Below are 189,120 nucleotides of genomic sequence, written 5' to 3'. Positions count from 1 at the left end.
CGCGGCCGGCACGCCGCCCGCTGCGCCGGCGGCCGCCGCTCCCGCGCCGACCGTTGCGGTCGGCCAGAAGGCGATCTTCTACGAGGAACGCACCTCGACCGCGCAAGGTTCGGCCGAACCCGGCAGCATCGTCTGGTCGCTGGTGCAGGAATCGCCCGGCGGCGACCTGCCGCCCGAGCCGGCGATCCGCGCCGAGGCGACCATTCCCGGCAAGGACATCCAGCTGCGCATGACCATCCGCCGCAATACCGACCAGACGCTGCCGGCCAGCCACATCATCGAGATGATCTTCCTGACGCCCGAGGGCTTTGACGGCGGTGGCGTCGACAACATCCTGCGCGTCGCCATGAAGAGTTCGGAACAGGATGCCGGCAGCCCGCTGATCGGCATTCCGGCCAAGATCGCCGACGGCTTCTTCCTGGTGGCGCTCAACGACACCAAGGCCGACGAGGACGCCAATATGACCTTGCTTCGAGGCCAGGACTGGATCGACGTGCCGGTGGTCTACAAGACCGGACGCCGGGCGCTGCTGACCATGGAAAAGGGCATTCCGGGCGAGAAGGTGTTCGACGAGGCGCTGAAGGCCTGGCAGGCCAAGACGGCAGGTTGACGGGCGGCAGTAGCGGCTGCCTTCGCTCAGAAGCCCTGGAACAGCATGTCGAGGGCGGCGACGATGTCGTCGTGATGTCTAGAAAGGTTTCCCTCTGGCATCCGCAATTCGGACGCGCTGAAGGCCGACACAAACTGTGTGACCATCACAAGATCTTTGCCGTTTATAGCGAAGGTCGGGTTCAGGCGGCGGCCAGGAAGCGGGGCAATCTCGGGCGGCATCAAAGGAACGACCACCCTCGTGCTCAGCCCTTCAAGCATATCTGACTGCACGTCGAGAAGATAACCGTCGCTCTCGGTACTCCGATAGAAATCGTAACGCGCCATCAGAACGGCCGGTGTTTAGCCAATGGCAGTCCGTTCTTTCGGACATATTCGTTGGAGCTTTCGATGGCTTCCCTGTTTTCTTCTTGCCATCGACGCGTTTTCTCCGCCGCAATCGCTTTCGCGATCCCTGCTTCGGCAGCGCGGGAGATGTTGATGCCCAACGCTTTGGCGTCCTTGATCAACTGAGAGTCAATGGACGTGTTGACAGAGGTCCGCTGAGTTTTTGGCGTCGATTGAAGCACGGAGATGCCTCCTTTCATGCGCACAATATACGCGCATAAAAGACCGCAGGCAATGCTACCCCTCCATCTCCTCACGCAGCATTTCCAGTTCCAGCCACTCTTCCTCGAGTGCGGCCAGCGTGGCGCGTTCCTTGTCGAGGGCGGCGATGGTCTTTTGGAACGAGGCCGGGTCGCGCTCGTAATAGGCGGGATCGGCGATGTTGTTTTCCAAACGCGAGATCGAGGCCATTACCGCCTCGATCTTCTTGGGCAGCGATTCCAGGGCGAATTTCTGCTTGAACGACAGTTTCTTCGACGGCCCTTTTGGCGCTGCCGGCTCGCTCTTGCCCGGCGCCGGCGCATCGCTGGCTTCGGCCTTGGCGCGCGCCTTGCGGTCGTCGAGCCGGGTGCCGCCGCGCTGCGCCAGCATGTCGGAATAGCCACCGGCATATTCGATCCAGCGGCCGCCTCCGTCCGGGGCGATGATGCTGGTGACGGTGCGGTCGAGGAAGTCGCGGTCGTGGCTGACCAGGATGACCGTGCCGGCAAAGCCGGCGACAAGTTCCTGCAACAGTTCCAGCGTCTCCATGTCGAGATCGTTGGTCGGCTCGTCGAGCACCAGAAGGTTGGCCGGCCGCGCCAGAACACGCGCCAGGAGCAGCCGCGCCCGTTCGCCGCCGGACAGCTCGCGCACCGGGGTGCGCGCCTGTTCCGGCTTGAACAGGAAATCCTTCATGTAGGACACGACATGGCGCTGCTCGCCATTGATGACGAGGTTTTCGCCGCGCCCGTCCGTGAGATACTGCGCCAGGGTCTCGGCCGGATCGACCGCCTCGCGCTTCTGGTCGAGCGTGGCGATTTCCAGATTGGTGCCGAGCCGCACCGAGCCGGCATCGGGCTTCATCTCGCCGGTGAGCATCTTCAACAGCGTCGTCTTGCCGGCGCCGTTCGGCCCGACAAGGCCGACGCGATCGCCGCGCTGGATGCGGGTCGAGAAGCCCTTGACCACGGTCAGGTCGCCAAAACTCTTCTCGATGTTCTTGGCCTCGATCACCAGCTTGCCGGATTCGGCGGCGTCGCTGGCCACCATGGTCGCCGAGCCCTCGGCGCCGCGATGGCCGCGAAAACGCTGGCGCATGGTCTGCAGTTCGCCCAGGCGGCGCATGTTGCGTTTGCGGCGAGCCGTCACGCCATAGCGCAGCCAATGCTCCTCGCGCACGATCTGGCGGCCGAGCTTGTGCTGTTCGCGCTCTTCCTCTTCCAGCACAAGGTCGCGCCATTCCTCGAAATGGCCAAAGCCCTTGTCGAGGCGGCGGGTCTGGCCACGGTCGAGCCAGACAGTGGCGCGCGAGACGCGTTCGAGGAAGCGACGGTCGTGCGAGATGACGATCAGCGCCGAAGACGTCCGGACAAGCTCTTCTTCCAGCCATTCGATGACCGACAAATCGAGATGGTTCGTCGGCTCATCAAGCAGCAGAATATCGGGTTCGGGCGCCATGACGCGGGCAAGTGCTGCGCGGCGCGCCTCGCCGCCGGAGAGATCGTTGGGGTTCTCCGTGCCGGCGAGGCCGAGATGCTCCATCAGATATGTGGCGCGGTAGGGATCGTCGGCAGGCCCAAGCCCGGCCTCGACATAGGCGCGCACATTGGCAAAGCCGTCCATGTCGGGCATTTGCGGGAGATAGCGCACCGTTGCCGAAGGCTGGCGGAAGACCTCGCCGTCTTGCGGCTCGATCAGACCAGCAGCAATCTTCAGGAGCGTCGACTTGCCGGAGCCGTTGCGGCCGACGAGCGCGATCTTGTCACCGGCGGACGCCGTCAGTTCGGCGCCATCGAGCAGCGGCGTGCCGCCAAAGGTCAGTCTTATGCCGTCGAGGTTGAGAAGGGGCGGGGCCATGTCAGCTTTCAGGCAAGGGGTAGGGGTGGGCGAGCAGCAGCGCGCGGCCATGGCCGAGCGCGATTTCGAGGCCGCCCCCGGTCGTGTTGGACTTGACCTCGTTCGAGATGGTCAGCGACGAGCCGAACACGACCTCGACATGGTCGAGCGGCCACTTCGCGCCGGACACGGTGAGGCCCGAAAGATCGGAAAAGCCGAGCACCGAAAACAGCGTTCCGTCGGCATAGTCGAAGCCGGCCTTGCCAGGCAGCAGAGGGGCGCCTTCCTGCGCTCCGCTGGTCAACAGCAATTTTGTGCCGGCCTCGGCCAGCCGCAGGCTGAGCGCCAGATGGAGGAAGGCGTGGTCGGCGCGCTTGCCGCCGAAAGCGCCGGCCAGCACCAGGCTGGTGGCGCCGCGTTCCAATGCCGCCGCGATCGCCAGTTCGCCATCGGTCTTGTCCTTTTCGGGAGGAAACACCTCCCGCGGCACGGCGGCGAGATCGGCAGGCAGGTCCGCCGGCACGGAATCGAAATCGCCGACCCACAGCTCCGGCATCACGCCGAGCAGGCGGGCATGATCGATGCCGGCGTCGGCGGCGATGACGCGCGTGCCCGCGACCTGGCGGTCGAGCCGCGGCGTGCGGACGAGATCGCCGCCAAGCAGGATGGTGAATGTGCTCATATCCGCTGGCCCTTACCAGCCCCGCCGACGAAACGGAAGGCCGAGCGGCACCGTCACTCTTTGTTGGAGCATGATCTTTTTCCGGAAACGGATTCCACTTTCCGGGATCACGCTCGGGCAAACTTCCACTTGCGTGGCACCTTGGCCGGGCCTATGTGTCGAAACGCTCTAACGGGGTGCCGGACGCGATCTTCGCGGACCGGCTGAGAGGCAGTCTCGCCAACCCGCTGAACCTGATCCGGTTTGTACCGGCGGAGGGATTAGACGCTTCGGACAGCCCGACGCCTCAATTCCTTTCAACACGAATGAAGGAGGCGCCGATGCGCATTTTTTTGTCCCGTCTTGTCCCAGCGCTTGGGCTTGCTGTTTCGCTACTGGCAAGCCCTGCGTGCGCGCAGGAAAAACTCACGATCTATACCTATGAGAGTTTCACTGCCGACTGGGGTCCAGGCCCCCAGGTGAAGAAGGAATTCGAGGCCGAGTGTGGCTGCAGCGTCGACTTCGTCTCGGTGGCCGACGGCGTCGCGCTGCTCAATCGCGTCAAGCTCGAAGGTGCGTCGACCAAAGCCGATATCGTGCTTGGCCTCGACACCAACCTCACCGCGGAAGCCAAGGCTTCCGGCCTGTTTGTCCCACATGGCGCGGTGGCTGAAAACAACGTGCCGGGCGGCTGGAGCGACGACACTTTCGTGCCCTACGATTATGGCTATTTCGCCGTCGTCTACGACACCGAGAAGCTGAAGAACCCACCGAAGAGCCTGAAGGAATTGGTCGAGGGCGATGCCGCCGACAAGATCGTCATCCAGGATCCGAGGACGTCGACGCCGGGCCTTGGCCTGCTGCTGTGGGTTAAGTCGGTCTATGGCGACAAGGCGCCGGAAGCCTGGGCGAAACTCAAGGGCAAAGTGCTGACGGTGACGCCGGGCTGGAGCGAGGCCTACGGCCTGTTCACCAAGGGCGAGGCGCCGATGGTGCTTTCCTATACGACGTCGCCGGCCTACCACATGGTGGCGGAGAACACCGGGCGCTACCAGGCGGCCTCGTTCGAGGAAGGCGAGTATCTGCAGATCGAGGTCGCCGGCATCACCACCACGGGCGCGAAGAATCCGCTGGCGGCGAAGTTCCTGGCCTTCATGACCGGGCCGAAATTCCAGGATGTCATTCCGGAGACCAACTGGATGTTCCCGGCCGGGAAAACCGACAAGCCGCTCAATCCGGCTTTTGATAGGCTGGTCAAGCCGGCGAAGACCTTGCTGTTCAGCCCGGAAGAGGTCGCGGCAAATCGCAAGGCCTGGGTGGATGAATGGCTGGCGGTGATGAGCAAGTAGGAATTCAGGATGGCGCTTGAACACCCCCCTCTGGCCTGCCGGCCATCTCCCCCGCAAGGGGGGAGATCAAGCGCTCGGAAGCTTTCGCCAACCTCCAACGCTGCGAGGATGGGGCGGGGAGCGAAGCTGCTAATCTCCCCCCTTGCGGGGGAGATGGCCGGCAGGCCAGAGAGGGGTGGGCGGGAACTCGACTTCCGTGAAATATTTGCGTCAGCAGCGAACGTGCGCCGTAGGGTTGGATAGCGCGAAATGCGTGCGCACTATCCCTCTGACCCCCGCATCACGGCCGGCATTGTCGCGCTTGCGGCAATCGCGCTGCTGATCGGTGGCGCCTTCGCCGGCCTTATCCGCGAAGGCGCGCACGACCTTTCCGGCGCCGCGTCCGCCTTTGACCTCTATCTCCTGCGCGTTGTCCGCTTCACGCTCTGGCAGGCTGCGCTCTCGACTCTGCTTTCCGCCGTACCGGCGCTCTTCGTCGCCCGGTCGCTGTCGCGGCATCCGCGCTTCTTCGGACGCGGCTTCATCCTGCAGCTGTTCACTGTGCCCCTTGCCTTGCCGGCGATTGTCGGAGCGCTGGGCATACTGGCGCTCTATGGCCGCGCCGGTTATTTCGCCGCGATCGGTGGCCAGAGCTGGCCCGACATCTATGGGCTGTCGGGCATCCTCGTCGCCCACGTCTTCTTCAACCTGCCGCTGGCGACCCGGCTGTTCCTCGAAGCGCTGGGAACGGTGCCGGCCGATCAATGGCGGCTGGCGAGCCAGCTCGGCATGGGGGCGAGGCCAGCCTTCCGGCTGATCGAGTGGCCGGTGCTGCGCGCCGCGCTGCCGGGCGTCGCCGGGCTTGTCTTCATGCTTTGCATCACCTCCTTCACCATCGTGCTGATCCTCGGCGGCGGGCCGGCGGCGACGACGCTGGAAGTCGCCATCTATCAGGCGCTGCGTTTCGACTTCGATCCGGCGCGAGCGGTGACGCTGACCGTGCTGCAGATCGCGCTGACTTTTGCCGTCATGCTGGCGCTGACGCGGCTTGGCGCCAATATGACCGGCGACGCCAATTTGCCTGTCGCGCCGCGCCGCTATCACTTGGCCGGCAAAGCAGAAACAGCGTTCAACGCCGTCCTGATCGTGCTCGCCTTGCTGTTCGTCGCCGGACCGATGGCGGCCACCGTTGCCTCCGGCCTCGGCGCCGATCTCGGCCGGCTGGCGGGCGAGAGTGCCGTGCGTCAGGCGACGCTGACCAGCGCCGGTCTCGCCTTCTCGGCGGCGCTACTTTCGGTGGCGCTGTCGCTGTCGCTGATCATGGCGCGGCGGGCACTGTCGCTGCGCCGCCGGTCCAGTGCCCGTTCATTGCTCGAACATGCCACCGACACCGGCGCCGGCTTCGTCCTCGTCGTGCCGCCCATCGTCATCGGCGCCGGCTGGTTTCTCCTGCTGCGCACGGTCAGCGATGTCTTTGCCATCGCGCCGGTCATGGTCGTCACCGTCAATGCGGTGATGGCGATGCCCTTTGCCATCCGCGCGATGCGCCCGGCCTATGATGCGGCGAGCGAGCGCCACGAAAAGCTGTGCGCGCAGCTCGGCATTGCGGGCTGGAACCGGCTGCTTCTGGTCGACTGGCCATCGCTCCGGCGGCCGCTGGCCACCGGCTTTGCCTTCGCCATGGCGCTGTCGCTCGGCGATCTCGGCGTCATCGCGCTGTTCGGCAGCGATTCGGTGCAGACCTTGCCCTATCTCCTGCTGGCGCGCATGGGCAGCTATCGCACGGCCGATGCTGCCGGGCTGGCCTTGCTGCTTGGACTGGTCTGCCTTGCGCTGGTGGTGGCCGCGGATTGGCTGGGACGAGGAGAAAGATCGTGACTTCCGCCATGGAAAAAGGCGCGGCCGTGCGACTGGACAAGGTCTCGTTCAGCTATGGCGAAGTGCCGTTCCTGTTCGATGTCGAATTCACTACCTCGAAGATCACCGCCATCATGGGGGCGAGCGGTTCGGGCAAATCGACCTTGCTCAATCTGGTGGCCGGTTTCGAGACGCCGCAGTCCGGTCGTGTGCTGATCGGCGGCGCCGATGTCGGCGCTTCTGCCCCTTCGGCACGGCCGGTCTCGATGGTGTTCCAGGAGAACAATCTGTTTGCTCATCTTTCGGTGGAGAAGAATGTCGGGCTCGGCCGCTCGCCATCGCTCAACCTGACCGGGACCGATCACGCGGCAATCGCCGAGGCGCTTGACCGCGTTGGCCTCGCCGGCAAGGAAAAGCGCCCGCCGCGCGAACTCTCCGGCGGCGAAAGGCAGCGCGTGGCGCTCGCCCGCGTTCTGGTGCGCGACCGGCCGGTGCTGCTGCTCGACGAGCCGTTCGCTTCGCTCGGGCCAGCACTGCGCGACGACATGCTCGACCTGGTGGCCGGCGTTCATGCCGAGCGGGCGATGACGGTGCTGTTCGTCACGCATCAGCCGGAAGACGCTCGCCGTATCGGCGAGCAGATGGTTTTTCTGGACAATGGCAGGGTTGCCGCGACGGGACCTGCCGCCGATTTTTTCGACGGCACTGGCCCTGAAGCGTTTCGGCGCTATATCGGCGCAAGTTCGGGCGGATCACGCGATATTGCCCGGAAGCGGACATAATTTACGACCAAACCGGCTACAGGTGATGTGGCGCTTGCTTGCCATGGTCCAGTCGATGTGGCTAGGTCCGCTTAGTACTGGTCCGGCACGAGCCGTGATTTGCCCCTACAGCGCCGCACCCGGCCGGATGCGTAAACGCTGTAGGTTTTTTGATGTGTGCAGGATTGCCAACGAAGACCGATTTTTCGCTGGCGCGGACCCCGGTCCAAATCATGCGCCGAGAGCTGAAGGAACGCCGTGCTGCCGACCGGCACTGACACTTTGAAACGCAGACCGCTGGTGCGCTTCCTCGCGCTGGCCGGCCTTGCCGTGGCGCTGGCCAGCTGCCAGATGTTCACGCCTCCCGAAGTGCAGGAATCCGGCTTCCAGCCTTCCGACAAGCCGATCACGGTCGACAATGTCGCCGCCAACAGCAAGCTTGCCGAACTGGCGAAGGCGCAACATCCGCGCATCCTTGCCACCTATGGCGGCGAATATTCCGATCCTAAGCTCGAGCGCATGGTGGCCAAGGTTGTCGGCAGCCTGACCGTGGTGTCGGCCAATCCGACCCAGACCTATCGCATCACCATCCTCAATTCGCCCAACGTCAACGCTTTCGCGCTGCCGGGTGGCTATCTCTACGTCACCCGCGGCCTGCTGGCGCTGGCCAATGATTCGGCCGAACTCGCCGCCGTCATCGCGCATGAGATGGGCCACGTCACCGCCAATCATGGTCTGCAGCGACAGCAGCTCGAGGCCGAGGAAGGCCTGGCGACCAAGGTGGTCTCCGATGTGCTGGGCGACAGCCCGACCGCCAAGCAGGCATTGATCCGCGGCAAGCTGAGGCTGGCGCAGTTCTCGCGCAACCAGGAGCTGGAGGCAGACGCCATCGGCATCAAGTCGATCGGCGAGGCGGGTTACGATCCCTATGCCGCCGGGCGTTTCCTGCAGTCGATGTCGGCCTATACAGATTTCCGCTCGATCAGCGGCGCCACCGACGCCAGCCTCGACTTCCTGGCTACGCACCCCAACACGCCGCAGCGAATTGATCTGGCGCAGCGTCACGCCCGCCAGTTCGGCGCGCCGGGCATCGGCACGCGCGACCGCGATTCCTTCCTGGCCGGGATAGACGGCCTGCTCTATGGCGACACGCCGGAAGAGGGCTATGTGCGCGGCCAGACCTTCCTGCATCCGGGCCTCGGCGTATCGTTCACGGTGCCCGACGGCTTCATCATCGACAATTCGGCAGCGGCGGTGACGGCGACCGGTCCCGGCGACATGGCGATCCGCTTCGACGGTGTGTCGATCGACAAGGATCGTGCGCTGACCGACTACATCAGAAGCGGCTGGGTGGCCGGTCTCGACGAGACCAGTGTGCGCCAGGAGACGATCGACGGCAACGAGGCGGCGACAGCTCACGCCGGCGCCGATGGCTGGCAGTTCGACATTGCGGTGATCCGCGCCGGCGGCCAAGTCTACCGGCTTTTGACAGCGGCCCCCTCGGCCAGCACGACACTCGATCCGGTGGCACGCTCGGTCAGCAGTTCGTTCCGCGTGCTCAGCCCCGCCGAGAAAGCGGCACTGAAGCCGCTGCATATCCGCGTCGTCACGGTACAGGCCGGGCAGACGATGGGCACACTTTCGGCGCAGATGGTCGGCGTCGACCGCAAGCTCGATCTGTTCCGCGTGCTCAACGCGATGTCGCCGGGCGCCTCGGTTTCGGCCGGCGACAAGGTCAAGATCGTCACGGACAGATAGCGCCGGTCTTCGTCAGAAACCCCAGCCTTCGTAGTGCTTTTTTCTGAGATAACTTTTCTGAGATAACTCGGGGCGGTACCCCTGTTCCTGGCAATCTCACGCTGCCATGAATTCGGGGTTCTGCTTGACCAGCGCGAGCTTGAGCTTTTCCATGGCGCGGGCCTCGATCTGGCGGACACGCTCCTTGGAAATGCCGAGCGTCTCGCCGAGCGCCTCAAGCGTCGCACCTTCGTCGGTCAGCCGACGCTCCTCGATGATCCTGAGTTCGCGGGCATTGAGCGCGCGGAGCGCCGTCTTCAGCCACATCAGGCGCCGTTCGACGTCGATGGTGTCGCCGGCGACCTCGTCAGGCAATGGATCGTCCGAAATCAGGAAGTCCATCCGCTCGGTGGTACCGGCCTCATCGGCGAGGGGTGCGTTGAGCGAAGAGTCAGGTGCTGAAAGCCTGGAATCCATCTTCTCGACATCGGCCTCGGAGACGCCGAGGGCTACCGAGACTTCGCGGTAGAGCGTGGCGTTAGAGATCGGCTCGGCGCCGTTGGCAAGACGGGCGCGCAGGCGCCGCAGGTTGAAGAACAGCGCCTTTTGCGCCGAAGAGGTGCCGCCGCGAACGATCGACCAGTTGCGCAGGATGTAGTCCTGCATCGAAGCGCGGATCCACCATGTCGCATAGGTCGAGAAGCGCACCTCGCGCTCCGGCTCGAAACGCGCGGCTGCTTCCAGCAGCCCGACATGGCCCTCCTGGACCAGATCGCCGAGCGGCAGGCCGTAATGTCGGAATTTCGAAGCCATGGAGATGACCAGCCGCATATGGGCGACGGTAATCTGATGCAGCGCCTGCTGATCCTGGTCTTCCTTCCAGCGCAAGGCGAGAACATGTTCCTCATCGCGCTCGAGGTAAGGGGCTTTCATTGCCGTGCGGACCATGGTCCGTCCTGCCGTGTCTTCGATCATGCCGCGCTCCTGCTCCCGGACATTTTCGGACGGCCTGGCGGCCGTTATCTCTGTTTGACGCAATTCCGAGGGAAACCGCTTTCCCACTTTCCTGGAATTGCTTCGGGCCTAGCGCAGCCAAGGGTTCTTGAAATGGAAACGCGGCGCCCTACAACAAGCCATGAACGTGCCACACCGGGGATTGGTTCCGCCGCCGATGGCGGTTGTTTTGTGCGGTCCGACAGGGCGCATCGACACCGCAGATCGGGACTATTGGCACCGATCCGAGCTGCTTTGAGAATCTGATTTCTGGATCGTCGTTTTTTTGAAATCTGGTTCCTTATTTTGCTGCGCTGTATCTGTCAGTTTCCGGCTCTCACAAGCGCCGGACACCGGCCAAGGACGGGATCACACAGAAATGAAATGGCTCAAGTCGCTCATCGTCGCCGGAACGCTTCAGGTTCTGGCTGTTACATCAGGCCATGCCGGCGCCAATCTTGACCAGATCAAGCAGGCCGGCACCCTCAAAGTCGGCACCGAAGGCACCTATGCGCCCTTCACCTATCATGATGCTTCCGGCGCGCTGGTCGGCTTCGACGTCGAGATCGCCAAGGCGATCGGCGACAAGCTCGGCGTCAAGGTCGAGTTCCTCGAAGGCAAATGGGACGGGCTGATCGCCGGCCTCGACGCCAACCGCTACGACGCCGTGATCAACGAGGTCGGCATCACCGACGCGCGCAAGGCCAAGTACGATTTCTCCGATCCTTACATCGCCTCCAAGGCCGTGCTGATCGTGCGCGGCGACAACACCGACATCAAGACCTTCGCCGACCTCAAGGGCAAGAAGTCGGCACAGTCGTTGACATCGAATTTCGGCAAGCTCGCCGAGACCAACGGCGCCGAACTCGTCGGCACCGAAGGCTTCGACCAGTCGATCCAACTGCTGCTCACCGGCCGCGCCGACGCCACCATCAATGACAGCCTGTCTTTCCTCGACTTCAAGAAGCAGAAGCCGGACGCCAATGTGAAGATCGCCGCGCAGGAAGAGAACGCCGACTATTCCGGCGTCATCGTGCGCAAGGGTGATCCGGAGCTGGTCGCGGCGATCAACAAGGCGCTGGCCGACATCAAGGCCGACGGCACCTACAAGAAGATCGCCGACACTTATTTCGGCCAGGATGTCTCGCAGTAAAGACCATCTCCCGGCGGTTTGCCGGCAATGACAAATAGCGGCGGGCCGTCTTTGACGGCTCGCCGTTTTTCGCATGATATGAGAAGCACACAATCGCACTGCCGTCACCGCGGCGGTCTGTGAAGGAGGAGCCGTTCGTGCCGCACTGGCTACACCTGATGCTGGATTCGTTGCCGACACTGCTGTGGGCGGCGTTGATCTTCACCGTACCGCTGACATTGCTATCGTTCGCACTCGGCCTGTTCGTCGGCCTCGTTGTCGCCCTGGTGCGGCTGTTCGGTCCCAAGCCTCTGGTTGCCGTGGTCCGCTTCTATGTCTGGATCTTTCGCGGCACGCCGCTTCTGGTGCAGCTGTTCCTGATCTTTTACGGCCTGCCTTCGGTCGGCATATTGCTGGACGCTTTTCCGGCGGCGCTGATTGGCTTCACCCTCAACATAGGCGCCTACAGTTCGGAAATTATCCGCGCCGTGATCGGCTCGGTGCCGAAGGGCCAGTGGGAGGCGGCCTATTCGATCGGCATGACCTGGAGCCAGGCGATGCGGCGTACCATCCTGCCGCAAGCCGGCCGCGTCGCCGTGCCGCCGCTGTCCAACACCTTCATCTCGCTGGTCAAGGATACCTCGCTGGCCGCCGCCATCACTGTGCCGGAGATGTTCCAGGCGGCGCAGCGCATCGTCGCCACCACCTATGAGCCGCTGATCCTCTATGTCGAGGCGGCGATCCTTTATCTGGCGATGAGCTCGGTGCTTTCGGCCTTGCAGACGCGGCTGGAGGAGCGGCTCAACCGTTATGGCGGCTTCCTGGAGGCGCGCTCATGATCGGCCTCACCGACATCGAAAAGCGCTTCGGCGACAATCTGGTGCTGAAGGGCGTGACGGTCACCATTGCCGAAGGCAACGTCACCGCGCTCGTCGGCCCCTCCGGCGGCGGCAAGAGCACACTGCTGCGCTGCATCAACCTGTTGGAGATCCCGACCTCGGGCATGGTGCGCATCGGCGACGAGACGCTGGAATTCCGTCCCGGCGTCAAGATCCCCAGCCGCGACATCCAGCGCCTGCGGCTGCAGACCGGCATGGTGTTCCAGAATTTCCAGCTGTTCCCGCATCGCACCGCGATCGAGAACGTCATGGAAGGCCTGGTGACGGTGCTGAAATGGCCGACGGCAAAGGCGCGCGAGCGGGCACTGGCGCTGCTCGAGAAGGTCGGCATGGCGCACAAGGCGGACGATTGGCCGGCAACGCTGTCGGGCGGCCAGCAGCAGCGTGTGGCGATCGCCCGCGCCTTGGCGCCGTCGCCGAAAGTGCTGCTTTGCGACGAGCCGACCTCGGCGCTCGATCCGGAACTGGCGCAGGAAGTGGTCGACGTGCTCGGAAAACTCGCCAGCGAAGGCACCACCATGGTGATGGCCACGCACGACCTTCGCCTTGCCTCCAAGATCGCGCAGGAGGTGGTGTTCCTCGATGCTGGCGTCGTCGTCGAGAAGGGGCCGTCCACCGTGGTGTTCAGCAATCCGGAGCGTGAACGGACGAAGCGTTTTATTGCGACGCTGAAGCAGGAGGCGGAGAAGGAAGCCGGCGGCTGAGCCTTCTACCTCCCCCTTGTGGGGAGGTCGGACGGAAGGTCCGGGTGCGGTCTGGGGTCGTCCCCATCCTCGCTGCTTCGCAGCGACCCTGCCTGGGCGAGCCACGGGTCCCGCCCGTCCTTGGAACCCCACAAGGGGGTAAAAAAACCCGGCACAAGGCCGGGTTTTTCATGATTTCGACGGTGAAAGCGATCAGGCAGCTTCTTCCTGCTCGGCTTCCTCATTGTCGGCCTTGGCGCCGCGCTTCGGGCCCTTGTTGAGGTTGACCTCGATCAGGCGCACGGCTTCGGTTTCCGACATGCGGTTGACTGCCGCGATCTCGCGCGCCATGCGGTCGAGTGCCGCCTCATAGAGCTGACGCTCGGAATAGGACTGTTCCGGCTGGTTGTCGGCACGGTAGAGGTCGCGCACGACTTCCGAGATCGAGATCAGGTCGCCCGAATTGATCTTGGCATCATATTCCTGCGCACGGCGCGACCACATGGTGCGCTTGACGCGGGCGCGGCCCTGCACGACCTTCAGCGCGCGCTCGACATAATCCTCTTCCGACAGCTTGCGCATGCCGATGGAGGTCGCCTTGGCGACCGGAACCTTCAGGCGCATCTTGTCCTTCTGGAAGTCGATGACGAACAGTTCCAGCTTGTGGCCCGCAACTTCCTGCTCGTCGATCGAGACGATCTGGCCGACGCCGTGTGCCGGATAGACGATGTACTCGCCGGTCTTGAAACCGTGGCGTGCCGAGGTGGACTTCTTCTGCGGGGTGATCGTTGCCATTACGCCCTGAACTCCTTGTTGTGGCACCGGCGGCCTGCCGGTCCGAACGCATGCGACCGGGGACACCGATCGTTAGCCGCACAACAGATGAACCCATCGGAAAAAGCCGGGACCGGCAAACCGCATACATAGCGACTGCCTGGCCCAGATCGCTCTGGTCCGATTGGGGATTTCACCTTTCAGTGATTTGGGGCGCTTGCGCCATAAATCGACGTTGTGTCACCGGCATGTTTCAACTGGTGTAGCACAAAAAGTCGGAAGAATCAAGGTTTTGCTGCAAACGCGAAGGTCGAGCGCCATCGCCGCCTGTCAAGGCAGTTAATGTATGATGCGCGTTACGCAGCGTTATGACGATCCAATAGGCCGCACTTTTTTGCTTTGCGCATCACCCTTTCCGAAATCGATTCCGATTCCAGCGTCATGTGCTCAGTCGCCTTCGCCGGGCTCGGCGGAGAAATATTTCTCGAACTTGCCGGCCTCGCCGTCGAAGCTCTTGGCATCTGCCGGAGGCTCCTTCTTGGCGGTGATGTTGGGCCATTTCTCGGCGTATTCGGTGTTGACCTGCAGCCATTTGTCGAGGCCCGGCTCGGTGTCGGGCTTGATTGCATCGGCCGGGCATTCCGGTTCGCAGACGCCGCAGTCGATGCACTCGTCGGGATGTATGACAAGCATGTTCTCGCCCTCGTAAAAGCAGTCGACCGGACAGACCTCGATGCAGTCCATGTACTTGCATTTGATGCAGTTGTCGGTCACGACATAGGTCATTGGTCGGCTCCGGGACGTCCCGTTCTTGCTAGAGCGACGTGCGTCCACTTGGACGCATAAAGTACGCTCTAACACTTTGAATCTGCGCATCGTGCCTTCCGAAAAATCGATTTCCGATTTTCGCGCCGATGCGGCGGCTTTTTTGGTGAGGTAACGCCTTTGCCTGCCGCTTGCAAGGGCAGCCATTGCAGGCGGGGCCCGCGTGTCCGGAATGAAATTCCAGACCGCCGGCATGGCGCAGACGGCCAAGGCTTCAGTCTTCGCCGAACAGCCGGTCGGTTTGCCTGCGCTCTTTCTTGGTCGGCCGGCCGCTGCCGGCGTCGCGCAGCGCCGGAATGGCATCGGCAACAGCCTCGCCTTTTGGGACCGGCGGCGGGGACATGTCCTCGTAGAGCGTGCGCGCTTCCTCGGCCGGACCGCGACGCACGCCGGTGCCAAGCACCTTCCAAACGAAGATGCGGCGCTCGTGCGTAATGGTCAAAACGTCGCCAGGCTTGACCAGATCGGAGGCCTGCGCTGCTTTGTCGCTGTTGATGCGGACGCGTCCGGCGACGACCAGCTTGGCCGCCAGCGAGCGCGATTTTATCGCGCGCGAAAAGAACAGCCACTTGTCGATGCGCTGACGACCTTCAGCAACCATCGCAGCGAGTTATCTCTTGTTGGAGCATGATCTTGTCCGAAAACCGATTCCACTTTTCGGGATCATGCTCAGAGCCTACTTCTTCAGCTGGTCGCGCAAGGCGGCGAGCTTGGCGAAGGGCGAGTCCGGATCGAAGCGCGCCGGGCGTTCCTCGCGTGGCTTGGCCTGGAAAGCCGGCTTGGCGCCTTGCGGTCCGCCTTTGCCTTCCGGCCTGCCGCCTTTCCAGTCAGGCCGGCCCTCGCGCGGACGCTCGCCTTGCGGCTTGCCGTCGCGGCGCTGTTCGCCCTCGGCCTGCGGCTTGGGCTTGAACTTCGAACGGTCGAAGCGTGGCTTGGCGGCACCGTCGCGCTGGTCGCGCCGGCCTTGGTAGGCCGGCCGCTCGCCCGTTGCGGGCTGTCCGCCGGCAGCGTCGGCCGGCGCGTCGGCGCGGGCAGCCTGGCCGTTACGCGGGCGATTGTCCCGGCCTTGACGATGGCGCGGGCGCTGCTCGAAACGACCCTGCCGCCACAGCAAGATGGGCTTTGGCGCTTCGGCTTCGGGGACAGACTCAGCGCTTCCACCCTCCCCCTCGTGGGGAGGGTCGGCGCGCAGCGCCGGGGTGGGGGCAGCGCCGGTTTCGGCGGTTGCACTTGCATCGTTTGCACTATCTGCTTCGTCAGCGCTGTCACCCGCGTCGCTTCGCGCCGCGGCCTCCGCCATCGAGGGGGAGGTAAGGGCGTCGGCGTTTTCGGCGACGGTGGCGTCGGCAGTGTCGTCAGCTTCCGCAACAGCCGGAGCTTCTTCCGCGATTTCTGCGCGAGCTTCGACTTGCTCGTCCGCGACAGGCTCTGCCGTTGCTTCCGCGATGGCTGGAGCTTCGGCGGTGGCTTCAGCGGCCGGAGTTGGCTCCGAACCCTCGGGAGGCGCGCCCGGCTGAGCGTCCGCAGCAACAGCCTCCGCTGCGGCTTCGGCGACGGGCTGCTCAGCCGCAGGCTCAGCGGCGGCAACCGCATCCGGCTCCGATCCAACGGCCGGCGCTTCAGCGGCGGCTTCTCTTGCAGCGGCTTCCGCCGCCTTGGCCTGTTCGGCTTTTGCAGCCGCGTCCGCAGCCAGCTTGGCGGCAGCCGCTTCCCGCGCCGCATTGTCCTGTGCTTCGAGCCGCGCCTTGACCTCTGCCGGCGGCTTCGGCTCGGCGCGGTAGCCAAGGCCTTTCAGGATCTCTTCCATGTCGTCGGCGGTTGCGCCGAGGATGGACATCATCGGCGGCGTCACCATGAAGGACTGGCCGTCATAGGCGCCGTCCGGGCGCTGTCCCAGACCGGGCTTCCAGTTGGTCGCAGGCCGGATCAGGTCGGCCAGCCGTTCCAGAATGTCGATGCGCACGGCGCGGCGGCCGAGATTGCGGTAGCCGGCGAGCTTGTAGAAGCTCTTGTCGAAAGCCGGATCGATGACCACCGAGGTGCGGCCGGAGGCCAGCGCGTGCACCACGTCGCCAAAGCCGGGCTTGTCCTTGCCGTCGTTCTTCAGCGCCCACAAAAGCGTGATCAGTCCGGCGGGCGCCGGCTTGATCAGCGCCGGCACGAAGACGTGGTAGGCGCCGAAGCGCACACCGAGCCGGCGCAAGGCGGCGCGACCCTCCTGGTCGAGCGACTTCATTTCCTCGGCGATGTCGCGGCGGTTGATGAGGCCGAAATGCTCGACGAGCTGGAAGGCGATGCCACGGCCGATGCCGGCGATCTGCTCGGCATTCTTCAAGTCGACCAGCGGCTTCAGCAAGGATTCGATCTGGAAATTGACGAAGCGCTCGGCGCGCGCGGCGACCTTGTCGCGGGCGGGACCGGTCAACTGCTCGTCGGCCAAAAGCACCAGGCGCGGCTTCAGCGCGTCCTCGCCGGCAACCAGCGTGCCGATCGGCGCGCCGATCCAGCGCAGCGTGCCGTCGGAGCCGAGCGCAAGGTCGCCATTGGCGCAGGCGCCGAAGCGTTCGGCACGTGCCTCGAACTCGGCGGCCAGCGCTTTTTGCGCTGCCGTACGCACGGCCTTGGCGTCTTCGCCGCCGGCGCTCTGATCGGCGGTGAAGCGGAACCCTTGCAACTCGCCGACATGATGGCCTTCGACAAGGACGGTTCCGGTAGGACTGATTTCGGCTTCAGGCATTGTATTTTCTCTAAGGCGCCGCATGAGGACGGAAGTCCTGCGGTCTACAAACCGTTTCGTCAACCGCTCATGCAGCGCATCCGACAATCTGTCTTCGATTTCGCGCGTCTTTTCCCGCCAGTGTGCCTGATCGGCCAGCCAGCCCGGCCGGTTGGACACGAATGTCCAGGTGCGGATCTGCGCAATGCGGTGCGACAGCGTGTCGATGTCCCCCTCGGTCGTATCGGCGCGGCGCACCTGCTCGGCCATGTAGTTCTCGTCGACATGGCCGTGTTTGGCGAGGTCGGTGTAGATAGAAGCGATCAGGTCGGAGTGCTGGGCCGGCGCGATCTTGCGGTAGTCCGGCAACGCGCAGGCTTCCCACAGCAGCGCGACGCGCTTGGCATTGGTAGCCAGCGCGCGGATGTCCTCGTCGCGGGAGAGATGTTCGAGCGCCAGCGCATCGACCGCCGGCAGCGCGCGCGTCAGGCCTTCGACCGGCGCGTTGGCCTCGATCGAGCGCTTCAGCGCGTCGAGGCTGGCGAAGTCGAAATGCGCGGTGCGCCATTGCAGCACCTTCACCGGATCGAACTCGTGCCCCTCGATGCGCTTGACCAGTTCCTCGTCCAGCGGATCGACCTGGCCGGTGACGCCGAAGGTGCCGTCGCGCAGATGCCGGCCGGCGCGGCCGGCGATCTGGCCGAGCTCGGCCGCCGTCAGGTTGCGGTACTGGTAGCCGTCGAATTTGCGGTTCTGGGCGAAGGCGACATGATCGAGATCAAGGTTGAGGCCCATGCCGATGGCGTCGGTGGCGACGAGATAGTCGACGTCGCCTGCCTGGAACATTGCCACCTGGGCGTTGCGGGTGCGGGGCGACAGCGCGCCGAGCACGACCGCCGCTCCTCCTTGCTGGCGGCGGATCAGCTCAGCGATGGCATAGACCTCGTCGGCGGAGAAAGCGACGATCGCCGTACGCCGCGGCAGGCGGGTCAATTTCTTCGAACCGGCATAGGCCAGGTGCGATAGGCGAGGGCGCGTCACCACCGAGACGCCTCTTAGCAGCTTTTGCAGGATGCCATGCATGGTGGCCGCGCCGAGCAGCAGCGTTTCCTGGCGGCCGCGCAGGTGCAGGATACGGTCGGTGAAGATGTGGCCGCGCTCGAGGTCGCCGGCGAGCTGCACCTCGTCGATGGCGACGAAGGCAACGTCGGTCTCGCGCGGCATGGCTTCGACGGTGCAGACCGAATATTTCGCGCCGGGCGGCTGGATTTTTTCCTCGCCGGTGACGAGCGCCACCTTGTGGGCGCCGACCTTTTCGCAGACGCGGGCATAGACCTCGCGCGCCAGAAGGCGGAGCGGCAGGCCGATAATGCCGCTCTCATGCGCCACCATGCGCTCGATGGCGAGATGGGTCTTGCCGGTGTTGGTCGGACCCAGCACGGCAGTCACGTCGCGGCCCGACAGGATCAGCGGCTCGGTGTGTTTCGGCTGGATGTTCATCGGCCTGGAGATGAGGCTTTCTGCATCGTGTTGTCGGGAGCGCGCCTCGCATGGCGCGTATGACAGGCGACACATAGGGATTTCAGGCGCGAAGCGAAAGCGGAATGTTCCGGCCGGCAGTCCCACGGTTCGTCTTTGAGGTCTCAATTAACAGTTGGAACGAGTCTGGAACGAATCGGCGACGAATCAGTGACTCCGGCAGATTCAGCTTTTGTTCACGGCTACATGTTGATTTTGCGAGCCTGAGTCTCACCATATGCTGAATCGCGGAAACTGGCCCGATTCCTGCAAGGCGACCATTGGCGTTAACCTTTGCCGGCGGGGCATCGTCGTGATCCGATACGCCTCGGCCAACATTATGAAATTGTTGAATTTTCTTAATCGGCCTTAACCATTTGCCGGTGATTTTCGGCCTTGGTCGTTAACGTTGCGCTCAAAGCCGGAACGAATCGGCGATGAATCAGCGATGGCGGGATTTTCCTTGTTTGTTCACCCCAACATGTTGTGTTATCCACAGCTTGTCCACCGAGAATTCACAGCTTGCGAACCGGGTTTTGCACAGGGCGCCTGGAAATCGTTAATCTTTGCGTGCCGGAACGGGTCAATGTCTAGCGCAGCCCGGGAACACCGCCGGCCGGCGATGAAAAAACGGGCCATAAGCCGGCCCGTCCTACCGGGCGAAATGCTGTCGTTCAGGCGAAATACTGGCCGCCATTGGCTGTAATGGTCGAACCGGTGATGAAGCCGGCGTCTTCGGAAGCGAGGAAGACGACGCAACGCGCGATCTCTTCCGGTTCGCCGAGGCGGCCGACCGGAATCTGCGGGATGATGCGTTCATGCAGCACCTTCTCGTCGATCGCCTTGACCATCTCGGTGGCGATGTAGCCGGGGCAGATGACATTGACGGTGATGCCCGCGCGCGCGCCCTCCTGCGCCAGCGCCTTCGAGAAGCCGATGTCGCCGGCCTTTGCGGCGGAATAGTTGACCTGGCCGGCCTGGCCTTTCTGGCCGTTGATGGAGGAGATGGTGATGACGCGGCCGAATTTGCGGTCGCGCATGCCGCCCCACAGCGGATGCGTCATGTTGAAGACGCCAGACAGATTGGTGTCGATGACTTCCTTCCACTGCTCGCGCGTCAGCTTGTGGAACATGGCGTCACGGGTAATGCCGGCATTGTTGACCAGCACTGAGACCGGGCCGAGATCGGCCTCGACCTGTTTGATTCCGGCGGCACAGGCGTCATAGTCGGCGACCGACCATTTGTAGGCCTTGATGCCGGTTTGTGCGCTGAACTTCCCCGCTGCCTCGTCATTGCCGGCATAGTTGGCTGCAACGGTGTAACCGGCATTCTTCAGGCCGATCGATATGGCGGCGCCGATGCCGCGCGATCCACCGGTGACGAGCGCTACTTTGGTCATTGAAAGTTCTTCCTCCCTTTGGTCGGAAGAAGGGAATAGGGAGTAGGGAGTAGCGAGTAGGGATCGATATCCCGCCGCGCTGCTCCTTCTTCCCCATTCACTACTCCCTATTCACTACTCACTTCTCTTTCACAGCGCTTCCACGCACAGAGCGACGCCCATGCCGCCGCCGATGCACAGCGTGGCAAGGCCCTTCTTGGCGCCGCGGCGGCGCATCTCGAAAACCAGCGTGTTGAAGACGCGGGCGCCCGACGCGCCGATCGGATGGCCGATGGCGATGGCGCCGCCATTGACGTTGACGATCGACGTATCCCAGCCCATGCCCTTGTTGACGGCGCAGGCCTGCGCGGCGAAGGCTTCATTGGCCTCGACAAGGTCGAGGTCCTTGACCGACCAGCCGGCCTTCTCGAGCGCCCGCTTCGAGGCGGGAATAGGTCCGGTTCCCATGATCGCCGGATCGACGCCGGCCGTCGCCCAGGATGCGATGCGCACCAGCGGGGTGATGCCGCGCCTTGTGGCTTCAGCCTCGCTCATCAGCAGCGCGCCGGCGGCGCCGTCATTGATGCCCGACGCGTTCGCGGCGGTCACGGTGCCGTCCTTGTCGAAAGCCGGCTTCAGCTTGGACATGGCGTCGATGGTGGCGCCGTGGCGGATGTACTCGTCCTGGTCGACGACAGTGTCGCCTTTCCTGCCCTTGATCGTGAAGGCGACGATCTCGTCCTTGAACTTGCCGGCCTTCTGCGCGGCCTCGGCCTTGTTTTGCGAGGCGAGCGCAAACTGGTCCTGGTCGTCGCGGGTGATCTGGAACTGGCGGGCGACGTTCTCGGCGGTGTTGCCCATGTGGTAGCCGTTGAAGGCGTCCCACAACCCGTCCTTGATCATGGTGTCGATCATCTTGTAGTCGCCCATCTTGACGCCGGCGCGCAGGTGCTCGGCATGCGGCGACAGCGACATCGATTCCTGGCCGCCGGCGATGATCACCGTGGCGTCGCCGGCGGCGATCTGCTGCATGCCGAGCGCTATGGCGCGCAGGCCCGAGCCGCAAACCTGGTTGAGGCCCCAGGCGGTCGTCTCCTTGGGCAGGCCGGCATTGATCGACGCCTGGCGGGCGGGGTTCTGGCCCTGCGCGGCGGTCAGCACCTGGCCGAGAATGACCTCGTCGACTTCGCCCGGCTCGACGCCGGCGCGCGCCAAAAGCTCCCTGATGACGACGGCCCCAAGTTCATGCGCCGGGGTGGCGGCGAAGGCGCCGTTGAAAGAGCCGACAGCCGTGCGTGCGGCGCTGGCAACGACGATTGAATTGGAAGCGGACATTTTTCTCTCCAGACTTCGAGGTGTCGTGTTCTTGGGGGCTTGTTGGGACTTTTCTTGCCCGTTCCACACCCCAAGTCAAACCGGAAATGGGCATGCCGGCCAAGCGCTGCAGGCAGGGCGCGAGCGGCCGGCGCGATCGCCCGACCTTTGCTGCGCAGCATAATTAGCCCGCCATGCAGCAATAAATGATGCCGCACTGCACAAAGCGCTTGGAATTATAGAGCTTTTGCGCATATCCTTAAAAATGGCGCAATCGTTACCGGCGGCTTACTCAGGCGCGCCGGTGTCCCGGGAGGATGCTGATGGCCGCGAAAGACGACCCTATCATTATCAAGAAATATGCCAATCGCCGGCTCTACAACACCGGCACCAGCACCTATGTGACGCTCGAGGATCTGGCCGAGATGGTCAAGAAGGGCGAGGAGTTCACCGTCCAGGACGCCAAGACCGGTGACGACATTACCCATCCGGTGCTGACGCAGATCATCTTCGAACTGGAGAACAAGGATGGGCAGAACATGCTGCCGATCCCGTTCCTGCGCCAACTGATCGCTTTCTATGGCGACCAGATGCAGCAGATCGTGCCGAGCTTCCTCGAACAGTCGATGATGGCCTTCTCCAAGGAACAGGAGCGGTTCCGCGAGCAGATGAAGGGCGCGATCGGCAAGTCGCCGCTGGATGTGATGAAGATCGCCACTCCGATCAAGGCGCTGGAAGAGCAGACACGCCGCAACATGGAAATGTTCCAGAACGCGATGCGCCTGTTCACGCCGTTCCCGACCGCCGCCACAAATGCTGCGGCCGCGGCTGCACCCGAGCCGGCCCGCAAGGACGTCCCGGAAAAGAGCGGCGACGACCTTCAGGAACTGAAGCAACAGATCGCCGCCATGCAGCGCAAGCTCGACACCATGTCGTAAGCGACCGCCGCATGATCGACCGCCTCAGTTGGTCGAGGCGGCTGTCACGGGTCGATTTTCAGCTGCCACGGTTCCCAGATATCGTCGGGCTGGCCGTCGAGCGAGCGGTAGAAGGCTTTGGCCGGCGAGTTGGATTTCAGCACCGTCCATTTGATGGCGGAGGCGCCAATGCTCAAAGCGTGTTGGCGAAGCTGTTCAACAAGCGCATGGCCGACCCCCATGCCGCGCGTCGCTTCAGTGACGTAGAGTTCCTTCAGCCAGACAACCGGCTTCAGGTCGTAGGTCCAGGGGGATGAGGTAGTGGACGGCGATGCCGACGATCACGCCCTCTCGCTCCGCCACCAACACGCCGAACCGGGGCGATGGCCCCAGCCCGTGCTCGATGAGGTTCGCTTCGGTGACGCGAAGCTTGTCGTCATAACCCTCGAAGACAGCTAGCGCCCGCATGAGGGCGAGCACCGCACCGACATCCTGGCGCTCGAATGGACGAATTCTAACCATCGCCTTCTGCATGCTTGCTCAGTCTTCAAGGCCGACCATATCGCGTGGCCTCACGCGTGCAAGACACCGGGCTCCTTGCCTGAAGCGAAAGGAAGGTCCTCGTCCTGCCAACCGGTTATGCCGCCGATCATGATCTTCACGGGACGACCGAGGCTGGCCAGCTTGAAGGCCGCCTGATCCGCGCCATTGCAATGCGGTCCCGCGCAATAGACGACGAACAGCGTCTTTTCGGGCCATTGCGCCATCCGCTCGGCCGATATTTCGCGGTGCGGCAGATGCAGCGCGCCCGGCACATGGCGGCGTCCATAGGCTTCCGGCGAACCGACCACATGCAGGAGAACAAAGTCCGGCTCCCCGGCAGGCAGTGCGGCGGCGACGTCGGAACAGTCGGTCTCGACGGAAAGCCGGCGCAGAAAATGGTCGCGGGCGATATCCGGCGATGCCGCCGGAATGTCTGTCACGTGGCTCATCCTCGTATCTCCATTGCTGATGCGACGGAGAGATATGACAGGAAGCAGGGCGATTGCAGCTGGCAGCTTTGCCATATATCGTCAAGATCATGCCATCCTCTGCCAATCCGCGCCCTGCCAACCCTCTTGTCGTTGCCGTTGCCTATGACGGGCTGTGCACGTTCGAGTTTGGCGTGGCGGTTGAGATCTTCGCCTTGCCCCGGCCGGAAATGGGTGAGGATTGGTACCGTTTTGCGGTTGCCGGTATTGATACCGGTGAAATGCGCGCGCTGGGCGGCGTGCGTATTGTTGCCGACGGCGGGATCGATCTGATCGGCCAGGCCGGCACGGTGATCGTACCGGGATGGCGCGGAACGGAGGCTCCGGTGCCGCCGGCGCTGATCGAGGCGCTGCGGAAGGCGAGCGAGCGCGGCGCTCGCATTCTTTCGATCTGTTCGGGCGTGTTCGTGCTTGCGGCGGCCGGCCTGCTTGCGGGCAAAAGAGCGACGACGCACTGGCGCTATAGCGAGAAGCTGACGGAACTCTACCCTGACATCACCGTGGTTCCGGATGTCCTGTACATCGATGAGGGAAATGTCCTGACTTCCGCCGGCAGTGCCGCGGGCATCGATCTTTGCCTGCATCTGGTTCGGCGCGACTTCGGCACCAAGGCGGCAAACATGGTGGCGCGTCGCCTGGTGGTGCCGCCGCATCGCGACGGCGGCCAGGCGCAGTATGTCGAGAGCTCCGTTCCCGAGCCGCATGAGCGCAGCCGGCTTGGCCCTTTGATCGACAGGATGCGCGCCAATATTTCCGCCGACTATCCCGTCGCCATCTTGGCCGAGCTTGCCGGGATGAGCGAGCGGACGTTTCTGCGCCGCTTTGCGGCCGCAACCGGCGTCACGCCGGCGCGCTGGCTGCTGTCGGAACGGCTTTCGCGGGCGCGCACGCTGCTGGAAGACACCGCCATGCCGATCGAACGGATTGCCGAGACTGCCGGCTTTGGCGCGGCAGGCACGCTGCGGCATCATTTTCGTCAGCAGTTCGCCACGACGCCCGTCGCGTACCGTGCGCGGTTCGGGAACACGGCCAGGTCGGCTTAAGTCACGCGTCCCTCATAGCGGCCACGCGGCCTGATGATGCTGCCGCTAATGATCTGTTCGACCATATGCGCGGCCCAGCCGACACTGCGTCCGAGCGCAAACAGCTGGAACGGTGCATCGCGCGGCAAGCCAAGACCGCGCGTCAGCGCGGCCAAGGCAAAGTCGATGTTGGGGTGCGCGCCGGTCGCCGCCATGGCGGCTTTTTGCAGCTGTTGCAGTGTCTCGTCGACAGGGATGACTGCCAGAAGTGCGGTGGCACGGGGATCGCCGTCGGGATAGAGCGGATGGCCGAACGCCGGCAAGGGCCGGTCATGGCCGAGCCAGCGCCGGATCGCCGCATCCGAGCCGTGGGCTGCTGCATCTTCAGCCAGTTGCATCACCGCTTCGCCGGCACCACCGTGGCGCGGGCCGGACAGCGTTGCCAGGCCGGCCAGCAGGCATGCGGCAGGCGAGGCGCCTGTGGACGCTGCGACGCGGGCGGCGAAGGTCGATGCGTTGAGTTCATGATCGGCGAGCAGGACGAGGGCGCAGCGGATCGCTTCCGCGCCGGCATCATCCACCGACCAGCCCTGCGCCAGGCGCTTATGGACGGGCGCTGTGCCGGCTTCAGCGCCCAGCGACTGCGCCAGCGCTCCGACTGTGCGCGCGGCCTCGGTGCACAGCGAGGCGGCGCTGCGTCCTAGCGAAGGTCGCCCGTGGCCGGCAAGCATGGCAAGCTGCGCAAAGGCCGAGGCGCGGCCGACTGGATGAGGCGCTTCAGATGACGGAGCTTTGAACGTCACCGGTTCGGCCGAGGCCCACAGCAGAGCGGCGGTTTCCTCCAGCGTCGCCGATTTGGATAGCGCAACAGCGTCTTGTCCTCGATAGATGAGGCGACCGTGCAGAACGGTCGAAATTGCAGTTGCGATCGACGGCTCTCCCCAGGCGATCGCGCTCTCGGCGATGGCCGAGGGACTGCGGCCCCGCGCCCGGCGGGTCGCCAATGCCGCGATGTCGTCGGCGCGGTACTGGCTGCGGCGCGGGTCGCTCTCATCCGGCCGCATGCCGATGCGGCCACGGCTGACATAGGCGTAGAGCGTCTGCGGCCGGACCTTGAGCCTTTCCAGCGCCTCTTCCCGCGACAGCCATTCGGACATTTTAGCTCACATATTGATTATATTGATCAAGATTGATCAAGGCGCAGCCCAACCCTTATCTCCCATGCAGAAAAGCTGCAAGGAGATGAGATATGGCGAACGGGCTCGATGATGTGGTGGCGGCGGAGACCGTGCTCTCCGATGTCGATGGCCTTGGCGGCCGCCTGACGATCCGCGGTCATTCGCTGCCGGAATTGGCGGGACGCTGGCGCTATGCGCAAGTGGTTCGCCTGTTGCTCGACGGCTTCTTCGACGGCCTTCCCGGCGATGCCGAACTGGCAGCGAGGCTGGGCAAGGCTCGCGTCGAGGTGTTCGAGCGGCTTGCGCCCTCGCTGCCGCTGCTCGCACCGCTTGAGATCTATAGCGCCATGCGCGCCGGCATGGCGCTGCTGCCGGATGGCGAGACACCGACGGACGCCTTGCGGCTGATCGCGGCGCCCGCTGTGCTGACGCCGGCTCTGCTGCGGCTGGCGCGCGGCGAGCAGCCGACCGCACCTGACGCTAAGGCCGATCATGCCGCCGACATGCTGAGGATGCTCGAGGGATCCGTCCCGTCGCCGGCGCTGGCAAGGGCACTCGACACCTATCTGGTGACCGTCTGCGATCACGGCCTCAACGCCTCGACCTTTGCCACCCGCGTCGTCGCATCGACGCTGGCAGGGCTGACATCGTCGGTGCTGGCCGGGCTCGGCGCGCTCAAGGGGCCGCTGCACGGCGGCGCGCCCGGCCCGGTGATCGAGATGCTCGATGCAATCCAGGCGCATGGCGACGCGGCCGGCTGGCTGCGCGAGAAGGTCGCGCATGGCGAGCGCATCATGGGTTTCGGCCATCGTATTTACCGCGTGCGCGATCCGCGCGCCGATGTACTGAAAGCCGTCGTGCGGCAGCTCGGCAGCGAGGGCGAAGCCGGCCGCCGCCTGGCCTTCGCCGAACAGGTCGAGCACACGGCGCTCGAAGTGCTGCGGATCGCCAAGCCGCAGCGCTCGCTGCAGACCAATGTCGAGTTTTACACAGCGCTTGTGCTTGAGGCGGCTGGCTTTCCGCCACAGGCGTTCAGCAATGTCTTTGCCGCCGGACGTGTCGCCGGCTGGATCGCGCATGCGCGCGAACAGCAGACGACGGGGCGGCTGATCCGTCCACAGTCGCGCTATGTCGGGCCGGTGCCGAAGCTTGTTGCTTGAGGTTTTTGCAAGAGGACCCCCACCCTAGCTTGCCGGGGCGAGCCACGGGTCTCGCCCGTCCTTCGGACCCCACAAGGGGGAGGTAAGCTGCCCCGCGCCGTCGAAACGTCGAGGGTTTGCTGAGATCAGCGTCTACCAAGTCTCCCTCCCCCTTGTGGGGAGGGATCAAGGGTGGGGGTATTCGTAGGGCGAAGACCTCGGCGTGGAGGGCCATTCCCCATGACCAAAATTTCATGTGATCACGCGACCGTGTTCGTGTTCTTGCCTTGGTCATCCTTTATATGCTGCACTGCAATATAAGTCCGCTGCAGTCGAACCCGCCCGATTTCCGGGCGGAATGAGGCAGCAGCGACCAAACCGAACAGGAACGCCATGACCAAAAACGGCAAGGCGGAGGAAACGAAAAAGATCAACATTGCGCTGCAGGGCGGCGGCTCGCACGGGGCTTTCTCCTGGGGCGTACTCGACCGGCTGCTGGAGGATGGCAGGCTCGATATTTCAGCCGTGTCCGGCACCAGCGCCGGCGCCATGAATGCGGTGGCGCTGGCCGATGGGTTTGTGCGCGCCGGCGTCGAGGGTGCACGGCAAAAGCTCGACGATTTCTGGCGCGCGGTGGCGGCCAAGGGCCGCTTCAGCCCGGTGCAGCGCATGCCGTGGGACGTCGCCTGGGGCAACTGGTCGATCGAGAACACGCCCGGCTATTTCTTCTTCGACACCATGTCGCGAGTGTTTTCGCCCTATGTCGCCAATCCGCTGGGCTTGAACCCGCTGCGCGACGTGGTCGAGCAGGAGATCGATTTCAAAAATGTCCACGCCTGCAAGTCGATGGAGCTGTTCATTTCGGCGACCAATGTCGAGACCGGCCAGCTGCGCGTCTTTTCCGACGGCGAGATCGACCTCGACACGGTGATGGCCTCGGCCTGCCTGCCGCAATTGTTCCGCGCCGTCGAGATCAAGGGCGTGCCCTATTGGGATGGCGGCTATGGCGGCAATCCGGCGCTGTTTCCGTTCTTCAAGACGGCGGCGACGGAGGATGTGCTGCTGGTGCAGATCAATCCGGTGGTGCGCGAGGGCACGCCGAAAAGCGCCAACGAAATCCAGAACCGCATCGACGAGATCACCTTCAATGCCGGGCTGCTGAACGAATTCCGCTCGATCGCCTTCGTCAAGGAGCTGATCGCCGCCGGCCGGCTGCCGCCTGGCGAATACCGCGACATCCGCATGCACCGCATCGATGCCGACGAAGCGTTCAAGGATCTGTCGGCGTCATCCAAGGTCAACGCCGAATGGGCTTTTTTGACCTATTTGCGCGACCTTGGCCGCATAGCGGCGAGCGACTGGCTGGAGGAGAATTACGACGCCGTCGGCAAGCGGCCGACGCTCGATCTTTCCGGCGAACTAGATGACGGCTTCAAACCGGTGCGCGGGCCGGCACCGGGACGGCGGGTGAAGGAATTTCTCGCCGCCCGCAAGAAGCCGGACGCGGAACGCCGGCGGGCCTGAGTCCGCCCGGATCGATCAAGACGATCAGCGAAGTGTTCGGAAATCGGAGTAGCGCCGATGACTTTCCGTCCCGGAACAACCGTTGCGTGTGACGGTATACAAAATCATACTGACGCCTGCTGCCATTCTGAGTGGCTACGCAGGTCGCGCCCACATTTGAGCGTCAAAAACTAGTGCGGGCACAGGGGGTATCAGTGCTCAAAACGCCTTGAAAACAAAGCGCCTCCAACATCCGTATGGTTCCGAGACTGTCGTTCCGCCGCCTGACGGGGCGCCGATAAAACCGTTTTCGTTGGCCACACTACATCGCCTGGCACAATGTTCCTGCAACTTTTCGACTGTATTGCGATGCTACTTTGATGTAGAAGCCCGGCTTCGCCGTTCACGGCAAATTGAACACGGCCTGGCGCGCACCCATATCGGCGACGCGCCCGAGTTGGAAGACACGGTAGCTGTTAGACGACGGACTCCTGTTGGATAACGACTTGGCCGAACCCCGCAGTGGAAAAACAATGATGCCGAAGATCAGGTTTCACAAGCTTGCCGCTATTGTCGTGCTCATCGGCTTCGCCGCCTGGATGGGAACAGGCGCGTTCTCGTCCGTCGGCAGCGCCGCTGTCGAAGGTGCTGGCAAGGCAGGCGATCAGGCCAAGCCGGGCGATCAGGCCAAGGCACCGGATGCAACCAAGACCGCCGAGGCCGAACCGAAGGCGCCGCTGCGCACCGTCGCTGTGGTGACGCCGCCGCGCAAGACCTATGCCCGCGCCATCCGCATTTCCGGGCTGACCGAGGCCGACAAGCGCGCCGTGCTGGCGACGCGCGTCGCCGGCGTCATCGAAAAGCTGCCGGTCAAGCAGGGCGATCACGTCAAGACCGGCGACCTGGTGCTGATGCTGGCGGCCGAAGAAAAGATCTCGATGGTCGACAGTGCCAGGCAGCTCGTCGCGCAGCGCCAGGCTGAACTCGACGCATCGCTGCGGCTCATGAAGACCGGCAATCTGCCCAAGCTGCAGCTCGACACGGCGCGTTCGAACCTGACCGCTGCGCAGTCGCAGCTGGAAACGGCGCAGGCCGAACTCGAGCGCAATCTGGTCAAGGCGCCCTTCGACGGCGTCATCGACCGGGTGCCGGTGGAGCTCGGCAGTTCCATCATGCAGGGCGGCGAGGTGGCAACCATCCTCAAGCTCGATCCGGTGATTGCGCGCGGCGAAGTCAGCGAACGCGACCTCGGCTATCTCAAGCTCGGCGACAAGGCTGCTGTGCGGCTGGTCAGCGGCCAGACCGTCGAAGGCACGGTGCGCTACATCAGCCGCGACGCCTCGTCGGCGACCCGCACCTTCCGCGTCGAGATTGCCGTGCCCAATGCCGATGGCTCCGTGCCGGCGGGCATGACGGCCGAGATTTCGCTCAGCGCGCAGCCGACCGATGCCGTCATGTTGCCGCGCTCCGTGGTGACGCTGGGCGACAAGGGCGACCTTGGCATCCGTGCCGTCGACAAGGACAACAAGGTGGTGTTCTTCCCGATCGACATCGTTGACGACTCGCCGAAGGGCCTGGTGCTTGGCGGCATTCCAGCCGATGCCCGCGTCATCGTCGCCGGCCAGGAACTCGTCAAGGAAGGCGACGTCGTCAAGCCGGTCGAGGCCGACCAGGCGACCATCCAGAAGCTGTTGGGCGAAGCGACAACGCAGTAGCGCCGGAGCGGCCCCGGCCGGGGACAGCCGGGGCGGGGACAACCGGCGGCAATGCGGCTCCTGAAATCTTGAGAACAGGCCATGGATATCGTCAAACTCGCGATCAACAATGCCCGGCTGACCATTGCGGTGCTGGTGTTCCTGCTGCTGGCGGGCTGGGTCGCCTATCAGTCGACGCCGAAGGAAGCGGAACCCGACGTTCCGATTCCGATGATGTATGTCAGCCTGATCTATCAGGGCATTTCGCCTGAGGATTCCGAGCGCCTTCTGCTGCGGCCGATGGAAAGCAAGCTGAAGAGCCTCAAGGGCCTCAAGGAAATGCGCTCGGCCGCCTTCCAGGGCGGCGGCTATGTGCTGGTCGAGTTCCAGCCGCAGACCAATCTGGCGACAGCACTTCAGGACACGCGCTCCAAGGTGCAGGACGGCAAGGCCGACCTGCCGCAGGCGGCCGAAGAACCCGTCGTCACCGAGGTCAACATCTCCGAATTCCCCGTGCTGGTGGTGACGTTGTCGGGCGAATTGCCCGAGCGCGTGCTGACGGCTGCCGCGCGCGAATTGCGCGACCGCATCGAGGAAGTGCCCGGCGTTCTCGAAGGCTCGCTGCAGGGCGCGCGCGACGATCTTGTCGAGGTCGTCATCGACCCGATGAAGCTGTCCTCCTACGGGCTGCAGCTCGACCAGCTGATCGGCGCCGTCGGCGCTTCCAACAGCCTGGTCGCCGCCGGCAACATCGAGGGTTCGGAAGGCAAATACGCGGTCAAGGTGCCGTCGCTGATCGAGACACCCGAGGATGTGGCTTCGCTTCCGGTGGTCGCCGGGCCTAATGCCGTGGTGCAGGCGAAGGACATCGCCACGGTGCGTTCGACCTTCGCCGACGCCGAGACCATCACCCGCCTCAACGGTAAGCCGGCCATCGCCATCGAAGTCAAGAAGCGCATCGGCGCCAATCTGATCGACACGCTGGCCAAGGTGCGGGAAGTGTCCGACGCCTATGTCAAGACCATGCCGGAAGGCATGAACATCACCTACACGCAGGACAAGTCTGTCTTCGTCAACCAGTTGCTGGGCGACCTGCAGAACCACGTGATGATAGCCGTCATCCTGGTGTTCATCGTCATCCTCTATGCGCTGTCCGGCCGCGCCTCGCTGCTGATCGGGCTTGCCATTCCGTCATCCTTCCTGATCGGCATCCTGCTCTTGGCGATGATGGGCTACACCATCAACATGATCGTGCTGTTCAGCCTTATCCTGGCGGTCGGCATGCTGGTCGACGACGCCATCATCGTCACCGAATTCGCCGAACGGCGCATGGGCGAAGGCATGCCGAAGGCGGAAGCCTTCACGCTTGCCGCCAAGCGCATGGCCGGTCCGGTCATCGCCGCGACCATGACGCGCATCGCAGCGTTCTCGCCGCTGCTGTTCTGGCCCGGCATTATCGGCGACTTCATGAAATACATGCCGATCACGCTGATCGTCACGCTGTCGGCCTCGATGCTTTATGCGCTGGTGTTCGCGCCGACGCTGGGCGCGCTCTTCGCCAAGGCGCCGAAGCATCACGAGGAACAAAATCGCGACGGCTGGTACATGGCGCTGGTCAAGCAGGCGGTGCGCTTCCCGATCACCGTGCTGGTGCTCACCGCCGTCTTGCTGACCGGCGTCGGCTTCGCCTATTCGAAATATGGCGCCGGCGTCGAGTTCTTCCCCAGCGTCGAGCCCGATTACGGCCTGCTCTATGTGCATGCCCGCGGCAATCTCTCGCTGGCCGAAATGGATACGGCAACCAAGATCGCCGAAAACCGGCTGCTCGGCTGGCCCGGCGTGAAATCGGTCTACACCCGCGTCGGCAAGACGCAAGGCGGCGGCCAGGATGTGCCGGAGGACGTCGTCGGCGTCATCCAGTATGAGTTCATCGACTGGCGCGAGCGCAAATCGGCGAACCACATCCTGGATGAGTTGCGCACTGTCATGGCCGGCATTCCCGGCGTCGATGTCGAGGTGCGCGTGCCGGAGGCCGGTCCTCCGACAGGCAAGGCGGTGCAGCTCCGGCTTTCGGCCATCGATCCCAAAGGGCTCGACGACCAGGCCCGTGCGGTTGCGGCGCGCATCGCCAAGGTGCCCGGCGTCATCGACGTTTCCGACGGTCTGCCGCCGCCCGGCGTGGACTGGGCGCTCGAGGTCGACCGCGCCAAGGCGGCGCAGTATGGCATCAGCCCGACGGCCGTCGGCACGGTGGTGCAATTGGTGACCAATGGGTTGAAGCTGTCGGAATACCGGCCGGCCGGCGCCGACGATGCCGTCGACATCAGGCTGCGCCTGCCCGAAGATCGGCGCACGCTGTCGACGCTCGACGAGCTCAGGGTGCAGACCGCGCAAGGCTCGGTGCCGATCTCGAACTTCGTCGTGCGCAAGCCGGAGCCGACCGTCGGCATCCTCAACCGCATCGACGGCGCCCGCACCGTGGTCGTTCAGGCCAACGTCGCCGCCGGTAGCCAGGTTGCGGCGGTGCAGGCCGAGGTGACCAAGGCGGTCACCGACATGAAGCTCGACAGCGGCATACGCTGGAAGCTCGCGGGCTCCAACGAGGACAGCGCCGAAGCCAGCGCCTTCCTCGGCAAGGCCTTCGGTGCGGCGATCTTCCTGATCTTCCTGGTGCTCTTGATGCAGTTCAACAAGTTCACCAGCGTGCTTCTGGTGCTGTCCTGCGTGGTCATGGCGACGATCGGCGTGTTCCTCGGGCTGCTGCTGACAGGCGAAGCCTTCGGCATCGTCATGTCGGGCATCGGCGTCATCGCGCTGGCCGGCGTGGTGGTGAACAACAACATCGTCTTGATCGACACCTATGACCGGCTGCGCGAAGAAGGCTGGGACAAGATGGAAGCGGTGCTGCAGACCTGCCGCGAGCGCGCCCGCCCGGTGGTGCTGACGGCGGTCTCGGCCATTCTCGGCGTGCTGCCGATCGCCTTTGGTCTTGGGTTGGAAATCTTCCATCACGAGACGACGATCAACGCGCCGTCGACGCAATGGTGGATTTCGCTGTCCTCGGCAATCGTCTTCGGCCTGTCCTTCGCCACCCTGCTGACGCTGGTGGTGACGCCGTCCATGCTGATGATCTTCACGCGCAGCAAGAACAGCCGCTTCTACGCCTTCTTCCGCAGAATTTTCGGCCGCGACAAGAAGCCCGATGCGCCTGTGGGGCCGAGACCGGGTCCACTCGACGAACCGGCAATCGCCTTCCCGAAAGCCGCGGAATAGGCCAGCTTTCCCCAGGCAGACAAAAGGCCGTCCGGAACAACCGGGCGGCCTTTTGCATTGTCCCCTCGCATCTGAAGAGCAAAGCGAGGGACTCTTATGACCGTCAGCACCATTCTCATCATAGTTCTGATCCTGATCCTGATCGGCGCCGTACCGGCCTGGCCGCATTCGCGCTCCTGGGGCTATGGGCCGTCCGGAATAGCCGGCGCTGTGCTGGTGGTGCTGCTGATCCTGGTGCTGATGGGCAGGGTTTGATCGGGGCAAGAGACCTCTGCGATCAGCGTTTCCTCGCCCGATGAAGTGCTGGCAATAGGCATACGGCGGCGCCCGCCCCCACTCCGGCCGCTGCGCGGCCACCTCTCCCCCATGTCCAAGGGGGAGAGGAAATACCAAGCTTTTCAAGGCCGCAACCTCGGCGATTAGCATTTCCTCTCCCCCCGAATGTGGGGGTAGAGGTGGCTCGGCGAAGCCGAGACGGAGTGGGGGAGCGCCTTATGCGATTACTCTACCCTAAAGGGCCAGGGTTAGGGTGGCGTGTCTCTTCGCAGAGCCGCGATAGCCGTACACCATAGCCCTCTTGGCCGAACCGCTCCCTTGCGTATACGCTTGCCCGCACCACAATCATCGAGGGAGCCACCAGGTGAACGCAGCCCCCGTCAACTCGCCAAGACCGCTCGCCGAGATCGCCAGCTACCACGCCCACATCTACTACGACGGACAAACCGAACGGCAGCACGCCGAATGGCTGCGCCTGCGCATCGGCGAACGTTTCCGCGTGCGCCTGGGCAACTGGCGCGACGAGCCGGTCGGCCCGCACGAGCAGGCCATGTACCAGGTCTCCTTCGCCACCGAGATCTTCGCCACGCTGGTCCCATGGCTGATGCTGAACCACGGCGGCCTGAGCATTCTCATCCACCCCAACACCACCAACCCCAAACGCGACCATCTCGTCGATCCGATCTGGATCGGCCGGCCGCTGGGGGTGCATGGGGAGGTGCTCGGCGAGGAAGATGAGGCGGAAGAGGCGCTGGAGGTGAATACGGAGCCGACGTTGGGGGCGTAGGGAGGCGTTCTGCAAAGTAGAGACTTGGCCTTGGAGACGCGTTCACCAGTAGCCTAGCTCAGGCATGCATGACAGGCCGCTTTGCGCCTCAAGCCGTATCCTATGCCTTCATCATTACTTCGTCGAAGGTGCCGAACCAGCGCGGGGCCGTTGGAGCGATGGACCGTCAATTGATGGCAAGGGAGAGTTCTCCTTGGTCGCCGGTACGCCGAGGCGGGGTCGCCGAATAGGCAAAGATTGCAATAGAGGAGGCAGCCGGCACTCGTTCCCGCAGGGTCGGGCGCACCCGTTCGTACGGAGCAACTGGCGCTCCGCACGAGGGACAGGGCAACTCACTGGTGACTGGGTGCGTGCCTGACGAAGCTCTTCGTTTCGGCTGAGATAAATGCTCTCACTTACGGAACATCGCAGGTTCGTCGAAGTTGGAAAGCTACGGAGGACGTGCACATGAACAGTGTCATCTATCTTATCGGCCTTATCGTTGTCGTGCTCGCGGTCCTCTCCTTCCTCGGTTTTCACTAGGTGGCCTCATGCAGCATGAGAACGATCAGGGCGGACAGCCCACCGATTTCGACAAGGCGAAAAGCGACGTCTCCGAAAGACTTCGCCAGGAAAATGAGCGTGCCAGCGAGTTGCTTCACGACGCGCGGGACGAGGTGACCCGTAAGGCTGGCGACTATGCATCTGAAGCCACGCAGGTCATCTCCGACAAGGCGAAGGAGGCGCAGCGCGACATCGGATCGAGCTTGGCGGCGTTGGGTGGTGCACTGCGAGCGGCCAGCGATCACCTTGCCAGCAACGATGAAAGGAACGCATCGAAGTTCGCTTTGGATGCTGCCAGTGGCCTTGAGCGGCTTTCATCGTCCTTGAAACAGAAGCCCTTTAGCCAAGTCCTTGATGACGTGCAGTCCTTCGGCCGGCAAAATCCCGGTGTCCTGCTTGCGGGATCGGTGTTGGCCGGATTGGCTCTCGGGCGGTTCATCAAGGCTTCTCCGCCGGCAACGCCCGATTCTGAGGCCGCTCCGGGAGGCCTCAGATCACACACCGATCAGCCACAGGGTTGGTCCGCTGATCGTCCACAAGATTTTGGCGTGGTCGGCGATGATGGGGCCACGCAGATCGCGGAGCAGGACAGATGAACAACCAGGACAATCCCAGCCTTGCCGGGCTAGTCACCGATTTGGCCCAGAATGTCACCACTCTGGTGCAAACCGAGGCGAGGCTGTTTCGGGCCGAGCTCTCTGAAAAGCTTACCAAAGCCGGAGCAGGTGCCGCGGAAGTGCTGGGCGGCGCGATTTGCCTGCTCGCCGCGCTCTTGGTGTTGCTGCAGGCGCTCATTATCGCGCTGACGCGGGCAGGGCTTGGCGCGGGGTGGTCTTCCCTGCTGGTCGGTGTGGTCGTGGCGGTCCTCGGCGTCATCCTGCTGCGGACCGGGACGGCCAGCATGGCGCCTTCGGAACTTACCCCCGACCGGACCCAGGGACAGCTCAAGCGCGACGCGAGCGCGATTAAGGAACAGGTGAGATGAACGAGAAATCCGCAGCCGAACTTGAACGCGAGGCCGAGGCTGCTCGCGCTCGGGTGATGGAGACCGCCGAATCCATTCGAGGCAAGATGACGCCGGGACAATTGCTGGATGAGTTCACCGGGCTGTTCTCGGGAGGGGAGAGCGCGGCCATGCTCAGCAATCTCAGAACGCAGGTCCGAGACAATCCTTTGCCGGTCACCATGGTGGGCGCAGGTCTGGCCTGGCTGATGTTCGGCAGCGGTACCTCAAACACCGCCCACCGTTCGGCTGGCTATCCATTGCCTTCAGCGCCGGGACGACATGATGTAGCAGGGGAGCGCGGCGGCTTGGGCGGCACGCTCTCCGACGCCGCGGAATCGCTCTCCTCGAGCGCTGCCAGCGTCGGCGACACCATATCGAGCACCGCAAGAGCCGCTGCGGCGGGTCTGACGGGAAGCGCTGCCAATGCAAGCTCGACGACTGGGGACATGGCGGCGAAAGCCAGCCGCTCCGCGCAAGATCTGTTGGAGGATCAACCCTTGGCCGTAGCGGCCGTCGGTCTCGCCATCGGCGCCGCTATAGGTGCAATGCTGCCCCATACCGCAACGGAGGACGAGCAACTAGGCGCCTATGGCGACAAGCTTCGCGATTCCGCCGAAACTTTGCTCGACAGGGGCCTCGATGAGGCCAAGCAGGTCGCCGCCGACGCCTATGAGACCATCAAGCAGGAAGCTGGCCGGCAAGATATGGAAGCAGACACGATAGCCGATCAGCTCGGCGAGATCGTGAAGTCCACAGCAGACAAGACCGAGCATGCCGTGCGTGAACGAATTTCCGATACGTCTCAGCGCCAAACCTAGCTTAATGATCCTGGATCAACGATAGCCGGCCTCTCCAGAAAGGGGCCGGTGTTGTCCGTCAAACGGTGACCCGCTCGAGTCACTTCAGAGCCGTGTGCGGACTGATGTCCCTTGCCGATAGTAATCCAGCGGATCAGGTTCTCTGGATTGTTGGCCAACCCGCCGCCGATAAGACGCGGTCAGCAAAACTGGCATCTAGGCGAGGACCGACATTGCACTTGAAGTTCGCAGACCGAGGATGCCGGTCCGCTCTGGGACGTAGGGCGACACCCCACTTCACCCCCCAGCCAGCCGCGGCAGCAGAAAAATCTCCGCCCCCGGCGGCAGTTCCTTCGACCACGTATCGCGATAGATCGTCCCGTCGATGGCCACCGCGATGCCCTTCTCGATCCAGGGCTCGATGCCGGGATACTGTTCAGCCAGTTTCCTGAACAGCTCCCTTATGTCCTTGGCCTCGACCTCGACCTTGCTCTGGCCGCCGGCGAGCTGGCCCAGCGCGCCCCAGAGCGTCACTTCGACCATTAGGGCAAGAACCTCATTTTTGCCCTAGCCTCCCCGTTCCGCCTCGATCGCGGCGAGAACCCGTGGCGGCGACATCGGGATGTGGGTCATGCGCACGCCGGCTGCGTTCGAGACGGCATTGGCGATGGCCGCCAGCGGCGGGACGATCGAGGTTTCGCCGACGCCGCGCACGCCATAGGGGTGGTTGGGGTTGGGTATCTCGAGGATCTGCGTGTCGATCATCGGCAGGTCCGAGCAGACCGGGATGCGGTAGTCGAGGAAGCCGGCGTTCTGGAGACGCCCGTCCTTGCCGTAGATATACTCCTCGTTGAGCGCCCAGCCGATGCCTTGCGCGGCGCCGCCCTGGTACTGGCCCTCGACATAGGTCGGGTGCACCGCCTTGCCGGCATCCTGGATCACCGTGTAGCGGATCACCCTGGTCGAGCCGGTATCGGGGTCGACCTCGATGTCGCATATATGGGTGGCGAAGGAGACGCCGGCGCCGTCGGCGACGAGTTCGCTGTGGCCGGCGATCGGCCCGCCGGTCTTGCCGGAAGCGGCGGCGATCTCCTTCAGCGACAGGGCTGCAAGATTGCCGTACTTCTCGCCCTTGGCGATGGCGTGGCCGTTTTCCCAGACCACGTCGTCGACGGGGATGTCCCACGTCTGGGCGGCGCGCTCACGCAGGATCTTGATGGCGTTGCGGGCGGCCGAGATGGTCGCCATCGAGGACGAGAAGGTGCCGCGGCTGCCGTCGGTCATGTCGTTGTAGCCGAGCGAGGATGTGTCGGCGACCACCGCCTTGAGCTGGGCATAGTCGATGCCGAGCTCCTCCGCCGCCACCAGCGACAGCGAGGCGCGCGAACCGCCGACGTCCACCGTGCCGACGGCCAGCGACACCGAGCCGTCCATGCCGATGTTCAGGTCCACGCAGGTCTGACCGCCGAAGTTGAACCAGAAGCCGCAGGCCATGCCGCGGCCCTGGTTCTTGCCCAGCGGGGCCTTCATGTGCGGATGGTGCTTGGCCGCCTCCAGCGTCGGGCCGATGCCGATCGGGCCGTAGACGGGGCCATAGGAAGAGCGGGTGCCTTCCTGCGCGGCGTTCTTGATGCGGAACTCGACCGGGTCCATGCCGAGTTCCTTGGCCAGCTCATCCACAGCGCTTTCCACCGCGAACGCCGCCATCGGTGCGGAGGGTGCGCGATAGGCCGCGGTCTTCGGCCGGTTGACCAGCACTTCGAAGCCGACCGTCTTGACGTTATCGAGCTTGTAGCAGGCGAAGGCCGTCATGGCGCCGATCTCGGCCCATGTGCCGGCATAGGGGCCGCTGGTGTAGCGCAGCGTCGCTTCGGCGGCGGTGATGGTGCCGTCCTTGCGGGCGCCGATCTTGACGTCGATCGAGGTGGCGCTGGTCGGGCCCGAGGCGCGGAACACCTCGTCGCGAGTCATCACCAGCTTCACCGGCCGTCCTGCCTTGCGCGACAGAGCGAGTGCCACCGGCTCGGCCCAGACATGGGTCTTGCCGCCGAAGCCGCCGCCGATCTCCGAGGAGGTGACGCGCAGCTTCGAGGCTTCCAGCCCGAGCAGTTGCGCACAATGCTGGCGGTAGACGAAATGGCCCTGCGTGCAGACCCAGAGGTCGGCGGTGCCGTCGGACGAGACGCTCGCAACGCAGGCGTGCGGCTCGATATAGCCCTGATGCGTCTGTTCGGTCTTGAAGGAGCGCTCGACGATGACATCGGCGTGCCCAAAGCCCTGATGGACATCGCCATGGCCGAACTGGCTGCGCTTGGTGACGTTGGACGGCTTTACCGGCTTTTCCTCGAGACCCTCGGTGAAGATCGTGTCGTTGATCAACGGCGCGGTGTGCTTCATCGCCTCGTCGACATCGGTCACATGCGGCAACAGCTCGTACTCGACCTCGATGAGCTTCAGCGCCTGCCTGGCCGTGCGGGCATCGACGGCGGCGACCGCGGCCACGGCGTGGCCGTCATAGAGCGCCTTGCCGCGCGCCATGCAATTGTCGAGGACGTCGTACATGGCGGCATCGCCATCGGTGAGATCGGGCAGGTCGGCGGCGGTGATCACCGCTTTCACGCCGGCCAGCTTTTCCGCTTTCGAAGTGTCGATCTTGAGGATTCTGGCATGCGCATGCGGGCTGCGCAGGACACGCCCGACCAGCTGTCCCGCCATGTTGAAGTCGGCGCCGTAACGGGCGCGTCCGGTCACCTTGTCGACGCCGTCGGGACGGATAGGCCGCGTGCCGACGGAGGAGAATTTGCGGCCCGAAAAGCGTGGATCGAAGTTCATGCGTGCGCTCCCTTCATCACATTGGCCGCATCCTGGACCGCGCGCACGATCTTGTCGTAGCCGGTGCAGCGGCAGAGGTTGCCGGCGAGGCCGAAGCGGATTTCTTCCTCGGTAGGATCGGGGTTCTTGGCCAAAAGGTCCTTCGCCGCGATGAGGAAGCCCGGCGTGCAGATGCCGCATTGCAGCGCTGCATGCTCGAGGAACTTCTGCTGCAGCGGATGCAACTGATCGCCATGCGCCATGCCCTCGACGGTTTCGATATGCCGGCCTTCGGCTTCAGCGCCGAGCACCAGGCACGAGCAGACCAGCCGGTTGTCGAGGATGATCGAGCAGGCGCCGCAGTCGCCGGTGCCGCAGCCTTCCTTGGCGCCGGTCAGGCCGAGCCGATCGCGCAGGACGTCGAGCAACGTCTCGTCGGGCTGGCAAAGGTATTCGACGTGATCGCCGTTGATTGTCGTTGAAACTGCTACACCGGCCATCATTTGCCTCCTGCGCGTGCGTAGGCGGTCGTCGCGGCCCGTCCGGCCAGCACGCCCGCAACTTTTCGTCTGAACTCGATGGTGCCGCGCTTGTCGTCGATGGGGCGGCAGGCCCCAGCGCAGATCTTGGCGAGCCGCTCAAGTGCCGCCTCATCCAGCTTCCTGCCGATGAGAGCCTCGGCTGCTTCTTCCACCAGAAGCACGGTCGGGGCCGCGGCGCCCAGCGCCACGCGGGCGGCTGTTATGACGCCATGCTCGTCGAGCGACAGCTTCACGCCGGCGCTCACCACCGCGATGTCCATCTCGGTGCGCGGAATGAATCTGAGATAGGCGTCGCCCGAACGCGGCGCGCGCTTGTCGAGCAGGATCGCCTCGACGATCTCACCCTTGGTGAGCGAGGTCTTGCCAGGCCCGATCGGCACAGCCTCGACCGGAATGGTGCGCTTGCCCGACGGACCGGCAACCACGGCCTTTGCGGCGGCGGCCACCAAGGCCGGGACGCTGTCGGCGGCCGGCGATGCGTTGCACAGATTGCCAACGATGGTGCAGCGGCCCTGGACCTGTTTCGAGCCGATCAGCTTCGACGCTTCGACGACACCGGGCCAGGCCTTCTTCAGAACCGAGCTCTCGCCCAGGACGGCGCAGGGGACGGTGGCGCCGATGCTGAAGCCGTCGGCCGTCTCCCTGATCTCGCTCAAGCCCTCGATCGCCTTGATGTCGACGATCAGGTCGGGATCGACAAACCCGCCCTTCATCCGAACGAGGAGGTCACTGCCTCCAGCGAGAATGGTTGATGTGCCGGAAGCGTCGGCCAGCAGGCCAACGGCGTCTTCGATTGAAAGCGGACGTATGTAACGCATCGTCTCCCCTTGGTGATGGTGATCTCGCCGACCGTTATAAACAGTCTCCTCATAATGACCATCCGGTTGCTGATTTCCAGCGATTGGGCCAGCACCGCGAGAGAGATTTTTGTCTAAAGTCTTTGTTTTGATGCATGTCGTTGTCCCAGAACCGCGCACACTTCTGGGCGACATGCATTTAAGCGGCGTCTTTTGCATTGTCGAGGCTGATGCCGATGTCCTTCAATGCCTCGGCCACGGCCTCGTCCAGCGGCGTGTGCGGGACTTCGCCGATGATGCTTGCCAGCCGGTCGGACACGAGCCGGTGCGGTTCGAAGCGCAGATAGGACATCGAGACGATCTCGCGCCACATCGCCACGAACGGGCTGCCGGCGCGCAGCACCCACCAAGGCATGAAGGTCAGTTTCAGCGGACGGCCCAGCGCCTTCTCGGCGGCGGCCTTTATGTCCATGTCGGTGACGGCGTGGCCGGGGAAGTTGAGCGCCTCAAAGAAGCCGAGCTTGCCCTGATTGCGCGCCAGGCCGACGAAGCCGATGGCGAAGTCCGGCAAATAGGCCCATTCGTGCACGAGGTTGGCAGGGCCAGGCGCTGTGTAGACGCCCTTGTTCATCTTGGCGGCGACGACGAGGTCGAACCATGATCCGCTGCCGGTGCCGCCGAAGAAATCGCCGGCGCGCAGGATGATGGTGCGGACGCGACCGGCATCGGCCTCGCGGCGAAACAGCGCTTCCATGGCGGAGCGGATGCGGCCCTTCTCGGTGGTCGGACGAAATGGCGTGTCTTCGGTGACCACCTCAGGCATCGGCGAGCCGTAATTGTAGACAGTGCCGGGGAAAAGATGCAGCGCGCCATTGGCATGGCAGGCGGCCATGACGTTCTCCGCCATCGGCAGGCATTTGCCCCAGTCGGTGTAGATCGGGTTGAGACCGTTGAAGACGATGTCGACACCCTGCGTGGCGCGGATCAGCGCCTCGCGGTCGAGCGCATCGCCGGCGACGGCGGTGGCGCCCTTGAGTTCGGCTGGGACCTTGCCGCTGCGGGTGACGGCGCGGACGTCGAAACCGGCGTCGATGAAGGCTTTCCCAACCACGCGGCCGAGCCGGCCATTGGCGCCTAGAATTGCGATCTTGGTCATTTTTCTTCTCCGTGTCTGTGTTTGCACGGCGAATATGATGCGTTCATACGCGAATGAAAATTGACTATGGATGCAGATTTGTTATTCATAAATGAATGGAAGACATCGACTGGAACCTGATCAAGAGTTTCGTCACCGTGGCGGAGACCGGCAGCCTGTCGGCCGCAGCGCGCAAACTGTCGGCCAGCCAACCGACGCTCGGGCGTCACATCGGTGAGCTCGAACAGGCGTTGGGCGTCACCTTGTTCCGGCGCGGGCGGCGCGGCTATGCGCTGACGGAAGCAGGCGCCACGCTGTTCGAACGCGGCAAGGCCGTGAGCGAGCAGGCGAGCGCGTTCTCACTATTGGCATTGGGCTCGGTCGAGGCGATCGAAGGCACGGTGCGCATTGCCGCCAGCGAGGTGGTGGCGGCCTATGTGCTGCCGAGGATGACGGCGCGGCTCGGCATCGAGGAATCCGGCATCGAGGTCGAGATCGTCGCCTCGAACCAGGTCGAGAACCTGCTGCGAAGGGATGCCGATATCGCCATCCGCATGGTCAAGCCGGCGCAGAACGAGCTGACGGCGCGCAAGGTCTGCGATATCAAGCTCTGCTGCTGCGCGGCGAAATCCTATCTCGACCAGCACGGCCGCCCGCTCAAGCCCGCCGATCTTCTCGACCATCCGCTGATCGGCTTCGACCGCAGCGACGAGATGATCCGGGGCTTTACCCAGGCCGGCATCCCCGTCACCCGAAGCAGCTTCCGCTTCAGGGCCGACAACCAGATCGTGCTGTGGGAAGCGCTGCGGGCGGGAAACGGCGTCGGTCTTGGCCAGGAGCCGCTGACGGACAGCGACCCGTCGCTGGAGAAACTGCTGCCCGGCCTGCCACTGCCCAGCCTGCCGGTGTGGCTGGCCATGCATCGCGACGTGCGCACCAGCGTGCGCATCCGCCGCGTCGCGGATTTCCTCTATGAGGAGCTGAAGCGCTATTCGGCGGGGGCGGCCGCGAATTCGGCGCGGTGAGCGAGCCCGGCCATCAAAAGCACGACGATCAACAGCCCCGACATGGCGACGAAGATCGGCCCGAAGCTGGAATGCTCGGCGACGAAGCCGATCGCCGACGGCGCCACCAATATGCCGGAATAGCCCATGGTGGTGACGACGCTCATGCCGGTGCCCGACGACATGCCTTCCTGGTTGCCGCCGGCCGAGAAGATGATCGGCACCATATTGGCGATGCCGAAGCCGCACAGGGCAAAAGCCGCGATGGCGATCCAGGGCGAAGGCGACAGGCCGGCGACCAGCATGCCGGCGGCGGCGACCACCGCCGAGCCGCGCAGCGTCGCCACCGCGCCGAAGCGGTTGCGCACGCCGTCGCCGAAAAAGCGCATGACAGCCATGACGCCGGAGAAGGCGGCGTAGGCAAGGCCGGCGATGGCGAGGTCGGCGCCGAGCTCCTGCCGGAGATAAAGCGCTGCCCAGTCGAGCACGGCGCCCTCGGAAATCATCGTCAGCAGCGCCATCAGCCCGACAAGATAGACCAGCGGGTTGGCCGGCAGCGTTAATCTGTGATGCTCGGCGGCCTGCGGCTTGTCCTCGGCGATGAGGTAGCCGACCGCCACGGCAATGACGGCAAAAGCTATGACCGTGACCACAGCCGCATGGGCGAGGTGGCCGTAAGTCTGGATGGCGTAACCGCCCAGACCGCCACCGGCGAAACCGCCGAGGCTCCAGAAGCCGTGCGAGGACGACATGATGGCGCGGGACAGCCGGCGCTCGACCACCACCGCATTGGCGTTCATCGCGACATCCATGCCGCCGATCGAGCCGCCGAAGATGATCATGGCGATCGCCGCCAGCGGCACGTTGGGCGCCAGCGCCACGATCAGCAGGCCGAGGCTGCCGCAAAGGCCGAACCAGCGCAACACGGTGCGCGAGCCATGCCTGGAGATCAGATGGCCGCACCAGCTCATGGCCGCGACCGCGCCGACGCCGAACAGAAGGATCAGCAGACCGAGGGTGAATTTCGAGATGTCGAGCCGGGTCAGGAACACCGGAATCTGCGGCGCCCAGCTGCCGGTGAGGAATCCGTTGGCGAGGAAGATCGCGGCTACGGCCCATCGCCCGCGAATGGCGCTCTGCATGGTGTCTTGCGCGTCCATGGTTCGAATCCGGTCAAGGAATGGCTTTGCGCGGCAAATTAGATCGATTCAATTTCTCGTCAAGCGCTTGGCTGCGAAAAGCTTGTGGGCCACATCTAAGGGGAAACCGTTAGGCGCTGTCCCGCCGACGTCAATCTGAACCGCGCGCTACTTCAGCGATCCCTCGGCCGTCTTGCCTCGAACTCCGCTTTCTTGGCGTCCGAAGCCTCGGTCTGGTTCAGCGCCTGCCATTGCGCATAGGGCATGCCGTAGACGATTTCGCGCGACTGATCCTTGCCGAGATCGACGCCCTCAGCCTCGGCCGCTTCGCGATACCAGTTCGACAGGCAGTTGCGGCAGAAGCCGGCGAGGTTCATCAGGTCGATGTTTTGCACATCGCTGCGCTCGCGCAGATGATCGACCAGCCGGCGGAAGGCCGCGGCCTCGAAATCGCGTTTCTGGTCATCGCTGAGTTCGGTCATTGCCTTGGATCCTCACAGCGGCCCGGTGCGCGAGCCGAACATCTTCACCTGATGTATATCGGGACGGCGGTCGATGGCGTCAACGATCGGCGCCAGCCGTTGCGCCCAGGCCAGCGCCCCGTTGCTGTCTGATATCAGGTCCTGGCGGATCTCGATCAGCGCATGGGCAAAGCCGTTGACGATGGCGTGCTTGAACATGGTGTCGCCGCGCAACGCGCCGTCATAGGGTTCATTGTCGCCAACGACGAGGTTTTTATCCTGCGCCAGCATGTCGATCAGCGGCCGCGCCACGCGGTCGTCGAGGTCCCACAATATGCCGACATGCCAAGGGCGGATGAAGCCCTGCATGACAGGGGTGAAGGAGTGTACGGAGAAGATGAACGGCGCTTTGCCTGAGGCGTGCGCCACCGACGCGATCATGGCGCCGACCGCGTCCTGATAGGGCCGGTAGAAGCCGTCGAGCCGCCTTTCGCGTTCGGCCGGCGCCATAGGGTAGTTTCCCGGCACGACAGTGCCGTCATAGAGCTGGCGGATCAGCGTCGGGTCGTCCTCGCCGCGATTGGGATCGATCAGCAGCCGCGAAAAATTGGCAATCACCGCCGGCACGTCGAGCGCTGCCGCCAGTTCGCGCGTCACCGTCTCGACACCGATGTCGTAGGCGATATGGCGATCGAGTTCCGCCGCCGGCAGGCCTAGACTGCCATACTCCTCCGGCAGGTCGCGGCGGGCATGGTCAGCGACAAGCACGATGCCTCGCTTGCGGTCGCCTTCGACCATATCGAAAGGCGCAAAAACTGTGGATCGGGTCATTGGCTGGAAAGGTCTGTTCGCTGGCTTCCGGGGAGGGTGGTATCGTCATTCCCACGAAGAGGACTGTTGCGCAATGCCGTTGTTTGGCCACGGTTTCTGCGAAAATCCTGTGACGCGCGGCAGATCGCGTGTCGGGGGCCTTTCTAAATCGATTGGAATTGGACAGAACGGCGCGTTGACATGCGCCCGGACTTTTCCGAAAAGGGGCGTTGAGAGATGCAGATGACGTTATTGAGGGGTTTCGGGATGGGTTCCGCCGGCAGGCCGCGTGCGTGCACCGCCTTTGCCGTGCCGCTCCTGACCCTGACGCTAGGGCTCACCGCGCTGGTCGCGGCCTCGCCTGCCCGCGCCGATTTCCGCGTCTGCAACGCCACGCAGAACCTGGTCGGCGTCGGCATCGGCTACCGCGCCAAGGCAGGCTGGATCACCGAGGGGTGGTGGCACATCGAAGGATCGAGCTGCAAGACGCTGATCGAAGGTCCGCTGTCATCGAGGTTTTACTATCTTTATGCAGAAGACGCCGAGCGCGGCGGGCGCTGGGATGGCCCGATCAACATGTGCGTGGCCGAAAAAGAATTCAAGATTGCCGGCGTTACCGATTGCGTCGCCCGGGGCTTCCAGCGCGCCGGATTCCAGGAATATGACACGGGCGAGCAGGCAAGCTGGATGGTCCAGCTGACCGATGAGTCCACAACGGGAGGCGCTCCAGCCGCCCCGGGAACAAACAGTCAATGAGACGTAGCCGCAAGGTCAAGATCCTCGCCACCATCGGTCCTGCCTCCTCGTCCGAGGAGATGCTGCAGAAGCTGTTCGAAGCCGGCGCCGATGTCTTCCGCATCAATATGAGCCACACCGATCACGAGTTGATGCGCACGCTGGTCGGCCGCATCCGCGCGGTCGAGGAGAAAGTTGGCCGTCCGATCGGCATCCTGGCCGATTTGCAGGGACCGAAGCTGCGCGTCGGCAAGTTCGCCAACGGCAAGGAGGTTCTGACGCCGGGCCAGACCTTCACCCTCGACAACAATCCCGAGCCCGGCACGTCGACCCGGGTCTACCTGCCGCATCCCGAAATCCTGAGCTCGGTCGAGGCCGGCCACCGTCTGTTGATCGATGACGGCAAGCTGGAGCTCAGGGCGGTGAAGAGCGACGGCAAGTCTATCACCTGCACCGTCGTCGCCGGCACCACCATTTCCGACAAGAAGGGCGTCAGCCTGCCCGACACCGACCTGCCGGTCGGTGCGCTGACCGAAAAGGACCGCAAGGACCTCGATGCGGTGCTGGCGGAAAGCGTCGACTGGGTGGCGCTGTCCTTCGTGCAGCGGCCGGAGGATTTGGCGGAAGCCCGCAAGATCGCGCGCGGCCGGGCACTGATCATGGCCAAGATTGAAAAGCCGCAGGCCGTCGCCCGGCTGGCCGAAATCATCGAACTCTCCGACGCGCTGATGGTCGCCCGCGGCGATCTCGGTGTGGAAATGCCGCTGGAAGCGGTGCCCGGCATCCAGAAGCAGATCACGCGCGCCGCGCGCCGCGCCGGCAAGCCGGTGGTGGTCGCCACGCAGATGCTGGAATCGATGATCACCGCGCCGGTGCCGACCCGCGCCGAGGTGTCCGACGTGTCGATCGCCGTGTTCGAGGGCGCCGACGCCATCATGCTTTCAGCCGAATCCGCTGCCGGCGCCTATCCGGTCGAGGCGGTGGCGATGATGAACCGCATCGCCACCAAGGTCGAAACCGACCCGACCTATGCCGGCATCATCAACGCGCAGCGCTCGGAACCGGAAGCAACCGGCGCCGACGCCATTTCGCTCGCCGCCCGCGAGATTGCCGAGACTCTGAAACTGTCGGCGATCATAACCTATACGGCGTCGGGCACCACGGGCCTGCGCGCCGCGCGCGAGCGGCCGCAAGTGCCGATCATCGCGCTGTCGCCGATCCTCAACACGGCGCGGCGGCTGTCGCTCTTGTGGGGCACGCATTGCGTCGTCTCGCCCGACGCCAGCGACCTCGACGACATGGTCGACCGCGCCTGCCGCATCGCTTTCGAAGAGGGGTTCGGTCAGCCGGGCGACCGCGTCATCATCACGGCGGGCGTGCCGCTGAGGACGCCGGGTTCGACCAACATGCTGCGCATCGCCTATGTCGGGTCGGACGTGCAGGCCACCCGCAACATAGGTTGACAGAGGCTTCAACTCATCACAGTTCGCAGCGCTCTTGCCGCACCTTCGGCGTGATCGATACGCTGAAGGAAGCGGTGTGCGCGAGGGATTGGGTCATAGAGATACTGATCCGGGCCGCGCATCTTTCGCCGGTTGAGGTCGGCGGTGTCGNGTGCGCGAGGGATTGGGTCATAGAGATACTGATCCGGGCCGCGCATCTTTCGCCGGTTGAGGTCGGCGGTGTCGAGCAGGTCGAAATCGACCCTTTCCAGCGTGCAGTGCCAGCCTGCGCTATGCGAAGCCCATCCCCTTCCGTGGTGCTGCAGAAGCCGCTCTCGGCTGGAATAGCCGTGATAGTCGAAGGCGATCACGCCGTTCGTCATGTAGATATGGTTGCCGTAGAAATCCTCGCCCGGAATGATCCGTTCGCCGTAGAATCCGTCCAGGGGAGGATGGCTGAGGAAGGTGCCCGCAAGGATGTGGCAGGCGCCGTAGCCGAAGAAGATGCTATCCGGTAGCGCCCAGAACGCTTCGGGGTTTTTCTTGATTCCGTACTTCAGGACATACATGCGGCCGTCACGTCGGGGCGAGTTGCGCGTCGGGCACCGTAATGTCGGGGCACTGTGCATCGTTGTACGCATCGCCGGCGATGCGTGCTTCCACGGTTTTTGCCATTGCCTGCAGGTCGACGACCTTGCCGGCGACTTTCTCGATCGCGCCGACGACGAGGTCGGAGGCGATCCAATCCGGCTTGTGGCCGAGATTGTGGACCCAGATCAGTTCGGCGCCGGGGATGTCCCTGACCAGGCCGACCGAATGGATCGAGGCATAGACCACCTTGTCGCGGTCGCCCGAGATGACGATGGTCGGCGCTGTGATGTCGCGGTAATGCGGCGCGGCCTTCAGCGTATAGTCGTAGAGGCCGGCGACATCGATGGCGTTGGCGCGGAAAGCGCCGGGACGCAGCACCAGCGGAATCGAGGCATTGCCGACATAGCCTTCCGGCACCTTGTTGGGAGAAAACACGCAGGCCGTGGCGCCGTCCATCTGCAGCGTGCCTGCCGGATAGGTCAATGTCTCCGAGAACAGCCAGCCGATGATGGGGGTGGCGGTCAGCTTGTAGTACCAGGCGGTCGCGCCGCCCGGCCAGGGGTGGCTGACCGGCGACAGAAAGACCAGCCCGAGCGTCTTCTCCGGGTGTTCGCGGCCAAAGGCGGCGGTGATCACGCCGCCAAACGAATGGCCGACGATGATCGCCTTGTGGATGCCGAGACGGTCCATCAGCCTGGCGATGGTGTCGGCCTGCCCCGACGGGCTCTCATTGCCGGGGCCGCGCGCCGACCAGCCGAAGCCCGGCCGGTCGAGGAAGACCATCTCGGCGCGGCCTTCGAGCAAAGGCCTGATCGGCAGCATCTGATCCCTGAGGTTGGCGCTGGCGCCATGGATGAAGACGATCGCCGGCAGCTCGGCATTTTGAGGCGCCGGTACGTGGACATAGTGGATGCGGGTGGCGTCGATGTCGGCAAATTCGCCGGCCGGCGGGTTCCGCCACTCGATCAGCCACGTGCCGGCGCGGGTGACACCGGCCAGGGCAAAGACGAGCGCGAGGAGCAAAGCACAGGCGGCGTAAATGAGGTTCATGCGCGGAGATACGGGGGTGGAGGGGGATAAGTTCTAGGGAGTAGGGAGTAGGGAGTAGGGAGTAGGGAGTAGGGAGTAGGGAGTAGGGAGTAGGGAGTAGGGAGTAGGGAGTAGGGAGTAGGGAGTAGGGAGGTGGCGTCTCGACCAATCTTCTCTACTGACTACTCACTAATCCCTAATTCCTACTGCCTAATCAAATTCCTTCGCCGGCAAGCTCTTCCGAAATTGCCGCGACCTGGTCCTGGGCGCTGCGCATCATCGGATAGATGGTAAGCACCTTCTGCCAGGCTTCGAGCGCCGATTGCTTGTGGCCGGTGGCGGCCATGATCTGGGCCAGGCCGGAAAGCGCGCCGAAATGGCGTGGTTCAAGCTGCAGCGTCTGGTCGATGTCGGACATCGATTTCCCGAAATTCTTCATCATGTAATGGACGGTGGCGCGCCGGTTCCAGCCTTCGGCATATTTTGGCTGAAGGATGACGACCTGGTCGAGGAAGTCGAGGGCGACGTCGAACTTCTGGTCGTCAATCGCCTTTTGCGACCATTGCATCATCAGGTCGATCGAGGCGCTGCCGGACTGGAACCATTCGCCCCAGATGCGCCCGGCGATGCGCTCGGCCGCCTTTTCGTTGCGCTCGCGCTTCAGCTCGGCAAACAGTTGGTCGAGCCTGGCTTCCCTGGTCAGGGCAACCGGCGGCTTTGCCGGCGGATCGTCCGCCGACGCCGGAGTGACGCCGAAAAGAAAGAGGGTGGCCAAAAATGCAAAAAGAATCCGCATCGCCGGAATCTAACCCCGGACGGCGGATCGTCAAACTGAAATTAGCGTGAAAGTGCCTGGAACCAGGCAATTACCATCGTATGGACGGAGGCAACGAGCCTCCGGCCGAACACTCAGCCCTGGCGCGCCTTGTAGCGTGGAGCGGTCTTGTTGATGATGTAGACGCGGCCCTTGCGGCGAACCAGCTGGTTGTCGCGGTGACGCGCCTTCAGCGCCTTGAGCGAATTCTTGATCTTCATGGTCTTGCCCGTCGGTCTGGGCCCTGTCCGGGCCGAATTATTAAGGCGCGCCTGAAAAGCGCGCCTTTGAACTTGCGGTGGCTCATAAACGAGGAGCCTTGCCCGTGTCAACCGCAAGCGTGCTGGATAGAGGCCGAGAATGGCTTTGGCCATCAAATATCCGCCATCTCGGCTCCACGCCATTGCGCGGCCGAAGGCGGGCTGGAATGGTGCGGCACCCGCAAGCCGATTTGGAGACCTCCATGCGCCTGTTGTTTGTGTCCGCGAGCCTTGCCGTTCTGGCAGCCGCCTCCATCGCGCAGGCGCAGGAATGCGACCGCAACGACGACAGCCAGCAGATGATGAACATCTGCGCCGGCGAGGACTATCGGGCCGCCGATGCCAAGCTCAACCAGGCCTACAAGGATCTCGTCGGTCGCAACGACGACAAGGGCAGGAAGCTGCTGCAGGTCGCGCAACGCGCCTGGATCGCCTTCCGCGACGCCGAATGCGCCTATACGACGACAGACAGCGAGGGCGGCTCCATCCATCCGATGGAGGTTTCACAATGCCTGACCGAACTGACGGACCAGCGCATCAAACAGCTCACCGCGGGCGCCAATTGTAGGGAAGGCGATGCGAGTTGCGCCAGCCCCGACGAGGACGGAGATCTGAACGACGAGCTGCAATAGGGCTCGAGCCACGCCCTCGCGCAAAGTGCCGGAATGGCTTAGCTACGGCGGCTGATGCGCGTGAAATGGCCCATCTTGCGGCCTGGGCGCGCTTCCGCCTTGCCGTAGAGATGCAGCATCAGATCGGGCTCGGCGAGCAAAGCGGGTACGCGCAGCACATCGTCGCCGATCAGGTTTTCCATGACGCAGTTTGAATGCCGGCCAGGGTTGCCCAGCGGCAGGCCGGCAATGGCGCGGATATGCTGCTCGAATTGCGAAACGATGCAGGCGGCTTCCGTCCAGTGGCCGGAATTGTGCACGCGCGGCGCCATTTCGTTGGCCAGCAGCGTGCCATCGGCAAGAACGAAGAACTCGACGCCGATGACGCCGACATAGTCGAGGGCCGACAGGATTTTCGCTGCCGACCCCTGTGCCGTCGCCGCCGTCTCCAGCCTGATCTTGGCCGGCAGGGTCGAGGTATGCAGGATGCCGTCGCGGTGGACGTTCTCAGCCGGATCGTAGGCGGCGACCGCGCCGTCCAACCCGCGCGCGGCGATGACCGAGATTTCGCGCTCGAAAGCGACGAAGGATTCGAGGATCAGCGGCACATTGCCCATGGTCTCGCATGTGCCGGCAAAGCCGCCCGTCTCCATGTTGCGGAAGACGCGCTGGCCCTTGCCGTCATAGCCCATGCGGCGGGTTTTCAAGATGCCGCTGCCACCGAACTCTCTCAGCGCCGCCGTCAGCTCGTCGTCATTGTCGACGGAGCGGAAATCCGCTGTCCTGATGCCGATGCCGTTCAGGAATAGCTTCTCCGCCACCCGGTCCTGGGCGACTTCCAGCGCCCTGGGTGGCGGATAGACCGGGACCTTGGCGGCGAGCGCGCCGGCAGCCGCTACCGGCACATTCTCGAATTCGTAGGTGACGACGGCGCTGACTGCCGCCAGTTCGGCAAGGGCGTCCGCATCGTCATAGGCGGCGGTGATCTGGCGGTTGGCGACCTGAGCCGCCGGGCAATCGGCCTGCGGTTCGAGGATAATTGTGCGGTAGCCGAGGCGCGCTGCGGCAACAGCCAGCATGCGGCCGAGCTGGCCGCCGCCGATGATGCCGATGCTCGATCCCGCGGGCAGGCTCACGGCGCGTCCGTCGGTTCGGTGGCGACCCTGGCGGTTTGGGCGGTGCGCCAGGCATCCAGGCGGGCGGCAAGTTCTTCGTCGTTCAGCGCCAGCACGGCGGCCGCCAGAAGGGCGGCGTTGGCCGCACCCGCCTTGCCGATGGCAAGCGTGCCGACCGGAATGCCGGCCGGCATCTGGACGATGGAGAGCAGCGAATCCTGGCCTGACAGCGCCTTCGATTCGACCGGCACGCCGAACACCGGCAGCGGCGTCAGAGCCGCCGTCATGCCGGGCAGGTGGGCGGCGCCGCCGGCCCCGGCGATGATCACCTTGTAGCCGGCCGCCTTGGCGCCTTTGGCGAAATCATAGAGGCGGTCCGGGGTGCGGTGGGCGGAGACGATCAGCCGCTTGTGCGGAATGCTCAGCGCCTCCAGCGTTTCGGCGGCGTGGCGCATCGTCGCCCAGTCGGACTGGCTGCCCATGATGATGGCGACGTCGGCGCGGTGGTCGGTCAAGCGCATGCTCCCGGCGGTAAAGGCGCGCCTTAGCGGAATTCGGGCTGGCCCGCAAGGATGGCGGCCGCCGCAGCCTAGTCCGGCCAGCGCAGGGCGCCGGATGAATCCTTTCGCGGCTGTCTCATCGCATCCGTCGGCCTGTCGGCCGCGGTGAGCACGGCGCGCAGCTGCTCGGCGACGATCTCGGCCTCGCCGGGGTGCAGATTGCACGGGTCGAGGAAGAAATGGCCGCGCTCGGCCTCGTGGTTGCGCACGATGATGGGCGGCGATCCGGCCGCCAATGCCGAGGCGAGGCCGGCGGCGGTGAAGCGGCTTTTGGGCAAGACAAAGATTTGCAGCCGGTCGAGCGGATTGGCGGTCGGGTCGGGAATGATGTTTGCGACGATGCCGGGTATTCCCTGTAGCGAATCCCTCCACAGATTGAGCGCCGCTTCCTCGCGCCGGCGGATGCCGGCATGGTCGCGCTTTTCCCAGGCTTCGAGCGCCGCCATGGTGCCGGCGATGCTTTCCTTGCCGACCTTCATGGCGCGGGCGACGCCGCGGTTCTGCAGATAGGCGGCGCGGACAAGATCCTTGCGTCCCGTAACGATGCCGCTGGTTGGCCCCGAAAGGAATTTGTGGCCGCTGTAGACGACGATGTCGGCGCCGCGCGCCAGGAAGCTGCGCAGGTCATATTCGGAAGCCGCGTCGACGATCACCGGCACGCCCCTGGCGTGGCAGATTTCGCAGAATTCCTCGAGGGAAAGCATGCCGTACTGCACGGTGTGGTGCGCGACGACATAGAGTGCTGCCGCCGTGCGCTCATTGATCGCTTCGCGCAGGTGATAGTCCTGGGTGACGCTGACGGTACCGGCTGGAATGACCTTGGCGCCGGCGACGCGGATCGACTGGTCGATCGGCGCGCCGTAATTGACGATATGGCCAAGCTGGATGACGACTTCGGACTTCAGGCCTTCGGTGTCGTCGGGCAGCCGTTCGATCGCCAGCAAATTGGTGCCGGTCATCGCCCCGGCGATCGCCATTGTGATGCCTGAGGCGCAGCAGGCGGTGATGAAGCCGGCCTCGCCGCCGGTGAGGCGGGCGGTGATCACGCTTGCGGCGCGCTGCAGATCGTCCATCTCCACCCATTGCGAGGCGATCTCGGCCATGGCGCTGATCGCCTCGGGAACGATGATCGAGGCGCCGAGGGTCGTCATCGTGCCGGAGACGTTGATGATCGGCCTCAGTCCCAGCCGTTCACGGATCGTGGTGTTGGAGCCGGTGTCGGAATAGGTTTTCATGTTCAGCAATCCCTTGACGGTCAGGCGGCGATCTCGACGACCGCTTCGATTTCGACGGTGATGTTTCCAGGCAGCGAGCCGACCCCGATCGCCGAGCGTGCATGGCCGCCGATCTTGTCGAAGACGCTGGCGAACAGGTCCGAGCAGCCATTGACCACTTTCGGGTGGTCGCTGAAGGTCGGCGTCGCATTGACGAAGCCGAGCAATTTGACGACGCGCACGATGCGGCCGAGATCGCCGGCGGCGGCGTGCATGACGGCGAGCAGGTTGAGGCCGGTGAGGCGGGCATGCTCATAGGCCTGCTCGACGGTGACGTCCTCGCCGACCTTGCCGGTGCACAGCGTGCCGTCGGCGCGCAGCGGCCCTTGACCCGAAAGAAAGATCAGCCGGCCGCTTTCCGCATGGGTGACGAAATTGGCGATCGGCGTCGGCGGCTCGGGCAGCGTCAGGCCGAGCTCGGCGAGCCGGATGTAAGGCGTCATGGAAGAATTCTCCTTGGGCCGGCCTGTTGTTTTACGCAATTCCCAAGGGAAAGCGCTTCGCGCTTTTCCCGGGAAAACCGCTTACACTTTTCCTGGAATTGCTTCGGGCCGCCCATGTCAGAAATGCGAGGCGCGGAACCGCGCCAGGAAAGAGCGCAGGCGCTCATTGGTGGTCTCTTCGGCAAGGATCTCCTTCGGCGGGCCAACAGCGCTGACACCGCCATCGGCCATGAAGACAATGCGGCTCGAAGCGTCGCGGGCAAAGGCCATCTCGTGCGTGACCATCACCATTGTCATGCCGTCTTCGGCCAGGCTGCGCACAACGGCCAGCACCTCGCCGACCAATTCGGGATCGAGCGCGGAGGTGATCTCGTCGAGCAGCAGGATCTTTGGCTCCATGGCGACTGCCCGCGCTATGCCGACGCGCTGCTGCTGGCCCCCGGAGAGTTCCGCCGGCAGGCTGTCGGCCTTGTGGGCGAGGCCGACGCGGCTCAGCCAATGCTCGGCGATCTGGCGCGCCTCGGCCTTGCTCTTGCCGCGCACCTTGGTGAGGCCGAGCATGATGTTGCCGGCGGCGGTGAGGTGCGGAAACAGGTTGAAGCTCTGGAACACCATGCCGGTTTCGGCGCGCATATTGGCAAGGTCGCGCTCGCTGCGCCGCTGGCGCGCGCCGGCCTCACGAAAACCGACCTCCTTGCCGTCGATGCGGATCGAACCTGAGTCGTAGCTTTCGAGAAAGTTGACGCAGCGCAGCAGGGTGGTTTTGCCGCTGCCGGAAGGGCCGATGACGGTGACCACCTCGCCCCTGTCCACCTTGAGGCTGACCGAGCGAAGCACCTCGACCGAACCAAAGGCTTTCGAGACCCCGGCAATGTCGAGAAGGGCAGCATTGTCGTTCGAGCTTGTGGCCATCGTGCTAGTCCCGGATGAAGGCAAAGCGCCGTTCCAGCCGCCGGCTGGCGTAGGAAAGCGCATAGTTGACGGCGAAATAGATCAAGGCGCCGAGGATGTAGAGCGGCATCGCCTCATAGGTGCGGCCGATGACCTGGTTGATCGCCTGCATCAGGTCGGTGATGCCGAGCAGCGAGACCAGGGCGCTGCCCTTGACCGCATCGGTGACGCCGTTGATCCAGGGCGGCAGGAAGCGCCGGAAGGCCTGCGGAAAGATGACGTAGGTGAGCCGCTGGCGAAAAGTCAGCCCAATGGCCATCGCCGCTTCTGACTGGCCCTTGGGAATAGAGCCGACGGCGCCCCGGAGATACTCAATGACCTGCGCCGTCTTGAACAAGGTCAGCGCCAGCACCGCCGCCGAGAAGGATTGCAGATGCAGGCCGATGGCCGGCAGGCCGTAATAGACGAAGAACATCAGCACCAGGATCGGGATGCCGCGGATGGTGTCGGAGAAGATGCGCACGGCCCAGCGCAGCGGCGCCGGGCCGTAGACCAGGCCGACGCCGAGCGCGACGCCGGCAATCAGCGACAGCACCACGACCAGCAGCGACACCCACAAAGTGATGGCGAAGCCCTGGGCGAGGAACGGTACGGCGTAGAGGATCTGGCTCAGCATGTCAGCGCGCAGCCCTGAACCGGCGTTCGACCAGCCGCAGCCCGAAGAGCAGGGTGTAACCGGTCACCAGGTACATCGCCGTCGTCACCAGATAGACCTCGACGATGCGGAAGGTGTTGAAGTTGATCCACTGGGCGCCGAAGGTGAGCTCGGGCACCGAGATCACCGAGGCGATCGACGTGTCCTTGAACAGCGAGATGAAGGTGTTGGACAGCGCCGGCAGCGTGATGCGCAGCATGGTCGGCAGGCGCACATGAACCAGCCGCTGCCAAGGCGTGAGCCCGATCGCCTTGCCGGCATCGAGCTGGCCGCGCGGCACGGCTTCGAGGCCGGAGCGGAACACCTCGACCAGATAGGCGCCGCTATAGACCGACAGCGTCAGCGCGAACGAGGTCGGCGCGTCGTAGGCGACGTCGATCACCGTCGGCAGGCCGTAGAAGACAAGATAGACGAGCAGGATCAGCGGCACGTTGCGGATGAATTCGACGTAAGCCGCAATGATGGCGCGCACCACGCGTCCGGCCGAGACATACCAGACCGCCAGCACCAGGCCGATGACGACGCCGATGGCAATCGAAATCACGGCAAGCTCGAGGCTGAGCAGAAGGCCGCCCCACAGCTTGTCGAAATGGCGCCAGATCAGGTTGAAGTTGAGCGTATAGCCCATGCGTCTCCGGCAATAACCAAGGGGATGCGAACTAGAAGGCGGAAGGGCTAACCCTTCCGCCAGCACTTGTCAGACAACCGGGAAACCGGGATGGCGGGCCGGCGGCTCTTGGCCGAAATAGTCCTTGAAGGCGGCGTCGTAGAGTGTGGTCTCATGGCCGAACATGGCGATGGTGAAGGTCTGGTTGACGAAGGTCAGCCAGTCCAGGTCGCCCTGCCTGACCGCCGCGCCGTAGAGCATCGAGTACCAGCTCTTGCCGGCATCGAAATATTTGTCGGGGTTGCGCGAGGCCAGCCAGCGCACGGTTGAAAGATCGACAGCGGCGGCATCGGCGCGTTTCGATTCCAGTGCCTGCAGCACATTGGCCTGAGTGTCGATCTGCAGCACCTGCGCCTCCGGCAGGGCGTAATGGACCGAGCTTTCGGCATCGACATTCTGCAGGATCGAGATGCGCGTCGCCGAACCACCGGCGAGCAGCTTGTCGAAGGTCTTGTTTTCCGCCGTCGGCAGCGTCAGCAGGGCGACGCCCTCGACATAGTATGGCCTGGAGAAGTGGATCAGCTGCGAGCGCTGCGCGGTCATGGTCATGAACTGGATGGTAATGTCGACCTTGTTGGTGGTGACATTGGGGATGCGCTGCGCCGGATCCTGCATGACGAACTCGACCTTGCTCGGATCGTCGAACAGGCCCTTGGCCAGAATGCGGCCCATGGTGATGTCCATGCCGACTAGCTCGCCGGCATCGTTTTCGAAATGCCATGGCGCGTTGGTGCTGCCGGTGCCGACGATCAGCTTGCCGCGGTCAAGCGCGGTGCGCAGAACGCTGTCGGATGCGGCTTGTGCCGCCGCCTTTTCGGCGCTGACAGCGGTCATCACGCCCGCCGTTGCAAGCCCGGCCATGCCCAGTTTCAGAAAATCTCGCTTGGATGCGTCGTTCACTGCGACCTCCTGTTGTTTGAGTTCCCCTACAGACACACGTGTCGCCGACCTGAATTGTCTCTTACAATAGACATATGTATCCTATACAAGACAGATACTAACATCAGGAATCAGTTATGCAAGATAGCAATGGACTCACGGATCGGGCGGAGCTTGGTCCAGCCGAGAGCCCGACGCCCGACAAGACCTCCGGCTCGCGCGAGAAGGGCCTCAACCGGGTGCTGGAGATCCTGGACTTCCTGCATGCTACGCAGCGCGCCATCGGCATTGGCGATCTCGCCAAGGGGGTGAATGCGCCGCGCTCCACCACCTATACGCTGGTGCGTTCGCTGGTCGATGCGGGTCTCCTGGAGATGGAGGGCGACGGCAACCGGGTCTATTTCGGCAAGAAGCTCTACCTCTATGGAATGGACTATGTGAGGGGCAACGACCTGCTTAGGCGGGGCCGGCAGGAGGTCGACAATCTGTCGCGCGAGACCAGCGAGACCTCCGAATTGTGCATGCTGCAAAGCGGGCGCTATACCATCGTCCATTCCAGCCCCGGCACCAGGCCGTTCCGCATCAGCTCGGCCACCGGCCTGCAGATCCCGCTGCCATGGACGGCATCGGGGCGGCTGCTTCTGGCCGGATTGGAAAGGGCCGCCATCCAGGACATGGTCTCGGAAGACGACCTTTTGCTGCCCGACGGCCGCAGGCTGCAGTTCGACGACTTCATTGCCGATATCGCGACGGCCAGAACGACCGGCTATTGCATCACTTCGGGGCTGGTCGACGCCTACACCAAATGCCTGGCCGCCCCTGTCTTCGCGGCCGCCGGCAAGGTCGAGGCGACGCTGTGCCTGGTGGTGCCGATCGACACTTCAGCGGAGAAGACCGACGAATTGCTGACGTTGCTGCGCCATCGCGCGGCGCGGCTGTCGATAGCGGGGTGAGCAGTTAGGCCCCGAGGCCGTCGGCTAAGCGATGATGTCCGGAATGATCTTGTCTTCCAGCGCCATCAGCCGGTCCTTGAGGAAAAGCTTCTTCTTCTTCATGCGCTGGATCTGCAAGGGGTCGCAGCCCATGGCGATCATCGCATTGATGGCCGCGTCGAAATCGGCATGCTCCTGCTTCAGGCGGGAAAATTCGAGGCGGACATCGGCCTTTTCCTGGTCGGACATTCTCTACCGTCTGCATGTCTGCGGCGCCCGGCAATGGGCATGATTGGGCGGGGGCGGCATCAATTGCCGCCGGCGCGCAGCCAATATCACATATCACAATGTCGTGGAATGCTACCACGCAGCATTCGACATCGCAGCCGGATGGTGGCAGACTGTCATGGTGCCGTCACAGATGCGACCTGCGGTGGACGTGCCTTTGACGGCTGCAATCGAGGAAACCATGAAAGGGAGAACCAATCATGTCTCTTGCATCCCATCTTGATGAGTTGCAGCGGAAACACGGTGATATCGAACGCGAGATCGACGATGCGATGAACCATCCATCGGTCGACGACCTCGAAATCGTGAATCTGAAGCGACGCAAGCTGGCACTCAAGGACGAGATTGAAAAACTGAAGGCGAAACCGACGAGACACTGACGCCCTTCCAGGATTAGACGCGCCGCCTTGGCGCGTGACTATCGCTCCGGTGGCGACATGCCGCCGGAGGCCTGTTTTTGCTACTGATTCCGATACTGTTGGCTGGCGAAACCCGTCTGTGGGGTCACCGCGCTGCTGCGATTTGGCGGCTCTGCTTGTCTGTCGCCATTGACAAGCCATCTTTGCTCCTCCACCTCATGCCCGAACCTCAGCGCTATGCGCTGATAGCTGATTGAGCGTGCGTCGACGTGGACGTATGTCGCTCGGGTGATCAAGAGGCTGCCGGCATGACCGGGTATTTTTCCTCCCCCTTTGCGCGCCGGACATCGGTCGGCGTCGATGTCGGCGGCGTGGTCGTCGGCGGCGGCGCGCCGGTCGTCGTGCAGTCGATGACCAACACCGACACGGCCGATATCGACCAGACCGTCGCGCAGGTTGCGGCTTTGCATCGCGCTGGCTCCGAGATCGTGCGCATCACCGTCGATCGTGACGAGAGCGCCGCCGCCGTGCCGCGCATCCGCGAACGGCTCGAGCGGCTCGGCATCAATGTGCCGCTGGTCGGCGACTTCCACTATATCGGCCACAAACTGCTGGCCGATCATCCGGCCTGTGCCGAGGCGCTGGCCAAATACCGCATCAATCCTGGCAATGTCGGCTTCAAGGACAAGAAGGACCGCCAGTTCGCCGCGATCGTCGAAATGGCGATCAGGCATGACAAGCCGGTGCGCATCGGCGTCAATTGGGGGTCGCTCGATCAGGAGCTGCTCACCCGGCTGATGGACGAAAACCAGCGCCAAGGCTTTCCGCTGACGGCGCAGGAAGTAACCCGCGAAGCGATCGTGCAGTCGGCCATCCTGTCGGCCGAAATGGCCGAAGAGATAGGCCTCGCCCGCGAAAAGATCATCCTGTCGGCCAAGGTCAGCGGCGTGCAGGATTTGATCGCCGTCTATGCCGAGCTTGCCACGCGCTCCAACCATGCGCTGCATCTTGGCCTCACCGAAGCCGGCATGGGATCCAAGGGCATCGTCGCCTCGTCGGCTGCCATGGGCATCCTCTTGCAGCAAGGCATTGGCGACACCATCCGCATCTCGCTGACGCCGGAGCCGAATGGCGACCGCACGCGCGAGGTGCAGGTCTCGCAGGAACTGCTGCAGACCATGGGCTTCCGTCAGTTCGTGCCGATCGTCGCCGCTTGCCCCGGCTGCGGTCGCACGACCTCCACCGTGTTCCAGGAGCTCGCCCAGAACATCCAGGCCGATTTGCGCAAGAACATGCCGGTCTGGCGGGAGAAATATCCCGGCGTCGAGAACCTCAAGGTCGCGGTGATGGGCTGCATCGTCAACGGCCCCGGCGAATCCAAGCACGCCGATATCGGCATATCGCTGCCCGGCACCGGCGAGATGCCGACCGCACCCGTCTTCGTCGACGGCAAGAAGTCGGCGACGCTGCGCGGTCCGTCGATCGCCGCCGATTTCGAAAAAATGGTTGCCGACTATATCGAGCAGCGGTTTGGACAGCACGGCAAAGCCGCGGCCGAATGAGCCATGCGGGGGCTGCTCAAAGCCGGGGTGATCCTGTTCTGCGGGCTGAGTGCCGGACAGGCGCTTGCCGATCCACCGCAATCGCGCTCGGCGGCGAAACGATTGATCGGCCATGTCTGTGACCTGATCGAGACGCATGCCGAGCGGAACGGCCTGCCGAAGGATTACTTCGCCCGGCTGATCTGGAAAGAAAGCCGCTTCGATCCCAATGCGGTTAGCCCGGTCGGTGCCGAAGGGATCGCCCAGTTCATGCCGAGCACCGCCAAGATGCGCGGGCTGGCCGATCCTTTCGACATCGACCAGGCGATCCCGGCTTCGGCGAAATATCTCGCCGAAATGAAGACCGGCTTCGGCAATCTCGGCCTGGCGGCGGCTGCCTACAATGCCGGCGAGAGCCGCGTTTCGCGCTGGCTGGGTTCGGGCGGCTTCTTGCCCATGGAGACCGAGAGCTACGTCTTCGACATCATGGGCGAACCGGCCGACAAGTTCTCCGACAGCGCCTACGCCGGAACGATCGAGCCGCTCGACGCGAAAACCAGCTTTCCCGTCGCCTGCCGCAAGCTGCCGGTGATCATGTCCAGAACCGTGGCGATGGCCTCGATCAATGTGAAGCCATGGGGCGTCCAGGTGGCCGGCAATTTCCGCAGGGGAGCTGCGATCAATCAGTGGCTGAGGGTCAGGAGCCGGTTTCCGGCGCTGCTTTCCGGTCGTGACCCGGTGGTCAGCCGGGTGCGCACGCCGATCGGCCGACGCGGCATCTACGCCGTCAGGATCGGCGTCGACGACCGTGCCGCCGCCAACGTCATCTGCCAGAAACTGCAAAGCGTCGGCGGCGCCTGTATCGTCGTGCGCAACCGATAGGGGGCGACATGACGGCCAAAATCGTCCTGCTTAATGGCGTCGGCAGCGCCGGCAAAAGCTCGATCGCCAGGGCGCTGCAAACAATCGCCACCGAGCCCTTCCTGCATGTCCAGATGGATGCTTTCATCGACATGCTGCCGCCGGCGCTGCAGGATCATGCCGACGGGTTTTCCTTTGAGACCGTGCTGGAAGACGGCAAGCCGTCGGTGGTGATCAGGAGCGGGCCGGTCGGCGCGCGAGCCATGCGCGGCATGCGCCATGCCATCGCCGCCATGGCCGGGCAAGGCAACAATCTCATTGTCGACGACGTGATCTTCAATGACGAGATAGCGGAGCACCGCAAGTTGCTGTCGAGCTTTGACCTGCATCTGGTCGGCGTCATGGCGCCGCTGGAGGTGCTGGAAGCGCGCGAGGCCGCGCGCGCCGACAGGCTGCCTGGCCTGGCGCGCTGGCAATATGGACGCGTCCACAAGGGCATGGACTACGACCTCGAAGTCGACACCAGCCGGCTGACGCCGCTTGAATGCGCCCGTCGCATCCAGGAAAGATTCCGACTATAGTGGCCGGTGTTCTTTTGTTGCAATCATGGCTCTTCCAATCGCCCAAAAGCGATAGTCACCCGTCATGTGCAGGGTCGTGGCGATTAAATATTAATGAGCCCTGCTGTAGCAAAAGAGGTCGATATCTCCGACGAGAGCTTTTTTGCGATCGTCAAAAAGGCGGGGCATAGGGGGCGGTGGCAAATTTCCTTAGACGCGTTGTAAGTGAACTTGAAACGCCGCGCGCCAAACGGCCGTTCGGTTCTGGCTGGCTGTCCGGCTCGATTGGCTTGCTTGCCGGGGTCACCGCCCTGCTGATGGTCATCGTGCTGCGCTACCCGTCGCTTACATCGATGCCGGATCTGGCCCCCATCCACCAGATGCTGTTCTTCAAGCCGGTGCTCTATTTCGTCCTCATCTCCGGCTATATCCTGGCGATCCTCAGCATGACGCTGCGCAGGCAAAAGACGCTCGGCGCGGCAGCGATGTTCACTGTGCTGCTGGCGTCGCTGGTCGGCATGCTTCCGGTGCGCCATCAACTGCACATCGACGGGGTGTTCTTCGGGCTCGATTTCTTCATCCTGAACGCCTTGTTCATGGGTGTGCTGTTCGTCCCGCTCGAACGTCTTTTCGCGCGCAACAAGGATCAGACCGTGTTCCGCGACGAATGGCGCGAGGACCTGTTCTACTATCTGGTCTCGTCGCTGCTGGTGCAGATTTTGACCTACCTGACCTTGGCGCCGTCCAACTTCGTCAATTCACAGGGCGCCCTTGGTTCGGTGCGCGCCTGGGTCCACGGCTTGCCGTGGCTGGTGCAACTGCTGGCGGTGATGTTCCTGACCGACCTTGCCCAGTATTGGGTGCATCGGGCCTTTCATCGCATTCCCTGGCTGTGGAAGTTCCATGCCGTGCACCATTCCGCCAAGTCGATGGACTGGATTGCCGGTGCGCGCATGCATTTCCTGGAAATCATCGTGCTGCGCAGCCTGACGGCCACCCCGATGTTCGTGCTGGGGTTCGATGAATCGGCTATCCAGACGTATATATTGATCGTCTACGTCTATTCGTCGTTCATCCATTCCAACATCGGAACCAGTTTCGGTCCAGTCGAAAAGGTGCTGGTGTCGCCGCGTTACCACCACTGGCATCACGGCCTCGAAAAAGAAGCGATCGACGTAAATTTCGCCATCCATTTCCCGCTGCTCGACCGGCTGTTCGGCACCCATCATATGCCCGAAGGGCGCTGGCCGAACGGCTACGGCATTCACGGACATCCCGTTCCGAACGGATACTGGCAGCAATTCCTCTATCCCTTCCGGCGCGGCTAGACTGGAGCCTTTCGCGAAGCGCGCGTGTCACCGCGCCCTGGCGGGGTTAGCCCAATCCATGACAAGCGACAGAGTCCCAGATGCTTGACGGCTACATAATCTGCGGCACGCCGAGAACCGGAAGCACTTTGCTGTGCGGCCTTCTGGCCTCGACGAAAACAGCCGGCGATCCGCACTCATTCTACCGGCGGCAGGACAAAGCGGAATGGGCCGAAGAGTGGAAATTGCCGCATCCCGAGACGATGAGCGCGCATGATTTCGACGTCGCCTATCTCGGTGCGGCAATCAGCGCGGGAAGGGGCGGAACAGGCGTCTTCGGCTTGCGCCTGATGCGGGAAAACCTGGGTGAACTCTCGGCCATCCTCGACCGGATCTACCCAGACCTGCCATCGGACAAAGCACGCTTTGAAAAGGCCTTCGGCCGGATCCTCTACATCCATCTTTCGCGCGAAAACAAGCTGGCGCAGGCGGTGTCGCTGATCAAGGCCGAGCAGACTGGGCTTTGGCACATCGCGCCCGACGGAACCGAGATCGAACGGGTCGCACCGCCGCAGGAACCCCGCTACGATTTCAAGCGGATCCAGCGCGAGCTTGCCGAACTCGAAGCCTATGACGCGGGCTGGAATGTCTGGTTCGCGGAGCAGGGGATCGTCCCGCTGCGCATCGGCTATGAGCGCCTGTCAGCCGATCCGGCAGCGGCATTGTCATCCATCTGCAAGGCCCTGGGCGTTCCGGCGCCGAATGCCGCCGACGTAAAGCCGGGCGTCGCCAAGCTCTCCGACGAGACCAGTCTCGACTGGATGCACCGCTATCGTCTGGACGCGGCGATTTGATCAAGCCCTCTTTACCGTGACCGTTTCGCTGAGCCATGTGCCGATCTTACTGCCGAGGCGGTCGGGCGACACCGGCTTGGGCAGATAGTCGTCCATTCCGGACTCGATACATTTGTCGCGGTCGCCCTTCAGTGCGTGAGCGGTGACGCCGATGATTGGTGTGTGATTGCCACTCGCTGCCTCCGCCGCCCGGATGGCGCGGGTCGCCTCGTAGCCGTTCATCTCCGGCATGGAGACGTCCATGAGGATCAGCTTCGGCCGCAGCGCCCGGTACATCTCAACGGCCGTGCGGCCATTGCTGGCGATGCGGTAGCTGAGGCCAAGCCCATTGAGGATTTGGCCGAACACCAGCTGGTTCACGTCATTGTCCTCGGCGATCAGAATATCGATCGGGCCGTTTGGCGTGGCGATCGATTCAGGCACTGTGGCCGCCGGAATTGCCGGGCCGCGAATGACGGTGAAGGCGGGTGGCGTCACGGGTGCCGCCTGCGGAACAACAGGCTCGCGAACGAACTGGGCCTTGCCGATCTGGGCCCGCGCTTTCTGGATGGCCGAGATGACGGTGCCGAGCAGGATGGCCGAGCGCGCCGGCTTGGTGAGATGCGCGGCGATGCCGAAATCGATGACCATCTTGCCGAAATCGACCTGATCGACCGAGGTCAGCAGCACCACCGGGATGGCGGAGAGACGGCTGTCGGCGGAAATCGCCTTGGCGACATCGGCGCCGTTCATGCCGGGCATCTGGTAGTCGAGGATGATGCAGTCGACCGCAGCACCGAGTTGGCTGGCCCGGTCTAGAAAGGCGAGGCCGACGGCGCCGCTTTCGGCGGCCGCGCAGTCGAAGCTCCAGCTTCTGAGCTGCTCCAGCAAGATCTCGCGGTTGACCGGGTTGTCGTCGATGACCAGCACGCGGGCGCCGGTGACATCGACCGGCACGATCTCGTTGCGCGTGTCCTGCTGATGCGCCGGCAGCGGCACGGCGAACCAGAACACCGAGCCGCGGCCGATCTCGCTTTCGACGCCGATCTTGCCGCCCATCAGGTCGATGAGGCGGGCGGCGATGGCAAGGCCGAGGCCGGTGCCTTCATGGCGGCGCGTCGACGAGCCGTCGACCTGCGCGAATTTCTCGAACACGTTCTCGAGCTTCTCGGCAGGAATGCCGATGCCTGTGTCCTCGACGCGGACCTTGAGCTGGACCATGCCGTCGACCACCTCGCCGCCGACATCGATCAGCACATGGCCCTTCTCGGTGAACTTCACCGCATTGCCGAGCAGATTGGTGACGATCTGACGGAACCGTCCGGCATCGCCGACGACATGGGCAGGCAGGCGCGGGTCGACACGCACGATCAGCTCGAGGTTCTTTTCGGCGACGCGCGCCGACACCAGTGTGGCCACGTCCTCGACCGCTTCGGCAAGCCGGAAGGGTGCAGGATCGAGCGTCAGCTGACCGGCATTGATCTTGGAGAAATCGAGGATGTCGTTGATGATGGTGAGCAGCGCATTGCCGGACTTGACGATGACTTCGGTGAAGGTTTTCTGGCGCGCGTTAAGCTCGGTCTTGGCGAGCAGTTCGGCCATGCCCAGCACGCCATTCATCGGCGTGCGGATCTCATGGCTCATATTGGCCAGGAATTCCGATTTGGCGCGGTCGGCCGCTTCGGCCTTGAACAAGGATGCGGCGGATTCGGTGAAGGCGCGGCGAATCGCATTTTCCATCGGCCGGAAGATCCAGAGGGCAACGATGGCAAGAACCGCGAACAGAAGGCCGCTTGCCCACAACAGCAGCCTGTCGCTGGAGGCGTCGGCCAGATGGCGTTCGCCATCCATGGCGGTACGCACACGCACCAGCATCGGCTGGACGAACAGGTCGTTCTGGTTGAGGATTTCGCGCGAACTCCATTCGTCGGTCTGTTGCGCCGCCGACATCAGGTTGAAGTTGCGCACGATGTCGCGCGACGACCAGAACAGGTCGCCGTTGACGGCGGCCGACGAGAGTTCGTCCAGCGTTTTGGCCGACAGGCTCGGCTTGATCGCGGCCAACTCCGCGGACAGTGTTTCGATCTCGCTGGTCAGGCGTTGCGAATGGCCGCGCGCTGCGGCGGCAAGGCCGTCACGGGTTTCGGTGCGCCAGGTCGTGCTGGCGGTTTCGGCAAAGCTGGAGGCGTTGCGCAGGTCGCGGGTGAAGACGACGAGATTGCTGCTCAGCGCGTCGATGTCGTGGCGGAAGGAATTGACGCGATTGAGCGCAAACATCACCGCGGTGGAAGCCAGCGCAAAGATGAGCAATCCCGAGATGTAGCGGATCCGGATCGAGCGGATGAAGAAAGAATATTCCGGCATGCGCAACCCCAACACATACGCATCATTTTAACGGTCGGGATTACGCTTGATTTACATTAAAATTCCGTTCGCGCCTGGCGGGCCGTCAAGATCCTGGCTGCACGTGCCCGGAGTTGGCGCCATAGAGGGTGGCATCGCATTCGCGCATCATGCGCAGTGCTTCTTCCTCGGTCAGGCCGAACTTGCGCATCATGCTCCGGATTTCGGGGCCTACAGCTATCTCCACCGGTCTTGCCGCCTGGCGGGTCTTCCTGGCCTTTTTCTTGGACATCAGTACGTTTCCCGTCTTGACCGACACATGTTTCGCATCAGCCCTGGCCCGGCCTCACCGTGCTGCGCCAGACCATGGGCGCATGGCAGATCAGGCGGCTGCCAGCCTCCTCCCGCGCGCCGGTCGCGAGCCGCACGGCGCGCCTGGCGATCTCCTCGATCGGCGGCGAGAACGTCGTCAGCCGGTAAGAGGCCCAGTCGGCCTGTTCAATGTCGTCAAAGCCGATGACGCAGAGATCGCGGGGTACGTTGATGCCGAACTCGTGGCGGGCCGCATCGAGAAAGCCGCACGCAATCAGGTCGGTCACGCAGAACGCCGCATCCGGCCGCTGCCGGCCGGAAAAGAGTCGCCTGGCGCCATCGGCTCCGGTGGCATAGCCGGTGCGGCCCTCGCGCCACACGGTCACCTCCAGCCCTTCCTTCTGCGCGGCGGTAAGGAAGGCGGTTTCGCGGGAGAGCAGGCTGGGCGTGCCGGCAGCCGAGGTCACCAAAGCGGGGCGGGTACAGCCGGCCCGGATGAAGGCATGCAGCGCTGCCTCTGCGGCTGCAGCGTTGTCGACACCGATATTGTGCGGGCCGTCGAAGCGGTCATCGCGATTGATCAGCACCAGCCGCTGGCCGTTCTCAAGACAGGTGCGGATCAGCAACTGCGGCGGCGAGCCGGACAGAACGATGCTCGCATCGGCGCGATAGTTCAGCGTGTTGCGCAGCGCCTGGTCGACATGGTGGCTGGGGCCGGAGGTGTTGAACACCATGGCCATTTTGCCGGCGTCCCGCAGATGTTGGGTCAGCGCCTTCTGCAGGCGGGCATGATAGGGCGTGTCGCCGTCGGCAACGATGAGGCAGACGATGCCGGTCGAAGCCCGCATCAGGCCGCGAGCCAGATGGTTGACGTGATAGCCGAGTTGCTCGGCCGCCAGCATCACCCGCTCGCGGGTTTCCCCGGAAACGGAAGCGCCGGGCGTGAAGGTACGTGACACGGCCGAGCGCGAAACCCCGGCGAGGTCGGCAACCTGCTGGGCGCTGGAAAAACCGGTGCGGATTCTCGGAACCGTCAAGCGAACGCTCTCGCTGCTGTTTTCGTAATTCTTTGCACGCCCGTGCAATGTAATGCAACTCTTCTGCCATTGCCACCCACCGCACTTGACAGGCATGGCGGAATGCAACAGCTTTGCACAGCCGTGCAATACAAGCCGGCTCAAGAGTGGCATCGGAGGAATACCCTGTCCATTTCGCCGAAGACGGCATTGAGGGCGCGACTGTCCGGACCGGCTGCATGAGCAGGGCGGCGGCGCATCCGAAGGCGGACCGGCTGTCCGAGGCCGAGATGGACAGGCGTGCCGAGGTCTGCCGGAAACTGCTTGTCACGGCCGGGCAACTGGCGATGGAAGGCTATGCCCGGCAGGGCGCCGTCCAGCCGGTGGCGATGAAAGGCCCGCAGGATTTTCTCACTGAAACCGACGGTAAGGTCGAGGAGCACATCCGCGCGACGCTGGCAGACGCTTTTCCGCAGGACGGGTTTTTGGGCGAGGAAGGCGGTGGCATCGGCTCTGCCCGCATGTGGGTCGTCGACCCCATCGACGGCACCGCCAATTTCATGCGCGGTATTCCGCATTTCTGCATTTCGATAGCTTTCGTCGAGGACGGCCGCAGCGAGATCGGCGGCATTGCCAATCCGGCCATCGGCGAAACGTATTTTGCCCGTCGCGGGCAAGGCGCGACACGCAATGGCGCGCCGATCCATGTTTCGCCGACGCAAGCGTTCGACCGTGCCTTTGTGGAGTTCGGCTGGTCGCCGAGGATTCCGAACCGTGAGTATCTCGACAAGGTGAGCCTGGTGTGGGCGCTCGGCGCCAATGTACGCCGCTCCGGCTCCGGAGCGCTTGGGCTGGCCTATGTGGCCGACGGCCGCTCGGATGCCTATGCCGAGCTGCACATCAATTCGTGGGACTGCCTGGCCGGATTGCTGCTGGTGGAGGAGGCCGGCGGCCGGGTGAACCGGTTCCTCGACGGCGACGGCATGGCGAAGGGCAATCCCGTGCTTGCGGCAGCACCCGGTGTCGCGGCGACATTGTCCCAGGTGATCGGAGTGCCGCTCGACGACGGGTAGATCGTTTCCAGTGAGAAGACAGGGAGGAATATCGATGAAGACATTTGACAGTAAGCAAGGCTTGCGCGCCGCCTGGCTTGGCCTTGGCGCGGCGCTGGCCATGTTCGGATTGGCGGGTGCCGCCCAGGCGGCCGACCGCAGCCTCACAATGTATTGCGCCGTCGACGAGGCCTGGTGCCGGGCGATGGCGACCACCTACCAGAAGGAGACGGGCGTCAGCGTCGACATGACCCGCATGAGCGCCGGCGAAATCTACGCCCGCCTCCGGGCCGAGAAGGACAATCCGCAAGCCGATATCTGGTGGGGCGGCACCGGCGACCCGCATCTGCAGGCGGCGGAAGAGGGCCTCACCCAGGAATACAAGTCGCCGCAACTGGCAAACTTGCGCGACTGGGCGCTGAAGCAGGCCGACAGGTCGAAGAACCGCACGGTCGGCATTTATCTCGGTGCGCTCGGCTATGGCTACAATGAGGAAGATCTGAAGCAGCGCGGGCTGACCGCGCCGGCGTGCTGGGCCGATCTGGTCAAGCCGGAATTCCAGGGCGAGATCGAGATGGCCGACCCGAATTCATCGGGCACGGCCTGGACCATGCTTGCCACCATCGTCCAGCTGATGGGCGAGGACAAGGCATTCGACTATCTCAAGCAGCTCAACAAGAACATCGCCGAATACACCAAGGCAGGGGCTGCGCCGGCGCTCGCCGTCGGCAAGGGCGAGACGCTGATCGGCATCTCCTTCCAGCACGACGTGATCAATGCCGCGAAACAGAACCCTGCCGTGAAGGTGGTGTCGCCTTGCGAAGGCACCGGCTTCGAGATCGGTTCGATGAGCATCGTGACGGGCGCCAAGCATGCCGAAGAGGCGCAGAAATTCTACGACTGGGCGCTGAGCCCGGACGCGCAGAAGCTCGCGGCGCCGAACGGCAGCTTCCAGATCCCGTCGAACACCGCCACGCCGGTGCCGCCCGAGGCGCCGGACCTCTCGAAGATCAAGCTGATCGACTACGACTTCGCCAAATACGGCTCGTCGGCCGAACGCAAGCGGCTGTTGAAGAAGTTCACCGACGAGGTCCGCAATGGCGGCTGAGCGCGTTCTTTCGCGCTCACTCTAGCATCTGATCGCCGGCTGCCCTTCGCGGCAGCTGGCGCACCGTCCTTTGGCAACAGAAAGACATTGAATGGCCGCGGCCGGTTCCATGGTCAGTTCCGCTCCTGGACGCAGCGCGCTCCCCTGGGTAATGGCCGCGTGGGCGAGCTTCGTGCTCTTGCCTTGGTACAAGGTCGAAGGCGGCTTCCTTTCGTTCGACTGGCTGGCACAGCCGGCGGATGCGACGCCGGCCATCATGCTGGCGCTCGGTGGCCGGCCCTGGCTGTTGCCGATTATCCTGCCGCTTCTGCTGGCGAGCTGGCTGGTGGCGCGCAACAACCCCAAGAGCCTGGCGGTTGCAGGCGCGGCGGGCCTGCTGTGGCTGGCCATCGAAGGCTTTTCCATCATCCATTCGGGCTGGGGATTTGGCTTGCTTACCCAGGTCGCCGGCACGCCGGGACCGATACAGCCGGGGCTCGGCTGGGGTGCGGCGCTCTATGCCGTGGCGATGCTGATGTTCATCGCCGAGGCGCTCGCTGCGCGGGGATGGTGCAAGGGCGACCGTTTCGTCGTCGGCTCGCTCTCAATCGTGATTGCTTCGCTGATCCTGTTCGTCGCCTATCCGCTGCTGTCGATCCTCACCTCGGCCATCAAGGACAATGACGGCAATGTCGTGCCGGCGCTGTTCTTCGATAAGATCTTTAGCGCCAACATATGGAGCCTGCGCTGCCTCTATGGCGAGGGCTCCTGCGGCGTGGCGTGGAACACGGTGGCGATCGCAGTCCTCGTCGGCTTTTTCTGCACGGCGCTCGGCCTAGCGCTGGCGCTGATCGCGCTACGCACCAAGCTGCCGGCCAAATGGTTGCTGCGCGGCCTGTCCATCCTGCCGATCATCACGCCGCCCTTCGTCATCGGCCTGGCGCTGATCCTGCTGTTCGGCCGCGCCGGCATCGTCACCAACCTCATGTCGGTGCATCTCGGCATTCCGCGCAGCCGCTGGATCTATGGCATGGCCGGCATCACCATCGCGCAGGTGCTGGCCTTCACGCCGATCGCCTTCCTGGTTTTGGTCGGCGTGCTGCAAGGGGTCAGCCCGAGCATGGAGGAGGCGTCGCAGACCTTGCGCGCCAGCCGCTGGCGGACGTTTCGCACCGTCACCTGGCCGTTGATCCGGCCGGGCCTGGCCAGCGCCTTCCTGATCTCGTTCATCGAGAGCATGGCCGATTTCGCCAATCCGCTGGTGCTGGGAGGCAATTTCAACGTGCTGTCGACCGATATATTCTTCGCGGTGGTTGGCGCGGCGCACGACCAGGGTCGCGCGGCGGTGCTGGCGATCGTGCTGTTGATGTTCACGCTGGCAGCCTTCGTCATCCAGCGCCGCTGGATCGGCAGCCGCAGCTACGTCACCGTCGCAGGCAAGGGCGATGGCGGCGTACCGGCGACGCTGCCCAAGGCCTTGCGGATCGGCTGCTACGCCGCCGTCGTTCCGTGGCTGGTTCTGACCATCGTGGTCTACGGCATCATCCTGGGCGGCGGTTTCGTGCAATCGATCGGGCGCGACAACACGCCGACGCTCCAATATTTCCTCACCGCCTTTTCGATCGAGAAAGGCGTCAATGGCTGGTTTTTCAGCGGCTCGGCCTGGCCGTCGCTGCTGATGACCATCGGCCTTGCGCTGGTGGCGATGCCGTTCACCGCGGCGCTCGGCATCCTGACGGCCTATCTGCTCGACCGGCAGCGTTTCGCCGGGCGTACCATGTTCGAGTTCCTGGCCATGATGAGTTTCGCCATTCCCGGCACGGTGATCGGCGTCAGCTATATCCTTGCCTTCAACGTGCCGCCGGTGCAGTTGACCGGTACCGGGTTGATCATCGTCATCTCCTTCATCTTCCGTAACATGCCAGTGGCGATCCGTGCCGGGCTCGCCAATCTGGGCCAGATCGACAAGAGCCTGGACGAGGCATCGCTGACGCTTGGGGCGCGGTCTTTTGCTACCTTGCGGCGGGTGATCCTGCCGATCCTGAAGCCGGCGATCGTGACCGCGATGATCTACAGTTTCGTGCGCGCGGTGACGGCGGTCAGCGCCGTCATCTTCCTGGCGAGCGGCCGGTTCAACCTTGCCACGGTCTACATTGTCGGGCGCGCAGATGTCGGCGAATACGGCATCGCGATTGTCTATTCGGCGGTGATGATCGTCGTCATGATGGTCATCCTGATCGGCATCCAGCTGCTGGTCGGCGAACGCCGGCTCGGCCGGCGCCGGCCTGGTCCGGAAGCCGTTGTGGCAGCAATCTGATGGGGAGAAGCGGCGTGGATCAGACGGCGAAGAATGCTGCCCCGGTTGTCACGGACAGGCCGGCCGTGCGGTTCGAGGGCGTCACCAAGAAATACGGCGCGGTGATCGCCGTCGACAATGTCAGCTTCGACATCGCGCCGGCCAGCCTGGTGACGCTGCTCGGGCCCTCGGGTTGCGGCAAGACGACGACGCTGCGGCTGATCGCCGGACTGGAACAGACCAGCACCGGGCGCATCCTGATCGACGACAAGGACGTCACCTTGCTGTCCGCCGCTGAGCGCGATGTCTCCATGGTGTTCCAGTCCTATGCGCTGTTTCCGCATATGAACGTGATGGAGAATGTTAGCTACGGCCTGCGGGCGATGGGGCTTGGCAAGGCGCAGGCAGCCGAGCGCGCCGCCGAAAAGCTGTCGCTTGTCGGCCTGTCCGGCTACGAGAAGCGCCAGCCGAGCGAATTGTCCGGCGGCCAGCAGCAGCGCGTCGCGGTGGCGCGCGCTATCGTGCTGGAGCCGAAGGTGCTGTTGTTCGACGAGCCGCTGTCCAATCTCGACGCCAAGCTGCGCCGGCGGGTGCGCGACGAAATCCGCGGCCTGCAGCAAGATCTGGCGCTGACCATGGTCTATGTCACGCATGACCAGGAAGAGGCGCTCGCCGTCTCCGACCGCATCATCGTCATGAACGCCGCTCGCGTCGCCCAGGACGGTACGCCGCGCGACCTCTACAACGAGCCGGCCAACCGTTTCATCGCCGACTTCATGGGCGACGCCAATCTGCTCGACGTCGAGGTGCTTTCCAGCAATGCGACCAGTGCAAGGGTCAAGGTCGGACCCTTGCTGCTCGACATGCCGGGTCGCGGTAACGCTCCGGGACCGGCGATGCTCGCTGTGCGCCCGAATGCCGTGCGAATCTTGCCCGGCCAGCCAGCGGGCACCATGAAGGGCCAGGTGGTCAAGAGCTCGTATCTCGGCGACCACATGGAATACCGGATCGCGATCAGCGATCCGGCGGTCGAACTGTTCGCGACATCGCCTGATGTCACACCCGCCGTGGCGGAAGGGACGATGGTCGGGATCGATTTCGATCCGGCGAAGATCGTGCTGATCAAAGACGATTGAACGCGCCGGGAAAACCGTTGCACACTTTCCCGGCGTTGCTTGGTGACGTTACAACAGGCGGCGACCAGGGATTAGCGACCCAGTTTTGCCTTGGGTTTAGAATCGTTGTTTTTGCATGCTCGCCTATTTGCGAGCCTGAGGGTCACCAGAGCGCATCGACCGAACTCAAACGAGCTTTTCCAGCGTGATCGGAAGGCTTCGAATGCGTTTGCCGGTCGCGTGGAAGACGGCATTACCGATCGCAGGTGCGACCCCTACGACACCGATCTCGCCGACGCCTTTGCCGCAGGTGTGGAGCGCTATGATGTTGTCGCNCACCGATCTCGCCGACGCCTTTGCCGCCAAGAGCGGTTGCCTGCATGTCCGGAATTCCAACCGAAATCACCTGGATGTCGGGCACATCGGCGTTAACCGGGACGGCATAGTCGGCAAAATTCGCGTTGATGGTGCGCCCGTCTCGCTGGTCGACGTAACCTTCTTCCAGGAGAGCCTGCCCGAGACCCATGACCATACCGCCGATCCACTGGCTTTCCGCAAGCTTCGGATTGAAGATCCTGCCGCTATCGAATGCCGAGACCATGCGCTTGACGCGGATCGTGCCAAAATCCTCATCGATCCGAACTTCCACGAAATGCGCACACCAGCTATGGGCCGAGACGCCTCCTTCCACAGCGCCCTTCAACTGTGCAAAACTGCGGTCAGCTCCGTTCTTCATCTCCTCGGTGGCGCCGGGAGCAAAGGTGTTACCCTCGGTTTCCAGTTTGTCTTTGCCCACCGCCTTCAAGAGTTCCGCGATGCCGATACCGCCGTTCGGCCGTCGGGTCGGTTGCACCGAGCCGTTTTCGAACGTGAGGTCAGTCGCCTTCGAGGCTGCCAGCGGCGACTTCGGATCGGATGCGGCAAGCGCCAGCAAGGCGTCCCGTGCATTCCTGGCCGCCTTGTCCACCGCTCCCGTCAGGTTGTTGGCCTGCTGGGAACCGCCTGCGAGCGCCGATCTGGGGAGGAGGGTATCGCCCAGCCGCACCGCGACTGTCTCAACAGGAACGCCCAATGCGTCAGCCGCTGTCTGGGCGAGAATGGTATAGGTCCCCGTTCCCATGTCGGTGCCCGCGCTGAGGACTTCGATCTGTCCACTGGCATGGAGTACGATCTTGGCTTCGCTCGCGGTACGGATCATGGGGTATGACCCGGCGGCCATTCCATAACCGATCAACTCGCGGCCTTCGCGCATCGAGCGAGGGGCCGGGTTCCGGTTCCACCAGCCGAAGGCTTCCGCGCCCACGGCATAGGCTTCGCGTAACTGTCGAGTGCTCCACTTCATCCCATTGCTGGGATCCGTCTCCGCCCAGTTGGCAAGGCGCAGCGTGACCGGATCCATGCTGAGCGCGTACGCCAGCTCGTCGATCGCGCTTTCTACAGCATAGGCACTGGGGTTTTCGCCGGGGCCCCGTTTCCAGCCGGGCTGGACCGTATTGACCGGGACGACGTTGAGACGTGAAGAAAAGTTCGGCGTCGCATACATGATCTTCGTCACATTGTTGCAAGCCTCGATATGGACTTCGTCAATCGCCGTCTCGTTCCAGCTCTCATGGACGATCGAGCTTATCTTTCCGTCCTTCGAGGCTCCGATTGAGAGTGTCTGCCGTGTCGCCGGTCGGCCGCCAAGGCCGGTAAAGGTCTGCGGCCGCGTGAGAGAAACCTTGATCGGCCTGCCCAGTTTCCGCGAGGCCGCGCAAGCCAGCCCCACATGCGGATGTGCCCCGATCTTGGACCCGAACCCACCGCCGACATAGGGCGAGATCACCCGCACATTCTCGATGTCGATGCCGAGCCATTCCGACACGACGGTCCGTGCCCCGCCAACCCACTGGCTGGGCTCCCAGACGGTGATTTTCCCGTTGTCCCAGGAAGCGATGCACGCATGCGGCTCCATCGGCACATTGTATTCGCGTGACGTCGTGTAAGTGACGTCTACCTTGACCTCGGCATTGGCCAACGCTGTCGCCGCATCGCCCCACGCGGCACCCATCTCATCGATGGGCTGCACTTTTGCCTTGGGATCGTTGATGTCGAGAATAGGGTCGCCGTCCTCATATTCGATCTTGAGAAGACTTGCCGCTTCCGTTGCCTGCTCAAAGGTTTCTGCGACCACGAGCGCGATATGCATGCCGTTGAAACGGACCACATCGTCTTGAATTGGGGTAAATTCCTCGGTCGCTCCGCCGCCCTTGCTGTAGACGGTCGGCTTGTTGAGCTTCAGGGAATTCTGCGCGGTGTAGACATCCAGGACACCCGGTAGAGCCTTGGCGGCCGACGTATCGATACTGGCGATACGCCCTGCCGGCCGCGTCGATTGGACGGTAACGCCATAGGCCAGGTTCTCCAGCTTCTGCTCGATCGCATAGCGAACCTGCCCGGTTACTTTCAACGGGCCTTCGGCGCGGGAAAGCCTGGCACCGAGAGCTGGCGCCTTGGCGGGGACGGTCTCAGCCGCAACGGCTTTTGACGAGAGATCGACAGCGGCGCCAGCGACAGCGGCTACGCCGGCGCCGAGCTTCAAGACGGTGCGGCGGTTGAGTTCGAACGCGTTACCATGTGTCATGCGATACCTCCTACCGTCATCAGGGCGCGGGCCACGACCTTCGGTGCCAGTTCAATCTTGAATGCGTTGTGTCCGCTCGACTTCGCGCCGTCGCCGGCGGCTGACGAGGCGCTACGAAGCGTCGCCTCGTCGAGCGTCTTTCCCTTGAGCAAATTTTCGACGGCGCGCAGGCGCCAGGGTTTGGTGGCGAGGCCGCCGACCGCAATGCGTACTTCGCGAATTGTCTTGCCATCGGCTTCCAATTCGATTCCGACAGCGGCGCTGGCCGCGGCGAACTCGTACGACGCGCGATCCCGGACCTTGAGATAATGCGAGCGTTCCAGGGCTGCCGAACGCGGGATCTCGATCCCGACGATCATCTCTCCGGGCGACAGATTATGCTCAAGGTGTGCGGTATCGCCAGGGAGCAGGAAGAATTCGTCGGCGGGAATTTTGCGTTCGGAAGCTCCCCGGATGATGACCGTGGCGTCGAATGCCACCAGGGAAACCGCAAAATCTCCGGGGTAGATTGCTATGCACGCGTCACTCGTGCCGAGCACCGCGTGGTTGCGGTTGACGCCGTCAAGGGCAGCGCATCCGGAACCAGGATTGCGCTTGTTGCAGTTCGAATAAGCGCCCGGGTCCCGGAAGCAACGGGTTCGCTGCATCAAGTTTCCACCGATGGACGCCATGTTGCGCAGCTGTGCCGAGGCAGCGCGCCACAGGCTTTCGGAAAGCACCGGCGCAGCCTGCTTGATATCGGCGTGGTCGGCGACCTTGCTCATCTTGGCGAGCGCACCGATGCGAATGGCATCCGCCGATACCTGGATCGTGTCCAGGCCTGAAAGGCGTGTGATGTCGACCACCCGCGCAGGACGCTCGACATTCAGCTTCATGAGGTCAACAAGCGTGGTCCCACCGGCGAGAAATCTTGTCTCCGGCTTGGCAGCCTCGGCAATGGCCGTCGCGGCATCTTTGGCGCGGAGATACTCGAAAGGTCTCATAGTGCTGCCTCCTTCTTCAGGCGGCTGGCGGCATCGCGCACCGCGGCGACGATATGGGGGTAAGCGCCGCACCGGCAGATGTTGCCGCTCATGTATTCGCGGATGTCCTCGTCCGTATCGGCGTGGCCCTCACGAATGCATGCAACGGCCGACATGATCTGACCGGGGGTGCAATAGCCGCACTGGAATGCATCGTGCTCGATGAACGCGGTCTGGACTGCGTGCATCACGCCGTCGGCAGCCTGGAGGCCCTCGATCGTCGTGACCTGACGGCCTTCGACCTGGGCCGCCAGCGTCAGGCAGCTCAATACCCGCTCGCCGTCGACGTGGACGGTACAGGCGCCGCACTGCCCATGATCACAGCCTTTTTTCGTGCCGGGCAGGTTGGCATGCTCGCGTAGTGCATCCAGCAGAGTCACGCGTACATCAAGATTGAACTGGTGGCGCCGGCTGTTGATGTCCAAGGCTAGCTGTCGGGGCTCTGGCATGTCGTCTCCTCGAGTGGCGGGCGGGATATAGGACGCGAAGCTAATCGGACCGACGACGCCTGGCGGCATCAGTGGGAAAGGGAACGTCCATTCCGAAGTTCGGTCGTTGGCCGGTTGCCCAACGGTCAACCCTCAGGAGAGCACGGGCGCGACATTCGGATTAGCCCCCAGAATTCGCATGAGCCTATCGATGGCGCTCATAAATAGACCTGCGACGACGGCAGTGCTGGATGCGACGTTCAGCTGTCGAAGGCCAGTGAGCCGGATAGCTCCTCATGGGCATCGACCTGCTGCTGCAGCAGAGCGAGTTTCTGCCTGACCATTGCAAGAGCATCGGCACCGGCGATGAACCGACGGGGCAGCTCCGGCTTGTCGACCAGAGTGATCAACGCCTGCGCGAGTTTGGCGGGGTCGCCGACTTGCTGGCCGTTCGCGGCTTTCCAACCCGTTATCTGCCGGGCGCGACGTTCGCTGTAATCGCTGACGAATGACGGAGCATATTGAGTGGATTCGTCCGTCAGCAGCTCCGTGCGGAAAAACCCGGGGTTCACGATCATCGTTTCAATGCCGAACGGCGCCACCTCGGCTTGCAGTGACTCGATCCAGCCATCAACGCCGAACTTTGCCGCGGCGTATGCAGAACAGAACTCAAAGCCGACCAGGCCTGCCGTCGATGAGATGGCAATGACCTTGCCAGAACCCTGCGCGCGCATGACCGGCAGGACTGCGCGGGTGACGTTCATGGCGCCGGTCAGGGTGGACGCGAGCTGAAGTTCGATATGGGCCGGAGTCAGGTCCTCGAAATAGCCGGCATAGAAGCCCGCGGCATTGTTGACGATCACGTCGAGGCGACCAAAGCGGTCCAGGGTTGCCTTCACCGCGGCGTCGGCGTCGGCCGGCTTGGTCACGTCCAACGTGACGACCAAAAGATTGTCCGACTGCCCGATCCCCTTGGCGACCCGATCTGGGTTACGACCGGTCGCAACGACCTTATCGCCGATGGCCAGGGCCGCTTTGGCAAAGTCGAGGCCCATGCCTCGCCCTGCGCCGGTGATCATCCATACTCTACTCATAGTCGTATCCTTCCTGGTCGGTATCTTTCAGTTTATGCCGCGTTGGCTTGGCACGTCCGTCTCAGCGTTTCGTTGTCTGCCAGGTGACATAGGGAATAGGACTCGATACGATTAGCCTCTATAATCTGCATGAAGTTAGAAATGGGATTGATAAATGAGGCGCGGAGATTTCAGCGAGCTGGCAGTCTTCATCGCCGTAGCAGAGGCGGGCAGCTTCACACGCGCCGCAGCAAAGCTTGGTCTATCGCAGTCGGCGCTCAGTTACGCTGTCAGAACGCTGGAACAGCGCATGGGAGTCCGGCTGATCTCACGCACCACCCGCAGCCTGTCCGTGACGGTAGCTGGAGAGCGCTTGCTGCGAAGCCTGCGACCGGCCTTCGATCACATCGAAAGCGAGATCGCCGCCGTCGCCGCCCTGCGCGACAAGCCCACTGGCCTCATTCGCCTGACGACATTCCGGTATGCTGCCAAATCAGTACTGTGGCCCGTCATCGCCAAACTCCTTCTGCAGTATCCGGATATCGAAGTGGAATTGAGCCTGGACGAAGGTCTGGTTGACATCGTTGCAAGCAAATTCGACGCCGGTATCCGGATCGGCGAGCAGGTCCAGAAGGACATGGTGGCAGTAAGGATCGGCCCGGACCTGCGTATGGCGGTAGTTGGATCACCGTCGTATTTTGCAACCCGAACGGTTCCAAAGACACCGCGCGAACTTGGGGAACACAAAGGCATCAGCTACCGTCAGAAGACCGGCGGCGGGCTCTTTGCCTGGGAGTTCGAAAAACGCGGTGAGGAACTTGAAGTCAGGATGAATGGCCCACTCATTATCAATGACGGGGAAATGCTGGAGGCTGCGGCCCTCGACGGGCTCGGACTAGCATACACATTTGAAAGCCAGGTCGCTCCGTTCGTCGCAGACGGACGCCTGATCCGGGTGCTGGAAGACTGGTGCCAACCCTTCCCGGGCTATCACCTCTATTATCCCAGCCGACGCCAGCACACTGCAGCGTTCGCTCTTCTTGTGGAGGCACTCCGTCTCAAGGCGTGACGGAAGGGCGAAAACACGCCGCTCTAACTTGGCGAAGTGAGTTATCCCTCCCTCATCAGCACAATTTTCGGGCGTCCAATCGATTCCTCCGTCGCAAGTTACCCCCCTTACGGACTGCGTCGCGGTGGCCGTCCGATTCCGAGCCTTGAAGCTGCCAGTCGCTTCCGGCCCTTATGCGGTCATTCCCTGATGCAGGTTGAGATGGCCTCGTGCTGGCAATGGCCGATGACTTTAGGCAAAGCGACCCTTCTTGTAATGCGGCCCGCCATGATGAGGATGTCAGGCTCTTTGCTGCTGCCGCTCTATCTCTAAATGGATGCCTTCTCGCCCTCACGTGGCTGGATCAGGCTGCGCGCGGCGTCTGCTCCTGCCGCAAGGATGCGATCCGACAATTCCGTCCCCGCTGCCGCGCGGGCCAGCTGAAGCGTGCCTATGAGGGTCGCAAAAACGCCCAGGGCGGCGGCTTCCGGGTCCTTGGTCTGCGGAAGTACTGCAGACAACTGGCGCACCAGAACCAGCAAGCGTTCGGTATAGACTTGGCGCGTTTCGGGCGGCTGACGCGCGAGTTCCGGCAACAGGGCGGCCGACGCGCAGCCGGCTCCCGGATTGTCCCGGTGCTCAGCTGACAGATACGCCGCTATGCCCATCTCCGGACCACCGGCTGCCAATACCTCCTGCAGTTGCTGCGACTGGGCCTCCAGTGCCGCTACAAGGCTTTCACGCACAAGCTCCGCCTTGGACTGGAAATGCGGATAGAAGGCTCCGTTCGTCAGCCCGGCGTCGCCCATAATGGCTGCCAGTCCGGACGCGGCGATGCCGTCACCGCGAAAACGCTGGGCTGCGACCTCGACGATGCGATCGCGGGAGGCGTCCTTTCGGCCCTTTTCGTAGCGCATGGCGGCTCTTCCTTTCTGCTATTGCATTAAGAGTGTAGTGTGATATTACGATCATAATTCAATCAACGGCAAAAAGCTAGCCCTCATGTCTCTGGAGTATCAAATGAATACCCTTTCGGGAAGAACCGCAGTCGTGACCGGAGCCTCTTCGGGCATCGGCCGCGCAAGTGCCGAGGCCTTGGCGGGGGCGGGGTATACCGTCTTCGGGACAAGCCGCAGCAAGGCCGGCAACGGCCCGGCGCAGGTGTCCATGCTAACCTGCGACGTGACCGACGGGGAGTCGGTCAGCGCCCTGGTTTCAGCCGTGCTGGCCCAGACCGGCCGCATCGACCTCTTGGTCAACAATGCCGGTGTCGGCCTGCTTGGCGGCGCCGAGGAATCTTCGGTCGCACAGGTGCAGGCTCTGTTCGACGTCAATCTGTTCGGCGTCATGCGCATGACCAATGCGGTGTTGCCGTCGATGCGGCGCCGCGGCCAAGGGCGCATCGTCAACATCGGCTCGATTCTGGGATTGGTGCCCGCGCCATACTCAGCGCACTACTCGGCGGTCAAGCACGCGCTGGAGGGCTATTCGGAATCGCTCGATCATGAGGTTCGCGCCTTCAACATTCGCGTCTCGGTCATCGAGCCGGCATTCGTGCGCACCGTCTTCGACCAGAACGGCATCGAGCCGGATTCCCTGTTGAAGGAGTACGATCAAGCGCGCGCCGGGCTCAAGGCGCTGCTTGCCGATGTGATGCCCAAAGCCGATCGGCCGGAAGTGGTGGCGGATGTGGTCGTCAAGGCAGCGACCGACGCCCGTCCGCGACGGCGCTATACCGCAGGGAAGGCAGCGCGCCAGGTCAGCCTGCTGCGCCGCTTCGCCCCCGCGGGGATGTTCGACAAGACCTTGCGCAAGCAGTTCCGCCTGCCGGTCTGAACAACGGTGGGACGGAGAATTTCACGCACAGACAGCAGGCCAACAGACACTCTCAGAAAGTCACTGCCATGAAGGCATTCGTTGTCGACAAATATAGCAAGAAAGGCATTTTGCGGCTGGCCGAGATGCCGGAGCCGGAGCTGCTGGACAATGACGTCCTGGTCGAGGTCCATGCCGCCGGGGTGAACCTGCTGGATTCCAAAATCAGGACCGGCGAATTCAAACTCGTCCTTCCCTATCGCCGGCCCTTCATCCTCGGTCACGACGTTGCCGGGAGGGTTGTCAGGGTGGGCTCGAAAGTCCGCAAATTCAAACCCGGCGACGCCGTCTATGCGCGGCCGCGCGACGGCCGGATCGGGACATTCGCCGAATTCATCGCAATCGATGAAGCCGACGTGGCGCTGAAGCCGGCGAACCTCAGCATGGAAGAGGCGGCCTCGATCCCGCTGGTCGGTCTGACCGCCTGGCAGGCTCTCATCGAGAGGGCGGGTCTGAAGACAGGCCAGAAGATCTTCATCCAGGCTGGCTCCGGCGGCGTGGGGACATTCGCCATCCAGTTGGCAAAGCACCTCGGCGCGATCGTTGCGACAACAGCGGGCGCGGCAAGCAACGATCTGGTCAGGGATCTCGGCGCCGATGTCGTCGTCGACTACAGGAAGGACGACTTCGAGAAAATCCTGTCGGGCTACGACGTCGTCCTGAACAGCCAGGACGCCAAGACGCTTGAGAAATCCCTGACTGTGCTGAAACCGGGTGGGAAGCTCATCTCGATTTCCGGTCCTCCGGATCCCGAATTTGCCAGGAAACAGAGACTGAACGTGGTGCTAAGGCTGCTGCTGCGGCTGCTGAGCCGTGGTATCAGGACCAAAGCCAAGCGCCGGGGCGTGGGATTTTCGTTCCTGTTCATGTCGGCGCAAGGTGAGCAGCTGAGCAAAATCACGTCCCTCATCGAAGATGGGGCGATTCGCCCGGTCGTCGACAGGGTCTTTCCTTTTGAAGCGACCAATGAGGCGCTGGCTTACGTCGAAACAGGACGCGCCAAGGGCAAGGTCGTCGTCAAGGTCAGATAGCGCGCCCAGTTGCTTTGGGGCATTTGAGAGACACCAAGCAAGGCAGCGCAAGGCCGACAAATTCCGAAAACGGTTCGGCATCCGATTGCCCAAACCTCAGTTGTTGCGGATTGCCACGAAGCTTGCCGCTGCCTTCAGCAAGGATGCCTGTTCACCGTATGGCTCAAGCAATTCATGGGCCTGCTTGACCAGCCCATGGAGCTGGCTGCGCGCCCAGTTCGCGCCATGCAGCGCCACCAGCGTCGCCTTGCCGGCGGCTGCGTCCTTGCCGGTCGCCTTGCCCATCTGGCTGGCATCGGCGGTCAGGTCGAGCAGGTCGTCGGCGAGCTGGAAGGCAAGCCCGACCGCCGAGCCGAATTCGGCCAGCCGGTCGCGGTTCTGCGGTGCGGCGCCGGCAATGATCGCGCCGGCTTCGCAGGCGAAGCGGATCAGCGCGCCGGTTTTCATCGCCTGCAGCCGGATAATGCCGGCTTCGTCCGGCCTGCTGCGCTCGGCTTCGAGGTCGAGCGTCTGCCCGCCGACCATGCCCCCAGTGCCGGCCGCGCGCGCCAGCGCCAGCACCAGTGCCGCCCTGCGCTCCGCCGGCAGCGCCGTCGCCTCATCGGCGAGGACATCGAAGGCAAGCGTCAGAAGCGCATCGCCGGCAAGGATGGCGGTGGCTTCACCGAAGGCCTTGTGCACGGTCGGCTGGCCGCGGCGCAGATCGTCGTCGTCCATGGCAGGCAGATCGTCATGGATCAGCGAATAGCAATGCACGCATTCGATGGCCGCCGCCACGCGCATCGCCGCCTCGCCATCGGCGCCAAAAAGGGCGGCACTTTCCATGACCAGGAAGGGGCGCAGCCGCTTGCCGCCGTTCAGCACGCCATGGCGCATGGCCGCCATCAGACGCTCCGGCCGGGCGATCTCGCCGGCAAGCGTGCGGCCGTCGAGCAGCAGCCTGAGCCCGGCCTCGATCGCCGCCGCCCGCCCCAGAAGTGCGGCCTCAAAGGCCAATTGCTCGTCTTTCGTCATGGCCGGGAGCGGTAGCCGACACTCAGACGTTGCGCAAGAAGCCTCGCGCCATTATGCCGGAGGCGGGAGAGTGGCGCGGGTGGGGGCGGCTTGACGGAACCGATCGTCGATCATGAAACCGAAGGGTTTGAGATGGCGCGACCAAGGCGCGTGAACCGCGCCGGTCTGAAGCGCCTGGCACGGCGCGGCCTGGTCGTCGCCGTCGTGCTGGCGGCGATACCCGTTGTGCTGACCTTCCTTTATCTGCCGTCCTTCGTGCATCCGATATCGACCTTGATGGTCAAAGACCTCACGACCTTCTCCGGTTACGACCGGCGTTGGGTGTCGATCGACGATGTGTCGCCGGTGCTGGCCAATTCGGTGATCATGTCGGAGGACGGTCAGTTCTGCTTCCATCGCGGCATCGATCTTGGCGAATTGCGCGGCGTCGTCGACGATGCGCTGGCCGGCGAGGCGACGCGCGGCGCTTCGACCATCACCATGCAGACGGTGAAGAACCTTTTCCTGTGGTCGCGGCCGCTGGGCTCGGTGCGCAAGGTGGTCGAACTGCCGCTGGCCGTCTATTTCGACGCGGTGATGTCGAAACGGCGGATCATGGAAATCTACCTCAACATCGCCGAATGGGGGCCGGGCATCTACGGCATCGAGGCGGCGGCCCAGCATCATTTCGGCGTTTCGGCCAAACAACTGTCGCGGCGGCAGGCGGCACTGCTCGCCGTCTCGCTGCCCAATCCGATCGCCCGCAATCCGGCCAAGCCCGGTCCGGGGCTGCGGCGGCTGGCGTCGCTGATCGAACGCCGCGCCGGCCGTTCGGGCGCGTATGTCGGTTGTCTTGATTAGGTCGAACCGCTGCCGGCTCAAAAAAAATCGCCACGGTGCTGGCCAAAACGGCGCAGGGCGTGTATAGGCACCCGACTTTCTCAGATTATGGCCCTGACGCGGCCCTTTCACGAGGGCTATCGGGGCATTTTGACCATGTAGTGGAGCATATCCATGGCCGTTCCGAAACGAAAAACCTCTCCGTCCAAGCGCGGCATGCGCCGCTCGGCCGACGCTCTCAAGGCCCCGACCTATGTCGAGGACAAGAATTCCGGCGAAATGCGCCGTCCGCACCATATCGACCTGAAGACCGGCATGTATCGCGGCCGCCAGGTTCTGACGCCCAAGGAAAGCTGAGACCAGCTTTCGAAGGGTTTGAATGCCAAAAGAACCGGCCATTGGCCGGTTTTTTTGCGTTTGGTGCGCGCCGCGCCGCCAACTATGCCAAAGACCGGGCGTCCGTGGCGATACAAGCTGCGGCGGCGGTGCTGTATTGAGCCCGCATGCCTTGTCGCGGCGCTTCCGCGCGATGATCGACCGGCTTCAGAGGGACCACATGACCAAGCTCACCACAGCACCCCGCGATATCTTCCAGACCTTCATGAACTTCCCGCTGGTCGAGGACCTCGATGCGCTGAAGGCGGATGTCGCCATCATCGGCATGCCTTACGGCAGTCCCTACACGATCGACGAGCTGGTCAACGACCAGACCAACGCGCCGACCGCGGTGCGGCGCGCCTCGCAGCGCATCAGCCTCGGGCTCGACCGCTATGATTTCGACATTGGCGGAACCCTGTTCGACGGGCAGGACGTCAAGGTGGTCGATGTCGGCGATGTCCCCGGCGATGCCGCCGGCAGCCACTACAGGTTGGCCGAAACGGCGATCCGCAAGATCCGCGTCGCCGGCGCCTTGCCGATCACCATTGGCGGCGATCACGGCATTCCAATCCCGATCCTGCGGGCGCTTGACGGCGAAGGGCCGATCACCCTGGTTCAGATCGATGCCCATCTCGACTGGCGCGACAATGTCAACGGGGTCAGGGAAGGCTATTCCAGCCCCATCCGCCGCGCTTCGGAGATGGCGCATATAGCCGGGATTTTCCAGCTCGGCATCCGCGGCCAGGGCAGCGCCCGGCTCGAGGAGGTCGAGGCGGCCCGCGCCTACGGCTCCAACATCGTCACCGCCAATGAATGGCAGGATATCGGTACGGCGGCGCTGCTCAAGCGCATCCCGGACCGTGGCCGCTATTACCTGACCATCGATGCCGACGGTCTCGATCCCGCTGTCATGCCGGCGGTCGAAGGCCCGGCGCCTGGCGGCATCAGCTACCGGCAGACGATCGAACTGATCAAGGGGCTGTTCGCCAAGGGACGTGTCGTCGGCATCGACATCGTCGAGATCGCGCCGGCGCGCGACGTCAACGAGATCACCTCGATGACCGCCGGCCTTTTCATCCTCAACGCTATCGGCGCCGCCGTGCGGACAGGCGCTGAATCCCGGCGTGTCGGTGGTCAGCCGGGGCAACTGTGGCTGACAGGGTTGTTTCGCGCGGTCTTTTTCCGTGTTTGCGGGCGCTAGCGAAAAATCTTGACGGCGTGCCTGCGGGGCATTCTACAGAAGGTGCCCCCATTGTTTAGGCAATTCCTTGGGAAACCGCTTTCCTGGAATTGCTAGAGGAGACGCCTGATGTTCGGTGCCATCCCGCTGCTGATCGTGCCCTTCGTGGCCTACAATCTCGGACTCCTCGGAATATTCGGCAGCGGCGACGATCCGTGGGCGACCGAGATCTTCTCGTTCAGCATGATGTCGGGCGGGGTGTTCTCGATGACGCTCGGCGACCTGATGGTGGTGATCGGGCTGATCTTCCTGTTCCTGGAAATGGTGAAGTCGGTGCGCACCACGAACGCCTCGATCATGGACCATCTGTTGTCGACGCTGGTCTTCGTGGCGTTCCTGGTCGAATTCCTGCTGGTGAAGGGCGCGGCGCACTCCGTCTTCTTCACGCTGATGGTGATCGCCCTGTTCGATGTGCTGGCCGGGTTTTCGGTGTCGATGCGGTCGGCGAGTAGAGACATAAATTTGAACTAGCCGCCTTCGTTGGACGGTCGCATCCGTTCGCGATTGGCGTGGCTGCTCTTTCTGGTCGTCATCCTGGGGCGAAGCAAGGAGCGAAGCGACGCGGCGCAGACCCTGGGATCCATTCCGTGAAGCTAAGGCGTTGCAACGGTTCAGAATTCTGCTCCGCTTACACTTGCGGCAAAGGTCGCGGCATGGATCCCAGGGTCTTCGCGACGGAGTTTCGTTCCTGCTTCGCCCTGGGATGGCGAAGCTCCCCCTCAGCCCGGATCGGCGGTGAAGCCCGCCGCTTCGATGCCGGCGATGGCGGCGGCTTCGTCATTGTCCGACGTATCTCCCGAAATTCCGACGGCGCCGATGACGGCGCCTGCCTTGTCGCGGATCAGCACGCCGCCGACGACCGGCAACACGCGTCCACCCGACACGTCGGAAATGCCGGCGACGAGATGCGGCCGCTCCTTGGCGAAAGCCTCGACACGGCGCGAGCCCATGCCGATGGCGAGCGCGCCATAGGCCTTGCCGGCCGACATTTGCGGGCGCAGGAACGAGGCTCCGTCCTGACGCTGGAAGGCGACGAGATGCGCGCCGGCGTCCAGCACGGAAACGCCGAGCGGCTTGAGCTTCAGCTCGGCGCCCTTGGCGAAGGCGGCGTCGATGATGTGCTTGGCTTTTTCGAGGGTCAGTGCGGTCATGGCTGTCTCCTGATCAAAACGCGTCAATCATCGACCTGACATGCGGGATGCGAAATCCCGGTTGCGGTTGAAATTGCTTCGCGTGGGAAAGCGGAAATGGCGGGCATTGCTGATCGTGGCACATGGCGGCGGATACGATCCGCCGGCATCCAGATCGGGCGTCGATGAAGAAGGCCGCGCTATTTTTTCTTGGCTCGGGGCGCTTTCTTGACCGGAACGGCAGGGGCGTTGGCGAGGTCTTCCGCTTCCTTGGCAAGGCGCAATGCCCGGAGCTTGTTGGTCTTGGCCTGGCGGGCGTCGGCCTCGGCGACATACTCCGCCATCGCCTTTTGCCGCACCGTGGCGGCCTCTTCCTGCTTCTTGAAACGCATATCCGCCCGGGCGCGGGCAGTATCCTTAGAGTTCTCGACCAAGAGCGTTATCCATCCCGTAAATTATGTTTTTCAGCCCCTTGATAGCAGAGCCGGCCTGATAATGGGGAAATAAGTTGGTCAAGCGGCGGGGGCCTCGATGCCGCTCGACGCCTTGCGGGCGACCACCGCCTCATATCCGGCCTGCAATGTAGCGCGGACGGAAGGCCGCGCGGGTGTGGCGACAGGCGTGCCCAGATGGTCGTGGCGCAACTCGTCCATGAACTGCTCCCACATTGGCGGTCCGCCTTTCTCCAGCAGCTCGGCCCGGATCGAAAGCTCCTCGCTCACCGGCAGCCAGACGCGGCCCCAAGCGCCGAGATGCGCCATGATCGGCACCAGCGTGATGGCCATCTCGGTCAGGCTGTAGATCGCCTTCTGCTTGTGCGAGGGGTCGTCGGCCTTGGTCAGCATGCCGAGTTCCATCAGCCGCTTCAGCCGGTCGGCCAGGATATTGGAAGCGATGCCCTCGATCGAGCCGTTGAGCAGTTCGCGAAAGTGGCGTTTGCCGCCAAAAATCATGTCGCGCAGGATGATCAGGCTCCAGCGATCGCCGAACACTTCCAGCGACAGATTGATAGGGCATCCCGAGCGGTGTTCGGTTTTCATCCGACTCTCCTCAAAAACCAGTTGCATTATCGTACCAGTTTTATTATCGTGCAACCGATTGCAAAACGCAATCAGTTTGGTTGGCCTTTGATTGGCCGATGCGAGGAGAGTCCCATGACACGGGCCGCAGCACCCGAAATCGTCTCCCAGACGTTTGGGGATCCCGGCGATCCAACCGTTCTGCTGGTCATGGGCGCCATGGCCTCGATGCTGTGGGGGCCGGAGGCGCTCTGCAAAAAACTCGCCGGCGAGGGCCGTTTCGTGATCCGCTACGACAATCGCGATACCGGCCTGTCGACCAAATATGCGCCGGGCGAGCCGCCGTATACCTTCGACGACATGGCGGACGATGCGGTGCGCGTCCTCGACGGTTGCGGCATCGGCGAGGCGCATGTGGTCGGGATGTCGATGGGCGGCATGATCGCGCAACGACTGGTGTTGAAACATCCCTCGCGTGTCATCTCGCTGACCGTAATCAGCAGTTCGCCGGTGGGGATCGACACATCGCAGCTGCCGGGAACGACCGAGGCCTATATGGAGCACTCGGCCGATGGCGCCAAGGTCGATTGGTCGGACCGCGACCAGGTGGTCGGCTTCGTCGTCAAGGATGCGCGTGCGATCGCCAGCACCGCGCATCCCTTCGACGAGAAGGCGATGCGGGCGTTCGTCGAACGGGACTACGACCGATCCGGCGGCTTCCTGAGCGCGACTAACCATTTCATGCTGAAGAGCTGCGAGGATCTGAAAGGACGCCTGCGCGAGATCAAGGTTCCGCTGCTCGTCATTCACGGGACATCGGATCCGATCTTTCCGGTCGAGCATGGCGCAGCCCTTGCCGACGCTGTTGCCGGCGGGCGGCTTGTCCGCGTCGAAGGCGGTGGCCACGAACTGCATCCCGACGACTGGGGCACGATCGTTGCCGCCATCGTCACGCATACCAAGCCCTGAAGGCAGTCTCGAACCTTGACACATTCGCCTCACGGAAATAGTTAAGTAAATGCTTCAGTGTTGGCGCTGGCTGGCACCGCTCCAGCATCGACGAACCGCAAACAGACGAGCAAAAAATGTCCCTGACCTTCCATTTCCATCCGCTGGCATCGTTCTGCTGGAAACCGCTGATAGCGTTTTACGAGAACGATACGCCCTTCACGCCGGTTATCGTCGACCTCGGCGATGAGCAGTCGCGGGCAGCGTTCCTGAAGGTGTCGCCGACCGGCAAGATGCCGGCGCTGCGTGACGATGCACGCAACCGCACGGTGCTGGAATCGACCATCGTCATCGAATATCTGGCCGCGCATTATCCCGGGCCGGTCGAGCTCATCCCGGCCGAGGCCGACCTTGCTCTCCAGGTCCGCCAGGCCGACCGTTTCTACGATTTCTACGTGCAGGCGCCGATGCAGAAGATCGTCGGCGACAGGTTGCGCCCGCAGGACAAGACCGATCCGTTCGGGGTCGACGAGGCGCGCGCGCAATTGCGCAACGCCTATGCGATCATCGGGGAGGAGATGCGTTCGAAACTCTGGGCGGCCGGCCCCACCTTCACCATGGCCGACTGCGCGGCCTCGCCGGCGCTGTTCTACGCCAACAAGGTCGAGCCATTCGGCGACAGTTATCCGGCCGTGAAACGCTACCACGACCGCCTGCTCAAGCGGCCGTCCTTCGCCCGGGTGGTCGAGGAGGCGCAGCCCTACTTCAAGTTCTTTCCCTACAATAACGGCTGATCGCGATGCTGCACGATCCCGCCCAGCTCGACCTGATGTTCCAGGCGCTCGCGGACCCGGCCAGGCGCAGCATGGTCGAGCGGCTGTCGCGTGGGCCGGCCTCGGTCAGCCAGTTGGCCGAACCGCTGGCGATGTCGCTGTCGGCCGTCGTCCAGCATCTCAACGTGCTCGAAGCAAGCGGGCTGGTGCGCTCGGAAAAGCTCGGCCGCGTGCGCACCTGCCAGATCGCGCCGCAGGCGCTGCGTAGTGCAGAACACTGGATCAACGAACGGCGGCTGACATGGGAGCGTCGGCTCGACCGGCTCGGCGATTTTCTCGCCGGGACCGAATGACCTGAAGCAGAGGAGAAATGACCATGCCCGGCAAAAGCAGAGCGGAGTTGATCCGCGGCTATTTTTCCGCCTACCAGGCGAATAACAAGGCTGCCGTCGCGGCGGTGCTCGCCGACGATTTCACCTTCACCAGCCCCTATGACGACGCCATCGACCGTGCGACCTATTTCGAGCGCTGCTGGCCGGACAGCCCGGCCTTCAGCTCGATCGTCATCGAGCGGATATGCGAGGACGAGGACGCCGCCTTTGTCCTCTATCGCTGCGAGACGGCGGACGGAAAGACCTTCCGCAACACCGAACTGCATCTGTTCCATGACGACAGGTTGCGCGCCGTCGAAGTCTATTTCGGCGCGTCCTATCGCGACGGCGTCTTCGTCGCGCAGAAACCATCAAGCTGACCTAGAGGACCTGACCATGGCCGAACGATCCGTCGTCCACTCCACCTTCGTCCTCGAGCGCCTCTATCCATTTGCACCGGCGAAAGTCTATTTCGCGCTCAGCGATCCGGCCGCCAAGCGGCGCTGGTTCGCCGACCCCGACAACCCGATGACCCACAGGCACGAAATGGATTTTCGCGTCGGCGGTCAGCCGGCGGGCCGAAGGACGGGCCGATCCACACTTATACCGCCACCTATCAGGACATCGTGCCCAACCAGCGCATCGTCTACAGCTACGACATGCTGTTCGGTGATGTCAGAATCTCGGTTTCGCTGGCGACAATTGAGCTTCGCCCGGAAGGCACGGGCACGCGTCTGGTGCTGACCGAGCAGGGCGCGTTTCTCGATGGGCACGACACACCGTCATCGCGCGAGCATGGTACCGGATTCCTGCTCGATGGGCTGGGCAAGNGGGCAAGGCGCTGGCAACGGACACTTGAAAGCCAGGGAGGCGAGCTGGAATCGCGGCCTATGCTTCCCAGAACTGATCAAGCCAAATATTGAGCTTGAGGAAGCCGCCACTGCTGACTGTATAGACCCGCCTCGTGCCCTCGGCCTTGGCCTGAACCAGACCGGCGTCCAGCAACACTTTCAAATGCTGGGACACGGCCGGGCGGGAGACTGGCAGGCCCGAAGCCAGTTCGTTGACGGTTTTCGGGCCACGCCGGAGCTCTTCCAGAAGATAGCGCCGGTTGGGGTCGGCAATCGCCATGAAGGCGTCAGAAAAGATCATGCCTATACTTGTGGGGCAAAGCTTTTCAAATCTCAACCGTCGGCTTCCGCTTTTCTGAGCCGCAGTGCTTCAGGGGTGACCGAGCGATCGGCCGGCTGGGTCTTGAAGGCGTCGCGGTCTTCGATAGGCACCGGCGCGCGGCGGCTGATGCGCAGCAGCGTGTAGGCGGCGAGGCTGAGATGCGCCAGCGCGGTGGCCAGGAACAGGCCTTCGGGGCGGAGCCAACCCATCAGGGCGGCAGCCAGCAAGGGCCCGATCATGGTTCCGAAGCCATACAGAAGCAGCAGGCCGCCCGAGACCTTGACGAAATCCTCCGATCGGGCGTGGTCGTTGGCATGCGCCACGGCGATCGAATAGAGCGTGTAGGCAAAGGCGCCGTAGGCGGCGGCGAAGACAATGACGAGGACGGCGGAACGCGGTTCGAACAGGAAGATCAGGATGGCGAACAGTGCGGCGCCGAAAGCCGCGCCCGCCAGCACGAAACGGCGGTCGGTCTTGTCGGAGAGGCGTCCGGCCGGAAGCTGCATGGCCGCGCCGGCAATAACGACAAGGCTCATCATCAGTGCGATCTGGGCGGTGGAGATGCCGATACGGGCGCCGTAGACGGCGCCAAGCGTGCCCCAGGCGCCATTGGCGATGCCGACCAACAGGCAGGCGATCGCCGACACCGGCGAGTTGGCGTAGAGACCTTTGACATCGAGCTTGACGTCCTGCAAAGGCTTGGGAGACGAAGCCGACGACACCGCGGTCGGGATCAGCGACAGGCAGAACAATATGCCGGTGATCATGAACAGCGACGCCGATCTGACGTCGCCGCCCGCAACGATCATCTGGCCGCCCATGATCGAGGCATAGGTGACCATCATGTAGAGGCCGAAGACGGTGCCGCGGTTCTCGTTGGTGGCCTTCTCGTTCAGCCAGCTTTCGATGACCATGAAGGCTCCGGCCATGGTGAAGCCGGTGAAGGCGCGCAGCAGGATCCAGACATATTCGTCGATGATCAGGCCGGTAAGCAACGCCACGATGGCGCCCGAAGCGGCAAAGGCGCCGAACGCCCGGACGTGGCCGGCGCGGCGCACCAGGCGCGGTGCGAAGAAGCAGCCGGTGACGAAGCCACCGGCCCAGGCCGTGCCCATCAGACCGAGCGATGCGGTCGAAAACCCTTCGATCTGGCCGCGCAACGGCAACAACAGGCCGTGCAGCCCCGAAGCCGCAAGCAGGAAAGCGGTGCCGCGAAGCAGCGAGAGGATCGGCCTGTAGCTTGCAAACATTGTTTGATCCGTCTGGAGATTCGGTGGCGGGGTCTGAAGACAGGCGCATTCGGGCTTTTCGGCGGCGGATGCTCAACGCCGAAACTAACGCGAAAACTAGCCGCGGCGAAACAGGGCTTCGGCCGCCGATTTGGTGCTGCCCTTGGTCTGGAGCTCGGCTTCCAGCCGGGCAATCTCCTCGCGCAGGATGCTGATCCGTTCGGTAAGGTCACCGACCGAAAGCAGCGACAGATCCTGTCCGATCTCATGCGGGCGGGCTTTCTTTTTGGGTTCGTCGTCGAAGATCGCCATCGTCGCTCCTCCCTATTCAGTATTGGGCTGATTTGGCCATTTGCCTGATCCGGCAATCAGCATACATAGGGCAGGGGCGCAGATGCAAACAGCCGGCAAGAAGCTGGCAGCCGGCGACAGACCGGCGGACCGAGACGGGAAATTTCATGGCGAGCGGACATAAAATTCCAGCCACGATGACGGCCATCGCAATCTCGCAACCGGGCGGGCCGCGGGTGCTGAAACCGGAAACGCGCGACGTGCCGGTGCCTGGTCCCGGCGAAATCCTGATCCGGGTGCGTGCGGCCGGCGTCAACCGCCCCGACGTGCAGCAGCGCAAGGGCGCCTATCCGGCGCCGCCCGGCGCCTCCGACCTGCCCGGTCTCGAGGCATCGGGCGAAGTGGCCGCCCTTGGCGACGAGATATCGCGCTGGCGCATCGGCGACCGGGTCTGCGCGCTGACGCCGGGGGGCGGTTATGCCGAATATGTCAAGGTTCATGCCGGCAGCGTGCTGCCGCTGCCCGCCGGCTTCACCCACACGGAGGCGGCCGCGGTTCCGGAAAACTATTTCACCGTCTGGCACAATGTGTTCGAGCGCGGCGGCTTGAAAAAGGGTGAGACGCTGCTGGTCCATGGCGGCTCATCGGGCATCGGCACCACGGCGATCCAGCTGGCGTCGGCCTTCGGCGCGTATGTCGTCACCACCGCCGGCTCGAAGGAGAAATGCGACGCCTGCCTGAAGCTCGGCGCCGACCGGGCGATCAACTACCGCGAGGAGGATTTCGTCGCGGCGGTCAAGGATGCGACCGGCGGCAACGGGGCCGACGTCATTCTCGACATGGTCGGCGGCGACTATATCGCGCGCAACTACGAGGCCGCCGCGGTCGAGGGCAGGATCGTCCAGATCGCCGTTCAAGCCGGCGCGGTGGCGAGCGCCGATTTCTCGAAAATCATGGTCAAGCGGCTGACCCACACCGGCTCGACGCTGCGGCCTCGCACGGTCGAGTTCAAGGCGGCGCTCGCCGCCGCACTGGAAGCACAGGTGTGGCCGCTGCTCGGCACCCGGAAGGTAGCGCCGGTGATGGACATGATCTTCCCGCTGACCGACGCCTGGCGGGCGCATGAGCGCATGGAAGAGGGCGAGCATATAGGCAAGATCGTTCTCGACGTCGGCTAGATGGGCGAGATTCAGGTGAGGCCGGCCTGCGAATGGCGGCTCCCTGCGCTTCCGGCCTTCGCCGGCCGAAGCCCTCATGAGGGTTGCGGCAGTTAAGGCTACGGCCGGCGTAGGCCGGTGTCACGTACTGAAGTACGCTCCGCTCCGGCCTTCGCCGGCCGAAGCCGTCATAAATGCCTCCGCTCTATGAAGGCTACGGCCGGCGTAGGCCGGTTCTCGGGAGCCGCCATTCTCGGCGCGGCCCGACCTGAATCTCGGCACATCCTCCCCGCTATGCCCGTCGGCAAGATGAACATAACCTCAATGGTGCAATGCAGCATTTGCATTGCGGCTATGCAAAGACGTCTGTTCAATTCGTGGGCAGCACTGCCTATCTAAGCGTCATCGAAACGATTTGATCCAACAACTGGAGGACAACCATGAACCCGATCCGCGCTTTCCGTAACTGGCGTATGTACAACGAAACCGTGCGCGAGCTGAACAAGCTCAACGCCCGTCAGCTCAGCGACCTTGGCATCAGCCGCGGCGACATCGAGAGGATTGCCCGCAAGGCCATCTAATTCGAAGCATGGTCGGCCAGTGAGGCCTGACCACGCGGCAGAAGCAAGAGCCGCCGCAGACGGTATCCCGTCGCCGGTTCCGAGCCCGCTGGACCCTGTCCGGCGGGTTTTGTCGTTTTGGACCCCCTGTACAACTCGGCATCAATGATCGCCGGAGCCGAGGTCCTCCTGGCCTCCCCCGCTGTCCGGTGTCCGGCGGCTGCGCCCTGCGCCAAAAACATTGCGAAACGGCAGCGGAGCGGTTATACAGGCCGCGAATTTCCCATTTTGGTGGCTCTAAACCACCGCCCGCGCGGGAACGCGGGCGAACGAGAAGGATTTTTGAAATGGCCAATACGCTGCTGATGCCCAAGGCGACCGCCGTCTGGCTGGTCGACAACACCGCGCTTTCCTTCGAGCAGATCGCGCAGTTCTGCGGGTTGCATCCGCTCGAGGTCAAGGCGATCGCCGACGGCGAATCGGCGCAGGGCATCAAGGGCATGGATCCGATCATGACCGGACAGCTGACCCGCGACGAGATCGCGCGCGCCGAGAAGGATCCGAACCAGCGCCTGAAACTGTCCGACCCCAAGGTGCGGGTGCCGGAATCCAAGCGCAAGGGTCCCCGCTACACACCGCTGTCGAAGCGCCAGGACCGGCCCAACGCCATCCTGTGGCTGGTCCGCAACCATCCGGAATTGAAGGATGCGCAGATTTCGCGCCTGGTCGGCACGACCAAGTCGACGATCGAACAGATCCGCGAGCGCAAGCACTGGAATTCGGCCAATCTGCAGCCGATGGACCCGGTGACGCTGGGTCTCGCTTCGCAGATCGACCTCGACATGGAAGTCAACCGCGCCTCGCGCGGCCGCGAGCAGGCGCAACCTGTCGGCGACACGCTGCTGCCGGCTGCCGTGACCGAGCGCCTGGTGCCGGCGCCGGAGAAGCCGAAGGACGAGGATGCCGAACTCGACGCCAACGCCGTGTTCGCCAAGCTCTCGGCGCTCAAGTCCAAGAAGGAAGATGCGGACGACGAGTGAGGTTTGCGACAGTTCAACAAAAAAGCCCGCTTCGAGCGGGCTTTTTCATTGATTGTCGAAGTCTCAGCTGCGCGCCGCCCGGTCCGGCGTCATGCCATAATCCTCGCTGCGCTCGACCGCGCGGTAGAAATCGGCGAGCTGCTTGCCGCGCTCCGGCTTGAAGATGCGGCCGGCGATGACCACCGAGGCGATGCGGTCGATGCGGAAGGCGCGGAAATCGTCGCGCATCTCGCACCAGGCAACCAGCGTCCATACCTTGCCCCAGAACCACAGACCGAGCGGACGGATGTCACGCCCGGTGCCGCGGCCGGCCTCGTCGCGGTAGTCGATGGTCAGCACCTGTCGCTTCTCGACAGCGCGCTCGATCACGTCGATCGCCTCACGCGCGGCGTCGCTCACCACCCACATCGGGGTGTGGATCTCGGTGCGGGCGATGCGGTCCTTCTCGGCGTCGGGCAGGACGGCGCCGATCTTGACCAGCGCCTCGTCGGCCGCACGCGCCATAGCAGCGCCGCCAAAGGCCCGCACCATGCGGGCGCCAGCGACCAGCGCGACGATTTCGTCACGCGTGAACATCAGCGGCGGAAGGTCGAAACCCTCCCTCATCATGTAGCCGACGCCGGCCTCGCCGTCGATCGGCACTCCGGTCGACTGCAAATCGGCGATATCGCGGTAGATGGTCCGCTCGGAAACCTCGAGCCATGTGCCGAGCTTCTGGGCGGTGACCAGCCGGCCGCCACGCAGGTGCTGCACGATCTGAAAGAGCCTGTCGGCACGTCGCATCGTATGGTCCCTCGGCTGCTTGTCTATGAATGTCATGGTCCCAAAACCGGTTCCGGGTGACATCCATGTCCTGTTTTATGCTTGTCGTTCTCCCAAAAACCGCTGCGCACTTTTGGGCGACACGCATTATGGTTTAAGTCCTTCGCGCTTGCGCTGCACGGCGACGAATTCCGCGCCGAAGGACAACTTCTTCGTTGTCGGCGTGTTCACGTCGAGCACACGCCAGTACGGCGTGATATCGTTCAGCGTCATGCCGCGTTCGAGATCCTCATTGGCGGCTTCGGCGACGGTGCGCAGATGATAGCCGATGGTGACCGGACATGTCACTTGCGCCCCATGCTCGATGGCGAGGGCGGTGCGCAAGGCGCGTACATCCATCTCGAGGCCGTTGGGGATCGTGCGGATGAAATCATCGACCTGACGGGCCGTCGGCACCAGCATCGGCTGGCCCTCGACGACGTGGCCCATTGTGCGTGGCGTCGGCTTCACGCCGTTGACGCCCGGCGTGTTCAGCCTGTCGTTCCAGCTTTTCACCATTCATGTCTCCTGACACGTTTATGGCATGGTGCTCCTGACAGCATTCTGTCAGGAGCCTTCAGCATTGTCCGTAGCAGGCGCCAAAAGTCTTTGCGCCAGCCCAAGGCGTCGCCGCCCGGGGGTCCATGTCAATGATCCGGGCGTTGCGGGGTCCGCATCCAAGCATTGTCATGTAAAACGCCTCAGATCTCGCGAATGCGGCTGTGACCCTCATACATATCGGCCAGCCAATGTCCTTGCGGATGTCCGCCGGCAAGGAGTTCAGGAAGCGCTGGGTACGGACTTCATTGCGCATCGTGCGGATCTTGCCGACATAGTGCTGTACGCTGTTCAAAACACCAAAGCTGTTCATGACCATCTCCTCTTCTCTGATGGAGACACTATCGCATACCCCTCCTGACAGCAGTCTGTCAGGAGCATGTCAGCTCGTTGAAGAAAGCTGCGAGGTGCTTGGCGGTCGGTTCGGAAACGAGCCTTTTGTCAGGAATGGCCAAGTCGACCGAGACCATGCAAGAACCGCTTTGACAGCCTGTCGCGATGCTGCTCAAAGGCGGGCATGTCGAAACTCCTCGCGCTCGTCATCATCGGCATGATGGCCATTCAGCTGATCAAGCCGCTCGGCTGGCCGGGCCTGAAGCGGCGCGGCGATTTCTGGAAGCTGGCCCTGATCGCCATGGCGGCCATCGCGCTGGCGGGTGCGCTGGGGCACTGGGCATAGCCTTGAGGGTCAGGTCGGGTCCACCGTTCCCATGGCAATCATCCGGATGGCGTTGAGGCTGGGCACGAAGAAGTAATCGCCACCGCGCGTCGTCATGAATTCCGGCAGGTTCGCCGCAATAAAAGGCGTGGCGTTGGCCGGGCCGGCCGGAATGACATGCTTGCTCGATTCGGCGCGGTTGCCGGTCAGCGTGCAGGTGTCCTTGCCGGTTTCGGAATCCAGGCCGTAGCTCATCCATTGCTGCTGGATGATATTCTGGCTCAGATCCATTGGAAGCAGGCTGCAATCAACAGTATTTGGAAATACTCGCGTCAGTTCTCTGAAGCCCACCAGTCCGAGCTTGTGCTCCCTCAGGTCAATCGGCGAGCACCCATCCGACCAGATGTTCGGCCCAGGCGCGGTAACCGGCTTCCGAGGCATGAAAGCCATCGGAGGCAAAGCCGGCCTCAGGGTTGGTGATCGGCAGCCGTGGCGCCGGCACGGCGCCGCGCTCGAAACAGAGGCGCTCGCCCATGCGGTTCATTGCGGTAGCGCGGATTTCGAGTATCTTGCCGAGCAGCGGCGGCATGGCCGGCGCACGGGTGAATTCCAGCACCGGCGACCAGACGACGCGGGCCTCCGGCCATTTGGCGCGCAGCGCGTAAAGCAGGCCGCCGAACTCTTTCTTGAAGCGCGGCACCGAGTGGAAATTCTTGGTGTCGTTGGTGCCGATGGCCAGCACTATATGCGTCCACCGATCGGCCGACAGATTGGGCAGCACATGGTCGCGGATCTGGCCCGACGTTGCCGAGTTGAATCCGGCGGCGCGCCAGCGCACGGCAAGGCCGGTTCGTCTTGCGACCAGCATTGCAAGCTGCGCGGCAAGCCCGTTCTCGGAATTGCCGATGCCGACGGAAGCGGCCGAGGAATCGCCCAGCACCAGCAGCGAGATGGCCGGCGCCTTGCCCGATATTTCGTGCATGACCGGCCCTTGTGCCGGCAGCATGCGGGTGGTGCGGCGGCGCACGCCGAGGCCCTGCCAGACATAAACGGGGTAGGCGAGCCAGGTAAGAAGGGCCGGGAAGCGCATGGCGATACCGTTTAGAGATCAGCGGCAGCCTTAGCGCAAGTTTCGCCTGAGGTGAACGAGCTTCTAGTCGCAGCAGTTCGGCTTGTCCGCCTGCTTGTCCTGATATTCGTCATGCAACCGCACCCAGTCCATCAGGCTATGATAAGGGCCATTTTCGCCGCGGCCCTTCGGTGTCATGTCGAGATAGTCGTAAGTGCCGATCTGGGCCTCGCCGCCGCGGGCGCGCGACATAAAGGTAAGGAATATGTCGCCGTTCTCTTCCTTGTAGAAAACACTGGTGCCGGGAAGGTCCTTTGACGTGCGCGGACGCGTCTCGAAATTGTAGGTGGTGTCGCCGCCCGCGATCTGCTTGTCGGTGAAGGAGACCTGCATGTCGAAGTTGAAATCCGAGGCGTAGGACGACACCCAGTCGAATTTCCAGCCCATACGCTGCTTGTAAGGCAGCAGTTCCGCCAGCGGCGCGCGCGCAACCACCACCAGCGACACGTCGTGGTGCCTGAGATGCTGATCGGCGCCGTCTATATGGTCGGCAAGGAAGGAGCAGCCTTCGCAGCGATGGTTCGATCCTGGCGTCATCATGAAGTGGTAGACGATCAGTTGGCTGTTGGCGCCGAACAGTCCGGCCAGGTTCTTCGGACCCTGCTCGGTCTCGAAGACATAGTCCTTGCGGATTTTCATCCAGGGCAGTTCACGCCGCTCGGCGGCGATGCGCTCACGCAACCGTGTCAATTCCTTCTCGCGCGCCAGATGCGCCTTGTGCGCCTCAAACCAGTCTTCACGCGAAACCACCTTGTTGCGAGTCATGAAGTTCTCCCTGTCTGTTCACCCAAGGACGTTTGGGGTGGGCAGAAACCGACATCGCTGTCAGCTTTTGCCGAAAGGTAGATAAGGATGAACGAACTCCGTCCAAGCCGGGCTTTGCATAAACAAAACCCGGGCGCATCGGCCCGGGTTGTATGACAACGGGAGGACTGCGCTCAGGCGGCCTGTTCGAGGCTCGCCGTCCATTGTCCCAGCGCCGCCAGATGGTTCATGTGGGCACGATGGGTGAAGGCGGCCTGGCCGGCGGCGACGTTCGATGCCTTGCCGCTCCAGGCCTTTTGCGGGGCGGCCTGCAAGGCGCGGCCATAGGAGAAGGTCAGCTTCCACGGATGCGGCCCGATGGCGTTGATGGCGTTGAGGTTGGCGGTCGCCTCCTCGTCCGACTGCCCGCCCGAAAGGAAGGCGATGCCCGGCACCGCTGCCGGTACGGTTTCGCGGAACAGTTTTATGGTCTTTTCCGCGACCTCTTCGGGGCTGCTCACCTTGCCTGATTTCCTGCCGGCCAGCACCATGTTCGGCTTCAGGATGGTGCCTTCCAGCACAACGCGCGCCGCATGCAGCTCGTCATAGAGCTTGATCAGCGTTGCCTTCGAGATGTCGTAGCAGGTGGCAATGTCGTGCGCGCCGTCCATCAGCACTTCCGGTTCGACGATCGGCACGATGCCGGCCTCCTGGCACAGTGCGGCATAGCGGGCCAGCGCATGGGCATTGGAGGCAATCGAATTGGCCGAGGGCACGCCCTTGCCGGTGTCGATGTCGATCACCGCGCGCCATTTGGCAAAGCGGGCGCCGAGCTTGTAATAATCCGCGAGCCGCTCGCGCAAGCCGTCGAGGCCTTCGGTAACGGTATCGCCGGGAAAGCCGGCGAGTGGCTTGGCGCCGGCATCGACCTTGATGCCGGGAATGGCGCCCGCCGCCTTGATGATGTCGACCAGAGGCGTGCCGTCGGCAGCCTTCTGACGGATGGTCTCGTCGTAGAGAATGACGCCGGAGATGTACTTCGTCATTGCGTCCTTGGCGCGGAACATCATCTCGCGGTAGTCGCGGCGGCTATCGGCGGTCGATTCGACGCCGATAACTTCGAAGCGCTTCTTGATGGTGCCGGAGCTCTCATCGGCGGCCAGCAGGCCCTTGCCGCCGGCCACCATCGCGGCGGCAATGTCTTCGAGACGTTCGCTCATTTTTCTTCTCCTAAGGGGGTACGTTCCGCGCGTAACGGAAGTCTACCGCCAAAGGAATGGGATCGGAAAGCTCGAATCGATTGAAAGTTCCTGGCGTCCGTTTTTGCGCCCCCGATCCGGTCAGGCTTGTTTCTTCAGCACGTCGACGCCGGGCAGCGGCTTGCCTTCCATCCATTCGAGGAAAGCGCCGCCGGCGGTCGAGACATAGGTGAAATCGTCGGCGACGCCGGCATGATTGAGGGCGGCCACCGTGTCGCCGCCACCGGCGACCGAGACCAGCTTGCCGGCCCTGGTGCGGGCCGCCGCGTGCTTTGCCGCAGCCACCGTGGCGTGGTCGAAAGGCTCGATCTCGAAGGCGCCGAGCGGGCCGTTCCAGACCAGGGTCGCGGCGCGGTCGATCCATTCGCGGATCGTCTTCACGGTCTTTTCGCCGACATCGAGGATCATGCCGTCAGCCGGGACATCCGTAATGGCAACGGTCTCGCTGGCCGCACCCGCCTTGAATTCCTTGGCGATGACACCGTCGACAGGCAGGATGATGGCGCAGCCGGCTTCGGCGGCCTCGATCATGATCTGCTTGGCGGTCGCGGCAAGGTCATGCTCGCACAGCGACTTGCCGACAGCGGTGCCACGCGCGGCGAGAAAAGTGTTGGCCATGCCGCCGCCGATCACCAGCGCGTCGACCTTCTTCACCAGGTTCATCAACAGGTCGATCTTGGTCGACACCTTGGCGCCGCCGACAATGGCGACGACAGGGCGGATCGGATTGCCGAGCCCCTTCTCCAGCGCCTCGAGCTCGGCCTGCATGGTGCGGCCGGCATAGGACGGCAACAGCCGCGCCAGGCCTTCGGTCGAGGAGTGCGCCCGGTGGGCGGCGGAAAAGGCGTCGTTGACGAAGATATCGCCATTGGCGGCGAGCCGCTCTGTGAAATCAGGGTCGTTCTTCTCCTCGGTCTTGTGGAAGCGGGTGTTTTCCAGCAGCAGCACATCGCCCTTGTTCATGGCGGCGACCGCACTGCCCGCCGTGTCGCCGACGCAATCGCCGGCAAAGCCGACCGGGCGGCCAAGCACCTCCGCGGTAGCCTTGGCGATCGGCTCCAGCGAAAATTCGGGCGAGGGACCATCCTTCGGGCGGCCGAAATGCGCGAGCAGTATGACCTTGGCGCCCTTGCCGGACAGCTCGGCGATGGTCGGTGCGATGCGTTCGATGCGGGTGGCGTCGGTGACCTTGCCGTCGGCGACGGGCACGTTGAGGTCGACGCGCACCAGCACGCGCTTGCCGCTGATATTGCCGATATCGTCGAGTGTCTTGAAGGCGGCCATGCGGGTTCCTTTCCGTGGAAAATCGCCGGGACCATACCTCGCATCGATGACGATGCAAGGCTTGAGCCGGGGTGCGAGCTAAATTTTGAGATCAAGGCGAAGGCTGTCGTGATGATGCGGGACGTCAGCGTGAACCGATCGCTTGTCAGCCTTCTGTCGTTATCTTTTCCGCCGTCGGCTCAAGGGCCTTCTCATTGGCTGTCGCCTCTGCAGTCTGCGTCTCGGTCGGCTTGCGCCAGTTGCGGATGAAGGCGGAGACACGATCGCCGATCTCGCCGGCGCTCAGGAACACCGGAACCCGCGCCACCGGCGCGGTCGGCTCGAAGGAGAGGCCGAGACCGGTGATCTTGCCCTTGTCGTCGACGTCGCGGACGATCAATTCGATCGGGCCGATCAGCACCCGGTCGGCATATTCGGCATGGCCGCCAAGCCTTGCCGTCACCAGCGCGCCGACGGTGAGCTTCTGCTCGGCTTCGCTCAATCCCGGTGTGTATGCGGCCTCGAGCTCTGCGGCCGAGCGGGCGGGATCGACGGCGAAGGCGCCGAAGAAGTCGGCATCCTCGGGGTCGACTACGGCGCGGCTGGCAAACAGCTTGTCAAGCAGGCGCGGATAGCGGTCGGGCACGAAGATATAAACCTGGTCGCCGGCCGCGAGCCGGCCCATGTCCTGGAAACGCATCGAGCGGCCGTCGCGCAGCACCAACGAGGGCCGTGCCCAGCGCGGGATACGCTCGCCGCGCGCCACCGGGCTGCCGGGCGCCACGCGGTAGGCGAGCAGTTCGTGATGGGCGGAGCCCGGCAGTTCGAGTTCGACCTTGTCGAGCGGCCCGAGCCTCGCCGGCACGATCAGGCCGAGCCGGCGCGCCAGCGGACCGACCGACCAGCCCTGCACCACCAGCGATACCAGCACGATGATGAAGGCGACGTTGAAGATGGTGCGGCCGTTCTCCAGTCCGCCGAGCAGCGGGGTGATGGCAAGCAGGATGGACACGGCGCCGCGCAGGCCGACCCAGGAGACGAAGGCGATCTCGGGACGCGGCAGGCGGAACGGGATCAGGCAGAGCCAGACGGCGACAGGGCGCGCGACAAACATCAGGAATAGGCCGAGCAGCACCGCCGGCACCATGATCGCCGGAAACTGCGAGGGTGTCGCGAACAGGCCGAGGATCAGGAACATGATGATCTGTGCCAGCCACGACATGCCGTCCTGGAAGCGCTTCAGGATGGTGACGGCGCGGATGTCGGAGTTGCCGGCAATGAGCCCGGCGAGATAGACCGCCAGGAAGCCAGAGCCGCCAATGGCGCCGGCCGCGGCGAACACCATCAGTGACAGGGTCAGCACGAAGATCGGCAGCAAGCCATGGTCAAGGTTGAGCCGGTCGACGAGGCGCACGATGCCGAGCCCGCCAAGCACGCCGACGACGGCGCCGAGCCCCATATTGAGCAGGAAGCCGAGGATCAGGTCGGTGACCAGCACATGGGTCTCGGGATTGGCGTGGGCGGCGATGATCTCGACCAGCGTGATGGTCAGGAAGATGGCGATCGGGTCGTTGGTGCCGGATTCGACTTCCAGTGTCGCGCGCACGCGTTCGCGCAGATTGATCTCGCCGGCGCGTAGCAGGAAGAAGACGGCCGCCGCATCGGTCGAGGCGACCGCGGCGCCGAGCAGGAAGGATTCCAGCCAGCTGAGGTCGAGCAGGTAATAGGCGGCGGCGCCGAACAGGCCAGTGGTCAGGATTACGCCGAAGGTCGCCAGCGACACCGCCGGTCCGGCCGCCTGGCGCAGCGCGTTGAGCGGCGTGCCGAAACCGGAATCGAACAGGATGACCGCCAGCGCCAGCGAGCCGGCAAAATATGCCACGCGCGCATTGTCGAATTCGATGCCGAGACCATCGACGCCGCTGGCGAGGCCGATGCAGAGGAAGAGCAGCAGCAAAGGGGCGCCGAAGCGGAAGGCGATCAGGCTCGAGAACGCTGCGGCGACGACTAGCGCTGTGCCGACCAGCGTGACGAGATAGATCGCATGCTCCATCCGTGATTTGCCCCTCGAATTCCTCTTTCTACCGATTCACGGGAGAGTGGGGCGAAGGCATGGCCGGTGCAAGGCGCAAGGATGGCTTTTTGCCTGATGCCGCTGATTTTCCGGCGTTTGGCGGCTTGGCGCGCCTTGCCCGCCGCCCTGACGAAAAACGCCCGGACAAGCCGGGCGTTCGAAGCTGCGAGACGATGCCTTCAGGTCAGGCGATGGTCTTGCCAAAGGCGACCGAGGTGTCGGCCATGCGGTTAGAGAAGCCCCACTCATTGTCGTACCAGGACAGCACCGAAACGAAGTTGCCGTCCATGACCTTGGTCTGGTCGAGCGCCAGGATCGACGAGCGCGGATCGTGGTTGAAGTCGATCGACACATTCGGGTGATGGGTGACGCCGAGAATGCCCTTCAACTTGCCGTTGGAGGCGGCGATCACCGCTTCGTTGATCTCCTGCACGGTGGTGGCGCGCTTGGCGATGAACTTGAAGTCGACAACCGAGACGTTGGGGGTCGGCACGCGGATCGAGATGCCGTCGAGCTTGCCCTTGAGGTCGGGCAGCACCAGGCCGATCGCCTTGGCCGCACCGGTCGAGGTCGGGATCTGCGACAGGGCAGCCGCGCGGCCGCGGTAGAGATCTTTGTGCATGGTGTCCAGCGTCGGCTGGTCGCCGGTGTAGGAGTGGATCGTCGTCATCATGCCCTTTTCGATGCCGACGGTCTCGTGCAGCACTGCGGCCAGCGGCGCCAGGCAGTTGGTGGTGCAGGACGCATTCGAGATGACGATGTGGTCCTTGGTCAGCTTGTCGTGGTTGATGCCGTAGACGACGGTGAGGTCAGCACCTTCGGCAGGCGCGGAGACCACGACGCGCTTGGCGCCGGCGGTCAAATGCGCGGCAGCCTTGTCGCGGGCGGTGAAGATGCCGGTGCATTCGAGCGCGATGTCGATGCCGAGTTCCTCCCACGGCAGTTGCGCCGGGTCCTTGATCGCGGTGACCTTGAAGGTCTCCTTGCCGACGGTGATCTGGTCGCCCAAGACCGACACTTCGTGCGGGAAGCGGCCGTGCACGCTGTCATAGCGCAGCAGATGCGCGTTGGTCTCAACCGGGCCGAGGTCGTTGACGGCGACCACGTCGATATCCTTGCGGCCGGATTCATGGATGGCGCGCAGGATGTTGCGGCCGATGCGGCCAAATCCGTTGATGGCAACTCTGACGGTCATTTTACTCTCCCTGGGAGCTGGAGGCGGCAGATGGGTCCGCAGCTTCATAGCGGCGGATGGCACAAGAATCCAGCCGCAGAAGGCCGAATTTAAATCGATTAGGTTGGTCCAGCCCCGCGAATCCGCCTTGGAGGTGCGCGGGACTGACCCTGATCTTACTTGCCGTGCAGGCGGGCTTCCGCAGCCTTGGCCGCGGCTTCGGCGGTGATGCCGAAATGCGGGTAGAGCTGCTCGATGGTGCCGGAAGCGCCGAAGCCGGTCATGCCGATGAAGATGCCGTCGGAGCCGATCAGGTGATCCCAGCCCTGGCGGATGCCGGCCTCGATCGCCATCTTGATCGGCGCGTTGCCGATCGTCTCCTTGCGGTAGGCGTCGCTCTGCTGGTCGAACAGTTCGAAGCAAGGCACCGAGACGACGCGGGTCGGGTGCCCATGCTTTTCAAGCAAATCACGGGCGCCGAGCGCGATCTCGACCTCGGAGCCGGTCGCGAAGATCGTCACCGCCGCTTCGCCGCTCGCCGCGGCCAGTTCATAGGCGCCCTGGCTCGAGAGGTTCCTGGCCGAGTGCTCGGTGCGCACCGTCGGCAGGTTCTGGCGGGTCAGCGCCAGGGTGGACGGGGTCTTTTCCGATTCAATGGCAATCTGCCAGCATTCGGCGGTTTCCACCGCGTCGGCCGGACGGAAGACATTGTGGTTGGGGATGGCGCGGAGCGCCGCCAGGTGCTCGACCGGCTGGTGGGTCGGGCCGTCTTCGCCCAAACCGATCGAATCATGGGTCATGACGAAGATCGAGCGGATGCCCATCAGCGACGCCAGCCGCATCGACGGACGGGCATAGTCGGAGAAGCACATGAAGGTGCCACCGTAGGCGATGAGGCCGCCATGCAGCGTCAGGCCGTTGAGGGCGGCCGCCATGCCATGCTCGCGGATGCCGTAGTGGACATAGCGCTGGCCGTAATCGTCCGGCGTGATGTTCTTGGTCTGGCTGGTCTTGGTGTTGTTGGAGCCCGTCAGGTCGGCAGAGCCGCCGATGGTTTCCGGCACCGCGCCGTTGATGACTTCCAGCGCCATTTCCGACGATTTGCGGGTGGCGACCTTCGGCTTGTCGGCCGACAGCTTCTTCTTGTAGTCGGCAATGACGGCATCGAAATTCGACGGCAGCTTGCCGGCGAGGCGGCGCTCGAACTCGGCCTTCAGCTCGGGCTTGGCCTTGGCGAGCCGGCCTTCCCAGTCGGTGCGCGGCTTGACGCCGGCCTTGCCGGCGGTGCGCCAGGAGTCGAGAATGTCGGCCGGAATTTCGAAGGGCGGCGAGTCCCAGTTGAAGAATTTCCGCGCGCCTGCGATCTCGTCGGCGCCGAGCGGCGAACCGTGCGCCTTGTTGGTGCCGGCCTTGGTCGGGGCGCCGAAGCCGATGGTCGTCTTGCAGGCGATCATCGTCGGCTTGTCGGAATGGCGGGCGGCTTCGATGGCGTAGGCGATCGCCTCGGGGTCGGTGCCGTCAATGTGGCTGGCGTTCCAGCCCGAGGCCTGGAAGCGGGCGACCTGGTCGGTGTTGTCTGCAAGCGAAACCGGACCGTCGATTGAGATGTTGTTGTTGTCCCAGAAGACGATCAGCTTGTTGAGCTTGAGGTGGCCGGCCAGCGCGATGGCTTCCTGGGAAACACCTTCCATCAGGCAGCCGTCGCCGGCCAGCACATAGGTGTAGTGGTCGACGAGGTCGTTGCCGAAGGCGGCGTTCATGATGCGCTCGCCGAGCGCGAAGCCGACCGAATTGGCGAGACCCTGGCCGAGCGGGCCGGTCGTCGTCTCGATGCCGGTGGCATGGCCGTATTCGGGATGGCCGGCAGTCTTGGAACCCAGCTGGCGGAAATGCTTGATCTGGTCGAGGGTCATGTCCTCGTAACCGGTCAGATGCAGCAGCGAGTAGAGCAGCATAGAACCGTGGCCGGCCGACAGGATGAAGCGGTCTCGGTCCGGCCAATGGGGGTTCTTCGGATCATATTTCAGAAAGCGGGTGAACAGCACTGTGGCGATGTCGGCGCAGCCCATGGGCAGGCCGGGATGGCCGGACTGGGACTTCTCGACGGCGTCCATGGAGAGAAAACGGATCGCATTGGCCATCCGGTCATGTTGTTCACGCGACGTCATGGTACCTCCGGGGTGGGGATTTGTGGGCTTGGCAGAGCCCAGGAAAGAGTGCGCGACACATAGCAGCCACGGGCTTTTAGTCAACAAATCGGCTGCACATTTGCCGGTCTTGTGATGGCTTTGAGACCTTATGGGGCGACCTACATTAGCGTTAGCGGGGGACAGTCGCGAGAGCTTTGTTGACGTTGCCTTCACCCGGTGCCTAATGTTTCCTTGTTAACGCGTTCTGAACGCGAAGCGATTCGGTGATGGGCAGGGCACAGGACGAAGGCCATGACCGGCGAAACCACACTCAAGGAAGTCATCCACAGGCTGGGCAAGGCCATCGAGGGGCTGGAAAACGCCGTCGCGGCCAAGCTCGAGCACGAGCGCGACTATTCCGAAGCCGAGGCTGAGGTGCAGCGCATGAACGCCGACCGTTCACGGCTGGCGCAGGAACTCGACAATTCCGAAGCCCGCGCCGAACGGCTGGAAGATGCCAACAAGGAAGTGTCGCGCCGCTTGGTGACCGCCATGGAAACCATCCGCGCGGTGCTGGACAGGTAGGAGCTGCAGGCCATGGCACAGGTCACGGTTTCCATCGACGGCAAGCAGTATCGCATGGCTTGCGACGAGGGTCAGGAAGAGCACCTGATCGACCTCGCCGAGCGGTTCGACCGTTATGTCTCGCATCTGAAGGATTCGTTCGGCGAGATCGGCGACCAGCGGCTGACGGTGATGGCCGGCATCATGGTGATGGACGAGCTTTCGGAGCTGCAGAAGCGGGTCAAGGGCATGGAGACCGAAGTGCAGACGCTGCGCAAGACTCGCGACGAAGCGCTGACCAAGGCCGACAAGAACGACACCGTGCTGACCAGCGCGCTCGGCGCGCTCGCCCAGCGCATGGAAGACCTGGCCACGTCGCTGGCGGTCAACAAGGCCTGAGCCTTCCCCGCACAAACGAAAGATTGTCGGCCCAACGTCGGTCCGTAGAACGAAAGTGCTCGTTCCGTCGCCAATAATAGTTTCCTATTGTCCTGCAGCCGCGATTTTTGCGCTAAGATGCGGGAATGCCGGAGCGTTGACGCCGTCCACGGCCGCTCCTGACGAAATCTGTTGCTGGGGAAATAATGCCATGAGCCTTCGTATCAACGACATCGCGCCTGACTTCACCGCCGAGACCACGCAAGGGCCGATCAAGTTTCATGACTGGATCGGCGACGGCTGGGCGATCCTGTTCAGCCATCCGAAGAATTTCACCCCGGTCTGCACCACCGAGCTGGGCACGATGGCGGGGCTCGAAGGCGAGTTCAAGAAGCGCAACGTCAAGGTCATCGGCATTTCCGTCGATCCCGTTGCGAGCCACGACAAGTGGCAGGCCGACATCAAGACGGCGACCGGCCAGACGGTGAATTACCCGCTGATCGGCGACAAGGACCTCAAGGTGGCCAAGCTCTATGACATGCTGCCGGCGGGCGCCGGCGAGACGTCGGAAGGCCGCACGCCGGCCGACAACGCCACGGTGCGCTCGGTCTATGTCATCGGGCCGGACAAGAAGATCAAGCTGGTGCTGACCTACCCGATGACGACGGGCCGCAACTTCGACGAGATCCTGCGCGCGGTCGATTCCATGCAGCTGACCGCCAAGCACCAGGTGGCGACGCCGGCCAACTGGAAGCAGGGCGAGGATGTGATCATCACCGCCGCGGTTTCGAACGAAGATGCGGTCAAGCGTTTTGGCGCTTTCGAGACGATCCTGCCCTATCTCAGGAAGACCAAGCAGCCGTCAGCCTAGGTTTTCTCCGTCGGAGCTATTTCGGGCTTCAGTCCTATTTCTGGCAAGGCGTGCTTGACCGGCGCGCTTTGCCAGATGACCATGCTGTTGTTCAACCCGACGGAGAAAACGGTTCCTGTCGGGCAAGGGGCAGGGGGGCCGGACATTGGACATCGCTTCGGCCAAACCTGAGGTCGCCGGCTTCTACGACAAGCCGACCGGCGCCATCCAGTATGTCGTCACCGACCCGGTGACGAGACGCTGCGCCGTCATCGACCCGATCCTCGACTTCGACGAAAAATCCGGCGCGACGGCGACGAAGAATGCCGACGCCTTGCTGGATTTTATCCACGAAAACGGGCTGGAGCTCGAGTGGATCCTGGACACCCATCCGCATGCCGATCATTTCTCGGCGGCGCACTATCTCAAGGAAAGGACCGGCGCGCCGACGGCGATCGGCGACAGGATCGTCGAAGTCCAGGCGCTGTGGAAGGCGATCTACAACTGGCCGGATTTCCCCGCCGACGGCTCGCAGTGGGACCGGCTGTTTGGGGAAGGCGAAACGTTCATGATCGGCAACCTTCCGGTCAAGGTGCTGTTCTCGCCCGGCCACACGCTGGCCTCGATCACCTATGTCATTGGCGACGCAGCCTTCGTCCACGACACGCTGTTCATGCCCGACAGCGGCTCGGCAAGGACGGATTTTCCCGGCGGCAGTGCCGCGCGGCTGTGGCATTCGATTGAGGGCGTTCTGGCGCTGCCGGACGAAACGCGGGTGTTTGTCGGCCACGACTATCAGGCCGGCGGGCGCGAGCCGTGCTGGGAGAGCACGGTCGCCGAGCAGAGGGCAAAGAATATCCACCTCGTTGCGGCGCGCAGCGAAGCCGAGTTCGTCGCCTTGCGCGAAGCGCGCGACAAGACACTGCCGATGCCGCGGCTGATCCTGCATGCGCTGCAGGTCAACATGAATGGTGGACGGCTGCCGGAACCGGAGGCCAACGGCCGAAGGTATCTCAAGTTTCCGCTGGATGGGCTGTAGATCGGTTCATGCTGTTGGCGCCGTCGCCGAAGCTGCCAATCTCCCCCTCAAGGGGGGAGATCAGCTGTTGCCCGACTTTCGCTAACCGCCGACGGACGACAAAACAAAAAAGGCGGCGCCGGTTTCCCGACGCCGCCTTCTGTTCCTTAGCCGAACCCGGCTTTACGCCGCGGGCTGCGCCTCGATCGTGCGCAGCGCCTGCATCTGGCGCTTGGCGGCGGCCTTGACCGCGTCCTGCACCTTCTCGAAGGCGCGCACCTCGATCTGGCGCACGCGCTCGCGGCTGATGTCGAACTCGGACGACAGCTCTTCCAACGTCAGCGGCTCCTCGGCGAGGCGGCGTGCCTCGAAGATGCGCCGCTCACGATCGTTGAGCACGGCCAAAGCACCCGACAGCATGCCGCGGCGGTTTTCCAGCTCGTCCTGTTCGATCAGCATGTCTTCCTGGCTTTCGTGGTCATCGACCAGCCAGTCCTGCCATTCGCCGGATTCACCTTCGCTGGCGCGGATCGGCGCGTTCAGCGACGCGTCGCCCGACAGGCGGCGGTTCATCGACACGACTTCGGCTTCCGACACGTTCAGCCGGGTGGCGATCTCGGTGATCTGGTCGGGCTTGAGGTCGCCATCGTCCAGCGCCTGGATCTTGCCCTTCACCTTGCGCAGGTTGAAGAACAGGCGCTTCTGATTGGCGGTCGTGCCCATCTTGACCAGGCTCCACGAGCGCAGGATGTACTCCTGGATCGAGGCCTTGATCCACCACATGGCGTAGGTCGCGAGGCGGAAGCCACGCTCGGGTTCGAATTTCTTGACGGCCTGCATCAGGCCGACATTGCCTTCCGAGATCACTTCGCCGATCGGCAGGCCGTAGCCGCGATAGCCCATGGCGATCTTGGCAACGAGCCGAAGGTGGCTGGTGACGAGCTTGTGCGCAGCGCTGGTGTCTTCATGCTCGGCGTAGCGCTTGGCGAGCATGTACTCTTCCTGCGGCTGAAGCATGGGAAAGCGGCGGATTTCTTCCAGGTAGCGGCTGAGGCCGCCTTCGCCGGAAACAATACTGGGTAGTGACTGGGCCATGATTGCGCCCCCTCTCTATTGGAGTGATGCCCCCGAAACGCGGCGGGCATGTGACGCGAGCACCAAAAGGCTCGCCCGCGGCAACTGATTTATATAGGAACAAAACCAGAAAAGACAGGCATTTGTTCAACACGAAACAGTGTGTCACGCTGAAGTGAACAATGCCGCTCAGGTTTTAGCTGGCTGGTTCAGAGCTTGCGGAAGCCGCCGACGAGTTCCTCCATGTCCCCCGGTATCGGCGCCTCGAACCTCATCGATAAATGGGTAGCCGGGTGCCGAAATGCAAGAAGCCAGGCATGCAAAGCTTGCCTGGAAAATGCCTTGACCTGACCCTTCAGCAGTTCGGGCAGCCGGTTGGCCTTGGTGCGGAAGGCCTGGCCGTAATCGGGGTCACCGATGACGGGATGGCCGATGTGGGCCATGTGGACGCGGATCTGGTGGGTGCGGCCGGTTTCCAGCCGGCATTCGACCAGGCTGGCGGTGGCGAACGCCTGCTGGCCCTCGCCGAAACGCTCCTTGACGGTGAAATTGGTCACGGCGTGGCGGGCATCGTCACGGCCTTCCGGCACGACGGCGCGGCGCACGCGGTCGGCGGCACGGCCAAGCGGCGCATCGACCGTTCCGGCCGGCCGCGACGGGATTCCCCAGACCAGCGCCAAATAAGCACGTTCGAGGTCGCCGGTGCGGCCGTGGTCGGCAAAGGCCCCCGACAGCGCCTTGTGGGCGCGGTCGGTCTTGGCCACCACCATGACGCCGCTGGTTTCCTTGTCCAGCCGATGGACGATGCCCGGCCGCCTGACGCCGCCAATGCCTGAAAGACTGTCGCCGCAGTGGTGGATCAGGGCATTGACCAGCGTGCCGGTCCAGTTGCCGGCGCCGGGATGGACGACGAGGCCGGCCGGCTTGTTGATGACGATCAGCTCGTCGTCCTCATAAAGCACGTCGAGCGCGATGGGCTCGCCTTGCGGTTCGGCCGGTTCGGGCTTGGGCATGACGACCGATACGCGCTCGCCGGCACTCATTTTGCGCTTGGTCTCGTCGACCGGCTTGCCGTCGATCGAAACGGCACCTTGCCGGATCAGCATCTGCACCCGGCTGCGCGACATGTCAGGCCCGAGGGCGCTCGCCAGCCATTGGTCGAGGCGCTGGCCGGCCGCTTCCGCGCCGGCTTCGAGCACGGTCGGCGCCGCCTCTATGAATTGTCCAGCCTCTATCAATTCAGGGGTCTCTTCGTTATGAGCGCTCATCGAAAAAGTTCCGGAAAGTTCTGCCATGGCCCGGCCCGTTGCCGACGAAGAAGAAAAGCCGCTCGATCCCGAGATCGAAAAGGTGCGCGGCAGGCTCATCCGTTTCATGGCCATCAATCTCGGCCTGCTTTTGCTGGCCCTTATGGTGGTGATCGCGGCCATTGTCTACAAATCGCGCAAAGCGCCGCCCGCGAACCCGCCGCTCGCCAACGACATTCCAGTTCCGCCCGGCGAGCCGCTCGCGGCCGACATAGTGCTCCCGGTCGGAGCCAAGGTGATCAGCCAGGCTCTGTCGGGCAATCGCATTTCGATCGACGCCGAGATCAGCGACGGCAGCCGCACCATCTTCGTCTACGACATCGCCGAGCGCCGTATCATCGGCCGCTTCGCCATCCGCAACAAATGAGCGGGCCGAAACAATGACCGGGTTTGCCGACCATCGCCGCATAGCAACCGTTACGCTCGTCGTCGCCGATTATGACGAGGCGATTGCCTGGTATGTCGGCAAGCTTGGCTTTGCGCTCTGCGACAACATCGATCTCGGTGACGGCAAGCGCTGGGTGACGGTAACGCCGTCGGCCGGGCAAGGCCCCCGGCTGCTTCTGGCGGAAGCGTTGGACGATGTGCAGAAAAGCCGCGTCGGCGACCAGACCGGCGGCCGCGTGGTTTTGTTTCTCGAAACCGACGATTTTGCCAGGGACCATGCGACGATGCTGGAAAACGGCGTCGATTTCCATGAAACGCCACGCCATGAGCCGTACGGCACCGTGGCGGTTTTCGCCGATCTCTACGGCAATCTGTGGGACCTGATCGAGCCGAAACGCTAAGTCCGCAAACCGAGATTGCACAGAAGCGGTCCGGCGGTTCGAAGCCCAGTTGCTTTTTCCAAACCGTCAGCCTATATCGCCGGTTCTTGAACGCGCCCATCGTCTAGCGGTCAGGACACCGCCCTCTCACGGCGGGAACAGGGGTTCGATTCCCCTTGGGCGTACCAAACAACGACTTTCCTTCCGCATCATCGAAAATTTCGGGCAGCAGCCGCGCGGATCGCGTGTGACCGCGAGGGTCGGCGGCATCAGCGAAATTCGGCAAGTCCGCGCACCCGAATACACCCAATTTAAGTCAGGCCGCGACGCTTGAAAGCGTAGCGATCTCTGTTACTTGCGGTGCGGGGATAGCATCTGCGGCAACGCGGATTTGGTTGGGCATAGCAGGCATGAATTCGGCAAAAATGATATGCCCGTGCTGTCACGGCAGCGGGCAGGTTTTCGATTGCTTGAAATGGCGCGAGTCGAAAGGGCATTGCTGCCCGCAAGGCACGCATCGGGCCGGCTGTCCCGGGCAGACGATGGCATGCGCCGAATGCGCGGGCCTGGGCACGCTGGAGGAAGCCGAGCTCAGAGCCGTTGCATAGCCTCAGGTCATGCAACTCAAGCCCCTTTCACCATCCAGCGCCGGCAGTCTCCGCGAGCTTCTGGCGCGGCGCTGCCAATTGCACTAGCATCATGTACGAAGCCTCGCCAAAGGGCTCTTTGCGGCGCGCAAGACGCCGGGGAACATAGGCGAGGGTCGGCGAGGAGGAGACCGATGCAGAAACTGCAGTCGCAGGGCGTCCATCACATCACGCTCGTCGGCGCCGGCCGCCAGACCTCGATCGATTTCTGGGAGGGCGTGCTCGGCATGCCGTTCATCTTCGAGCAGCCCAATCTCGACAAGCCAAGCGAAAGCCATCTCTATTTCGATCCCGGCGACGGCAGGCTGATCACCGTCTTCACCGACGAGAGCCGCACGCCGGTCAAGCGGCGCACGCCCACCGAACCGGGCTGCGTCCATCATATTGCGTTCTCGGTGTCGCGCGTGACCTTCCTGCAGGCGGTCGCCCGGCTCGACGAGCGCGCCATCAAGCACAGCGGCGTCAAGGATCGCGGCTTCATGGATTCGATCTATTTCGAGGATCCGCTCGGCCTCTTGATCGAGCTGGCGTCCTATCGCTTTGAGCCGCCGGCCGGCTTCACCCACGCCGATGTGCTGATGCAGGCGCACAAGCTGCGCGTTGCGCGCGGCGACTACAACATCGCCGAAGTGCACCTTGCCGACGCGATCCAGACGCTGGTCGAACGGTCGCGCGCGACCTTGTCGGACGACCGGACGCCGAAGAATCCATACTGACGGCCAGCAAAAGGGGAGGACCATAATGGCAAAGACAGTTAAGAGCGCTGGCAAACCAGCGGCCAAGCCAGCAGCAAAAGCGGCAGCGAAGCCGGCCGCAAAGGCGGCCGTAAAGGCCGCGCCGAAGGCAGCCGCGAAGCCGGCCGCGAAAGCCGCGACAAAGCCGGCTGCCAAGAAATCCGCGCCGAAGGTCAAGGCGGCGAAAAAACCGGCGCTGAAGCTCTCGATGCTGAAGCCGAGCGTCAACAACATGACCGTCCGGGTGTTTGCCCGTGCGGCCGGGTTCGACGCCGCCGAGACTGACGCCTGGGGCCACACGCGCTCGCCCGAATATATGGCGCGCAATCCGGCGCATCTGACGCCGATGATCGAGGACAAGGGGCTGCCGCGCGGCGTGCTGTGGGAGAGCTGTGCCATCATGCAGTATCTCGCCAACAAGCACGGGCTGGAGAAATTCTATCCCAAGGCACCGGCCAAGCGGGCGATGGTCGACAGCGCCATGTTCTACCTGATCGGCACGCTCTACCCGTATGTGGCGCGCGCCACCTATCCGGCGCTGGGTTTCCCGCACTATGCCGGCGAGGTCGGCCATAGCGACGCTCATCCGGAGAAGAAGTCCGAGGCGCAGAAGGCCGCCATGGCGGCGATTGCCGAGCCGCTGGAGGTGTTTCACTCCTTCTTCAGGGACGGCAAGCCGTTCATCGGCGGCAAGCACCCGTCGATCGCCGACATACGCCTGGCATCGACGCTGGAGTTCCTGGCCGTCATCGACTATGCGCTGCCAAAATGGGCCAAGGAGTATGTCGCGGCGATGGAGAAGAAACTCGGTAAGGCCTATGCCGAGCCGGCCGGCGACGTGCGCGGCTACATCGCCTATGTGAAGTCGCAGGCCAGCGCGTAAAGCTAAGGATTCATTAACCAGAACGCTGTCTATTGAAGGCACCGCGCGACCACGGATGTACTGGCGCAAGGGTGAAGGGAAAGGTCGGCGCAATGCCGGCCTTTTGCTTTTCGCCGATGCGCCATCAGGCACGTCTCATGCTGTAAAGTCCGACATCAGGCATATTGCCATCGTCTGCTTCGACCCTACCATCATGGTCGGCGGACGACACACGAGGAGCTTTGCGATGAAGGGCGTAGCGAGAGTGTTTGCGATTGCCGGTGTTGTGTTGGTCGGAGGCTACCCGTGCAATGCCGCGCCGCTCGACACGATGGCGGAGGTCGGCGATGCCATCCAGGCGTGCTGGACGCCGCCGGCGGGTGTTGGAAATGCCAGCGTCACCTTGAGCTTCAGCTTCAAGCGCGACGGCACGCTGATCGGTCCGCCGCGGCCGACGGCGATCAAGGTCGATGGCGATGCGGATACCAGGAAGTCGTTCGTCGACGCCGCAACCACTGCCCTGCAAAAGTGCTTGCCGTTGAGCTTTTCGCCGACGCTGGCGCAAGGCGTCGCGGGCAATGTCTTCACCGTGCAATTCGCTTCGCCCAAGCAGTAGGCGAGCGGGCGAGCGTTTCACCGTTTCGCCGAAACGGCGACCCGCCCCCCGTTGTCTTGACGCAATTCCGGACGGAAACCGCTCGCACTTTTCCTGGAATTGCTCTGATCAGTTGTGCGGGCGCCTGATATCCACATGCCGCTGCAGTTCCGGCGCCTCGAAGACGTAGTCGGCCCAGGCGGATTCCGGAATCTGTCCGGCGAGATAGCATTCCAGCAACAGGCTCTGTTCGGGATCGAGCGCTCTCGGCGCCCGCTCATGGTCCAGCCCCAGCGAGTGGAACAGGTTCCTGGTCAGGCCAGAGACAGTGAAGTGAATAGACATCTTCGGTCTCCTTTGCCCGACACAACGCGAGACACCGGAGAAAGGTTTCATCCGCAAGGGCCGATAAGGCGGGATCGATGATTGCGGCGGCCTGGGCTCGCCGGAGCCTGGCTACGTCTCAATCTTGAAACAAAAGTGTAATAGCGAATTTACGGGAATCGGCATAATACACTCGGCATAAAATACCTGGCGGTTCTTGGCGTCTCTTCAATTAGACTTGCCTCACGCATTGAGGCTCAATCGGCTGGAGCGGCGATCGGCTCCACAGGGGTACAAGGACCAGGTGTCGCCGATGATGCATTTGTGGCTTGTCGTGACCTTTGCACTGGTGTCGGTAGCGGCAAGCGTCCTCGGCATTTCGGCTTCCCTTGCCGATCCATGCGCCGCGCTCAGGAGCCAGCTGGCACCGTCCGGCCGCAGCGGCGGGATCAGCTCCGAGCTTGCGCAGCTACGTCGCCAGCTTGCGGCGACCCAGGGGCTGGAGAGGCAACGCCGGTGCACGGCGCAAAGTGCGGTGGGGGGCTTCTTCAATGCTTGCGCCGACCTCGCCAAAAGCCGCACACAGGTGCAACGCCAGATCGCCGGCGCCGCGATTTCGCGCCGGGATGCGTCCGGACTGCAGGCCAGGCTCGTCGCGCTCGGCTGCACGCCCGCCGCCGGGCAACAAAGACAGCGTCCTGCTGGCGCTATGATCGGCAGCAATTCGATGCTGTTTTGCGTTCGTCTCTCCGACGGCTATTTCTTCCCGGCGCCGAAATCGCAGTTCGTGCAAGGCGGCGATGTCAAGGAGATGGTCGACCAGTGCCGCTACATCTGCGACGATGCCGGCGTCGACCTGTACACGCTCAGGGACCCAAGCCTTGAAACCGAAAAGATGGTCGCGCTCGATACGCGCACATCCTACAAGGACCTGCCGACGGCCTTCAAATATCGCAATGATGCGAACTTCAGGGCCTGCGACCTCAATGCGCTATCACCAGCGCGTTGCCGAGCTGAGAGCGCGCACGGTCACGCCAGCCAATATGGCCAACGCGATCATTCCTTTGCCGTCAGCGAAGCCGGATCTTGGCACCGTGGCGCAAATTCCCCAGCCTGGCGCAGACGCTGCAGAGGCCAGGGGCGCCGCCCAGCGACAGTCGGTCGAGCCATTGGCCGGCTCGCGGCCGGTCAGGGTGGTCGGGCCGGCTTTCTTCCCGGCGGAGTAACCTGCGCCTAGAGCGTTTCACCGTTTCACCGAAACGGCGAACCGCTCTATGTCTTTGTTTTACGCAATTCCGGACGGAAAACCGTTTCACACTTTTCCTGGAATTGCTCTAGTACCAGCTATTCGCAAACCATCCTGTAGCGTTTGCCGGGTTCGCTGACATTCTTGCAGGTGAGCGGATTGGCCGGTTCGGAAGCCATGCTGGGAGGGCTGGACCTGACGTGCCGCCTTGGCGCGGCTATTTGTGTTGTGTGCCTGCGTGCCGCGGGCCGGTAGGGCTCCTGCGGCGGCGGCGTCGGAAACACACCGGCTGCCGCCTGCATCCGGCTGGCCTCAGTCTGCGACGGATCGCGATCCCAGACCCGCCTGATATCGAGCGGCTTCGGGATCACCACCGTGCCGTCATAGCTGCGTGCGCAGCCGCTGCCCGCAAGCAGCGCCAGGCACAGGAAACAAGGCACGATCCAACCCGTCATCAGCAACACCCCCGCCGACTTATAGCCCGGCCGGGGTTCCGCCGACAACCGGCGGAATACCGCAGGGCAATGTGGCTCTGGCCGCAGTCTGGATTGGTTATGGTTAGCGGATCATTAATGCTTCTCGGGCAAATTCCGCCGGCGAACCGCTGAGGGGGTTCGGCCTTGGCTTTCGGGGTGGGAACGGGATGGCTGACGGGACTGTTGGAACACGCGGCGGACGCGGTTCCCGAAAAGGGGTGGTGAACGGCGAGGATACGTCCGTCGGGGGTTCGCCCGAAGCGCTGCGCGAACTGGTCGAGGCCGGCGCCGACTGGGTCTGGGAGACCGACGCCGAGCTGCGCTTTTCCTGGCTTTCGGAGAACTACCAGGCCGCCACCGGCATCGATCCCGCCAGCATTCTTGGCCGTTTCCGCTTCGATTTCCTCAAGCAGATGGTGCACGGCAATCGACACGCCGCCGCGCATCTGGAGGATCTGCAGGCGCATCGGCCGTTTCGCGACTTTGTTTATGAGTTGAAGGGCGGCCGTCCCGGCTGCCGCTGGGTTTCGATCACCGGTTCCCCGCGGTTCGACGGCGAAGGCGAATTCATCGGCTATCGCGGCATCGGCCGCAACGTCACGGCACTGGCCGGTGCGCTGGACGAACTGCGGCAGGACGAGAGCGATCCGCCGGCCTGGGAGGCCACGCAGCACCTCGCCGATCTCGAGCGGACGATGGATGCCATGCATATGGGCGTCGTGCTGCTTGACGAAAAGCTCGGCACACTCATCGTCAACAAGGCCTATCGCGAGCTCTCCAGGATTCCCGATGGCGCCGTCACTGTCGGCGCGCCGTTCAGTCTGTTGATGGAACTCAACCGCCGCAACGGCATCTACGGCGATCTCGATGAACAGCAGTGGCAGCACTACCTAGCCACCCGCGTCGAGGAGATCAGCGCCGGCTCGGTTGCGCCACGCGAATTTCTCCATGCCAACGGCAGGACGATGATGTTCTCGGTGACGGCATTGTCCGGCGGCAAGCGGCTGTTGACCTACTACGACGTCTCCGAGCTCAAGCGTCGCGACGCAGAGATCGAGAGTGCCAACGCCAAAATCACGGAGACCTTCGCCAATCTTCGCACGATGGTCGACCAGATGCCGATCGGCGTGCTCGTCCTTGATGCGGACATGCGGGCGGAGGTGATCAACCGCGCCTTCTATGATTTCTGGGAAATCGATCCCCGACGCGCCAGGATCGGCTGCGGCTTCCGCGAACTGATGCAGGCCAGCCGCGATATGGACCCGTACGGTGCTGACGATGCGGAATGGCAGGACCACATCGCCGAGCGCGAAGCAGAAATCTCGGCCGGCCTGGTGGGCTCCAGGCAACTGCCACGCAATGACGGCCGTACGCTGATTGCATCGCTGGCGCCGCTCGCCGGCGGCAAAAGGCTGATCTCCTATGTCGACGTCACCAACATGAAGGATCGCGAGGCTGAACTCGCCCATGCGCTGGAGAAATCGCGGCTGGCCGAGGCGGTGATCAACGGCGTCAAGGACCCGATCTTCGTCAAGGACGACAATCTGCGTTTCGTCTTCGTCAATGAGGCGTTTTCGGCACTGTTCGGACAGAGCCCGCAAGCGATGCTGGGCAGGCCCGGCGGCGACTTCCTCAAGCAAAAGGACGCCGCGCAGTTCGAAGACAGCGAACGCGCCGTGCTGGCGACCGGCACGCCCTACGAGGTCGAGGAGACTTTCGACGCCGAGGGCGCCAGCCGCTCGCGCATCGTGCGCAAGAACCGCGTCGGCATGCCCAGCGGCCGCAACTATGTCGCCGGTTTCCTGTTCGACATCTCCGACATGAAGCGCCGCGAGACCGAAGCCGAAGACGCCCGCAAGAACCTCACCACGGTGCTGGAGTCGCTGCCGGCGGCCGTCATCATCTATGACCGCGACGACAAGTTCGTCTTTGCAAATCGCAAGCTGCAGGACACGCTGCCGGAGCTGAAACCGGCATGGCAGCCTGGCCGCAGCTTCCGCGCGGCCCTGGAACTTGGACATTCGGTCGGCTATTTCCGATCGAGCGGCGATCCAGAAATCGACAGGCTCTATGAAGGCGACCTCGATGTCTGGCTCAATGCCATCCTCGCCCGCTATCGCCTGCCCAACTCGTCCTATGAGCGCCTCAATGCGGACGGCCGCTGGTATCAGGTCTACGATATGCGCACCGAGGACGGCACCTTTATCGGCGTGCGCGTCGACATCTCGGAGATCAAGAGCCGCGAAAAGGCGCTGCAGGAAAGCATGCGCCAGATCGACCTGTTCCGCCACGTCATGGACGAACTGCCGGTCGCCGCCTTCATCAAGGCGCAGGATCTGAGCATGGAATTCGTCAACAAGGCCTGGTGCGCGCTGACCGGCATCCCCAAGGAGGAGGTCATCGGCCGGACCGATCTCCAGCTTTTCGGCATCGACGACGCCGAAACCTACACCCATGACGACACCGAGGTCGTCGTCACCGGCCGCGGCCGCGAGATCGAGGAGCCCGTTACCCATCGCGACGGCACGGTGCGGCAATTGATGACGCGCAAGAGCCGGCTGGTGGCGCTCGATGGGTCGGTGCACCTTGTCGGCTCCAGCACCGACATCACCGACGTCAAGGCGCGCGAGCAGGCGCTGGAAGAGAGCATGCGCGAGAACGAGGTGTTCCGCAATCTCATCGACAACGTGCCGGTGTCGATCTACGCCAAGCGCTCCGACCTCAGGCAGTTCTACGTCAACAAGGGCTGGTGCGACCTCACCGGCCTCCGCAGGGAAGACGCGATCGGCAAGACGGACATCGAGATTTTCGGCGAGGACGGCGAAGCCTTCGTCAACAGCGATCTCGCCGTGCTGCGCACAGGCGATACACAGGAGATCGAGGAAACGGTGACGCTTGCCGACGGCAGCGTGCGCCACCAGTTCGCCCGCAAGGGCGCGATGATCGCGTCCGATGGTTCGCTCTATCTGATTGGGTCGACCACCGACATCACCGAATTGAAGCTGCGCGAGGCCGAACTGCGCGAGGCGCGGCAGCGCGCCGTGTTGGCCGACCGCGCCAAGTCGGAATTCCTGGCCAATATGAGCCACGAAATCCGCACGCCGATGAACGGCGTACTCGGCATGGCCGAGTTGCTGGCCAAATCCGACCTCGATCCCAAGCAGAAGACGTTCACCGACATCATCGTCAAATCGGGTAACGCGCTCTTGACCATCATCAACGACATACTGGACTTCTCCAAGATCGATGCCGGACAGCTGGTGCTCGACCCTGCGCCCTTCAACCTGCCCGAAGCGATCGAGGATGTGGCGACGCTGATATCGACGCGCGCCAAGGAGAAGGACCTCGAGCTCATCGTGCGCGTCGAGCCGGGCCTGGAAAGCCTGTTCGTCGGCGATGTCGGTCGCGTCAGGCAGATCGTCACCAATCTGGTCGGCAACGCGGTGAAGTTTACCGACGAAGGCCACGTGCTGGTCGACGTGACCGGACAAAGGGGGCCGACGGGGACAAAGCTTACCGTTTCGGTCACCGACACCGGCATAGGCATTCCACACGAGAAACTGAAGCTCGTCTTCGAAAAATTCAGTCAGGCCGACACCTCGTCGACGAGACGCCACGAAGGCACAGGGCTCGGGCTCGCCATCACCTCGCGGCTGGTCGAGTTGATGGGCGGCGAGATCGGTGTCGAGAGCGCCGAAGGCAAGGGCTCGACCTTCTGGTTCACCGTGACATTGCCCAGGGCCGAGGAACAGACCGGACGGCGGATCATGCCGGTCGACGTGACCGGCTCACGGGTGCTGATCGTCGACGACAATGCCGTCAACCGATCGATCCTGAGCGAGCAGATGGCGTCATGGACCTTCGATTCCTGCGCCGCCGAAAGCGGACCCGAAGGGCTGAAGGTGCTGGTCGCCGCGGCTGCCTACGGCGTGCCGGTCGACTGCGTCGTGCTCGATTATCAGATGCCGGGGATGAGCGGCGCCGAAATGGCGCGCGTCGTGCGCAACACCGCAGGGCTGGCCGACACGCCGATCATCATGCTGACTTCGGTCGACCAGTCGCTCGCCAACACCAGCTATCGCGATCTCGGCATCGACGCCCAGCTGATCAAGCCGGCGCGCTCCTCGGTGCTTCTGGAAACGCTGGTCGCCACCATCCAGCGCCACCATCACAATATCACGGGTGGCCGTGTGCTGCCGGCGGCAAGCAGCGGTTCCGGCGGCGGCAGGAACGAACCGTCGCCGGCAAAGCCGCCGCTCGCTGCCTCGGAACGGGCCCTACTGCAACCGCCGCCGGTTCGTGCCCGCGCCCGGGCCGCCGGGGATGAACGCCGGCTCGACATCCTCGTTGCGGAGGACAATGAAGTAAACCAGATGGTGTTCACCCAGATAATCGGCGAAACCGGCTACAGTTTCGAAATCGTCGGCAACGGCCGCAAGGCGCTCGATGCCTTCGGCCGGCTTAATCCGCGCATGATCCTGATGGACGTCTCGATGCCGGAGATGAACGGGCTCGAGGCCACTGCCGCAATTCGCCGGCTTGAAGAACATACGGGTATGCATATCCCGATCGTCGGCGTCACCGCGCATGCCTTGAAGGGCGACCGCGAGCGCTGCCTGGAAGCCGGCATGGATGACTATTTGCCCAAGCCGATCAGCCCCAGGGCGCTGCTCGAAAAGGTCGAGCGCTGGGTCGGCATATCAGGCGAAGCCCAACGAGACGCTGGATAGCAACCTGCGGCGCCGCCGGGATTCGGTCGCGCCGCAACAGCCAAGGCTATGGTGCGATCGCACCATATCAAAGCTGGCGCCCAGTCAGGACAATGGTCGCAACGAAACCGCTCATTCAGTTACGGGCGGGAGCAAGCGACCGCCGACAAGAAACAGCGTCGAATCTACCCCAACGGACCTGTTTTTGGCGATGGCTCGGCCAAGATTCGCTCTGGCCACGGGCAACGCGCTCCCGTCCGGTTTTTCTTTCTCGGCATCGCGGCCTGCGGTGTGCCGGGACTTGATGCCAGCACGAATTGCGCAAGCGTCTGATTCCAGCGGCAACTTCCATTCCCACCAACCGGCTTAAAGGGTGCGGCCCACAAGACGTCTGTGCGACGTTACCGGGCTGACACGAAACTGTCATGCGACTGTAATAATCGAAGGCTATTGGCCTCAGCGGGCGCCGGTTTGAAGAGGGCGCCAAGAGACCATCTTCCGAACAGGAGCAGGCCACATGAAGAAATTCCTCGTTACGGCATCGGCCGTGGCGGTAGCGTTCGCCGCATCGTCCGGTGTCGCCGCTGCGCGTGACCAGATCCAGGTCGCCGGTTCGTCGACCGTGCTGCCTTACGCCAAGATCGTCGCCGAGCAGTTCGGCGAAACCTTCACCAACTTCAAGACCCCGGTGGTCGAGTCCGGCGGCAGCGGCGCCGGCATCAAGGAGTTCTGCAAGGGCGTCGGCGAAGACACGATCGACATCGCCAACTCCTCGCGCCCGATCAAGAAGGACGAGCTGAAGTCCTGCGCCGACGCCGGCGTCAAGGACGTCCAGGAAGTCCGCATCGGCTATGACGGCATCGTCTTTGCCACCGACATCAAGGGTCCGGACTGGGCGCTGGTTCCCGCCGACATCTACAAGGCGCTCGCCGCCAAGCTGGTGGTCGACGGCAAGCTGGTCGACAACCCGAACACCAAGTGGAACCAGGTCAATCCGAAGCTGCCCGACTGGGATATCGCCGCCTATATCCCGGGTGAGAAGCACGGCACCCGTGAAGTGTTCGAGACCAAGCTGCTCGACGCCGGCTGCGACAAGGCCGCTTTGAAGGCTGCCGGCATCGCCGACGACAAGGAAATCGGCAAGACCTGCATCGCCATCCGCAAGGACGGCAAGGCTGTCGACATTGATGGCGACTACACCGAGACGCTGGCCCGCATCGACTCCAACAAGACCGGCGTTGGCGTGTTCGGCCTCGCCTTCTACGAGAACAATGCCGACAAGCTGAAGGTCGCTACCGTGGAAGGCATCGTGCCTTCGACGCAGACCATCGCCGATGGCACGTACCCCGTGTCGCGGCCGTTGTTCTTCTACGTCAAGAAGGCGCATCTGGGCGTCGTTCCCGGCCTCAAGGAATATGTCGAGTTCTTCCTTGATGACCAGATGATCGGCCCGGAAAGCCCGCTCGCCCAGTACGGCCTGGTTTCCGCTCCCGACGCCGAACGTCAGGGCCAGCGCGACGCCTTCGCCGCTGGACAGACAATGTAATCAACGGACGGATCAGGGCGCGGATGAACTCCGCGCCCTGACTTCGCCGCTTGCCGCAACGGCTGCGGCGATCTGAATTTTCCCTGGGGTGGGTTATGTCGTCCTTGCTCGTACTCGCCATAGTCATCGCCATAGGCGTGGTCGCTTTTGTGGTCGGCCGCCAGCGCGCCGCGGCGCAGGATACCGGCAAGGTCAAGCCGCATTCGCGCGCGCATTATCATGGCTGGTGGGCCTTTCTGCTCGCGGTCCTGCCTGCCGTCCTTTTGCTCGCCGTCTGGGATATCGGCTCTTCCTTCTATCTCGACCGGCACATCCATGCCGCTTTGCCCGAGCGCACCGCCGACACAAAGGTGGCCAGCGAAGCGCTCGACGCCAGCCTGGTGAAGAGCCTGGCCAAGGGCCTGCGCCGGCTCGATGGCGATACCGCACTTCCCGCTACTTTCGCCGAATTGCAGCCGCTGCTCGCCGCCAAGGGCGTGGCACTGGCCAGCGACACACAGGACTATATGATCCCGATCGCGGTCGAGGCGAACCAGGTCCAGGACCGGCTCGGCCTGTTCGGCGCCGTGCTGACCTTCGCGCTGTCGGTCGCCGGCGCCTTCTATGCGCTGAGGCAGATCGCGCCGCGCGCCAGGGCGCGCAACAACGTCGAGAAGCTGATGCTGTGGGGGCTGCTTGCGGCCTCGACCATCGCCATCCTGACCACGGTCGGCATCGTGCTGTCGATGCTGTTCCAGACCATCACCTTCTTCGAGAGCGTGTCGCCGATGAGCTTCTTCTTCGGCACGGTGTGGGATCCGCGTTTCGCCGCCGCCGGTTCCGGCGGCAGCCAGGGTCAGTTCGGCCTGATCCCGCTTCTTGCCGGCACGCTCTACATCGCCGCCGTCGCCCTTCTGGTGGCAGTGCCGGTCGGGCTGATGTCGGCGGTCTACATGTCCGAATATGCCTCGCGCGGTGTGCGCTCGGTGGTCAAGCCGGCGTTGGAACTGCTGGCCGGCATTCCGACCATCGTCTACGGCATCTTCGCCGTTGTCACGCTCGGACCGTTCTTGCGCGACCTGTCGGCGGCACTCACCGGCGGCTCGCCCTTCATCCAGGGCCAGAGCATCTTCACCGCCGGTCTGGTGATGGGCGTCATGCTGATCCCGGTCGTGTCCTCTTTGTCCGACGACATCATCACCGCGGTGCCGCGCGCAATGCGTGACGGCTCGCTCGGCCTCGGCGCCACGCGCTCCGAGACGATCAAGCGGGTCATCCTGCCGGCCGCGCTGCCCGGAATCGTCGGCGCCATCCTGTTGACGGCGTCGCGCGCCATCGGCGAGACGATGATCGTCGTGCTGGCGGCGGGCGTCGCCGCCAATCTGACGGCCAATCCGTTCGAGGCGATGACGACCATCACCGTCAAGATCGTCAACCAGCTGACCGGCGACCTCGAGTTCAACTCGCCGCAGACGCTGGTCGCCTTCGCGCTCGGCCTGACGCTGTTCGCGCTGACGCTGGTGATGAACATCGTCGCCCTCTACATCGTGCGCAAGTACCGGGAGCAGTACGAATGACCGACATCCCCCTGGACACGATGGCGGGCGCCGTCGCGCGTCCGCGCCGCGACATCGGGCTGAAGGCGCGCTACGCCGCCGAACGCCGGTTCCGCATCTATGGCGTGATTGCGATCTCGGTGGGCCTGGCCTTCCTGGCCATCATGCTGATCACCATCGTCTCGAAAGGCTACACCGCCTTCTGGCAGACGACGGTGACGCTGCCGGTCACCTTCGACGAGAAGGTGATCGATCCCTCCGGCAAGCGCGCGACCGACCCTACCGTGCTGATCAAGGCGAACTATCCCAAGCTCGCCGAAAACGCGCTGGTGGCCAAGCTCGGCATCGATCCGGCCAACAAGCCGATGATGCTGAAGCTCAAGGGCTTCCTGTCGGAAGGCGCCCGCGTCCAGCTGCGCGACATCGTCTCCGCCGATCCGTCGGTGATCGGCAGGACACGTGACGTCGACATCCTGGCTGCCGCGAACCTCGACTCGGCCTTCAAGGGCCAGATCGACCTCGGCGTCGATGAAGCGCGCCGCAAGGTGTCCAACCAGCAGATCGACTGGATGAACAAGCTTAAAGCCGACGGCGTGATGGCCGAGCATTTCAACACCGGCCTGTTCACCTATGGCGCCTCTAGCCGGCCCGAAACGTCGGGCATGGGCGTGGCGATCATCGGCTCGTTCTACATGATGGTGATCGTGCTGTTGCTGGCGCTGCCGATCGGCGTCGCCGCCTCCATCTATCTGGAGGAGTTCGCCAAGAAGAACCGCTTTACGGACCTGATCGAAGTCAACATCAACAATCTCGCGGCGGTGCCGTCGATCGTCTTCGGTCTGCTTGGCCTTGCCGTGTTCATCAACTTCCTCGGCATGCCGCGCTCGGCTTCCTTCGTCGGCGGCCTGGTGCTGACCTTGATGACATTGCCGACCATAATCATCGCCACGCGCGCCGCCCTCGCCGCGGTGCCGCCGTCGATCCGCTCGGCGGCCCTAGGTCTCGGCGCCTCCAAGATGCAGATGGTGTTCCATCACATCCTGCCGCTTGCCGCCCCAGGCATCCTTACCGGCACCATCATCGGCCTGGCGCGTGCGCTCGGCGAGACAGCACCGCTGCTCTTGATCGGCATGGTCGCTTTCGTCGCCGATTATCCGACGACGCCTTTCGATCCGGCGACCGCGCTGCCGGTGCAGATCTACATGTGGGCAAACGAGGCTGAGCGCGCTTTTGTCGAGCGCATGTCCGGCGCCATCATCATCCTGCTCGTCTTCCTCATGGCCATGAACATCACCGCGATCGTGCTTCGGCGCCGGTTCGAGCGGCGCTGGTAGAAAAAAGGCAATTTGGTATGAACATCATGACCGAACAGTCCCTTGAGAATGCAGTGGGCGACAAAATGAACGCCAAGTCGAACGAAGTCATCAAGATGCGCGGCGACAAGGTCGGCGTCTTCTACGGCGAGAAGCAGGCGTTGTTCGACGTCAATCTCGACGTCCGCCAGAACCAGGTGACGGCGCTGATCGGCCCGTCCGGCTGCGGCAAGTCGACCTTCCTGCGCTGCCTCAACCGCATGAACGACACCATCGATTCGGCGCGGGTGACCGGCAAGATCACGCTCGATGAAGACGACATCTACGACAAGAACATCGATGTCGTCGAACTGCGCGCCCGCGTCGGCATGGTGTTCCAGAAACCCAACCCGTTCCCGAAGTCGATCTACGAGAACGTCGCCTACGGCCCGCGCATCCATGGGCTGGCCAAGCGCAAGTCCGACATGGACCAGATCGTCGAGCAGAGCCTGAAGAAGGCTGCGATCTGGAACGAGGTCAAGGACCGCCTGCAGGAGCCCGGCACCGGCCTGTCCGGCGGCCAGCAGCAGCGCCTGTGCATCGCGCGCGCCATCGCCGTGTCGCCGGAGGTGATCCTGATGGACGAGCCCTGCTCGGCGCTCGATCCGATCGCCACCGCCCGTGTCGAGGAGCTGATCGACGAACTGCGCCAGAACTACACGATCGTCATCGTCACCCACTCGATGCAGCAGGCGGCGCGCGTGTCGCAGCGTACAGCGATGTTCCATCTCGGCTATCTCGTCGAGGAGGGCGCCACCGACAAGATGTTCACCAACCCCGACGACAAGCGCACCCAGGACTACATTACCGGCCGCTTCGGCTGAGCCGTCCGGCGGGTGAATTTTCAGGCACGAGGACCAAGATCATGGGTGAACATACCGTCGCCTCCTTCGATGAAGAGCTCGGGCAGATCAGCAAGCTGATCCGCGACATGGGCGATCTGGCAGGCTCGATGGTCAGCGGCTCGACCAGGGCGCTGCTCAATTCGGACAATGCGCTGGCACAGCGTGTCGTTTCCGACGACGCCATCATGGATGCGCGCCAGCGCGAACTGGACGACCGCGCCATCACGCTGATCGCCAAGCGCCAGCCGATGGCCAACGATCTGCGCGCCGTGGTCGGCTCGATCCGCATGGCCGGCGACCTCGAGCGCATCGGCGATCTCGCCAAGAACATCGCCAAACGCGTCGGCACCGTGGGCTTGAGCGTCACGCCGCGCGACCTCTCGCACTCCATCGATGCCATGGCGCAGCTGGTGCTGATCCAGGTGCAAGGCGTCGTCGAGGAATATGCCGCCACCGATGCGGCAGCTCTTGCAAAACTCAGGAATGACGACGAGCGCATCGACGTCAAATACACGTCCGTGTTTCGTGAGCTCTTGACCTACATGATGGAAGACCCTCGCAACATCACCGCCTGCACGCATCTCTTGTTCTGCGCCAAGAATCTTGAGCGCATCGGCGATCATGTCACCAACATCGCCGAAAATGCGTATTATGTGCTGACCGGCCAGCAATTGCCCGCCAATCGTCCGAAGCAGGACGAGACGGCGATGGCCACGCCGGCCTGATGAGGGTGAACTGCCTATGATCGCGCCACGCATCATGGTCGTGGAGGACGAGGAGCCGCTAGGCGTGCTCCTCCGCTACAACCTCGAATCCGAAGGCTATCACGTCGAGGTGGTGACACGCGGCGACGAGGCCGAGATCCGCCTGCAGGAAAACGTGCCCGATCTCCTGGTGCTCGACTGGATGGTGCCCGCTGTTTCCGGCATCGAGCTCTGCCGGCGGCTTAGAGTGCGGCCCGAAACCGAGCGGCTGCCGATCATCATGCTGACCGCGCGCGGTGAGGAAAGCGATCGCGTGCGCGGCCTGTCCACCGGTGCCGACGACTATCTGGTCAAGCCATTCTCGACGCCGGAGTTCATGGCGCGCGTGAAGGCGCTGCTGCGCCGGGCCAAGCCGGAAGTGCTGTCCAGCGTGCTCAAGGTCGGCGACATCGTGCTCGACCGCGAGTCGCACCGTGTCTACCGCAAGAAGAGCGAGATCAGGCTCGGACCGACCGAGTTCCGGCTGCTCGAATTCATGATGCGCCATCCCGGCCGCGTGTTCTCGCGCAGCCAGCTGCTCGACAATGTCTGGGGCGAGACGATCTACATCGACGAGCGAACCGTCGACGTCCATGTCGGGCGCTTACGCAAAGCGGTCAACAACGGCCGCATGCCGGATGTCATCCGTACCATTCGCGGCGCCGGCTACGCGATCAGGGAAGACTAGGATGCTGCGCGTCGCGCCGTTGCCGGCCATTCAGGCGACATGCTTGCCGGATTTGGCCTGAATGCCCGGCGCGAAAATCTCCTGATCGACGAAGCCGAGCGCGCGCATGGCACAGCCTTCGCGGATCAGCGGCAGCTCGTTGGGCTCGGTGTCGAAGGAGATCGATTTCGAGTGCTGGCCGCCGGCGGTCTGGGCGATCGCTTCGCGCAATGCCGGCTCGATCAGGTCGAAGGCGGCGGCGCTGACGCCAACCATGGCGACAGGCGCCGGGTCGATCAGCGCAAACAGGCTGCCGAGGCCGAAGCCGAGCGCCTCACCGGCCTTGCGATAGGCTTCGCGCTCCGGGCCATCGGTTTCGCGGGCGCGCGCGGCGAGTGCGCGCATATCAGCGTCGCCGATATCGACCGGCTCGGCATCTTCGCTCATCATTTTGGCGCTGCGCCAGATGGCGTAGTTTCCGGCATAGGCCTCGACGCAGCCGCGCCGCCCGCAGCGGCAGAGCGCGCCGCCCGGACGGTGGATCATGTGGCCGAACTCGCCGCCCGAGGAATGGGTGCCGGTGAACAGTTCGCCTTTCAGCACCAGCCCCATGCCGATGCCGTGCGACAAGAGGATCGCGATGAAATTGTCGCGGTAGCGCTCGGGCTGGCGCCATTGCAGGGCCACCGCCATCATATTGCAGTCGTTCTCCATGGTGGCAGGAATGCCGAATTCCGCTTCCAACATGTCGGCGAAGGCAATGTCGGTCAGTGGCGTGATTGGCGACCACAGCATGGCCCGCGCCTGCGAATCGGTGATGCCCTGGATGCCCATGGCAATGCGGGCGATGCTCTGGACATCGAGGTCCGGGTCCGCGAGACGCCGCCCGACGATTGCTACGCATTCGCCGATCAGCTCGTCGCGCGGCATGGTCAGCGTGTCGAGCCGGCGCTGTTCTTCCGCGACCACCTGGCCGGCATAGTCGATGACGGTGACGGAGAGGAAGTTCAGCGACAGCACCACGGTCATGACCGCCGCCGCTTCCGGGTTGAGGCCAAGGCCGACCTGCGGCCGGCCGCGTTTCAGCGAGCCGGTCTCGCCAGGCTTGCCTTCAATCAGGATGCCTTCTTGAATTAGATCAGACGAGATTGCCGATATCGTCGAATGGCTGAGGCCGGTGGTCGCCGCAATCTCGGTCCGCGACGGCTGGCCGGCCCGGCGCACGGCCGAAATCACCATCGCACGGTTGCGACGGCGCAGATCGTCGTGGCGGATCCCAACCGACATTTGTTTTCCTCCCGGCCTCCTCGCGCCTCATGATAGTGAAGGCGTTCGACGGCACCAGCCAAATATTGGCAGACGCCGGCAGCCCTGTCATTGTTTATTGCGGAGCTCGAAAAAATTCGGCAAGGCTATCAGAATCCATCATAATCGATGTTGACAGTGCCTTATCATTGAACCAGTGTTTTTTCGAGGCTCGAAAAAATGGAGCCTCTTTGTGCAGGCCTTCGGGCCGGTTTTGTCGCGCCGTGGGCGGCGCAGGGAGGGTTATAATGAACAGATTTGCAGCCGCCATGCTGGCGGGTGTCGCCATGTCGCTGGCGCTGATGTCGGTCGCGCAGGCGAAGGACAAGGTCATCGGCGTGTCGTGGTCGAACTTCCAGGAAGAGCGCTGGAAGACCGACGAGGCGGCGATGAAAACGGCGATCGAAGCCGCCGGCGACAAGTACATTTCGGCCGACGCGCAGTCCAATCCCGGCAAGCAGCTGACCGACGTCGAAAGCCTGATCTCGCAGGGCGCCAACTCGCTGATCATCCTGGCGCAGGACGCCTCGGCCATCGGCCCGGCGGTGCAGAAGGCGCTGGACGAAGGCATTCCGGTCGTCGGCTATGACCGCCTGATCGAGAACAAGGACGTTTTTTACCTGACCTTCGACAACAAGGAAGTCGGCCGCATGCAGGCCCGCGAAGTGTTCAAGGCGAAGCCCGAAGGCAACTATGTCTTCATAAAGGGCTCTGGCTCGGATCCGAATGCCGATTTCCTGTTCTCGGGCTCGATGGAAGTGCTCAAGGAAGCCATCGACTCGGGCAAGATCAAGAATGTCGGCGAGGCCTATACCGATGGCTGGCTGCCGGCCAACGCCCAGAAGAACATGGAACAGTTCCTGACCGCCAACGACAACAAAGTCGATGCCGTGGTTGCGGCCAATGACGGCACCGCCGGCGGCGTTGTCGCCGCGCTGACGGCGCAGGGCCTTGCCGGAACGGTTCCGGTCTCGGGCCAGGACGGCGACCATGCCGCCCTGAACCGCATCGCGCTCGGCACGCAGACGGTGTCGGTGTGGAAAGACGCGCGCGAACTCGGCAAGAACGCCGCCGAGATCGCCTCGCAGCTTGCCGATGGCAAGAAGACGGGCGACATTGCCGGCGCCAAGGACTTCACCACGCCTGACGGCAACACCGTCAAGTCGCTGTTCCTGACCCCCGTCGCGATCACCAAGGACAACCTCAACGTCGTCATCGACGCCGGCTGGATCAAGAAGGACGAAGTCTGCACAGGCGTCGCCGCAGGCAGCGTCGCGGCTTGCAACTGATCTCGACGACTTGAAGAAATGAGGCGCCGCGGCTGTCAAGCCGCGGCGTTTTCTCTACGAGAATTGTGTGTTTCCGCCATCGGCGGCAAACTTCTAGGCTGTGGTCCGGCATCCGCGCCAGACGGCAAGCCGCTGGAGGACATCATGACCGACACGACCTCAAATCCGCAGGCCGATACGGCACGAGCGTCTGAACTCGGCGCGGTCGCCCGGTTCCTGAAGGCGACCGAGCTCGACACGCGCATGCTCGGCATGGTCGGCGCGCTGCTGGTCATCTGGGTCGGCATACATATCCTGTCGGGCGGGCTTTTCCTGACGCCGCGCAATCTTTGGAACCTGTCGGTGCAGACCTCCTCGGTCGCGATCATGGCGACCGGCATGGTACTGGTCATCGTCATGCGCAACATCGACCTTTCGGTGGGCTCCGTCGAAGGCGTGATCGGCATGATCATGGGCGTGGCACAGGCCGAATTCCTGATTCGCGTCATCGGCTTCCAGCTTGGAAACCCCTGGCTCTGGGTCGTCGCGCTTGCCGCCGGCGTGGTGCTTGGTCTGCTGATCGGCGCGTTCCAGGGCTTCATCATCGCCTATATGCAGGTTCCGGCCTTCATCGTGACGCTTGGTGGCCTGCTGGTCTGGCGTGGCATGGCATGGCTCATCACCAGCGGGCGCACGGTCGCGCCACTCGACGCCACCTTCCAGCTGATGGGCGGCGGACCACGCGGCTCGATTGGCGCCGCTGCCAGCTGGATCGTCGGCATCGTCGCCTGCGCGGCGGTCGCCTTCGCGCTGCTCAACGGTCGCTCACAGCGCAAGCGCTTCAGCTTTCCACTGCGCCCCGTCTGGGCCGAGACCTTGCTTGGCGTGGTCACTTGCGCGGCCATCCTCGGCGCCGTGTGGATCGCCAATTCCTATCCATGGCCGATCGGCATCGTGCGCCAGTACGCACAGCAGAACGGCATCACCGTTCCCGAAGGCGGGCTGTTCATCGCGCATGGCATCGCCATACCGGTGCTAATGGCGGTGATTGTCGGCATCATCATGACGTTCATCACCAAGCGCACGCGTTTCGGCCGCTATGTCTTCGCCATCGGGGGCAATCCGGAGGCAGCGGAACTCGCCGGCATCAACACGCGCTGGGTGACCATGAAGGTGTTCATGATCATGGGTGTGCTGGCTGCAATCAGCGCGGCGATCTCGTCGGCCCGTCTCAATGCGTCAACCAATGCGCTGGGCACACTGGACGAGCTTTTGGTGATCGCGGCCGCTGTCATCGGCGGCACGTCGCTCGCGGGCGGCGCCGGAACGGTGATGGGCGCCATGCTCGGCGCGCTACTGATGCAGTCGCTGCAATCCGGCATGGTGCTGCTCGGCATCGACTCGCCGCTGCAGAGCATTGTCGTTGGCGCTGTCCTGGTCATCGCCGTCTGGCTCGACACCGTCTACCGCAAGCGCGTCTAGGGAGGAACGATTATGGAAAAAACTGCTCCCACCGGTACGCCACTGATCGACATGCGCAACATCTCGATCGCGTTCGGTGGCATTCGCGCCGTCGACGATGCGTCCATCGATCTTTTCCCGGGCGAAGTGGTGGCGCTGCTTGGCCACAACGGCGCCGGTAAGTCGACGCTGATCAAGATCCTGTCGGGCGCCTACAAGCGCGATGCCGGCCAGATCTTGGTCAACGGCCAGGAGGCCTCGATCTCCAATCCGCGCGACGCCAAGAAATACGGCATCGAAACGATCTACCAGACGCTTGCGCTGGCCGACAATGTCGACGCTGCCGCCAACCTCTTCCTCGGCCGCGAACTGATGACCGCGTGGGGGACACTCGACGATGTCGCCATGGAGGCCGAGGCGCGCAAGGTGATGGGCCGGCTCAATCCGCGCTTCCAGCGCTTCAAGGAGCCCGTGATCAAGCTATCGGGCGGCCAGCGCCAGTCGGTGGCGATCGCACGCGCCATCCTGTTCAACGCCCGCATCCTGATCATGGACGAACCGACGGCCGCGCTTGGGCCGCAGGAGACGGCGCAGGTCGGCGAACTGGTAAAGCAGCTCAAGGCCGACGGCATCGGCATTTTCCTGATCAGCCACGACATTCACGACGTGTTCGAGCTTGCCGACCGGGTCTGCGTAATGAAGAACGGCCAGGTCGTCGGCACCGCGCTCACCACCGATGTGACGCAGGACGAAGTGCTCGGCATGATCATCCTGGGAAAGTGCCCGCCCGGCGCCATTCCCGGTCCGGGTGCGCTGAAGATCGCGGCCTGAGACCACGCTATCGTCAGCTGTCATGTTCACTGATGCTCGAGATCGATAAGCCGGCTAAATATGCATGATATGCCAGCTGTCATTATGGCTTGGCCGCGCCATTGTCTTGCCGCGGCGACTTGCCCATAAAGGTCCCGAACCGTCCATGGGCCTGCGTTGAAGAAGTTTTTCCCGATCCTTGCCTTCATTGCCGTTGCACTGATCAGCCTGACGATGGCGGGCTTCGCCTATTTCGCGACCCAGGAAGCGGCGCGCATCAAGTTCGAGGCGACGGCCGACGACGCGCTCAACCGCATCGAAAGCCGTATCGATCTGCATCTGTCACTGCTGCGCTCGACGCAGGCGCTGTTCGACGCCCGCAATGGCGAGATTTCAGGTAGCGAATTCAAGGCCTTCTTCAGCGCCCTCGATGTCGATAACAATTTCGCCGGCCTGCGCGGCATCGGCTATCTCAGGCTGGCCAAGACCGGTGACGAAGCGGCGGTCGAGCGCGACATGTTGCGCGACCGCGGCGCCGCCCACACGGTCTATCCGGACACGACACAGCCATGGCGCACGCCCGTCGTGCTGTTCGAGCCGCTCGACCCTGCCAACGAATCCACCATCGGCTACGACATGTTCACCGAGCCGGTGCGGCGCGAGGCGATCGAAAAAGCGATGGCCGATGACGCACAGCACGCAAGCGGTCTGGTCCAGCTCGGCCAGGACACTGGCGCGGCGCAGACCTTTACCGGTTTCCTGGTCTTCGTCAGGCTCAATGTCGAAACCGCGCCGGATGGTATCAATGCGTCCAGATCATCGACATCAGGCCTTCTCTACGCGGCCTTCCGCGCCCGCGACCTGTTCCAGACCGCGCTCAGCCGCACGCCTTTGCTGCCGGTCAACACCGCGGTCTATGACGGCACGGCCGACGCCGACAATCTTCTGTTCCAGTCGGAAACGCCGCCGGTTGCGAGCTTTGGCGACAGGCTGTTGGTGACGCGCAAGATCATCGTCGCCGGTCGGCCGTGGACGGTGCTGTTCCGGCCGACAAGTGCATTTTCGCAACCGTCCTCGCGCGCCATTCCGGTCATGCTCGGGCTGTTCGGCCTGCTTCTGGCCGGGGCCATCGCGTTGGTGGCGCGCTACCAGGAGCGCGCCTACGACGCCAAGTCGCTGCTGCATGAAACGACGGAAAAAAGCCTGCTCGAAAAGGATTTGATGCTGCAGGAGATGAAGCATCGGATCAAGAATTCGATCACGCGGGTGCTGGCGATTGCGCGCCAGACGGCAGCGCAAGCAACCGACGTGAAGGAGTTCTCAACTTCCTTCTCAGCCCGCCTGCAGGCAATGGCGGCTTCCCAGGATATGCTGACGCGTTCGCGCTGGCAGAAGGCCGATCTTGGCGACCTGCTGCGCATCGAGCTCGGCCAGGTGTTCGGCAAGGAGCTTCCGGAAGGGATATTGTCAGGGCCTCAGGTGCTGCTCGACGAGAGGACGACGCAGGCGCTTGGCCTGACCTTTCACGAACTGGCGACGAATGCGCTGAAATATGGCGAGGCCGGCAATTCCGTGGGTGCGCTCAAGGTCGACTGGTCGTTCGAGGGGCGCGGGTCCGAGCGGATGCTGGTTCTGAACTGGCGCGAGGCCGGGCAGAAGGAACTCGAAGCGCCGGCGAAGACCGGCTTCGGCACCAAGCTGATCGACCTCAATGTCACGCGCGAATTGCGCGGCACGATTGCCCGAGATTTTCGCATCGATGGGCTTACGGTGGAAATCAGGATCCCGCAGCCTGATGCAGTCAAACAAACGGAGACCGGCTGACCGGTCTCCGTCGCGATTGTCTGACGCTTTTGAAGCGGATCAGCAGCGAGCGGTGTAGAGCCGGCCGCGATTGTCGCGATACTGGCAATAGCCGTTGCGCAGGTTGCGCACCAGCAGGCCGGAACCGGCGCCAACGGCTGCGCCGATCAGCGCACCCTTGCCGCCGCCGATCAGTCCGCCGGCCAAAGCACCGACACCGGCGCCGACACCGACATCCTGCTCGGTCGTGCTGCAGCCGCTGACGGCGACCACCGCAACCATGGCAATAATCAATTTCCGCATAGAATCTCTCCTCACTTTGTCCTCACTTTAGTAAGCTCCAGCCGCTATTTAGCACGAAACAGCAGCCTTTGCCCGCTCGATCTTATTGTTGGCTAAGAGAGTCTTTTTCGCGGCGCGTGGCGTTCGACGCGACCACGACACTGGAAATCTGCAAAGACGCGTCGAGGGTGCCGTCCGGGCGCACGTTCCAGACGATCTGGTCGTAATCATCCTCCAGCGCGGGGTCGACCGTAAGACATTTGGCAACGACGTGCTCGGCCTGACCCTGCACGTCGCCGGCAGCGAATGGACGTTCTGCCGTGCATGCTTCGGCGGTTTCGAAAACACTGACCGGCACCGGCAGTTCACGACATTCGGTCATGTTGTTCGAACAGCCAATTACCAAAAGCAAAGCGGCGATGTGTTCCACGGCGATACGTCCTCTCGCCATAAGAACGGTCCACAGCCGTCAAAGTTCCTGTGCCGAAAGGGGCGTTAATAATTGGTCGGCTACGAGCTGGACAGCTTCTGAGCCAGGCTGCTTGGGAGCAGCGTGAACCTGAGCATCTGGCTCAGGCCAATTGCGACGCCACGATCAGCACAACAGCGGCGACGAGCGCGACAGCGGCGACGCGAAGCAAGGGATGCCAGGCGTGCTGCAAAGGCGAGGCTGAAGCGTCAGGATCCTGAAAGCCGCTCATGGACACCCGGGCGGCCTGCTCCAGCCTGTTCATATCGGCAACCGTCATGATCATTCCTCCCATACTCGCGTTGCAGGCTGCGGCCGAAACATCGGTTGAATCGGTCAAGATCCAGCAATCTCTGGGAACCACAGCATCGGATTTTATGGTGAACAGCCGGTTAAGGAATCCCGCCGCTCATTCGGTTTCGAAATTGCCGTGCGGAACGACGAGGCGATATTCGAGGCGGTCACTGGTGATCTCCAGCGTCGCCGTGCCGTTCAGCGATGCCGGCACGACACGTTCGAGGGCAACGCTGCCGAAGCGTTTCTCGGTGCGCCTGTTATCATTGGCGACAATGGCCTCGACCCAGGTCAGCGACAAAGCCGGCTTGTCTGCGGCCTCTGCGACGTTCGACAGATCGGCGGTTACCTCGACAAAGCCGTCCGGCCGCGCCAGGGCGCCGTAGCTGAATGAATTGACGGCGAGTTCGTGCATTGCCAGTCCAATATGAATGGCCGCGTTGGGATTGAGGTAGGGGTTGACGCCATTGAAGCGCAGGCTCTGCGCGGGATCGGCGCCGTAGCGAACGACCTGGCCGCGGATAAGCTCGCGAAGTGCTGCACCCCGCCAGTTCGACGACGTTACCAGATCCTGGGAGGAAGCCAGTGACTGCAGGCGGCCGCGAAAGCGCTTCAGGAAATCGTCGGGTGTCTCGGAATAGCGGCCGGTCTGGGTGGCAATACTCTGGATGATGGCCAACAGGTTCTTGGAGCGGTGGCTGACTTCGCGCAACAGCGTCTTCAGCGTCTGTTCGCGGCGTTTCTGCTCGGTGGTTTCCACCATCGTGGTGACGACGCCCTGCACGTCGCCGCGATGGCCCCGATCGGCATCGACCCATACCTGGAACCAGCGCATGCCATCACCGGTGGGAACACTCAGTTCAAGGCGTTCCGGATTGCCGGAAGCGATCACATTGCTTTTGGCGGCGGCGATTTGCTCAGCTTGCGCCGGTGGCAACGCGCCGTTGCTGTCGGCTGTGTCGGAAACCCACGGCGCACGCATGTTGCGGGCCCATACAGTCTTCAATTCACGATCCTGATAGAGGACGGAAATGCCGGCATTGTGCAGAGCGTGAAGCAAGGCCCGGCCAAGCTGCATTCCGCTTTCAGCCGGGTGCAGTGCGATCACCTCGTCGCCCTGTCCGCTCTCGCCTCCGCCAATGGAACGCATCAATCACCTGTCCACCTGATCAGGACCGAACGATTCACTTGGACTCAGTTCCTGAGTAGGTCCCCAGAAAAGGTCCGCCGGACGATGTCCCGTTGGAGGACATCGCCCGGCGGTGGCTGGAAACCGTTTGAGGGGTGCGGCTTCCAGTGTTCTTCGCCCGCTCCTACGATGCCCGTCTGAACAGGCCGGCCAGAAGCGAGATGACGAGGAAGGCGAGAAAGATGAAGAACAATATTTGCGCGATACCGGCCGAGGTACCGGCGATGCCGCCGAAACCAAGCGCGCCGGCGATGATCGCCACGACGAGAAATACGAGCGCCCAGTAGAGCATGATCTGTCTCCTTCCGATACTGGATCAAGAACGTGAGTGATTGCTGTTTGTTCCACCATTTGCCGAAAAAGAAGGTCTTTGGAAGAGGCCCGGACGCGAATTGATTCGCGCGCGTGAGCGCGATACGGCGCGACGGGCAGCCGCCGATCGCCGGGTTAGGCGATCGCCAGTGCCGCCAACGCTGCGAGGCGGCGAAAAGTTGGAGATTGAAGGCCCTACTTCACGCGGCGGCCTTGGCCTGCCGGTCGAAGAACAGCGCTTGGCTGATCAGCGCCTTGACCATGTCGGGATTGAACGGCTTGGTGACGAGGAAGGCCGGTTCAGGCCGCTCGCCGGTCAGCAGACGTTCGGGGAAGGCGGTGATGAAGATTACCGGCACCGAAGTCGACGACAGGATTTCGTTGACCGCATCGATACCCGAGCTGCCATCGGCAAGCTGAATGTCGGCCAGCACCATCTTCGGCCTTGTCTTGCCGAACATCGCCACCGCCTCGGTATGGGTGCGCGCGGTTCCGACCACGTGGTGGCCGAGGCTCTCGACCATTTCCTCGATGTCCATGGCGATCAGCGGCTCGTCCTCGATGATCAGCACATCGGTCGCCACCTGGCGAGAGATCTCGTTGCTCGCCTGGGCAAGCAGTTCGGAGAATTCCTTGGCGTCGACATCGAGAATTTCAGCTGCCTCGTCTTCACCGAAGCCTTCGACCGCGACCAGCAGGAAAGCCTGGCGTGGCCGTGGCGCAATGGCGTTCAGATTGGCAGCGGCGCGCTGCTCCCATGCCGATTGCGCCTGCTCCTGCGGAACGCGGATGGCAATGGAGGTGAACAGTTTGGCGAATACCTTGTAGAGCGCGATGCGGTCGCTTGACGCTTGCGGGAAGATGTCGACGTCGGCGATGATGGCTTCGAGCATCGCGGCGACCAGCGCATCGCCACTCTCCTGCGATCCGGATACGGCGCGTGAAAAGCGGCGCAGGAACGGCAGGTGCGGAGCGATGGTTGCGGAAAGGCTCATGGTAGACGTCTCCCTCAGATGACGTGATTGCATAGATTGCAGGTCAAGCTGATTGCAAGCCCCAACACCCAAACGCGGGTTTTGCGAAAAAGTTCCGACACTTGTGGAACGAAACTGCACGGGCGACGTTTGTGGTGCGATGGGCAACCAGACGAGGGGGCCGCTTTGCGTTGTGTAATGGGGCGGCTCGGGGCGCTGGATTTAAGGGCGAAATGAAGGACATGAATAAAGAAACGCTGGCTGGCGCCGCTGACAGGCGCCGGGCCAATTCCGGCGACCCGCTCGGGGCGAATTCGGAAATTGGCCGTAAACTCAAACAGTATTATGACGAGCTGGTCTCGGACAATGTGCCGGATCGCTTTGCCCAGTTGCTCAGCCAACTGGAAAAGGCCGAACCCGCACAGAAGAAGGACTGAGGCATGGCAGCTGTCTCACAAGGGTTCAAGACCGACCTGCTCGGCTCGATCCCGAGCCTGCGGGCTTTTGCCGTGTCGCTGACGCAGAATGCCGACAAGGCCGACGATCTCGTGCAGGAGACGCTGGTCAAGGCTTGGGACAAGCATGAGAGCTTTCAGCCCGGCACCAATCTCAAGGCATGGCTGTTCACCATCCTGCGCAACGAGTTCTATTCCCAGATGCGCAAGCGCGGCCGCGAGGTGCAGGACAGCGACGGCATCATGACGGCCAGGCTTGCCGTTCATCCGGCTCAGCACGGCCAGCTTGACCTCAAGGATTTCCGCGGCGCGCTCGAGCAACTCCCCGAGGACCAGCGCGAAGCCATCATCCTCATCGGCGCTTCAGGCTTTTCCTATGAAGAGGCCGCCGAAATCTGCGGCTGTGCGGTCGGAACGATCAAGAGCCGGGTCAGCCGGGCCCGCACGCGGTTGCAGGAGATCCTCAAAATCTCCGGCGAAGACGAATACGGGCCGGACGCGATCTCGTCCCAGGTGACGGGTTCAAACGCTGCCTGACGGCGGAGGCCCCGTTTGCGGGCCTGGGCTCTCTACACATACGCATCGAAGATATCTCAGACTGGCGCGCGGCCGCAGGCCGCCGCCAGAGCCTCGACGAGATCGGTCCCCGAATAGGGCTTGGTGACCAGGCGGATGCCGGGAAAAGACCCTTTGATCTCATCGGGGTCCGAATAGCCGGAGGCAAAGACAAACGGCAGGCCCGATTGGCGCAGCCGCGCGGCGAAATCGAGTGTGGACGTTCCGCCCAGCATGAGGTCCACGATAGCGGCGTCGAACTCGCCAACGACCTTCTGCTCATCGATCTCGGCCAGAGCGCGGGCAATCACTACGTCGTTCGCGCCATGGTCGCGGCAAAGCTGCTCGACATCCATGGCGATCAGGAATTCATCCTCCAAGACAAGAATTCGCAATCCCTCAAGCAATGGCGGCACTTGGCAATCTCTCCTCAATTCTTGCAGCATCGGGTACCGTGACTCCAGTCAACCGCATCGTGGACCTTGGGGGATCGGTCAGGCCTTAATCCGAAAAGTTCGCCCACCGGCTCTACTCCACAAGCGAGCTTCGAATTCGCCTCAGTGGAGTGTAGCGAGTCATGATCGCTATTTGCCATCCTGTCATTTAAAAAAGACATGCCATCGGCAGCGGAACCGCGGCCTTGCAAAGGCGTAGCACTCAGTCTCTGGCAAGAGACTTTCGAAAGAGGGATCGAAATGTCTGGCCAGAATGGTCGTTCGTTTTCCAGCCGTCAGTACCCATGCGAGATCTGCCCGCTTCGGCCATTGCCGGTGTTCCGGGAATTCGAGAAGCAGGAGCTTGCCTATGTCAGCATGTTCAAGAAGGGCGAACTGGCCGTCGACAAGGGCGCCACAGTGCTGGTCGAAGGCAGCCAAAGTGCTCATCTCTACACCGTGCTTTCGGGCTGGGCCTTCCGCTACAAACTATTGTCGGACGGCAGGCGCCAGATCCTGAACTACTCCATGCCCGGCGATCTTATCGGGCTGCAGGGCAGCCTGATGGGCGAAATGCAGCACTCGGTCGAGGCGCTGTCGCCCATGCTGTTGTGCGTCTTCGAGCGTGAAAACCTGCACGAGCTCTACCGCAACCATCCGGGCCTTGCTTACGACATTACCTGGCTGGCGTCGCGCGAGGAGCGCATGCTGGACGAGAACCTGCTCAGCGTCGGTCGGCGCACGGCGGTCGAGCGCACCGCCTATCTCATTGCCTTCATCGCCAGCCGCGCGGCGGCAGTCGGGCTCAACGGCAAGGCGCCGGTGCAAATCCCGATTACCCAGCAGCATGTCGCCGATACGCTCGGCCTGTCGCTGGTCCACACCAACAAGACGATCCGCAAGCTCATCGATCGCAAGCTGATCGCTTGGCGCGACGGCGGTTGCGAAGTGATCGACGGGGAGGGGCTGAAGGATCTCGCGCGCTGGGAGGGCCTAAGCGAAGGCCGTCGGCCGCTGATCTGACAGGCAGGCCTCCATCTGGGGCTGGACTCGCACTTGCAAACACCCTTTCATGGATACGGTCTCCGATTTCGGAACCATGATGTGTGTCGGGCGTTTGAAGCCAAGCAAACGCAAGGAGTTTAGAATGGCAACTGCCGCAGGAAAAACCGCCAACGAAAGTCAGACGAACGCCGACCTCGAGGCCGACATTCGGCAGTTGAAGGCGGATATCGAAAAATTGACCAAGCAATTGGCCAAGACCGGCGAACATGGTTACGGCACGGCGCGGCGCGCTGCTGCCGAAGGCGTCGACCAGTTGCGCGCGCAGGGCGAAGCCGTCTTCGACAGCCTGCGTGGCAACGCCAAGGATCTTGAGGCCCAGATCACGGCCAATGTGCGCGAGAAGCCGGTAACTTCACTGGCGATCGCGGCCGGCGTCGGCTTCCTGTTTGCGCTTCTTGCCCGGCGCTAGTTTCGACAGAGATGGGCATGCTGGCACCGCTTATCTCGGCCTTGGCCTCGGGTGAAGCCATTGCCGCCATGCGCCGCGCGCGCACGGCGGCAATCGTCTATGGGCTCGCCGCCGTGGCTGCCCTGTGCGGCCTCGGGTTTCTCCTGGGGGCGGCCTACATCTGGGCGGCTGACCGTTACGGCTCGATGGCCGCCTGTCTCGGCTTCGCGGCCGGTTTCCTGGTAACGGCCGGGCTTATCGTGCTCATTCATCAACTTGCGGCCGGAACGCGTGCGCGCCGACGTGCGCGAAGGCGCAATGCCGACCTGAAGGCGCTCGGTATCACCGCGGCGCTTGCCGTGCTGCCGGCCTTGCTCAAGGGGAAAGGCGGGAAGGGCGTCATTCTCGGCCCGATGATCGCGCTCGCGGCCTATGCCATCTACCGCGAGAACGTCAAACCGGATCCGGGCGATCCAGACAGCGAAGCCGACTAAAGCGCGTCGCGCTGATACGCTGTTCCCGGGAAAACCGCTTCGCACTTCTGAAATTGCTTTAAGCCGGCAGATCTTCAAGCGGCATCGATATTTCGGCGAACACGCCTTCGCTGCGGAATTCGTGGGTCACTTCGCTCGATAAAACCTTGGCGAGGCTGCGGCGGATCAGGATAGAGCCGAAGCCCTGGCGTTCCGGCGGGTCGACTTTCGGCCCGCCGCTTTCGCTCCAGGTCAGCACAAGGCGGCGCGCGCCTTTCTTGCCCGCCGCCTTCCAGTCGACATCGACCTTCCCCGAGCCAACCGACAGCGATCCGTATTGCAGCGCGTTGCTGGCCAGTTCGTGCATGATCAGGCCGAGCCCCACCGCCTGGTCGGGCGAAAGCAGCAGCTCCGGACCGGAGATCACGATGCGCGGCCGTTCTGCCGAATCGAACGGCTTCACCTCGATCTGCATCAGTTCGCGAATACCGATGCCGCGCCATTCGCGATCCGACAGCAGGTTATGGGCAGCGCCCAGCGCCTGCAGCCTGGCGCCGAAGGCTTCCAGGAATTCGCTTGGGCGGCGAGCGTGGCGAACGGTCTGTGTGGCCAGCGCCTGCACCGTCGCCAGCGTGTTCTTGACCCGATGGTTGAGCTCGCGCAGCAGCAGCCTTTGCCGGTCCTCGCCGAGCTTGCGTTCCGAGATGTCGTAGTTGACGCCAAAGATCAGCGTCGGCTTGCCTTCGCCGTCGCGCTCGATGACGCGGCCGCGGGTGACTATCCAGCGCGGCGGATCGAAGCCTTTGACCCGGTATTCGCCGAAATAGTCGTCGCTGCCGGTCAGGGCATCGCGAAAGCGCGTCTCGGTCTGGTAGACGTCGCGCGGGTCGATGGCGGCCAGAATGTCGCGCGCCCGCAGCCGGTTCGAACGCGGCAGGTTGAACAGCTCCGACAAACGCACGTCGCATTCGATCATGTCGGTGCGGATATCCCAGGCCCAACTGGCGAGCGAGGCGGCGTCGAGCGCTATGGCTCGGCGCTTTTCCTCCTGCGCCAAAGCAGCCGTGGCAATGGCGCCGCTGCGGGTGGCGTCCTTGAGGGTAAACAGGCTGGCGGCGAGGCTGGCAAGCGATTTCAAATGATCGAGCGCGGCAGCGGACGGAAATTCATGCGGCTCCCGGTCGAGTACGCACACCGTGCCGACGCGCGCGCCGGCGACCACCATCGGCGCGCCGACATAAAAGCGGACATGGTGTTCGCCGGTGACCAGCGGGTTGCGGGAGAAGCGAGGGTCGATGCTGGCATCCGGCACCACCATCGGCTCGTCGCCGGCGGCAATGGTATGGGCGCAGAACGATATGTCGGTCGCGGTTTCGGTCTCGTTGAAGCCGACACAGGATTTGAACCACTGTCGTTCGGTGTCGAGCAGCGTGACGAGCGCGATCGGCGCCTGCATCACGGCGGCGGCAAGGCCGGTGATGCGATCGAAGTCGGGATCGGAGTCGGTGTCGATCGCGTCAAGCCCGTGCAGTACGGCAAGCCGCTCCGGCGCCGCCACGGCGCGGCGGACCTCAACCGGCAAACCAGCCTGCTTCGTCACCTTGCTATCCACCAAGCCCCCTCGCTTGCAGGCCCCACCCGCGGTGGCGCGCACCTTGCGCGGCCGTCGCGCGCCGGAACTTTTGTAGCAAGCAATCGTTACCCCACCATGTTTCGCCGGCGATGGTTTTATCCACCATCCCGGCTGCACGATAGGAACGCCGCCAATGACCAAGATCGCCCCTGAAAACAAAGCCCGTCAGGGGCGCTGGGGCTGGCACGGCCTGCGCATATTGGTCGCCGCGTTGCTCCTGGCTTTCATTGCTTGGGGAGCGGCCGAGATTTATGGCCAAAAGATAGATCCAGATACCCCTGAAAGCCAAGGGCAGCCCACCGGCCAGACCGCGCCGGCCAACCAGAGCGCGCCAGCCGGCGAGGGGCAGTCGGGCGGCTAGGGTTTTCCTCGTCATTCGTAATCGCATCAGGCGGCCTTTGCCTGGGCGGCTTGCGCCGGAACCAGGACGTTCAGTGCGCCAGGGTGGATCTGGATTGTCGTTTCACGCTCCAGCTTGACCAGTTCGCCGTCGATGACGGCGCCGAATTTCTTGCTCCCTGTATGGATTTTCACGATTGCCTTGTCGGCCTGATGAGTTTCGACATGGTCGCTGTCGCGCCACCTGCCTCGAGCCATGTCGAAGAGCGCCCTGACCAGCTCGCCACGCTGCCGCGCCACGGTGACATAGATGCCGAGCACGCCGCCGGCAGGATTGTCGGCATAAGGCAGATGGCCTTCGCCAAACAGATTGTTGGAAATGCCGATGCCGCTGATGCGGGTCACGATTTCGGCTTCGCCGACCGTCAATGTCACCTTCATGGCTGGAGGATTGTTGATCGTCGTCCAAGCGGCCTTGGCCGAGGCGCGAATCTTTCCCAGGCGCGAGGCGAATTCCATATTGTCGCGCAGCTTCACCATCCTGGCGTGCAGGCCGATCGAGAACTGATGCACGAACGGCCGGCCATTCGCGCTCGCGATATCGACCGCCATGATCTCGCCGTCGGCAAAGGACTTCAGCGCGCCATCGATGGTCTGCGGAATTCCAAGGCCGCGGGCGAACAGGTTCATTGTTCCTGCAGGCAGGACGGCCAGCGCCTTCTTGCCATTCATCAGCCGCCCCGCGGCGGCCGAAATGGTGCCGTCGCCGCCACCGGCCAGCACGACGTCGATGTCGCGCCGCGCGGCGACCTTGTCGAGCGCCGCGACAATCTCTTTGCCGGCGACGATGTCGATATCGATGGAGTGACCAGCCGCCTCGAGCGTCTGGCGCATGCGGTCCGTTAGCGCGGAAAGATCGGTGGTCCGCAAGGTGCCGCCGTCCCGGTTCAGCACCGCTGCAAATCGCATGCCCCGCTCCGTATTCTTTTTTAAAGGCCGGAATGCCAGCCGCAGGCTGAAACGGGCAAGCCTGGCAAAGGTTCCATCGGCCGGGCGGGAATGTCGGGCGATTCCGCGGACTTGCCCAGGGTATTTCGATGCTCCCGTTTTTTCGGAACAAGCGCCTTGTCACAACGTTGTGATCCCATTGGAGGCGCCGCCTTCGGTCTCCCGGCAAGTGGTTTGCCGATTGCGGCGCGCATGAGATCACGCAAGAGGAGACTTAATCATGATCCGCACACTGTTCGCGACGACCGCACTGGCAACGCTGATCGCTACCGGTGCGTTCGCGCAGTCAACGACGGCCCCGGCCACGACCCCAGCGCCGGCTGAAGCCCCTGCTACCATCGCGCCGGCGCCGCAACAGGCCGACGGCGCGCTGATGACCAATATCATCGGCGAGTCGGTGTACAATGGCACCGGCGACGATGCGCAGAAGATCGGTGACGTCAGCGACGTCGTCCTCGATGAAAACGGCCAGGCGAAATCCGCCATTATCGGCGTTGGCGGCTTCCTCGGCATAGGCAGCAAGAACGTCGCCTTCGACTACGGCAAGTTGCAATGGGTCGAGAGGAATGGTGACCGCTGGCTCGTCGCCGAGACGACGAAAGAAGCGTTGACGGCGCTGCCCGACTTCGACCGTAAGCCCTATGATCCGGCCTCGGCGCCTGCTTCCACGGCGCAGAACGACCCGCAGAAGCCGGTTGATCTCAACGCCGCGCCGTCAGAACCGGCGGTGAAACGCGCTGACGGCAATCTCGCAACCAACATCATCGGCGAGAATGTCTACAATGGCACTGGCGACGATGCCCAGAATATCGGCGACGTCAACGACATCGTGCTGACCAAGGATGGCAAGGCGCAGTCGCTGGTGATCGGCGTCGGCGGCTTCCTCGGCATGGGTGAAAAGAACGTCACCTATGATTTCGCCAAGGCGCGGTGGGCCGAAAAGAACGGCGATCGCTGGCTGGTGGCGCAGACGACCAAGGAGGAACTGCAGGCGCAGCCTGATTTCGACCGGAAGCCCTATGATCCGGCGCCCGTGACGACAACCTCCGACGCGACGCAGCCGACTGCTCCGGCTGCCCCGACGGCCGTTGCACCGGCTGACAATGCTCAGCCAGCGGACAAGACCGCGGAAGCTGCGGCCGGGACAAAGGCTACCGATCCGACGCAAACGGCAGCGATCGACAAGTCCACATTGACCGAAATGCCGGTCGGTAACATCAGAGGCGACGACCTGAAGGGCACCACCGTCTATGGCGCCAACGACGCCAAGGTCGGCGAGATCGGCGACGTCGTGCTCACGCCCGACAGCAAGCCGGATGCCGTCATCATCGATGTCGGCGGCTTTCTAGGCATCGGCGCCAAGGAGGTCGCGGTCGGCATGGACAAGCTCAAATTCATGACCGACAAGGACGGCAACAAATATCTCTACACCAACTTCACCAAGGAGCAGCTGCAGGCGCAGGCCGCCTATGACAAGGGCAGCTATGCTGAGAAGCGCGACCAGCAGCGGATGATGGTACAGTAAGGGAATAGGCAGTAGGGATTAGGCAGTAGGCGAAAAACCAAGCGACTAGGCATCAGGCCGCCGGAAACATTCTGCTGCCTGCTGCCTGCTGCCTGCTGCCTGCTGCCTACTGCCTGCCCACATACCCCACCACCCCCTGGCCCGTCAGCTCTGCAAGCGCCAGCGACTGGTCGAGATGCTCGGCGCGCCAGGCAAGCAGCCGCTCGGCAAATTCAAGCCGCACGCTGAGATAGGCCGGGTCGGCGGCAACGTTGGCCAGTTCGCCCGGATCCTTCTCCATGTCGAAGAGCAGCGGCGGCAGGCCGCCGCCGAAATGCACGTATTTGAATTTTTCCGTACGGATGACGGCGAGGTTGCACTGGCGCGAGCCGATGCCGAAATGCCGTTCGGCCTCACCGCTGGCAATCGAGCGGAAGTCGAACTCCCAATGCGCCGCGTCGCGCCAATCCTTAGGCGGTTCATCTTGCAGGAACGGTTTTAGCGAGCGGCCGTCGAGATGCAGCTGGGCGTCGGCGTCCAGCAGATCGAGCAAGGTCGGGAAGATGTCGACGGCCTCGGTGAAGTGGTTGACGGTCGAGCCGGCTGCATTGCCGTGACGCGGGTCGCGCACGATCAATGGGATGTGATAGCTGCCGTCGAAGAAGCCGCCTTTGCCCAGCATGAAATGGTCGCCCATCATCTCGGCGTGGTCCGAAGTCAGCACGATGATGGTGTCATCCCATGCATTCGCCGTCTTGATCGCTTGCCAGATGCGGCCAAGCTGCGCGTCGACCTCCGAGATCATGCCGTAATAGATCGCGCGGATGGCCCGGATGTTGTCGTCGCCCCAGTCGCGCACGTGGCCGTCGGTGCCGGGGCGGAAGCTTCTCCGCTTCTGGCGACCAAGGTCGTAAGCCAGATAGGGATGCCTTTGCGCCTCGGCCTGCCAAGTCTCGACATGGCGGAAGGGCGGTCCGTCCGCCGGATCATACAGCGTGTTGTAGGGCCGCGGTACGACAAAGGGCGGATGCGGGCTGATGAAGGAGACATGCGCGAACCATGGCGAATCCTGTTCGTCCAGCCAGCGAATGAATTCGCCGGCAAGAAAAGCGGTCGGCGTCTCGTCCCTGGAATAGACAGGCGGCGCGCTGGTCACGGCGTCGCCCGCTTCCCCGCCTACGGGGCGGTGAATGCCGGGAGAGCCCGCGCTGGTGCCGACGCCACGTGCCTTCAGCCATGACAGCCATGGTTTCTGATGCTCAGGCAGGAACTGGCGAACGCTGAAGCCGGGCAGCACGCCCTCATAGCTTTTCAGCCGGGGATCGCCCGGCGCCATCGTGCGCGGATCGGGCGAGACGTCGGTGTAGCCGAACAAAGTCGGATCATAGCCGAGGGCGCGGGCCGAAAGCGCCATGTTGCCGTGGCGGGCGTCGAGCGGCGTGCCGTTGCGGCAGACGCGATTGTTCATCTGGTAGAGGCCGGTGTAGAGGCACGCGCGGGCCGGCGAGCAGGGCGCCGCGCCGCCGTAATGCCGCATGAAAAGGACGCCTTCGGCGGCGAGCGCATCGGCATTCGGCGTCTTCACCACGGCATGGCCGGCAGCCGACAGGCAATCGCCCCGCCATTGGTCGCAGGAGATAAATAGGATGTTCGGGCGTCTGCTTTTCGCGGCCAATGCTCTATCCTGTTACGTCGGGAAGACGTTCAATGAACCGGAATTTGGCGGCAGCGCAAGCCTGTCAGTCTTGCTTAAATGGTGAACGAAAATTTCCTGCTGTTCACTATTGGGATACAGTCCATTCTGAGTTTGCCGCCTTTGCCATTGCCGGGCGGCCACTCATATAGGCGTGGACAGCGGCAAGAGCCGCAAACCGAAGGGAAGGAGCAAGACAATGCTCGACCAGATCAAGGGCCTGCATCACGTGACGTCAATGGCCGGCGATGCGCGCCAGAACAATGATTTCTTCACGCACAAGCTCGGCCTGCGCCGGGTCAAGAAGACCGTCAACTTCGACGCGCCAGATGTCTATCACCTCTATTATGGTGACGAGCACGGTACGCCCGGCTCGGTGATGACCTATTTTCCGTTCCCGGACATTGCCAGGGGCCGCCACGGCGTCGGCGAGGTCGGTACCACGGCCTATTCGGTGCCGGCCGGCACGCTCGGCTATTGGGAAAAGCGCTTCGCCGATGAAGGCGTTGCGGGTGTCTCCCGCGAAGAGACGTTCGGCGAGAAGCGGCTGGCCTTCGCCGGTCCCGACGGCGACGGTTTCGCGCTGGTCGAAGACAAGGCGGACAGCCGCGCGCCATGGTTGAAAGGCGGCATTCCCGCTGATGAGGCGATACGCGGCTTCCACTCGGTCTCGCTCAGATTGAAGGATGGTGGCGCCACGGAAGAGCTGTTGAAGTTCATGGGCTATGAGCAAGTGAACAAGTCCGGCAGTGTCAGCCGGCTCGCCATCAAGAACGGCAACGGCGCTGATGTCGTCGATATCGAATCGCTGCCTACCGCGGGCTTTGCCAATCTCGGCGCCGGCTCGGTCCACCATGTCGCCTTCGCGGTGGAGAATCGCGCCCAGCAACTCGAAGTGCGCAAGGCGCTGATCGATACGGGTTATGGCGTAACGCCGGTGATCGACCGCGACTATTTCTGGGCGATCTACTTCCGAACGCCGGGCGGCGTGCTGTTCGAAGTCGCCACCAATGAGCCGGGCTTCGACCGCGACGAGGACACCGCCCATCTCGGCGAAGCCCTGAAACTGCCGACGCAGCACCAGCATCTGCGGCCCTATCTTGAAGAGCATCTGCAGAAGCTGGAAGGCTGAGACGATGAGCAAGGAAGCTTACATCCATAAGGCGCTGCCGGGTTCGCCCGGCGGCCCGCTGCTCTTCGTCTTTCACGGCACCGGCGCGGACGAGAGCCAGCTGCTGTCGCTCGGGCGCGACCTCGCGCCACAGGCGACGATCGTATCGCCGCGCGGCGATGTTTCCGAGCATGGTGCGGCGCGTTTCTTCCGCCGCACCGGCGAGGGCGTCTACGACATGGACGACCTCGCGCGGGCGACCGCCAAGATGGCCGGTTTCATCAAGGCGCAGGTGGCAGCGGCAAGGCCATTTTCGGTCTTGGGTCTCGGCTATTCCAACGGCGCCAACATCCTGGCGTCCGTAATGTTCGCCGCGCCCGAGCTGTTCGATGCGGCGGTGCTGATGCACCCGCTGATCCCGTTCGCACCGCAGGTGCAGGGCAGCCTTGCCGGACGCCGCATCCTGGTCACCGCGGGCAAACGCGATCCGATCTGCCCGCCCAACCTGACGTCGCGGCTGGAAGCCTATTTGCGTGCCGATGGCGCCGATGTCACAGTGGAGTGGCACGATGGCGGCCACGAAATTCGGCCAAACGAGATCGAAGCGGCAAGGCGGCTTTTCGCTGCCGTGCCGGTTGAAGGAGCAAGCGATGCCTGACGAATTGCCTGAGATCGAACTCGAGGACCGCGGCTCGAAGGGACGTTATGTGCTGCGCGGACCCGGCGGCGCCGAGGCGGAGATGACCTTTACCAAGGTCGGCGAGCACCAGATCATCATCGATCACACCGAAGTGCCGGACGTGTTTCGCGGCCAGGGCGCCGGCCTTCGGCTCGTCACCCGCGCCGTCGAGGATGCGCGGGCCGTGGGCAAGAAGATCATCCCGCTCTGCCCCTTCGCCAACGCCCAGTTCCGCCGCCATCCGGAATGGGCGGATGTGCTGAAGCAATAGACCTTTTTCCCTTCTCCCCTTGTGGGGTGAGCAGCCGGTTCGCCGCAGGCGAATTCATCGTGCCGGTGGCATGATGAAAGGCCGGCGAACGCCGGGACGCTGCGAAGCAGCGGGGGACCGGCAGGTGGTCGGAGTCGCTCAGCCACAAGAGCGAACACCTCTCTGGCATTTGCGCAGTTCGGCCTTCTTGCCTAAGTACACAGTTCGCTGCGGTTCGTCCGCTCTTGCCAACTGACCGAATGGCTTCCTGATGACCGAATCCGATCTCGTCCCCGTCTTCGACGGCCACAACGACACGCTGCTGCGACTGTACCAGTCGAAAGACACCGACGTCGAAAAGCTGTTCATCGAGGGGACGCAGGGCGGTCATATAGACCTGCCGCGCGCGAAGAAGGGCGGCTTTGCCGGCGGCATGTTCGCGATCTTTCCACCGCCGGTCGAGAAGAGCAAACGCTCTGCGGTGCCGCCGGCGCCGAGCGACAATGAGCCATTGCCGCCAGAACTGCCACGCGCTGATGCGCTCAATTCCACCATCGGCATGGCCTCGATCCTGTTTCGGCTGGAGCGCGCGGGCGCGCTGACCGTCTGCCGCAGTGCCGGTGACATTCGCGAGGCGATGGCGAAAGGTTCGATCGCGGCGGTGTTTCACATCGAAGGCGTCGAGGCGATCGATCCCGAACTTACCTTGCTCGACGTGCTCTACGAAGCCGGCCTGCGCTCGCTCGGCATTGTCTGGAGCCGACCCAACGCCTTCGGCCATGGCGTCCCGTTCCGCTTTCCGTCGTCGCCCGATACCGGACCGGGGCTGACCGATGCCGGCAAGGCGCTGGTCAAGGCCTGCAATCAGCTCAAGATCATGATCGACCTGTCGCATCTCAACGAAAAAGGCTTTCGCGATGTCGCCGCACTCAGCGATGCGCCGCTGGTCGCCACCCATTCCAACGTGCATGCGCTGTGCACCCATTCGCGCAACCTGACGGACTGGCAGCTCGGCGCTATCCGCGAGACCGGCGGCATGGTCGGGCTCAACTTCGCGACCGGCTTCCTGCGTGAAGACGGACGGATGAATTCGGACACCAGCCTCGACATCATGGTGCGCCATGTCGACTCGCTGCTGCAGGCGCTGGGCGAGGACGGCGTCGGTCTCGGCTCCGATTTCGACGGGGCGATGATTCCGGCCGTCATCGGCGACGTTGCCGGCTTGCCGAAGCTGATAGATGCGCTGGCCGCGCGCGGTTTCGGACGCGCGTTGATCGAGAAGATCGCCTATCGCAACTGGCTGAGCGTTCTCGAAAGAACCATAGGCTGAGGCTTAAGCGCCCATGCGCTTCAGCCAATCCTGGCCGCCGCCGCGATCCCTGATCATCGGCAGCGGGTTCTCCCAGTCCAGCCGCGCGCAGATGCGGTAGACTTCGAGCGTCTCGGCGCTCATTTCGCCGCGCTTGTAGAAGTACATGGCGGCGGCATAGCGGGTGCGACCCGACCATTTTTCGCCGAGCGGCGTGTTGACCAGCTGCCATTGTTCGGCGGCTTCCGCCGCATCATCTTGTTGGTCGGCCACAGTCAGAAATCCGCCGGTGGATTGGCGGTGCGGCGGTCGAGCTTGATGAAAGGACGGGCCACCACCTTGGCCCGCTTCATCAGCTTCTGGTACTGCAACTCGCGCATGGCGTAGATCTCGACCCAGAGGTCTTCCACCATCGTATCACCATAGGGACGCGTCAGCGAGGCGATGGCGATATTGCGCTTGGCCATCGGCGACCAGATGGCGGCGCTGACCAGCCCGACCTCCTGATGCTTCTTGTGGTAGACGATGGCGTGCTCGGCCGGGATGTTGCCTTCGATCTCCAGCCCGACCAGCACGTGGCGCAGCTTGCGTTCGGCACGGGCTTCGAGGATGGCGCGGCGGCCATTGAAATGTCCTTTTCCCAGGTCGACCATAAAGCCGAGACCGATCTCGTCCGGCATGCGCAGACGGTCGGCGCGAATGGCATGGTCTGCGGTGGTGAAGTCGGCATTGGCGACGATCAGGCCGGCTTCCAGCCGGGCGCGGTTGAGGGCGGCGTAGCCGATGGCGCGGATGCCGCGCAGTTCGCCTGCCGTCATCAGGCGGTCCCAGAGGCTGAGCGCTTTTTCGGCCGGCACGAACAGTTCGTAGCCGAGATCGCCGGTGAAGCCGGTGCGCGAGATGGTTACGGTGCCGCTGTCGTGCGGAAACTCGGCGAGGTCGAATATCTTCAACTTCTCGACGCCGGCGAAACCCGCCTCGCGCAGCACGGCGAAGGAGGTTGGGCCTTGCAGAGCGAGACCAGCGACGTTTTCGGTCTCTTCCTCGACGGTCACTTCGAAACCGATGGCGCTGTCGAGCAGCCAGGGCAGGTGCCGCTCCTGCGAACACAGGCGGAAGCGGGTCGGCGACAGCCGGAACAGCGTGCCGTCATCGAGGACAAAACCTTCGTCGTCGCACCATGCGGTGTAGTGGACGCGGCCGGGTTTCAGCTTGGTGACATCGCGCAGCGTGACGCGATCGAGGAAGGCTTCGGCATCCGGCCCCTCGATGCGGTATTTGGTCATCGGCGAGATGTCGAACAAAGCCGCCTGGCTGCGGATGGCGAAATATTCGAGTTCCTCGTCCCACAGCGAATGCGGCGCGCGATAGCCGGCCCAATTGTACCAGTCCTGAGTTTTGGCCACCGCATCGATGCGCGGCTGGAACGGCGTGCCGAGACGCAAGGTGCGGAAATGGCCCTGCGCTGTGGTGCGGGCGGCGTTGTTGACCGGACTCGTCATGACGGCATTCCTTCGCCGTAGAGTGCGGCGTTGACTGGCTGAAACATCCGATCATCCCTTCATCGCTATGATGCGCCGCGCCGCATTAAAACCGGGAGCACCCGAAACGCCGCCGCCTGGATGCGAACCGGCGCCGGCCAGGAACAGCCCCTCGATCGGCGTGTCGTAGCCCGACCAGCCCGAGACGGGCCGCGACATCAGCATCTGGTCGGCCTGCAATTCGCCGTGGTGCCAATGGCCGCCCGGCATCCGGTAGTTGGCTTCGATACCGGCTGGCGTCAAAAGCTCGGCATGCAGCACGGACTTGCCGATACCGGGGGCGTACGCTTCGAGCTGCGCCATAACAGCCTTGAGGAATTTCGGCTTGCCGGCATCCCAACCCTCTTTCAGCGCGTAAGGCGCGTATTGCACGGTCGCCGACAGCACGCAGGCGCCGCTTGGCGCGAGCGAGGGGTCGGAGAGCGAGGGCAGTGTGATCTCCATCACCGGTTCGGCTGAGAACTCGCCATATTTTGACGGGTTGAAGGCGCGCTCGACATGGTCGGCCGAGGGCGCGATGACCAGACGGCCCTTGTGATTATCGGCGTCGACGCCGGAAAATTGCGGTGGCCGATCGAGCGCCAGATGGAGCTTGGCAGCGTCGCCCTTCATGCGGATATTTTTTACCTTGCGCACGAAACCCGTGTCGATCTCGCGCGGACCGACGAGATCGAGCATGGTCGTCGCCGGGTTGACGGCGGAGACGATCGTTCTGGCGTGCAGCACCTCGCCGCCGTCGAGGGTCACGCCGAGGGCGCGGCCTTTCTCGACGACTATTCTGGCCACGGGCGCTGCCGTGCGGATGGTGACGCCGGCTTTCTCCGCCGCCGCGCGAATGGCGGCAACGACCGCACCCATACCACCTTTCGGCAGCATCTGTGCCCCGGCCGCACCGTCAGTCTCGCCGGCCAGCCGGTAATAGAGGCCAAGCAGCGAGGTCGGCGAACGCGGGCCGAGGTGGCTGCCAAGCGTGGCGTCGAAGGCAAGCAGGCCCTTCAGCCTGAGATCGGCAAGCTGTTCGTCGAGCAGGTCGGCGACGTTCAACAGGAGAACGCGCAGGAAGTCGCGCATGTCTTCCTTGCCGAGCTTTTTCAGCGCCACGGCCGTCTGGCCGAGCGCTGCGGTTTCAAGCAGGGACATGCCACCGAGATCGGGCGGGCGCCGCGACAGGAACGGTTTCAGGATGCCGGCATAGCGCATGAGTTGCGCGCGCAATTCCTTCCAGGCGGACTGCTCGGACGGAGTGGAGCCGGTCAGCACTTCGCCATAGGCGCCATGCAGGACAAGCGGCGGGCCGTCCCTCGCCAAGGCGACCGACGGAATGAAGTCTGCGCGGGTGACCTGCAGCCCGTGTTTCTCCAGCTCCAATATCTTCACCACGTCGGGGTGCAGGCGGTTCAGCACATGCGCGATCGAGGAGACCCGAAAACCTGGCGCAAACTCTTCGGTGCGCGCCGCGCCGCCGACATCGCCGGCCGCTTCCAGCACCAGAACCTTGCGGCCGGCTTTCGCCAGAGTGGCGGCAGCGACAAGGCCGTTATGGCCGCCGCCTATGATGATGGCATCAAATGACGTCATGGGCCGGGCTCATATGGGAGGTCGATTTGGCGAGGTCGCGCAGGATCTCGGCTGCCGCATTGCGGCCGGGTGCGCCCATGACGCCGCCGCCGGGATGTGTCGAGGAGCCGCACATATAGAGCCCGCCGACCGGCGAGCGGTATTGTGCGTAGCCCGGCACCGGGCGGTTGAACAGCAGCTGGTCGAAGGTCAGCTCGCCCTGGAAAATGTTGCCTTCGGTGAGGCCGACCTCGGCTTCGATCTCGCGCGGCGTGCGCACCTCCATATGGACGATGCGGTCGCGGAAGCCTGGCGAGTATTCGGCGATCTGCGCAACTACGCTTTCGGCGAAACCGTCGCGGTCGGCATCGGTCCAGTCCTGGCCCTTCACCTTGGGCGGTGCGTACTGCACGAAGCAGCTCATGAAATGCTTGCCCGGCGGCGCCATGGTCGGGTCGAGCGTCGTTGGGATGACCATGTCGAGGAATGGGTCGGCCGACCAGCGACCGGCCTTCCAGTCGTCATAGGCGCGCTCCATGCGCTCCATGGAATCGGTGAAATGCATGTCGCCGCGATAAACGGGTGAATCCTTCGGCAGTGCCGGGAATTCCGGCAGAGAATCCAGCGCGATGTTGACCTTGCCGGAGGAGCCGCGGATCTTGAAGTTCCTGACCCGCCGCAGGAAAATGTCGGGCAGTTCCTTCTCCTCGACCAGTTTCAGGAATGTGCGTTTGACGTCGGCGTTGGAGACGACGAGCTTGCCGTAGACCTCCTCGCCGCCGGCCAGCACCACGCCCTTGGCCTTGCCTCGGCTCACCAGCACATGGTCGACCTCGGCGCCGGTGCGGATAGCGCCGCCGGACGCCTTGAATGAAGCGGCGAGCGCCTTGGTGACGGCGCCCATGCCGCCGCGCGCATAGCCCCAGGCGCCGACCGAGCCGTCGACCTCACCCATATAATGGTGCAGCAGCACGTAGGCTGTGCCGGGCGACATCGGCCCGAGCGCGGTACCGATAATGCCGGACAAAGCGAAGTTCGCCTTGATGACATCGGTCTCAAAATATTCGTCGAGGAATTCCGAGATCGACATGGTCCAGAAGCGCAGCGTCAGCGCCATTTCTTCTGATGACAGGCCGACGAATTTCTTGCCGAGATAGAGAAGCTCTCCGAGGTCGCGCGGCTTGAGACTGGCCGGGTCCGGTGCGGTGCGCATCAGCAGCGGCTGGATGAAACGGCACTGCCGCGTCACGTCGCGCGAATAGCGGTCATAGGCCTCCGCGTCGCGCCTGGAGAAGCGGGCGAATTCGCGCCGGTGCGCATCGTGGTCACGGTAGTTGGCGAGGTAGTCGCCGTCGCGGGTGAACACGGCGCCGCCTTCATAGGAAATAACCTGCAAGCCGAAACGCGGCAGTTCGAGGTCGCGCATGATCTCGGGGCGAAACAGCGAGCAGACATAGGAGCAGTTGGAGTAGAGGAAGCCCGGCGTCAGCTCGCGGCTGGTGGCGGCGCCGCCGACCCAGTCGTTCTTTTCCACCACCAGCACGTCGAGCCCGGCGCGTTGCAAATAGCAGGCGTTGACCAGGCCGTTGTGTCCGCCGCCGATGACGATCGCATCCCAAGCTTTCATTCGCGCCCAGCCTTCATGGTGCTCGACCCTTCATTTTCGCGTGATTTGTCGCCGAATGCGCGGAATTTGGCACGGCAGCGGCTATTCTGTCCAGCCATTCTGAATGAATGTTCAACAAACGATATTGCGTTTTCCTGTTAATACGCTACGCTTTGCCGGCATTCGAACCTGCGCAATTCGGCTGACGGGACTTAAGGTCTGATGATCGAAACGGCAGATGGCGAGCCGGAATATGACGACGCCGCGATCCGCTTCCTCGAGGCGCTGTGGGGCGAGGGCTATCTGTCGCCGGGCGGACCAGACGAGGTCGACCGGGTGGTCGAAGGGCTGTCGCTCAGGGGCAAGACGATCCTCGACATCGGCTGCGGCTCCGGCGGCATCGCGCTGCATCTGGTGGAGCGCCACGGTGCTGCTCATGCCACCGGCTTCGACATCGAGCGGCCGGTGATCGAGGCGGCCAGAAAGCATGCCGCTGCACGAGGGCTTTCAGACCGCGCCAGCTTCGTCCAGGCGCCGCCGGGGCCGCTGCCTTTTGCCGACGCTTCGTTCGATGTCGTCTTCTCCAAGGATGCGCTGGTGCACGTGTCCGACAAGGACGCGCTGTTTGCCGAAATCTTCCGTGTGCTGAAGCCGGACGGCGTCTTTGCCGCCTCCGACTGGCTGATCGGCCATGACGGCGAGCCGTCATCTGAGATGAAGGCCTATGTCGCAGCCGAAGGCCTGTCCTTCGCCATGGCCTCGCCGGCACGCTATGCGCAAGCGATGCGCAGCGCCGGCTTTGCCGATGTCGCCGTCAGAGACCGCAATTCTTGGTATCGCAAGGTCGCGCGCGGCGAGCTGGAAAGGCTGAAAGGCCCGCTCTACGAGACGGCGGCAGTCGCGGTCGGAGCGGCCTATGTCGACAAGAACATCAAGACCTGGGAAGCCATGCAGAAGGTGCTTGACAGTGGCGAGCACCGTCCCACTCATCTTCGCGGGTGGAAGCCGGCTGTGGTGGGATAGCCGGCAATGTGGAGCATGACGGCACCGATGAAAGCTGCAGCGCGCGAAGAGCGATCCTCCGACACGTCTGGAAAAACCGAACCGGAAAAACGCGGCCGCAAGGCGTCGAAGGAGGTCAGGCAACAGCAGCTGATCGAAGCGACCATCGATTCGCTGGCCAAGCGCGGTTATTCGGAAACGACGATGGCCGATGTCGCTGACGGCGCCGGCCTGTCGCGCGGCATCGTCAACTTCCATTTCGAGAGCAAGGAGAAGCTGCTCGTCGCCACGCTTGCCTATATGGCCGACGAATATGCGGCGCATTGGCGCGTCGCGCTGACCAAGGCCGGCGAGGATCCAGCCCGGCAGCTGCGGGCGCTGGTCGCCGCCGATTTCGACCGTTCGATCTGCAACAAGCGCAAGCTCGCGGCGTGGTGCGCGTTCTGGGGCGAGGCCAAGTCGCGGCCGACCTACCAGGCGCTGTGCGGCGCGCGCGACGCGGCCTACCAGAAGATCTTCATCGACCTCTGTGCCACGCTCAAGCAGGGCGGTGGTTACGCCTATGAGCCGCAGGTCATGGCCCTGGCGCTCAGCGCCATGCTGGAGGGCTTGTGGCTGCGGCTGATGATGGGGACCGAGGACGTCACCCGTGAGAGCGCGCTGCAGGCGGCAAACGAATTCCTGTCGGCCGCCTTTCCGAAGCACTACCCGCCGGACAGCGGACGTTGACAACAACCGGCGGATCCAAGCCGGAGCGAACAATCAAAAACAAAGAGGATGGAACAGCATGAAAAGAATAACCCGACGCCTGACACTGACATTGGCGCTGACGGCGACGCTGGCTGGTTCGGCCGCGGCGATTGCGGTCGCCGCCGACAAGGACCTGATCGTGTTCGACTGGTCGGGCTATGAGGACCTGAGCTTCCACCCCAGATATGTCGAGAAGAACGGCGACTCGCCGACCTTCGCCTTCTTCGGCGACGAGGACGAAGCCTTCGAGAAAGTGCGCTCCGGTTTCAAGGCCGATCTTGGCCATCCCTGCTCGCAGAGCGTGACAAAGTGGCGTGAGGCGGGGCTGCTGCAGCCGCTCGACACCTCGAAGATCACCGGCTGGAAGGATCTCAATCCCGGCATCATGGCGATGAAGGATCTGGCCACCACTTCGGACGGCAAGGCCTGGTTCATGCCGTGGGACTGGGGCAACACCCAGCTCACCTACAACTCCGACAAGATCGACGCGAAGGATGTGCAGTCGCTGAAGGCCTTCTCCGATCCCAAGTTCAAGGGGCGGGTCTCAATCGGCGACAATGTCGACGACGCCTATGCGCTGGCCAGCCTTGCCATCGGGCTCAAGGACTGGACCAAGATGACGGACGACCAGTTCAAGCAGGCGTCCGATTTCCTGCGCCAAGTGCACAAGAATGTCCGCTCCTACTGGACCGATACCACCGACGTCGTGCAGTTGCTGAGCGGCGGCGAGGTCGATCTCGCCTGGGCATGGAACGATGCCACGGTACAATCCGTCGCTGCCGGTGTGCCGATCAAGTCCAAGAAGGATACGGACGAAGGCATCTCGACCTGGGTCTGCGGCTACGTGCTGTTCAAGGACGCACCCGGCAATGTCGACAAGGCCTATGACTACCTCAACGCGATCAACGATCCCGAGACCGCCAAGGTGCTGGTCAAGGACTGGGGTTATGGCCAGGCCAACGCCAAGGGCATGGCCGGCGTCGACCCGGCGATCCTGAAAGAAAAGGGCTATGACGACGTGCAGAAATTCGTCGACAAGACCCTGTTCCAATCGCCCGTGCCCTCGTCGCTCAAGCTCAAGATGATCGCCGAATTCGAGAAGATCAAGGCAGGCTACTAAAGCTCTGTCCGGCCTCCTCCGTCTGCCTGTCAGTGCGCCGGGCAGACGGTCTCGCCAAGGCCGCTGAAATTCCGTAACGTCGCCCGGCCGCTTTTCGCGATGAGGAGTTTCGCGCCATGAATTCCATGCTTCGCCGCCTCGCCCTTGCCGCTGCTCTTACAGTCGGCGCCGGCGCCGTGCTTGCTTATGCCGAAGGCGGCGGCGACCTCGTCGTGTTCGACTGGTCAGGCTATGAAGATCCGTTGCTGCACCCCGACTACACCGCCAAATACGGCGCCGAGCCGACCTTTGCTTTCTTCGGCGACGAGGAGGAAGCGTTCCAGAAGATGCGCGCCGGCTTCAAGGNGCGCGGGGCCGGCATTCTGCAACCGCTCGACACCTCGCGGATCGCCGGCTGGAAGGATCTCAATCCCGGCATCATGGCGATGAAGGATCTCGCCGTCACCGCCGACGGCAAGGCCTGGTTCATGCCGTTCGACTGGGGCAACACTTCGCTGCTCTACCGCACCGACAAGGTCACGGCGGAGGAAGCGCAGTCGCTGAAGATTTTCGCCGATCCCAAATTCAAGGGCCGCGTCACCATCGGCGACAATGTCGATGACGCCTATGCGCTGGCCAGCCTGGTCATCGGCCTCAAGGACTGGACCAAGATGACCGACGCGCAGTTCCAGGAGGCGTCCGCCTTCCTGCGTGACGTCCACAAGAACATCCGCTTTTACTGGACCGACGACACCGACCTCAACCAGGCCTTTACCGGCAATGAGGTCGACCTCGTCTGGGGCTGGAATGAGACCTTCGTGACGCTCAAGGGCCAAGGCATGCCGATCGCCATGAACCGCGACACCAGGGAAGGCATATCCACCTGGGTGTGCGGCTATGTGCTGATGAAGGATGCGCCGGGCAAGCTCGATCAGGCCTATGATTTCCTCAGTGCGGTCAACGCGCATGCCGTGTCCGATTACTTGGTCAAGACCTTCGGCTACGGCCACGGCAACAGCGCCGGGATGGCCGCGATCGACCATCAGGTGCTGAGCGACCGTGGCTTCGACAATCTCGACAAGTTCTTGGACAAGACGCTGTTCCAGCAGCCGGTGCCGCCTGAGCTCAAGCAGCGCATGGTCACGGAATTCGAGAAGATCAAGGCCGGCTATTGAGCGACAGGACTGAAAGAACCGATGTCGTCATCGTCGGCGCCGGTTTCACCGGCCTGTCGGCTGCGCTTGAGCTGAGAAAGGCCGGCATCGATGTCGTGCTGCTCGAAGCACGCGACCGCGTCGGCGGCAGGGTCGAGGCTATTCGCAACGGGCTTGGCGAGCGCATCGACAGCGGCGGCCAGTTTTTCTGCGAAGACATGCCGGAGGTGACGGCGCTGGCCGCGTCCCGTGGCAAGGCCTTCGTCGAAACCTATGTGAATGGCGATTTCATCACCCATCCGTCGCTGTCGGTCGAAGAGGCCGAACGGACCTATCATGGCGCGATGGCAATCCGCGAGCGGATGAATGCGATCGAGCCGGACGATCCCTCGATCGCCGGCATGAGCGCTGCCGCCTGGCTCGAACGCCAGCCTGATCCCACTGACGCCAAGACGGCTTTCCGCTCGATGATCGAAGGCCTGTGGTGCCTGGCGATGGACAAGGTGCCGCTGTGGTACCTCATCGACAATGACCGCCGCATCACCAACGAGGTGCCCGAGCTGCAATATTCGCTGCTCGAAACCATGCAGTCGCTGGCCGAGGACATGGCGGGAGATCTCGGCGACAGGGTTTGGCTGAACGAGCCGGTTACGCGCATCGAGCACGGGCCGCAAGGGGTTCGTGCCGTCTCGGCAAGCAGCGCCATCGAAGCGCGAAAAGTGCTGGTCGCGCTGCCGCCGGCGACGGCCGCGAAGCTGGATTTCGCGCCCGCTCTGCCGCCGGCTCTCGCAAAGGCGCTCGGCGTCTGGGAAAGCGGTGCGGTGATCAAGATCCTGGTGCGCTATCCCACGCCGTTCTGGCGCGAGCGCGACCTGTGCGGCATGGTGATGTGGCGCGACCTGCCGGGCCTGTTCGCCTGTGACGCCAGCAAGGATGCGCAACATGCCGCGCTGGTCGTCTTCGTCGGCGGACCACTGGCGTTGCGTTGGCGTCCGCTCGCGGACGCGGCGCTGCGTGCGGAGGTCACGGCAAGGCTCGTTGATGCCCTTGGCCCGGAGGCGGCCGGCATTATCGATTTCAGCCAGCGCGACTGGATCGATGACCGCTGGAGCGGCGGCGCCTACAGCGACCTAATTGTCGATGTGACGGCACGGGATGCCGAGCGCACGATCCGTGCCGGCGCTGCCCCGGTTCATTTAGCATCGTCGGAACTGTCGCCGTCATTCCCGGGCTATGTCGAAGGCGCCATCGTGATGGGGCGGATCGCAGCCAAACAGATCGCGACGGAACTTAAAATTCTTAGTGGAGCATGATCTTATTCCGAAAATCGGTTCCCACTTTTCGGGATCATGCTCAGTCCGCCATCGCCACCAGGGCCTCGGGATCGTAGCCGAGGCGGACCGACGTGCCGACGGGGATATCGTCGGCGCCGAAGTCGTTGGTCTCGGTGACCGACAGTGGCTTTTCCAATCCGGGTATCTCGACGATCAGGTGGGTGATCTCGCCAAAATAGTGGCGTTCGACCACCTTGCCGGCCACTTCGAATTTCGCCGTCGCATTGTCCCACAGCACGCGCAATCGCTCCGGCCTGATGCCCAGAGTGGCGCCGCCGCCATTGCGCATGAAGGCCTTCGGCTTGTCGGTCCTGACGCGGCCGAAGCCCAGCGTGTCGACGACCAGCGAGGCGGCATTCTCCTCTATGATCTGCGCTTTTACGAAATTCATGCCGCCGAGGAAATCGGCGACCTGGCGGTTGACCGGCCGCTGGTAGATTTCCTTGGGCGAGGCGACCTGGGCGATCTTGCCGCCGAACATTACGGCGATGCGGTCGGACATAGCGAGCGCCTCATACTGGTCATGGGTGACCAGCACGAAGGTGATGCCGACCGCCTGCTGCAGGCGGCGCAGTTCGACCTGCATCTGCTCGCGCAATTTCTTGTCGAGAGCCGACAGCGGCTCGTCGAGCAGCAGCACCTTGGGCCGCATCACCAAGGCGCGGGCGAGCGCCACGCGCTGGCGCTGGCCGCCGGAAAGCTCGGTGGCGAGGCGTTTGCCGAGGCCGGTGAGCGACACCTGCGCCAGCCCTTCCTCGACGCGGCGCTTTTCTTCCGTTCCTCCCAGCCTGAGCCGTTTCAGCCCATAGGCGACATTCTGCTCGACATTGAGATGCGGGAAGATGGCATAACTCTGGAATACCATGTTGGTCGGCCGGCGGTTGGCGGGGATGCCTTCCATCGACTGGCCGCCGACCGAGATCGAGCCGCTGGTCGGGTTGTCGAAACCGGCAATCATGCGCAGCAGCGTAGTCTTGCCGCAGCCGGAAGGGCCGAGCAGCGAAAAGAATTCGCCCTCCTTGATGGTCAGCGAGGCGTCGTCGAGCGCCTTGAACGCCCCATAGCTGCGGGTAACGCTGCGGATTTCGATCATTGCTCGGTCGGTTTGGGGTCGATCAGATTGGGCCCGCTCGGACTTATCTTGCTTGGATGGTTCATCCTGAGGCCGTTCGGCCCGGGACTGCTCAGGCATAGAGGCCTCCCTCGCTCTGGGTGCGTCTGGCCGCATGGCGGCGCAGGATCTCGGCAACGGTCATCAAAACGAAAGAGGCAACCAGCAGCAGCGTGCCCAGCGCCAACACACCCGGCAGCTTGGCGGCAAAGCGCAACTGGCCCCAGATATAGATCGGCAGCGTCGTCTCGGTGCCGGTCAGGAAGAAAGCGATGACGAACTCGTCGAGCGAGATGGTGAAGCAGACCAGGAGGCTGGAAATGATCGCCGGCGCCACCATCGGCAGCGTCACCCGCCGGAAGGTGCCGAAGGCACTCTCGCCGAGATCGGCGGAGGCTTCTTCGAGGCTGCGGTCGAAGCCCTCGAAACCGGCGGTCAGCACCGTCATCGAATAGGGAATGCAGATCAGGACATGGCCGAGTACGACGGTGAACAGCGAAAGGCTCAAGCCCAGTTGCAGCATGACCAGCAGCATGGAGATGGCGAGGATGATTTCCGGCAGCACCAGCGGCGCCATGATCAGGCCATTGATTGTGCGGCGGCCGGGATAGCGGTAGCGGGTGATCGAGCGGGCGGCGAGGATGCCGAGCAGCGTCGCCAGCACCGATGCCGAGATACCGACGATCAGGCTGTTCCAGGCGGCGTCAAGCAGCGCCGGCGTCTTCGGCAGGTCTTGGTACCATTTCAGCGTATAGCCGGTGAGAGGAAATTTTGGCGTCGGCGCGGTGTTGATCGAGAAGATCGGCAGGAAGATCACCGGCAGATAGAGAAAGACGACGTAGAGGAGGGCGTAGGCGGACAGCCAGCCGCCGGGGAAAAGGCGCCGCCTCGCTGTCATCGCGCCAGCCTCTGCAGCGCGCGGATGATGAGCACGGTGGCGCCCGCCATCAGCGTCACGACCAGCATGGTGGTCACGGACAGTGCCGCGCCGAGTGGCCAGTTGGAGGCCTTATGGAACTGCGACTCGATGGCATTGGCGATCATCACGCCATCCTTGCCGCCGACCAGCCTTGGGGTGACGTAGTCGCCGACGGTGGGGATCATGACGATGAGAGCGGCCGAGATGACGCCCGGCGCCGACAGCGGCAGCGTCACGCGCAGGAAGGAGCGCAGCGGGCCGTCGCCAAGATCGGTGGCAGCCTCGACCAAGGTGCGGTCGACCTTCTCGAGCGAAACGAAGATCGGCAGGATGGCGAAGGCCGCCCAGGCGTGTGTGAGCGTGATGATGACGGCGCTGGAATTGTAGAGTAGCGCGGTCGATGGTTCGTCGATGATGCCGAGGCCCATCAGGCCGGAATTCAGCACGCCATTATAGCCGAGGATGACTTTCCATGACATCACGCGCAGGAGATAGCTGGTCCAGAACGGGATGGTGATCAGGAACAGCCACAGGCTCTTGTGGCGGCCGCCATGGAACGAAATGAAATAGGCGATCGGATAGGCGAGGATGACGGTGAAAAAGCTCACCGTCAGCGAAATGTAGAGCGAGCGCCAGAGCAGATCGCGGTAGATCGGCTCGGTCAGCGCGATGCGATAATTCTCCAGCGTGAATGTATGGTCGATGGTGAGGTAGTTCTGCGTCCAGAAGGAGTGGGCGAAGACCACCAGGATCGGCACGAGCAGCAGGATCAAAGCGTAGACCAAGGTCGGGCTGATCAGGGCAAGGCCCTGGACGGACTCGGACTGCAGAAGGGTGTTTCGCCTTGCTCGCGTCATGCGCCGCGTGGGCACCCCTTCGGCAGCTACCGTCATTGCAGCGACCCGGGCGTGATCTCGGTTGCTGGCTCGAACTGTTCCGCCATGATGCTCCCATCGACCGGGCCGGCTGCCTGTTCCCAATTTTTGCGGAGCGCGCTTTGCTGGTTGCGCTCCAAGCTTGCCGGCTTTCTTTCATCATGAGCGCATCCGTGCGTTGAAATCAAGCGCTATTTCTGTAATATTGATTGAACGGACATTCAAAATGAAGTGAAGAAAGCCGGCTTTCCTGCCCTTGGCGCTTCGCTTTCTGTCCGGTGAAATTACGCTCAGACGATGCGAGGCAATGATGGCGGCTGCAAGAGACCTAAGAGCGATGGAAATGGCTGACGGTGGCGATGCGGTCGAGCTGGCCAAGCGCCATCTCATCCAGCCCTGGCCTTATGCCGGCTCGGTCGGCAATGAAGCGCGTGCGCTGATTGGCGAGGGCGATGGCATCTACATCACCGATGTAACAGGCAAGCGACTGATCGACGGGCCGGCCGGCATGTGGTGCATCAATGTCGGCCACCGCCGCGAGGAGCTGGCCAGGGTGATGTACGACCAGGCGATGATGCTGTCCTACAACACGCCCTGGTATACGATGAATGCGCCGTCGGCCGAGCTCGCCAAGCGCCTCGCCGATCATGCGCCGGGCGGTCTCAGCCATACCTTCTTCACCACCGGCGGATCGTCGGCTGTCGAGACGGCGCTGCGCTTCATGCAGTTCTACAACAATGTGCGCGGGCGGCCGGAAAAGAAGCTGATCCTCAGCCGCGGCGGCGCCTATCACGGCTCGACCTATCTGTCGGCCTCGCTCAACGGGCGGCCGCGCGACCGCGACTGGATGGACGGCGCCGACGATCTGGTCGTCAAACTGTCCTCGCCAGACCCGTTCCGGCGGCCGAAAGGCATTGACATCGCCGCCTTCTGCGATTTCCTGGTCGATCAGTTTCGCGATGCGGTCGCCCGCGTCGGCGCAGAGAAGATCGGTGCTTTCGTCGGCGAACCGGTGCAGGCATCCGGCGGCGTCGTCGTGCCGCCGGATGGCTATCTCAAGCGCATTCGCGAAATCTGCAGGGACAACGATATCCTCTATATCTCCGATGAGGTGGTGACCGGCTTCGGGCGGCTCGGCCATGTCTTTGCCTCCGGCGATGGCTTCGGCATCGACCCCGACATGATCACCTTCGCCAAGGGCGTTACATCAGGCTATTTCCCGCTTGGCGGCGTCATCATCTCGGAGCGGCTGCTTCAGGAAATGCGCCGTTCCAACCATCCCGATGCGATGTTCGGCCATGGCCTGACCTATACCAGTCATCCCATCGGCTGCGCGGTGGCGCTGAAGAACCTCGATATCCTGGAAGACAGCGTGCTGGCCCACACGCGCGATGTCGCGCCCTATTTCCAGGCGCAGTTGAAGACGCTGGAGGAACTGCCGCTGGTTGGCGAAGTCCGCGGCATGGGCCTGATGGGCTGCGTCGAGTGCGTAGCCGACCGCGAAAGCAAGGATCCGCTGCAGCTCGACAAGGATGTCGGCAAGCGCATCGACGCGCATTGCCACGAACTCGGCCTCCTGGTCCGGCCGCTGATCAACATGTGCGTGATGTCGCCGCCGCTGATCATCACGCGAGAGCAGATCGACGACATGGTGGCGATCCTGCGCGAAGGCATTTCGCGGACCATGGACGATCTGCGCAAAGAGGGCGTGTGGCAGGGGTGACTGGCAGTTCCGCCCCTACACCTGCGAGCGCATAGCCTCATTGAGGTTCCACATGTCCTTCTCCTCCGGCGCCGTCTCCAGGCCCAGCACCGGGATCTGCTTGCGCAGATGGTCGTGGTGGGTGCGCACACCGTATTCGAGGTCGGAGAGATAAAAACCCTCGAAGGCCTCCGAGATCATGGACTCGTTTGACCAGACGGAAAGCTGCACGTCCTCGTTCATGGTATCGCGGTCGATGCGGTAGGCGAGATAGCGGGCGGCCGCCTGTTCCCGGGTCTCGTCGGGGTAGCGGTAGATGGCGCCGCGCAGCAGCGTCTCGCCGGTCGACAGCGGGAACTCCTGATAGAACTGCACCGATTCCGGCATGATCGACAGCGCGTTGTTGGGGAAGATGCCGTAATAGATCCAGGCCCTGCGCAGATGCTCCGGCAGGTGTGAGGCATCGGGCGTGAGCTTGATGTATTCGCGCACGCTCCAGCGCCGGCCGGCATGCGGATTGTAGGTGGCAAACGAGCGCGACACGCCGTTGATGAACGGCTCGTCGAAATAGGTCGAGCCGTAGAGATCCTGCAGCGCCGGATGCGCCATGGCGACGTGGTAGCCTTCATTGTCGACGTCGCGCACCGACTTCCAGTTGACCGGCGTTTTCTGTGTCCAGATGCCCCAGGACGGCACCATCTCGGCCACGTTGTAGTGTGCCATCTCGGCCTCGATCGGCTTCAACAGTTCGGCCACCGAAGGCTGCGGGCCGCCCTTGCGAAAGCGGACAAAGATGAAGCCCATCCATATCTCAAGGTCGAGCGGCATCAGGCCGAATTCGGTCTTGTCGAGCTCGGGGAAGGAGCGCGGCCGGGCGGCGCCGCGCAGCGTGCCGTCGAGATTGTAGACCCAGCCATGGAACGGGCAGACCAGCGCGTTCTTGCAGGTGCCCTGGCTGTCGGCGACGACGCGGCTGCCGCGATGCCGGCACATGTTGTTGAAGGCGCGCACGACGCCGTCCTTGCCGCGCACGATGAGCGCCCGCTCGCCGACCACGTCCATAGTCAGATAGTCGCCGGCATTCGGCACGTCGCAGACATGGCCGGCGATCTGCCAATGGTTGCGGAAGACGTATTCCTTCTCAAGTTCGAGAAGCGCGTCGGAGTGATAACTCCAGCCCGGCAGACCCCGCCGGTCCCAATCATTGGGGATCGCCACGTCACGGAGATGCGGGTTCATAAAAAGCTCTTCTTTTATTGAATACTCATTCAATAAAACCATATTTTACATTGAAATGCAATGGCTTGTAGAAATCACAACTTTTCAAGTCGGCACAACAGGACCAGCTGAAAGCCAGAAAGTCCCGGAATATCCGGGCGTTAACCGGGGGCGTGAAATAGCTGTCCGGCATGCGGATTTGGCCGTGCCGAGCTTGCAAACACGGCCCGCTCCGAGACGAAAATACCTGGCGTCCGCAAATTCGATCCGCAGTGTGAGCTTGTTCATAGTGCGGCCGACAGGAAGCGGGCTTGGTGCGTTCGCGGCCCGCCTGTCGTCAACATTTGATTGCCCGCATGAAACAGCTTCGCAAACGCATCTTGCCGTCGGCACATGACCGGATCTGTCCGGATATGCCCGAATTTCTTGTTTCAAACCTGTTACGCGGGCAAGCCAAGCGCATCATTCGCCCGTTACCAGGCGCGCTTAGGTTCGTTTCATAAGAAAACGAAGGGGAGCAGCAATGCATACGAAAGTCGAGATCACCAGCAACGAACGACGCGCCAAACTGGCACTGCGTCAGCGCGCCAGCGACCATCCGGTTGCGATGTTCTCCATGCTGGGCGCCTGCGCTCTGGCCGTCATGTTCCTGACACCGGCTTCCGGTCCGGCTTTTGCTTCGCTCAACCCGCCGGCCAATGTTGTCCAGGGCGCGCCGACCACCATCAAGACCGCCCGGCTGCCGGAGCCGGAAATCGATTTTGCCTGCCAGGGTCAGGCCTGGGGCGCCGAGAGCGCGGAGTGCCTGCGCGTCATCGCCGCCCAGTCCGGCGTGCACAAGGCGCGTTCCGTCCGCATGATCGCCAACGCAGCGCCGCTGACCACGACACCCAACGTTTTCTGAACCTCCCGAGCGCTTCCTCCCGCGCTCGTTCTTGGCTCCCGCCGCTTCCCTCGGTCGGGAGCCTCTTTTTTAGGGCCTATCGATATTCGGGTGAGGCCGGCCTGCGCATGGAGGTTCCCTGCGCTTCCGGTGCTCGCGTACTTCAAGTACGCTCCGCTCCGGTTCTCGGGAACCACCATTCTCGACTCGGCCTGACCCGAATCTCGATAGACCCTACATGGGTGCTTCCGAAAACTTAGCCGGCGGCGGCGACCTGGTCGGCTATTGCCGAGAGTACGCCGCGGACGTCCAGCGTCGAGAACGGCTTTTCCAGGATTTGCGGGCGCTGCGGCGCCGGCAAGGCTTCGATCTCGGCCTTGGCGCCGATCAGGTCGCCGGTGACCAGCACGAAGCGTTTGGCCAGCGCCAGGTTGTCGGCGAGCAATTCGCGGTAGATGGCAATGCCGCTGGTGCCGGGCATGCGCAAGTCGGAAAAGACGATGTCTGGCGGCATGTGGCCGGTCAAGGTCGCCGCCGCCGACGTCCAGGCCGGCACGACCCGCGACTTGATACCCATCAGTTCCAGGATGTCGGAGAGGGAGCCGGCGACGTCGGGTTCGTCGTCGATGATCAGCGCATGGCGCAAGCCGCTGGAACGAGCCGGGCTGTCGCCGGCTGCTGCCGCGCCGCCGGTGATTACCGGCAGCTGGACGACGAAGCGCGCGCCACGCGGCAGCACCTCCTCGAACCAGATATTGCCGTTGTGGCGCTCGACGATCGATTTCGAGATCGACAGGCCGATGCCGGTGCCGACGCCGACCGGCTTGGTGGTGAAATAGGATTCGAAGATGCGGCTGCGGATCGCCTCGGGAATGCCCGGTCCGTTGTCCTCGACCGAAAACCCGGGGTTGCCGCGATCGCTGCGGAATGTCCGCACCTTGATCAGGCGGTCGCCGCCGATACCGGCCAGAGCGTGTTGGCTGTTGATCAGGAAATTGGCGGCCACCTGCGTGACGTGGTCGGCATCGGCCATCGCCAGCAGCGGGCCGGGCGCGAAATCGGTGTCGATGATGATGCCGCTCGAGCGTGCGCCATAGGCGGTTACTTCGAGTGCGGCGCGGATCACCTGGTTGAGATCGGTCTCGGCCTGCGCCGCCGGATGCAGGCGCACCATCGACAGGAAGCTTTTGACGATGCGGCCGCAGCGCTCGGCAGCGGCGCGCACTTTCTCGGCGCGAACCTTGGTCTGCGGGTCGGTGGCGAATTCATGCAGCAGCGTCGACTGCGCAACGACCACGGCGAGCGGGTTGTTGAGCTCGTGCGAAACACCGGCCAGCAACGAACCCATCGCCGCCATCTTCTCGTTCTGGTGCAGTTTTTCGCGCTGGCGGTTGATCTCTTCTTCGGCGCGCAGCTTATCGCGCAGATCGCGGATCGAACCGAAGATGAGCTGACGGTCAGCCACCCGCATCTCGGTCGCCGTCAATTCGATGGGAAACACCTCGCCGGCCGCATTCTGTGTCACGGTCTCAAGCCGTTGGCCAACCATCGGCGCGCCGCGGCCAGACATGTATTCGGCGCCCGAGACATAGCCCTTGCGGTAATATTCCGGCACCACGGTATCGAGCAGGTCCTTGCCGAGGATGTCGCTGCGCTGATAGCCGAACATCTTTTCGGCGGCCGGATTGAATTCGATGATCGAGCCGGTCTCGTCGATGACGATGATGGCGTCGAGCGACGCCTGCAGCATGGTGCGGCGGATGACTTCGCTGGCATGGGCGTCGGACGGCGAGTGCTCGATGGCGTCGCCGATGGCGAGCGCGATGATGTGCATCGTCGCCTCTTCCTCTTCGGTCCATTCGCGCTCGTTTAGGCAGTCATTGACCGCGAACGTGCCCCACAGATGACCGTGCGCGAACACCGATACCGACAGGAACGACTTGATGTGCTGCTTTTCGAAATCGGCCCTGAGGAACCCGTCGAGATCGCGCGTATGGCCGGCGAAGATCTTGCCTTGCCGCTCGTCCTCTCCAATCCGCTCCAGCAGCGGATCGGTATCGACGATCGACTGCATGATCACCGTCGGCGAAGCCAGTTCGCCGCCGAAGCGAGGATCGATCCAGTAGGCGGCGACCGATTGGGCGAAGCCCTGGCCGGGCAATTCGCGCAGCCTGAACAGGATGCCGCGCTGGCAATTCATGGCGCTGCAGAGCGTTTCGAGGATGGTTTCCATCTCGCGCTGCCAGTCGCCGGCATCGCGCAACCGGCGGACGACGCGCACAGCCGCCATCGCGGCGCTCTGGCGAGCGCCTTGCGGGTCCATACGTGGTGCTGGTTCAGCGGTCATGTCAGCCATCAGTAAAGGGCCGTCGAATTAGGCAGCTATGGAGCATTTCACGAAAAAGGTGAAACGCTCCATGTTTCAATGCAATCCCGAACGGAAATCGCTACGCACTGTTCCTGGAATTGCTAGAGCGTTTCACCGTTTCACGGAAACGGAGAAGCCTCTATCTCTTTGTTTTTACGCAATTCCGGGCGGAAAACCGCGTACACTTTTCCTGTAATTGCTCTAGTGCCCGTCACCGGTCGGCAGCGAGAAGATATAGCCTTCGCCGCGCACTGTGCGCAAAAATTTCGGATTGGCCGGATCGGTTTCGATCTTCTTGCGCAGCCGCATGATGCGAATGTCGACGGCGCGCGACGATTCAGGATCCTCAACAAAACCAATCGCCTCGGAGATCGCCGATCGCGTCAACAGCCGGTTGGCGCGGGTCAGGAAAACCTCCAGCACATCGAACTCGCTCTTGGCCATGTCGATGACGGCGCCGTTGGCGCCGGTGACAAGCCTGCCGTCGAGGTCGGCCTGGAACGGGCCGAAGGTCAGGCGGCGGCCGCCATCGGCTTGTGTCTTCGCCGCCTGGGGCGGGCTCGGCTGCGGAACGCGGCGCAGCACGCTGCGCACACGAGCCAGCACCTCACGCAACTCGTAGGGCTTGACGATGTAGTCGTCGGCGCCAAGCTCCAGCCCGACAATGCGGTCGAGTGCGGTGCCGGCAGCCGTGGCATAGATGATGCCGACCGGTATTTTCGAGCGCAGCCAGCGGCCGAGCGACAGTCCGTCCTCGCCCGGCATGGCGATGTCGAGAATGGCCAAATGAAACGATTCCGTCTCCAGCAAGGCGCGCGCCTCGGCCGCGCTTCCGGCCTGGGTCACATCGTAGCCGTTGGCGCCGAGATACTCGGCGACCGCGTCCCGGAGATCGGGCTCGTCCTCGACGATGACAATCCGTGCCCGCACTATGGCCTCGCTCCCGCTTTCAGCGGAAAGTAGATTGGGTATAAACATGATGTCCAGCACTCATATCCGGTTGCGGGGGAACGGGAAGAAAAACATGGCTGCACGATCCGTCATCGCGCTGGTTTCCGTCGCCGATGTGGTGGCCGGCGATCTTGCCGATCATCTCGACCGGCGCGGCCATGACGTGCGCGAGGCGCGGCAGCCCTGGGAAGCTGAATCCCTGCTTTCGGCCGGAGGCATCGATATCGTCATCGTCGGCGACAGCCTCAGCCAGGCGGAAGGGCGGGACCTGCTCAGGCGTTATGGCGGCGGCCAGAGCGCGGACGGGAAGGCGGGGCCGGATTTCATCCTGATCTGCCGGCCGGCCGATCTGGTCGACAAGGTGCTGGCGCTCGAGCTTGGCGCCGCAGATGTCGTCGAAAGTCCGCTCAATGTCAGGGAGCTTGCCGCGCGCATCGGCGGCCTGCTGACGCGGCGCGGCAGGTCCGCCCAGGAACTGATCGTGCTGGAAAATGCCACCGTCGATTTGCGGTCGGCCATCGTCATGCACCGTTCGGGTACGGAAGAACAGCTGTCGCCGGGCCAGGTGGCGCTGCTCAGGCTGTTTCTGGCCAGCCCGCGCAAGGTGCTGACGCGCGACGACATCATTGCGGCGGCGCCCGCCGAAAATGCCGATGCCTTCGACCGCTCGATCGATTCGCGCATCGTGCGGCTGCGCCGCAAGCTCGACACCGAAACCATCACAACTATACGCGGCGCAGGCTACCGGTTCGACCCGCCGACGCAGCGCGCCGACTGAGGGTCGGGAGGCTGGATTGTTCCTCGGCTCGCCCAAAAAAGCTGCGCAATCTCGGGCGCCATGCATAGGCGTCAGCGCACCACCAGAAGCGATGGTCCCGACGGCAATTCGCTGGCGACTACGATTTCGCTGGCGGCATGCGCGCGGTCCTTCAGGAGAACCGTGGCGAGACCGGCAAAGCCGAGCAGGCCTTGTGCATAGAGCAGTACCGAAAGCACGGAGGCTGCAGATTTCGTCTTCATCGGTTGTCCCCAAAAATCAGAACCGCGGGTGCTTCAGGATAAACCCGAAGTGCCCGCGTCGCCCACGGAGCCCCCCGTTGCGACGCGGGCCTTCGGTCCTCTCGGCAGCAAGTTGCCGGAGGGGCCGCGCATCCACTTCAACCCGAGGCCGACCCGCCAGAGGGCCCTGAGACGGTTGATGCGCAGACTGGAGACAATCCAGACCAAGGCTATGAACAGCGCGGCATGCAGCGTCGAAATCTCACCCGAATTCATCACCGCCAGTTTCGTCATCGGGGTGCCGGCTACTGTGCCGATGCCGCCGACGACAAATGCGGCGATGCTTATCCTGAAGAGCCAGGACAGGGTGGTCGATTTGATGCTCATTTTCGTTGGCGCCGGCTGTTCTCGTTGGGATGACTGTGCCGCGAGCCTGTAACCAGATCATGCCGCCCAGGCCGCGCTTTGTTGCAAGTCGGTTTCGAGCGAAGCCAATCTTCTTTCATATAAGGACATCAGCACTTTCGTTTGGGGGCGCGGTGCGTGATCGGGAGTGCGCAGCGAAGGCGGAGCACGCTTCCCTTGTCCACCTTGCTTGTTAACCAGAGGAAACAGATTCGAAACACAAACGAGCCTCAGCGAAGTCAGTCTGAAACATGGCGCGGGGATAAGGCGGCCACCGAATTGACGCCGGCAGGACCGGCAAAGAGGAGCCATCATGTACAAAGCCATTTCCGCCAAACTCATCAACGTCACCGCCGCAGCCGGCGGCGCCGCGCTTCTGCTTGGCACCGCCAACAGCACCGCCCATGCCGCGGCAAACCAGATCGTGGCGCGTGTTTCGCTGTCGCAGCAGACCATGGAAGTGCTGGTCGATGGCCGGCCGACTTTCGCCTGGAAGGTCTCGACCGGCGACAGTGCGCATGTCACGCCGACCGGCTCGTTCAAGCCGACCCGCATGCACGAGATGTGGCATTCGAAGAAATACGACAACGCGCCGATGCCGCATTCGGTCTTCTTCAGCGGCGGCTACGCCGTGCATGCGACCAACGCCATCAAGCGGCTGGGACGGCCGGCGTCGCATGGCTGCGTGCGGCTGCATCCCGACAATGCCGCCGACTTCTACCAGTTGGTCGAAACCTTCGGCCCGACCAACACCAGCATCGTCATCGTCAAGTAGCAGACTGCGTTTGGAGCGATGGTGCAGCGCAGCCGGCCAGGTCATGCCGCACCGCAAGTTCCCGCCTGAAGCTCCATCAGAGCTTCGCGGTAAATCAATCCAGTCAAAAAAGAGGCCGGAAATTTCCGGCCTCTTTTCGTTTGTTCGCTAACGCCGTTCGCGCTCAGTCCGCGTGCACCGGCATCAGCTTCGGGTCTGGCTTTTCGGCGTGGTGCGGCAGGTCCTTGCTGGCGATGAAGGTGTAGAACATCGGCACCACGAACAGGGTGAACATGGTTCCGACCAGGATGCCGGTGAAGATCACGAGGCCCATCGAATAGCGCGCCGCCGCACCAGCACCACTGGACACGATCAGCGGCACGACGCCGAGCGCCATCGCCGCTGTCGTCATCAGGATCGGCCGCAAGCGCACCTTGGCCGAGGCGACGATCGCATCGCGCCGCCTCATGCCATGCAGCTCGCGCTGCTGGTTGGCGAACTCGACCAGAAGAATGCCATGCTTGGTGATCAGACCTATCAGTGTGATCAGGCCGACCTGCGTGTAGATATTGAGCGTTCCAAGCCCCAGATTGAGCGGCACGATGGCGCCAAAGATCGACAGTGGCACCGCCATCATGATGATCAGCGGGTCGCGGAAGCTTTCGAACTGCGCCGCCAGCACCAGATAGATGACGATTACGGCGGCTGCGAACGCGATAAGGATCGTGTTGCCCTGCTCCTTCTCCTGCCGGGACTGGCCGGAATAATCGATGAAGAAGGTATCGGGCAGGCTCTCCTTGGCAAGGTTCTCCAGGGTCTGCAGCCCGTCGCCCGTGGTGACGCCGGGAAGCGGCAGCGCTGATATCGTCGCCGAGTTCAGCTGGTTGAACTGCTCGATCGCGGCCGGCGCGGCGTTGGTCGAAATCTTCACTACCGCTGAAAGCGGCACCATTTCGCCGGTCACGCTACGCACGAAATATTCGCCGAGCTTCTCGGGATTGTCGCGGAATTCCTTCGGCACCTGCGGGATGATGTCGTAGCTGTTGGAGTCGCGGTCGAACTGAGCCACTTCGGCGCCGCCGACCAGCAGCGTCAGCGTCTGGCCGATGTCGGCGATCGGCAGGTTGAGAGCCGCCGCGCGGTCGCGGTCGATGGTCACCGTCACCTGCGGAGCGTCAAAGGACATCGAGTTTTGCACGACGATGAAGCGGCCGGAGGCCTGCGCCTTGTTCTTAATCTGCTCGGCCGCCTCGTAGACCTCCGCGGAACCACCGGTCGAGCGCACCACCATGGAGATCGGCAGGCCGCCGCCGGAGCCCGGCAGCGTCGGCGGCGCGAAGACGAAGGCCTCGACGCCGGCCACCTTGCCGAGGCGTCCCTGGATATCGGCTTGAAGCTCCTTTGAGTTGCGCTGGCGCTCGGCCCAATCCTTGAAGGCGAAGCCGACAAAGGCGCCGTTGGTGGCGCCGCCAAAGGCAACGGCAGAGAATTGCGCCCTGGTTTCGGGAATGTCCTTCACCAGGCCGAGGATCTGGTTGACGTAGGTCTCGGTGTAGTCCGAGGTCGCGTAGCGCGGTGCCGTCACGATCGACAACAGGAAGCCCTGGTCCTCTTCCGGCGCCAGTTCGCTCGAGGTCTTGGTGAACATGAAGCCGGTGAGCGCAACCAGCGCCACGACCATCAGCAGTGTCACCGGTCGATTTCTCAAGGAGGCGGTGACCGCCCGCTCATAGACATGCTCGACACGGCTGAAGGTTCCGTCGACGACGCGCTGGAAGCGACTGTGCGATCCCGCCTTGAGCAGACGCGCCGCCATCATCGGCGTGATGGTGACGGCTATGAGGCCGGACAGCACCACCGAACCGGCGAGCGTCACCGCGAACTCGCGGAACAGCGCGCCGGTCAGGCCGCCGGTGAAGGCCAGCGGCGCGAACACGGCGGCGAGCGTGATGGTCATGGCCACGATGGCGGAGAAAATCTCGCGCATGCCGTTGAAGGCCGCCTGCATCGGCGACATGTGGTCCTCCTCCATGTGGCGATGAATGTTCTCCACCACCACGATAGCGTCGTCGACGACAAGGCCGATGGCCAGCACCATGGCCAGCAGCGACAGAAGGTTGATCGAATAGCCGACCGCAAACAAAAGAAAGCAGACGCCGACCAGCGACAGCGGGATGGTCACGATCGGCATCATCACCGAGCGGAATGAGCCGAGGAACAACAGGATGACCACGACGACGATGGCGACGGCTTCGGCGATGGTCTTGAACACTTCATCGATCGAGGCGCTGATCTGTTCGGTGGAATCGTAGACGATTTCGATGGTCATGCCTTTCGGCAGCGTCTCTTGAATCAAAGGCACGATCTTGTGGATCGCCTCCGCCGTTGTCAGCGGGTTGGCGGCCGGCGTCGGGAAGATGGCGAGGAAGGTGCCGGGCTTGCCATTGAAGCTCACCCTCGTGTCGGTGCTCTCGGCGGCAAGCTCGACTCGCGCCACGTCGCGCAAGCGCACCACCTGGCCGTCCGTCGAGCGCAGCGGAAGCTCGGCAAAGGCCTCAGGCGTCTGCAGCGTCGAGCGAACCGTGATCGAGGAGACGACATATTCGTTCTCGGTGTTGCCGGGCGCCGACAGGAAGTTGGAGTTGTTGATCGCCGCCAGCACTTCGGCGGCGGTGACGCCACGCGCAGCAAGCTTGACCGGGTCGATCCAGACCCGCATCGAATATTCCTCGGCGCCGAAGATCTGCACGTCGGCGACACCTTCGACCGTCGACATGCGGGGCCGCACGACGCGCTCGATATATTCGGTGAGCTGCTCCTTGCTCATGTTCGGATTCTGCATCGAGATGTACATCATCGCGAACTCTTGGCCGGTGCCCTTGACGATGACCGGGTCCTTGGATGCATCCGGCAAGGTGCCGCGTACGCCCTGCACCTTCGACAGGACCTCGGTGAGCGCGACATCCGGATTGGAGCCGAGCTTCATCTGGACGACCACAGTGCTCGAAGACGGCCGGCTGGACGAGGTGACGTAGTCGATGTTCTCGGTCGAGGCGACGGCCCGCGCGATCGGGGCGGAGATAAAGCCCTGGATCAGGTCGGCGCTGGCGCCGGGATAGGCGGTGGTGATGGTGATCGCCGTCTCGTCAACCTTGGGATACTGCCGGATCGACAGGTTGAAGATGCCCTGGAAACCCAGGAGCAGGATCATGCAGGCGAGGACGGTGGAGAGGACCGGCCGGCGAATGAAGATGTCGGAAAAGTTCATTGCTGAGCCTGCTGGTTAGCCGACTTGCTGGGGTCAATGGTGTTGTCGACAGCGACGGACATGCCGTTGAAGAGACGGTTCTGACCGGCGGTGACGACCTCGTCACCGGCCTTGATGCCCTCGATGATCTCGACCATGCCGTCGTTGCGGCGGCCGGGCTTCACGAACACCTGCGACAGCACGAGCGCCGGCTTTTCCGGTTCTGCCGCGGGCTTCGCGGGGTCGACAGCCGGCTTGTCCGCGGGCTTCGCCGCGGCGTCTTCGGCAGCCGGTTTCGCGCCGGCCGGCTTTGCATCTGCCGCCGGCTTTGCCGCGTCGGCCCCCGCGGCAGGCTTTTCCTCGGGTTTCGCGGCTGGGGCGCCTTCCGCCGGCTTCGCCGGAACGACGACGAAGACGAAGTCGCCATAGAGGCTCGACGTCAATGCCGTCTGCGGCAAGGACAGAATGTTTTTCTCCTGCGGCAGCTCGACGCGAACCTGGACGAACTGGCCGGGCGTCAGCTTGCCGTCAGGGTTGGCGACCTCGCCGCGGACGGACACCAGGCGGCTTGAAGCGTCGATCTTGGGATCGATGCCGCGAATGGAGCCGGCAAACGGCATGTCGGCGCCGCCGCCGGTGCCGCCGAGGCCGAGCCGCACCGCCTGGCCTATCTTGAGCAGCGGCAACTGCTGTTCGGGTACCGAGAAATCGACCCGCATGGTGTCCAGATCCTGCAAGGTCACCACTGCGTTGCCGGGCGAGAGATATTGGCCGAGGTCGATCTTGGGGATGCCCACGGTGCCGGCGAACGGCGCCGTCAGCTGCTTCTGATCAAGCACGGCCTGCAGCTTGTTGACCTGCGCCGCGGAAGCCGATGCAGCGGCTTGAGCGGTGTCGAGCGTGGCGTCCGTGCCGACGCCGCGCCGTTGCAGTTCCAGCGCGCGTTCGAGTGCCGTCTTGTCGGACACGGACTGCGCCTTGGCCGCGACGAGATCCGCGCGTTCGACGGCATCGTCGAGCTGCAGCAGGACCGAATCGACAGGCACCTTCTGGTTGGCATGGAAAAGGATGTCCTTGACGATGCCGCTGGTCTCGACGGTAAGGTCGACACCGCGCACGGCGCGTACCGTGCCGATCGCCTCGACGCCCGGCGTCCAGTCGGAAGGCTTGACGACAACCGTCGATACGGTCGTCGCCGGCGGCTTCATGGTGGCGAAATACTGTTTGATAGCGTTATCGCGGAACAGGTTGAAGCCGACAACGCCGACGCACACCAAAGCGAGCAGAAGCAGAATTGCGGTGATAGAGATGAAGCGCTTCACGAACTGTCCCCTCGGCCGATGTCCGGCAAAATAGCCGAATAGCGGGACACTTATCGACGCCAGGTCCCGATTACAAATGACGGCGAACTTACTGTACCGTCTGGACGGTCTTGTCAATTCCGCCTAGGCTGGTGCGGGGGAAGGGATCGATGAAGACCCGAAGGGCAAATTCGCGCGACAAGATACTCGCCGCCGCCGCCGATGTCGCACGCGAGGCCGGTCCCGGCAGCCTGTCGCTTGACGCCGTCGCCAGCCGCGCCGGCGTGTCGAAAGGCGGCCTGTTATATAACTTTCCGACCAAGGCCAAACTGATGCAGGGCCTGGTGGAGAATTACCTGCGCGCCTTCGAGCTGGCGCTGGAATCGGGCCGTGTCGCCGGCGCCAGCGGCGAGAGCCTCCTCGCCACCTATATCCGGCTCTCGGCGGATGATTGTGAGGAGCCGAAGCCGACGGCTTCGTGGATATTCTCGGCGATCGCCGAGGATCCGGATTTCCTGACGCCGATAAAAGCCTTCAAGTCGCAGCTGCTGCAGCGGCTGAAGAGCGAGACGCCGGACCTGAAGACGCTGCTGGTCTGCTTTCTGGCCATCGAAGGGCTGCGCAGCATGAACCTCTTCGATTCCGACGTGCTTTCCGCCGACGAACGCCGCTTGCTGGTATCGGCCCTGCTGGAGATTGCGGGATAGCTCAAGGCGTCGGATCGAAGAAGCGATACGGGCCGGGCGGAAAGGACGGTTGGTGAGCGGCATGGCATAGGCACGCATCACGACATCGGCGATTTCAAGCTACAGCCCCCTGATTCGTTGGATCGATGGTTCAGGAATGACTGCGCGAATGCGCGGCCGACTATGTTGCGCCGCACCATAACACTGCCGTCAGCCTTGAGACGGCGCTCGGCGAGGCCGGCAAAGCGCGTTTTAGGGCTGTGATGGCGCCGACATATGGTTATGGCGTTGTCATGTTGTGGCGCACAAACTATGTGCCTTTGTAGTCCTCCTAACAGTCGCGAGATCTCCATGGGTTCCCTTTCTTCGAAGAATGCGCTCGTCACCGGATCGACCAGCGGCATTGGCCTGGCCATTGCTCGGGCCCTTGCCGCCGAGGGCGCCAACGTCACGATCAACGGCCTTGGCGAAGCCGCGGCGATCGAACAGGAGCGCGCCGGCATCGAGAAGGATTTCGGCGTCCAGTGCCGCTACTCCGGCGCCAACATGATGGACGGCGCAGCGGTGACCGCCATGGTGCGCGAAGCCGAGCAGGCCTTGGGCAGCCTCGACATTCTGGTCAACAATGCCGGGATACAGCATGTCGCGCCAATCGAGGAGTTTCCCGACGACAAGTGGGAAGCCATCATCCGCATCAATCTGCTTGCCGCCTTTTACGCGATCAAGGCCGTGGTGCCCGGCATGAAGGCGCGCAAATGGGGCCGCATCATCAACACCGCGTCGGCGCATGCACTGGTCGCCTCGCCGTTCAAGTCGGCTTACGTCTCGGCCAAGCACGGCATAGCGGGTCTGACCAAGACGGTAGCGCTGGAAGTCGCGCAGGACGGCATCACCGTCAACGCCATCGCGCCCGGCTATGTCTGGACGTCACTGGTCGAAAGGCAGATCCCCGACACGATGAAGGCGCGCGGCATGACCGAGGAACAGGTCAAGCGCGACGTGCTCCTGGCGGCACAGCCGACGAAGCAATTCGTCACCGTGGAGGAGCTCGCCGCGCTGACGCTGTTTCTGTGCTCGGACTCGGCCAGGCAGATTACCGGCACGACTTTGCCGATGGATGGCGGCTGGACGGCGCAGTAGGCGCGGTCCCCGAGATCAACTCGCCACCACAGACTGCAGATTGACTCATCCCCCCGGGGAGGATAGTCGACTCGCATGACAGACAATACGCATCGGTCGCATCCCGCTATCGTGAAGCGTCTAAAGCGCGCGCAAGGCCACCTTGCGGCAGTGCTCTCCATGTTCGAAGCTCATCGTTCCTGTGTTGACCTCGCACAGCAACTCCATGCCGTGGAAAGCGCCATAAGCAGCGCCAAGCGCGAACTGATCCACGATCATATCGAACATTGCCTGACCGACACCGCCGAGGGCGGAGCGCACGACTCGCTGACTGAACTCAAGCAGCTGGCCAAGTATCTATGAGCGGTCTCGGCAGGCGCACTCTCGACTGGTTCGGTTTCGGTTCGCATGATCATTCTGGCCACGATCATGACCACCACGGTCCGCATGGCCATACACACGGCGTCATCGATGCAACCATCGCGACGACCGATCGAGGCATCTGGGCTATAAAGTGGTCCTTTGTCATCCTGGCGGTCACCGCAGCAATGCAGATGGTCGTGGTGGTTCTCTCGGGAAGCGTAGCCCTTCTTGCCGACACCATTCACAATATTGGAGACGCAACCACTGCCATTCCCTTGTGGGTCGCCTTTATGCTGGCGAGGCGCAAGCCGTCGTCAACCTTCACCTACGGGCTCGGTCGGGTCGAAGACCTTGCCGGTATCATTATCGTGCTGATCATTCTGTTCAGCGCCATCGTCGCCGGGTACCAGGCTATCGAGCGCCTAATCCATCTGCAGGCAGTGACGCATCTCGGTTGGCTGACGACGGCGGGCATCGTCGGCTTCCTCGGCAATGAGGCCGTCGCGGTGTTTCGCATCCGTGTCGGCAGGGAAATCAACAGCGCGGCGCTCGTCGCTGACGGCTACCATGCCCGCACCGACGGTCTCACGAGCCTTGCCGTGGTCATCGGCGCCATCGGCGTGTGGCTCGGATTTCCGCTGGCCGACCCGATCATCGGGCTTCTCATCACGGTCGCCATTTTCGGTATCGTCTGGCAATCGGCGCGCTCAGTGCTCACCCGTATGCTCGACGGCGTCGAGCCGGGTGTGATGGCCGAAATTCATCATGCTGGCGAGCACGTGCCGGGTGCTCACATCATCGATGCCAAGGCCCGCTGGATCGGCCACAAGTTGCACGCCGACATCGCCATCGCCGCAGACGAAACCTTGCCGCTCTCGGAGGCAAACAAGATCACGGCGGCGCTGGAGAATGAATTGTTCGAACACATGCCGGCCCTCGCCGCTGCCAACATCCGTTTTTCGAGCGAATATGGCGCGCACGAGCATCCACACCCTCACGACCACAATCATGGCGAACACCAAAACCAACACTGACGTGCGCAGAAAACCAACCGCGTCTGCTAGTCTAGGCTGATGCTCCAGACGCTCGTCGAATTCCAGCGCACGATCTACCTGGCGCTCGCCGATCAGATAAAACTGCTCTCGGCTGGCGGTGGCTGGCTGGCGTTCCTTGCCTTTCTGCCGATGGGCGTGCTGTTTGGTGCGGCGCATGCCCTGACGCCTGGACATAGCAAAGCCGTTCTGGCCACGTATCTGGCCGGTTCGGACGCGAAGGTTTCGCGCGGTCTCCTGGTGTCGATAACGCTTTCCTTCACGCATGTGACGATCGCGGTGCTGATCGCGGCGTTCTCGTTACCACTGGTATCGATTGCCTTGGGAAGCGTTGGCCGAGCGCCTCTGCTGGAAGACATCAGCCGTGGGTTGCTTGGCCTGATTGGCGTCTGGATGTTGTGGCGCGCAATGAGCCACGGCCACTATCATAAGCACGAGGGCGAAGCCGTTGGGATCATGGCCGGCCTGATCCCATGCCCGCTGACGCTTTTCGTTATGACCTTCGCGATATCCAGAGGCGTTCCGGTTGCCGGCATTCTGTTCGCAACCACCATGATGATCGGCGTGGCCCTGACGCTGTCCAGCGTGGCGGTACTGTCGATCCTGTTTCGGGAACGGCTGGTGCATTTTTTCGACAGCCGGCCACGCTTGTTCGACATAATATCCAGAAGCATCGAAGGTATCGCCGGCTTCATTCTGGCTGGAGTGGCTGTTTGGCAAATTTCTGCGCGCTGAGGACGTTGAAACGAACAGCTAGGTTATGGATTGACAAGCACGAAGGATCGATCCAGCATCATGGCAAGGGGTTCCTTCGCGACGACCCCGTGAGGCGCCAGCCCAAAGATCGCGTCCAAACTCTCACTTCTGGAGGTGGACGCCATGCCGTCAACAACCGCAATCACCGTAGCGCAACTTTCCCGGATTATCGGCCTGCCCGACGCACCTGTTCTTGTCGATGTCCGCATCGACGAGGACTATGATACCGATCCGCGGCTGCTGCCGGCCTCATGCCGGCGCGATTTCAAGACCGTCTCTACCTGGGCGGCCGAGTTCACCGGAGCTCATGTGATCGTTATTTGCCAGAGAGGGCAGAAGCTTTCGCAAGGCGTCGCTGCATGGCTGCGCCATGACGGTGTCACAGCTGAATCGCTCGAAGGCGGCTTCGAGGCCTGGCTGGCGGCAAAGGGACTTCTGGTCAAGGCCGACAAGATACCGCGCCGCGACGATAAGGGCCGCACGGTCTGGGTGACGCGCGCGCGCCCCAAGGTCGATCGCATCGCCTGCCCCTGGCTGATCCGTCGTTTCATCGATCCTTCGGCGGTGTTCCTGTTCGTCGAACCGGCCGAAGTGCTGGCTGCCGCCGATCGTTTCGCTGCGATCCCCTTCGACATCGACGATGTGTTCTGGAGCCATCGCGGCGAGCGCTGCACCTTCGACACCATGATCGAGGAGTTCGAGTTGCGGTCCGAGGCGCTCGATCGTCTTGCTTTGATCGTGCGTGCAGCCGACACGGCGCGCCTCGATCTCATACCGCAGGCGGCAGGGTTCCTCGCGGCATCGCTCGGCCTGTCACGGATGTTTCGCGACGATCTCGAACAGCTTGAGGCAGGCATGTTGCTCTATGACGCGTTTTTCAGGTGGTGCCGCGATGCCACCGACGAAACCCACAACTGGCCGAGCGGGGGCAAAGCGACATGAACGCTTTTGCCGCCGACGACAGTCCGCTCGCTGCACCAGCCACGCCAACCTTTCGCCAAGCCGCGAAACTGTGGGCCAGGATCGGCCTGCTCTCCTTCGGCGGGCCGGCCGGCCAGATCGCGCTGATGCACAAGGAACTGGTCGAGGAGCGCCGCTGGATCGGCGAGCAGCGCTTTCTGCATGCGCTCAACTACTGCATGCTTTTGCCCGGCCCCGAGGCGCAGCAACTGGCGATCTATATCGGCTGGCTGCTGCACCGAACCGCCGGCGGCCTCGTTGCCGGCATCCTGTTCGTGCTGCCCGGTGCGCTTGTCATGCTGGGCCTCAGCGTCTTCTACGTGCTCTACAACGATGCTCCTTTCATCGAGGCGCTGTTCTTCGGCATCAAGGCGGCGGTGCTGGCCGTTGTCGTCGAGGCGGTCATCCGCATCGGCAAACGGGCGCTCAAGAACCGGGTTATGGTGGCGATCGCGGTGGTCGCCTTCCTTGCCATCTATGTCGTCAGGCTGCCGTTTCCGCTCATCATCCTGTTTGCAGGGCTGACCGGCTGGGTTGGCAGCCGCCTGGCGCCCACGCGTTTTTCCGGAGCCGCTCATGGCAAGGGCAATTTGCCTGATGTCAGGGGCGCCGTCGACCTGATGTTCGAGCGCGGCGAACTCGCCCACACCAAGCCGACGAAATGGCACGCGCCGCGCACCATTGCGATCTGGCTGCCGATCTGGCTCGGACCGGTCGTGCTGATCCTGGGTCTGACCGGCCCTGCCAGTGTGTGGACGCAGCTTGGCGGCTTCTTCAGCCTGATGGCGGTGGTCACATTCGGCGGCGCCTACGCCGCACTCTCCTATGTCGCGCAGGCAGCCGTGACGTCGTTCGGCTGGCTCGCCCCCGGCGAGATGGTCGATGGCCTCGGTCTTGCCGAGACGACGCCGGGACCGCTGATCCTGGTGCTGCAATTCGTCGGTTTCGTCGCCGCCTACCGGCACGTCGGCGCGATGAGCCCGTTGCTTGCCGGATCGCTCGGCGCACTACTGACGCTCTGGGTGACGTTCGTGCCGTGCTTCTTCTGGATCTTTCTCGGTGCCCCCTACATCGAGGCGCTGCGCGGCAACAAGGCGCTGTCGGCGGCGCTGAGCGCGATCACGGCGGCAGTCGTGGGCGTGGTGATGAACCTCGCGCTGTGGTTTGCGCTACATGTCATCTTTGGCGCTGTGCACCGTGTCGGCCTTGGGATGGAGGTGCCGGTGCTGTCGTCGCTGAACTGGCGCGCCGCGCTGCTGGCGGCGGCGGCGATGGTCGCCATGCTGAAACTGAAGATCGGCATGCTGCCGACATTAGCCGGCTCGGCGCTGGCCGGACTGGCGCTGCTGGCCTTGCCTGCGTAGCGTTCGAAGGCGCGGCCAGCCATCATCACAGCCGGACTTCCAAGGCATGCCGGGCCGGCGCACAACGGTCGCGGGCGCTGGTGGGATCAGCGCCGGCCCCGGAGATACGCTTTACGTCGAACCCGATACCGCAAGCTGAACCTGCTCGACGCGGAGAGCGGCGCGCTGGTGAACTGATTTGACGAGGTTGGCCGAGCTGTTCAAAGTCGATCCTGGATCGCACAACGGGATATGACATGGTGGATTCCGATGGGATCGACAAGCTGATCGCAGGGGTGCCCCCTGCCTTGGCGCTTTGTGCCGGGCTGGACCTTGGCATCTTCACCCGGCTCGGCGGCGATGCTGCGACTGCCGACAGCCTTGGGGCAGCGCTCAAAGTCGAGCCCGCTCGTCTGTCGCGGCTCCTCTACGCGCTCGCCAGCATCGGTCTCCTCGACGTCAAGGATGGTCAGTTTCGCAACGGAGCCGAAGCGTCGAAGTTTCTCGACGCGTCCAAGCCGACCTATCGCGGCGGCGATCATGTGCTGCTGCGCGAACTCTGGGGAGCCGACCTTTTGACCGCAGAGTCGCTGCGGCAGAACCGGCCGGCCGCGCTGCATGACTTTTCTGAAGCGGGGCCAGAATCCGCAGCGGCCTTCAGCCGCATGCTCGCACCGGGAGGGGTGATTTTCGGCCGGAATCTGGCCCGTGAGCTGGACCTCTCGGCGGTCCGTTCGGTGATCGACATCGGCGGCGGCGCCGGGACCATTCTGGTCGGACTTCGCGAGCGATGGCCGCATATTGCGGCGACTTTGATGGAACTCCCGACGGTCGCAGCGGTCGCACCAGCGATCCTGTCGGAATACGGTGCCGGCGATGTGGTTGTCGAAGAAGGCGACATAACGGTCGCTCCATCGACCGGCCGGCATGACTTGGCAATCCTGAAGGCTGTCGTCCAGGTCCTGCCGCCGGACCAGGCGCGCAGTTCGATCCTGAACGCGGCGCGTTGCCTCACCCAAGGAGGCGAGATCGCAATTGCGGGGTGGGGTGTCGTCGATGACGACCGTCTCGGCCCGCCTGAGGGTGTCTTTCTCAATCTCACCTTCCTGAACCTTTACCGCGCAGGCGAATCGTACACGGAAGGTCAGTATCGCGGGTGGATGGCCGAAGCTGGGTTCCGGGATATCTCCAGGTCGCAGCTGACCGACGGCACCACGTTGTTTCGTGGGCGCCTCACGGACTGATCGTGGCTGGAGTGGTTGGTTTCGGGCGTGTGTGGCCCTCAGAGCCAGCCCCGGACGGATTGCACAAAGTTCCTGAGGCGGCGTGAGCCGATCTTTCCCCTTACCGGGCAGCGCGGTGTCCCCTGTCTTCTCGATAGCTTCTTCGCAGAGGGGGCATTTAAATGTCACTTGGTCGACAACAAAGTTCGCGATAGCGGCATATTTCGCATTCATCGATTCTGGGGCGGTACCTCCGACAGGATGATGCGCGGTCGCTGCAATTGCGCCTAGCACGTTCGACTACGTCGAATCGGAATGGAGTTTTTACACATTCGTTTATCTATTCGTGGTTTCTAATACATATGGCATCCAACGCGTTCACCCGGATTTGGTTTGCTTTGAGCCGCCTAAGGCGCGCCACGAACGGTAACGTTGCCGTCATCGTTGCCTTCACCTTGCCGGTCGTGGTTGGCGGCGCCGGCCTCGGTATGGAGACATCCTTCTGGTATTACAGCAGCCTTAAGCTGCAGGCCGTTGCCGATGCCGCGGCCTATGCCGGTGCGCTCGAGAAAGTCGCGGGTTCCGACAACCCGACCATCATCGCCGCCGCCACGCAGTCCGCGACTTCGAACAATTTCGCCACGCCGGGCACGATCCAGGTCAACACGCCGCCATTGTCCGGCCCGAACACCGCAAAGAAGGCGGTGGAGGTCATCGTCAAGCAGAACCTCGATCGCTACTTCACGGCGATTTTCAACCAGGCGCCCGTTGCCGAACAGGCAAGGGCGGTGGCGCTGATCAATGANATCGCTACTTCACGGCGATTTTCAACCAGGCGCCCGTTGCCGAACAGGCAAGGGCGGTGGCGCTGATCAATGACGCCTCCAAGGCTTGCGTACTCGCGCTTAGTCAGTCGGCCTCCCAGGCTGCGCTCTTTTCCGGCAACACCACCGTAAACCTCACCGGCTGTTCGGTCATGTCGGACTCGATTGCCTCGGACGCCATAAAGACGCAGGGCTCGGCGGTGCTCAAGGCCGACTGCCTGATCACGGTCGGCGGCATNGTCGGCCTCCCAGGCTGCGCTCTTTTCCGGCAACACCACCGTCAACCTCACCGGCTGTTCGGTCATGTCGGACTCGATTGCCTCGGACGCCATAAAGACGCAGGGCTCGGCGGTGCTCAAGGCCGACTGCCTGATCACGGTCGGCGGCATGGTGCTGAACAATCCAGCGACCACGGTCTGCAAGTCCAACATCACCCAGGCCTTGCCGGCAGCCGATCCTTTCTCCAGCCTGGCGGCGCCGACGGCCGGGAACCCGTGCAAGTCTGTCAACGGCAACAAGACGTCGCAAACACTCCAGCCCGGCACCTACTGTAGCGGCATGAGCCTCAGTGGCAACGTCACCCTGCAGCCCGGCGTCTACGTCGTGCAGGNAGCCCGGCACCTACTGTAGCGGCATGAGCCTCAGTGGCAACGTCACCCTGCAGCCCGGCGTCTACGTCGTGCAGGGCGGTATGAAGGTCAACGCCAACGCGGTCGTCGCCGGCAGCGGGGTAACCATCTTCATGGCGGGCAGCAACACTGTCAGCATGAACGGCAACGCCAAGGTGACGCTGAGCGCGCCGACATCCGGAACCTATTCCGGCGTGCTGTTCTACGGCGACAGGACCGGGACCACGGCGCAGAGCACCTTCAACGGCACCGCGGCCTCGCTTTTGACCGGCGCCATCTATTTCCCCAGGCAGCAGGTCAACTACCTTGGCAACTTCTCCGGGAACGGCGGCTGCACTCAGGTCGTCGCCGACACCATCCAGTGGTCCGGCAGTACGACCATCAAGCAGGACTGCACCAGCCTCGGGATGAAGAACATTCCGGCGACGCAATCCGTTCAGCTCGTCGAGTAGCGGGATGGGTGGGCGGACCTTGCGCATTGTCCTGGACAAATCCGGGATAGCTGCCGTGGAGTTTTCCATGTTGCTGCCCATCCTGTGCCTCGTCTGCCTCGGCATCGCCGACGGCTGGTCCTACGTGACGAGTTACCTGCAGATGCGCGCGGGCGTCAAAACCGCGGCCAATCTCGTAATGGCCGGCGCGTCCAATGACAC

The 189,120-nt window shown here is 63.2% G+C and carries 191 protein-coding genes, 1 tRNA gene, 3 pseudogenes and 1 riboswitch; of the genes and pseudogenes, 103 read left to right on the top strand and 92 right to left on the bottom strand.

Features of this window, described 5'->3' with window-relative positions; translation table 11 throughout:
• Nucleotides 1–610 (top strand): annotated as a pseudogene (locus X728_RS148130) (hypothetical protein); the annotation flags it as partial.
• 26 nt (nucleotides 611–636) lie between these two features.
• On the opposite strand, the gene X728_RS148135 reads toward X728_RS148130, so the two are convergent.
• Genes X728_RS148135 through X728_RS148150 form a run of 4 tightly spaced genes read right to left on the bottom strand, consistent with a single transcriptional unit; the run spans nucleotide 637 to nucleotide 3,715 of the window.
• Nucleotides 637–936: a CcdB family protein gene (locus tag X728_RS148135; RefSeq protein WP_023673676.1), complete on the bottom strand. Its 300-nt coding sequence runs from the start codon at nucleotides 934–936 to the stop codon at nucleotides 637–639.
• Nucleotides 936–1,178: a type II toxin-antitoxin system CcdA family antitoxin gene (locus tag X728_RS148140; RefSeq protein ID WP_023693600.1), complete on the bottom strand. Its 243-nt coding sequence runs from the start codon at nucleotides 1,176–1,178 to the stop codon at nucleotides 936–938. Before X728_RS148140 ends, X728_RS148135 begins: the two co-directional genes overlap by 1 nt.
• Nucleotides 1,179–1,233: 55 nt before the next feature.
• Nucleotides 1,234–3,054: an ABC-F family ATP-binding cassette domain-containing protein gene (locus X728_RS148145; RefSeq protein ID WP_023690493.1), complete on the bottom strand. Its 1,821-nt coding sequence runs from the start codon at nucleotides 3,052–3,054 to the stop codon at nucleotides 1,234–1,236.
• A gap of 1 nt (nucleotide 3,055) precedes the next feature.
• Nucleotides 3,056–3,715 (bottom strand): thiamine diphosphokinase, encoded by a 660-nt coding sequence (locus tag X728_RS148150; protein WP_023690494.1) that lies wholly within the window; start codon nucleotides 3,713–3,715, stop codon nucleotides 3,056–3,058.
• A 162-nt stretch (nucleotides 3,716–3,877) separates the two neighbouring features.
• Nucleotides 3,878–3,992, top strand: a riboswitch (TPP riboswitch).
• Nucleotides 3,993–4,035: 43 nt separating this feature from the next.
• On the opposite strand from X728_RS148150, the gene thiB reads away from it, so the two are divergent.
• The 4 genes from thiB (at nucleotide 4,036) to X728_RS148170 (ending at nucleotide 9,398) form a co-directional block, all read left to right on the top strand.
• Complete coding sequence (gene thiB / locus X728_RS148155) at nucleotides 4,036–5,043, top strand: thiamine ABC transporter substrate binding subunit (RefSeq protein WP_023737345.1); 1,008 nt, start codon at nucleotides 4,036–4,038, stop codon at nucleotides 5,041–5,043.
• Nucleotides 5,044–5,292: 249 nt separating this feature from the next.
• Nucleotides 5,293–6,900: a thiamine/thiamine pyrophosphate ABC transporter permease gene (thiP, locus tag X728_RS148160; RefSeq protein WP_023832050.1), complete on the top strand. Its 1,608-nt coding sequence runs from the start codon at nucleotides 5,293–5,295 to the stop codon at nucleotides 6,898–6,900.
• A gap of 8 nt (nucleotides 6,901–6,908) precedes the next feature.
• Nucleotides 6,909–7,661 carry a thiamine ABC transporter ATP-binding protein gene (gene thiQ, locus X728_RS148165; protein WP_031195650.1) on the top strand — a complete coding sequence of 251 codons (753 nt, stop codon included), beginning with the start codon at nucleotides 6,909–6,911 and terminating at the stop codon, nucleotides 7,659–7,661.
• Between the two features lie 330 nt (nucleotides 7,662–7,991).
• On the top strand, nucleotides 7,992–9,398 hold the full coding sequence (locus X728_RS148170) for a M48 family metalloprotease (protein ID WP_245266161.1): 1,407 nt from the start codon (nucleotides 7,992–7,994) through the stop codon (nucleotides 9,396–9,398).
• Nucleotides 9,399–9,494: 96 nt separating this feature from the next.
• On the opposite strand, the gene X728_RS148175 is transcribed toward X728_RS148170, so the two are convergent.
• A complete protein-coding gene (locus tag X728_RS148175; RefSeq protein ID WP_023693606.1) occupies nucleotides 9,495–10,352 on the bottom strand; it encodes an RNA polymerase factor sigma-32 in 858 nt (285 codons plus the stop codon).
• A 397-nt stretch (nucleotides 10,353–10,749) separates the two neighbouring features.
• Between X728_RS148175 and X728_RS148180 the strand changes: the two genes are divergently transcribed.
• The 3 genes from X728_RS148180 to X728_RS148190 all read left to right on the top strand — a co-directional run bounded on the left by X728_RS148180 (nucleotide 10,750) and on the right by X728_RS148190 (nucleotide 13,105).
• Nucleotides 10,750–11,523: an amino acid ABC transporter substrate-binding protein gene (locus X728_RS148180; protein ID WP_023832047.1), complete on the top strand. Its 774-nt coding sequence runs from the start codon at nucleotides 10,750–10,752 to the stop codon at nucleotides 11,521–11,523.
• 137 nt (nucleotides 11,524–11,660) lie between these two features.
• Nucleotides 11,661–12,341: an ABC transporter permease subunit gene (locus tag X728_RS148185; protein ID WP_023693608.1), complete on the top strand. Its 681-nt coding sequence runs from the start codon at nucleotides 11,661–11,663 to the stop codon at nucleotides 12,339–12,341.
• Nucleotides 12,338–13,105 carry an amino acid ABC transporter ATP-binding protein gene (locus tag X728_RS148190; RefSeq protein ID WP_023820301.1) on the top strand — a complete coding sequence of 256 codons (768 nt, stop codon included), beginning with the start codon at nucleotides 12,338–12,340 and terminating at the stop codon, nucleotides 13,103–13,105. The genes X728_RS148185 and X728_RS148190 overlap by 4 nt, the downstream gene beginning before the upstream one ends.
• 192 nt (nucleotides 13,106–13,297) lie before the next feature.
• On the opposite strand, the gene X728_RS148195 is transcribed toward X728_RS148190, so the two are convergent.
• The 6 genes from X728_RS148195 to X728_RS148220 form a co-directional block, all read right to left on the bottom strand.
• Nucleotides 13,298–13,879 (bottom strand): CarD family transcriptional regulator, encoded by a 582-nt coding sequence (locus tag X728_RS148195; protein ID WP_023673664.1) that lies wholly within the window; start codon nucleotides 13,877–13,879, stop codon nucleotides 13,298–13,300.
• Between the two features lie 426 nt (nucleotides 13,880–14,305).
• Entirely contained in the window at nucleotides 14,306–14,644 is a 339-nt protein-coding gene (fdxA, locus tag X728_RS148200; RefSeq protein ID WP_013529180.1) for a ferredoxin FdxA, read from the bottom strand.
• Nucleotides 14,645–14,897: 253 nt separating this feature from the next.
• Nucleotides 14,898–15,284: an RNA-binding S4 domain-containing protein gene (locus X728_RS148205; protein ID WP_023748301.1), complete on the bottom strand. Its 387-nt coding sequence runs from the start codon at nucleotides 15,282–15,284 to the stop codon at nucleotides 14,898–14,900.
• A 75-nt stretch (nucleotides 15,285–15,359) separates the two neighbouring features.
• The gene (locus X728_RS148210) at nucleotides 15,360–18,899 is read right to left on the bottom strand and encodes a helicase-related protein (RefSeq protein WP_023832046.1); all 3,540 of its coding nucleotides are present in this window, start codon (nucleotides 18,897–18,899) and stop codon (nucleotides 15,360–15,362) included.
• A gap of 692 nt (nucleotides 18,900–19,591) precedes the next feature.
• Nucleotides 19,592–20,317, bottom strand: a complete 726-nt coding sequence (gene phbB, locus X728_RS148215; protein ID WP_023832045.1) for an acetoacetyl-CoA reductase — start codon at nucleotides 20,315–20,317, stop codon at nucleotides 19,592–19,594.
• 129 nt (nucleotides 20,318–20,446) lie between these two features.
• Nucleotides 20,447–21,631: an acetyl-CoA C-acetyltransferase gene (locus tag X728_RS148220; RefSeq protein ID WP_023673832.1), complete on the bottom strand. Its 1,185-nt coding sequence runs from the start codon at nucleotides 21,629–21,631 to the stop codon at nucleotides 20,447–20,449.
• Nucleotides 21,632–21,933: 302 nt separating this feature from the next.
• Between X728_RS148220 and phaR the strand changes: the two genes are divergently transcribed.
• Nucleotides 21,934–22,548 carry a polyhydroxyalkanoate synthesis repressor PhaR gene (gene phaR, locus X728_RS148225; RefSeq protein ID WP_023685813.1) on the top strand — a complete coding sequence of 205 codons (615 nt, stop codon included), beginning with the start codon at nucleotides 21,934–21,936 and terminating at the stop codon, nucleotides 22,546–22,548.
• Between the two features lie 44 nt (nucleotides 22,549–22,592).
• On the opposite strand, the gene X728_RS1000000169140 is transcribed toward phaR, so the two are convergent.
• Genes X728_RS1000000169140 through X728_RS148235 form a run of 3 tightly spaced genes read right to left on the bottom strand, consistent with a single transcriptional unit; the run spans nucleotide 22,593 to nucleotide 23,519 of the window.
• Nucleotides 22,593–22,769: a GNAT family N-acetyltransferase gene (locus X728_RS1000000169140; RefSeq protein WP_023698449.1), complete on the bottom strand. Its 177-nt coding sequence runs from the start codon at nucleotides 22,767–22,769 to the stop codon at nucleotides 22,593–22,595.
• A 13-nt stretch (nucleotides 22,770–22,782) separates the two neighbouring features.
• A complete protein-coding gene (locus X728_RS148230; RefSeq protein ID WP_023698450.1) occupies nucleotides 22,783–23,061 on the bottom strand; it encodes a hypothetical protein in 279 nt (92 codons plus the stop codon).
• A 38-nt stretch (nucleotides 23,062–23,099) separates the two neighbouring features.
• Nucleotides 23,100–23,519, bottom strand: a complete 420-nt coding sequence (locus tag X728_RS148235) for a rhodanese-like domain-containing protein (RefSeq protein ID WP_023832044.1) — start codon at nucleotides 23,517–23,519, stop codon at nucleotides 23,100–23,102.
• A 68-nt stretch (nucleotides 23,520–23,587) separates the two neighbouring features.
• Between X728_RS148235 and ftrA the strand changes: the two genes are divergently transcribed.
• Nucleotides 23,588–24,601: a transcriptional regulator FtrA gene (ftrA, locus tag X728_RS148240; protein WP_196815085.1), complete on the top strand. Its 1,014-nt coding sequence runs from the start codon at nucleotides 23,588–23,590 to the stop codon at nucleotides 24,599–24,601.
• On the opposite strand, the gene X728_RS148245 is transcribed toward ftrA, so the two are convergent.
• Nucleotides 24,598–25,737, bottom strand: coding sequence for a citrate synthase (locus tag X728_RS148245; RefSeq protein ID WP_023832042.1), 1,140 nt, complete (start codon nucleotides 25,735–25,737; stop codon nucleotides 24,598–24,600). The two genes, ftrA and X728_RS148245, sit on opposite strands and share 4 nt — an antisense overlap.
• 92 nt (nucleotides 25,738–25,829) lie before the next feature.
• On the opposite strand from X728_RS148245, the gene X728_RS148250 reads away from it, so the two are divergent.
• From X728_RS148250 to X728_RS148285, 9 genes are all read left to right on the top strand, one after another.
• The gene (locus tag X728_RS148250; RefSeq protein ID WP_023832041.1) at nucleotides 25,830–26,918 is read left to right on the top strand and encodes a citrate synthase/methylcitrate synthase; all 1,089 of its coding nucleotides are present in this window, start codon (nucleotides 25,830–25,832) and stop codon (nucleotides 26,916–26,918) included.
• Nucleotides 26,919–27,290: 372 nt separating this feature from the next.
• Entirely contained in the window at nucleotides 27,291–28,421 is a 1,131-nt protein-coding gene (locus tag X728_RS148255; protein ID WP_023832039.1) for a patatin-like phospholipase family protein, read from the top strand.
• A gap of 515 nt (nucleotides 28,422–28,936) precedes the next feature.
• A complete protein-coding gene (locus tag X728_RS148260; protein WP_023832038.1) occupies nucleotides 28,937–30,115 on the top strand; it encodes an efflux RND transporter periplasmic adaptor subunit in 1,179 nt (392 codons plus the stop codon).
• Between the two features lie 81 nt (nucleotides 30,116–30,196).
• A complete protein-coding gene (locus tag X728_RS148265; protein WP_023832037.1) occupies nucleotides 30,197–33,367 on the top strand; it encodes an efflux RND transporter permease subunit in 3,171 nt (1,056 codons plus the stop codon).
• Nucleotides 33,368–33,463: 96 nt separating this feature from the next.
• Nucleotides 33,464–33,622 carry a DUF3309 family protein gene (locus X728_RS1000000169135; protein WP_023685825.1) on the top strand — a complete coding sequence of 53 codons (159 nt, stop codon included), beginning with the start codon at nucleotides 33,464–33,466 and terminating at the stop codon, nucleotides 33,620–33,622.
• A gap of 385 nt (nucleotides 33,623–34,007) precedes the next feature.
• Complete coding sequence (locus tag X728_RS148270; RefSeq protein ID WP_031195648.1) at nucleotides 34,008–34,430, top strand: DOPA 4,5-dioxygenase family protein; 423 nt, start codon at nucleotides 34,008–34,010, stop codon at nucleotides 34,428–34,430.
• Nucleotides 34,431–34,960: 530 nt separating this feature from the next.
• The gene (locus X728_RS148275; RefSeq protein WP_023832035.1) at nucleotides 34,961–35,569 is read left to right on the top strand and encodes a hypothetical protein; all 609 of its coding nucleotides are present in this window, start codon (nucleotides 34,961–34,963) and stop codon (nucleotides 35,567–35,569) included.
• On the top strand, nucleotides 35,566–35,958 hold the full coding sequence (locus X728_RS148280; RefSeq protein WP_023693628.1) for a phage holin family protein: 393 nt from the start codon (nucleotides 35,566–35,568) through the stop codon (nucleotides 35,956–35,958). Before X728_RS148275 ends, X728_RS148280 begins: the two co-directional genes overlap by 4 nt.
• A gap of 56 nt (nucleotides 35,959–36,014) precedes the next feature.
• Nucleotides 36,015–36,797 (top strand): hypothetical protein, encoded by a 783-nt coding sequence (locus X728_RS148285; RefSeq protein ID WP_245263504.1) that lies wholly within the window; start codon nucleotides 36,015–36,017, stop codon nucleotides 36,795–36,797.
• 276 nt (nucleotides 36,798–37,073) lie between these two features.
• On the opposite strand, the gene X728_RS148290 is transcribed toward X728_RS148285, so the two are convergent.
• The 5 genes from X728_RS148290 to X728_RS148310 all read right to left on the bottom strand — a co-directional run bounded on the left by X728_RS148290 (nucleotide 37,074) and on the right by X728_RS148310 (nucleotide 42,082).
• The gene (locus X728_RS148290) at nucleotides 37,074–37,319 is read right to left on the bottom strand and encodes a MoaD/ThiS family protein (protein WP_023684042.1); all 246 of its coding nucleotides are present in this window, start codon (nucleotides 37,317–37,319) and stop codon (nucleotides 37,074–37,076) included.
• 24 nt (nucleotides 37,320–37,343) lie between these two features.
• Nucleotides 37,344–39,608, bottom strand: a complete 2,265-nt coding sequence (locus X728_RS148295; protein ID WP_023706258.1) for a xanthine dehydrogenase family protein molybdopterin-binding subunit — start codon at nucleotides 39,606–39,608, stop codon at nucleotides 37,344–37,346.
• Nucleotides 39,605–40,087 (bottom strand): (2Fe-2S)-binding protein, encoded by a 483-nt coding sequence (locus X728_RS148300; protein ID WP_023684040.1) that lies wholly within the window; start codon nucleotides 40,085–40,087, stop codon nucleotides 39,605–39,607. The genes X728_RS148295 and X728_RS148300 overlap by 4 nt, the downstream gene beginning before the upstream one ends.
• Nucleotides 40,087–40,947 (bottom strand): xanthine dehydrogenase family protein subunit M, encoded by an 861-nt coding sequence (locus X728_RS148305; RefSeq protein ID WP_023832034.1) that lies wholly within the window; start codon nucleotides 40,945–40,947, stop codon nucleotides 40,087–40,089. Before X728_RS148305 ends, X728_RS148300 begins: the two co-directional genes overlap by 1 nt.
• Before the next feature lie 178 nt (nucleotides 40,948–41,125).
• Entirely contained in the window at nucleotides 41,126–42,082 is a 957-nt protein-coding gene (locus tag X728_RS148310; protein ID WP_023832033.1) for an SDR family oxidoreductase, read from the bottom strand.
• Nucleotides 42,083–42,177: 95 nt separating this feature from the next.
• On the opposite strand from X728_RS148310, the gene X728_RS148315 reads away from it, so the two are divergent.
• A complete protein-coding gene (locus X728_RS148315) occupies nucleotides 42,178–43,086 on the top strand; it encodes a LysR family transcriptional regulator (protein ID WP_023832032.1) in 909 nt (302 codons plus the stop codon).
• Here X728_RS148315 and X728_RS148320 read toward each other — a convergent pair.
• The 3 genes from X728_RS148320 to X728_RS148330 all read right to left on the bottom strand — a co-directional run bounded on the left by X728_RS148320 (nucleotide 43,050) and on the right by X728_RS148330 (nucleotide 45,496).
• Nucleotides 43,050–44,225, bottom strand: coding sequence for an MFS transporter (locus X728_RS148320; protein ID WP_023832031.1), 1,176 nt, complete (start codon nucleotides 44,223–44,225; stop codon nucleotides 43,050–43,052). The two genes, X728_RS148315 and X728_RS148320, sit on opposite strands and share 37 nt — an antisense overlap.
• 152 nt (nucleotides 44,226–44,377) lie before the next feature.
• Nucleotides 44,378–44,686 carry a DUF1244 domain-containing protein gene (locus X728_RS148325; protein ID WP_023832030.1) on the bottom strand — a complete coding sequence of 103 codons (309 nt, stop codon included), beginning with the start codon at nucleotides 44,684–44,686 and terminating at the stop codon, nucleotides 44,378–44,380.
• Nucleotides 44,687–44,698: 12 nt separating this feature from the next.
• Entirely contained in the window at nucleotides 44,699–45,496 is a 798-nt protein-coding gene (locus X728_RS148330) for an N-formylglutamate amidohydrolase (protein ID WP_023832029.1), read from the bottom strand.
• Between the two features lie 246 nt (nucleotides 45,497–45,742).
• Between X728_RS148330 and X728_RS148335 the strand changes: the two genes are divergently transcribed.
• Complete coding sequence (locus X728_RS148335; RefSeq protein WP_023832028.1) at nucleotides 45,743–46,231, top strand: DUF1036 domain-containing protein; 489 nt, start codon at nucleotides 45,743–45,745, stop codon at nucleotides 46,229–46,231.
• Nucleotides 46,228–47,673 carry a pyruvate kinase gene (gene pyk / locus X728_RS148340; RefSeq protein ID WP_023673117.1) on the top strand — a complete coding sequence of 482 codons (1,446 nt, stop codon included), beginning with the start codon at nucleotides 46,228–46,230 and terminating at the stop codon, nucleotides 47,671–47,673. Before X728_RS148335 ends, pyk begins: the two co-directional genes overlap by 4 nt.
• A gap of 8 nt (nucleotides 47,674–47,681) precedes the next feature.
• Here the strand turns inward: pyk and X728_RS148345 are convergent, their stop codons facing one another.
• From X728_RS148345 to ykgO, 4 genes are all read right to left on the bottom strand, one after another.
• Nucleotides 47,682–48,221 (bottom strand): hypothetical protein, encoded by a 540-nt coding sequence (locus X728_RS148345; RefSeq protein ID WP_023706262.1) that lies wholly within the window; start codon nucleotides 48,219–48,221, stop codon nucleotides 47,682–47,684.
• A 7-nt stretch (nucleotides 48,222–48,228) separates the two neighbouring features.
• Complete coding sequence (locus X728_RS148350; RefSeq protein ID WP_023706263.1) at nucleotides 48,229–49,293, bottom strand: alpha/beta hydrolase; 1,065 nt, start codon at nucleotides 49,291–49,293, stop codon at nucleotides 48,229–48,231.
• Between the two features lie 193 nt (nucleotides 49,294–49,486).
• Nucleotides 49,487–50,068, bottom strand: a complete 582-nt coding sequence (locus tag X728_RS148355; RefSeq protein ID WP_023706264.1) for a hypothetical protein — start codon at nucleotides 50,066–50,068, stop codon at nucleotides 49,487–49,489.
• A gap of 113 nt (nucleotides 50,069–50,181) precedes the next feature.
• Nucleotides 50,182–50,307: a type B 50S ribosomal protein L36 gene (ykgO, locus tag X728_RS148360; RefSeq protein WP_006327841.1), complete on the bottom strand. Its 126-nt coding sequence runs from the start codon at nucleotides 50,305–50,307 to the stop codon at nucleotides 50,182–50,184.
• A 242-nt stretch (nucleotides 50,308–50,549) separates the two neighbouring features.
• Here ykgO and X728_RS148365 point away from each other — a divergent pair, with 242 nt between their 5' ends.
• The gene (locus X728_RS148365) at nucleotides 50,550–50,978 is read left to right on the top strand and encodes a lysozyme inhibitor LprI family protein (RefSeq protein WP_023702777.1); all 429 of its coding nucleotides are present in this window, start codon (nucleotides 50,550–50,552) and stop codon (nucleotides 50,976–50,978) included.
• Between the two features lie 38 nt (nucleotides 50,979–51,016).
• Here X728_RS148365 and X728_RS148370 read toward each other — a convergent pair whose 3' ends face one another.
• From X728_RS148370 to X728_RS148405, 8 genes are all read right to left on the bottom strand, one after another.
• Complete coding sequence (locus tag X728_RS148370) at nucleotides 51,017–52,093, bottom strand: 5-(carboxyamino)imidazole ribonucleotide synthase (protein WP_023832027.1); 1,077 nt, start codon at nucleotides 52,091–52,093, stop codon at nucleotides 51,017–51,019.
• On the bottom strand, nucleotides 52,090–52,587 hold the full coding sequence (purE, locus tag X728_RS148375; protein WP_023730826.1) for a 5-(carboxyamino)imidazole ribonucleotide mutase: 498 nt from the start codon (nucleotides 52,585–52,587) through the stop codon (nucleotides 52,090–52,092). The genes X728_RS148370 and purE overlap by 4 nt, the downstream gene beginning before the upstream one ends.
• Before the next feature lie 74 nt (nucleotides 52,588–52,661).
• A complete protein-coding gene (locus X728_RS148380; RefSeq protein WP_031195646.1) occupies nucleotides 52,662–53,867 on the bottom strand; it encodes an aminotransferase class V-fold PLP-dependent enzyme in 1,206 nt (401 codons plus the stop codon).
• A gap of 20 nt (nucleotides 53,868–53,887) precedes the next feature.
• Nucleotides 53,888–54,349 (bottom strand): RidA family protein, encoded by a 462-nt coding sequence (locus X728_RS148385; protein ID WP_023673109.1) that lies wholly within the window; start codon nucleotides 54,347–54,349, stop codon nucleotides 53,888–53,890.
• A gap of 117 nt (nucleotides 54,350–54,466) precedes the next feature.
• Complete coding sequence (locus X728_RS148390) at nucleotides 54,467–55,261, bottom strand: amino acid ABC transporter ATP-binding protein (RefSeq protein ID WP_023673108.1); 795 nt, start codon at nucleotides 55,259–55,261, stop codon at nucleotides 54,467–54,469.
• A gap of 4 nt (nucleotides 55,262–55,265) precedes the next feature.
• The gene (locus X728_RS148395) at nucleotides 55,266–55,916 is read right to left on the bottom strand and encodes an amino acid ABC transporter permease (RefSeq protein ID WP_023684027.1); all 651 of its coding nucleotides are present in this window, start codon (nucleotides 55,914–55,916) and stop codon (nucleotides 55,266–55,268) included.
• A 1-nt stretch (nucleotide 55,917) separates the two neighbouring features.
• On the bottom strand, nucleotides 55,918–56,583 hold the full coding sequence (locus tag X728_RS148400; RefSeq protein ID WP_023832026.1) for an amino acid ABC transporter permease: 666 nt from the start codon (nucleotides 56,581–56,583) through the stop codon (nucleotides 55,918–55,920).
• A 69-nt stretch (nucleotides 56,584–56,652) separates the two neighbouring features.
• A complete protein-coding gene (locus tag X728_RS148405) occupies nucleotides 56,653–57,483 on the bottom strand; it encodes a transporter substrate-binding domain-containing protein (RefSeq protein ID WP_023737009.1) in 831 nt (276 codons plus the stop codon).
• A 155-nt stretch (nucleotides 57,484–57,638) separates the two neighbouring features.
• On the opposite strand from X728_RS148405, the gene X728_RS148410 reads away from it, so the two are divergent.
• Nucleotides 57,639–58,454 (top strand): IclR family transcriptional regulator, encoded by an 816-nt coding sequence (locus X728_RS148410; protein ID WP_023737008.1) that lies wholly within the window; start codon nucleotides 57,639–57,641, stop codon nucleotides 58,452–58,454.
• 24 nt (nucleotides 58,455–58,478) lie between these two features.
• Here the strand turns inward: X728_RS148410 and X728_RS148415 are convergent, their stop codons facing one another.
• Nucleotides 58,479–58,682 (bottom strand): YdcH family protein, encoded by a 204-nt coding sequence (locus X728_RS148415; protein ID WP_023673103.1) that lies wholly within the window; start codon nucleotides 58,680–58,682, stop codon nucleotides 58,479–58,481.
• A 239-nt stretch (nucleotides 58,683–58,921) separates the two neighbouring features.
• Between X728_RS148415 and X728_RS148420 the strand changes: the two genes are divergently transcribed.
• The 6 genes from X728_RS148420 to X728_RS148445 all read left to right on the top strand — a co-directional run bounded on the left by X728_RS148420 (nucleotide 58,922) and on the right by X728_RS148445 (nucleotide 64,203).
• A complete protein-coding gene (locus tag X728_RS148420) occupies nucleotides 58,922–59,101 on the top strand; it encodes a YdcH family protein (RefSeq protein ID WP_023684024.1) in 180 nt (59 codons plus the stop codon).
• Nucleotides 59,102–59,388: 287 nt separating this feature from the next.
• Nucleotides 59,389–60,642, top strand: coding sequence for a flavodoxin-dependent (E)-4-hydroxy-3-methylbut-2-enyl-diphosphate synthase (gene ispG, locus X728_RS148425; protein WP_023693643.1), 1,254 nt, complete (start codon nucleotides 59,389–59,391; stop codon nucleotides 60,640–60,642).
• Between the two features lie 3 nt (nucleotides 60,643–60,645).
• The gene (locus X728_RS148430) at nucleotides 60,646–61,503 is read left to right on the top strand and encodes a lytic transglycosylase domain-containing protein (RefSeq protein WP_023832024.1); all 858 of its coding nucleotides are present in this window, start codon (nucleotides 60,646–60,648) and stop codon (nucleotides 61,501–61,503) included.
• 8 nt (nucleotides 61,504–61,511) lie between these two features.
• Nucleotides 61,512–62,063, top strand: coding sequence for a chloramphenicol phosphotransferase (locus X728_RS148435; protein ID WP_023690061.1), 552 nt, complete (start codon nucleotides 61,512–61,514; stop codon nucleotides 62,061–62,063).
• 176 nt (nucleotides 62,064–62,239) lie between these two features.
• Nucleotides 62,240–63,370 (top strand): sterol desaturase family protein, encoded by a 1,131-nt coding sequence (locus tag X728_RS148440; RefSeq protein ID WP_023690062.1) that lies wholly within the window; start codon nucleotides 62,240–62,242, stop codon nucleotides 63,368–63,370.
• A gap of 80 nt (nucleotides 63,371–63,450) precedes the next feature.
• Nucleotides 63,451–64,203, top strand: a complete 753-nt coding sequence (locus X728_RS148445) for a Stf0 family sulfotransferase (protein WP_023715042.1) — start codon at nucleotides 63,451–63,453, stop codon at nucleotides 64,201–64,203.
• Here X728_RS148445 and X728_RS148450 read toward each other — a convergent pair whose 3' ends face one another.
• The 3 genes from X728_RS148450 to X728_RS148460 form a co-directional block, all read right to left on the bottom strand.
• Nucleotides 64,204–66,546 carry a response regulator gene (locus X728_RS148450; protein WP_023715041.1) on the bottom strand — a complete coding sequence of 781 codons (2,343 nt, stop codon included), beginning with the start codon at nucleotides 66,544–66,546 and terminating at the stop codon, nucleotides 64,204–64,206.
• A gap of 85 nt (nucleotides 66,547–66,631) precedes the next feature.
• Complete coding sequence (locus X728_RS148455; protein WP_023684018.1) at nucleotides 66,632–66,817, bottom strand: hypothetical protein; 186 nt, start codon at nucleotides 66,815–66,817, stop codon at nucleotides 66,632–66,634.
• A gap of 37 nt (nucleotides 66,818–66,854) precedes the next feature.
• Nucleotides 66,855–67,874: a substrate-binding domain-containing protein gene (locus X728_RS148460; protein ID WP_031195645.1), complete on the bottom strand. Its 1,020-nt coding sequence runs from the start codon at nucleotides 67,872–67,874 to the stop codon at nucleotides 66,855–66,857.
• Between the two features lie 218 nt (nucleotides 67,875–68,092).
• Between X728_RS148460 and X728_RS148465 the strand changes: the two genes are divergently transcribed.
• From X728_RS148465 to X728_RS148480, 4 genes are all read left to right on the top strand, one after another.
• Nucleotides 68,093–68,926 carry an inositol monophosphatase gene (locus X728_RS148465; protein ID WP_031198040.1) on the top strand — a complete coding sequence of 278 codons (834 nt, stop codon included), beginning with the start codon at nucleotides 68,093–68,095 and terminating at the stop codon, nucleotides 68,924–68,926.
• Between the two features lie 34 nt (nucleotides 68,927–68,960).
• Nucleotides 68,961–70,013: an ABC transporter substrate-binding protein gene (locus X728_RS148470; RefSeq protein ID WP_023727596.1), complete on the top strand. Its 1,053-nt coding sequence runs from the start codon at nucleotides 68,961–68,963 to the stop codon at nucleotides 70,011–70,013.
• Between the two features lie 109 nt (nucleotides 70,014–70,122).
• On the top strand, nucleotides 70,123–72,309 hold the full coding sequence (locus X728_RS148475; RefSeq protein WP_050589926.1) for an iron ABC transporter permease: 2,187 nt from the start codon (nucleotides 70,123–70,125) through the stop codon (nucleotides 72,307–72,309).
• Between the two features lie 14 nt (nucleotides 72,310–72,323).
• On the top strand, nucleotides 72,324–73,424 hold the full coding sequence (locus X728_RS148480) for an ABC transporter ATP-binding protein (protein ID WP_050589925.1): 1,101 nt from the start codon (nucleotides 72,324–72,326) through the stop codon (nucleotides 73,422–73,424).
• 165 nt (nucleotides 73,425–73,589) lie between these two features.
• Here X728_RS148480 and X728_RS01000000166875 read toward each other — a convergent pair.
• From X728_RS01000000166875 to X728_RS148495, 4 genes and pseudogenes are all read right to left on the bottom strand, one after another.
• A pseudogene (locus X728_RS01000000166875) lies at nucleotides 73,590–76,026 on the bottom strand (xanthine dehydrogenase family protein molybdopterin-binding subunit).
• Nucleotides 76,023–77,009, bottom strand: a complete 987-nt coding sequence (locus X728_RS148485; RefSeq protein ID WP_023832022.1) for a xanthine dehydrogenase family protein subunit M — start codon at nucleotides 77,007–77,009, stop codon at nucleotides 76,023–76,025. Before X728_RS148485 ends, X728_RS01000000166875 begins: the two are co-directional and overlap by 4 nt.
• Nucleotides 77,006–77,497: a (2Fe-2S)-binding protein gene (locus X728_RS148490; protein ID WP_023730815.1), complete on the bottom strand. Its 492-nt coding sequence runs from the start codon at nucleotides 77,495–77,497 to the stop codon at nucleotides 77,006–77,008. The genes X728_RS148485 and X728_RS148490 overlap by 4 nt, the downstream gene beginning before the upstream one ends.
• A gap of 239 nt (nucleotides 77,498–77,736) precedes the next feature.
• Nucleotides 77,737–78,570, bottom strand: coding sequence for an SDR family oxidoreductase (locus tag X728_RS148495; RefSeq protein ID WP_023832021.1), 834 nt, complete (start codon nucleotides 78,568–78,570; stop codon nucleotides 77,737–77,739).
• 154 nt (nucleotides 78,571–78,724) lie between these two features.
• Here X728_RS148495 and X728_RS148500 point away from each other — a divergent pair, with 154 nt between their 5' ends.
• Nucleotides 78,725–79,618, top strand: a complete 894-nt coding sequence (locus X728_RS148500) for a LysR family transcriptional regulator (protein WP_023730813.1) — start codon at nucleotides 78,725–78,727, stop codon at nucleotides 79,616–79,618.
• A gap of 308 nt (nucleotides 79,619–79,926) precedes the next feature.
• Here X728_RS148500 and X728_RS148505 read toward each other — a convergent pair whose 3' ends face one another.
• A complete protein-coding gene (locus X728_RS148505; RefSeq protein ID WP_023733042.1) occupies nucleotides 79,927–80,514 on the bottom strand; it encodes a TetR/AcrR family transcriptional regulator in 588 nt (195 codons plus the stop codon).
• A 103-nt stretch (nucleotides 80,515–80,617) separates the two neighbouring features.
• Here X728_RS148505 and X728_RS148510 point away from each other — a divergent pair, with 103 nt between their 5' ends.
• The gene (locus tag X728_RS148510) at nucleotides 80,618–81,433 is read left to right on the top strand and encodes an oxidoreductase (protein WP_023832020.1); all 816 of its coding nucleotides are present in this window, start codon (nucleotides 80,618–80,620) and stop codon (nucleotides 81,431–81,433) included.
• A 68-nt stretch (nucleotides 81,434–81,501) separates the two neighbouring features.
• The gene (locus tag X728_RS148515; protein ID WP_023730811.1) at nucleotides 81,502–82,503 is read left to right on the top strand and encodes an NADP-dependent oxidoreductase; all 1,002 of its coding nucleotides are present in this window, start codon (nucleotides 81,502–81,504) and stop codon (nucleotides 82,501–82,503) included.
• Between the two features lie 96 nt (nucleotides 82,504–82,599).
• Here the strand turns inward: X728_RS148515 and X728_RS148520 are convergent, their stop codons facing one another.
• A complete protein-coding gene (locus X728_RS148520; protein WP_023832019.1) occupies nucleotides 82,600–83,517 on the bottom strand; it encodes a polyprenyl synthetase family protein in 918 nt (305 codons plus the stop codon).
• A 132-nt stretch (nucleotides 83,518–83,649) separates the two neighbouring features.
• On the opposite strand from X728_RS148520, the gene X728_RS148525 reads away from it, so the two are divergent.
• From X728_RS148525 to X728_RS148540, 4 genes are all read left to right on the top strand, one after another.
• The gene (locus tag X728_RS148525; protein ID WP_023832018.1) at nucleotides 83,650–84,357 is read left to right on the top strand and encodes a transglycosylase domain-containing protein; all 708 of its coding nucleotides are present in this window, start codon (nucleotides 83,650–83,652) and stop codon (nucleotides 84,355–84,357) included.
• Nucleotides 84,358–84,510: 153 nt separating this feature from the next.
• Nucleotides 84,511–84,693: a 50S ribosomal protein L32 gene (gene rpmF / locus X728_RS148530; protein ID WP_008834724.1), complete on the top strand. Its 183-nt coding sequence runs from the start codon at nucleotides 84,511–84,513 to the stop codon at nucleotides 84,691–84,693.
• Nucleotides 84,694–84,892: 199 nt separating this feature from the next.
• Nucleotides 84,893–85,915 (top strand): agmatinase, encoded by a 1,023-nt coding sequence (locus tag X728_RS148535; protein WP_023832017.1) that lies wholly within the window; start codon nucleotides 84,893–84,895, stop codon nucleotides 85,913–85,915.
• Nucleotides 85,916–86,023: 108 nt separating this feature from the next.
• Nucleotides 86,024–86,425, top strand: a complete 402-nt coding sequence (locus X728_RS148540) for a hypothetical protein (protein WP_023670154.1) — start codon at nucleotides 86,024–86,026, stop codon at nucleotides 86,423–86,425.
• Between the two features lie 248 nt (nucleotides 86,426–86,673).
• Here the strand turns inward: X728_RS148540 and X728_RS148545 are convergent, their stop codons facing one another.
• The 3 genes from X728_RS148545 to X728_RS148555 form a co-directional block, all read right to left on the bottom strand.
• Nucleotides 86,674–87,105: a heme-binding protein gene (locus X728_RS148545; RefSeq protein WP_023690074.1), complete on the bottom strand. Its 432-nt coding sequence runs from the start codon at nucleotides 87,103–87,105 to the stop codon at nucleotides 86,674–86,676.
• A 179-nt stretch (nucleotides 87,106–87,284) separates the two neighbouring features.
• Nucleotides 87,285–87,518 carry a hypothetical protein gene (locus X728_RS148550; protein WP_023684002.1) on the bottom strand — a complete coding sequence of 78 codons (234 nt, stop codon included), beginning with the start codon at nucleotides 87,516–87,518 and terminating at the stop codon, nucleotides 87,285–87,287.
• 78 nt (nucleotides 87,519–87,596) lie between these two features.
• Nucleotides 87,597–88,124, bottom strand: coding sequence for a helix-turn-helix domain-containing protein (locus X728_RS148555; RefSeq protein WP_023754138.1), 528 nt, complete (start codon nucleotides 88,122–88,124; stop codon nucleotides 87,597–87,599).
• A 114-nt stretch (nucleotides 88,125–88,238) separates the two neighbouring features.
• On the opposite strand from X728_RS148555, the gene X728_RS148560 reads away from it, so the two are divergent.
• The 5 genes from X728_RS148560 (at nucleotide 88,239) to X728_RS1000000171635 (ending at nucleotide 91,118) form a co-directional block, all read left to right on the top strand.
• On the top strand, nucleotides 88,239–89,072 hold the full coding sequence (locus tag X728_RS148560; RefSeq protein ID WP_023832016.1) for an alpha/beta hydrolase: 834 nt from the start codon (nucleotides 88,239–88,241) through the stop codon (nucleotides 89,070–89,072).
• A gap of 116 nt (nucleotides 89,073–89,188) precedes the next feature.
• Nucleotides 89,189–89,845 (top strand): glutathione S-transferase family protein, encoded by a 657-nt coding sequence (locus X728_RS148565; RefSeq protein WP_023693661.1) that lies wholly within the window; start codon nucleotides 89,189–89,191, stop codon nucleotides 89,843–89,845.
• A 5-nt stretch (nucleotides 89,846–89,850) separates the two neighbouring features.
• Nucleotides 89,851–90,177, top strand: coding sequence for a metalloregulator ArsR/SmtB family transcription factor (locus X728_RS0135440; RefSeq protein ID WP_023699361.1), 327 nt, complete (start codon nucleotides 89,851–89,853; stop codon nucleotides 90,175–90,177).
• A 23-nt stretch (nucleotides 90,178–90,200) separates the two neighbouring features.
• The gene (locus X728_RS148570; protein ID WP_032887163.1) at nucleotides 90,201–90,575 is read left to right on the top strand and encodes a nuclear transport factor 2 family protein; all 375 of its coding nucleotides are present in this window, start codon (nucleotides 90,201–90,203) and stop codon (nucleotides 90,573–90,575) included.
• Nucleotides 90,576–90,821: 246 nt separating this feature from the next.
• The gene (locus X728_RS1000000171635) at nucleotides 90,822–91,118 is read left to right on the top strand and encodes an SRPBCC domain-containing protein (RefSeq protein WP_245266160.1); all 297 of its coding nucleotides are present in this window, start codon (nucleotides 90,822–90,824) and stop codon (nucleotides 91,116–91,118) included.
• On the opposite strand, the gene X728_RS148575 is transcribed toward X728_RS1000000171635, so the two are convergent.
• The 3 genes from X728_RS148575 to X728_RS148585 all read right to left on the bottom strand — a co-directional run bounded on the left by X728_RS148575 (nucleotide 91,084) and on the right by X728_RS148585 (nucleotide 92,909).
• Nucleotides 91,084–91,347, bottom strand: coding sequence for a metalloregulator ArsR/SmtB family transcription factor (locus tag X728_RS148575; protein WP_023670147.1), 264 nt, complete (start codon nucleotides 91,345–91,347; stop codon nucleotides 91,084–91,086). The two genes, X728_RS1000000171635 and X728_RS148575, sit on opposite strands and share 35 nt — an antisense overlap.
• A gap of 32 nt (nucleotides 91,348–91,379) precedes the next feature.
• Complete coding sequence (locus X728_RS148580; protein WP_023670146.1) at nucleotides 91,380–92,618, bottom strand: MFS transporter; 1,239 nt, start codon at nucleotides 92,616–92,618, stop codon at nucleotides 91,380–91,382.
• A gap of 96 nt (nucleotides 92,619–92,714) precedes the next feature.
• The gene (locus X728_RS148585; protein WP_023670145.1) at nucleotides 92,715–92,909 is read right to left on the bottom strand and encodes a DUF1192 domain-containing protein; all 195 of its coding nucleotides are present in this window, start codon (nucleotides 92,907–92,909) and stop codon (nucleotides 92,715–92,717) included.
• A gap of 146 nt (nucleotides 92,910–93,055) precedes the next feature.
• Here X728_RS148585 and X728_RS148590 point away from each other — a divergent pair, with 146 nt between their 5' ends.
• The 3 genes from X728_RS148590 to X728_RS148595 all read left to right on the top strand — a co-directional run bounded on the left by X728_RS148590 (nucleotide 93,056) and on the right by X728_RS148595 (nucleotide 95,645).
• Nucleotides 93,056–94,066, top strand: coding sequence for an NAD(P)H-quinone oxidoreductase (locus X728_RS148590; RefSeq protein WP_031195639.1), 1,011 nt, complete (start codon nucleotides 93,056–93,058; stop codon nucleotides 94,064–94,066).
• A gap of 419 nt (nucleotides 94,067–94,485) precedes the next feature.
• Nucleotides 94,486–94,626: a DUF1127 domain-containing protein gene (locus X728_RS1000000169125; protein WP_023670143.1), complete on the top strand. Its 141-nt coding sequence runs from the start codon at nucleotides 94,486–94,488 to the stop codon at nucleotides 94,624–94,626.
• Between the two features lie 326 nt (nucleotides 94,627–94,952).
• A complete protein-coding gene (locus X728_RS148595) occupies nucleotides 94,953–95,645 on the top strand; it encodes a DUF1013 domain-containing protein (RefSeq protein ID WP_023670142.1) in 693 nt (230 codons plus the stop codon).
• A gap of 63 nt (nucleotides 95,646–95,708) precedes the next feature.
• On the opposite strand, the gene X728_RS148600 is transcribed toward X728_RS148595, so the two are convergent.
• The 3 genes from X728_RS148600 to X728_RS1000000171060 all read right to left on the bottom strand — a co-directional run bounded on the left by X728_RS148600 (nucleotide 95,709) and on the right by X728_RS1000000171060 (nucleotide 97,317).
• Nucleotides 95,709–96,428 carry a YafY family protein gene (locus X728_RS148600; protein ID WP_023683994.1) on the bottom strand — a complete coding sequence of 240 codons (720 nt, stop codon included), beginning with the start codon at nucleotides 96,426–96,428 and terminating at the stop codon, nucleotides 95,709–95,711.
• Nucleotides 96,429–96,554: 126 nt separating this feature from the next.
• Complete coding sequence (locus tag X728_RS148605; protein ID WP_031195637.1) at nucleotides 96,555–96,965, bottom strand: hypothetical protein; 411 nt, start codon at nucleotides 96,963–96,965, stop codon at nucleotides 96,555–96,557.
• 58 nt (nucleotides 96,966–97,023) lie between these two features.
• Complete coding sequence (locus X728_RS1000000171060) at nucleotides 97,024–97,317, bottom strand: hypothetical protein (protein ID WP_023832014.1); 294 nt, start codon at nucleotides 97,315–97,317, stop codon at nucleotides 97,024–97,026.
• Between the two features lie 204 nt (nucleotides 97,318–97,521).
• Between X728_RS1000000171060 and X728_RS1000000169115 the strand changes: the two genes are divergently transcribed.
• Nucleotides 97,522–97,683, top strand: a complete 162-nt coding sequence (locus X728_RS1000000169115) for a hypothetical protein (protein ID WP_023683991.1) — start codon at nucleotides 97,522–97,524, stop codon at nucleotides 97,681–97,683.
• Between the two features lie 9 nt (nucleotides 97,684–97,692).
• Here X728_RS1000000169115 and X728_RS148610 read toward each other — a convergent pair whose 3' ends face one another.
• The 8 genes from X728_RS148610 to tkt all read right to left on the bottom strand — a co-directional run bounded on the left by X728_RS148610 (nucleotide 97,693) and on the right by tkt (nucleotide 107,473).
• Entirely contained in the window at nucleotides 97,693–98,013 is a 321-nt protein-coding gene (locus tag X728_RS148610) for a hypothetical protein (protein ID WP_155923328.1), read from the bottom strand.
• Between the two features lie 25 nt (nucleotides 98,014–98,038).
• The gene (locus X728_RS148615; protein ID WP_023832013.1) at nucleotides 98,039–98,752 is read right to left on the bottom strand and encodes an SGNH/GDSL hydrolase family protein; all 714 of its coding nucleotides are present in this window, start codon (nucleotides 98,750–98,752) and stop codon (nucleotides 98,039–98,041) included.
• Nucleotides 98,753–98,815: 63 nt separating this feature from the next.
• On the bottom strand, nucleotides 98,816–99,556 hold the full coding sequence (locus X728_RS148620; RefSeq protein WP_023825005.1) for a thioredoxin family protein: 741 nt from the start codon (nucleotides 99,554–99,556) through the stop codon (nucleotides 98,816–98,818).
• A gap of 173 nt (nucleotides 99,557–99,729) precedes the next feature.
• Nucleotides 99,730–100,755 carry a class I fructose-bisphosphate aldolase gene (locus X728_RS148625; RefSeq protein WP_023825004.1) on the bottom strand — a complete coding sequence of 342 codons (1,026 nt, stop codon included), beginning with the start codon at nucleotides 100,753–100,755 and terminating at the stop codon, nucleotides 99,730–99,732.
• Nucleotides 100,756–100,875: 120 nt separating this feature from the next.
• Entirely contained in the window at nucleotides 100,876–102,078 is a 1,203-nt protein-coding gene (locus X728_RS148630) for a phosphoglycerate kinase (protein WP_023832012.1), read from the bottom strand.
• Nucleotides 102,079–102,223: 145 nt separating this feature from the next.
• A complete protein-coding gene (locus tag X728_RS148635; protein WP_023683985.1) occupies nucleotides 102,224–104,110 on the bottom strand; it encodes a potassium/proton antiporter in 1,887 nt (628 codons plus the stop codon).
• 205 nt (nucleotides 104,111–104,315) lie between these two features.
• Complete coding sequence (gene gap, locus X728_RS148640; RefSeq protein ID WP_023696438.1) at nucleotides 104,316–105,326, bottom strand: type I glyceraldehyde-3-phosphate dehydrogenase; 1,011 nt, start codon at nucleotides 105,324–105,326, stop codon at nucleotides 104,316–104,318.
• Nucleotides 105,327–105,481: 155 nt separating this feature from the next.
• A complete protein-coding gene (gene tkt, locus X728_RS148645; protein WP_023832011.1) occupies nucleotides 105,482–107,473 on the bottom strand; it encodes a transketolase in 1,992 nt (663 codons plus the stop codon).
• Between the two features lie 273 nt (nucleotides 107,474–107,746).
• Between tkt and X728_RS148650 the strand changes: the two genes are divergently transcribed.
• From X728_RS148650 to X728_RS148665, 4 genes are all read left to right on the top strand, one after another.
• Nucleotides 107,747–108,019, top strand: a complete 273-nt coding sequence (locus tag X728_RS148650) for a DUF4164 domain-containing protein (protein ID WP_023670128.1) — start codon at nucleotides 107,747–107,749, stop codon at nucleotides 108,017–108,019.
• A 12-nt stretch (nucleotides 108,020–108,031) separates the two neighbouring features.
• Complete coding sequence (locus tag X728_RS148655) at nucleotides 108,032–108,397, top strand: cell division protein ZapA (protein WP_023670127.1); 366 nt, start codon at nucleotides 108,032–108,034, stop codon at nucleotides 108,395–108,397.
• Nucleotides 108,398–108,587: 190 nt separating this feature from the next.
• The gene (locus X728_RS148660) at nucleotides 108,588–109,247 is read left to right on the top strand and encodes a peroxiredoxin (protein WP_023670126.1); all 660 of its coding nucleotides are present in this window, start codon (nucleotides 108,588–108,590) and stop codon (nucleotides 109,245–109,247) included.
• A 145-nt stretch (nucleotides 109,248–109,392) separates the two neighbouring features.
• Complete coding sequence (locus X728_RS148665; RefSeq protein WP_031195636.1) at nucleotides 109,393–110,265, top strand: MBL fold metallo-hydrolase; 873 nt, start codon at nucleotides 109,393–109,395, stop codon at nucleotides 110,263–110,265.
• Nucleotides 110,266–110,427: 162 nt separating this feature from the next.
• Here the strand turns inward: X728_RS148665 and rpoH are convergent, their stop codons facing one another.
• The gene (gene rpoH, locus X728_RS148670; protein WP_023670124.1) at nucleotides 110,428–111,339 is read right to left on the bottom strand and encodes an RNA polymerase sigma factor RpoH; all 912 of its coding nucleotides are present in this window, start codon (nucleotides 111,337–111,339) and stop codon (nucleotides 110,428–110,430) included.
• Between the two features lie 188 nt (nucleotides 111,340–111,527).
• Nucleotides 111,528–112,586 carry an RluA family pseudouridine synthase gene (locus X728_RS148675; protein ID WP_023832009.1) on the bottom strand — a complete coding sequence of 353 codons (1,059 nt, stop codon included), beginning with the start codon at nucleotides 112,584–112,586 and terminating at the stop codon, nucleotides 111,528–111,530.
• 25 nt (nucleotides 112,587–112,611) lie between these two features.
• Between X728_RS148675 and X728_RS148680 the strand changes: the two genes are divergently transcribed.
• From X728_RS148680 to X728_RS148705, 6 genes are all read left to right on the top strand, one after another.
• Entirely contained in the window at nucleotides 112,612–112,992 is a 381-nt protein-coding gene (locus tag X728_RS148680) for a hypothetical protein (RefSeq protein WP_023701325.1), read from the top strand.
• Nucleotides 112,993–113,005: 13 nt separating this feature from the next.
• Nucleotides 113,006–113,413, top strand: coding sequence for a VOC family protein (locus tag X728_RS148685; protein WP_023693672.1), 408 nt, complete (start codon nucleotides 113,006–113,008; stop codon nucleotides 113,411–113,413).
• A 92-nt stretch (nucleotides 113,414–113,505) separates the two neighbouring features.
• Nucleotides 113,506–113,580 (top strand) — tRNA-Glu (locus X728_RS148690).
• A 593-nt stretch (nucleotides 113,581–114,173) separates the two neighbouring features.
• On the top strand, nucleotides 114,174–114,755 hold the full coding sequence (locus X728_RS148695) for a VOC family protein (RefSeq protein ID WP_023711666.1): 582 nt from the start codon (nucleotides 114,174–114,176) through the stop codon (nucleotides 114,753–114,755).
• Nucleotides 114,756–114,780: 25 nt separating this feature from the next.
• The gene (locus X728_RS148700; protein ID WP_023670119.1) at nucleotides 114,781–115,656 is read left to right on the top strand and encodes a glutathione S-transferase family protein; all 876 of its coding nucleotides are present in this window, start codon (nucleotides 114,781–114,783) and stop codon (nucleotides 115,654–115,656) included.
• Between the two features lie 226 nt (nucleotides 115,657–115,882).
• Nucleotides 115,883–116,251, top strand: a complete 369-nt coding sequence (locus tag X728_RS148705; RefSeq protein WP_023690097.1) for a hypothetical protein — start codon at nucleotides 115,883–115,885, stop codon at nucleotides 116,249–116,251.
• Nucleotides 116,252–116,359: 108 nt separating this feature from the next.
• Here the strand turns inward: X728_RS148705 and X728_RS148710 are convergent, their stop codons facing one another.
• A complete protein-coding gene (locus X728_RS148710; protein WP_023670117.1) occupies nucleotides 116,360–116,575 on the bottom strand; it encodes a hypothetical protein in 216 nt (71 codons plus the stop codon).
• A 292-nt stretch (nucleotides 116,576–116,867) separates the two neighbouring features.
• On the opposite strand from X728_RS148710, the gene X728_RS01000000166865 reads away from it, so the two are divergent.
• Nucleotides 116,868–117,791, top strand: a complete 924-nt coding sequence (locus tag X728_RS01000000166865; protein ID WP_245266159.1) for a DUF2865 domain-containing protein — start codon at nucleotides 116,868–116,870, stop codon at nucleotides 117,789–117,791.
• A 107-nt stretch (nucleotides 117,792–117,898) separates the two neighbouring features.
• Here the strand turns inward: X728_RS01000000166865 and X728_RS148715 are convergent, their stop codons facing one another.
• Nucleotides 117,899–118,255, bottom strand: coding sequence for a hypothetical protein (locus X728_RS148715; RefSeq protein WP_023693676.1), 357 nt, complete (start codon nucleotides 118,253–118,255; stop codon nucleotides 117,899–117,901).
• A gap of 242 nt (nucleotides 118,256–118,497) precedes the next feature.
• On the opposite strand from X728_RS148715, the gene X728_RS148720 reads away from it, so the two are divergent.
• From X728_RS148720 to phoB, 7 genes are all read left to right on the top strand, one after another.
• Nucleotides 118,498–123,006, top strand: a complete 4,509-nt coding sequence (locus X728_RS148720; RefSeq protein ID WP_245266158.1) for a PAS domain-containing protein — start codon at nucleotides 118,498–118,500, stop codon at nucleotides 123,004–123,006.
• A gap of 496 nt (nucleotides 123,007–123,502) precedes the next feature.
• The gene (locus X728_RS148725; RefSeq protein ID WP_023832007.1) at nucleotides 123,503–124,531 is read left to right on the top strand and encodes a substrate-binding domain-containing protein; all 1,029 of its coding nucleotides are present in this window, start codon (nucleotides 123,503–123,505) and stop codon (nucleotides 124,529–124,531) included.
• A 95-nt stretch (nucleotides 124,532–124,626) separates the two neighbouring features.
• A complete protein-coding gene (gene pstC / locus X728_RS148730; RefSeq protein ID WP_023826740.1) occupies nucleotides 124,627–126,087 on the top strand; it encodes a phosphate ABC transporter permease subunit PstC in 1,461 nt (486 codons plus the stop codon).
• Nucleotides 126,084–127,400, top strand: a complete 1,317-nt coding sequence (pstA, locus tag X728_RS148735; protein WP_023683971.1) for a phosphate ABC transporter permease PstA — start codon at nucleotides 126,084–126,086, stop codon at nucleotides 127,398–127,400. The genes pstC and pstA overlap by 4 nt, the downstream gene beginning before the upstream one ends.
• A 17-nt stretch (nucleotides 127,401–127,417) precedes the next feature.
• Nucleotides 127,418–128,242 carry a phosphate ABC transporter ATP-binding protein PstB gene (gene pstB, locus X728_RS148740; RefSeq protein ID WP_023670110.1) on the top strand — a complete coding sequence of 275 codons (825 nt, stop codon included), beginning with the start codon at nucleotides 127,418–127,420 and terminating at the stop codon, nucleotides 128,240–128,242.
• A gap of 41 nt (nucleotides 128,243–128,283) precedes the next feature.
• Nucleotides 128,284–128,988 (top strand): phosphate signaling complex protein PhoU, encoded by a 705-nt coding sequence (phoU, locus tag X728_RS148745; protein WP_023670109.1) that lies wholly within the window; start codon nucleotides 128,284–128,286, stop codon nucleotides 128,986–128,988.
• Nucleotides 128,989–129,004: 16 nt separating this feature from the next.
• Nucleotides 129,005–129,694, top strand: a complete 690-nt coding sequence (gene phoB / locus X728_RS148750) for a phosphate regulon transcriptional regulator PhoB (RefSeq protein ID WP_031193203.1) — start codon at nucleotides 129,005–129,007, stop codon at nucleotides 129,692–129,694.
• Nucleotides 129,695–129,724: 30 nt separating this feature from the next.
• On the opposite strand, the gene X728_RS148755 is transcribed toward phoB, so the two are convergent.
• The gene (locus X728_RS148755; protein WP_023683969.1) at nucleotides 129,725–130,960 is read right to left on the bottom strand and encodes an ROK family protein; all 1,236 of its coding nucleotides are present in this window, start codon (nucleotides 130,958–130,960) and stop codon (nucleotides 129,725–129,727) included.
• A gap of 266 nt (nucleotides 130,961–131,226) precedes the next feature.
• Between X728_RS148755 and xylF the strand changes: the two genes are divergently transcribed.
• The 4 genes from xylF to X728_RS148775 all read left to right on the top strand — a co-directional run bounded on the left by xylF (nucleotide 131,227) and on the right by X728_RS148775 (nucleotide 136,341).
• The gene (gene xylF, locus X728_RS148760; protein ID WP_023727290.1) at nucleotides 131,227–132,267 is read left to right on the top strand and encodes a D-xylose ABC transporter substrate-binding protein; all 1,041 of its coding nucleotides are present in this window, start codon (nucleotides 131,227–131,229) and stop codon (nucleotides 132,265–132,267) included.
• A 144-nt stretch (nucleotides 132,268–132,411) separates the two neighbouring features.
• Nucleotides 132,412–133,728 (top strand): sugar ABC transporter permease, encoded by a 1,317-nt coding sequence (locus X728_RS148765; RefSeq protein ID WP_023683967.1) that lies wholly within the window; start codon nucleotides 132,412–132,414, stop codon nucleotides 133,726–133,728.
• 12 nt (nucleotides 133,729–133,740) lie between these two features.
• Nucleotides 133,741–134,538 (top strand): ATP-binding cassette domain-containing protein, encoded by a 798-nt coding sequence (locus tag X728_RS148770; RefSeq protein ID WP_023683966.1) that lies wholly within the window; start codon nucleotides 133,741–133,743, stop codon nucleotides 134,536–134,538.
• Between the two features lie 156 nt (nucleotides 134,539–134,694).
• A complete protein-coding gene (locus tag X728_RS148775; protein ID WP_023670103.1) occupies nucleotides 134,695–136,341 on the top strand; it encodes a CHASE domain-containing protein in 1,647 nt (548 codons plus the stop codon).
• 39 nt (nucleotides 136,342–136,380) lie between these two features.
• Here the strand turns inward: X728_RS148775 and X728_RS148780 are convergent, their stop codons facing one another.
• The 6 genes from X728_RS148780 to X728_RS148805 all read right to left on the bottom strand — a co-directional run bounded on the left by X728_RS148780 (nucleotide 136,381) and on the right by X728_RS148805 (nucleotide 139,861).
• Entirely contained in the window at nucleotides 136,381–136,623 is a 243-nt protein-coding gene (locus tag X728_RS148780) for a YMGG-like glycine zipper-containing protein (protein WP_023670102.1), read from the bottom strand.
• 82 nt (nucleotides 136,624–136,705) lie between these two features.
• On the bottom strand, nucleotides 136,706–137,032 hold the full coding sequence (locus tag X728_RS148785; RefSeq protein ID WP_023670101.1) for a hypothetical protein: 327 nt from the start codon (nucleotides 137,030–137,032) through the stop codon (nucleotides 136,706–136,708).
• Between the two features lie 142 nt (nucleotides 137,033–137,174).
• A complete protein-coding gene (locus tag X728_RS1000000171055; protein ID WP_023670100.1) occupies nucleotides 137,175–137,351 on the bottom strand; it encodes a hypothetical protein in 177 nt (58 codons plus the stop codon).
• 129 nt (nucleotides 137,352–137,480) lie between these two features.
• A complete protein-coding gene (locus X728_RS148795) occupies nucleotides 137,481–138,515 on the bottom strand; it encodes a PAS domain-containing sensor histidine kinase (RefSeq protein ID WP_023670099.1) in 1,035 nt (344 codons plus the stop codon).
• A gap of 163 nt (nucleotides 138,516–138,678) precedes the next feature.
• The gene (locus tag X728_RS1000000169110; protein ID WP_023670098.1) at nucleotides 138,679–138,846 is read right to left on the bottom strand and encodes a DUF1328 domain-containing protein; all 168 of its coding nucleotides are present in this window, start codon (nucleotides 138,844–138,846) and stop codon (nucleotides 138,679–138,681) included.
• Nucleotides 138,847–139,066: 220 nt separating this feature from the next.
• A complete protein-coding gene (locus tag X728_RS148805) occupies nucleotides 139,067–139,861 on the bottom strand; it encodes a response regulator (protein ID WP_023670097.1) in 795 nt (264 codons plus the stop codon).
• A gap of 212 nt (nucleotides 139,862–140,073) precedes the next feature.
• On the opposite strand from X728_RS148805, the gene X728_RS148810 reads away from it, so the two are divergent.
• Both X728_RS148810 and X728_RS148815 read left to right on the top strand, forming a co-directional pair.
• Nucleotides 140,074–140,277, top strand: a complete 204-nt coding sequence (locus X728_RS148810; RefSeq protein ID WP_023670096.1) for a NepR family anti-sigma factor — start codon at nucleotides 140,074–140,076, stop codon at nucleotides 140,275–140,277.
• Nucleotides 140,278–140,280: 3 nt separating this feature from the next.
• Entirely contained in the window at nucleotides 140,281–140,832 is a 552-nt protein-coding gene (locus X728_RS148815; protein ID WP_023670095.1) for a sigma-70 family RNA polymerase sigma factor, read from the top strand.
• Between the two features lie 56 nt (nucleotides 140,833–140,888).
• Here the strand turns inward: X728_RS148815 and X728_RS148820 are convergent, their stop codons facing one another.
• Nucleotides 140,889–141,206 (bottom strand): response regulator, encoded by a 318-nt coding sequence (locus X728_RS148820; protein WP_050485906.1) that lies wholly within the window; start codon nucleotides 141,204–141,206, stop codon nucleotides 140,889–140,891.
• Nucleotides 141,207–141,545: 339 nt separating this feature from the next.
• Here X728_RS148820 and X728_RS148825 point away from each other — a divergent pair, with 339 nt between their 5' ends.
• The 3 genes from X728_RS148825 to X728_RS148835 all read left to right on the top strand — a co-directional run bounded on the left by X728_RS148825 (nucleotide 141,546) and on the right by X728_RS148835 (nucleotide 143,231).
• Nucleotides 141,546–142,307, top strand: a complete 762-nt coding sequence (locus X728_RS148825) for a Crp/Fnr family transcriptional regulator (protein ID WP_023670093.1) — start codon at nucleotides 141,546–141,548, stop codon at nucleotides 142,305–142,307.
• A gap of 124 nt (nucleotides 142,308–142,431) precedes the next feature.
• The gene (locus X728_RS148830; RefSeq protein ID WP_023670092.1) at nucleotides 142,432–142,758 is read left to right on the top strand and encodes a DUF883 family protein; all 327 of its coding nucleotides are present in this window, start codon (nucleotides 142,432–142,434) and stop codon (nucleotides 142,756–142,758) included.
• A gap of 11 nt (nucleotides 142,759–142,769) precedes the next feature.
• Nucleotides 142,770–143,231 carry a hypothetical protein gene (locus X728_RS148835; protein WP_023706299.1) on the top strand — a complete coding sequence of 154 codons (462 nt, stop codon included), beginning with the start codon at nucleotides 142,770–142,772 and terminating at the stop codon, nucleotides 143,229–143,231.
• Between the two features lie 58 nt (nucleotides 143,232–143,289).
• Here X728_RS148835 and X728_RS148840 read toward each other — a convergent pair whose 3' ends face one another.
• Nucleotides 143,290–144,822 carry an HWE histidine kinase domain-containing protein gene (locus X728_RS148840; RefSeq protein WP_023826743.1) on the bottom strand — a complete coding sequence of 511 codons (1,533 nt, stop codon included), beginning with the start codon at nucleotides 144,820–144,822 and terminating at the stop codon, nucleotides 143,290–143,292.
• A 154-nt stretch (nucleotides 144,823–144,976) separates the two neighbouring features.
• Here X728_RS148840 and X728_RS148845 point away from each other — a divergent pair, with 154 nt between their 5' ends.
• On the top strand, nucleotides 144,977–145,204 hold the full coding sequence (locus tag X728_RS148845; protein WP_023696424.1) for a hypothetical protein: 228 nt from the start codon (nucleotides 144,977–144,979) through the stop codon (nucleotides 145,202–145,204).
• A 26-nt stretch (nucleotides 145,205–145,230) separates the two neighbouring features.
• Here X728_RS148845 and X728_RS148850 read toward each other — a convergent pair whose 3' ends face one another.
• The gene (locus tag X728_RS148850; RefSeq protein ID WP_023696423.1) at nucleotides 145,231–146,151 is read right to left on the bottom strand and encodes a diacylglycerol kinase family protein; all 921 of its coding nucleotides are present in this window, start codon (nucleotides 146,149–146,151) and stop codon (nucleotides 145,231–145,233) included.
• A 259-nt stretch (nucleotides 146,152–146,410) separates the two neighbouring features.
• Here X728_RS148850 and X728_RS148855 point away from each other — a divergent pair, with 259 nt between their 5' ends.
• Entirely contained in the window at nucleotides 146,411–147,715 is a 1,305-nt protein-coding gene (locus tag X728_RS148855) for a PRC-barrel domain-containing protein (RefSeq protein ID WP_023832006.1), read from the top strand.
• Nucleotides 147,716–147,821: 106 nt separating this feature from the next.
• Here the strand turns inward: X728_RS148855 and X728_RS148860 are convergent, their stop codons facing one another.
• The gene (locus tag X728_RS148860) at nucleotides 147,822–149,369 is read right to left on the bottom strand and encodes an alkaline phosphatase family protein (protein ID WP_023832005.1); all 1,548 of its coding nucleotides are present in this window, start codon (nucleotides 149,367–149,369) and stop codon (nucleotides 147,822–147,824) included.
• A 217-nt stretch (nucleotides 149,370–149,586) separates the two neighbouring features.
• Here X728_RS148860 and X728_RS148865 point away from each other — a divergent pair, with 217 nt between their 5' ends.
• From X728_RS148865 to X728_RS148880, 4 genes are all read left to right on the top strand, one after another.
• Nucleotides 149,587–150,519, top strand: coding sequence for a VOC family protein (locus X728_RS148865; RefSeq protein ID WP_023832004.1), 933 nt, complete (start codon nucleotides 149,587–149,589; stop codon nucleotides 150,517–150,519).
• A 4-nt stretch (nucleotides 150,520–150,523) separates the two neighbouring features.
• Nucleotides 150,524–151,156: an alpha/beta hydrolase gene (locus X728_RS148870; protein ID WP_023832003.1), complete on the top strand. Its 633-nt coding sequence runs from the start codon at nucleotides 150,524–150,526 to the stop codon at nucleotides 151,154–151,156.
• Nucleotides 151,149–151,448 (top strand): GNAT family N-acetyltransferase, encoded by a 300-nt coding sequence (locus X728_RS148875; protein WP_023683956.1) that lies wholly within the window; start codon nucleotides 151,149–151,151, stop codon nucleotides 151,446–151,448. Before X728_RS148870 ends, X728_RS148875 begins: the two co-directional genes overlap by 8 nt.
• A 250-nt stretch (nucleotides 151,449–151,698) precedes the next feature.
• Nucleotides 151,699–152,757, top strand: coding sequence for a dipeptidase (locus X728_RS148880; protein WP_023832002.1), 1,059 nt, complete (start codon nucleotides 151,699–151,701; stop codon nucleotides 152,755–152,757).
• Nucleotides 152,758–152,760: 3 nt separating this feature from the next.
• Here the strand turns inward: X728_RS148880 and X728_RS148885 are convergent, their stop codons facing one another.
• The 4 genes from X728_RS148885 to X728_RS148900 are packed head-to-tail and all read right to left on the bottom strand — an operon-like array spanning nucleotide 152,761 to nucleotide 157,461.
• Nucleotides 152,761–153,009 carry a hypothetical protein gene (locus X728_RS148885; protein WP_023832001.1) on the bottom strand — a complete coding sequence of 83 codons (249 nt, stop codon included), beginning with the start codon at nucleotides 153,007–153,009 and terminating at the stop codon, nucleotides 152,761–152,763.
• A gap of 2 nt (nucleotides 153,010–153,011) precedes the next feature.
• On the bottom strand, nucleotides 153,012–154,238 hold the full coding sequence (locus X728_RS148890; RefSeq protein ID WP_023832000.1) for an aminomethyltransferase family protein: 1,227 nt from the start codon (nucleotides 154,236–154,238) through the stop codon (nucleotides 153,012–153,014).
• A 51-nt stretch (nucleotides 154,239–154,289) separates the two neighbouring features.
• Complete coding sequence (locus tag X728_RS148895; RefSeq protein ID WP_023831999.1) at nucleotides 154,290–155,855, bottom strand: NAD(P)/FAD-dependent oxidoreductase; 1,566 nt, start codon at nucleotides 155,853–155,855, stop codon at nucleotides 154,290–154,292.
• On the bottom strand, nucleotides 155,842–157,461 hold the full coding sequence (locus tag X728_RS148900; RefSeq protein WP_023701359.1) for an NAD(P)/FAD-dependent oxidoreductase: 1,620 nt from the start codon (nucleotides 157,459–157,461) through the stop codon (nucleotides 155,842–155,844). Before X728_RS148900 ends, X728_RS148895 begins: the two co-directional genes overlap by 14 nt.
• Nucleotides 157,462–157,662: 201 nt before the next feature.
• On the opposite strand from X728_RS148900, the gene X728_RS148905 reads away from it, so the two are divergent.
• From X728_RS148905 to X728_RS148925, 5 genes are all read left to right on the top strand, one after another.
• On the top strand, nucleotides 157,663–158,463 hold the full coding sequence (locus X728_RS148905; protein ID WP_023670077.1) for a class I SAM-dependent methyltransferase: 801 nt from the start codon (nucleotides 157,663–157,665) through the stop codon (nucleotides 158,461–158,463).
• A 27-nt stretch (nucleotides 158,464–158,490) separates the two neighbouring features.
• On the top strand, nucleotides 158,491–159,171 hold the full coding sequence (gene betI / locus X728_RS148910) for a transcriptional regulator BetI (protein ID WP_023670076.1): 681 nt from the start codon (nucleotides 158,491–158,493) through the stop codon (nucleotides 159,169–159,171).
• Nucleotides 159,172–159,229: 58 nt separating this feature from the next.
• Nucleotides 159,230–160,312, top strand: a complete 1,083-nt coding sequence (locus X728_RS148915) for an ABC transporter substrate-binding protein (RefSeq protein WP_023724466.1) — start codon at nucleotides 159,230–159,232, stop codon at nucleotides 160,310–160,312.
• A 116-nt stretch (nucleotides 160,313–160,428) separates the two neighbouring features.
• Nucleotides 160,429–161,466 carry an extracellular solute-binding protein gene (locus X728_RS148920; protein WP_023831998.1) on the top strand — a complete coding sequence of 346 codons (1,038 nt, stop codon included), beginning with the start codon at nucleotides 160,429–160,431 and terminating at the stop codon, nucleotides 161,464–161,466.
• Complete coding sequence (locus tag X728_RS148925) at nucleotides 161,463–162,758, top strand: flavin monoamine oxidase family protein (protein WP_023831997.1); 1,296 nt, start codon at nucleotides 161,463–161,465, stop codon at nucleotides 162,756–162,758. The genes X728_RS148920 and X728_RS148925 overlap by 4 nt, the downstream gene beginning before the upstream one ends.
• 40 nt (nucleotides 162,759–162,798) lie before the next feature.
• On the opposite strand, the gene X728_RS148930 is transcribed toward X728_RS148925, so the two are convergent.
• From X728_RS148930 to X728_RS148940, 3 genes are all read right to left on the bottom strand, one after another.
• On the bottom strand, nucleotides 162,799–163,872 hold the full coding sequence (locus X728_RS148930) for an ABC transporter ATP-binding protein (RefSeq protein ID WP_023831996.1): 1,074 nt from the start codon (nucleotides 163,870–163,872) through the stop codon (nucleotides 162,799–162,801).
• Between the two features lie 91 nt (nucleotides 163,873–163,963).
• Nucleotides 163,964–164,788: an ABC transporter permease gene (locus X728_RS148935; RefSeq protein WP_023693704.1), complete on the bottom strand. Its 825-nt coding sequence runs from the start codon at nucleotides 164,786–164,788 to the stop codon at nucleotides 163,964–163,966.
• A complete protein-coding gene (locus tag X728_RS148940; protein ID WP_023831995.1) occupies nucleotides 164,785–165,702 on the bottom strand; it encodes an ABC transporter permease in 918 nt (305 codons plus the stop codon). The genes X728_RS148935 and X728_RS148940 overlap by 4 nt, the downstream gene beginning before the upstream one ends.
• A gap of 292 nt (nucleotides 165,703–165,994) precedes the next feature.
• On the opposite strand from X728_RS148940, the gene X728_RS148945 reads away from it, so the two are divergent.
• The gene (locus X728_RS148945; RefSeq protein WP_023831993.1) at nucleotides 165,995–167,407 is read left to right on the top strand and encodes an aminotransferase; all 1,413 of its coding nucleotides are present in this window, start codon (nucleotides 165,995–165,997) and stop codon (nucleotides 167,405–167,407) included.
• 15 nt (nucleotides 167,408–167,422) lie between these two features.
• Here X728_RS148945 and X728_RS148950 read toward each other — a convergent pair whose 3' ends face one another.
• Nucleotides 167,423–168,625: an aromatic ring-hydroxylating dioxygenase subunit alpha gene (locus tag X728_RS148950; RefSeq protein ID WP_023696407.1), complete on the bottom strand. Its 1,203-nt coding sequence runs from the start codon at nucleotides 168,623–168,625 to the stop codon at nucleotides 167,423–167,425.
• Between the two features lie 502 nt (nucleotides 168,626–169,127).
• Between X728_RS148950 and X728_RS148955 the strand changes: the two genes are divergently transcribed.
• Complete coding sequence (locus X728_RS148955; RefSeq protein ID WP_023670066.1) at nucleotides 169,128–169,508, top strand: hypothetical protein; 381 nt, start codon at nucleotides 169,128–169,130, stop codon at nucleotides 169,506–169,508.
• Nucleotides 169,509–169,743: 235 nt separating this feature from the next.
• Here the strand turns inward: X728_RS148955 and X728_RS148960 are convergent, their stop codons facing one another.
• Both X728_RS148960 and X728_RS148965 read right to left on the bottom strand, forming a co-directional pair.
• A complete protein-coding gene (locus X728_RS148960) occupies nucleotides 169,744–171,834 on the bottom strand; it encodes a hybrid sensor histidine kinase/response regulator (protein ID WP_023670065.1) in 2,091 nt (696 codons plus the stop codon).
• A gap of 222 nt (nucleotides 171,835–172,056) precedes the next feature.
• A complete protein-coding gene (locus tag X728_RS148965; protein WP_023670064.1) occupies nucleotides 172,057–172,785 on the bottom strand; it encodes a response regulator transcription factor in 729 nt (242 codons plus the stop codon).
• Nucleotides 172,786–172,879: 94 nt separating this feature from the next.
• Here X728_RS148965 and X728_RS148970 point away from each other — a divergent pair, with 94 nt between their 5' ends.
• A complete protein-coding gene (locus X728_RS148970) occupies nucleotides 172,880–173,584 on the top strand; it encodes a response regulator transcription factor (protein WP_023670063.1) in 705 nt (234 codons plus the stop codon).
• A 71-nt stretch (nucleotides 173,585–173,655) separates the two neighbouring features.
• On the opposite strand, the gene X728_RS1000000169105 is transcribed toward X728_RS148970, so the two are convergent.
• Both X728_RS1000000169105 and X728_RS148975 read right to left on the bottom strand, forming a co-directional pair.
• Nucleotides 173,656–173,826, bottom strand: a complete 171-nt coding sequence (locus tag X728_RS1000000169105) for a hypothetical protein (protein WP_023670062.1) — start codon at nucleotides 173,824–173,826, stop codon at nucleotides 173,656–173,658.
• A gap of 33 nt (nucleotides 173,827–173,859) precedes the next feature.
• Nucleotides 173,860–174,192, bottom strand: coding sequence for a hypothetical protein (locus tag X728_RS148975; protein WP_023670061.1), 333 nt, complete (start codon nucleotides 174,190–174,192; stop codon nucleotides 173,860–173,862).
• 331 nt (nucleotides 174,193–174,523) lie between these two features.
• On the opposite strand from X728_RS148975, the gene X728_RS148980 reads away from it, so the two are divergent.
• A complete protein-coding gene (locus tag X728_RS148980; protein WP_023683946.1) occupies nucleotides 174,524–174,985 on the top strand; it encodes a L,D-transpeptidase in 462 nt (153 codons plus the stop codon).
• A 163-nt stretch (nucleotides 174,986–175,148) separates the two neighbouring features.
• Here X728_RS148980 and X728_RS148985 read toward each other — a convergent pair whose 3' ends face one another.
• Together X728_RS148985 and X728_RS148990 are read right to left on the bottom strand one after the other, a co-directional pair.
• A complete protein-coding gene (locus tag X728_RS148985) occupies nucleotides 175,149–178,232 on the bottom strand; it encodes an efflux RND transporter permease subunit (RefSeq protein ID WP_023696405.1) in 3,084 nt (1,027 codons plus the stop codon).
• On the bottom strand, nucleotides 178,229–179,533 hold the full coding sequence (locus X728_RS148990; protein ID WP_023735209.1) for an efflux RND transporter periplasmic adaptor subunit: 1,305 nt from the start codon (nucleotides 179,531–179,533) through the stop codon (nucleotides 178,229–178,231). The genes X728_RS148985 and X728_RS148990 overlap by 4 nt, the downstream gene beginning before the upstream one ends.
• A gap of 149 nt (nucleotides 179,534–179,682) precedes the next feature.
• Here X728_RS148990 and X728_RS148995 point away from each other — a divergent pair, with 149 nt between their 5' ends.
• From X728_RS148995 to X728_RS01000000166860, 9 genes and pseudogenes are all read left to right on the top strand, one after another.
• The gene (locus X728_RS148995) at nucleotides 179,683–180,219 is read left to right on the top strand and encodes a TetR family transcriptional regulator (RefSeq protein WP_023831992.1); all 537 of its coding nucleotides are present in this window, start codon (nucleotides 179,683–179,685) and stop codon (nucleotides 180,217–180,219) included.
• 330 nt (nucleotides 180,220–180,549) lie between these two features.
• Nucleotides 180,550–181,338 (top strand): 3-hydroxybutyrate dehydrogenase, encoded by a 789-nt coding sequence (locus X728_RS149000; RefSeq protein WP_023806556.1) that lies wholly within the window; start codon nucleotides 180,550–180,552, stop codon nucleotides 181,336–181,338.
• A 75-nt stretch (nucleotides 181,339–181,413) separates the two neighbouring features.
• The gene (locus tag X728_RS149005; protein ID WP_023806557.1) at nucleotides 181,414–181,680 is read left to right on the top strand and encodes a metal-sensing transcriptional repressor; all 267 of its coding nucleotides are present in this window, start codon (nucleotides 181,414–181,416) and stop codon (nucleotides 181,678–181,680) included.
• A pseudogene (locus X728_RS149010) lies at nucleotides 181,677–182,645 on the top strand (cation diffusion facilitator family transporter); the annotation flags it as partial. The gene X728_RS149005 and the pseudogene X728_RS149010, both read left to right, overlap by 4 nt.
• A 108-nt stretch (nucleotides 182,646–182,753) precedes the next feature.
• The gene (locus X728_RS149015) at nucleotides 182,754–183,467 is read left to right on the top strand and encodes an ABC transporter permease (protein ID WP_023831991.1); all 714 of its coding nucleotides are present in this window, start codon (nucleotides 182,754–182,756) and stop codon (nucleotides 183,465–183,467) included.
• A 144-nt stretch (nucleotides 183,468–183,611) separates the two neighbouring features.
• Complete coding sequence (locus X728_RS149020; RefSeq protein ID WP_023806560.1) at nucleotides 183,612–184,430, top strand: sulfurtransferase/chromate resistance protein; 819 nt, start codon at nucleotides 183,612–183,614, stop codon at nucleotides 184,428–184,430.
• Nucleotides 184,427–185,812: a chromate efflux transporter gene (gene chrA, locus X728_RS149025; RefSeq protein ID WP_023831990.1), complete on the top strand. Its 1,386-nt coding sequence runs from the start codon at nucleotides 184,427–184,429 to the stop codon at nucleotides 185,810–185,812. The genes X728_RS149020 and chrA overlap by 4 nt, the downstream gene beginning before the upstream one ends.
• A gap of 236 nt (nucleotides 185,813–186,048) precedes the next feature.
• Nucleotides 186,049–187,035: a methyltransferase gene (locus tag X728_RS149030; RefSeq protein ID WP_023831989.1), complete on the top strand. Its 987-nt coding sequence runs from the start codon at nucleotides 186,049–186,051 to the stop codon at nucleotides 187,033–187,035.
• A gap of 377 nt (nucleotides 187,036–187,412) precedes the next feature.
• Nucleotides 187,413–187,886 carry a pilus assembly protein TadG-related protein gene (locus tag X728_RS01000000166860; protein ID WP_245266157.1) on the top strand — a complete coding sequence of 158 codons (474 nt, stop codon included), beginning with the start codon at nucleotides 187,413–187,415 and terminating at the stop codon, nucleotides 187,884–187,886.
• Between the two features lie 37 nt (nucleotides 187,887–187,923).
• Here X728_RS01000000166860 and X728_RS1000000171630 read toward each other — a convergent pair whose 3' ends face one another.
• Nucleotides 187,924–188,076, bottom strand: a complete 153-nt coding sequence (locus tag X728_RS1000000171630; protein ID WP_245266156.1) for a hypothetical protein — start codon at nucleotides 188,074–188,076, stop codon at nucleotides 187,924–187,926.
• 396 nt (nucleotides 188,077–188,472) lie between these two features.
• Here X728_RS1000000171630 and X728_RS1000000171045 point away from each other — a divergent pair, with 396 nt between their 5' ends.
• Nucleotides 188,473–188,919, top strand: a complete 447-nt coding sequence (locus X728_RS1000000171045; protein WP_050589922.1) for a hypothetical protein — start codon at nucleotides 188,473–188,475, stop codon at nucleotides 188,917–188,919.
• Between the two features lie 4 nt (nucleotides 188,920–188,923).
• Nucleotides 188,924–189,120 (top strand): TadE/TadG family type IV pilus assembly protein (locus tag X728_RS149035; protein WP_031195629.1); only part of this gene is annotated, 197 nt, incomplete at its 3' end.

It is taken from the genome of Mesorhizobium sp. L103C119B0 (assembly GCF_000502235.1).
In the GTDB taxonomy this organism is placed as follows: domain Bacteria; phylum Pseudomonadota; class Alphaproteobacteria; order Rhizobiales; family Rhizobiaceae; genus Mesorhizobium.
This window is presented reverse-complemented; position numbering and strand designations above follow the sequence as displayed.

What these genes read in the sequence shown, in the direction of transcription:
- xylF (WP_023727290.1), top strand. Translation starts at nt 131,227, where the DNA reads ATGAACAGATTTGCAGCCGCCATGCTGGCGGGTGTCGCCATGTCGCTG.
- X728_RS148660 (WP_023670126.1), top strand. Translation starts at nt 108,588, where the DNA reads ATGAGCCTTCGTATCAACGACATCGCGCCTGACTTCACCGCCGAGACC.
- X728_RS148970 (WP_023670063.1), top strand. Translation starts at nt 172,880, where the DNA reads ATGGCTGCACGATCCGTCATCGCGCTGGTTTCCGTCGCCGATGTGGTG.
- X728_RS148605 (WP_031195637.1), bottom strand. Translation starts at nt 96,965, where the DNA reads ATGGTGAAAAGCTGGAACGACAGGCTGAACACGCCGGGCGTCAACGGC.
- X728_RS149015 (WP_023831991.1), top strand. Translation starts at nt 182,754, where the DNA reads ATGCTCCAGACGCTCGTCGAATTCCAGCGCACGATCTACCTGGCGCTC.
- X728_RS148415 (WP_023673103.1), bottom strand. Translation starts at nt 58,682, where the DNA reads ATGTCCGACCAGGAAAAGGCCGATGTCCGCCTCGAATTTTCCCGCCTG.
- pyk (WP_023673117.1), top strand. Translation starts at nt 46,228, where the DNA reads ATGAGACGTAGCCGCAAGGTCAAGATCCTCGCCACCATCGGTCCTGCC.
- X728_RS148705 (WP_023690097.1), top strand. Translation starts at nt 115,883, where the DNA reads ATGAAGGGCGTAGCGAGAGTGTTTGCGATTGCCGGTGTTGTGTTGGTC.
- X728_RS148915 (WP_023724466.1), top strand. Translation starts at nt 159,230, where the DNA reads ATGAAAAGAATAACCCGACGCCTGACACTGACATTGGCGCTGACGGCG.
- X728_RS148510 (WP_023832020.1), top strand. Translation starts at nt 80,618, where the DNA reads ATGAATACCCTTTCGGGAAGAACCGCAGTCGTGACCGGAGCCTCTTCG.
- X728_RS148490 (WP_023730815.1), bottom strand. Translation starts at nt 77,497, where the DNA reads ATGCCAGAGCCCCGACAGCTAGCCTTGGACATCAACAGCCGGCGCCAC.
- X728_RS148930 (WP_023831996.1), bottom strand. Translation starts at nt 163,872, where the DNA reads ATGATCGAAATCCGCAGCGTTACCCGCAGCTATGGGGCGTTCAAGGCG.
- X728_RS148955 (WP_023670066.1), top strand. Translation starts at nt 169,128, where the DNA reads ATGCATACGAAAGTCGAGATCACCAGCAACGAACGACGCGCCAAACTG.
- X728_RS148365 (WP_023702777.1), top strand. Translation starts at nt 50,550, where the DNA reads ATGCGCCTGTTGTTTGTGTCCGCGAGCCTTGCCGTTCTGGCAGCCGCC.
- X728_RS148865 (WP_023832004.1), top strand. Translation starts at nt 149,587, where the DNA reads ATGCTCGACCAGATCAAGGGCCTGCATCACGTGACGTCAATGGCCGGC.
- X728_RS148175 (WP_023693606.1), bottom strand. Translation starts at nt 10,352, where the DNA reads ATGATCGAAGACACGGCAGGACGGACCATGGTCCGCACGGCAATGAAA.
- X728_RS148700 (WP_023670119.1), top strand. Translation starts at nt 114,781, where the DNA reads ATGGCAAAGACAGTTAAGAGCGCTGGCAAACCAGCGGCCAAGCCAGCA.
- X728_RS148980 (WP_023683946.1), top strand. Translation starts at nt 174,524, where the DNA reads ATGTACAAAGCCATTTCCGCCAAACTCATCAACGTCACCGCCGCAGCC.
- X728_RS148820 (WP_050485906.1), bottom strand. Translation starts at nt 141,206, where the DNA reads ATGGATGTCGAGCAGCTTTGCCGCGACCATGGCGCGAACGACGTAGTG.
- X728_RS148255 (WP_023832039.1), top strand. Translation starts at nt 27,291, where the DNA reads ATGACCAAAAACGGCAAGGCGGAGGAAACGAAAAAGATCAACATTGCG.
- X728_RS148715 (WP_023693676.1), bottom strand. Translation starts at nt 118,255, where the DNA reads ATGACGGGTTGGATCGTGCCTTGTTTCCTGTGCCTGGCGCTGCTTGCG.
- X728_RS148320 (WP_023832031.1), bottom strand. Translation starts at nt 44,225, where the DNA reads ATGGACGCGCAAGACACCATGCAGAGCGCCATTCGCGGGCGATGGGCC.
- X728_RS148150 (WP_023690494.1), bottom strand. Translation starts at nt 3,715, where the DNA reads ATGAGCACATTCACCATCCTGCTTGGCGGCGATCTCGTCCGCACGCCG.
- X728_RS148985 (WP_023696405.1), bottom strand. Translation starts at nt 178,232, where the DNA reads ATGAACTTTTCCGACATCTTCATTCGCCGGCCGGTCCTCTCCACCGTC.
- X728_RS148555 (WP_023754138.1), bottom strand. Translation starts at nt 88,124, where the DNA reads ATGAAAACCGAACACCGCTCGGGATGCCCTATCAATCTGTCGCTGGAA.
- X728_RS1000000171630 (WP_245266156.1), bottom strand. Translation starts at nt 188,076, where the DNA reads ATGCCGCCGACCGTGATCAGGCAGTCGGCCTTGAGCACCGCCGAGCCC.
- X728_RS148515 (WP_023730811.1), top strand. Translation starts at nt 81,502, where the DNA reads ATGAAGGCATTCGTTGTCGACAAATATAGCAAGAAAGGCATTTTGCGG.
- X728_RS148595 (WP_023670142.1), top strand. Translation starts at nt 94,953, where the DNA reads ATGGCCAATACGCTGCTGATGCCCAAGGCGACCGCCGTCTGGCTGGTC.
- X728_RS1000000169140 (WP_023698449.1), bottom strand. Translation starts at nt 22,769, where the DNA reads ATGGGGGTCGGCCATGCGCTTGTTGAACAGCTTCGCCAACACGCTTTG.
- X728_RS148380 (WP_031195646.1), bottom strand. Translation starts at nt 53,867, where the DNA reads ATGAAAACCTATTCCGACACCGGCTCCAACACCACGATCCGTGAACGG.
- X728_RS148195 (WP_023673664.1), bottom strand. Translation starts at nt 13,879, where the DNA reads ATGGCAACGATCACCCCGCAGAAGAAGTCCACCTCGGCACGCCACGGT.
- X728_RS148145 (WP_023690493.1), bottom strand. Translation starts at nt 3,054, where the DNA reads ATGGCCCCGCCCCTTCTCAACCTCGACGGCATAAGACTGACCTTTGGC.
- X728_RS148815 (WP_023670095.1), top strand. Translation starts at nt 140,281, where the DNA reads ATGGCAGCTGTCTCACAAGGGTTCAAGACCGACCTGCTCGGCTCGATC.
- X728_RS148525 (WP_023832018.1), top strand. Translation starts at nt 83,650, where the DNA reads ATGGCGCGACCAAGGCGCGTGAACCGCGCCGGTCTGAAGCGCCTGGCA.
- X728_RS148710 (WP_023670117.1), bottom strand. Translation starts at nt 116,575, where the DNA reads ATGTCTATTCACTTCACTGTCTCTGGCCTGACCAGGAACCTGTTCCAC.
- X728_RS148220 (WP_023673832.1), bottom strand. Translation starts at nt 21,631, where the DNA reads ATGTCCGCTTCCAATTCAATCGTCGTTGCCAGCGCCGCACGCACGGCT.
- X728_RS1000000171045 (WP_050589922.1), top strand. Translation starts at nt 188,473, where the DNA reads ATGAGCCTCAGTGGCAACGTCACCCTGCAGCCCGGCGTCTACGTCGTG.
- X728_RS149005 (WP_023806557.1), top strand. Translation starts at nt 181,414, where the DNA reads ATGACAGACAATACGCATCGGTCGCATCCCGCTATCGTGAAGCGTCTA.
- chrA (WP_023831990.1), top strand. Translation starts at nt 184,427, where the DNA reads ATGAACGCTTTTGCCGCCGACGACAGTCCGCTCGCTGCACCAGCCACG.
- X728_RS148450 (WP_023715041.1), bottom strand. Translation starts at nt 66,546, where the DNA reads ATGCCGGAATATTCTTTCTTCATCCGCTCGATCCGGATCCGCTACATC.
- X728_RS148465 (WP_031198040.1), top strand. Translation starts at nt 68,093, where the DNA reads ATGAGCAGGGCGGCGGCGCATCCGAAGGCGGACCGGCTGTCCGAGGCC.
- X728_RS148310 (WP_023832033.1), bottom strand. Translation starts at nt 42,082, where the DNA reads ATGACCAAGATCGCAATTCTAGGCGCCAATGGCCGGCTCGGCCGCGTG.
- X728_RS148265 (WP_023832037.1), top strand. Translation starts at nt 30,197, where the DNA reads ATGGATATCGTCAAACTCGCGATCAACAATGCCCGGCTGACCATTGCG.
- X728_RS148755 (WP_023683969.1), bottom strand. Translation starts at nt 130,960, where the DNA reads ATGTCGGTTGGGATCCGCCACGACGATCTGCGCCGTCGCAACCGTGCG.
- X728_RS148300 (WP_023684040.1), bottom strand. Translation starts at nt 40,087, where the DNA reads ATGGCCGGTGTAGCAGTTTCAACGACAATCAACGGCGATCACGTCGAA.
- X728_RS148940 (WP_023831995.1), bottom strand. Translation starts at nt 165,702, where the DNA reads ATGACGGTAGCTGCCGAAGGGGTGCCCACGCGGCGCATGACGCGAGCA.
- X728_RS148285 (WP_245263504.1), top strand. Translation starts at nt 36,015, where the DNA reads ATGGAGACCGCCGAATCCATTCGAGGCAAGATGACGCCGGGACAATTG.
- X728_RS148260 (WP_023832038.1), top strand. Translation starts at nt 28,937, where the DNA reads ATGCCGAAGATCAGGTTTCACAAGCTTGCCGCTATTGTCGTGCTCATC.
- X728_RS148685 (WP_023693672.1), top strand. Translation starts at nt 113,006, where the DNA reads ATGACCGGGTTTGCCGACCATCGCCGCATAGCAACCGTTACGCTCGTC.
- pstC (WP_023826740.1), top strand. Translation starts at nt 124,627, where the DNA reads ATGTCGTCCTTGCTCGTACTCGCCATAGTCATCGCCATAGGCGTGGTC.
- X728_RS148190 (WP_023820301.1), top strand. Translation starts at nt 12,338, where the DNA reads ATGATCGGCCTCACCGACATCGAAAAGCGCTTCGGCGACAATCTGGTG.
- X728_RS148945 (WP_023831993.1), top strand. Translation starts at nt 165,995, where the DNA reads ATGGCGGCTGCAAGAGACCTAAGAGCGATGGAAATGGCTGACGGTGGC.
- X728_RS148725 (WP_023832007.1), top strand. Translation starts at nt 123,503, where the DNA reads ATGAAGAAATTCCTCGTTACGGCATCGGCCGTGGCGGTAGCGTTCGCC.
- rpmF (WP_008834724.1), top strand. Translation starts at nt 84,511, where the DNA reads ATGGCCGTTCCGAAACGAAAAACCTCTCCGTCCAAGCGCGGCATGCGC.
- X728_RS148455 (WP_023684018.1), bottom strand. Translation starts at nt 66,817, where the DNA reads ATGTCCAAGAAAAAGGCCAGGAAGACCCGCCAGGCGGCAAGACCGGTG.
- ispG (WP_023693643.1), top strand. Translation starts at nt 59,389, where the DNA reads ATGACCGGGTATTTTTCCTCCCCCTTTGCGCGCCGGACATCGGTCGGC.
- X728_RS148795 (WP_023670099.1), bottom strand. Translation starts at nt 138,515, where the DNA reads ATGCGTTCCATTGGCGGAGGCGAGAGCGGACAGGGCGACGAGGTGATC.
- X728_RS148470 (WP_023727596.1), top strand. Translation starts at nt 68,961, where the DNA reads ATGAAGACATTTGACAGTAAGCAAGGCTTGCGCGCCGCCTGGCTTGGC.
- X728_RS148805 (WP_023670097.1), bottom strand. Translation starts at nt 139,861, where the DNA reads ATGAGCCTTTCCGCAACCATCGCTCCGCACCTGCCGTTCCTGCGCCGC.
- X728_RS148765 (WP_023683967.1), top strand. Translation starts at nt 132,412, where the DNA reads ATGACCGACACGACCTCAAATCCGCAGGCCGATACGGCACGAGCGTCT.
- X728_RS148575 (WP_023670147.1), bottom strand. Translation starts at nt 91,347, where the DNA reads ATGATCTTTTCTGACGCCTTCATGGCGATTGCCGACCCCAACCGGCGC.
- X728_RS148485 (WP_023832022.1), bottom strand. Translation starts at nt 77,009, where the DNA reads ATGAGACCTTTCGAGTATCTCCGCGCCAAAGATGCCGCGACGGCCATT.
- X728_RS148960 (WP_023670065.1), bottom strand. Translation starts at nt 171,834, where the DNA reads ATGACCGCTGAACCAGCACCACGTATGGACCCGCAAGGCGCTCGCCAG.
- X728_RS148180 (WP_023832047.1), top strand. Translation starts at nt 10,750, where the DNA reads ATGAAATGGCTCAAGTCGCTCATCGTCGCCGGAACGCTTCAGGTTCTG.
- X728_RS148895 (WP_023831999.1), bottom strand. Translation starts at nt 155,855, where the DNA reads ATGACGTCATTTGATGCCATCATCATAGGCGGCGGCCATAACGGCCTT.
- X728_RS148810 (WP_023670096.1), top strand. Translation starts at nt 140,074, where the DNA reads ATGAAGGACATGAATAAAGAAACGCTGGCTGGCGCCGCTGACAGGCGC.
- X728_RS148975 (WP_023670061.1), bottom strand. Translation starts at nt 174,192, where the DNA reads ATGAGCATCAAATCGACCACCCTGTCCTGGCTCTTCAGGATAAGCATC.
- X728_RS1000000169125 (WP_023670143.1), top strand. Translation starts at nt 94,486, where the DNA reads ATGAACCCGATCCGCGCTTTCCGTAACTGGCGTATGTACAACGAAACC.
- X728_RS148995 (WP_023831992.1), top strand. Translation starts at nt 179,683, where the DNA reads ATGAAGACCCGAAGGGCAAATTCGCGCGACAAGATACTCGCCGCCGCC.
- X728_RS149020 (WP_023806560.1), top strand. Translation starts at nt 183,612, where the DNA reads ATGCCGTCAACAACCGCAATCACCGTAGCGCAACTTTCCCGGATTATC.
- X728_RS148500 (WP_023730813.1), top strand. Translation starts at nt 78,725, where the DNA reads ATGAGGCGCGGAGATTTCAGCGAGCTGGCAGTCTTCATCGCCGTAGCA.
- X728_RS1000000169115 (WP_023683991.1), top strand. Translation starts at nt 97,522, where the DNA reads ATGTCGAAACTCCTCGCGCTCGTCATCATCGGCATGATGGCCATTCAG.
- X728_RS149030 (WP_023831989.1), top strand. Translation starts at nt 186,049, where the DNA reads ATGGTGGATTCCGATGGGATCGACAAGCTGATCGCAGGGGTGCCCCCT.
- X728_RS148235 (WP_023832044.1), bottom strand. Translation starts at nt 23,519, where the DNA reads ATGAGCCACGTGACAGACATTCCGGCGGCATCGCCGGATATCGCCCGC.
- X728_RS148875 (WP_023683956.1), top strand. Translation starts at nt 151,149, where the DNA reads ATGCCTGACGAATTGCCTGAGATCGAACTCGAGGACCGCGGCTCGAAG.
- X728_RS148770 (WP_023683966.1), top strand. Translation starts at nt 133,741, where the DNA reads ATGGAAAAAACTGCTCCCACCGGTACGCCACTGATCGACATGCGCAAC.
- X728_RS148535 (WP_023832017.1), top strand. Translation starts at nt 84,893, where the DNA reads ATGACCAAGCTCACCACAGCACCCCGCGATATCTTCCAGACCTTCATG.
- gap (WP_023696438.1), bottom strand. Translation starts at nt 105,326, where the DNA reads ATGACCGTCAGAGTTGCCATCAACGGATTTGGCCGCATCGGCCGCAAC.
- X728_RS148520 (WP_023832019.1), bottom strand. Translation starts at nt 83,517, where the DNA reads ATGACGAAAGACGAGCAATTGGCCTTTGAGGCCGCACTTCTGGGGCGG.
- X728_RS148350 (WP_023706263.1), bottom strand. Translation starts at nt 49,293, where the DNA reads ATGAACCTCATTTACGCCGCCTGTGCTTTGCTCCTCGCGCTCGTCTTT.
- X728_RS148565 (WP_023693661.1), top strand. Translation starts at nt 89,189, where the DNA reads ATGTCCCTGACCTTCCATTTCCATCCGCTGGCATCGTTCTGCTGGAAA.
- X728_RS148615 (WP_023832013.1), bottom strand. Translation starts at nt 98,752, where the DNA reads ATGCGCTTCCCGGCCCTTCTTACCTGGCTCGCCTACCCCGTTTATGTC.
- X728_RS148445 (WP_023715042.1), top strand. Translation starts at nt 63,451, where the DNA reads ATGCTTGACGGCTACATAATCTGCGGCACGCCGAGAACCGGAAGCACT.
- ykgO (WP_006327841.1), bottom strand. Translation starts at nt 50,307, where the DNA reads ATGAAGATCAAGAATTCGCTCAAGGCGCTGAAGGCGCGTCACCGCGAC.
- X728_RS148330 (WP_023832029.1), bottom strand. Translation starts at nt 45,496, where the DNA reads ATGACCCGATCCACAGTTTTTGCGCCTTTCGATATGGTCGAAGGCGAC.
- X728_RS148585 (WP_023670145.1), bottom strand. Translation starts at nt 92,909, where the DNA reads ATGGCGATCTTCGACGACGAACCCAAAAAGAAAGCCCGCCCGCATGAG.
- X728_RS148545 (WP_023690074.1), bottom strand. Translation starts at nt 87,105, where the DNA reads ATGACCGCACTGACCCTCGAAAAAGCCAAGCACATCATCGACGCCGCC.
- X728_RS1000000169135 (WP_023685825.1), top strand. Translation starts at nt 33,464, where the DNA reads ATGACCGTCAGCACCATTCTCATCATAGTTCTGATCCTGATCCTGATC.
- X728_RS148205 (WP_023748301.1), bottom strand. Translation starts at nt 15,284, where the DNA reads ATGGTTGCTGAAGGTCGTCAGCGCATCGACAAGTGGCTGTTCTTTTCG.
- X728_RS148390 (WP_023673108.1), bottom strand. Translation starts at nt 55,261, where the DNA reads ATGGCCACAAGCTCGAACGACAATGCTGCCCTTCTCGACATTGCCGGG.
- X728_RS148680 (WP_023701325.1), top strand. Translation starts at nt 112,612, where the DNA reads ATGGCCCGGCCCGTTGCCGACGAAGAAGAAAAGCCGCTCGATCCCGAG.
- X728_RS148590 (WP_031195639.1), top strand. Translation starts at nt 93,056, where the DNA reads ATGGCGAGCGGACATAAAATTCCAGCCACGATGACGGCCATCGCAATC.
- X728_RS148850 (WP_023696423.1), bottom strand. Translation starts at nt 146,151, where the DNA reads ATGCGATTTGCAGCGGTGCTGAACCGGGACGGCGGCACCTTGCGGACC.
- X728_RS148230 (WP_023698450.1), bottom strand. Translation starts at nt 23,061, where the DNA reads ATGCAGAAGGCGATGGTTAGAATTCGTCCATTCGAGCGCCAGGATGTC.
- X728_RS148900 (WP_023701359.1), bottom strand. Translation starts at nt 157,461, where the DNA reads ATGAAAGCTTGGGATGCGATCGTCATCGGCGGCGGACACAACGGCCTG.
- phaR (WP_023685813.1), top strand. Translation starts at nt 21,934, where the DNA reads ATGGCCGCGAAAGACGACCCTATCATTATCAAGAAATATGCCAATCGC.
- fdxA (WP_013529180.1), bottom strand. Translation starts at nt 14,644, where the DNA reads ATGACCTATGTCGTGACCGACAACTGCATCAAATGCAAGTACATGGAC.
- X728_RS148430 (WP_023832024.1), top strand. Translation starts at nt 60,646, where the DNA reads ATGCGGGGGCTGCTCAAAGCCGGGGTGATCCTGTTCTGCGGGCTGAGT.
- X728_RS1000000171055 (WP_023670100.1), bottom strand. Translation starts at nt 137,351, where the DNA reads ATGACGGTTGCCGATATGAACAGGCTGGAGCAGGCCGCCCGGGTGTCC.
- X728_RS148325 (WP_023832030.1), bottom strand. Translation starts at nt 44,686, where the DNA reads ATGACCGAACTCAGCGATGACCAGAAACGCGATTTCGAGGCCGCGGCC.
- rpoH (WP_023670124.1), bottom strand. Translation starts at nt 111,339, where the DNA reads ATGGCCCAGTCACTACCCAGTATTGTTTCCGGCGAAGGCGGCCTCAGC.
- X728_RS148505 (WP_023733042.1), bottom strand. Translation starts at nt 80,514, where the DNA reads ATGCGCTACGAAAAGGGCCGAAAGGACGCCTCCCGCGATCGCATCGTC.
- tkt (WP_023832011.1), bottom strand. Translation starts at nt 107,473, where the DNA reads ATGACGTCGCGTGAACAACATGACCGGATGGCCAATGCGATCCGTTTT.
- X728_RS148355 (WP_023706264.1), bottom strand. Translation starts at nt 50,068, where the DNA reads ATGCGGATTCTTTTTGCATTTTTGGCCACCCTCTTTCTTTTCGGCGTC.
- X728_RS148675 (WP_023832009.1), bottom strand. Translation starts at nt 112,586, where the DNA reads ATGAGCGCTCATAACGAAGAGACCCCTGAATTGATAGAGGCTGGACAA.
- X728_RS148280 (WP_023693628.1), top strand. Translation starts at nt 35,566, where the DNA reads ATGAACAACCAGGACAATCCCAGCCTTGCCGGGCTAGTCACCGATTTG.
- X728_RS148245 (WP_023832042.1), bottom strand. Translation starts at nt 25,737, where the DNA reads ATGTCCGAATGGCTGTCGCGGGAAGAGGCGCTGGAAAGGCTCAAGGTC.
- X728_RS148935 (WP_023693704.1), bottom strand. Translation starts at nt 164,788, where the DNA reads ATGACAGCGAGGCGGCGCCTTTTCCCCGGCGGCTGGCTGTCCGCCTAC.
- X728_RS1000000171060 (WP_023832014.1), bottom strand. Translation starts at nt 97,317, where the DNA reads ATGAACAGCTTTGGTGTTTTGAACAGCGTACAGCACTATGTCGGCAAG.
- X728_RS148295 (WP_023706258.1), bottom strand. Translation starts at nt 39,608, where the DNA reads ATGAACTTCGATCCACGCTTTTCGGGCCGCAAATTCTCCTCCGTCGGC.
- X728_RS148635 (WP_023683985.1), bottom strand. Translation starts at nt 104,110, where the DNA reads ATGGAGCATGCGATCTATCTCGTCACGCTGGTCGGCACAGCGCTAGTC.
- X728_RS148410 (WP_023737008.1), top strand. Translation starts at nt 57,639, where the DNA reads ATGCAAGATAGCAATGGACTCACGGATCGGGCGGAGCTTGGTCCAGCC.
- X728_RS148475 (WP_050589926.1), top strand. Translation starts at nt 70,123, where the DNA reads ATGGTCAGTTCCGCTCCTGGACGCAGCGCGCTCCCCTGGGTAATGGCC.
- X728_RS1000000169110 (WP_023670098.1), bottom strand. Translation starts at nt 138,846, where the DNA reads ATGCTCTACTGGGCGCTCGTATTTCTCGTCGTGGCGATCATCGCCGGC.
- X728_RS01000000166865 (WP_245266159.1), top strand. Translation starts at nt 116,868, where the DNA reads ATGATGCATTTGTGGCTTGTCGTGACCTTTGCACTGGTGTCGGTAGCG.
- pstA (WP_023683971.1), top strand. Translation starts at nt 126,084, where the DNA reads ATGACCGACATCCCCCTGGACACGATGGCGGGCGCCGTCGCGCGTCCG.
- X728_RS148825 (WP_023670093.1), top strand. Translation starts at nt 141,546, where the DNA reads ATGTCTGGCCAGAATGGTCGTTCGTTTTCCAGCCGTCAGTACCCATGC.
- X728_RS148395 (WP_023684027.1), bottom strand. Translation starts at nt 55,916, where the DNA reads ATGCTGAGCCAGATCCTCTACGCCGTACCGTTCCTCGCCCAGGGCTTC.
- thiQ (WP_031195650.1), top strand. Translation starts at nt 6,909, where the DNA reads ATGGAAAAAGGCGCGGCCGTGCGACTGGACAAGGTCTCGTTCAGCTAT.
- X728_RS148290 (WP_023684042.1), bottom strand. Translation starts at nt 37,319, where the DNA reads ATGGTCGAAGTGACGCTCTGGGGCGCGCTGGGCCAGCTCGCCGGCGGC.
- X728_RS148580 (WP_023670146.1), bottom strand. Translation starts at nt 92,618, where the DNA reads ATGTTTGCAAGCTACAGGCCGATCCTCTCGCTGCTTCGCGGCACCGCT.
- phbB (WP_023832045.1), bottom strand. Translation starts at nt 20,317, where the DNA reads ATGACCAAAGTAGCGCTCGTCACCGGTGGATCGCGCGGCATCGGCGCC.
- X728_RS148275 (WP_023832035.1), top strand. Translation starts at nt 34,961, where the DNA reads ATGCAGCATGAGAACGATCAGGGCGGACAGCCCACCGATTTCGACAAG.
- X728_RS148305 (WP_023832034.1), bottom strand. Translation starts at nt 40,947, where the DNA reads ATGCGTTACATACGTCCGCTTTCAATCGAAGACGCCGTTGGCCTGCTG.
- X728_RS148905 (WP_023670077.1), top strand. Translation starts at nt 157,663, where the DNA reads ATGATCGAAACGGCAGATGGCGAGCCGGAATATGACGACGCCGCGATC.
- X728_RS148250 (WP_023832041.1), top strand. Translation starts at nt 25,830, where the DNA reads ATGGCGAACGGGCTCGATGATGTGGTGGCGGCGGAGACCGTGCTCTCC.
- X728_RS148845 (WP_023696424.1), top strand. Translation starts at nt 144,977, where the DNA reads ATGACCAAGATCGCCCCTGAAAACAAAGCCCGTCAGGGGCGCTGGGGC.
- X728_RS148835 (WP_023706299.1), top strand. Translation starts at nt 142,770, where the DNA reads ATGGGCATGCTGGCACCGCTTATCTCGGCCTTGGCCTCGGGTGAAGCC.
- X728_RS0135440 (WP_023699361.1), top strand. Translation starts at nt 89,851, where the DNA reads ATGCTGCACGATCCCGCCCAGCTCGACCTGATGTTCCAGGCGCTCGCG.
- pstB (WP_023670110.1), top strand. Translation starts at nt 127,418, where the DNA reads ATGAACATCATGACCGAACAGTCCCTTGAGAATGCAGTGGGCGACAAA.
- X728_RS148625 (WP_023825004.1), bottom strand. Translation starts at nt 100,755, where the DNA reads ATGAGCGAACGTCTCGAAGACATTGCCGCCGCGATGGTGGCCGGCGGC.
- X728_RS148420 (WP_023684024.1), top strand. Translation starts at nt 58,922, where the DNA reads ATGTCTCTTGCATCCCATCTTGATGAGTTGCAGCGGAAACACGGTGAT.
- X728_RS148880 (WP_023832002.1), top strand. Translation starts at nt 151,699, where the DNA reads ATGACCGAATCCGATCTCGTCCCCGTCTTCGACGGCCACAACGACACG.
- X728_RS148210 (WP_023832046.1), bottom strand. Translation starts at nt 18,899, where the DNA reads ATGAACATCCAGCCGAAACACACCGAGCCGCTGATCCTGTCGGGCCGC.
- betI (WP_023670076.1), top strand. Translation starts at nt 158,491, where the DNA reads ATGAAAGCTGCAGCGCGCGAAGAGCGATCCTCCGACACGTCTGGAAAA.
- X728_RS148405 (WP_023737009.1), bottom strand. Translation starts at nt 57,483, where the DNA reads ATGGCCGGGCTTGCAACGGCGGGCGTGATGACCGCTGTCAGCGCCGAA.
- X728_RS148495 (WP_023832021.1), bottom strand. Translation starts at nt 78,570, where the DNA reads ATGAGTAGAGTATGGATGATCACCGGCGCAGGGCGAGGCATGGGCCTC.
- X728_RS148335 (WP_023832028.1), top strand. Translation starts at nt 45,743, where the DNA reads ATGGGTTCCGCCGGCAGGCCGCGTGCGTGCACCGCCTTTGCCGTGCCG.
- X728_RS148870 (WP_023832003.1), top strand. Translation starts at nt 150,524, where the DNA reads ATGAGCAAGGAAGCTTACATCCATAAGGCGCTGCCGGGTTCGCCCGGC.
- X728_RS148600 (WP_023683994.1), bottom strand. Translation starts at nt 96,428, where the DNA reads ATGCGACGTGCCGACAGGCTCTTTCAGATCGTGCAGCACCTGCGTGGC.
- X728_RS148620 (WP_023825005.1), bottom strand. Translation starts at nt 99,556, where the DNA reads ATGACTCGCAACAAGGTGGTTTCGCGTGAAGACTGGTTTGAGGCGCAC.
- thiP (WP_023832050.1), top strand. Translation starts at nt 5,293, where the DNA reads ATGCGTGCGCACTATCCCTCTGACCCCCGCATCACGGCCGGCATTGTC.
- X728_RS148890 (WP_023832000.1), bottom strand. Translation starts at nt 154,238, where the DNA reads ATGACGAGTCCGGTCAACAACGCCGCCCGCACCACAGCGCAGGGCCAT.
- X728_RS148650 (WP_023670128.1), top strand. Translation starts at nt 107,747, where the DNA reads ATGACCGGCGAAACCACACTCAAGGAAGTCATCCACAGGCTGGGCAAG.
- X728_RS148695 (WP_023711666.1), top strand. Translation starts at nt 114,174, where the DNA reads ATGCAGAAACTGCAGTCGCAGGGCGTCCATCACATCACGCTCGTCGGC.
- X728_RS148400 (WP_023832026.1), bottom strand. Translation starts at nt 56,583, where the DNA reads ATGGGCTATACGCTCAACTTCAACCTGATCTGGCGCCATTTCGACAAG.
- X728_RS148950 (WP_023696407.1), bottom strand. Translation starts at nt 168,625, where the DNA reads ATGAACCCGCATCTCCGTGACGTGGCGATCCCCAATGATTGGGACCGG.
- X728_RS148780 (WP_023670102.1), bottom strand. Translation starts at nt 136,623, where the DNA reads ATGCGGAAATTGATTATTGCCATGGTTGCGGTGGTCGCCGTCAGCGGC.
- phoB (WP_031193203.1), top strand. Translation starts at nt 129,005, where the DNA reads ATGATCGCGCCACGCATCATGGTCGTGGAGGACGAGGAGCCGCTAGGC.
- X728_RS148560 (WP_023832016.1), top strand. Translation starts at nt 88,239, where the DNA reads ATGACACGGGCCGCAGCACCCGAAATCGTCTCCCAGACGTTTGGGGAT.
- thiB (WP_023737345.1), top strand. Translation starts at nt 4,036, where the DNA reads ATGCGCATTTTTTTGTCCCGTCTTGTCCCAGCGCTTGGGCTTGCTGTT.
- X728_RS148315 (WP_023832032.1), top strand. Translation starts at nt 42,178, where the DNA reads ATGGAAGACATCGACTGGAACCTGATCAAGAGTTTCGTCACCGTGGCG.
- X728_RS149000 (WP_023806556.1), top strand. Translation starts at nt 180,550, where the DNA reads ATGGGTTCCCTTTCTTCGAAGAATGCGCTCGTCACCGGATCGACCAGC.
- phoU (WP_023670109.1), top strand. Translation starts at nt 128,284, where the DNA reads ATGGGTGAACATACCGTCGCCTCCTTCGATGAAGAGCTCGGGCAGATC.
- X728_RS148570 (WP_032887163.1), top strand. Translation starts at nt 90,201, where the DNA reads ATGCCCGGCAAAAGCAGAGCGGAGTTGATCCGCGGCTATTTTTCCGCC.
- X728_RS148435 (WP_023690061.1), top strand. Translation starts at nt 61,512, where the DNA reads ATGACGGCCAAAATCGTCCTGCTTAATGGCGTCGGCAGCGCCGGCAAA.
- X728_RS148540 (WP_023670154.1), top strand. Translation starts at nt 86,024, where the DNA reads ATGTTCGGTGCCATCCCGCTGCTGATCGTGCCCTTCGTGGCCTACAAT.
- X728_RS148655 (WP_023670127.1), top strand. Translation starts at nt 108,032, where the DNA reads ATGGCACAGGTCACGGTTTCCATCGACGGCAAGCAGTATCGCATGGCT.
- X728_RS148855 (WP_023832006.1), top strand. Translation starts at nt 146,411, where the DNA reads ATGATCCGCACACTGTTCGCGACGACCGCACTGGCAACGCTGATCGCT.
- X728_RS1000000169105 (WP_023670062.1), bottom strand. Translation starts at nt 173,826, where the DNA reads ATGAAGACGAAATCTGCAGCCTCCGTGCTTTCGGTACTGCTCTATGCA.
- X728_RS148135 (WP_023673676.1), bottom strand. Translation starts at nt 936, where the DNA reads ATGGCGCGTTACGATTTCTATCGGAGTACCGAGAGCGACGGTTATCTT.
- X728_RS148630 (WP_023832012.1), bottom strand. Translation starts at nt 102,078, where the DNA reads ATGGCCGCCTTCAAGACACTCGACGATATCGGCAATATCAGCGGCAAG.
- X728_RS148385 (WP_023673109.1), bottom strand. Translation starts at nt 54,349, where the DNA reads ATGACGCCTTACATCCGGCTCGCCGAGCTCGGCCTGACGCTGCCCGAG.
- X728_RS148170 (WP_245266161.1), top strand. Translation starts at nt 7,992, where the DNA reads ATGTTCACGCCTCCCGAAGTGCAGGAATCCGGCTTCCAGCCTTCCGAC.
- X728_RS148830 (WP_023670092.1), top strand. Translation starts at nt 142,432, where the DNA reads ATGGCAACTGCCGCAGGAAAAACCGCCAACGAAAGTCAGACGAACGCC.